Genomic DNA, 220,698 nt, shown 5'->3' with positions numbered 1-220,698 from the left:
GAACCACGAGCAGGCCGGCACACCCCTCCCCCTGGCCGGCATCGCCGTGGGCAACGGCTGGATCAAGCCGGAGCTCTCGGTCCGCTTCCTGATCGACTACGCCTACGCCTCCGGCCTCCTCGGCCTGAACCAGAAGGCCGTCCTGGACGACTCCTACGCCGCGTTCAAGACCGTCCTGGAGGAGGGCGAGAAGGAGCACGACACCAAGAAGCTGAAGCAGGCCACCGACCTCGGCAACGGCATCGTCAACGCCGTCGTCGCCTACGGGGGCAACTTCGACCTCTACGACGTACGGAGCTGGAACGACCTGGACTGGGGCGCGCTGCCCGCCTACCTCAACAGCCAGGGAGTCAAGGACGCGCTGCACGTCACGTCGGAGTGGCTCTGCGCGGACAACTCCGGCCCGGTGGCCGAGGCGCTGAAGGCCGACAACATGGCCGACGCCTCCCCCTGGTACACCGAACTCATCCAGGCGAAGGAACAGTACAAAGTCCTGCTCTACACCGGGGACTTCGACACCGCCTGCGGCTACCAGAGCACCGAGGAGATCCTCGACGCCATCGTGGAACCGCACGACGCCTGGCGCAAGGCCGAGCGGCTGATCTGGAAGCAGGCCCAGGGCGACCCCAAGGGGTTCGTCCGCACCCTCGGCAACGTCACCCAGGTCGCCCTGCCCGGCTCCGGACACGAAGTACCCGCCTACCAGCCGCAGATCTGCCGGGAGATGCTCTACAACTGGCTGTCCGGCCGCCCCTTCCGCGGCCAGGACCCCGAGCGCGTGGCCCAGGAGATCCTGGCCAAGGCCCAGGAGGACGCCCGGAAGGAGAAGGAGAAGGGATGAGCGGGACCACCCCCGTCAGGACGGAGCCCTGATGTCACCGGACCAGGCTCCGAGCCTGGACCCCGCCCCCTCCGTCCAGCCGGCCCAGCCCGACCCGCACGTCAAGCAGGGCGTCGACATCCCCGTCTCCGTCCGGAACCTCATCGAGAACGGCCGGACCGGGTAGGCCGCCGTCGGACGGGCTCCGGCGAGCCGGTCCGGAGCCGGGTCCGTCACCAGGCCAGGTGACGGGCCCGGTGCCGGACCCGGGCCCCGGCCCCGGCCCGATCCACCCGATGTCACCGCCACGTGGCACGATGTCCCCAGTCCTTTGACAGCTCGACAGACCTCCTCAGCAGCGCCCCAGCCCAGCCTCCTCCCCGCGCCGGCGGGGGTCAGCCGACGATCCTGACGCGCTCGGTGGAGTCCCTGGTCACTTCCCCGCACCGGCGGGGGTCAGCCGCGGGTTCCGCTGCCGCTGGTGCAGATCGGCGCCGCCTCCTCCCCGCTCCGGCGGGGGTCAGCCGTCGGTGAGCGACTTCACCATGGGGCGGACGTACTCCTCCCCGCACCGGCGGGGCCGCCCCGGGCCGACCGTACCGCCGTACGGCCGGCCGCTCGCCCGCCCCGGAGTCGCTACTTCTCCGGGGTCGGCGAGGGCTCGTTCGGCGGCGGTGGGGTCGACGGGCCCGCAGGCGGCGCCTTCGGGCCGCCGATCCCGCCCGACCCGCCACTCGCCGGGTTCTGGCCGTCCTCGCGCATGGTCTCCTCCGTCTCCTCGGCTGCCGCGATCTCCTCGGCTACCGGAGCCTCCTCCGGCACAGGCATCACGGGGTGCGCCGGCGCCCGGTTCGGCCCCCGGGAGCCGCGACCGCGCTGTCCACGCCACCGGCCCTGATCGTGCGACGGGACCGTACCGCTCATGGCATCCTCCTCTGCTGCCCGGCCCCCATGGTGACGCGGCCGTCGCCTGCCCGGAGCGTGTTCGACGGAGTTCGGCAGCGCCACCACCCGTTCCACACGCGGCCCGCCCGGTCCGGCCCGCCCCCAAGGCGCCGGGCCGGAGCGGGCGCTGATCCACCGTCGACCGGCCGGGGTGCGTGCCCGTGTCCTACAGTCCTTCCATGGACAACCCGGAGCAGCTGCCGATACCACTGACCCCGCAGACCGCCCAGGTGGAGCCCCGTGCCGGGGACGCCGACCGGGAGGCGGTGGCCGAGCGGCTGCGCGTGGCGGCGGGCGAGGGCCGCATCGACCTCGGGGAGCTGACGGAGCGGCTCGACCTCGCGTACGCGGCCCGGACCTACCGCGAACTCGACGCCCTGGTGGCGGACCTGGGCGAACGGCCGTCCGCCGGCGCCGAGTCCGCCGACGACGTGCTGGTCCTCAAGCCCAGGCTGAGCAACATCAGGCAGAGCGGCCGGTGGACGGTTCCCCGGCGGATCGTCGCCGAGTGCCGAATGATGCAGATCGAGATCGACTTCACCGAGGCCGTGTGCCCGCACCGCGAGGTCACCGTCGAGGCTGCGTGCGGTACGGGCCGTATCCGGCTGGTCGTCCCACCCGGCTGGGGCGTCAGAGTGGACGGGTCGAGCACCAACACCGGCCGCATCGTCAACAAGGCCGCCGAGGTCGCGGAGCCCGGAGCCCCCACCGTCACCGTCGTCGGCCATCCCCGGTCAGGGCTGGTCAAGATCAAGCAGCGCCGCCGCTGAGCGCGCGAACGGTGTCACTCCTGCGCTCAGGCAGCAGTCGGCCGTCACCTGCACAAGGTGGCGTCGAGGAGCGCCAGGACGTCGGAGGGGCCCTGCTTGGTGGGCTCCCTGTCGGCAGTGACGGCAACCGTGACGGCGCGACCGTCATCGGTGGCACCGGTGCGCGTCTGGTAGCCGGGGATGTCACCGCCGTGCCCCCACATCAGGCCCCCGCAGGTCAGCGTCGTACTGGTCACTCCCAGCCCGTACCGGGCGCCGGGCCACATTTTGCCGGCGGGGACCTCGACGGTGGTCCGCATCTGGGCGAGCTGCGCGGGCCCCAAGAGCCTGCCGCCGAACAGCGCGGTGAAGAACCGGTTCAGATCACTCGGGGTGGAGATCACCTGCCCGGCGGCCCAAGCCCAGGAGGGGTCCAACTCGGTGACGTTGTCCAACGACCCCCCGGGCCGCGCGGAGTAGCCCTCCGGGTGCGCTTCCCGGATGCCCTGGTCGCCCACGCCGGGAAAGTAGGTGTGGCGCAGCCCGATGCGATCGATGACCCGCTGCGTGATCTGCTCGGCCAGCGGCCGGCCGGTGACCTTCTCGATGATCAGGCCCGCCAGGAGGTAGTTGGTGTTGCTGTACGCCCAGCCGGCCCCGGGAGCGAACAGCGCCTTGTGCGCCAGCCCCAGATCGAGCAGGGTGCGGGGCTGGACGTAAGTGTGGCGCCCCGAGCCGTCGAGGTCGCCCACGAATTCGACGTAGTCGGGCAGTCCGCTGGTGTGCTGCAGCAGCTGGCGTACCGTGATGTGGCGGCCGTCGATGCCCTCGCCGCGCACCAGGTTCGGCAGGTACTGCTCGACCGGGGCGTCGAGAGCGACCTTGCCCTCCCCGACCAGTTGCAGGACGACCGTGGCGGTGAACGCCTTGGTGTTGCTCCCCGCCCGCACCTGCCCGTCGACCGGCACCTTCGCCCCGGTCCTCAAGTCCGCGACGCCGGCGGCGTAGTTACGGGTGCGCCCGTCACGGCCGAGGTCGGCCACCAGGGCGGCGGGGTACCCGTCGTCGTGCACCAGACGGTCCAGGCCTTGCCGCACGACCTCACCGGAACCGCGGGGCTGCGCCGCGGACGCGGGCAGCGCGCCCCCCAGCGCCAGACCGGTGGCGGCCGTCACCACCACCATCGCGATCCCTCGCCGCGGCCCGGACGACAAGGCGCGGGCACGTCGAAGCAGGTGAGGACGATCGGTCATAGGGAAACCCTCCTTGTGCACCCTGCCCGGGCGCATCGATCATTCGTATGCCTCCAGCCTCGGCGTTCAAGATCCACCGATCCATCCGGGCAGCGGGCCCATGCGAGAGGGGGATAACCCCCGACCGGGCGGACGAGACCAACGGCCACGAACCACCGAAGCCCATCCCCGATGTCACCGGCACATGCAACGATGTCCGAAGCCCTTTGACACCTCGACAGATTCCCCCGACACCGACCCGTCGGGGCCGTGATGCGAAGACCCCACATCACCCCAGCTCAGAAAGCCTCCTCCCCGCGCCGGCGGGGGTCAGCCAGCTCCGGGGCCGGATCGCCGGATGTTCGGCTTCTCCTCCCCGCGCCGGCGGGGGTCAGCCGTACTCCAGCATCGGCGCGACCAGGCACGGTGCCTCCTCCCCGCACCAGCAGGGATCAGCCGTGCGCGAGGCAGTGCCTGAGCTCGTCGAGCTCGTAGAAGTAGCTGCCCTTGGTGACGGGCTTGCAGGTCGACTTGAAGGCCGTCTCCTTCTCGTTGTAGAGCATGCGTACCAGGTGCCTGGCCGGCTGCCCCCTCGGAGGGCGTGTTCGCGAACAGGTCCCACTGGATGTTCGCGGCCATCGGCGATACCCCGGCTCCGCGCCACGGGGACGTCACCGAGACCGCCGAGCCTCCGCTGCGCCTCCAGCTGGGCGCGGATTCGGTCGAGCGCATCGAGGCGAAGCCGGACCTGGTACGGCTCGAACTCGACCAGTGGCGCCATGTAGCGCTCTCCACCCCCCTCTGACACCCGAGCCGGCGCGGGCGGTACGGGCGGTACGGGCGGTACCGGCTCGGCGACTCCGGCAACGCCCCTCACTCGGGCCGTCGGCGCGCGAGGTGGACGATGATGTCCGCGACGATCTCGACCGTCTCGGGCAGGACCCGCGTGATCGCGTCGTACGCCTGCTGTCGCTTCGATCGCGGCAGTCCGAGATACGCCGAGACGGTCGACAGGTAGCCGACGTAGTCAGGAGCGCTGATCGTCAACCGCCGCGTGACGACGGCCTGTTGAACGTCGAGGAACAACGGGGACCGTTGCAGCTCCGTACCCGGCCACTGCATCTCCTCGTCCGGAGCGGTGCCGTCGGGAGACGGAATGTCGTCGCTCTCCAGGAACGGCGCCCGTGCCGCGCGCACGGACTCCTCGACAGCGGGGTCAGCCGGCTGGACCGGGCCGCCGAACGAGGCGAACACGCCCTCCGGTTCCAGCAGCCCGGCCACTTTCGACCACCGACCCTCCGGGCGTGTCCAGTGCAGGGCTGCCGCCGCATAGACCAACCCGTAGGTCCCACCTGGCCGCAGGTCCTCGAACGCGGCCCGCACGGTCGTCACGTTCGCGGGCACGGCCTTGTCCAGCTCGACGAGCATGGCGGCGTCGGGCTCCGTCGCTGTGACCGCGACCCCGTGCTCGGCGAACAGCCGGGTCGCCTTGCCTGTCCCCGCACCGATCTCCAGGGCCGTCCGAACCGGCCGGCCCGCGTACGTCATCACCACGTCGAAGAGTTCCTGGGGATACCCCGGCCGGAACCTTTCGTAGGATTCCGCGATGGCACCGAAGCTGAGCGCGCGAGCAGACATGCCGAGCATCCTGGCACGACCTGGGCAGACAGCGCTTGGCGATATCCGGTGGCCTGGCCTTCCGCTCTCAAGCCGGGTCACTGCGTGACGTCGCGCGGTACGTCGCGCAGGACGTCGCGCAGGACGCCCGCTTCCGCCCCGAGCGCTCACTGCTCGCGCTTCGCCCCGGGCACCTTGGCTGCCTGCCCCTCCTCAGGGCGTGCCGGCCACCACGGCCTGCGAGCGGTCGGCGGCGATCCGTACCGCGAAGCCGGCCAGTGCGGTGCCCATCACATAGCGCTGGATCCGCGTCCAGAGCGGGCGGCCGGAGAAGAACGTCGAGACCGATCCGGCGGTCAGCACGAAGATTCCGTTCACGACCAGCCCGACGACGATCTGGGTCAGTCCCAGCAGCAGGCTCTGCAGCGCGATGTGACCCCGGCTCGGGTCCACGAACTGGGGCAGCAGTGACATGTAGAGGATCGCGATCTTCGGGTTGAGCAGGCAGGTCAGCAGGCCGATCGTGAAGAGCTTGCGCGGCGGGTCCGGCACCAGCTCGCGCTGCGCGAAGACCGAGGGACCGCCGGGCCGCACCGCCTTCCACGCCAGCCAGAGCAGGTAGCCGGCGCCGGCCAGCTTGACCGCCAGATAGATCTCCGGCACCAGGGAGAAGACCGCCGCGATGCCCGCGGTCGCCGCCAGCAGGTAGGCGACGAAGCCGGTCCCGGTGCCGGCCAGTGAGACCAGTCCGGCGCGGCGCCCCTGTGCCACCGAGCGGGAGACGAGGTAGACCATGTTCGGTCCGGGCGTGAGCGCCATCCCGAACTCCACCGCCGCGATGCCTGCTATCGCGCTGATACCGATCATGTCGCCCGCCCCCAACCGTCCTGTTCCGGGGGCGAAACCTAACACGCGACGCTCTTTCGGATGACGCCCCGGTCGTCCACGAGAACCGTACCGACCGTCTGTATGCGCTGGTGGAGGAGTCGCGCGCGGTGTCGGCCACGGCCGGCCGGGCAGCGCGCGGCGGCTGATGGCCCACGTCGAGGGTCCGCACGCCGGCTGTCGTGCCGGCACGGCATCTGTCGTCCCGTGCACGCCTGTTGGAACCGGCTTCGAAGCCGGCAGGCCGGTACGGATTCGGAATCGGAATCGGAATCGGTTCGGATTCCCAAGAGCTCGGTTCGGCTCAGGAGTCCTGGACGAGCAGCCTGCCCTGGGCGCCGTCCTCGGACACGAAGGCGAACAGCCTCGGCGACGCGCCGAGGTTGAGGCGGAACGGCACCCAGTTCGAGTCCAGCTGCAGCAGCAGCCGCCACGGGCCGCCGTCCGGCCACTCGTCGCCCTGGAAGAACAGCGGTGTTCCGCCGATCTTGTCGCCGTCGACCTTGTCGCCGTCGATCAGGTCGGCGCAGCGGTTCCGGTCGGCAGAAGGCAGGGCATCAAGCTCCTCGTCCGTCATGGAACCGGGCTCGTCGACGGGGCGGAGGTCGACGGTGAACTCCACCGCCGACCCGTCGGCGCCGTACAGCCCGGGTCCGGTCGCCAGCGGGCGCACCGGGCCGGCGTAGTCGCCGCCGGGCTGTACGATCACCGCGTTCTCGCCGCCGTCGGGGTCGATGATGTCCGGGTCGAAGAAGTCCTCCCCGTGGTCGGCGTGGGTCACGAAGACGTAGGCCACCTTGCCCTGGCCGGCCGCTCCGAGTACCGGGCCCAACTCGATCTGGCCGACGAACCGCATCGGCCGGTCCCATGCCGCGCTGATCGGCCACTGCGGACCTGCCAGCCACACGGGCTGACCGCCGAACTTGGTGGTCGGCGTGGAGATCGGCCGGCCGGTCACGGAGAAGCCCGTGATGTGCAGTGCTCTCACCATGCCCGGCATCATGCCAAGCGGTGGCGACATCACTGCCGCAGGTTGCCCGGATCACCGCCCGCGAAGGCCGGTGCCCCGCGAAGCCCGCGCCTCGCGGAGCCCGCTCCTCGCGAAGCCCGCCGCCCCGGGAAGCCCGCGCCTCGCCGGGATCCGGCGCCCCCGGAGGGCTCGCACCCAGGGGAGGACCTGTGGCGTATCGGAACTACCGCAGACGGGTCGCGGTCCGGACAAGGTCGGCGACGGCTCTGGACCGGCGGTGCGGCGGCCAGGCGATCACGGTGGTGACTTTCGGCGCGTCCAGCACGGGCACGGCGGCGAGGTCGCCGTGCAATCGGGCTCGGCACGACTCCGGCGAGACCGCGCAGGCACGGCCGAGCGCGACGAGCTGCAACAACTGCGCGTGGTCGCGGACTTGCGGTCCGGGGCCGGGCGGGTAGGTGCCGTCGGGGTCGGGCCAGCGCGGCAGGGGCAGGCCGGGCAGCCCGGTGATGTCGGCCATGTGCACATGGGTGCGGGCGGTGAGCGGATGCCCGGCCGGCAGGACCACGACCTGGCCCTCCGTGCCGAGTTCCTCGGTGTGGAACCCGGCCGTCGAGTCGAACGGCCGGTGCAGCAGCGCTACGTCGGCCCGGCCCTCGCGCAGGAGGCGTTCCTGCTCGGCCGGGCCGCACAGGATGACGTCGACGGGGACCGCGCCGGGTTCGACGGCGTACGCGTCCAGGAGTTCCGCCAGCAGTTCGCGGGACGCGCTGGCCTTCGTGACCAGGACCAGGCCGGGACGACCGGTCGGGGGAAGGGCGGCGCGGCGGGTCCGGCGCTCGGCCGCTTCGACCGCGTCGAGGGCCGCCCGGCCCTCGGCCAGCAGCACCGAGCCGGCCTCGGTCAGCGTGACGGTGCGGCTGGTCCGGTCCAGCAGCGCTCCCCCGAGCCGGCGTTCGAGCTGCCGGATCGCCCGTGACAGGGGCGGCTGTGCGATCCCGAGCCGCTGCGCGGCACGCCCGAAGTGCAACTCCTCGGCGACAGCGACGAAGTAGCGCAGTTCCCTGGTCTCCATCCGGCCACGGTACTCCGGATCAATACCTGGAAGGTATCGATGCCCACCCGATCGGTCTTGGACCCCGGCCGGGGTCCGGGAGCAGCATGGTCCCCATGAGCGAACGAACGATTGCGCTGGTCACCGGCGCGAACAAGGGAATCGGCTACGAGATCGCCGCCGGCCTGGGCGCCCTCGGCTGGAGGGTCGGCGTCGGCGCCCGCGACGACCAGCGCCGCAAGGCCGCGGTGGAGAGGCTGCGCGCGGCCGGCGTCGACGCCTTCGGCGTACCGCTGGACGTGACCGACGACGCGAGCGCGACCGCCGCCGCACAGCTGATCGAGGACCAGGCCGGGCGCCTCGACGTGCTCGTCAACAACGCCGCCATCACCGGCGGCATGCCGCAGGAGCCCACCCGGATCGACCCCGCCACCATCCGCACGGTCGTGGAGACCAACGTCATCGGCGTCATCCGCGTCACCAACGCGATGATGCCGCTGCTGCGCCGCTCGCCCTCACCCCGGATCGTGAACATGTCCAGTAGCGTCGGCTCCCTCACCCGGCAGTCAGGAACCGCCGGTGAACTGACCACCGGTCCGGTGGCCGCGGCGTACGCGCCGTCGAAGACGTTCCTGAACGCCGTCACCCTCCAGTACGCCCGGGAACTGAGCGGCACGAACATCCTGATCAACGCCGCCTGCCCCGGCTACGTCGCGACCGACCTCAACGGCTTCCGCGGCGTACGCACCCCCGAACAGGGCGCGGCCATCGCCATCAAACTCGCGACCCTGCCCGACGACGGCCCGACCGGCCAGTTCTTCGAGGACGGTGGTGTCGTGCCCTGGTGAGGTGCGTGCGGCGACCGGCCGTCACCGGCACAGCCAGGCCGGTGACCGCTACCGCAGCACCCGGGCCGGCAGCGGTTGACGCCAGTCACCGCACATCCGGACCAGGGCCCGCCGGGCGGCAGTTCGGACCTCGTCCCAGCGGGGATCAGCGGCCAGCGTGTCGGCCCACAGGCCGGAGTGATCCCGGACCTTCATCTCGCCGAACAGCAGATCGATTGACCGAAGATCGGGAACAGCCCCCAGCTCCAGGGCCTCGGCCTGACGGAGCACAAGATCGAAATCGAAGACGATCGCCTCCGTCAGCACCTCGTGCCCGGCCGCCCAAGCCAGCTGATCCGCCGGCTCGGCGGACAGCACCGCCAGCAGCGACACCAGCCAACGCTGCCTGCGCCCGTCCCCACCAGTACTCATACGAGGAGGGTCGCACAAACGGGTCCGCGCTCCGCAACCAGGCCCTTGCGGGGGCCGTTCGACAGCGCTTCGACGGGTGTTCCCGTCAGGACCCGATGCCGAAGCCATGCCCGATGTCACCAACACGTGCCAAGATGTCCCAAGTCCTTTGGCACTTCGACAAACCCACCACAAGGCCGGCCCGCCTTCCGGACCGGATGCCACCGGATCGACCTAACCAAAAACTGGCCAAGGCCTCCGCATCGCCCCAGCTCAGAAAGCCTCCTCCCCACACGCGCGGGGATGGCCCCCCGGACACCACCCAGGACAGCTGACGCCAACTCTCCTCCCCACACGCGCGGGGATGGCCCAGTGGAAGTGCGCGAGAAGGGGCAAAGTGGACACTCCTCCCCACACGCGCGGGGATGGCCCTCCGTCAGGCGCGGCGGGTCCAGCGCCTGACGCCTCCTCCCCACACGCGCGGGGATGACCCCGTGACGCGCTGGCCGAGCCGCGTGCAGGCCCGCTCCTCCCCGCAAGTGCCACAACCTGTGACACCCCGACCTACACAGCCCGGGCCCACCGCGCGAGCGCCAACACTCGGCTGTCACGGCCCCGGGTCAACCGCACGGCCGCCGCCAGCTCAGCCCGCACATGCCCGTGCTCGCGCACATGCTGCGGCGCGATCTGCCGCGCCACCAGCAGCGACTCGGCGGCATGCCGGGGGCGGCCGAGGTGCCTCTGGGCCCGTCCGAGGTCGATGTAGTAGTGCGACCGACGCTCCGCAGGCAGGCTCCGCGGGGGCGCCCAGCGAGCTGCCCCGGCCACCGCCGTGTGCAGGTCGGACGGGTCGCCGAGCTCCACCGCGACGGACAGCCGGTGGATTTCCAGCGAGTCCGGGCCCACCGCGGTGCCGTCGTACAGCCCCTCACGAACCTGGCCCGCCAGGACGCCGGCCTCCCGCAGGTGCTCGCGCGCCACGTCGGCCTGCCGCATCCGGCCCGCCGCCACGGCCGCCCGCATGTGCAGCGCGGCAGCCGCCGCGGCCAGCGGCTCGGACACCGGCGCGGGCATCCGGTCCACCGCGGCCTGCAGCGCGCGCAGGCCGGGCCCGAGTTGGTGCGCCGCGAAGTGGGTCTCCATACGGACGTAGGCCGCCGCGGCGCTCAGCGCCGGGTCGCCGGCCAGGTCGGCCGCCCATCGCATCAGCTCCACCAGGCGGGCGCTGAGGTCGCGGTGGCCGTACTTGTAGGCCAGGGCGTCCGCCGAGCGCACCGCGAGCGCCAGCAGCCGGGCCGCTTGCTTTCGCTCGCGGCCGTTCATCTGGTCGACGGCGCGGAACAGCTCGGCAAGGAGCGCCGGCACCTGCTCCGCGAGGCGGGCGTACTGGGACTGCACTCGGTCCTCGACCGCCGCGGTAACCGCCACCGCGAGCTCGGGCAGCGGGCGGATCGGCCCGTCGTCCGGTAGGTCGTAGGCGGCGATGACGCGGCGGATCTCGGGGATCGCCTGGTGCACCCGGCTGTCGCTGCGGCCCGGGCCGTCGAGGAGGGCGTCCGCGGTGACGCCGAGCGCGCGGGCGAGCGCGTCGAGGACGGCGTCGCTCGGCGTCCGCTCGCCACCCTCGACTTTGCGCAGGGTGCTGACGCTGACCCCGGCCGCGTCGCACACTTGCCGGCGCGTCAGCCGCCGCGCGAGTCGGTGGGTTTCGATGCGGCGTCCGAGCTCGGCGGCCGTGGTCCCTGGCATGCTGGTCTCCGTTCCGTGGTCGCACTCGGAACGGTACCGGCGGTGAGGTCGCTGCCGGGGTGGTTCGTCCCGCCGACCAGTCCGGCGGGACGGACCTGCTATCGGGTCAGCAGGTCCGCCAGTTCGGTCAGGGAGTCGACGCTCCAGTTTGCGGTCGGCGCGGTCGTGGTGAGGCCGATCGGGCCCCGGCGCAGGTGCGCGGTCCGCAAGCCTGCGGCGGCGGCCGGGGTGACGTCATTGTCGGGGTGGTCGCCGACGTACACGATCTCGTGAGGCTCGCCCGGCGCCCACGCGATCACCCGCCCGAAGAAGCCCGCCGCAGGCTTCGACACACCCCATTCAGCCGAGGTGGCGATGGCGTCCGCCGGGAGCGCGAGGCCGGTCAGCAGGGCCGAGACTGCAGCGTTCTGGTTACCTGCGATGCCCACCCACAGACCAGCCTGGCGCAGACGGGAGAGACCCGGTCGCACGTCCGGGTAGAGATCCGTCTCGTCGAGGTAGTCGCCCTGGCCTGCGTCCTGACGGGCACGCCATTCCGCACCCACGTCGACACCGGGCCGGACGATCCGGATGGCGTCGGCGTTGTCGCGGCCTTCTGCTACCACCATGCCTACCAGGGCCGACAGTGTGTGCTGAGGTACCCCAAGCCAACGGGCCCAATCACCCCAGTAGCGGGTGTCACTGGTCAGGGTCTCGCCGATGTCGAACACCACGGAGCGAATGGGAACGGAGCGAATGGGCATGGGGTGAGCCTACGCAGGCCTGAACCGAAACACGACGAAGCGCCCCCCGCCCGGACCCGAAGGTCCAAGCAGGAGCGTGGTGTTCAGCGGGAGACGAGGGGAACGACCGCGGCCGCCGCGACCCCGGCCAGCCCTGCCAGGGCATGAAGGCCCCGGCGGTCCGAGCGTCGGCCTTCCTCAGCCGCGGCACGGTCACGCTCCAGCGCGTCTTTCCGCTGATCGTGCTCGGTGGGCTGGCCATAGTGGTCCCGGAGCTGCTGGTCAGTCTGGCCGGTGCGTTGGAGCGTGAGGTAGCGCCGACAACCATCTGCTTGGCGGCGCGATCCTTGCCCATTCGGCCTTCGTCCCTGGGTGGGAAGGCCTGATCGACCATGCACGCGAGCGCATGCAGGCAGCGCGCGCCTATGCTCGTCGGGCCCCGGCCTCCGCCGAGGTGCTGGCGTGGCTCGACGCTGTCGAAGCCGAGTGCCTGACCCGCTGCGGGGACCATCGTGGCGCCCTTGCCCTACTGCGGCGTGCTGAAGAGGCCCTGGATGCGGACAACGACGCAGTGTCGCCGGACTGGTTCACCTGGTTTTCGGTGGCTCGCTTGCGTGCCTTCCGCGGCAACACCGAGCTGCGCGCGGGCCTGATCCCGCAGGCCCGGACCACCCTTGAACAGACACTCGCCGAGCTGCCCAAGACCGACGGCAAGCAGCGGACTGTCGTCCTCGCCGACTTGGCCGCCGTCGAGGCTGCAGCCCGGCACCCCGAGGAGGCATGCGTGCTACTGGAGAAGGCACTGGACCAACTGGCAGTCACCTGGTACGCCACCGGGATGGAACGGGTCCGTGACGCTCGGCGGGCGCTCACCCCGTGGCAGGCCTCGGCGGCCGTCCAGCACGTGGACGACCGCCTGTACTCATGGTCAGCGACGCTCAGTGCCCTGCGGCGTTGAGCTTGGCGATCAGCTCTGGCAGCTCCGCGAGCGAGTCGATCCGGAACGTCGCCTGTGCGGCGGCCGGGTCGTGCTGCTGGATCCAGCCCCACGGCCCACGCCGGATCAGCGCCGTCCGCATCCCCGCCCGCGCGGCGGGGAGCACGTCGTTGTCGAGCCGGTCACCGACGTACAGGATCTCGTCCGACGCGGCCGGCACGACCTCGGCGACCCGCTCGAAGAAGGCTGGGTCCGGCTTGCTCGCCCCCCAGTCGTCCGAGGTGCCGATCAGGTCGACGTCGGCGGTGAACAGCTCGCGCAGGATGCGACCGGCCCGCACGGTCTGGTTGCCGGCGATGGCCAGCCACAGGCCGTCCGCCCGGAGCTGGGCGAAGGCGGGCCGGACGTCCGGATAGAGATCCTCCTCGCCGAAGGTCTCCGGCTCGCCGGCTGCCGCCCGCTTCTCCCGCTCCTCGTACAGGTCGAAGCCCGGGGCGAAGATCCGAAAGGTTTCCCGGTAGTCGAGCCCGCGCGCGATCGTCGCGCCGAAGGCCGAGACGAAGGTGTGCCTCGGTACCCCCAGCCAGTCAGCCCAGGTGCCGTACTCCCGGGTCTCATCGACCAGGCACTCCCCGACATCGAACACCACAGCCCTGATCGCCATGTCCGCAGCCTAGCGAGCCGAGGACATCCCGTCGGTGTCCTCCCAACAAGCCGCATACCTGCCGGGCGAGCAGCCAAGAGTCCAAACGCGACGAACTGCCCCGCCCCGTTCTACTTCGGCACCGTGCAGGCCTCCGCCGAACTGGCGGAACGGATCCGGGTCCTACCTGGTCGGGCGTCATGTGCCACGGCGGCCTGGGCGCCCGCCTTGAAGGCCCGCTCGCTCGCCCGCCTCGGACGCGCCGACGATGCCCGGCAGGCCATGATGCTTGCCGAGCGGGCCTTCGCCCGGCTGGACGCGGAACACAAGGCAGACCTGGCGTACGGCTACACCGAGCGCCAGCTGCGCTGGCATGTCGGCAGTATGTACACCACGCTCGGGGACACCCGGCGCGCTCAACTCGCCCTTGACGAAGCTCTCGACCTGTACTCTCCGGCCGAACACCTCGACCGGGCTCTCATCGCTCTCGATCAGGCAGAGGGACTGCTGCGGGTCGGCGAGATCGGGTCTGCCGCGCAGGTCGGTCTGCACGCTGTCGGATCGTTGCCGGCCGAGCACCGAACGGGGATCGTGCTGGCCCGGGCGGCCTCGGTGGTGAACGCGGTACCAGCCCGGGCAGCCCGCACGCCGATGGTCGCAGACCTGCGTGAGCTGATCTCTTCGGAAGCGCCGGCGCTCACCCGCTAGCGGCGGGCGAGTACCTGGAGCAGGCCGGTAACCGCGACGCCGGCCACGATCTGACGGCGATCGATCATGCCCTGGATGCGATCCAGCGGGATCCACTCGATCCGGTCGGCCTCGTGGGTGTCGATGGGCGGGGCAACGTACCGCGCGCTCCGGGCGAGGAACACGTGGTGTTCGGCATCCGACATCCCCCCGATCGGTTGGTTGTAGGTGAGAGGCTCGACTGCGTCCACCTGCCAGCCGGTCTCCTCCAGCACCTCGCGGGCGGCTGCGGCCTCCAAGGACTCTCCGTCTTCGACGATGCCGGAGGGGATCTCCCAGGACCAGGTGTCCGTCGCGAACCGATGGCGCCACATCATCAGCACCTTCCGGTCGTTGAGCACCACGGTGGCCGCGACCGGGGCGAACTTCACCAGATGGTGCTCGTACCGGGGTCGGCCACGCGGCTCGACGTCGACCAAGTCCAGACTCACCCAAGGGCTGGTGTAGACGGGCCGGCTGCCGTGGACGGTCCACTCGCTACTCACAGACACCTCATGATCTCGGCGGGGCGGGGCGGGGCGGGTCGGCGCCATCCTGCCAGAGGTGCCTACGAAGACTGCATGGCTGACGTCGATCTCCCTGCTGACCTGCTGCCCCTGCACACCGCAGCGCTCCGTGCCGAGCGGGCGATGACCGAGGCCCGGCGGGCCGGTGGCGACGTCGAGGCCGCACTCGACGGCGAGCAGGCCTGAGTCCTGACACGACGAACCGCCCCGCCCTCCCAGAGGAGAGCGGGGGCGTGGTCTTCAGCGGGAGACGAGGGGGACGACCGCAGCCTTGATCTGGTCGGACTCCTCCCCGCGCCAGGGAGGGTCGGCCGGAGATGGACGGTGACGCGAAAGCGACCAGGGAAAGCCTTCGACCAGCATGGTGGGGTTAGCGCGCGCTGTCCCCACCACGTACCTGTCGGTCATGGCTTCGGCCAGCCGTGGTGCAGCAGGCCCCCGGGGTCGGTGAGGGCGCCGCGGATGCCGGCCGCCGGGTACGGGATCAGGGCGTCGGGCAGCTCGCGTTCGGCGAAGAAGCGCAGGTCGAGGCACTTCTCCGGTTCGCGGTTCTCCGGCTCGCCCTCCCACTCGGTAGCGGTGTAGAAGAGGCCGAGGCGGTGGATGGCCGGCTCCTGGTGGTGCAGGACGGTGTAAGCGAGCCGGAGGTGGTCCGGGTCGACCCGGATGCCGGTTTCCTCGCGCAGCTCGCGAGCGGCACCGACAGCCGGCTTCTCCCCCGGATCGAGCTTGCCGCTGGGGGCGTGCCATTGACCGTGGCCGTAGGGGCCTCCGCGCTGGGACAGCAGGATCTTGCCGTCCGGGGTCCGGAGGATCACGTGGACGTCCACCACGGGCGGCTTGGAAGCCTCGGCCGGGGCGACGGCGCTGTTGGTCTTTCCGGTAGTCATGCTCTCTCTAACTTCCGTACGGTGTTCTGGTGTTGATCGCGAACCGGTAGCCGAGCCGGTCGAGCATGGGGACGGCCCCAGCGTGGAGTAGGAGCTCACGGCGCCGTCCTCCAGGAGGCGGGCGGGCACCGATGGTGGTGGACGTGCCCAGTCCGCTGGACCCCTCGACGCCTCTGTTCGCAAATGAGGGCGAGATCCTGTCAGCCGTCCAGGAGCTGCTGCTGCCCTTCGCCAACTGCACGACGATGCCGCTCACTTATCGCCCCCCTTGGCAGGCAAGGCAGTACGGCGTGTTGTCCAGGGCGTCGGGCACGCCGTGGAGACGGTAGACGGCCGCAGGGGTACCGCGGGTGCGCATCCGGTACCGGATCGTCGCGAGGTGGGAACCGACCGTGGCGAGCGAGATGCCCCGGGTCCCGGCGATCCGCTGGTTGGTGTGCCCGAGGACCGCCAGTCGCAGCGTTGCCACGGCCGCCACCGGCAGCGGCATCGTCAGCTCGGCCCTGGGTAGGAGAAGCCGGGCCCGGCAGGCGGTGTCGACCAGTTGCACCCAGGTCTGCGCCGCCGCCTTGTCCCGCAGCGAGTTCAGGCGGACGCGCACCATGGCGGGCGTCACCGGCTGGGCGTTCTCGCGCCCGGGTCCGGCGTTGATGGCGTCGGCGATCTGGATGGCGTTGCGGTCGAGGACGAGGTGGCTCAGCGTCTGCGCCTCCTGGGGAGTGATGGTGGCGATGTAGTGCCCGCACCGGCGTACCCGGGGCTCGTGCACCACCGGCAGGCCCGGCCCGCCGGCCTGTGCCGTCCTCATCGCGGCCCCCGATTCCACGGGGCCGGGTGGACCAGGGCGAGCGCGGCGCGCGAGCGGTGCTGCAACCGCCGGTCGGTCGCCGGCTCGGCACCGTGGGGGTCGTCGGTGGTGGGTTCGCAGGCCTGGCTTGGGGCGGAGCAGGAGGCCGCGAGTAGCTGTCTGCGGGTATGGCCGATCCGCTTGAGCAGCATGCTGGTACGCGATCCGACACTCACGGCGCAGTCCTCGGTGATGGGGGTGGTGGGTGGGTGAACAAGGAGCCCGGTCCCATGCCGGGCAGCGCGGGACCGGTTCGGACGGCGTCGTCTCCGGCACGCCGCTCCCCCGGCTCGACTGGCCTCCGGTGGCGGCCGAGTGCCGGGCGGCAACGACCGTCACGGGAGGTCTACGAGACGCTGCTCAGGCCGGCATCCGGCCGGGCAGCGGACGCCCGGGAAACGTGCCCACGGCCGGGCAGGGCGGCGGGCAGGGCGATCTCGGCCCAGACTGTCTTGCCGCCCTCGGGGAGCGCTTTGACGCCGAACCGGGAGGCGACCCCGCTGACCAGTGCCAGGCCGCGACCGCAGGTCGCATCGTTGCTCGCCTGCCGGCACTCGGGCCTGCCGAGGCCCGGGTCGCTCACGGACACGTGCACCACACCCGATGCGTGCGCCAGCGAGGCGGTCAGTTTCACGTCCGGTCGATCCCCGCCGCAACCGTGCACGATGGCGTTGGCCACCAGCTCCGTCAGCACGAGCTTCACGTCGTCCAACACGTTGCCGTGCTGTTCCTCGTCCAGGCCGGGGCCGAGTCTCCGCAGTACCTCCATCGCCCAGGTACGCAGCCCGGCGGCCTGAGCCCGGTCGGCGGGGAAGTCCGTGGTGGCGTGGTGGCTCATCGCGCGACCTCACCGGGTGCGTCGGAGGCGCCCTGCGACAAGCAGTGGCCGACCTCGGTTCCGTGCAGCAGGGGAATCGGGGTGTTCGCCCGGGGCACCCACGGTGGCGTGTCCCAGCGTGTGCCGTGCGAGGGCGGAACAGCGATCCAGTCCCCGGATCCGGAGCGGAGCCCGACGTCGGCACGGTAAGCCGTCACGTGCCGGCCGGTAGCCGGGAGGACCAGGAGGATGACCGACTCGTCGGTGACGATGCACGGGACCTGTGCGACCTTGTCCAGAGCAACCATCGCGGCCATGCCGGCGGTGCGGGGGAACACCAGGGCGTCGAAACCGGTCGTCCAGGCGATGAGACCGGCGCCGGGCGATTCCTCCAGCTCCTCGACGACGAGCTTGGGGGTGAAGAAGACCGGGCTGTCGGAACGTGGGTGGGCACCCGGGACGGTGCAGTCCGCGGCTTCACAGGTACAGCCCTGTCGGGGCCGATGCCGGTATCCGACGGACAGCGGCCAGCGCAGGATGTTCGCATAGGCCGTCGCGGCATCGTCGGGCCGTCGGGTGTCGATCAGCTTCACTGCCAGTGTCTCCCACCGTGATCACGCATGTACTTCTGGTGACCTCTTGATGGTGGCCGCGCGGCGGAAGCGTGCCCCCTAGAAAATCTATGGGGCGTCAACTGTTCTATTCAGGAACGGATTTACTGCACGAGTTCCATGCTGCGGACGAGCCCCGAGAGGGCGGCTGCCTGCGACGGCACTCCGGTCCGCACGAGTTCGGCAACCAGGGCGCGGCTCATGGGGTCCGCGTACACGTAGTGCGGTGCCGACGCGGCAGCCTCCCTCAGCTTGACCACCGCAGCCGAACTCCGGCCCATCCGGTGCATCGCTCGTGCCTGGTCGATCGCGTAGTGCGTGCGCCGCTCCTTCGAGGGGACCTCGGCGATGTCCACCTGCGGCACATGCGTGAGTCCGCGGTCGGGCTGGTCCACCTCGACGCCGGCCTCCGCCGCGTGCACGGCCACGACACCGCGTCCGAACACGGTGTGGTTCGCCAGGTCGTACCAGTCCGGGCCGAGCCGCTCGGCGTCCTCCAGCGCGGCATCGATGCGGGACCAGGCATCGTCCTTCTGCCCCGCACGGGCATGGGCGATCGAGCAGCGGAGGAGGAGGGCCCCGCGCAGCGACACCGCCGCCTGCTCCGTCGCACCGCCGCTGGTGTAGGGCTCCAGGTCTCTCATCGCGGCTTCGGCCACCGCGATGGTCTCCCGGTTCGACGCCTGGTGCAGCAGCGCGCCGCACCGGTCCCAGGCGACGGCAGCCCGGGTGATGGGGTCGTCAAGGGCCGTCGCGGCACCGGCGGCCACTTCGGCGGCCGACCACGCCAGGTCCGGATAACCGAGCTGGTTCAGGCACATGCGTGCCGTCCGGGAGGCGTCGACCAACAGCCTCAGCGCCTCGTCTCGTTGGTGGCCGACGAGGGTGAGCACCGCCGTGTTCAGGTCTTCGATCAGTGGAGGGAGCAGGGTCGCCACCCGGGGCAGGTTCGCGGCCTGACGGGCCATGTTGGTCTGCCGAGACCGCTTGCTCAGCTCGGCCAACTCGACGGGAGCCCCCTGCGGGGCGAGCCCCGGGTGGCCGGAGAGAATCAGGCCGGCGCGGCGAATGCCGGTCCGAATCGCGGGGACGTGTGCGTGGGCGATGCTCCCCCCGGCGTGCTGGAGCCGGTACGGCTGGCCAAGCAGCCAGACCACGTCGACATCGCACCGATCGGCGATGGCAGTGATCACGCTGTACCGGTCCAAGGCCATCCGGCCGTGCTCCACGTTGGCCACCCAGGTGTCCGTACGCCCGAGGTGGTCCGCCAGCTCGACTTGGGTCAGCCCGGCCGCATTCCGGGCAATCCTCACGCGCGCGCCGATGTGCTCACTGTTCAGGGGCATGCTGATCTTCTCCGATCTGGCCTCGACAACCAGGACGGTACTCCGGACGGCGCCCCACCGAAGCGGTTAAGGCAAACGGGGGGAGCCATCCCTGCGGGCGCCTGAACCAGCTTTTCCCTGCGTCAACACGCCGTGAAGCAGAGGAGATCGCTCAGGCTTGACATGCCGTCCGCGCGCCCCCTGGTGCTTCCGCACGCCGTTTACCGTCCGGCGCCCTTCCACCGCCCCGCCCGGGGCGCCTGTTACGTGGGCGCAGCACCGAAGTTGTTGCTCTCGGTATAGCTGGCGCTACGGAAGGCGGTTCACAAGGATCAGGTAGGCCTCGCCGAAGCCGAACTCGCCCATGTGGAAGTCGAGGAACTGCCCTTCCTCCAGGTACGCGATGTGGACGCCGGTGTGCGACTGCTCGACGCCCGGGCCGGTGGACCGTCGCCGCCGTTCGTGAGTGGTGGTTCCGGCCGCGGCGGATCACCGGCCGCCGGCCGGGCCGGTGCTGTCCCGGACGACCAGTTCGGGGCGCAGCAGCTGGATCGAGTTGGCCGGGCCTCCCGACCGGGTGAGGGCGCGCAGCAGCAGTTCGATCGCCTCCCGGGCCATCTCCCGCTTGGGGATGGCCACGGTGGTGAGGGCCGGCCGGGCGACGCCCACCTCCGGGCTGTCGTCGTGTCCGACGATCGACAGGTCGTGCGGGACGGAGCGGCCCGCGGCCCGGGCGGCCTCCAGGGCGCCGAGGGCGAGGACGTCGTGGGTGGCGAAGAGCGCGGTGATGTCGGGCCCGGCCGCCAGCGCCGTCGTCGCCGCCGCGAAGCCGCCCGCGGGGGTGGGTTCGGCCGCGAGGTGGATGGCGGCGTCGGGGACGGTCAGGCCGTCGGCGGTGAAGGCGCGCCGGAAGCCGGCCACCCGCGGGGTGTGGTCGGGGCTGGCGAGCACGGCGACTCGTTCGTGCCCGAGTTCGCGCAGGTGGCGCCCGGCCAGGTAGCCGGCCCGCTCGTAGTCGATGGTGACCACCGGGAAGCGGTCGGGGGCGTCCGTCTCCCAGGCGCACAGGGCGACCGGGAAGGCGGCCTCCTTCAGCAGGGGCAGGTGGTCGATCAGGTCCCGGTCGCCCGCGATCAGCAGGGCGTCCACCGAGCGGCTGGTCAGTCCGGCCAGGTGCCGTTTGGCGCGCTCCCCGTCGAGCCGGGTGGTGCACAGCAGCAGGTGGTAGCCGTTCTCGTCGAGGACGTCCTCGACCTCCTCGACGATGTCGGCGTAGAAGGAGCCCGTCACGGTGGGGACGAACAGACCCACCGTCCTGGTGGCGCCGGTGGCCAGGGAGCGCGCGACCAGGTTGGGGGTGTAGCCCAGCTCCTCGATCGCGGAACGCACCCGGGCCGCGGTCGCCGGGCTCACGGCCCCCCGGCCCCGGATGACGTTGGAGACGGTCTGCTTCGTGACTCCGGCACGCGCGGCCACGTCCTGCATCGTCACCATGGATGGATCTCCCGATTTTACCGGTCAACATGCTTTCGGTGAAACGTATGGCACCGCTGAAGGGCCGTCAAGCTCGGTGCAACCCCTTGTCGTGACGGTGACTTGAGGTTTCGTCGTCGTGACTCCGCCGGCTTCTCCCGAGCTGGAGCGGGGTTTTTGCAAGGACTCTTGATTTACCGGTCAACTCACCCGTATCGTCCAGCCATCCAGCGCCGCCCGTGACTTCGGGCCCCGGCCGACGACACGTCCGCACGGCATCTCGCGCCTCCGAGAGGAACCATCCATGGGTAGAACGACCATGTCCGCACGCCGCGTCCTCGGCGCGGCCGCCGCCGTCGCGCTCGCGTTCGGGGCGAGCGCCTGCGGCAGCGGCTCGGGCGACGGCGCCAAGTCCGGCAACGGCTTCACCTACTGGTCGATGTGGCGCGCCGACGAGCCGCAGGCCAAGGTGCTGAAGGCCGCGATCGACGACTTCACCGCCGCCACCGGCGCCAAGGTGAACGTCACCTGGGCGGGCCGGGACATCGCCAAGAAGATCGGCCCGGCGATCGCCGCCAACCAGGCCCCGGACCTGTGGGACGAGTCCGACGACAAGGTCTACGGCACCACCGCGGCGGCCGGCCAGGCCCTGGACCTCTCGCCGGTGCTGCAGTTGCAGGTGCCGGAGGAGAACGTCCCGGTCTCCCAGGTCATCCCGGCCAAGTACTTCGACATGCTGCCGAAGGACCCCTCCGGCTCGAACCACTACGTGATCCCGTACGAGGTGGTCACCAACGCGATGTTCTACAACGCGGCCGACCCCGCCATCGCCGCGGCCATGCCGAGCCCGCCCACCGACTGGGCCGGACTGCTCAAGGTCTGCGACGCGCTGAAGGCGGCCGGAAAGGCGTGCGTCGCCTCCGAGGGCGAGGACCCCTGGAGCAACGAGCTGTACTTCGACTACCTGCTCAACGGCGCCGGAGTGAACGTCGCCCGGCTCTCCGCCGACAGGACCGGTGCCGCCTGGGACGACCCGGCGGTCCTCGGCGCGGCGCAGCAGGTGGAGCAGCTGGTCAAGGGCGGCCACCTGATCCAGGGCTACGACGCCACCAAGTTCCCGGCCCAGGAGACCAACTGGGTGGGCGGCAAGGCCGCCTTCTACATGGACGGCAACTACGTCACCGCCGAGGTCGCCAAGCAGGTCCCGGCCGGCTGGAAGATGGCCTCGATGCTGCCGCCCACCGCGAAGGCCCCGGACGCGGGCCTGGTCGGCTTCGCGATCCCCAAGCGTGCCAAGAACGCCGCCGCCGCGCAGAAGTTCATCGCCTTCTTCCTGCAGAAGAAGCAGCTGTCCGGGATCTCGACCACCGCGCTCAACCTCACCCCGCGCACCGACATCCCGGCCCCGGCCGAACTGGCCGACGTCCAGAAGGCCCTCGAGGCCCCGACCGTCCGGCTCGGTTTCGACGGCGCGGGCGGCAGCTGGCTGCCCAAGGTGCTGAACGACAACTACCTGGACTTCTGGCACGGCAAGACCACGGCGGCCCAGTTCGTCGCCACGTGCAAGGCCGACCAGGCCTCCTACTGGCAGACCCAGGGCTGACGGTGGCGACGACGATCGACAACCCGCCCCGGACGGGCACCGCCCGAGGCCGGTCCGAGCGCGCCGCCCGTGCCGGCGTCGGCCCGCTGGAGCGCCGGCGCCGCCGGATGTTCTGGCCGTTCACCGCGCCCGCGCTGATCGTGTACGCGGTGCTGTTCGTCGCCCCGGTCGGCTACGCCCTGTGGACCAGCCTGTACAAGTGGGACGGCATGGGCGCGATGGACTGGCGCGGCCCACAGAACTACCTCCTGCTGTTCCGCGACCCGAGGTTCCGCACCTCCCTGTCCAACACGCTGGAACTGATGGTCATCGGCGGCACCATCACCTTCGTGCTCAGCTTCGCGCTGACCCTGGTGCTGCGCGAGATGCGGGCCAGGCTCTTCGCCCGCTCGGTGCTGTTCTTCCCCTCGCTGGTCAACGGCATGGTCTTCGGCATCGCCGCCGGCTTCCTGTTCTCGCCCACCGGCCCGGTCAACCAGGCGCTGAAGCTCTTCGGGGTGACCACCCCGCCCAAATGGCTGTCGACGGACAACCTGCTCCCGATGGTCCTGGGCACCCTGGTCTGGACGGCGACCGGCTACTACACCTCGATCATCATGGCGGCGGTCGACCAGATCCCCGACTACCTCTACGAGGCGGCCGAACTCGACGGCGCCGGCCCCTTCCAGCGCTTCCGGCACATCACCCTGCCCTGCGCCTGGGACGTCATCGCGGTCTGCGCGGTGCTGTGGACCGTCAGCTCGGTGAAGATCTTCGAACTGATCCTGCTCTACGGCGGCAGCACCAACGCCTATCCACCGGTGAGCAGTTGGAACACCGCCGTGTACGTGTACGCCGAGGCCTTCCCGCAGGGCACCGTCCCCCGGCTGGGCATGGCCACCGCCGCCGCGATGGTCAGCCTGGTCATGGTCACCCTGATCACCGTCGTGCTGCGGCGCCTGCTTCGCCGCGACCCGATCGAGTACTGACCCGTCGCGTCCCGGTCCCCCACACCGCAACCGGAAAGGTCCCTCCCGTGCGACGCAGTAACCGACCCACCGGACTCGCGAGCAGGATCGGCACGGCCGCCGTCTGGACCGTCGTCGCCGCCGACCTGCTGCTGGTCCTGTGGATCCTGCTGACCTCACTGCGCAGCGGTCCCGACATCCTGCAGCACGGCTTCGGCCTGCCGACCAGCCCGAGGACCGAGAACTACACCACCGCGCTCGACCAGGGCGGCTTCGCGCGGGCGGCCCTCAACAGCGTGCTCACCGCCGGCCTCTCCTCCGTGGTCGCCGTCGCGCTCGCCGCCCCCTGCGCGTACGCTCTCGCCCGGCGACGCTCGCGGACCTCCTCGGTGCTGACGACGGCCTTCGCCATGGGCCTCGGCGTGCCCGGCCAGGTCCTGGTGGTGCCGCTGTTCGTCGGCCTGTCCCGGGTGAACCTGACCGACAGCGACCTCGGCCTCGGGCTCGTCTACGTCGGCCTGGCCATGCCCTTCACGGTGTTCCTGCTGACCGGCTTCTTCAGCGGCATCCCCGGCGTGCTGGAGGAGGCCGCCGTCCTGGACGGAGCAGGACCGCTGCGCACCTTCCTCCAGGTGGTGCTCCCGGTCGCGCGGGGCGGGCTGGTCACCGCCTTCCTCCTGCAGTTCATCACCGCCTGGAACGAGACCCTGTTCGCCCTCGTCCTGACGAACAGCCAGGACCGGATCACCCTCCCGGTGGCGCTGTCCTCGTTCGTCGCGGCACAGCAGTTCAACGGCTTGGACTTCGGCACGATGTTCGCCGGAGTCTGCATCATCCTCGCCCCGATGATCGCGCTCTTCTCCTGGATGGGCTCGCGGATCATCCAGGGCATGACGGTTGGAATCGGAAAGTGACATCTTCCCGCGTGACCTCGCCCCTGCGAACCGGCGTCCTCCGCATCGACGGCACCCCCGACCCGGTCGGCGGCACCCTGCCGATCCTGCACGGCCTGCCCCGGCAGACCGGCGCGGGAGCAGGGGTCGACGACGAGATGCGCCGCAATCTGGCGTACGGGGTGCCCGACACCCTGCTGCCGTACACCCGGCAGGGCGGGTACGACCGCGTCCGTGCCGAGCGCGAACTCCCGTGCGTGGTCCTGGAGAACGAGCACCTCACCGCGACCTTCCTGCCCTCCCTCGGAGGGCGGCTCTGGTCCCTGGTCCACCGCCCCGGCGGACGGGAACTGCTGCACCGCAACCGGATCCTCCAGCCCGCCAACCTCGCTCTGCGCGACGCCTGGCTGGCCGGCGGGGTGGAGTGGAACCTCGGTGCCACCGGCCACTGGCCGCTGACCTGCGAGCCGCTGCACGCCGCCCGGGTCACCGCACCGGACGGCACCCCCGTGCTTCGGATGTACGCCTTCGAGCGGCTGCGGCGCCTGGTCCTGCGGATGGACACCTGGCTGCCCGCCGACTCCCCGGTGCTGTACGTCCACATCGCCGTGCACAACCCCGCGCCGACCGAGACACCGGTCTACTGGTGGTCCAACATCGCCGTGCCCGAGGACCGCGACGTGCGCGTCCTCGGCCCGGCCGACCACGCCTTCCACTGCGACTACGTCAGCGACCTGCGGCGGGTGCCCTTCCCGCAGGCCGACGGCGCCGACCGCAGCTACCCCGGCCGGGTGCAGCGCGCGGCGGACTACTTCCTCGACCTCCCCGGCGGTGAACGTCCCTGGATCGCCGCGCTGGACGGCACCGGCGCCGGGCTCGTCCAGACCTCCACCGCGCGGCTGCGCGGCCGCAAGCTGTTCTGCTGGGGCACCGGCACCGGCGGAAGGCACTGGCAGGAGTGGCTCTCCGGCCCGGACTCCGCCTACCTGGAGATCCAGGCGGGCCTGGCCCGCACCCAGCTGGAGCACCTGCCGATGCCCGCCGGCGCCACCTGGTCCTGGACCGAGGCGTACGGGCTTCTGCAGGCCGATCCCAAGGCCGTGCACGGGAGTTGGGAAGCCGCCCGGAAGGCCGCCGGCGAGGCACTGGACCGGCTGCTCCCGCCCCTGGAGCTGGAGCTGGCCGACGCGCAGGCCGGTGGGTTCGGCGTGCCCGAGGAGGTGCTGGCCGAGGGCGGCGGCTGGGCCGCGCTGGAGATCGAGGCCGGCGCCCTGCCCGCCTCGCCGTCCCTGCCGTTCGGCGAGCCGGCGGCCGCCCAGGAACCCTGGCGGCAGCTCCTCAGGACCGGCACGCTCCCGGTCTGCGACCCGCCGGCCGAACCGGTCACCGGGGCGCACTGGCGGCTGCTGCTGGAGGGGAACGCCACGGACTGGCACGCGCTGTACCAGCTGGGGCTGCTGCGGCTGGCGGCGGGAGAGCGGGATTCCGCCCGCGAGGCGTTCGAACGCTCTGTCGCCGCGCAGGCCTCACCCTGGGCGCTGCGCTCGCTCGCCTTCCTCACCCCGGAGCCGCAGGAGGCCGCCGACCTGATGCTCGCAGCCCACCGACTCCGCCAGGAGCTGGGGGAGTTGACGATCGAGACGCTGGAGTCCCTGCGGCGCGCCGAGCGCTCCGCCGAGGCGCTGGCGCTGATCGAGAGCCTCGCCCCGGCCGATCGCGCGCACGGAAGGATCAGGCTGGCCGAGGCGGAAGCGGCGCACGCCGCCGGCGACGACGACCGGGTCCGGCGCCTGCTGGCCGAGGGCATCCAGGTCGACACCATGCGCGAGGGCGAGCTTTCCCTGGACACCCTCTGGCTCGCCGTTCACCCCGGCACGCCCGTCCCGCCGCAGTACGACTTCCGGATGACCGACGGCTGACCGACGGATGACCGACGGCTGACCGCCCGCCCCCGGACCACTCTCCCGTTCCGCACCCCCATAGCCCGGGGCGCACCGGTGCGCCCCGCACGGAAGAGGAGTACCTGTGTCACCCCTGCTCACCAGATGGATCGGCGCTCTCACCGCCACCGCGCTGGCCGGCCTCGGCGCCGGCACCGTGGCCGCCACCCCCGCGGCGGCCAAGCACGCCGACGCCACGTACACCGTCTCGATCGGTAGGACCGGCTCGTACGCGTACCCCGACGACACCCCGGTCGGCGTCTACACCGACAAGGACGGCACCTTCTACTTCCAGCAGTCGCACTCGCTGTACGGCGCGAACGACTCCAGGCAGTGGAACTTCTACACCGGCACCGACTTCGACCACGCCACCGTGTCGAACCCGATCAGCAGCTCCGTCGACCCCGCCAACCCGGTCGACCGCAACGACGACACCACCTGGCGGTGCGACAACAGCCCCACCGGCCGGGAGTCCACCGACGCGCCGCAGGGCTCCCGCTACTCCCAGCGGAACTTCTGCGACCTGTCCGGGGTGTGGGTCGACCCGGACACCGGGGACTGGTACGGGTTGGTGCACAACGAGTTCACCCCACAGCCCTTCGGCGACGGCCTGCACTACGACGCGATCGACTACGCGGTCTCCACCGACCAGGGGAAGACCTGGTCCGTCAAGGACCACGCCATCACCTCCCCGTACAGCACCACCCGAGGTGACACGGCGGCCTTCCCACAGCAGACCTTCTACTACGGCGACGGCGATCAGCGGCTGTTCGCCGACACCGCCTCGGGCTACTTCTACGTCTTCTACGGCTCCCGGATCGTCGACAAGGGCGGCAGTTGGGGCGCCTTCCAGGAACACGTCGCGCGGGCCCCGATCTCCGCCAAGATGGCGCCCGGCAGCTGGCAGAAGTGGTACGACGGCTCCTGGTCGCAGCCGGGGGCGGGCGGCCTGGAGAGCTCCATGGTGCCCGCCGACTCCGCCGACCCGACCGGGTACCTGCCGCCGGTCAAGGAGTACAACCCCGTCAACCCCGGCAGCGTCAAGCAGCAGGTCGCGGCGGGCACGCTCGCCCCGAGCACACCGCTGTTCGTCATGAACGTCAGCTACGACGCCTATCTGGGCCTCTACATCGGCTCCCCCCAGGCCGTCGACCAGAGCGGCAACGCCCCCCAGCAGATCTACGCCACCAAGGACCTGGCCACCCAGAAGTGGACCCTGCTCGGCGACACCGGCGGCTACCACACCGCCTCCTGGTACCGCTGGTTCCTGGACAGCGCCAACCGGACCGACTCGACGGTCGTCGGGAAGACCTTCCGGATGTACTGCTCCTTCGCCTGCTCCGCCTCGGACGGTGAGTACGCCGAGATGACTGTCGACTCGTCGACACCGGCCGGCCCTCCGGTGGACCTGACGAAGACCTACCGGATCCAGAACGGCACCGGCCGAGTCCTCGCCCAGGCCGATGGCGGCTCCGCCGCCACCTCCACGGCGAGGCCCACCGGCTCCGCCCGTGAGTCCTGGAGCTTCCTGGCCAACGGCGACGGCTCCTACCGGATCGCCAATGCCGCCACCGGGCAGCTGCTGGGCGTCGACTCCGCCTCGACGGCCGGCCGGGCCTGGGGCGCGGGGCTGACCGCCACCAACGCCGCCGGCGGGAGCGCCACCGTCGGCCGGCAGTGGTTCATCCTTCCCGGTAAGGCCGGGAAGGGCCGGTTCCAACTGGTGAACCGTTACAGCGGCCTGGTGATCGGCATGTCCGGTACGTCCGGCAGGCTCGCCGAGACCGCGCCCGCCCGTTCCTGGAGCGACACCACCGGCAGCACGGTCGGCGGCGGGCGGACGGCGGACGAACAGAGCCTCACCTTCGCCCCGACCGGCACAGCCCCGGAGACGGTCGTGCTCACGGCCCCCGGCGACCAGTCCGGCACCGTCGGCAAGGCCGTCTCGGTGCGGCTGACCGCGACCGACAATGCCGGCAAGCCCCTCACCTTCTCGGCGGTCGGCCTGCCCGCCGGGCTCTCCATCAGCCCCTCGGGCCTGATCTCCGGCACCCCGACCGGTGCCGGGGTCTCCAGTGCCACCGTCAGCGCCTCCTCCGGCACGGCAAGCGCCTCGGCCACCTTCACCTGGACCGTCACCCCGGCGTTCAGCGGGAACCACACGCTGACCACGGGCGGCAAGGCCCTCGACGACGCCGACAACAGCACCACCGCCGGCAACCGTCTGATCACCTGGACCGCCTCCGGCGCCACCAACCAGCTCTGGCAGTTCCGCCGGCAGCCCGACGGCTCGTACGAGCTGGTCAACGCCCTGTCCTCGATGTGCGCCGACGTCAGCGGCGGCTCCACCGCCGCCGGCGCCCGGGTGATCCAGTGGCCGTGCGGCGGAGGGGCCAACCAGCACTGGAACGTCCGGTCGGCCGCCGACGGCTCGTACACCGTCACCTCGGCCGACAGCGGACTGCTGCTCACCACCGCCTCGACCGCCGACGGCGCCACGGTGACCCAGCAGCCGGACGCCGGCTCGCCGCTCCAGCGGTGGTCGATCGCCTGACCGCCTGAACCCGGACACAGCGCGGCCGCCCGCCCTTCGGGGAGGGCGGCCGTCGCCGTCGCGCTCAGGCGGACTTGACGGTGGCGAACTTCTCGCCGCCGACGGCCCACCGGCCGTGGCGCATCACGGCGACCAGGTCGTAGCTCCCGGAGTCGACCACGACCAGGTCGGCGAGCTTGCCGGCCTCCAGCGAGCCGATCGAGTCGGCCAGGCCGAGCAGCCGGGCCGGGGTCGCCGACAGCGACTCGACGGCTTGGGCGAGTGTCAGCTTTCCGATGGTGAGCGCTCTTCGGAACACCCGGTCGAGAGTGAGGGTGGAGCCGGCGATGGAACTGCCGTCGGGAAGCATGGCGACGCCGTCCTCGACCTCGACCTGGAGGGGGCCGAGGGGGTAGAGGCCGTCGCCCATGCCGGCGGCGCCCATGGCGTCGGTGATCAGGGCGACCCGGGCGGCGCCGGCGGTGCCGTAGGCGAGGTCGAGGACGGAGGGGTGCAGGTGGACGCCGTCGTTGATGAGTTCGACGGTGACGCGGTCGTCCTCGAGGAGGGCGACGATGGGGCCCGGGGCGCGGTGGGCGATGCCGGGCATGGCGTTGAAGAGGTGGGTGGCGACGGTGGCGCCGGCGTCGATGGCTTCGAGGGTGGTCGCGTAGTCGGAGTCGGTGTGGCCGACGGCGGCGATCACGCCGAGGTCGGCGAGCATCCGGACGGAGTCCAGGCCGCCGGGGAGCTCGGGGGCGAGGGTGACCATCCTGGCGTGGCCGCGGGCGGCGTCGACGAGCTTGCGCACCAGGGCGGGGTCGGGGTCGCGCAGGAGGTCGGGGCGGTGGGCGCCGCACCGGTTGTGGGAGATGAACGGGCCCTCGAAGTGGATGCCGGCCAGGACGCCGTCCTCGACGAGTTCGGAGAGGACGTGGGCCTGGCGGGCGACCTCGTCGATCTCGCCGGTGACGGTGGAGGCGACGGTGGTGGTGGTGCCGTGCTCGAGGTGGGTGCGGGCGGCGAGCAGGGCCTCCTCGGCGATGCCGGAGGTGTAGGAGGCGCCGCCGCCGCCGTGGACGTGCAGGTCGACGAAGCCGGGGACGACGGTGTACCCGGTCAGGTCGAGGTCGCCGGGCTCGGTGTCGCCGCCGAGGCCGGCGATGCGCTCGCCGTCGACGGTGAGGCGGTCGCCCTCGACGACGCCGCCGGGCAGGACGAGCCTGGCACCGGCCAGGGCAGTACGGTCCGTGGCGAGCATGGCCTCTTCCGTTCGGGGCGCGAGCAGGTCTTGGGAGCGGAACACCGGGTGTCCGGCTTCGAGCCGGCCGTCCGGCCCCGGCCCGCGGAGCCGACTCTGCGGCCGCACCGATGGAGGGATGGTGCGACCTGCACGAATGTGATCCATATGCTCGATATTTGCCCAATATCAAGCATCAGTGTGAACAGAGTCTGCCCCGTTGGCACCCCGGGCCACAAGGCTGTTGCCGTCGACGACTGCCGGATGTGCCGCGGCAACGCCGGTCATCCGCACGGCGCACCGAAGCTGAAGCCGAAGCCGAAGCCGGCAACACGACCGCCCCCGGCACACCCGTCGGCCCGCGCCCCCTGCGGCGCGGCACCGAACGCGGGCGCTACACGCAGTGGACGTCCACCCCGTGGGCGGCGAACCGCTCCAGCAGTTCCTTCGGAGCGTCGGCGTCGGTGACGAGCGTGTCGATCGCGCTCGTGTCGCAGACCTGCGCGAACGCGCGCTTGCCGAGCTTGGTGGAGTCGGCCACCACGACCACCCGCTCCGCCCGCTCGGCCATCGCCCGGTTGGCGCCGGCCTCGCCCTCGTCGTGGGTGGCCGCGCCGAACCGCGGGTCGACGGCGTTGACTCCGAGGATCGCGTAGTCCAGCGAGATCGCCTGCAGCATCATGGTCGCCAACGGGCCGGTCAGCTCGTAGGACTGAGGTCGGGCCACGCCGCCGGTGACCACGGTCTTCACGTACGGGCGCACCGCCAGCTCGTTGGCGATGTTGATCGCGTTGGTGACCACGGTCAGCGCCGTCCGAGTGCCGTGCCCGGCCAGATCGGTGCGGGTGGCGAGCTCACGGGCCACCTCCGAGGTGGTGGTGCCGCCGTTGAGCCCGACCACCGCGCCGGGCGGGACGAGCGCGGCGGCGGCCTTCGCGATGCGCTGCTTCTCGCCGGTCTGACGCGCGGCCTTGTAACGGAGGGGCAGGTCGTACGCGACTTCACTCAGTACCGCGCCGCCGCGCGTCCGGGTCAGCAACTGCTGCTGGGCGAGTTCGTCCATGTCCCGGCGCACGGTGGCCGCGGAGACGCCCAGCAGCCCGGCCGCCGTCGTGACGTCGATCCGGCCCCGGTCGCCAAGGATCTCAAGCAGCCGCGACCAGCGCTCATCCGGGCCCATCGTCACTCCTCGAATCGGCCGTCCCTGGTCACCAGCCTATCCGCCGGTCATCACCGACCCGGTACCGCGATCCTCTCGATGAACCATCATTGCTCAAAGATGACGCATTAGGCTATGAATAGAGCATCTTCACGCAGACACTTGCAGTGTGAAGCAGTTGCAGCGTGAAGCAGTGCTCGGTGCGGACCGATCCCCGAGCACCACCCGTGCCCCCAGCGAGGAGAACCCTGATGAGTCACGTCGAGCGGGAGATCGCCGGCCAGGCGGAGTGCTGGCGCAAGGCGCTGGAACTGGAGCCCGCCGGGCTGCCGGAGCGCGGCGAGCGGGTGGCCGTGATCGGCTGCGGCACCTCGCTCTACATCGCGCAGGCGTACGCGGGCCTGCGCGAGGGTGCCGGCCTCGGCGAGACCGACGCCTTCGCGGCCTCCGAGTTCCCGGCCGCCCGCGGTTACGACCGCGTCGTCGCCATCACCCGCTCGGGCACCACGACCGAGGTGCTGGCCGCGCTGGAGCGCTGCGGCGCGCTGCCGACCGTCGCGCTCACCGGCGACCTCGCCACCCCGATCAGCACGGCCGCGAACACGGTGATCGACCTGGAGTTCGCCGACGAGAAGTCGGTGGTGCAGACCCGCTTCGCCACCACCGCGCTGGCGCTGCTGCGCGGCCACCTCGGCCTCGCCCCCGCCGACCTGGCCGCGCACGCCGAGCGGGCGCTGGCCTACCCGCTGCCCGAACGGGCCGTCGAGGCGAGCCAGTTCACCTTCCTCGGGACCGGCTGGACGGTCGGTCTGGCCAACGAGGCGGCGCTCAAACTGCGCGAGGCGTCCGGGTCGTGGACCGAGTCCTACCCGGCCATGGAGTACCGGCACGGCCCGATCAGCGTCACCGGCCCGAACAGCGTCGTGTGGTTCTTCGGCGAGCCACCGGCCGGACTGGTGGACCAGGTCCGGCCGACCGGCGCCGTGGTGTCGGTGAGCGCGCTGGACCCGATGGCCGACCTCATCCGCGCCCAGCGGCTCGCCGTCGAACTGGCCAAGGGCCGCGGCCTGGACCCTGACCAGCCGCAGGGCCTCACCCGCTCCATCGTGCTGACCCGGCCGTGAGCGCCACGGCGATCGCCCTCGACGTCGGCGGCACCTACATCAAGGGCGCCGCGGTGGCCGAGGACGGCGGCCTGTGCCACACCGAGCGCTGGTTCACCCGGACCGAGCGCGGACCCGAGGCCGTACTGGAGACCGTCCTCGACTGCGCCGCCGAACTCGCCGAGCGCTTCCGCCCGGCCGCCGCGGGGATCGCCGTGCCCGGCATCGTCGACGAACCGGCCGGCACCGCGGTGCTGGCCGCCAACCTCGGCTGGCGCGATCTGCCCGTTCGGCACCGGCTCTCCGAACACCTGGGCATCCCGGTCGCGTTCGGGCACGACGTACGGGCCGGCGGCATCGCCGAGGCCAGGGCCGGAGCCGGCCGCGGCAGCCACCACTTCCTCTTCGTCCCGGTCGGCACCGGCATCGCCGCCGCCGTGATGGTCGACGGGCGCCCGCTCACCGGCAGCCACACCCGCGCCGGAGAACTCGGCCACCTGACGGTCCGCCCCGACGGCGAACCCTGCGCGTGCGGTGCCCACGGCTGCGTGGAGAGCCTCGCCTCGGCCGCCGCCATCGCCCGCCGCTACACCACCGCCACCGGCGAGCCGGACGTCACCGCCAAGCAGGTCGGCGAGCGCGCCGCGACCGGGGACCGGGCGGCCGCCACCGTCTGGCAGGAGGCCGTCGACGCGCTCGCCGACGGCCTGGCGAGCGCGATCACCCTGCTCGACCCCGAGCGGATCGTGATCGGCGGCGGCCTCTCCCGGGCGGGCGAGCCGTACTTCGCGCCACTGCGGACGGCCTTGGCGGCGCGGCTCACCTTCCAGGCGATGCCGGAGCTGCTGCCCGCCGAACTCGGCCACGAGGCAGGCTGTTTCGGTGCCGGGCTGCTTGCGCAGGACCTTCTTGGAGCGGGAGTGGCGGCGTGATCCTGACCGTCACGCTCAACGCGGCCCTGGACATCACCCACCATCTGGACCGGCTGCGCCCGCGCGGTGGCAACCGCGTCCGGACGGTGACCGAACGCGCGGGTGGCAAGGGCGTCAACGTAGCCCGGGTCCTGCACACCCTCGGCCACCCGACCGTGGTCACCGGCCTGGCCGGTGGCCTCACCGGCCGGGCGATCCGCGCCGACCTGGCCGCCGCCGGCCTGGCCGACCGCATGCTGACGATCGCGGGCGAGTCCCGGCGGACGGTGGCCGCGGTAGAGGAGAGCGTCGGGGACACCACGATCCTGCTCGAACCCGGTCCGGTGGTCGGCGCCGAGGAATGGGCGTGGTTCATCGACCACCTGGACACACTTCTGCCGGACGCCGAGGCGGTGGTCCTCTCCGGCAGCCTCCCGCGCGGCGTCCCCGACGACGCCTACGCCCACCTGCTCCGGCTCGCGCACGCGCGCGGCGTCCCGGCGGTGCTCGACGCCGACGGGGCGGCGCTGCGTACGGCACTGCCGGCCCGGCCGGCCCTGGTCAAGCCCAACGCGGACGAACTCGCCGCCGCCACCGGCCTGACCGACCCGGAGGCGGCCGCCCGCGCGCTGCACGCCGCCGGAGCCGGGGCAGTGGTTGCCTCGCTCGGCGCCGACGGCCTCATCGCCGTCACCGCGCAGGGCGGTTGGCAGGCCCGCCCGCCCGAGCGGCTGGCCGGCAACCCCACCGGCGCCGGCGATGCCGCAGTCGCCGCGCTCACCCTCGGTCTGGTCACCGGCGAGCCCTGGCCCGACCGGCTGGCCGAGGCCGTGGCACTGTCCGCGGCCGCCGTCGCCGCACCGCTCGCCGGTGACTTCGACCGCGCCGTCCACCAGGCCGTACGGAGCCGGGTGGCCGTCCGACCCTTCGCAACCGAGGAGCTCAAGCCATGCCCCTGACCGGAACCGGCCTGATCGCCACCGCCGCCGCGACCGCCGCGCGCGGGGTCGGTGCGTTCAACGTCATCCAGCTCGAACACGCCCAGGCGATCGTCGCCGGTGCCGAGGCCGTCGGCGCCCCGGTCATCCTGCAGATCAGCGAGAACGCCGTCCGCTACCACGACGGCCTCGCTCCGATCGGCGCCGCCACCCTCACCGTCGCCCGCGCCGCCAAGGTGCCGGTCGCGGTCCATCTGGACCATGCCACATCCGTCGAACTCGTCTACGAAGCCGTCAAGTTGGGACTCACCTCGGTGATGTTCGACGCCTCCGTGCTCGCCTACGAGGAGAACGTGCGCACCACCGCCGAGGTGGTCGAGCACTGCCACGCCGCGGGCGTCTGGGTGGAGGCCGAACTCGGCGAGGTCGGCGGCAAGGACGGCGTCCACGCACCCGGCGTGCGCACCGACCCCGCCGAAGCCGCGGCGTTCGTCGCCGCCACCGGCGTGGACGCGCTCGCCGTGGCCGTCGGCACCTCGCACGCCATGCTCACCCGCGACGCGGCACTCGACTTCGAGCTCATCGGCCGGCTGCGTGAGGCGGTCCCGGTGCCGCTGGTGCTGCACGGCTCCTCCGGCGTCGCGGACGAGGACCTCACCGCAGCGGTGGATGCCGGCATGACCAAGGTCAACATCGCCACTCACCTCAACCAGGTGTTCACCACCACCGTCCGCCGGACCCTGGCCGACGACACAGGGCTGGTCGACACCCGCCGCTACCTCGGTCCGGCCCGCACGGCCGTCGCCGTCGAGGTCGCCCGTCTGCTCGGTGTACTCAAGGCGGCACTCCCCACCGGCGGTCCGAACCACGACCGCTGCTCGCAGCCGGCCTGAACCCGCCGCCGGCGAGACGAAGGTGTCGCTGTCGGAGGGAATCGTCAGACCGCGGGCGATGCGGGACGACTTTGACTTGTGCCACCCACACAGCACGGCCAGTTCAAGCCCTGAGAGCCCGGCGTCCCGCCGGATCCGGTCGAGTCGATCAGCGAGCGCTTTCCGTGCGGCTTGGGCACTGGAGAGCGGAGAGGAGGACATGAAACGGCCGGCCGTGGTGACTACTCGGCGATGCTGTAAGCCTCGTGAGGAACTCGCCCCGAATCGGGGGCGCCATCCCTGCGCGGCGCCTGAACTCCCCTCCCCTACGTCAACACGCCTTGAAACAGGGAGGATCGCTGCTTGACGTACCGTCCGTGCGCGCCCCCCTGGCGCTTCCGCACGCCGTCTACCGTCCGGCGCGCTGCTGCACCAGGATGGCGAGTCGGCCGTACCCGTCGAATGCAGGAGGGCCGCATGGGGGACCACTCGAAGCCGGCGCCGGATCCGGGGCAGGGCACGCCGCCCCCGAACAACGCCGACGGCAAGGTCGAGCCGGCGCCGCCGAGCGACGGCAAGCACAAGAAGGGCTGAGGGTGGACGCCGGGGGCCCGGCCGGACACCGGGCGCGCCTGAACGCGCAGATGGACCGGCGCGGGGCGTGGCCGGAGGATTCGCCGTGGCTGCGCGAGGCCTTCGCCGCACTGCCGCGCGACCGGTTCGCGCCGGACCGGCTGTGGCGGTGGGACGGCCGGGCCTACGTGCCGGTCGACCGCGCGGACGAGCCGGACGGGTGGGCCGCCGAGCTGTACTCCGGCCTCGACGCGGCGGCCGTCACCCAGCTCACCGGCGACCGTCCGTCGTCCTCGCTGTCCGCGCCCTCCGTGGTGACGGACATGCTGGACAGTCTCAGGCTGGAGCCCGGGCACCGGGTGTGGGACGTCGGCACGGGGCAGGGCTGGACCGCGGCATTGGCCGCCTGGCGGACCGGGCCCGGCCTGGTCGGCACCACCGAGGTCGACGAACACCTGGCCGCGTTCGCCCGGTCCCGGCTCGCGGAAGCCAGGCTCGACGTCGAAGTGGCGGTGGGCGACGGCACCGGCGGCGGGGTGCCGGACGGCGGCCAGGTCGACCGGCTCCACGCCACCTACGCGGTGGAAACCGTGCCCTGGCACTGGGTGGAGGCGGTGCGTCCGGGCGGACGGATCGTCTACCCCTGGGGCCGGCTCGGGTACGCCGCCCTCACCGTCACCGACGACGGCGCTGCCGCGCACGGCTGGGTCCACGGCCTGGCCCAGTTCATGGGCGACCGGACCGGTCCGGCGCAGCCGAGCAGCGGGCCTGGCGCGTACGCGCGGGTGCGCGAAGGCGCCGAGCCCGAGACCCGCCTGATCCTGCCCCGTGACCCGGCCGGCCTGGAGGACTGGCACCTCCGGTTCGCGTTGCGCGTCGCCGTTCCGGACATCGTGCTGTTCAGCGAGCAGAGTGGGGAGGGACCGGTCGTCCTGGTCCACGACAGCGACTGCTCCTGGGCGGAGATCCGCCCGGACGCGGACGGGCGCACGGTGCTGTCACAAGGCGGGCCGCGCCGGCTCGGCGACGAGCTGCTGGCCGCGTGGTCCCAGTGGGAAGGCCTCGGCAGCCCGGCCCTGTACGACTACGGCATCACCGTCACGCCCGATGCCCAGTGGGCGTGGCAGGGCGACCCGGACAACGGTCCGCGGTGGCCGATCGGCCGTCTGCGCCAGACCACGAGGTGACCCCGCCGAGGGCTGGGCCCGCAGCCTCGTCCGCTCGTACGGGTCGGCTCGGGTCGGGTCACCCGCCGGTGTGGAACCCATCCTCCCCGCACCAGCAGGGATCAGCCGAAGTTCGCGACCGGCGGTGTCCTCCCTGGCTACTCGTCCCCGCGCCGGCGGGGGTCAACCGTTTATTGGCTGGGCCAAGAGCGCGATCCCCGGCTTCTCCCCACGTCAGCGGGGGCAGCCGGTCACCATGCCCATCCTGAAACTCGCCGTAGTTGCGTTCGCAGCCGACATCGGAAGTGCGATCCTGCCGGTCATGATCCTCTGACAGGCGGCACCACGAAGGCCGCCCCCATCCGGTCTTCCGGATGGGGGCGGTTCGCTGTGGTCCGATCAGTACGTCGGACAGATGTGCTTGCGCACGGCCGCAAGGATTCGCGCCGACTTCTCCGCCCCGAAGCCCTCCGGGTGTTTCGACGAGGTGAAGCGCTTGTTTGCAAGGTCGACGAGTTTCGCCTGGTCGTTCGGCCACTCGGCGACGGACGTGCACTGGTCACGGCCACGGCTGACCGCACGGTCGGCCTTGTCGCTGACGATCTCCGGATCGATGGCTGTCAACGCCGCGATGTAGGCGGCGGTGGTAGCGGCATCCGGCTTGGCCGGCGGCCCGCTCGGCTTCGCCCCGGCGGGCGCGGCCGCCGTCGCCCCGGCCGGCGTCGTCCCGGCCGGCGCTGGTGTCTGAGGCGCGGCAGGTGCCGCCTCCGGGGTCTGCGGGGCCGTGGCCGCACTGCTCGGCGACACGGCTCCCTTCGAGCTGCCGGTCGAGCTGGAGCACGCCGTCGAGCCGACGGCGAGCAGCGCGACGACGGTGGCCGCGACAACAGTACGGATGCGCATGATCCCCCCTGGGACTGGTGTGGTGCGCGCGCGACGCTACCGGGTTACCGGTCGGCCATCTGTGTTCGTGGCCGATCTGTTATGGCCCGGGGCTACCGGGTTGCTCCCTCGGGCCACAGCACCCGGACGGGTACACCGCAGCGCCGCGCGTAGGCCACGACGTCGGCGGTGCCGCCGTACCCGCGCGCGGGCAGGCCGTCCCAGACGGCCAGAACGACGTCGGCCATGCCGACCACGGCTTCGCTGCCCGCCATGTGCGCCGCATTGTCCGAAGCGGTCATCCCGGTGCGGTGGACCTCGGCGGCTCGGCTGAACAGCCTGTCGTAGAGCGGGTGGTGGTCCGAAGGCAGGCCGTTCCGGTACTCCTCGGCCGGAACGACGACCTCAAGAGTTCCGCCTCGCTCCAGGACGAGTTGGGCAAACCAGCTGTCAGGACCGTCCGCGAGCATCGAAACGGCAGTCAGGTCCGGCCCGTCGCAGGCGCGCACGGCAGCGTCGAGGAGTTCGCGGACCTGTTGCTCGACGTCTCCGGTCAGCCCCCTGTGGCCGGTGATCCCGATTCGCATGCTGCCCCTCCTACAGGTGCACGTCGTGAAGGCGGTCGTCGAACGCTCGCATCAGACCGACGGACCGGTGACACGGTCCTCCGGCCCGCCGTACAGCGATCCGGACCCGGCGGGACGGCCAGGCCAGAGGCGCGCGGCCCTCTCCGTGGTCGCACTCGGAACGGTACCGGCGCCCGTATGGCGTCGGGCGAGATCGCCCCAACGGTCACACCGTCGGGGCGATCCTGCTACCGGCCGACCAGCAGGTCAGCCAGCTCGGTCAACGAATCGACCGTCCAGTCCGCCTCCGCTGCCACGGTGGTCAGCCCGATCGGGCCGCGGCGGATGTGAGCGGCTCGCAGTCCTGCCGACCGGGCGGGCGTGATGTCGTTCGCCAGGTGGTCGCCGACGTACACGATCTCGTGAGGCTCACCAGGCGCCCACCCGATCACCCGCTCGAAGAAGTGGGGTGCGGGCTTCGACACGCCCCACTCAGCCGAGGTGGTGATGGCGTCCGCCGGGAGCGCGAGGCCGGTCAGTAGGGCCGAGACCGCGGCGTTCTGGTTACCTGCGATGCCGATCCACAGGCCGGCCTGACGCAGACGGGAGAGAGCCGGTCGCACGTCCGGGTAGAGATCCGTCTCATCGAGGTAGTCGCCCTGGCCGGCATCCTGACGGACGCGTCATTCCGCACCCACGTCGACACCGGGCCGGACGATCCGGATGGCGTCGGCGTTGTCCCGGCCTTCGGCTACCACCATGCCCACCAGAGCCGACAGCGTGTGCTGCGGCACCCCTAGCCAGCTCGCCCAGGCGCCCCAGTAGCGGGTGTCGCTGGTCAGCGTCTCGCCGATGTCGAACACGACAGAGCGAATGGGCATGGGGCGGGCCTACGCCTGACCGGGTTGTCCGATGCCGGTCGTAGGGTGGTTCGCATGGCCGACCCTGAACCGCCCGCTGACCCACTGCCCCTCCATGTCGCGGCGCTCCCGCTCGGCGCAGAGCGGGCGGTGACCGAGGCTCAGCCAGCCACCGGGGACACCGAGGCAGCGCGCGAAGGGTAGCTCGCGGCCGCGCTGTACGCTCACCCAATCCGCGAGGAGCTGCGCCGCGCCGGCCAACGCCAGGGCTTGCGGCGGGCCGGCCTCGACGCGGCGAAGGAGGCGACCGCCGGCGAGTGCCATAGCGGCGGGTCCTCCCCGCACCGGCGGGGGTCAACCGCTGGTTCTGCTCAACGCACGGCTCGACTACCGCTCCTCCCCGCGCCGGCGGGGGTCAGCCGGTGGAGTTGTCGACCGAGTAGATCAGGCCGAGTTCCTCCTCGCGCCGGCGGGGGTCGGCCGTAGCGGATGACGATCGGGGCCCAGTCGGCTATCTCTTCTCCGCGTCAGCGGAGGTGGCGGGACGGGCTCGGTCCCGCAGGCCCCGCCGTCGCCACCCCTTGGAGTGTGAACGATCCGGTCGTGTGTCACGCGTGCGGGTGGTGGGCCCGTCGTCCGTGTACCGGAGCCGGGGCGCGTCGGCGGCGGCCCGCAGGCGGGCCCAGGGCCGCACGGGGCCGGTCCGTTTCGTCGGATGCGAACGTTCCGGCAGGTCCGCACGGGTGTGCCCGGTCTGCTACGTTCGCGTGCACGAGTGGTTCGATCATGCCTGCGGCCGGGTGCGCCGCGGCGCGGTCGTGGTGGTTCCGGTCCGTGGGAGAGCGCGGGCCGGCGGACGAGGGGGACGGACATCCATGAACGCGTACGCGGCGTCGGACGGGCCGGGCTGGCCCGGCGGGTTGTACGGGCAGCCGCAGGCGGCGGCGCCGCTGGGGTCGGGGTTCGGGATCAACCCGGCGGACCTGGACCTGGCGGCGAAGGCCGCGAAGGAGAGCGGTGAGGCGATGCCCAACGAGTTGAAGGCGATCCACCAGCCTTCGGACTCGGTGGTCGCCGCGCTGTCGGGTTGGCGGGTCGGTGCCTCGCTGCACAACTGCACCTCGGCGTGGGAGGAGCTGTTGAACAAGCTCGCCTCCGAGGTCGACGGGGTCGCCCTGAAGCTGGGCCAGACCGCGACGGACTACCGCAACGCGGACAAGAACGGCGCGTCCGGCCTGAAGCCGTCCGGCCTGTTCCCGCAGGGGGTGAGCTGATGGTCGCCCTCGCGCGGCTGCGCGACACGGACCTGTCGGGCCTGGCGCCGGCGGCCACCGCCTACGACACCCTGTCCGGGAACTTCGGCAAGCACGTCCAGACGATGCAGCAGGAGGTGCTCAAGCACGTCCTCAACTCGAACTGGGTGGGCAACGCCGCCGGTGCCGCCAACGCCTCGCTCCAGCGCACCAGCAACCGCCTGGACGCGGCGCACACCGAGATGTCGGCGGTCTCCGGGCTGCTGCGCGAGGCCTCGGAGAGCTTCCTGCTGGCGCAGTCGAAGCTGAAGGCCGCCTTGCAGGAGGCGCAGAACCTGGGGCTGACCGTCGCCGACGACGGGACGGTGACCTGGCCGCCGCCGGCCAAGGCCGAGAGGAACGACCCGGACTACGACATCCCGCAGCGGGCCCGGGCGCTGGCGAACCGGATCTCCGCGGCCGTCACCGAGGCGGACAACGCCGACCAGAAGCTCGCCGGGCTGCTGGACGCGCTGACCGAGCGCGCCCGCAACGGCACCGGGCTGGACACCGACAAGGCGGCTGCCGACCTGAAGGCCGTCACGCAGCAGGGCGTCGACCTGATGGCCGCCGGGTTCCCGCCCGCCGGCGCCGCGCCGACCGAGGTCAACTCCTGGTGGAAGGGCCTGACGCCGGACGAGCAGCAGCGGCTCATCCAGTCCCACCCGGACCTGCTGGGCATGCGCGACGGCATCCCGGCGACGGCCCGGGACCAGGCCAACCGGCTGAACCTCGCCAACCTCATCACCAAGTACCAGCAGAAGCCGAACCTGACGGACGACGAGAAGCAGAAGCTCGAAGGCTTCCTCGCGATCAGCAAGCGCCTGGACACGGACAAGGACAAGCAGCCGCCCAGATTCCTGATCGGCGTCAGCGAGGAGGGCCAGGGCCGCGGCATCCTGTCCTTCGGCAACCCGGACACCGCGAAGAACGTCAGCGCGTACGTGCCGGGGCTGGGCACCACGCTCGGCGCGGTCGGCGGCAAGGACGGCGACCGCGCCCTGAACGTGTGGAACGCCGCGCACAACGCCGACCCCAACTCCGAGACCGCGTCGATGGTCTGGCTCGGCTACGACCCGCCGCCGGGCCTGGAGAAGCTCCAGAACGGCGACATGCGGCCGCTGGAGGTGATGGGCGGCGATCGCGCCGCCAAGGGCGGTGCCTCCTACGACAAGTTCATGGCCGGGCTGCGCGCGACCCACGACGGGCCGCCCGCCCACCTGGTCGCGCTCGCCCACAGCTACGGCTCCACCACCGTCGGCCTGGGTGCCCAGGCGCCGGGCGGCACTGGCGCCGACGACATCATCCTCGTCGGCTCCCCCGGCACCGGCGCCGGCAAGGCCTCGCAGTTGCACATCGACCCCGGCCACGTGTGGGTCGGCGACGCGGAGAACGACCCGGTCAGCCACCTGCCGTCCAAGGGCCGCGTGGCCACCGACGCCCAGGGCGTCGGGCAGGGCCTGCTCACGGGGGGCCCGATCGGCGGCGCCGTCAGCGGCTACGTCGCCGACAAGATGTACGACTGGTTCGGCCCCGACAACCAGCTCTGGTTCGGCCAGGACCCGGCCGGCAAGGAATTCGGCGCCAACCGCTTCGCGGTCGCGGACGGGCCGGACCTCTCCTTCGACTCCCACTCGAACTACATGACCGACCCCAACGACGCCAAGTCGAACACCCTGGAGTCGGTCAACAACATCGGCCAGATCGTGGCCGGACAGTACGACCACGTCACTCGTCAGGACCACCGATGAACCACCGCCGACGCCCCACCCTGCGCCTGTCCGCGGCCCTGGCCGTCCTCGCGCTCGCCGTCACCGCCTGCGCCGCCGGAGCCAACGGCAGCGCGGGCGGCGGGGCGGGCTCCGGAGCGGGCGGCGGCAGCCGGGCCGGGAGCGAGACCCCGCCCGGCCCGCTCGTGCCGCCCGCGCAGGCCGTCCAGAAGCTCGACTCCCTGCTGGACGAGGCCATGTCGGGCGTGCAGCCGGCGCTGCACTACCGGGACGCCTGGCCGCAGGCCACCGTGCAGTACTCCAAGGGCCTCGACGAGCACTCGCTCGGCTACGCCACGGCCTCCCGCCAACGCCACGTCATGACCAGGATCGCGCCGGGCAAGTACGGCGCCCTGCTGGACGCGGTGCGCGGCACCTGGAGCGCCAAGGGCTACCGGATCGACGCCGGGCCCGCCAACCTCCAGGCACTGTTCGCCACGACCGCCGAGGGCCACGGCGTGAGCGTCACCATCCACCCCGCCGGGAACATCGACTTCGGGGCCACCGTCGGCCCGGTCGCGGTGCCCGACGGCCGTGACCTGTTCGGCACCCCCACGCCCGAACCGGTCACGACGGGCGGCAGCCCGGACGTCCTCCCGACGGACGAGGACCCGTACTGGTCGTCCTGACCACCGCACCGGGGCGGGGCATGGACCGGGTCGCTCCCGGGCCTTCGGCCGCCCCGTCACCCCATCGCCCTGTCACCCCATCGCCCCATCGCCCCGGCGCGACTGCCTGTTGTGGCCGCCCGTCGCGGCTCCCGCACGCCCTCCCCCACGCCCCCTCCCCGTTCCGAAAGCTTCCGTATGACCCCCGAACAGGCCGTCCAGGCGCTCGACGCGCTCCTCGACGAGGCGATGTCCGCCATCCGTCCCCCGCTGCGGTACCGGGACGGCTGGCCGCGCTCCACCGAACGGACCGGCGGCCCCGACGACCGCTCCCTGGGCTACGCCACCGCTACCCGCGACCGGTACGTGCTGACCAGGGTCGCCCCGTCCAGGTACGGCGCGCTGCTGGGCATCACCGAACGCGGCTGGCAGGCACGGGGGTTCCGGCTCACCGCGGTCAACCCCCGGCAGCCCTCGATGTTCGCCGCCACGCCCGCCGGGCACGGCGTGTGCCTGCTCGTCGGCGCCGCGGGCAACATCACCTTCCAGGCCACCGTCGGGCCGATACCCGTGATCCGCGACCGCGACCCGTTCGGCACCTACGTTCCCGAGCCGACCCTGCCCGACGGCCGCCCCGACATCCTGCCCCGCTACGAGGACCCGTTCTGGTCGCACTGAGCCTGGGTTCCGGACCTGGACCCGGATTCCGGGCCTGAGCCCGGCCCTGCGTTCGTCCGACGTCTTCTCGAGCTCCCGGGGAACGGATCCCCGTTCAGGTCACGCGGCTGCTTCGGCCGGCGCCGGTGCCGAAGGCCGGTGCCCACGCGAGGAGCGCCAGGTGCGCCACGTGCGCCAGAGAAACACCGGCCAGGCGATCGCCGCCGCCAGACCGCCGACGGCGAAGGCCGTCACCAGCAGGTAGGAGGAGCCGCCCGCCGTGGAGAAGACCCCGCCCGGGGCACCGGAGTCCCGTGCGGCGGCCGTGTCTCCGATCCGCAGGGAATCCGGTCCGTCGTACAGGAGGACATTCGTGCGCGTGGACGTGCCGTCCGCCGCCTTCCAGCCGCCGTAGTAGTCACAGGATCCGTGGGTGCAGGACTCCCGGACGGCGGTGAACGTCCCGGTGACTCCGCTGCCGCTCTGCGCCTTCCACGCCGGTACGAGGTCGGGCGCGGCCTTGGCAAGGCCGATGAGGGCGATGACGGGAAGGCCGATCCAGAGGAAAATCGACATGCGCCAGTGACGCTTTGAAGAGGAGTCGCTCACGACGGTGGAGCCTACGACGCAGGCCGGTTTTCGTATAACCATTTCAGCCGTGAAAACCCCCGTACGCGGCACATTTCGCCCTGCGCATTCATGGCGATGAGACCAGCCTCACTCACGCACCCCGCGCGATCCGGTCACGTGCCGCGGCGGCGCGCGGGTCGTCGTAGCCGGCCAGGAGGGCGAGCGCGTCCTCCCGGTGACGGCGCGCCGCCTGCGGGTCGTCGGCGAGCAGGGCTTCGGCCAGGGCGTCGAGGGCCAGGGCCTCGTGCCAGCGGTCGGCGAGGCCGTGGTGGGCCGCGGCGGCCCGGCGTAGGAAGGCCGCCGCCTCGGCGGCGCGCCCGAGGCGGCGGTACGCCTCGCCCGCGCCGTACCAGGCCAGCGCCTCCCGGCTGCGGTCGCCGAGGCGGCGGTGGAGGACGGCAGCGCGCTGGTAGGAGTCCAGGGCGTCGGAGTGCTGTCCGTCGGCGCGCTGGGCGTCGCCGAGAGTGAGCAGCCAGAAGCCTTCGAGCCGGTGGTCCCGCAGGTCGAGCGCGATGCCGACGGCGGTGTTCGCGGCGGCCAGCGCACCGGCCGGGTCACCGTCCTCGCGGCGGATGTCGCTCAGCAGGCGCAGGGCGTTGCCCTCGCCACGCCGGTTCTCCAGGGCGCGATGGGTCGTCAGGGCCTCGTCCACGGCGGCCGAGGCCTGCGGCAGGCGCCCGGCCCGGTAGTGCGTGCCGGCCAGGTTGGCGAGGGTGGTGGCCTCCCAGTGCGCCTCGCCCTGGGGCCGGAACCCGGCCAGGGCCTGCTCGAAGTACCGTACGGCTTCTGCCAGTTGTCTCCTGTGCAGGTGCACCAGGCCGAGCAGGTTGAGGGAGTGCGCCTCGTTGAGCCGGTCGCCGAGCTCGCGCCACAGCGCCAGCGCCTGCCGGTGGTACTCCAGGCTGTCGCCGAGCGCGTTGGTGCGGGTGCACCCCATGCCGAGGTCCGTGAGCAGCAGGGCCCGGGCGCGGTCGTCGCCGAGGCGTTGCGCGGCCGCCAGGCCGACCCGGCCGGCCGCGAGCCAGTCGGCGCCGGGGGCGGAGGGCGCCTGCGCGTTCCACAGGACGGCGGCCAGTTGCCAGGTCCGCCGGTCCTCGCCCGCGGCGTCGGCAGTGTGGACGGCCTGGAGGAGGTTGGCGCGTTCCCGTTCGGCCCAGTCCACGGCGGCGTTGTAGTCGGCGAAGGCCGTCGGGCGGACGCCCTCGGCGGTGCCTGCGTTGTCCTCGCTGCCGGCCACGGCGTCGGCCACCAAGCCCACCGGGTCCAGCGGCAGCCGGGCTTCGGCCGGGCGCAGCCACTGCTGGGCGGCGTCGGCGGTGTGCAGGTACCAGTCCAGGACGCGGCGCAGCGCGGCCCGGCGCTGCGCCGGGGTCTCCTCGCGCTGGGCCTGGTCGGTGGCGTAGGCGCGCAGGAGGTCGTGGAACTGGTAGCGGTCCGGTGCGCTCTGCTCGACGAGGTGGGCACCGACGAGGGCGTCGAGCAACTGGCGGGTGCGGTTGGGGGCGAGGCCGGCCAGGGCGGCCGCGGCGTGCAGCCCGAAGTCGGGGCCGGGGTGGAGGCCGAGGAGGCGGAAGAGTCGGGCGACCCGGTCGGGCAGCGCCCGGTAGGACCAGGCGAAGACCGTGCGCACCGCGTCGGCGTCCCCGTCCTCGCCGACGCTGAGCGCGTCCCAGAGCGCGGACTCGTCGCGCAGGTCGGCGATCAGCTCGTCCAGTCCCATGTGGGGCAGGCTGGCCGCGCGTTCGGCCGCGATGCGCAGCGCCAGCGGCAACCGGGCGCAGAGCCGGGCGAGTTCGGTGAGCTGCCCCGGATCGTCCTGGGGCCGGTGCCCGGCGGTGACGGCGCGCAGCAGGGCGACCGCCTCGGGCTCGGGCAGGGTGCCGAGGGTGAGGCGGCGGGCGCCGTCGCGTACGGCGAGACCGGACAGGCGGCTGCGGCTGGTCACCAGGACGAGGCTGCCGGAACTACCGGGCAGCAGCGGGCGGACCTGGCTCGCGGCGGCGGCGTTGTCGAGGACGACGAGGACGCGGCGGTCGGCGAGCAGCGAACGGAAGAGGGCGGCGGCCGCGTCGGGGTCCTCCGGGACGGACGGGGCGGGGACGCCGAGGGAGGTCAGGAAGCGGTGCAGCGCCTCCTGGACGGTGACCGGGCGGCCCGGGTCGTACCCGCGCAGGTTGACGTAGAGCTGCCCGTCAGGGAAGCGGTCGCGGGCCTGGTGGGCCCAGTGCAGGGCCAGGGAGGTCTTCCCGGCGCCGGCGGTCCCGGCGATGACGATGACGGCGGCGTCGGTGCTGCCGCCGCTGCTACTGCCACCCGGTGGCACTTCGGCAGGACCGGCCAGGACCGCGTCCAGTGCGCGGAGTTCCTCGACCCGGTTGACGAAGCCACGGACGTCGGCGGGCAGTTGGCGGGGCCTCGGGGCGGCGCTCCCGTCACCGGACGCGCGGTGGAAGTGGATGCCGCCGCTGATGTCCCGCGCCTGGACGACGTCCTGGGCCGACGAACCGGACACCGAGGACCGCGTACGCCCGAGGGTGCCGGGGCTCCCGCCGTTCCCGCTCCTCTCACTGTTCTCGCTCTTCCCGTCCGCCTCGGTGGACCGATTCCGTACGGGCGGGGAAAGGTGGGCCACTTCGCGCTCGAAATAGGCCCCGACGTCCTCGCCGGCGCGGTGGAGATCCTTGACGTAGTCCTCCCACCGGAGGACGAGAGCGGGATCGGTGAAACGGATCGCGCCGACCGGGGACCCCGTTTCCGAATACCGGACCTGATAGAGCGTACGGCCGCCCAGAACGACGATTTCCGGCAGCGGACCGAATTCCCCGCCCTCGGAATCGGCGAGCGCCTCCGCACCGACGATGCTGATCCGCTCACCGCATTCGGCACGGATCCGCAGCGAGTGCAGCTCCCACTGGAGATAGGCCGTCAGCGGCTTCTCCACCACCCGGACCCGGTGGAAGAACGACTGCCGTTCCTCGTCCTCCCGGCCGATCGCCAGCAGCGCCGCGCGCCGGCCCTCCAGCAGGCGCAGCGCCTCACTCCAGTCGCCCCGGCGCGCGGCCTGCCAGCTCGCACTCCCCTGCTCCTCGAAGTGCTGACGCCGCTCCAGCTTCCAGGAATCCCGGCCACGGACCCGCGCGTCCCGCTCACGGAAGTCACGCCTGTAGTCCTCGCGGGACAGGGCCTCGCCCCACGCGGACCGCAGCTCGGGAGCCCGTCGATCAGGCATCCGCGATGTCCGCTTTCGCCACGCTCAACATGAGCCCGGGAATGACCACGAGCCGCTCGCCCGACCCCAGGACGACGCCCTCGGGAAGCCGGCTCCCGTAGTCCTCCGTGAGGTCACGGCCGATCACGGCGATATCGCCGTTCGAGAGCTGCCAGATGTCCGGGCATTCGTCCCGGTTCTCGGACGTCCCGAGCTCCTTCGCGGATTTCCCCAGCCGCTTGACGAACGAAGCGGAAGGATCGGCTTCCCATCCACGAGCCATGCCTACCCCCAGTGATATTGCTCTCGGCACAGAGCCGCAGATTCAGCATCTTACACCTGACGACTGGTCAGGGGAATATTCGCACATTCAGTTTCTACCGATAATGATCACCATCTTGGCATATTCATCCCGCATTGCGCCGGACGGCATTCCCCCGCGCCGGGCGCACACGCCGCACGCGCCTAGCCCAGGGGGCGCACCGCCCGGGGCAAGGGGCACCCACCATCCGGCCCGACGGGCCCGCACACCGCACGGGCAGCACGGGGCGCCGGTGGCATATGGAGTGATTCGCAAGCCCTTTGACCCTTTGACGCCTCAACAGCCCACACGCAGCGGCGGTATGCTCGCACGGCGCGGCGCAAAGAAATGACAAGGCCCCTGCATTACCCCGGGTCAGAAAGAGTCCTCCCCACACCGGCGGGGATCAGCCGGTCGAGCCGACCGAGGCGATGCTTGAGTACCCGTCCTCCCCGCACCAGCGGGGGTCAGCCGCGGGCCATGCATGAACTGACCGGCGTCCCGGAGTCCTCCCCGCATCAGCGGGGTCAGCCGTGCTGCATCGAGATCCCCTGCCCGGACTGGACATCCTCCCCGCGCCAGCGGGGGTCAGCCGGAGTCGGGGCCACGCGGGCCGGCAACCGGCCGTCGGCCAGCCGGCTCAGCACGAGCCGCTGACGTCGGGTGCGGGGGCGGCGGGTGCGGGGGCGGCGGGGTGGTGATCCCGTCCCACCGCCCTCGCGTCGATAGTCCGGAAGGCCTGCATGCCATCGATGGTGGCGCCGTCGGGATTCCTCCCGACGGCGGCCGCGAGAACGGCGGGGAGATCCGCTTCGGGGACAGCGGAGGTCAGCTCCGCGAAGACTTCGGGGAAGTCGGCGTCATCGATGGCGCCCAGATGCTCCTGACGCAAGCGGTGGACGACCTCCACCAGCTCGGGCCGCAGCCGCATCCAGGCGCGGGAGGTCCGGATCTCCTCCGCTACCTGGTCCATGAACCAGCGCATGGCCTCGTACGGGATGTCCAGGTGCCGCCCTTGGGGATCGAAGCACACCGTCGGCTCACGTGCAGGGTCCTCGTCGGGGACGACCGCGATCGCGACGGCCCGTTGCTCCCGGACGAGGTCGAGTTCCAGATGCCAGGCGTCGTCGGACACGCAGTTCATGACGGTGATCGCGTAATCGCGGCTGGGGTGCGTGACCATCGTTCTCAGGCCTTCGGGTCGGTCAGCGGTGTGGTGTGGACCTCCGTGTCCGGGGCCGGCCGCGAACCGGCCCCGACGAGGAAGTCGGTGAGGAGGCTCGGTTCCTCGATCTGCCGGACGGAGCGAATCGGCTGTCCCACGAACCGGGCCATCGGAACATCCGGCGGATCGTCGGCCACGGACACCCTTCCGTACTCGTCCATCGCGTACGGTCCGTGCGGCTGCTCGACCCGCAGGGACAACCCGGTCGAGGGCGTATGGAACACAACCGGGCCCAACCCCTCCAGGTGCAGCCACAGGTGCACCAGTGACGGATCGTCGTCGGCGTAGTGGTGCCAGGCCGTGGTCACCTTCAGCAGGCGCCTTCCGACCAAGTCGGCAGGAAGGAGTTCCTCGTCGTCGATCACCCTCCGATGCTCGCACGGCCTCACCTTCAGGACACCCGAGTTACCGACGGGCTGCCATCGGCCGCCCTCCCCCCGCCGACCCGGTCGGCGACCACGACGTGACCGCCACGCGACCGCGACGGACGGAGGGCGGGGCCAGGCCCTCTTTCGGATCTTGCTGGATTGGTGACTCGCTTTCCGGGTGGTCGAGTGTTGCTCTGACGCTGGACAGGTCCCGTGGTGGGACGACGGGGTGGCCGGTCGGTTCGCCCTGTACGAAGTCGGGTGGTTGCGGTGTTGTCGGCGCACGCGCCTAGGGTGACCGGAAAGATCATCGGTAGAGCCGGTCGGGAGGGCGTCGTGGCCTGGTGGAACAGGAAGCAGGGGGACCGACAGCGGTGGGTGCTGGACCCGCTGGTGGGAGTGGGGCCTCTGCGGTTCGGGATGGACCCGCAGCAGGTCCAGGACGCACTGGGGGAGAAGGGCAACTTCAGCAGGTTCCAGGGCAGCTGGAGTACTGAGGCCACCCGGATGGTCAGCGAGCGCTACGACGAGCCCGGGCTGACCGCGTTCTACGGGCCAGGCCCAGGGTTGGCCGCAGTGGCGATCAGCGCCGTGGGTGGCCCGCTGGTACGTCTGGGGGAGGTCGAGCTGGTCGCCAGGGCGCCCTCCGAGGCGAGCGCGGACCTCCGCCGCCTCGCCCTGAAGGAGCGGGCCGAGGCGCGGGTGAACCGGTACGGCGAGGCGGAGGTGCCGGCCTGGGGCGTCTCCCTGGGCGTCGCGCAGGACTGGGGCCTGGCCCCCGAAGGGCACCTGCAGCGTCGGGACACGGTGATCACCGGCCTCCTGGCCACCGGCCCCGAATGGGCTGAAGACCTTTGGAACGCCGGGCCGGTCCGCGACCGGCTCGGGCGGCACGAGGAGCCTGCCGATGCGGGGCCGTGGCTGGTGGCAGACGCCGAGGACCGGCCGCGCTGGTACTGCACCCCGCTGGAGGGAGTCGGTCCGCTGCGCTTCGGGATGAGTCCGCAGCAGGTGTCGGCCGCCCTGGACGGCGAGGTGCCGGCCGAGAGCCGAGGCCACCACCCCTTCCCGGTGGGCAGCCCTTGGGAGGACCAGGGCACTCCCGAGGAGTGGCACGTGAGCAAGGAGTACTACGCCCGGGCCGGGGTGAGCACGCACTACTCCTACGCGTCGCAGGCGCGCAGGGGTTCCGCGCTGGTCCGGGTGAGCGTCCACGGGCGCAGCGGCCCCCTGGTGTCCCTCTACGGCATCGAACTGATCGGCCGCAAGCCCTCCGCCGTCGAGGCGGACATCATCCGGTACACCCAGGACCGCGGCCTGGACCTGCGCATGGGTTGCGGCGGGGACATCGGCCCGGGCGACTCCCAGGTGTGGGCACGGGCGGAGCGGGCAGGGGACACCTCGGTCAGCGCGGCCTGCTTCTGCATCGAGGACTTCGAGTACCACGGCTGACCCCGCGTCCAGAAGCCGATCAGCCAGTCGACGCCGGCTCCTCTCCCGTTCTACGCAGACGTTCAGGCGTGCTCACTCCGGTCTTCCCGGCCGCCCGATGCGCGCTGATTCGACAAGATCCGAAAGAGAGGTCCTAGGCTGCGGCAGTGGGGACGGTGTCGGCTACCAGGGGAGGCTGCCCTCGGCGCCGAAGTAGCCGCCGGTCGGGCCGTCGGGGCCGAGTCGGGCCATGCGGACGATGATCTCGGCGCCCTGTTCGACGGTCTGTGCGCCCTCGTGCCGGTTCAGGTCGGTCGCGGTGTAGCCGGGTTCCACGGCATTGATCCGCATCTGCGGGAACGCCTTGGCGTACTGGACGGTGAGCATGTTGACGGTCGTCTTGGAGGCCGGGTAGGCGGCTCCCGGGTAGGCCTTGCCGGACAGCGCCAGTGAGGCGAGGCCGCTGCTGACGTTGACCACGACCGGGGCGGCGGAGCGCTCCAGCAGTGGCAGGAAGGCGTGGGTCACCCGGACCAGGCCGAAGACGTTGGTCTCGAACACCTCTCGCATCACGTCGGCGGTCAGTTGCGCGGCGCCGATGATGCCGCCCTCTGGTGACCGCACCTCGATTCCGGCGTTGTTGACCAGGACGTCCAGGCCGCCGTCGGCCCCGATGGCGGCTGCGGCAGCGGCGACCGACGCGTCGTCGGTGACGTCGAGTCGGACGAACCGGGCGCCGAGCCCGCTCGCGGCCGCCGTGCCCCGGTCGACGTTGCGCGCCCCCAGGTAGACGGTGTGGCCGGCGGCGATCAGGCGGCGGGCGGTCTCGTGGCCGAGGCCCTTGTTGGCCCCGGTGATCAAAGTTGTCGTCATGGGCACAGCCTTCCTCCGGACGCTGCGATCGGCCAGTGGTTTACGGTGCGCCCGCGAGAAGGTGACGATCCGTCAAGGATGTTGACTACCGGGAGCGTACGGCGGCCTCCACGATCTCGCGGACGGTCTTCGCGGGGCGGCCGATGACGGCTTCCAGTGTGGGGTCGGTGGCGTCGAACTCGCCGTTGCGTGATGCGGCGAACATCGTCAGGGCGAAGTCCGCGGCCGGGCGCGGCATTCCGCCGGCGACCGCTGCCGACGTCCAGTCGTCGTCGTCCATGACGACCCGGGTGACGGTCCGGCCGGTGATCCGGCCGAGGATCTCGGCGACCTCGGCGAAGTCCAGCACGTGGGGTGCCGTCAGCGGCGGCGTGATGCCTTCGAGCGCGCCCTCCTCGGTCAGTGCGACGGCCGCCGCCTCCGCCAGGTCCTCGTGGGCCGTCCACGACACCGGGCCGTCCTGCGGCGCGGCGAGTGTGCCGGTGGCCAGTGCCGCGCCGATGTAGGAGTTCAGGGTGGCGGCGTAGAAGCCGTTGCGGAGGGCGGTGCAGGGGACGCCCTGCCGCCTGAGGTGGTCCTCGGTGGCCGCGTGGACCCGCTGCGGGGGGAAGCGCGAGTCGGGGGACGCGGCCTGGTGGCTGGTGTACAGGATGTGCCGGGCGCCCGCGTCCCGCGCCGCGTCGATGGCGGCGGTGTCGGCGGTCAGCGCGCCGCCGCCCCGGATGGCCGCCGAGACGACCTTCCGCATCCTCCTGCCCGAACTGCCCGGCCTCAGCACGGCCGAGGCCGCCCTCCTCGACGAGTGGCTGCAGCGCTGATCCACCCCACCGCGCCGAGGGCCCGGCTATTTCGGCGGGCCCCGGTCGGAACTACCGGCTGCCGCTCAGGGGCGAGGGCCAGGCGGGGTCGTGGTGCGGTCCCCCGGCCAGGTGGGTCAGCATGCGCTCCGCCGTGTACGGGGCGGTGCTCTGCGGGGCGCCCGCCGTGACGAGGGCCGCACTGAGCCTCGTCCGTGCCGTGTCCGGCAGGTCCGGGTCGTCGAGGAGGGGGAGGACGAGCAGCAGGCGGACGTCGGGGTGCTCGACGCCGTCGGCGGCGGCCCCGGGCACGGGGTTGTCGGCGATCCGGAGCAGCTCACGCCATGTCAGCCCCGCGCCCGAGAGGCCGTCCTCCCGGCCGGCGATCCGCTGTGGGCGGCTGCGGCCGGGGCGGGTGAGGAGGTAGTCGATGTCGTAGTCACCGGTCAGGTTGCGGTAGACCACGACGACGCCCGGCCCTTCGACTGCGGGTATCCGGAACACCGGCCAGCGTTCGGGGTCGAACAGGACCTCGGACATGGCGTCGGCGTCGGCTCTGTCGTCGCCGAACCACTCCGGGGTCGGGCGCTCCGCATCGCCTCCGGGGCCTCCGGGGCCGCCGGGGCCGCCGGGGCCGCCGCACAGCGTCATGAGGTGGTTCGACCAGAAACCCGGGCGCTCCGGCAGCGACTCCCCGGCGACCAGCGGGGCGTCGTCGTATCCCTCGATCAGCATCCCGTCAGCCTGCCACCGGCCACTGACACAGCGGCCGGGTCCGGTGGCGGCTCGGGTTGCTGGGCCGGGCTCAGGACAGCATGGCGATGCGGTACTGCATGATCCGGTAGTTCGTCGAGTCGTACCACTGGCTGACGACGATGTGGAAGTTGCCGAACGTCGAGCCGGGGATGACGAAGCCGCCGTACGGGCTGGCCACGAGGTTGCCGGTGTCCTGGCCGGGGGCGCCGGGGAGGATCATGGTCTGCTCCAGCGTCGTGGTCAGGTCGGAGGTCGGGAGGGCGAAGACCATCGCCCGGATCGACAGCGGGTCCATGTTCAGCCAGGTGAGGACGTACTTGCCGTCCATGGCGCGGAAGCACATCTCACCCCACTTGCGGGTGCCGAAGACCGTCGTCGGCGCGGGGGCGTTCCAGCGCCAGCCGCCGTCGGCGTAGCCCCAGGGCTCGTACGCGTCCGGGTTGCCGAGGCTGTCGTTGCGGACCCGGTGCAGGAGCATGCCGGACTCGACGTCGCGGTTGAAGACCGTCGACAGGACGTAGCAGTAGCCGTCGGCGGCCACCGCGTACGTCTTCTGCTGGAACTGGCCGCCGTGGAGGTCGCCCGCCCACTGGCACAGGTACTCCCAGGTCTCGCCGTTGTCGGTGGAGCGCCAGAAGTCGGTGTGGTGGGTGTCGTAGATGACGCCGCGCATGAGGTGCATGTACAGCACGCCGTCGACGACGAACACGTCGGACGGGATCGCCGTCGTGAACTTGTCGCCGACCGGGTTGTGCGGCTCGTCGACCAGGCTGGTGGCGTGGCTGCCGCCGACGCTGCCGTCGATGCTCAGGTTGCCGAGGTCCGCGCTGGAGGAGCGGAGGCCGACGGGGGCGCGCCAGTCGGTGGCGCCGACCTGGTCGCCGTCGAAGGTGTCGCCGCAGACGAAGAGCATGGTGCCGTCGGGACAGCGCACGGGGATGCCGAGGTCCGTCCACGGCGCGGCGAACGGACCGGTCTCGGCGGGGCCGCTGAGGTTCTTCACCTTGGTCGCGATCGTCGGGGTGGTCGGGTCGTTCGGCCCGCCGGCCGTCGCCGCCGGGGCGCCCGCGGCGACGGCGCCCGCCCCGGCGGCGACGCCGAGGCCGATCCTGAGGACTGTGCGACGGGAGGGCCCGCCGGTCGTCGCGTCGTTCCCGCCGGAGCTCCCGCCGGTCGTGCTGCCGGAGTTCCCGCCCGATGAGTGGGTCATGTTGTCGGTGGCCTTCCCGAGTCGACGAGTTCCATCCGCGTCCATCGCGTCCATCGCGTTCATCGCGTCCGTGTCGAACGGATCGCCACCGAGGCTAGGGCGGAAGGCCGCCGCCCCATTGCTCGGTTGACGAACTTTCACCTGAACGGGTTCTGCCCGCCGGGCTACCCCGGGCGGCCGGGCCCCGCTCCGGCCCTGCCCGTGCTCGACAGGGCGACACCGCCGGTCCGGCGGCCCTGGCGACGTCGACCGCCGCGTCAGTGCCAGGGCTTGTCGCGCCCGTCATGTGGAGCAAAGATCCGGTACGCGACTTCCTCGGTGGCCCGCGCGTTCAGGCAGTAGTCCGCCCATTCCGCCGCCCGGTCGAAGGTGGAGTCATCGGCGATCCGGGCAGCGGCGGACTCGATATCGAAGAGGGTGGACCGGAGTTGGACGCCCGGGCCCAGCAGGGCCCAGTGGGCGCCGGCCCGGCCGTAGGGCATCCCCACGCTTCCCGGGTTGACGACCAGCCTCCCTCCGGCCAGCCGGGTGTAGGGCATGTGGGTGTGTCCGCACACCACGGTGCCGACTGCCTGGTCCACGTCGCCGAGGACCTCGTCCCATCGTTCGGGGCTGGAGTCGACGAGCACCACTTCCTCGTCGTCGCGAGGGGTGGCGTGACAGAACAGGACCTCGCCCAGTCCGCGGACCTGACGGGTGAGCGAGGTCGGCAGGGCCTCCAGCAGATCGACCTGGTCGTCGCGTAGCCGCTCCGCCGCCGAAGGGCCAATCGGGTCCGGGATCGACGCGCGCGTTCCCCTGCGGTACTCGACCAGCTCACGATCGGCGTTGCCGCGAATCCAGGCGGCCCGCTCGCCGAGTCCGACCAGTAGGTCGAGCACCTGCACCGGCTGCGGGCCACAGGCGATGTCTCCGGTGAGCACGATCAGATCGGCGTCCCGAACATCGGGTTCGGCCAGGACTGCCTCCAGCGCGGGCAGCACACCGTGGATGTCGGAGAGGACCACTACTCGGTTCAGCATGACGACCAATATTCAGTACGCCGTCACCTCGTGGAGGAGGTACGCGGAGAACGACCTTCCCCTGACCGGATTCCCGAAAGGAGAGCGCCGCGCCCCGGACTCCCCGCTCTCCTGCGGCTCCAGGTCCGTTCCCTTTTCGAACGGGTCGCGTGGGACAGGACTCCGGTCATGCCACGGGGTTCGGCATCGCTTCACCGTCGGACTGAAGCCCGGTGAAGCTCCACCATCGTGAGAGGACACCTCATTTGGGGGCCTTAAATCGAGTGCGAGAGTTCCGGTCCGGGTGATAAATGTTCTGCGTGACTGAGCAATTCTCCTTCCCCACCCTGCTGCGGATGATCGACGAGCGGTCCGCCGCGTTCCGCGCCGCCGTCGCTGCTGCCCCCAGCCTCGACGCCGACGTCCCGTCCTGCCCGGGCTGGACGCTGTACGACCTGGCGAACCACCTCAGTGAGGGGGACCGCTTCTGGGCCCACATCGTGCTGAACACCGCGCCGGGCGACGAGCGGCCGAACAAGGACGGGCTGGCGGCGCCCAGGGAGCGCGAGGCCCTCATAGCCTGGCTGGCCGACTCGACGGAGCAGTTGCTCGCCGCTCTGCGCGAGGCCGGCCCGGACCGGGCCTGCTGGGCCTGGTGGGCGCCGCTGGCCTCGCCGCACACGGGGGCCGCCGTGGCCCGCCGCCGCGTCCACGAGTCGCTGATCCACACCTACGACGCCCAGCTGGCCTCCGGTGCGCCGCAGGAACTGCCGACGACCGAGGCGGTCGACGCCATCGAGGAGTTCCTCGCCACCGTCTGCACCGTCACGGTCCCGTGGCCGCACGAGCCCGCCACCATGGACTACCACGCGGCCGAGGCCGGCTCCTGGCGCCAGACGGTGGACGCTGCCGGGTCCCGCTTCACCCGCCTCACCGCGGCGGAGGCCGCCGAGAGCAAGCCCACCGCCGCCATCTACGGCACGGCGAGCGAGATGGCCCTGCTCATGTACATGCGCATCCCGAACGGCTCGCTGCGGATGGAGGGCGACGCCGACCTGCTCCAGCAGTTGCAGAACGGGGGCTGACGGCTTGGGGAGCGGTAAGAATCCGGGCAGGCTCGGCTGAGCAGTCCGCCTGGGCTTGCTCAGCAGGACGTCGGGCCGGCACCAGAGGCGCGGCGGCGGTAGCCGCCGTGCCTCGCGCCGCCTACGCCTGCCGCCGCTCCCACTGCTCCTTCGTGATCTCGTACCGCACACCCCCGTGCTCGGAACCCTCGACCGCCATCATGAAGTCCGGCGTGGGGATGTTCTCCGCGAGCGTCATCCCGAGCTTCTCCATGACGTTGCGCGAAGGGCGGTTCACGGTCATCGTCTCGGCCCAGACCATGCGGATGCCGAGCTCGGCGAACCCCTTCGCCAGCAGCGCCTGCGAGACTTCGGTGGCGTAGCCCCGGCCCCAGGCCGCCTGGCGCAGGCGGTAGCCGAGTTCGGCCTCCTCACGCGGGCCGCTGCGCAGCGGACGCAGGCAGAACCAGCCGACGAACGCGCCGCCGTCCTTCTCGTACGCGGCGAACAGGCCGAGGTCGTGATTCCAGCGCTCGTAGCCGGCGAGGATGCTGGGGATGGCGCGGTCGCGGACCTCCTCCGGCGGGGTCGGAGCGCCGCCGCTCAGGTAGCGCATCACCGCCGGGTCGCTGTCCAGCTCGATCAGCAGGTCCGCGTCGGCGGCGGCGAAGGGACGGAGGGTCAGGCGCTCGGACTCGAGGTAGGTGGCCACGTGAGGATCATGGCCGAGACGGGTCGGACGGTCCAGGGAGTTTTCGGGCGGCGTCTGTCACCGGGTGGCGTGCTGGAGGAACAGCAGCATGACACGGCCGCCTTCACGTCACGGCCGAGGACCCGCCTGGATCGCTCCCCACGTCGTGAATACGGCTGACCAGCCGTGGTGGTGTGGCGGGGCCCGGCCCAGCCAGGCCCGGCCCTGCCAGGCCCTGCCCGGTCCTACTCGGTCCTACTCGGTCCGCAGCGCGGTGGCGGTCCGCGACCGGGCCGCCCAGACGGCCGGCAGCAGTGCCCCGAGCAGGGCGATCACGATCCCGCCGACCAGCAGGGGGATGAGCAGCCCGGCGGTGTAGACGTGGGACACGCTCGGCGGCAGGTGCCGGCCGATCGCGTTCCCCATCGGGGTCAGCGTCGCCTTCTCCACCGCGACCCCGAGCGGCACCCCGATCAGTCCGGCGATCAGGCCGGTGAGGGACACCGAGGTCAGTACCATCGCGACGGTCTGCCTGGGCGTCATCCCGAGGGCCTTGAGGATCCCCAGGTCATGGACCCGCTCACGGGTGTCCTGCACCACCGTGCTCAGCACCCCGAGCGCGGCGACCGCGATCATCATCAGCGTGAACGTGGCCACCAGGGCGCCCATGGTGATCACCACGAGGTTCTTGCCCCCGCCCGAGTTCGGCTGGACCGAGGCGTTCAGTGGGGTCAGCGCGGCGGCGGCCGGGGTGGACCAGTCCGTTCCGTCGATGTTGTCGGCCAGTTCGACGTTGAACTGGTCGATGCGCGGGGTCAGGCCGGCGGCGGTGAAGCCGGCCGCATCCGTCATGACCGTGTAGTCGCCCTGGTTGGTGTCGAAGTTGATGCCGACGACCTTCAGCGACAGTTGCCTGTTCTGCTGCACCACGGTGACGTCGTCACCGACGTGGATCCCGGCTGCCGAGGCCAGCTTGTCGCCGACCACGGCCTCGCCCGGCGCCGAGTACCAGCGGCCGGACAGCAGCTCCATGTGCGTCCAGGAGAAGTCGCCGGTGACCGTGAACACCTTCGCCGGTTCGCCGCCGGTCGGGGCGCCGACCACCGTCGCGCCGCTGTCGCCCGAGCCGAACGCGGCCTTCGTGCCCGGGATCCCGGTGAGCGCGGCGGCCACCCCGGCGGCGTCCAGGTGCGGGGTGCGCGGGTCGTTGGGGCCGTAGAGACCCCAGGGTACGCCTACGTCGGCTGTGGGTATCACGAACTTCGACGCGATGTTGAAGCCGGAGGTGCTGGTGTCCAGGTACTTGTTGAACCCGGACTCCAGCCCCACCGCGAACGTGACACTCACCACGCCGAACAGCACCGCCGCACCGACCAGTACGGCCCGGGCCGGCCGGGCGAACGGCTGGGCCAGCCCCAACGACACGGCCCGGGGCAGCGGCAGCCGCGAGGCCAGCCGCTTCGCCGCCTGGCCGCCCCCGGCCCTGGGGGCGCGGCCGACGACCAGGGCCCGCACCGTCGGCATCCGGCCGGCCCGCAGTGCCGGGATCGCAGCCGTGACGCCGACGACCAGCAGGGTGCCCAGTGGCACCACGGCGCTGACCCACCACGGGATCGTGGCACTGGCAGCGCCGAGTTGCTTGGTGGCCCCGTCCAGGATCGGCACGGCCAGGAGGTTGCCGGAAACGGTGCCGAGGACCAGGCCGAGTGTCGCCGGGATCACGGCCTGCGCGGTGTAGGCGCGGGCCACCTGCGCAGGGGTGAAGCCCAACGACTTCAGGATCCCGATGCGCCGGATTCCCGAGGCCACGGCCCCGCTGACCACGATCGAGATGATCAGCACCGACATGAACAGCCCGAGGATCCCGAAGGCGATCAGGAACGGCACGTAGGCCTTGGCGTTGCCGGTCGCCTGCTGCCGCGCGGTCAGGTACGACTGTCCGGCCTCGACCGCGCCGGCCGGCGCGGCGGCGGCGATCGCCTGCTTGTCGGCGGCGATGTCGGCGGCGGTCCCGGCCTTGGCGAACCGGTAGAGCATCTGCTCGTCGGATGTGGCACCGGCAGCGGTGAGCCGCGCGAAACCGTCGGCGGTGGCGAAGGCGGTCGCGCTGTCGGTCACCGAGCCGGCGAAGCCGACGACCCTGAACGACGGCTTGCCCGGCAGGGAGGAGAACACCACCGACTCGCCGAAGCAGTCGGTGGCATAGTGCTGCCACGGCAGGGCGATCTCGTCGGGGCCCGTCGGCCAGCGCCCCTGGGTCAGCGCCAGCTGGTCCATCCCGGAGGTGCTGCCCAGGTCGGGCCGGGTGGTGACGGTGACCGGACCGTTGTCGTGACCGGCCTGATCCTTCGTGGAGCAGTCCGTGCCGATCGTCGTGTCCAGGGCGGCGGCGACAGGGTAGGGCCCGGCCGCCTCGGTGACGCCGGCGGCGTGGGCGGTGGCGGCGGCCTGCGCGGTCGTGACCTTCGAGCCGTCGAACTGGACCGCCAGGTGCGCCCCGTTCCGAGCGCTGAAAGCGTGCTCGAACGGGGCCTGAACGACGGTCAGCAGGCCGAGGGAGAGTACCGAGGACGTCACCGCGGCGAACGTCGTCAGGGCCATGACGAGGGACTGGACCCGACGGCGGCCCACGCCGGAACGTACGACCTTGCCCAGGGCGCTCACCGGCTCACCGCCGGCAGCAGGCGGGCCATGGCCCGGAATCCGACCTCGACGACGTGCCAGGGCATCGGCGGCGTGCGCAGGGTCATCGGACCGCTCCCGCCGGGCCGTTCGGCGCGGTGCCCGCGACCACGTCGACCACGTCGGCCGTGTCGGCCGTGTCGGCCGTGTCGACCACGTCCCGTGCCACCGTGCCGTCCACCAACTCGATCGTGCGGCGCGCGGTGCTCGCGGCCAGCCGCACGTCGTGGGTGACCAGCAGGATGGTCTGGCCCTCGCTGTTCAGGTCCAGCAGCAGCTCGCGCACGTCCTCGGCCGAGCCCGAGTCCAGAGCGCCGGTCGGCTCGTCGGCCAGCAGCAGCGCCGGCTTGTTCATCAGGGCCCTGGCCACCGCCACCCGCTGCCGTTCCCCGCCGGACAGCCGCTGCGGGTAGGCCTTGGCGTGCCGGTCGACGCCCAGCGAGTCGAGCAGTTCGACGGCCCGCCGCTTCGCTTCGCCCTTGCCCATCCCGGCCAGCCGCGCCGGAACCATGACGTTGTCCAGCACGGTCAGGTCGTCCAGCAGGTTGAAGAACTGGAAGACCATGCCGACGGAGGCCCGGCGGTACTTCGCCGAGCCGGCCTCGCCGAGCCGGTCGACGCGGGTGCCGTCGACGGTCACGGTGCCGCTGGAGGGCTTGTCCAGACCCGCGATCAGGTTCAGCAGCGTGGACTTGCCACTGCCGGAATGGCCGAGGACCGCCACGCACTCACCGGCCGCCACGGACAGGGTGACACCGGCCAGTGCGGGCGGGCCGCCGTCGTACGTCCTTGCCACGTCGCGAAGTTCGATCATCGGTGTATTCGTCATGGCCATGAACCTAGGAACGGACCACGATCCACCGCGTCGGCCGGCGGATGTCACCTCTTCCCCGGGCCGTCGCCCCGGGGGCGTATCCGCGTACATCCCCGGGGCGACGCGCAGGGCCGACGCCACTGAATACGATCACCGTATGGAACAGCTTCTCCAGCGTCTCTCGACATCGAAGCGCGTGACCTGGCTGATGTCACAGGCCGTGGTGCTGGCCACCGCCTGCCTGTACGCGCTGATTCTCGCCCTGACGATGCTGCCCAACTCGGCGCACTACGACGGCCTGTTCCGGTTTCCCGACCTCGGGGGCTTCCAGATCCTCGGCCTCTGCGTCGTGCTCGCCCTGCCGGTTCTGCTGGTGCGCCGTCTGCCGGCGGTGGTCTTCGCGGCGGTCCTGGGCGAAGCGGTCCTCGGCGACGCCTTCGACGCGCGGCCCTTGATCGTGTTCGTCCTGCTCGTCGGCCTGGGCGGGTACCTCGCCGTCCGGCGGCCCAAGGCTGCCGCCGTCGGCTCCGTCGCGGCCGTCGCGGCCGCGTTCGTCAGCAACATCCACGACCGCGAGCAGAACATCGGCGACGCGTCCCAGTGGGCCGGGCAGTTCGCGTTGTGGTTCGCGGTCGCGTGGGTCTTCGGAGGGGTGTACCGCAGACGCCGTGAATACCTCGAAGCCCTCCAGGAGCAGACCGCGGCCCGCGTCGTCATGGCCGAGCGGCTACGGATCGCCCGCGAGCTGCACGACAGCGTCGCGCACAGCATCGGGATCATCACGGTGCTGTCGGGAGCGGCGGCGCGGGTCGTGGAGACCAAGCCCGAGCAGGCGCGGCAGGCGCTGACCGGCATCGAGACCACCGGCCGGGAGACGCTGCTGGAGCTGCAGCGCATGCTCGGGGCGCTCCGCCGCGCCGAGCCGGACGACGCCATGCCGCAGGCCGCTCCGCTGGCGCCGGCCGGCAGCCTGGCCGACGTCCCGCAGCTCGCCGAACGCACGGCCAGCGCCGGGGTGCGGGTTCAGGTGACCTGGCGGGGCGAGCCGCGGCCACTGCCGCCGGAGATCGAACTGTCGGCGTTCCGGATCATCCAGGAGTCGGTGACGAACGTGGTGCGGCATTCCAGGGCGCGGACGTGCCGGGTCGCGGTCGGTTACGAGCCGGAAGGGGTGACGATCGAGGTGGTGGACGACGGGGACGACGGTCTCGGCGGGCCGGGCCGTCCGAGGGCCTCCGCGGCCCGCGGGAGCGGGTTCGGCCTGCTCGGCATGCGCGAGCGGGTGACGTTGCTGTCCGGCCAGTTCAGCGCCGGACAGCGTCCGGAGGGCGGATTCCTGGTGACGGCGAGGCTCCCGGCATGAGCGTGCGGGTACTGCTGGTCGACGACCAGCCGCTGATGCTGGTCGGGCTCGGGATCCTGATCGGCGACACCGACGACCTGGAGGTGGTCGGCCAGGCCGGCGACGGCCGCGAGGCGGTCCGCCTGGTGCGCGAACTGCGGCCGGACGTCGTGGTGATGGACATCCGGATGCCGGGCGTGGACGGGATCGAGGCGACCCGGCAGGCGACCGCCGAGCCGGACCCGCCCAAGGTCCTGGTGCTGACGACCTTCGACCACGACGAGTACGTCTACGGCGCACTGCGCGCCGGGGCCAGCGGATTCCTGCTCAAGAGCATGGCCCTGGACGCGATCCTGGAGGCGATCCGCGTGGTGGCCGCGGGCGACGCGCTGATCGCGCCGAGCGTGACCCGACGGCTGATCGCGGACTTCGCCGGAACGTCCGGCCCCGCGGCCCCGGAACCGGACGCCGGGCCCGCCGCGGACCCGGGTCCCATCGCGGGGATCACCGACCGGGAGCGCGAGGTGCTGGCACTGGTCGGCCAGGGACTGACGAACAGTGAGATAGCCGAGCGGCTGGTGATCAGCGCGGCGACCGCGAAGACCCATGTCGCGCGGCTGTTCGCCAAGCTCGAGGCCCGGGACCGCGTCCACCTGGCGATCATCGCCTTCGAGACCGGACTCGTGCCGCGTAGACGGTGAGGCCAGACGGTGGGGGCAGACGGTGGGGGCAGACGGTAGACGTGGACGGTAGGCGTAGACGGTAGCGGTGGGCGTCCGGGCCGCCGTTGCGGCCTCCCGCGTACGCGGGAGGACCGGCGCGCGTCAGTTCGGGCAGTAGTGCGGCGGCACCGGCCACTCCGGCCCGATGAGCCGGCGCTCCCAGCCGTCGAGGGCGATCCTGATGCCGACCGTACCCGCCAGGCCCAGCCGCAGGCGGCAGCGGGCCAGGGTGAACAGCGCGGGCATCCCGTACTTGTCGATCAGCGAGGTGCGGTAGCGGGCGGTGGCCTCGGCGTCGCACAGCCGTGCCCGGCCGGGCAGTTGGCGCCCGGTCGGCCGGCCGTGCGCGTCGCAGGGGCCGACCAGGACCCGGGCACGGCGGCGGATCCGCTCGACCGTCTCGGAGTGCGCGGTGGTGCAGATGCCGAGGCCGGTGCCGTCCGCCACCACCCAGGTGGGCGGGCCGGCCAGGCGGCCGCCGGCGCCGTACGTGGTGAGCAGCAGGTACCTGCTGTCGGCGAGGAGTTCGGTCTCCTCGGCCACGTTCACGTTCGCGTCCACGGTTCCTCCGGGTGGTCAGTGCCCGTGCCGGTCGGCGAGTTCGCGGTACTCCTCGCCGGTGGGCTTGGCGATCCGGGCGCCGTCGCCGTACAGGGCGCGGGACAGCCGGACCCGGGTGCGGGCGAGCGGGCCGGCCTTGCGGGCGACGCCGTTCCCGTCCGTACCGGCCGGCAGCTCCAGCGGCCGGGGCTGCTCGTGGGCGGTCAGCCGGTGCAGCTCCGCTGCGGACAGCGGCGTGTGGACCTCGACGAACTCGCCGTGCGGCAGCCGCCTGATGACGCCCGATTCGCGGCCGTGCAGCACCTTCTCCCGGTCGCGGCGCTGGAGGCCGAGGCACCAGCGCTTGGTGATGACGAAGGTGGCCACCGGGACGACGAAGAAGCCGGCCCGTACGGCGTAGGTGATGGTGTTCAGCGACAGGTGCAGGTGGGTGGCGAACAGGTCGTTGCCGCCGCCGGCCAGCATCACCAGGTACAGCGAGATCCAGGCGGCGCCCAGCGCGGTGCGCACCGGGGCGTTGCGCGGACGGTCGAGCAGGTGGTGCTCGCGGCGGTCCGCGGAGACCCAGCCCTCGACGAACGGGTAGACGGCGATCGCACCGAGGATCAGCGGGAAGAGCGTGAACGGGATCAGCACCCCCAGGTTCAGGGTGTGCCCCCACAGGCCGACCTCCCAGCCCGGCATGACCCGGATCAGCCCCTCGGCGAAGCCCATGTACCAGTCCGGCTGGGCGTCGGTGGACACCTGGTCGGGGCGGTACGGGCCGTAGGACCAGATCGGGTTGATGGTGGCGATCGCGGACATCAGCGCCACGATGCCGAAGACCAGGAAGAAGAAGCCGCCGGCCTTGGCCATGTAGACCGGCATCAGCGGCATGCCGACGACGTTCTTCTCGGTCCTGCCCGGGCCCGCCCACTGGGTGTGCTTGTGGTAGAAGACCAGGATCAGGTGCGCCACCAGCAGGCCGAGCATGATGCCCGGGACGAGCAGTACGTGGATGGTGAAGAAGCGCGGCACGATGTCGTGGCCGGGGAACTCGCCCCCGAACAGGAACATCTGGATGTACGTGCCCACCAGCGGCAACGCGAGCACGACGCCCTCGATGAAGCGGATGCCGGTACCGGACAGCAGGTCGTCGGGGAGCGAGTAGCCGAAGAAGCCGTCCAGCATGCCGAGGAAGAGCAGCAGGAAGCCGAAGACCCAGTTGATCTCACGCGGCTTGCGGAACGCGCCGGTGAAGAACACCCGCATCATGTGCACGAACATCGCCGCGACGAACACGACCGCGGCCCAGTGGTGGATCTGGCGGATCAGCAGACCGCCGCGCACCTCGAAGCTGATGTCGACCGTGGAGGCGTAGGCCTCCGACATCGCGATGCCCTTGAGCGGCACGTACGAGCCGTCGTAGACCACTTCGGCCATCGACGGCTTGAAGAACAGCGTCAGGTAGACGCCGGTCAGGATGATGATGACGAAGGTGTAGAGGCAGATCTCGCCCAGCATGAAGGACCAGTGGTCCGGGAAGATCTTGCGCAGGTTCGCCCTGGCCAGGGTGTGGATACCCAGGCGGCCGTCGGCCCAGTCGGCGGCCCGTACGGCGCGCCCTTCCGGGGCCGTGCGGCCGCCCGTACGGGTGCTCGCGGTGCGGTTGGTCACGGCACCTCCTCCGAGGTCTCACGCAGAATCGGGGAGGACTCCCCGCTTTACGATCGGCACCCTAGCAGGAAGCGGGGAGTGCTCCCCGATTGGGCCGCGGGTCGGGCCCCCGGCCGGGCCGGGGCCCGTAGGATCGACCCATGACCCAGCGATCGAGCCGCCCACCACTGCGGCGGGACGCCCAGCGCAACCGCGACGCCCTGCTCGCGGCCGCGCTCGACGTCTTCGCCGAACTCGGCCTCGACGCGCCGATCGACCTCATCGCCCGCCGGGCCGGCGTCGGCAACGCCACCCTCTACCGGCACTTCCCCACCCGCGAGGCACTGATCGGCGAGGTCTTCGCCTCGGCGGCCGACCTCATCGTCGAAGCCGGCGAGGAAGCCCTCGCCACCGAGGACGCCTTCCTCGCCGTCGAGGGCTACTTCACCCGGATCTTCGCCCTGGTCGCCGAGAACCGGGCCGTCAACGACCTGGTCACCGCCGCCGTCCCGACCGTGCCGAAACTCGCCGAGATGAGCCGGCACAACGCCGCCACCGTCGGCCGACTGGTCGCCAGGGCCCAGCAGCAGGGCACCATGCGCACCGACGTCACCACCATGGACCTGCTCTTCATGCTCGGCCCGCTGTGCCGCGCCGTCCCCGCCGCCGAGGACCTCCGCCCGGGCCTCTGGCGCCGCCACCTCGCCCTCCTCCTCGACGGCTTCCGCACCCCGGCCCAGCACCCGCTCCCCGAACAACCGATCGCCGAGGACCAGCTCCAGCAGATGTTCGCCGGCGTCTGGGACGCCCCCAACCCCTGACCCCGGCCCTGACCCGGCCCCCTGCCCTGACCCTGATCCGCTGGGAGGGGCGAGGCCGGGCCGGGCGGGTGTCAGTGGGCCGCGGTGGCGAAGGCGGCGGTGATCTCGTCGGGCTTGCGGCCCTGGGCGAGCAGGACGTGCAGCAGCAGGCGGGCCTTGTACGGGTCGAGGTGGCCGCCCCGGATCAGGCCGCGCGCCAGCAGGTCCCGCTCCGAGCCGGGGAAGCCGTACGTCCGTTCCAGGACGGGGCCGTTGCCGATCCGGCCGGCGAGGACGACGGGGATCCGCGAGGCGGCCCGGTCCAGGACGCCGACGAAGCTCTCGGGGACGTGGCCGACTCCGAACGCGGCCAGGACGAGCCCGTCGCACGCGTCGGCCATCGCGGCGAGGAGGGTCCCGTCGTCGCCGAGGGTCGCGGTGTACAGGCCGACCCGGGCCGGGGCACCGGTCGACGGGTCGGCGAAGACCGTCCGGGCGGCGAGCGGGCCGTGCAGGTGGACGCGGCCCTCGTAGAGGCGCCCGAGGGGCCCGGCGGCCGGGGACGTGAACGCGGCGGGGCTGGTGCTGTGGGACTTGCGGACGTGCCGGGCCGCGTGGACCTCGTCGCCGAGTACGACCACCGCGCCGGCGCCGCTCAGCTCCGGGGCCGCGGCGGCGACGACGGCCGCGAAGACGTTCGCCGGGCCGTCGGCGCCGGGGAGGGTGGGGTTGCGCATCGCGCCGGTGACGACGACCGGCTGGTCGCCGGGGTGCAGCAGGTCGAGCAGGTAGGCGGTCTCCTCGATGGTGTCGGTGCCCTGGGTGACCACCGCGCCGTCGCACCCGGCCCGGAAGGCCTCGGCGAGGGCGTCGGCGAGCGCGCGCAGGTCGTCGAAGCCGAGGGACGCGCCGGGCAGCCGCCGGAAGTCGTGGACGCGCAGCTCCACGTCGAGCCCCTGCAGCGCGGGCACGGCGGCGAGCAGGTCGTGGGCGGACAGCGCCGGCACGACCCCGCCGGTGGCGGGGTCGGTGGTCATGGCGATGGTGCCGCCCAGGGAGAAGATCGCAACTGTCTTCGTGGCCAACGCCCTTGTCTCCTTCACTCGGTCTTTCGGTGGGCTCAGTACTCGTTCTTGATGACGAAGAAGGACCCCCGAATGGTCCCGGCGAGCTTCGACTTCTGGCGGGCGAACTTGAACCGCGAGGCGAGTTCCTCCGGGACCTCCATCCCGTCCGAGAGCTTGAACCCGACCGCCCGCTTCCCGGCGTCGGCGACGGTGTACATCACGTTGACCGACAGACCGCTCTCGTAGAAGACGTAGGCCATCCGGATGTCCCCGACCTGGAAGCCGGTGGCCTCCAGCGGCCGGGACGCGATGACGATCCCGCGCTCCTCCCGGAGGATCCGGTGCACCCAGTCGACGACGTCCGCGGCGTCGGCGGCGGGCTCCACCGTGAAGACGTGGTCGTACTTGGTCTTGAAGTAGCGGGCCTCGTTGGCCCGCAGGCCGGCCAGCGCGTCCGCGACGGGCGACGACTCCAGGCCGACGGTCGAGACGGTGGCGAAATCCACGGCATAGGTCATGACAGGTACTTTCGCACTGCCGCACACATACGGCGGGGAAGGCGGGGGACCGCGCCGGGGTGTACCGGGGCGCACCGGGGCAAGACGCCGTCCCGTACGGTTCGTCCACGCCGCGTTGTCCCGGGCGGCGCGCGACCGGTCAGGCCCGCTGCGCCTACCTTCGCCGGAACCCGCACGACCGGAGACCGGCAATCGCCGTACGGCAATCGAAGACCGGCGGGCGAAGACCGGCGACCTCAGGAGCGACACCCGTGAACTGGCTGATCCACGACTACCGCGAGGACGACCTCGCAGCCGTCGTCCATCTGATCGACAGCACCGCCGGGCTCGGGCAGGAGTCCGTGTTCTCGCTCGCCGAGTGCATCGCCGCGCTGACCGCGCGCGAGCCCGCCGTCGTCGCGGTGCACGACGGCGTGCCGATCGGGGCCGCGCTGGCGCAGGTGGCGGGGGCGGGCGAGCGGGCGTGGGTGATGCGGGTGGCGATCGCCCCGGCCTGGCGCGGGCGGGGCCTGGCCAGTGCGCTGCTGCGGGAGTTGGAGCGACGGCTGGTCGAAGCGCGGGTGCGGCGGATCGCCTATGTGCTCCCGGAGGAGGAGCTGCTCGGCGAGGGGCTGCACAACGCCGGCTACGAACGGCGCCCGGCCGCCGCGTACTTCGAGAAGACCGAGCCCGCCGCGGGCCCCGCCACCGGCACCCTGGACGAGCTCGGCGGGCGGCTGCTCGGCGGTGACCTGTGGGACCGGGTCGCCGGGATGACCGCCGAGAAGGAGCTGATCGAGCGCCGGATCGTGCTGCCGCTCGCCGAGCCGGAGCGCGCGGCCCGGCACGGGGTCCGGCCGCCGCGCGCGATCACCCTGTTCGGCCCGCCGGGCACCGGCAAGACGACCTTCGCCCGGGCGATCGCCTCCCGGCTGGGCTGGCCGTTCGTCGAACTGCTGCCCTCCCGCCTCGCCGACGAGGGCAATCTCGCCGCCGCGCTGCGCAGCGCGTTCGCGCGGATCGGCGAGCTGGAGCGGGTGCTGGTCTTCATCGACGAGGTGGAGGAGATCGCCCCGGTGCGCGGCGAGGCCGGCCGGACCGGGGCGATGCACGGGGTGACCAACGAACTGCTCAAGCTGATCCCCGGGTTCCGTGAACGTGACGGCCGGCTGCTGGTCTGCGCGACCAACTCCGTCCGCTCGCTCGACCCGGCGTTCCTGCGCACCGGCCGGTTCGACTACGTCATCCCGATCGGCCCGCCCGACCCGGGCGCCCGCGCGGCGATCTGGTCGCGTCACGCGCTGGGCACCGACCGGGTCGACGTGGACGTCCCCGCGCTGGTCGCCGCGAGCGAGCGCTTCTCCCCCGCCGACATCGAGCACGCCGCGCGCCTGGCGGCCCAGACCGCGTTCGAACGGGACGACGCCGTACCGGGGGCGACCACCGCGGACCACCTCGCCGCGATCGGCGCGAGCCGCCCGACGGTGACGGCCGCCATGGTCGAGGCGTTCCGCGCCGACATCGGCTCGCACGCCCGGCTGTGACACCGGGCCGAACCCGTGCGGCGGCAGCGCCCGGGGGGTCACGCGGCGGGGAGGCCGTCCATCATGTCCCGGAAGCGGGCGGACGGCCGCATCATGCCGTTGTCCCCGACGTTCAGGTTCTCCAGCCGGCCGTCCCGGTACCAGAAGATCGACGAGGTCAGCGGCGCCGGGTCGTTCGTCTGGAGCTGCTTCGACAGGTCGATCATGAAGCGGATCGCGTTCAGTGACGAGCTGCTGCGGATCGGCGTCGCGCAGAACGCGTTGTTCGTCGGGAGGGTGACCAGGGCGCCGTGGGGCAGCTCGACCCCGCCCAGGGCGTTCTCCAGGCGCAGGGCCTGGGCGGCGCCGGGCCACGCCCCCGTTCCGTTGACGGTGTGGAGGACGTCGCCGTTCGAGGCGTTGAAGGACTGCCGGTTGAGCGGCTCGCCGGCCAGGTTGGCGAAGGCCCGCTCCCAGAGCTCGGCCCGGCTGACGCTCCACTGGTCGGCGGAGTGCTCGGCGATGAGCAGGGCCTCGGTCTTCCCGCCCTTCTTCCCGGCGTCCACGCACAGGACGAGCGACAGCTCGTCGTCGATCTGCCGGGCCATCGGGTCGGGGCCGAGGGCGCGGACCGGGGTGACCAGCAGCCGCAGCCGGGGCCGGACCTCGAAGACCGATATCGCGGCCAGCGCCTTGCACGGGCCGTGCTCGTCGCAGAGCGGCTTCGGAAGGTTCTTGCGGTTGCCGAACAGCGGCATGGGTGGCTCCCCGGGTCGGTGCGGTGGTCGGGCCAAGGTCCCAGCATCCCAGCGGAGTTCGCCGCCGTCATCGGATCGCCGGATTCCCGTACCGCATCCGTCGATCCCGGGTCCCCGGGGGCCCGATAGTGCCCGACGAAGGAACAGGCACCGCGGGCTTCCACCGGTGGAACACCGACCCGCGGTCGGGCCGAGGCGCGTCAGGGGTTGTTCAGGTAGGTGAGAACGGCGAGGACGCGGCGGTTGCTGTTGTCGTCGTCGGTGACCCCGAGTTTGCCGAACAGGGAGGTGGTGTACTTGCTGATGGCGCTTTCGCTGAGGAAGAGCCGTTGGCCGATGGCCTGGTTGGACAGTCCTTCGGCCATGAGGCCGAGCACGGAGTGTTCGCGTTCGGTGAGCCGTTCGAGCCGTCGGTTCGACGATCCGTTGGACAGGAGCTTGGTGATGACGGCCGGGTCCATGGCCGTCCCGCCGGCGGCGACGCGTTCCAGGGCGTCGATGAACTGATCGCCGTCGAAGACGCTCTCCTTGAGGAAGTAGCCGATGCCACCGGCGCCGTCGGCCAGGAGCTCGCGGGCGTACAGCTGCTCGACGTACTGGGAGAGGATGAGGACCGGCAGTCCGGGCAGTTCGGCGCGGGCGGCGAGAACCGCCCGCAGTCCCTCGTCCGACTGGGTCGGTGGCATGCGGACGTCGACGACGGCAACGTCCGGCCGCCACGTCAGCAGCGCCTCCAGCGTTTCGGGGCCGGTGGCCGCGGTCGCCACCACCTGGTGCCCGTACGCCTCGATGAGGCGGACCATTCCGTCGCGCAGGAGGTAGAGGTCTTCGGCTACTACGATTCGCATGGCACCATCATCCTCACCCGGGTCGGGCCGCCTGCCGGGCTGGTGATCTCCAGGGTGGCGTCGAAGACCGCGAGGCGGCGGCGCAGCCCCGCGAGTCCGCCGTCGGCTCGCAGGCCGGCTCCGCCGCGGCCGTCGTCCTCGACGTCGATGACGAGGCCGGTGTCGTCCTGGGTGACGGAGATCCGGGCCCGGGTCGCGCGGGCGTGCTTGACCGCGTTGGTCAGCAGTTCGGCGACGGCGAAGTACATGGCGGACTCGATCGGCGGGTCCAGGCTGAGGCGGAGGTCCGCGCTGACGGCCGTTTCGAGCGGGCTGTCCAGGGCGAGGGCGCGGACGGCGTCGACGAGCCCGCGGTCGCTCAGCACGGGCGGGTTGATTCCCTGGACCAGGTCGCGGAGTTCGGTCAGTGACGCGGTGGCAGCGGCCCGCGCGTCCCGCATCAGCGTCCTGGCCTGGTCCGGGTTGGTTTCCATCAGCTTCTCCGCGGTCGCCAGCGAGAGCCCGAGCCCGACCAGGCGGGCCTGCGCCCCGTCGTGCAGGTCCCGCTCGATCCGGCGGATCTCGGCGGCCTGGGCGACCGTCGCATCCGCGCGCTGGGCGGTCAGTTCGTCCACCCGGTCCGCCAGCGCCATCGCGGGTGACGGGCGCAGGAAGCGGACGGCCACCGGCTCGACACACCGCCAGGCGTACGGGGCGCCGGCGACGGCCACGACCAGGCCGAGCAGTGCGGCGAGGCGCGCGGCGGGCTCCGGCCGGGCGAGCCCGAGGGCCGCTGCGGCCACCCCGGCCGGCGGGAGGGCGGCGACCAGGCCCGCGGTGAGCGGCGCGACGGCCGTGAACCGCAGGTCGCGCCAGTTGGCGGGGTCGCTCCACCGGACCCGCCACTTCTGGTCCATGAGGGCGTCGCGGCGGGTGCGCTCGTAGCCGAAGCCGTTCCACCAGTACCCGGTTGACATCCGCGTCACCGGCCCGGCCTGCCGGTATCCGGCGGGGATGACGGTGGCCGTCCACCTCGCGACGAGGAAGCGGACCATCCGGCAGACCGGGCGGGACAGGGCGAGCGTGCCCACGCTCACCAGCACGACCGGCGCCAGCCACGACCACGGGTTTCCCGCGCCCCACCAGATCCCCAGCGCCACGGCGGCGGCCCACACGGCCGGGACCAGCATGCTGACGGCCGCCACGACGCACGCCCGTACGAACCCCACGCCGACGCGCGCCGCCCACGAACCCAGCTGTCTCATGACTCTTCCTTCGCTTTCCGTCCGGTGCTCCCACTGTGCACCGCGCGGAGCCCGCCGAGGCCGTGGTCGGCCGGGGAGTGGGGCTACCCCCACCCACCCGTGGGTCCAGCCGGATACCGCGTCGGCCCGGCGCTTCCTAACGTCGGTGAGCATGGAAACCAACGAGAACACGGCCGGGACGGCACTCCTCGACAGCCCCCGCACCCAGGAAGCCTTCGACACGGTGAAGAACAGTGTCAAGATCTACGGCGCGCTCAGCGCCGTCGCCCTCCTCGCGGTCGTCGCGGTCGTCGCGGTGTCCGGCGGTCACACGGTGAACACGTTCATGTGGGTCCGGGCAGCCCTGCTGCCCGTGGTCGCCGTGCTGATCCACCGGATCACCGTCTCCGCCTCCCGGGGATCCCGACGGGCCTTCGATCGCGTGAGCGCCCTCGCCGTCATCATGCCGATCGCGATCGTCGGCGTCGATCTGATCCCGGGTGTCTGCCCGCTCTGGTACGCCGTGATGCAGGCGGTCTGCGTGCTGCCCGTCATCCGGGTCGCGTTCGTCACCCGGGGATCCGCGCTGCGCGCCGCCTTCCCCACGGCACGCTGACCCCTCGGCTCCCGCGTGCTTCCCGACCGCGCCGACGGCACCGCCCGATGCGCCCGGGGCACGCGGCGGACACCGGGCCCGGGTCCGGCTGCCGCACCCGACTGTCGGACCCGTCTGGTAGACAGGCCGCATGACGGCAATCGACAACGCGTTCGAATTTACCGGACGGCAGGACGGCCCGCTCCGGCCGCGCGCGCTGGCGCCCGGCGACCTGGTCGTCGTGTCGGCGCCGTCCGGGCCGCTGGAGGACGACGCCGCGGCGCTGCTGGCCCGTGGAGTGGCGGAGCTGCGGGAGTGGGGGTTCCGGGTGCACCGCACCCCGGCCACGAGCGGCGGCCGTCGGCGCTGGTGGGCCGCCGGGTCACCGGCCGAGCAGGCCGCGGAGTTCAACGGCCTGCTGCGCGACCCCGAGGTCCGGGCGATCGTGGCCCACACCGGCGGCCAGGCCGCGGTCGGCTACCTGGACCTGCTGGACATGGACGCGGTACGGGCCGACCCCAAGCCGTTCCTGGGCTGCAGCGACCTCTCACTGGTCCACCTGGCACTGTTCGGCAGGACGGGGCTGGTCGGCATACACGGCGACATGGCGACCTACGGCCTGGGCGGCTCCTGGCAGAGCGCGGCCACGGCCGCCCGCCGGGCGGAGCTCGCCGGGGTCTACGGCCGGCTGCTGTCGGCGGCCGAGCCGCTCGGGCCGCTGCCGGCCTCCGCCTCCTGGGAGTGCTGGCGGGCCGGGCGGGCGAGCGGACCGCTGATCGGCGGGCTGCTCGGCCGCCTGGTGGCCCTTCAGGCGACACCCTTCGCCCTGCCGGCCGAGCGCTTCGACGGCGCGCTGCTCTTCTGGGAGGAGGTGGACCGCCCGCTGTCGGCCCTCTGGCACGACCTGCACGTGCTGCGCCTCGCCGGGGTGCTCGACCGGATCGCGGGGATGGTCGTCGGCGTGCCGCACCAGGTGGCCGCCGCCGGCTGCGGCACGGACGTCCCGGCGCTGCGCGAGGTCGTGCTGGACGTGGTCGGCGACCGGGACCTGCCGGTGCTCGGGCAGGTGGAGTTCGGCCACGCCGGGCCGAACCTGCCGCTGCCGCTCGGCGTGCGGGCGACGGTCGACGCCACCGCGCGGACCCTGTCGCTGGACGAGGCGGCCGTCCGGCGGCCCTGACCGGCGCACCGGACGCGCGCACCTGACCGGCGGCACCGGACGGGCCGTCAGGCCGGTCCATCCGCCACCCCCCACGAGCGATCCAGACGATCATCCCGTGACCTGGCCCTCACCGGCCTGACCGTGCCTGATAGCGTGCCAACGCCGTGGTGTACGGGAAACCGGTCTGAGTCCGGTGCGGCCCTCGCCACTGTTGCCGCGGAGTACCGCGGCCCTCGCCGACCGGCTTTCCCAGCGGTCGGGACCACTGGGCGGGCTGGAAGAGCCGCTTGGGAAGGTCGGCCGCGGCACGTCGATGCGGAAGCCAGGAGACCGGCCACGGCGCGACATGTTCCACGAGGGTTTTGGAGAACACGTGCCCAGCGATCTGCCGTACCCGCATCCGGTCCGATCCCTACGATCCATGCCGTCCATGCGATCAGTTCGTCCCATACGTTCTGTACGTCCCATACGTTCTGTACGTCCCACAGGTCCGACACGTGTCGGCACACATGTCGGCCGGGCGGTCGCGGCCCTGCTATCCGTCGGCGTGCTGGGAGCCTGCGCGGGCGCCCCCGCACCCGTCGCCTCCGGCGGGACGACCGGCAGCGCCGCGCCGGTCAGCGTGGACAACTGCGGGACCACCGTGACGGTCGGCGCGCCGCCCGACCGGCTGGTGACGCTCAACCAGGGGGCCACCGAGGTCGCCCTGGCGCTCGGCCTGCAGTCCCGGATGGCCGGTACCGCCTACCTCGACGACGCCGTCCCGGAGAAGTGGAAGGCGGCCTACGACTCCGTCCCGGTGCTCTCCAAGGACTACCCGACGAAGGAGAAGCTCCTCGCGGCCCGTCCCGACTTCCTGTACGCCTCCTACTCCAGCGCCTTCACCGCCAAGGTCGCGGGCACCCGGGAGGAGCTGCGCGGCCAGGGCATCCCGTCGTACCTGTCCCCGTTCGGCTGCTCGGACAAGAGCCAGGTGCCGCCGCCGACCTGGCAGGCGGTGTGGGGCGAACTGGACGACGTCGCCAGGGTCTTCGGTGTCACGGAGCGGGCCACCGCGATCCGGCAGCAGCAGGAGCAGCAGCTCGCCGGGTTCACGGCGGCGGCCGCGGGCAAGGACCCGAAGGTCCTGTGGTTCGACTCGGACACCAAGGCGCCGTTCGTCGGCGCGGGCCACGGCGGGCCCCAGCTCGTGCTGGACGCCGTGGGCGCCCGCAACGTCTTCGCGGACCTGCCCGGCGGCTGGCAGAACGTCAGCTGGGAGAAGGTCGTCGCGGCGGACCCGGACGCCATCGTGGTCGCGGACGCCGGCTGGGACACGGCCCAGTCCAAGATCGACTACCTGACGAACGACCCGGTGCTGGGCAAGCTCACCGCCGTACAGCGCAAGGCCTTCGTGGTGGTGCCGTTCTCGGAGTCGACCCCCGGCGTCCTGCTCGCCGACGGCGCCGCCCGGGTGTCCGCGGGGCTGGGCCGACTGCACCCGGGTTCATGACCGCGCCCCACCCCGCCGCGCCCCACCCCGACGCACCCCACCCCGCCGTCGCGCGGCCCGCCGGTCCGGGCCCCGCCGCCCCCGCCCCGGCCCGCGCGGCGGCCGCCCGGGGGGGCCCCCGGGGGGGGGGCCCCCCCCCCGGCGGCCCTGGCCGTCGGCGCGGCCCTGCTCCTGGCCACCGTGCTGCTCGGCCTCGCCGTGGGCTCGCGGCACGAACCGGTCGGGACGGTGATCGACGTCGTGCTGCGCCGTCTCGGTCTGGGCGACCCGCAGGTGACGCTGCTGGACGACCAGATCGTCTGGCAGTTGCGGCTGCCGCGGGTCCTGGGAGCGGCTGCCACCGGCGCCGGCCTCGCGGTCTGCGGCGCCGTGCTGCAGACGCTGACCGGGAACGACCTGGCCGATCCCTTCCTGCTCGGGATCTCGGACGGAGCCGCCGCCGGCGCGGTCACCGTGATCGTCCTCGGCGTCGGCGTGTCCGGTGCCCTGGGCACCGGCGCGGTGTCGACGGCGGCCTTCGCCGGCGCCCTGCTCGCCGCCGTCGTCGTCCTGGCACTGGCCGGCGCGCGCACCCGGTCGCTACCGACCACCCGGACCGTGCTCGCCGGCATCGCCGTGGGACAGATGTGCGGGGCCTACACCTCGTTCGTCGTGATGGTCCTCGGGGACCGCAACGCGGCACGCGGTGTCATGGAGTGGACGCTGGGCTCGGTCGCCGGCGTGCGGTGGCCCACCGCCGTCTTCCTGACGGCGGTGGCGCTGGTCGGTGTCACGGTCCTGGCCTCCTCGGCCCGCGACCTGGACGCCTTCGCCTTCGGCGAGACCGCCGCCCGCTCCCTCGGCGTCCACGTCGAGCGCACCCGCTGGGTCCTCGTCGCCACCGCCGCGCTGGTGACCGCGTGCCTGGTCGCCCACACCGGCGTCATCGGGTTCCTCGGCCTGGTCGTACCGCACGTGGTCCGTCTCGTCTGCGGCCCGCGCCACGCCCTCCTGCTGCCCGTGTCGGCACTGGTCGGCGCGTCCCTCCTGGTGGGCAGCGACGTCCTGGCGCGCTCGGTCCTCCCCGACCGGGAGATCCCCGTCGGCGTCATCACGGCCGGGCTCGGAGCGCCCTTCTTCGCCTGGCTGCTGTGGCGCCAGGGACGGGCCGACGGGGGTGCGCGGTGACGGCGACACCCCCCGTCGAGCTGCGCGCGGAGGGACTGCGGGTGCGCGCCGGCGGAGCCACCCTGCTGGACGCGGTCTCGCTCGCGTTCCGCCCCGGCCGGATCACGGGCCTGCTCGGGCCCAACGGCGCCGGGAAGACCACCCTGCTGCGCGCGGTCGCCGGACTGACCCGGCCGAGCGCGGGCCGGGTCCTCCTGGACGGCGAGGACCTCCACGTGCTCACGGCCCGCCGGCGGGCACGGCGGGTGGCCTTCATGGAGCAGCAGGCGGACACCCGGCTGTCGCTGCCGGTCCGTCAGGTCATCGAGCTCGGACGCACACCGCACCGCGGCCGCTGGCCCGTGCCGACGGACTCCGCCACCGGCGCCCACGAGCAATCGGTGTTCGCCGGCGCCGTCGCCGCGGCCGACGTCGGCCATCTGCTCGACCGGTCCTGGCCGACGCTGTCGGGCGGCGAGCGGCAGCGGGTCCAGCTCGCCCGGGCGCTGGTGCAGGAGCCCGGCGTGCTCCTGCTCGACGAGCCCACCAACCACCTCGACCTGCGCCACCAACTCGGCTTCCTGGGCGCCGTACGCGGGCTGGGCATCACCACGGTGGCCGCGCTGCACGACCTCGAACTCGCCGCCGCCTACTGCGACGAGGTCGCCGTCCTGCTCGACGGCCGGCTGGTCGCCCACGGGCCCACCTCCGAGGTGCTCACCCCGCCCACGATCGCGCACGTCTACGGCGTCGACGTCACCGTGGAACGGCACCCCCGGCACGACAGGCCGCACATCCGGTGGAACGGACTGCTGCACGAAAGGACGACACCATGACCTCCCCCGCCCCGGACGCCCCCGCCCGCCGCAGTGCCGTGCTCCTGGTCGGCATGTCGGTCGGGGAGGCCGTCCGCCGTGACGAACTCCTCCGCACGGCCGCGTCGCACCGGGCCTCGATCGCGTTCCTCCAGCAGGCGGACCCCTCCCTGTCGGCCGAGCTGACCAGGCTGGCCGACGCGGGCACCGAGAGCGTGGTCCTGGTCGGCGTCCGCCTCGTGGCCTCCGGCCCGGCCCAGTCCTGGCTGCGGCGGATCGCCGCGTACTGGTGGCGTGAGCGCGCGGGCCACCGCCCCGAACTCCTCGTCGCGACCCGCCTCGCCGACTCGCCGGAGGCGGTCGCCGCGGTGGCCGCGGTGACCAGGCCCATCACCGGCGAGGAGCCCGGCCTCACGTCCGCGGCCTGGGAGGACGTCACCGGCCACCGGCACCAGGTCCTGGTGTGCCGCGGCCCGCGGTGCACGGCCATGGGCGCGGAGGAGGGACTGCGCGCCCTCGTCCAGGCACTGACCGAGCACGGCCTCGGCGACGACGACGTGCTCGTCACCCAGACGGGGTGCCAGTTCCCCTGCAACCAGGCCCCCGTCGCCAGCGTGCAGCCGGACGACGTCTGGTACGGGAGCGTCGACCCGGCCGCCGCCGGCCGCATCGTCACCGAGCACCTGGCGGGCGGACGGCCGGTCGAGTCCCACCGGCTCCCCCGCCGCAGGAGGGAGCAGACGGGCCACCACGGCGGCTGACCGCGGCCACCACGGCACGGGAGCGGTGCGAGCCCCGCTACGCGTCGACCTTGACGGGCACCTTGACGGGCAGTCCGGGGTACTCCGGCCCGGAGAGCTCCCTGACGCCGCCGTCGGCCGGGAACCGAACGTACAATCGCCGGACGAGTAGGCACAGGAGGATGCGGTGGGACACTTCGAGGGCTTCGACGTCGCCGGGTTCTGGGACGACTCGGCGTACGCGCTCAAGGAGTACGTGGAGGAGGCGCCGCCCTCGCGGGAGTCGATCGAGGCGTTGGAGGACGAGCTCGGCGGGTACCGCCTGCCCGGCTCCTACGTCGCGCTGATGACCGCGCACAACGGCGGCACCCCGGCCCGGACCTGCTTCCCCATGCCCGAGGCGACGTCCTGGGCCGAGGACTACATCGAGATCACCGGTATCCGGGGCATCGGGCGGACCCGGCCGCAATCGCTCGGCGGCGAGTTCGGCAGCCTGTTCTGGATCGACATGTGGGAGTACCCCGACATCGGTGTCTACTTCGCCGACATGCCCTCGGCCGGCCACGACATGCTCGCCCTCGACTACCGCGCGTGCGGCAGTCACGGCGAGCCGACCGTGGTGCACGTCGACCAGGAGAACGACTTCGCGATCACCCCGGTCGCCGAGAACTTCGAGGCGTTCGTCAGGGGCCTGGTCGACGAGTCCGTCTACGACACCTCGGAGCAGGACCGGCTCGACGCCCTGGCCACGGTGCGCGACGGCAGCTTCTCCCCGGTCCTCCTACGTGCCTTCCGCGAGGTCGCGGACGTCCTGCCCGACGCGGACCGGCGAATGCGCGCGCTCGCCGAGGCAGTCGTGCACGACAAGGGGTTCTTCGCCCTGCACGCCGACGCGCGCTCCATGCTGATGTACGACTACCTGTTCTGGCTGTTCACCGGCTTCAACCGGGTCGACTCCTTCGAGCGGTACCTGAGGACGCCTCCGCAGAGCGAGCGTTCCTACACACTGCCGGACTACGAGCTCATGATCGCCTTCGGCCTCGACCCCGAGCAGTACGGCTTCCGCACCGGCGGATACGCCCCCGGCTTCCTCGAAGAGTGGTGGAACTCCCGCACCGCCTCGGGCCGCATCGCCGAGACCGCCGGCGGCTACCGGTTCACCGAGGCCGCCGTCACCGCGCTGCTCGACGAACTCGCCACCGCGGCCGGGCAGGGCGGGTAGCCGTACCCGCCGGGGCGACGGCGTACCCCGCAGGCCGCGTCGGGAATGCGACGGCCCGTGCCGCGCCTACCTGCGCAGGCGCGGCATCCGGCACACGATCCGGTGAGAGTTCTCCACTGGGCCCCGGTCACCAGGCCACGGGCAGTGACCGCATCCCGTAGATGAACGACTCGGTACGGAACTCGCGCTCGCCGGCCGGCCGCAGCCCCGGCAGCCGGCGGAACAGCGTCTCCAGGGCGATCTGGAGTTCGGCGCGGGCCAGCGGCTGGCCCAGGCACTGGTGCACGCCGAAGCCGAACGCCAGGTGCCGCCGGGCGTCCCGGTACAGGTCCAGCTCGTCCGTCGCCCGATGGCCGGCGCCGCCGAACGCCGCCTCGTCCCGGTTGGCGGTGGAGAGCATCGCCATCACGCCCTCCCCGGCCCGGACGGTGACGCCGCCCAGCTCCACGTCCTCCAGCGCCACCCGGGGCAGGCCGGTGTGCACGATGGTCAGCAGCCGCAACAGCTCCTCCACCGCGCCCGGCAGGGTGGCCGGGTCGGCCAGGCCGGGGATCTGCTCGGGGTGCTCCAGCAGCAGCGCGGTCGACAGCGCGATCATGTTCGCGGTCGTCTCGTGCCCGGCGACCAGCAGCAGCACGCCCATGGCGGCCGCGTCCTCCGGAGTCAGGTCGTCCCGCGCCGCGAGTCGGCTGAGGACGTCGTCCTCCGGCTGTGCGCGCTTGCGGGCCGTCAGGTCGCGCAGGTAGCCCAGGACCTCCTCCTGGGCCTCCCGGAGCTGCTCCACGGTGCTCTCCTGGTTGAGCATCGTGCGGCTCAGGCCCTGGAAGCGGTCGTGGTCCTCGTACGGCACGCCGAGCAGCAGGCAGATCACCAGCGAGGGCACCGGCAGCGCGAAGTCGGTGACCAGGTCGGCCGTGGTCCGGCCCGCGGTCATCCGGTCCAGTGCCTCGTCCACGATCCGCTGGATCTCCGGGCGCAGCGCCTCCACCCGCTTGACCAGGAATTCCCCGGTGAGCATGCGGCGCTGACGGGCGTGCTCGGGGTCGTCGAGCCGCAGGAAGTCCGGGTTGTCGGTGATCAGCTCGCGAGCGCCGGCGACCAGCAGCGGGAAGGCCGGATGGCGGATGTCGGCACTGAACCGGCGGTCGGACAGCACGGTGCGGACCTCGGCGAGGCCGGTGACCAGCCAGCAGAGGTCGCCGTCGGGCAGCTTGGCCCTGGTCACCGGCCCGGTGGCGGCGGCCTCGGAGTACGCGGGCGGCGGGCCGAACGGGCAGCCGCCGGAGTGCCGGGCCGGCACCGGGAGGACGGGGGTCGTGGGTGCGGTGGTCAAGGCGGGGGTCTCCTCACGTCGCGGGTGTTCTCGTGGGGTTCGGGGCCCGGGAGGGTTCCCGGCGGCCTGCGGGGCCGGCGGCGGGGGTCCGTCGGCGGGGGTCCGTCAGGCCCCGGTCCGCGCGGGCTCGTCCCCGGTGACGGTGATCGCCCGGCCCGGGCAGAGCTCGGAGGCGAGTCTGACGTCGTCGAACTGCTCGGGCAGCAGGACGGTCTGACGGAGCATCACGAGACTGTCCCGGTCGTCCTGGTCGAAGACCTCGGGGGCGTTCGTCACGCACATGCCGGAGCTGCAGCAACGGTCCCGGTCGACGCTCACCTGCATGTCGGACACCTTTCGCCAGGGCGGCGCCGGCTGCCCGGCGGCCGCCTCTCGTTGTCACGGTCAAACTAGCCGTCGCCGGTCCGTTTACGGACGGGTACGGTGGCCGGACCGAGAACGGCTGATTCGGCCCCTGTGTGTGAACCCCCATGGCGGCACAATGCGTTCAACCCGCGGATCTTTGCCGGGCGGGTCGGCGGACCGGGCCGCGCGGACGGCCTCACAAGCCTTCGGCGGCGGCCGACTCCCGTACGGAGGCCACCGTGTCGGCCTCGGCGGCGCTCTTGTCCCGTCGGTAGCACACCACTTGGGCGAACCGCCGGGCCGGCCCGCCGGGGTAGCGGGGGCCGCGCCGGAGGCCGTCGAAGGCGACCTCGACGACCGGTTCCGGCCGGACCGGTACCGTCCGGGCGTCCCGCCCGGTCTCCCGGGCGGGCAACGCGGCGGTCTGCCGGGCGAGCGTCCGGTCGGTCAGCCCGGTGAAGGTCCTGCCGGGCAGCACCCACGGGCCGAGCCCCGGCCCGCGCCGGTCACTCGATCAGCCGTGACTCCCGCTCCAGGGGCCCTGTTTGCTCCGGTCGACGGCGGTGTCCCCCGACCGCACACACCCACTCGCAGGCACCCCTCGTAAGCACCCACTCGTAGGCACCCCTCGTAGGCACCCGCGCACGGACGCCGCGCGGCGTGCCTCGCGCGGCCGTATCCACCGGGCGGCCGGTCGCGCCGGGTCGCACGATGGGAACGCTCAGCAGCGCCCGTGGGCGGTGGCGCCCCGACGACGGGAGCGCCGCCGCCACCCGCGGCCTCCGGCCCGGGATTCCGGGCGGGGTACCCCTCGCTCCGGCGGGCGCGCTGTGGCCGCCGCCTCTCCTCGCCCGACTCCGGACTTCCGCAGCCCCGAGCCCACACGGCTGCGCCCGCACCGCCGAGCCCGTGAAAGGAACCCGCCATGCCGGCCGACGAGTCCGACGAGTACGCCGAGCTGCGCGCCCGGTGGACCGGCCTGATGCTGGGCCGGGGCTTCTCCCCCACCGAGCAGCCGTTCAAGTACCGGCTCTCCGCCCTCGGCAAGGAGGCCCACGCCCACCACGGGACGATGCTCCGCACGCCCGGCGCGCTCTGGTCCGACCTGGACTTCACCGCCACGCACGACGCGCGCACGCGCTCCTCGCGCATGTGCGCGAGCTACCGGCGCCTGCGCATCATGGCCGAGGCGTTCGTCCAGCCCGGTACCGGCCACACCGGCGCCGCCGACCTGCTCGACGCCGTCCTGTACGGCCTGCGCCACCTGAACAGCGCCATCTACAACCCGTCCACCCCGGCCGGATCCGAGAACTGGTGGGACTGGCAGATCGGTGCCCCCCAGCACCTCCTGGACACCTGCGTGCTGCTGCACCCGCACATCGCCGCCGAGCAGCTGCACCGGTACGGGCTCGCCGTCGACCACTTCGTCACCGACGCCAAGGTCGACAAGTCGACCGGTGCCAACCGTGTCGACCTGTGCCGGGTCCTGGTGCTGCGCGGCATCGTGGGCGAGCAGCCCGAGAAGATCGCCCGGGGCGCGGGATCCCTCTCACCGGTGTTCCCGTACGTCACGTCCGGCGACGGGCTGTACGCCGACGGCTCGCTCATCCAGCACGGGAACGTCCCGTACACCGGCACCTTCGGGCAGGTCCTGCTCGACGGCCTGGCCCGGCTGTTCGCCCTGCTCGACGGCTCGCGGTGGGCCGTCACCGACCCGCTCCGGCAGAACGTCCACGACGCGGTCGACCGGTGCTTCGCACCCTGCCTCCACGACGGACTGGTGATGGACCACGTCTCCGGCCGCGCGATCAGCCGGCAGGGCGGCAGCGACCACGGCCGGGGCCACTCGCTCATCGCCGCCATCGTGCTGCTCGCCGAGTCGGAGCCGGCCGCCGACCGCGCGCGCCGGCGGGCCATGGCCAAGGGCTGGCTGCTGCGCGACACCTGGTCGGATCCGCTGAACGGCCTGGGCATCGACGCGCTGTCGCTGATCAAGCCGCTCCTGTTCGACGGCACCGGGCCCGCGGAGGAACCCGTCGGCCACACCATCCTTCCGGCGATGGACCGCGCCGTGCACCGCAGGCCGCAATGGACGGTGACGGTGTCCATGTCCTCGCAGTGGATCACGTACTACGAGACCGGCTACAAGGAGAACCTGCGCGGCTGGCACACCGGTCAGGGCATGCTCTACACCTGGGTCGACGGCGACGGGCTCGGCCAGTACGCGGACGCGTTCTGGCCCACCGTCGACCCGTACCGACTGCCGGGCACCACCGTGTCGAGGAAGAAGCTCGCCGACGGCTACCCCGGGCCCTGGCACGACGCCGCGCCGGGCGTGCGCTGGGTCGGCGGCGCCACCGACGGCACGTACGCGGCGGTCGGCCAGAACATCCGGGGCCTGAACAGCACGCTCCAGGCGAAGAAGTCCTGGTTCTTCCTCGACGACTGCGTCGTGTGCCTGGGCGCCGGCATCCGGGCCTCCGGCGGCGAACTCATCGACACCGTCGTCGAGAACCGCAACCTCGGCGAGCACGGCAGCCGGACGTTCACGGCCGGCGACGGGACGGTCCTGACCGGGCCCTTCCCGCCGCGGACACTCCCCGGCACCCGGTGGGCCCACCTCTCCGGGCACGGCGGCTACGTCTTCATCGGCGGGGTCAACCTCCAGGCCGCCTGGGAGAAGCGCACCGGCGCGTGGCACGACATCAACCACGGCGGGTCCACCACACCGGTCAGCCGCGAGTACCTGACGCTCCATCTGGCACACGGCACCCCGACCAGGCCCGAAGGCTCCGACTACGCCTACGTCCTGCTGCCCGGCGCCACCGCCGACACCGCCGAGTCCCGGGCGAAGAAGACCGACAGCTGGCTCAAGCTCGCCGCCAACAACGAGAAGCAGCAGGCGGTCACGGTACCCGCGCTCGGGCTGAGGGCCGTCAACTTCTGGTTCGGCGGCACCGTCGGCCCGCTCACCGCCACCGCCCCCGCCTGCGTCCTGGTCCGCGAGGTGGACGGCACCGGCACCCTCTGCGTGTCCGACCCCAAGCGCACCGGCGACACCTTCGACCTCACCTGGGACCGCGCCGTCACCGAAGTGATCTCCCGGGACCCCGCCATCGAAGTGCTCCACCACGGCACCTCGCTGACACTGCGCGTCACCCCCGGCACGGCCGGCGCGACCCACCGCTGCGTGGCACGGCTCGCCCCGCAGTGAGGCCCGCCGTGAGGCCCGCACCCCCTCGCCGCCGGCCTGCGGACCGACTGTCGCCCGAAACCTCACCCGGTGCCCGACCAGCCGAACGGGTGAATCCGGCGACGACTGCGCACGGCGGCGGCGCCTCGCCCGCGAGGTCGTTCGCGAGGTCGTTCGCGAGGTCGTTCGCGACCGCCTCGCAGCCGTCCGGACCCGCCTGAACCCGGCCCGGCCACCGTGCGCGACCGCTTGGCGGGCGCCGTCGGCCACCCCTCGGGGCTGCTCGAAAAGTCCCTGTTCGACCCGGGCTCGCCCGGAGGAAAACCCGCTTGGCCACCGCGCCCGGACAGCACCATCATCGAACCCTTCCCGATCGCGCCGACTTCATCAACTCACTTGTCGGATAACCGACTTGAGGCGTCCGTGCACGCCAACGCGGTGCTCGTCCACGCGCTTGCCCCGCCCATGCCCCCGTCCCTGTCCCTGTACCTGTTACTTGGAGGATCCGTGGCCCGTCCCCCCGTCTCGGCGACTCGACCCCAGGCCGAACCCCAGCCCCGGCCCCCGGGCGACGCCGAGGAGGAACTGCGCTGGCTGGCCGACGGCCGGCGCATCGAGACGATCGAGGCGATCAGCGTCAGCGCGATGGCCCGTCGCCTGCCCATGCTCGTGGTCCGCGCCTTCCGCCTCGGCTGGCGGATCGACCGCACCTCCGTGGCCGTCCTGCTCGCCTGCCAGGTCGTCTCCGCCGTCCTCGGCGCCGCCGGGCTGTTCGCGGCCACCGGCACGATCGCGGCGCTGTTCGGCCCGGAGCCGGTCGTCGACAAGCTCACCCGGGCCGCGCCGTCGATCCTCGTGATCGCCGCCGCGGCCGGCGCCCGCGCGCTCCTCGGCATCATGATCCGGACCATCACCATCCACCTGTCCCCGCGCATCTCCCGGGAGGCGGAGGCCTCGGTGCTGCGGGCCACCGTCGCCGCCGAGCTCACCGCCTACGACCACGCCGGCTACAACGACGAGTTGGAGGCCGCCGACCGGGGCGCCGAAGTCTGCGTGGACATCGTCGGCGAGGCACAGAACCTGATCGCCGCCCTGGCCTCGCTGGTCGGCGCCGCCGGAGTCCTGACCGTGCTCCACCCCGCCCTGCTGCCGCTGCTGGTGGTCGCCGCGCTGCCCCAGGGCATCGCGTCGGTGCACGCCGCGCGGGTGCAGTTCCTCGCCAACCGGGCCGCGATCGGCGACCGCCGGGTCATGGCGAACCTGCGCTGGTACATCCACCTCAAGCGCAACGCCGACCAGGTCCGCTCCGACACCATGGGCGGCTTCCTCCTCGACAAGTACGAGCAGGTCGGCCGGCGCCTGGACGCCACCTCCCGCAAGGCCGCGCGGCAGAGCGCCCGGGTCTCGGTGATCGGCGCCGCCGCGACCGGCCTCGGCACCGCCCTGGTGTGGGCCGCGATGCTCTGGCTCGTCAGCAGCGGCCGGATGAGCCTGCCGCGCGGCGGCGCCGCCGTGTTCGCGCTCACCGCCGTCGGCACCAGCCTGCGCGGCATCGTCGGGTACGGCGCCGACCTGTTCCGCACCGGCATGTACCTCGACGACTGGTCCACCTTCCTCGACACCGCCGGCGGCCACCGTCCGCAGCGCGGCACCGCCGTCCCGCAGGCCCCGCGCCGGATCGAGGTGGAGAACCTCCGCTACGCCTACCCGTCCTCGGAGCGCACCGCCCTGGACGGGGTGAACCTGCACGTCGAACGGGGCGAGATCCTCGCCCTGGTCGGCGAGAACGGCTCCGGCAAGACCACCCTCGCCAAACTCCTCGCGGGCCTGTACCTGCCCGACGGCGGTTCGACCCGGTGGGACGGCCAGGACACCCGCGACCTCGACCCGCACGCCCTGTGGCGCCACGTCGCCGTCGTGCCCCAGGACTACGCGCGCTGGCCGATGACCTGCCGGGAGAACATCACCCTGGGCCAGCCCACCCCCGACGGCGACGCGGCGGTCATGCGCGCCGCGCAGGCCTCCGGCGCGGACGAGGTCGTCGCCAAGCTCCGCCGGGGCCTCTCCACCCTGCTGGCGGTGGAGTGGATGGGCGGCGAGGAACTGTCCGGCGGGCAGTGGCAGCGCCTGGCCATCGCCCGCGCCTTCCACCGCGAGGCCGGGCTCCTCGTCCTCGACGAACCCACCGCCGCACTCGACCCGCGCGCCGAACACCGCATCTTCCAGAACCTGCGGGCCGTCGCGCGGGAACGGGCGGTCGTCCTGGTCACCCACCGGCTCACCAACGTGGCCGTCGCCGACCGGATCGTCGTCCTCGAGGACGGAAAGGTCCTCCAGGAGGGCACCTTCGCCGACCTGGTGGCCCAGGAGGGCGGCCGGTTCCGGGAGTTGTGGGACCTGCAGAACGAACGCACCGGCAGCCCCGCCCTCCCCGGCCAGCGCAACCACCCGGCCGGCGAGACCGGGGAGAAGGGCGGGAACGGCGGGGCCGCCCGGGAGCGGAGCGGGAACCGGAGCGACCACGGCGGCCCGGCGTGATCCCGCCGGGCCGCGCGAACTACCCTGACGGCCATGGACTGGCTCGATCGGGTGGCGAAGCTGAGGCGCTGGACGAACAACGGCGTCCGGGCTCCGCACAAGCCCCTGCTGCTGCTGTACGCCCTCGGCAGCTACCAGCAGGACGCCGACGGCGAACTGCGCTACAGCGCGGTCGAAGCGGAGCTGAAGCGCCTGCTCGCCGAGTACGGTCCGTCCCACCCGACCACGCCCGCCTACCCGTTCCACCACCTGGTCAGCGACGGCGTGTGGGAGGTCAGGACCGACCGGGGCCCCGGAAGCCCCGGCAGCGGCATCGGCGTCCTCCGGTCCAGCGGAGCCACCGGCAGGCTCGCTCCCGGGCTGCGGGCCGCACTCGGCGAGGAGCCGCCGCTGCTCGGCCGGATGGCCAGGGTCCTGCTGGACACCCACTTCCCGACCTCGCTGCACGCCGACCTCTGCGAAGCCGTCGGCCTCGACCTGGAGCAGGCCGAGACCGGCGCCGTACCCGGGGCCGACGCCGCGGCCCGCCGGCAGCGGGACCGGCGGATGCGTGAACTCGTCCTCACCGCCTACGAGTTCCAGTGCGCCTTCTGCGGCTACGACGGCACCCTCGGCGCGAGCACGGTCGGGCTGGAGGCCGCGCACGTCCGCTGGTGGTCGCACGACGGGCCGGACGAGGTCGACAACGGCCTGTGCCTCTGCTCACTGCACCACAAGCTCTTCGACAAGGGCGTCCTGGGCCTGGCGCAGAACCACCGCATCCTCGTCTCCGACCGCTTCGTCGGGCGCAGCGAGGCCAGCCGCCGCCACGTGCTCGACCTCGCCGACCGCCCCGTCATAGGCCCGCAGCCGGGCCGCCCGCCGGTCGCGGCCCACCACCGGAGGTGGCACGAGCAGCAGGTGTTCCACGGCGTCCCCCGCCAACCGGCGGGCCCGGCGCCGACCCGGTAGGCGCCGGGCCCGGCACGGGCAGTGCCCGTCCGCGCAGGCGGCGGCCGTCCCCGCCGTGGCACCCCAGGGCACGGGGTGCCACGGCGGGAGGAACTCCTCCCCGCACGTGCGGGGGTGGTTCGGGGCCTTCCGGCAGGCCGTCAGGGCCGGATCAGGACCTTCAGGGCCTGCCGGTCGTTCATCGCCCGGTAGCCGTCGGCGATGTCCTCCAGGCCCATGGTGCGGTCGAAGACCCGGCCCGGGGTGATCGACCCGTCGAGGATGTACGGCATCAGCTCCTCGATGTAGGCGCGGGCCGGGGCGACGCCGCCGGTCAGGGTGATGTTGCGCAGGAAGTCGGCGAACCCGAAGGGGACGTCGGCGGACTGCGGCGCGCCGACGCGGCTGATCGTGCCGCCGGCGCGGACCGCGCCGAAGCTCTGCACGAGCGCGTCCGTCAGCCCCACGCACTCCAGGACCCGCCGGGTGCCCTGGCCGCCGGTCAGCTCGCGGACCCGGGCGATGCCCTCCTCGCCGCGGTCGGCGACCACGTCGGTGGCGCCGAAGGCGCGGCCCAGGTCGGTGCGTACCCGGTGGCGGCCCATCAGGATGATCTGCTCGGCGCCGAGCAGCTTGGCGGAGATCACCGCGGCCAGGCCGACGGCGCCGTCGCCGACGACGGTGACGCTGTCGCCGCGCCGCACGCCCGCGGTGCGGGCGGCGTGGTAGCCGGTGCAGAGGATGTCGGACAGGGTCAGCAGGTCGGGAAGCAGCTCGGAGTCCTCGCCGACCGGCAGCCTGACCAGGGTGCCGTCGGCGTGGGGGACGCGGACGGCCTGGCCCTGGCCGCCGTCGACGCCGTCCAGGCCCCACCGCCCGCCGTGGACGCAGGAGGTCTGCAGTCCTTCGCGGCAGTACTCGCAGGTGTTGTCGGCGTAGACGAACGGGGCCACGACCACGTCGCCGGGCCTGATCCCGCGCACTCCGGCACCGGTGTCCTCGACGACGCCCAGGAACTCGTGCCCCATCTGGCGGGGGTGGTCGGTGGGCGGCAGCGACTTGTACGGCCACAGGTCGCTGCCGCAGATGCAGGACAGCACGATCCGGACGACCGCGTCGCTGGGGTTCCGGATCCCGGGGTCGGCGACGTCCTCGACACGGACGTCGTCGGCTCCGTACAGCAGGGTGGCTCGCATGAGCGCGGCTCCTCAGGTGCAGATGGTGGCGATCGGGAGGCCGGACGGCGGCACGCGGTGCCCGCCCGGCCCCGGCGGAGCCCGAGGGGCGGGCCGCCGTTGACGTCATCCACCCTGCTCCTGCTCCCGCGCGTCAGGCAGGCCGGGATTTGCCGGGGTGCGACAGGGCCCCCCTACGGCCTGCCGGCAGCGCGGCCGCCGCGAGACACTGGGCCCATGGCCCCCGACACCTCCAGCGGCACCGAGCTGGCCCGCTTCCTGCGCGCCCGGCGCACCCAGACCAGCCCGGCCTCCGTCGGCCTCACCCCCGGCCCCGGCACCCGCCGCACCCCGGGACTGCGCCGTGAGGAGCTCGCCACCCTCGCCGGGGTCAGCATCGACTACTACACCCGCCTGGAACGCGGCAAGGAGACCCGCCCCGGCCCCGGCGTCGTCGACGCCCTCGCCCGCGCCCTCCGGCTCGACGACGACCAGCACCACCACCTGCGCGAACTCGCCGTCCGGGCCGCCCGCTACGCACCCGAGCCGGCCCCGCCGCCCAGCCGGACCGTGCCCCCGCACCTGAAGCTGATCCTCGAAACCCTGCGGCCCAGCCCCGCCTACGTCGTCAGCCGCGCCATGGACGTCCTGGCCACCAACCCCGGCGGCCTGGCCCTGTACGCGGGCATGGAGGAATGGCCCGCCACCCGGCGCAACATCGGCCGCTACCTCTTCCTCCACCCCGCCGCCCGCGAGCTCTTCCCCAACTGGGACAACCAGATCCGCGGCTGCGTCGCCCGCCTGCGCGCCCTGGCCGGCACCGACCCGGACGCCCCCGACCTGGCCGCCCTCGTCGGCGAACTGCTCCTCAAGAGCCCCGACTTCGCCAGGCTGTGGGACCGCTACGAGGTCACCGGCCGCAGGAACGCCACCAAGACCTTCCGGCACCCCCACGTGGGCACGATCACCCTCGGCTTCCAGGGCCTGCAACTGGAGGGCACCCCCGGCCGGCGCATGGGCATCTACACCGCCGAGCCCGCCACCCCCGACCACGACGCCATGCTGCTGCTGGACATGACCGCCACCCCGACCCCCGACCGGCCCCAGTCCCGCGAACTGACCTGAGGCCCCCGCTCCCCTCCCCACCGATCAGCGGGAGCCGGCCGGCCCGGGTGGTGGCGCCCGGGAGGCCCGGGCGCCACCGGTGTCGTGCGGTCAGCAGGCGGCCGGGGTGGGTGCGGTGACCACGGAGTCCCAGGCGAAGCCGGCGATCTGGTTGGTGCGGTCGACGACGAGGTCGAAGACGTGCCACTGCCCGTCCGTGTCGATCCGGCTCACGCTGCACATGGGCGCGACGGAGTCGCCGGGGTTCGCGACCATGTAGCCCCAGTCGGCTCGCGGGTACAGGTGCACCCACGTCTGGGTGGTGACGGTTCCCGCGGTGCCGACGGAGCCGCACCAGGTCGTGGACGGGTTGGTCAGGTAGCTCTCCAGGGTGTAGCCGGCGTAGGTGAGGTTGTGGTCGAGGACGAGGTCCCAGATCTCCCCGCCGCGGCTCACCCAGCACACGGTGGCGATGTCGTGTCCCCGGTTGACGACCAGGTGCTCGGAGTCGTAGGTCGGCAGGAAGTGCACCCAGGCGGAGTCGAGGCTGGGGATCAGCTGCGTCCCGACTCCGACGCCGTCGAGGTTCGCGGTGGCGTCCGTGTGCGTCCGGCCGGCCGCGGCTGCGGGGGCGGCTGCCGGCTTCTGCTCGGCGGCGGATGCCGCGGGTGCGGCGACGGTGGTGGCCGTGGCCAGTGCCAGTGCGGCGAGTGCCAGTGCGGGCTTGACGATGTTCCTCATGGTGTTCCCCTCCGTTGACGGTTCCCGGAGGCCGCGGCGTCGCGCCGCGGCCTCTGTCCGACAGGGGCGGGCTGGCCCATCTCTCGTACGAACAGCCTCAGTTGATGGCTTCAGCCCGTCTCATAAATCTGAGTTTATAGCGACCTGATGGTCTGTCAACCGCCGCAGAGGGCAGGACATTCGTCAACTACACTTGACCAGCGAGAACGTCATGGAGGTGCACCGTGTCCGAGCAGCAGGCAGGTCCCGCTTCGCTGGCCGACCGGCTCGACCGGCTCTTTCGTACCGTGCACCCGGCCGGCCGGGACGAGTACACCTACGAGGAAGTCGCCACCGCCATCCGCGAGAGCGGCACGACGATCTCCCACACCTACGTGTGGCAGCTGCGCAAGGGCATCCGCGACAACCCGACCATGCGCCACCTCGAAGGGCTCGCGAAGTTCTTCGGCGTCCCCGCGTCCTACTTCCTCGACGAGAACACCGCCGCGATCGACGCACAGCTGCAACTCCTCGCCGCACTGCGGGACGCACCGGTGCGGACCATCGCGCTCCGGGCGGCGGGCCTCTCGCCGACCGGCCTCGCCGCCATCCAGGCCATGGTCGAGCACGCCCGGTCGCTGGAGGGGCTGCCCGACGACCACACCGCCCCGCCCGGCACCGCCGGCCCGGCCTGATCCCGGCCCTGCCGCGCGCCCTGCCCCACGCCCTGCCCCTCGCCCCGGGCCCGGCCCGATCCCCCGACCGGCGGACAGGACGCCCGGATGTCGATAGCCTGACGGCGACGGCATCGGGGGGCGTCCATGGGACAGGGACGGCGACGCGTGCGGCACCTGCGCGCCCGGCTCACCGGCCTCGACATCCCCCGCCCGTTCAGCGTCGACGCCCTGTGCGAGCAACTGGCACAGGACCGCGGCCGACCACTGCACCTGCTGCCCCTGCCCGGGCCGCCAGGACCGGGCCAACCCTGCGGCATGTGGATCGCGACCCCGACGGTCGACTACGTCTTCCACGCCCACGGGACCAGCGCACTGCACCGGCAGAACATCGTCCTGCACGAACTCGGCCACATGCTCTGCGAGCACACCGGACTCGGCGGCGCGGAGGCCGCCCCGATGTTCTCCCTGCTCGATCCCGCCATGGTCGGACGCGTCCTGGCCCGCGGAGGCTACTCGACCCCCCAGGAAGAAGAAGCCGAACTCATGGCCGCACTCATCCTCGAACGCGCGGGCTGGCCCGGCACCAGCCCCAGCCCCCTCGGCGACCTCGATGATCTGCTCTGACCTCACCGGTTCCATCGACGCCCAGCCCGACCCGGTGTGGCCGGCCATCCTCGCCGGCCTGTGGCTGACCGCCCTGCCGGCCGTAGCCCGCTTCAGCCGCTCACCGCGCCGCCGGCCGGCCGCGCTCCTGCTCCTGTCCGTCAGCGGCGCAGCGACCCTCAGCGGCTACGGCATGCGGCGCTCGCTGGACGCGGCCACCGGCATCCCCGACGGCTCCATCCTGGCCGGCCACCTCCTGGGCGTGGCGGGCGTGGCCGCCGTCCTGGAACTGGCCGCCGCGCTGACCGGAGCCGGCGCCCCGACCCGGCGCGGGCTGCGGGCGGCCCAACTGCTGCTCGCTGTCGGCGCGTTCAGCCTGACCGCGCTGTTCGTCCCGGTGCCGCGCGAGCTCGACCACCCCGACTTCGGCTGCTGGCAGGCCTCCTCGCCACTCGTCGTCACCTACGAACTGCTCTACCAGGCGTGCCTGGCGACCGGCCTGGCGGTCGCCGGCTCCCTGGTGCGGCCACGGGTGCGCACGGCCGGCACCCGGTTGCACCGCGGCGCGCTGCGGCTGATCGTGGGCGGCTGCGCGACCGGCCTGGCCTACGTGGCGGTGCGGTGCTGGTACCTGCTCGCGCACGGCTTCGCCCTGCCCTACCCGTTGAGCGGCCCGTACCTGGGCACCGTCCCGGTCCTGCTGCTGGAATCCGCGCTGGCCCTGTTCGGGTCCGGCCTGCTCATCCCCGCCGCCTACCGCAGCGCGGTGTTCCTGCGCCGCCTCGTCCGCTACCACCGCCTCCGCCCGCTGTGGGCCCTGCTCGACCGGGCCGCACCCGGACACGTCCTGGGCCGCGCGCGCTCGCCCCTGGCGGAAGTCCTCGACGTCCGGGGGATCGAGCGCAAGCTCTACCGCCGCACGATCGAGATCCGCGACGCCCAGTGGGAGTTGGCCGGATACGTCTCCCCCGCGATGGCCGACGCCGCCGCCACCGGACTTCGAGCCACCCGGCGCCCGCCCGGCACCGACACCCGCCCGGCGACAGAGGCCGTCCTTGAGGCCGTCCTCCTGGAACTCGCCCTGCGGGCCAAACCGGCCGGACTGCCCTGCACCGGCGCGCCGGAGAGCGCCCCCTGGACCGGCGAGGCCGACCTCGACACCGAAGCCCGCGCCCTGCTCACCCTCCGACGACTGCGCGACGATCCCTGGGTACGGGGCGCCGCCGAGAGCGTCCTCCCGGTCCTCCCCACCCTCCCGACCACACAGGGCCCGGTCTGACCGGGCGCCCCGGTGGCTTCCGCACGCCACATGGACGTCAAGGCAACCTCTCACGTTCGGTAACGGCCGATTTGTCGATGGCGAGACATTGCCGGGGCGAATGGCAGAAGTGCCAGAATTCCTGGCCCGGAAAGCCGGAAACCGGAGAAAAAGGGTCGATGAGGACCGATCGACTGTTTTCGCGGATGTCCTTCCACCTCGCCGCCGATCCGCATGTCCGCTGGTCGCGGGGCAGGCCGAGTGGTCGTGGACGGCCCCGGAATACGGTGCGTAAATGGGACGCCTCCGGAGGATATGCCGCATGTCGGCGCCGACGAGATCACGGCGGGATCCCGATCCGCGAAATGGACTGGTGCGAACAAACTGGCGAGCCCTAAGGTGGCGCTCCGTCACACTGGTCCATACCTGGAGTCCTTCACCAATGCCATCGCCCGCCGTGTACCAATCGCCGCGAGGCACCGCCATCGCCGCCACGGCCCTTCTCGCCGCAACCGGCGCCGCGACAGTGTTCTCGCTCGTCTCCGAGTTCCGCCTGTACACGGTGGCCGGCGACCTCGTCGCCGACGCCAAGTCGGTCGACCTGTCCACGCTCACCGACGCGGACCAGCTGCACCAGAACGCGAGCACGATCCACCTGGTGACGCTGCTGGCCTCGGCAGTCACCTTCATCATCTGGTTCTACCGGGTCCGGGTGAACGCCGAGACGTTCGACCCGCACGGGCACCGGCACAAGCGGGGCTGGGCGATCGGCGGCTGGTTCGTGCCCGTCGCCGCCCTCTGGTTCCCCCGGCAGATCGCCGCCGACATCTGGCAGGCCGGCGCCCGCCCCGACGAGCTCGGCGTACGCCAGCCGCTCCCGCTTACCCTGCTCAACCTCTGGTGGAGCACCTTCCTCATGTCCGGCCTGGTCAGCCGGATCGGCGCCCGCATCAGCACCACGGCGGCATACCCGGACACCTACCAGCAGTCCATGGTCTGGCTGGCCGCCTCCGACCTGCTCGAACTGGCCGCGGCGGTCTTCGCCATCCTGATGGTCCGCAAGCTGACGGCCACGCAGGAGCAGCGCTTCACCGAAGCCACCTCCAAGGCGTACGGAGTGCCCGCCTCGACCGTCCAGAGCTGACGGCACCACGGCAGCACCCCCGCTCCACCGCTCCACCGCTCCACCGATTGCCCGCTCGCCCGCTCGCCCCGGCGGCCACCCCGGCCGCCGGGGCGTCGTGCGTCAGAACGCCTCCCGCGCTGCCGGGACACCGTGACAGGATGAACCCGGCAAGCCTCCGCCCCGCACCCGCGGGGATCAGCCCGCGGCACCCATGCGGTGGATCTGCTGGCGAACCTCCTCCTCGCACCGGCGGGGATCAGCCGTTCGGCGCGTCCGGGCAGCGCTCGGCCAGGACATCTCCCCGCACCTGCGGGGGTCAGCCGGAACAGAAGGAAAGCGGCGAAGGCGAGTGGGCCGCCTCCCCGTACCTGCGGGGATCAGCCGTAGAGGACGGCACGGCCGATCAGCGCCTCCGACTCCTCCCCGCCCAGGCGGGGGCCGACCGTCCGGCGTCGGGCCGGTGGCCGTCCGGTCGCTCCGGGCCGAGTTCGTCCTCCTCCTCGCGGCAGTCGGCCGAGCGACGGCTCAGGCCGTGCGGCCGGGGTCGTTGGGGTGGGGTTCGAGCGCGGTCACGGTGACGGTCATCCAGGGGCGCAGCGGCAGCGTTCCGAGGACCTTCTCGTGGAGTTCGTGTTCGTCGGCGGCGCGCCAGATGCCGATGCTTCGCGGTTCCCCGACGGGGCGCCAGAGCCGGGCGAGGTGGCCGGCGGCGGCCAGTTCGCGGGCGCGTACGGCTTCGGCGGCGCGGCGGCGGTCGGCTTCCTCGGGGGCGGTGCCTTCGGGCACGGTGGTGGTGATCTCGACCAGGTACTCGTTCACGGTCCTCGGTTCCCTTCGCGGGTCGGCTGCGGCGGTGTCCTCGTGCTGCGCCTGTCGTGTCCTCATGGTGCGCCGGTCCCGTCCGCATGGCCCGGTGCCACGGCCGGTCCCCCTCCCCAACCCCTCCCTTGCCATTCGCCGGACTGCGGGCCGCTCGACGCACTACCCTGCGAACGTGTCGCGCTACACGCCGTAGCCGCAGGAGGAGGAGTCCCGTGTCATCGCCCTGCGACCCCCAGTACGCCTCGATCGGCGACGTGAGCGCCGCGCTCATGGTGATCGACTCCCGGCTGAAGGCCGTCTACGACGGGAAGACCGGGACGGATCCCGAACACCAGCGGATGATCGACCAGTTCGCCGCGTCCCTGGGCGCCTCCGGGTTCAACGAACTCCTCGACGGCACCTGCACGCTCATCTACGTGTTCATGAACTGGCTGCGGGGGAGCCTCGAACGCCAGGAGGAGGACGTCGTCGAGTACGTGGTGCCCAGCCTGGTGGCCACGATGCGGATGATGCCGAGGACGTTCCGCCCCGAGGTCATCCCGACCATGGCGGGCCTGCTCACGGCCGCGGGCACCGGCCTGAGCCCGCAGTTGTGGCGTGCGCAGTACGGGCCCTGGACCGATGCCGAGATGAACCCGCTGGAGGCGACGGCCGTCCTGCTCGCGGAGCACATCAACCGGGTCACCGGCAACAACGACCACAGCTTCGCGACCCGCCTGGTCGCCGACGCCCTGTCAGGGCTCGACGAGGACTGACGCGCCGCCCGCCGGACCGGCCTCCCGCCCCGACGTGACCGGGGTGACCGACGTGACCGGGGGGACCGGCGTGACCGGGGGCCGCAGGCCGAACCACTGCTCGGCACCGTAGGCCTCGTACCGCTCGACCTCGGTGAACCCCAGCTTCGCGGCGAGGCGCATCGAGCGGGCGTTGGCGGTCTGGGTGGCGAGCACCACCGCCTGGCCGGGGAGCGCGCGGGCGAACCAGTCGAGCGCCGCCGCGCAGGCCTCTGCGGCGTACCCGTGCCCCCAGGCCTGCGGCAGGAAGAGGTAGCCGAGCTTGACCCGGCCGGCGGCCTGGCGGAGCTGCCCGGTGTCCTTGGTGAGGATGATCTGACCGATCGCCTCCCCGTCGAGCTCGACGGCGAAGAGGCCGGGGCGCCGTACGGGGGTGCCGGGCATCTCGCGCTCGACCTCGTCACGCGGGCGGGGGCCGCCGAGGTAGGTGTTCACCTCCGGCGAGGCCAGCAGCTCGACGAACGCCGCACGGTCCCGGGCCTCGGGCTCGCGGAGCACGAGCCGCTCGGTCCGGATCGGGGCGGGCGGCCAGGTGACGGTTCCGAGCTCGGTCATGATCATCAACCTAGCTGTTCTGTCCCGTGAGGTTGGGGACGCGGCTGGCGGGTGGCTTGCCTGCGAGTGCGGTGTGTCCGCGGTGGTGATTGTAGGTGTGGAGCCAGCCGGGGTAGGCGTCGCGGCGTTCCCGCTCGGTTCGGTAGGGCCTGGCGTAGGCCCACTCGTCGAGCAGGGTGCGGTTGAAGCGTTCGACCTTGCCGTTGGTCTGCGGCCTGTAGGGACGGGTCCGCTTGTGCGCGATGCCCTCGGCTGCGAGGGCATCGCGCCAGGCATGTGACTTGTAGCAGGCGCCGTTGTCTGTCAGTACGCGTTGGACGGTGATCCCGGCCCGGGCGAAGAACTCGTTCGCCCGGGCCCAGAACGCCGTGGCGGTCTCCTTGCGCTCGTCGGGCAGGATCTCGCTGTAGGCGAGGCGGGAGTGGTCGTCGACGGCGTTGTGCAGGTAGCTGTAGCCGGCCCCGGAGCGGTTCCTGCGGCCGGCCTGGCGTCCGAGGGCCTGGTGGCCGCCGCCGTCCGGGATGTTGCCGAGCTTCTTGATGTCGACATGGACCAACTCCCCTGGCGTGGAGCGCTCGTAGCGGCGCACGGGTCGGCCGGTCGCGCGGTCCAGGTGTGCCAGGCGGGCCATCCGGTAGCGGGTCAGGACCCGGTGAACGGTGGCCGGGTTCAACCGCAGGAGGTAGGCGATGCGCGCTGGTCCCCACCGGCGCAGGAGGCGGACCTTGAGGATCCGCCTCTCGGTGCGGGTCGGAGTGCGGCGCGGGCTGTGGTGCGGCCTGGAGGAGCGGTCGCTCATTCCGGCCTCGCCGAGCGCGCGATAGCGGTCGGCCCAGCGCTTGGCCGTGGTGGGCGAGACCTGGAAGCGTTCGGCGGCTCGTCGCAGCGGCCAGCCGTCCTCGACCACGCAGCGGGCCAGGCGCAGGCGTCCGGTCTCGGTCAGCGGTGCGTTACGGTGTGGCATGAGGGCCTTTCTGGCTGTCGGTGCAGATGTCGCAATCCACACCGAGCCAGAAGGCCCTCACTCATTTCAAGATCACCACGCCGTGAACCCCGTCACCAACCTCCGTGGTCAGTACACCTAGCGCACACCCGTCGGACGCGTACGTCAATCGGACCGGACCGCCCTGGCCGAGACCGGTCTGTCGGAGTGCTCTGGCAGCATCCCCGTGATGACTGATCGCATGGGCAACGTGGACCGGTCCGGGCTCGTCCATGCCATGGGGCCCGCCACCGACACGCCACGGCGTCTCGCCGCGCTCCGCAGCGACGGCCCGGACGACGCAGAGGCCATCGTCGACGGCTACCCGCAGCCGGCCCACGTACGGGATCTTGAGACCACGAACAGCCCATGGCAGGCTCATGCCGCATGATCGATGCATTCGCGAAGGACAACCTGCACGGGAGACTGCGGCGGGACCGCGAGGCGCTGCTCTGGAAACTCGACGGCTTGTCCGAATACGACGCCCGCCGACCTCTGACAGCGACCGGGACCAACCTCCTCGGCCTGGTCAAACACGTGGCCACCGTCGAGGCCAGGTACTTCGGCGAGGTCTTCGACCGCCCTTCCCCGGAACCGCTGCCCCGATGGCAGGACCACAACGGCAGCGATCTGTGGGCGACCGAGGACGAAACCCGCGATCAGATCATCGGGTTCTACCGGCGCACGTGGGAACACTCGGACGCGACGATCAACGAGCTTCCCCTCGACGCCCCCGGCCGCGTGCCGTGGTGGCCGGAGCCTCATGCCGACACGAACCTGTTCGCCATCATGGTCCATGTCCTCGGCGAGTCCAACCGGCATGCCGGGCACGCCGATGTCCTGCGCGAGGGCCTCGACGGCCGGACCGGCATGCGCCCCGAACACGAGGGGCAGATCGACGAGCAAGCCCGTGCGGCCTACTGCGCGAAGATCGAGCAGGCCGCCAGGTCGGCCGCACCGATCGAGGCTTAGAGATCCTGTCCCGCGGGGACCACGGCGGCCCCGATCCGTCAAACTCCGCGCGGACAAGACACCCCATGCGGTTGTGAGGTCAAGCTTCGATGGCAAGGCGGGGCTTCGTCGGCGTGGTGAAGACGAAACAGGAAGCCCGCGAAACCTGCCACGTGAGACACACCCCCTGAACCCCTCGGAAACGATCATCTAGGCCGCGCAGGGCAGTTGTCGGACGTTCGGGGCGACTGGTCGGCGGGGTGGGGCGAGGGCGGCCTTGGCGGCGTGCAGGGCGGCGCGGACCCGGGCGGCTCCGGCGGCTGCCACGGCTGCGCCGGGGCCGTCCTCCGCCGTGGCCTTCGGGCTGCCGAGGCCCGCGCACGGGCGGCAGATGCCGGGCTGCCGCACGGGGTCGTGGCACTGGGCGCACTCGGCGTGCCCGCGCGGCCCGGGGGGCTGTTGCGGGGCGCGGGCGGGCGGCAGTTTGTCCCGCAGGCGGTAGCGAAGGACGCCGACCGGGGACCGGACGACGTCCGGCAGGCCGGGCAGCAGCGCCTGGGCCAAGTCGGCGGCGGTGGCGCCGCGTTCCAGCCAGGGGACGACCAGCGGTGCGAGCCTTCTCGCCTCGGCCTCGCCGAGGCGGAGGCGTGGCTCCGGCCGGATCACCCGGAACAGGACCGCGACGGCCTCGCGGGTCTGCTCGTCGGGCGGTTCGGGAGGCGGCTTCCTGTCGGGCGGTTCGGCGGGGGGCGTCGAGGGCTCGGCGGGCGCCGGACGCGGGGGGTGGGTGGGTTCTTTGTTTCTAGTCTTCGTCTTTTGGCTGTCAGCGGAGCCGGTGTCCGCTTCACCGGCTCCCGGACGGGCGGCACCCGGCCCACCCGACGAACCCGACGAACCCGACGCGGTCGACGCGGTCGACGAACCCGACGCGGTCGGCTGCGGGGTGTCGTAGACGTGGTTCTCGGTGACGATCCTGCCGTCCGGGGTGCGGATCTTCTCGGTGCGGTAGTACCCGGCCTGGGTCAGTTCCTTGAGGGCCTTGCGGATGGCGCCTCGCCCCTGGGGGCTGCTGTCCGCCATGTGCCGGCCGTCCTCGCGCCAGCCGTCCGGGCGGGAGAGGAGGTCGACCAGGAGACCGCGCGCGGTGTAACTCAACCGCCGGTCCCGGAGTGTCGTGTTGGCAATTAGCGTGAAATCGCGCTCGTGGGCGCTACGATGAATTCGCATTGGGAGCTTGGAGTCCTGGTGCCGGACCCCGGGGTGTTGGTAGCACCGCCGGGGTCGACTTATGGGATGGATACGGAACGTACCACGCCCGTCACCGCGCCGAGGATCGCTTCACTCCTACGACTGAACTGCCAACTCCTCCGCCAGGAAAGCGTGTTCGATCAAGTCGTACGACCGGCGAATCCGGGTCAGCCGACGGCGCCCAGGATCGGCGCCCAGGTGGTGCCGAGGAGTGCGGCCACCGCCTGCTGGTCGGAGAGCGGCGGCTCGGCGCGGGTCGGCTTCGGGAAGTCTCCGTTGGTGCCGCCGCCGAGGCTGTTCCACTGCACCATCTGGAGCTGCGCGCCAGTCGACTTCAGCGTCACCGTCACCGTCCAGCGTCGGGCGACGTCGGGGCCGGCCGGCTGCCGGGCCGCGATCCGCTCGGTCATCACCACGGCGCCGCCGGGCAGCGTGTCACTGCTCGGCAGTTCGCTCACCTTGCAGGTGTCGCCGGCGGCACGGGCGGGCGTCCGGTCGCAGCTCAGCCCGTCGCCGTCCCTCAGCGGCAGCTTGAGCCGCACGGCCGACACGCCGACGAGGGAGGCGCCGTGCCCGTCGTCGAGGAGCAGCGAACCGTTGGCGACGTAACCACCGGACGGGTCCGAGGGGTTGTTGCTCTGCCCCTTCTCCTCGCTGAACCGGCCCCCGGGGAACGTCGATTCGAGGGTCTTGATCATCTGGGTGTCGGTGATCGCGGTGCGGGGCATCGCCATCGCCGCCGGTTCGATGTCGGATCCCGAGGGGAAGGCCCCGCTCAGCAGTCCGGGGAGTGCCAGGCCGCCTGCCGCGATCGCGGCGCAGGCGCCGACCCCGGCGATGAGGCCTGCGGTGCGCCGACGCCGGCGGCTGCGTCCCCGTGAGACGGATCCGGCCGCGAGGGCGGTGAGATCGGGTTCGAGGGAGTCGGTCGTACGGTCCAGGGCGTGTGCGAGGTCTGCTTCGAACGGCATGCTGACGTCACCTTCTACTGTCGCTGATGGGTCGCTGGTGGGGGTGTGGCGCTGGTCCCGGCCTTGTGAACACCGGCCTGTACGCGCCGACCTGCGTGGACCGGCCTGCGTGGAACGGCCTGCGTGGACCGGCCTGCGTGGACCGGCCGGTGCTCAGTGCGGCACCAGGTCGGACAGGCTGTCGCCGAGCAGCGCACGCACCCGGCCGAGTGCGCGGGTGCCCTGGGATCGGACAGCGCTGCTGCTCAGCCTGAGCATCCCGGCGGTCTCCTCGATGCTGCGGTCCTCCCAGTAGCGCAGCAGCAGCACCGCCCGGTCGCGGGGCGGCAGTTGGCCGAGCGCATCGAGCAGGGTGAGGCGCAGCGCGGTGTCCGGGCCGGACGCCGCGGTGTCGGGCATGGTCCCGACCGGGCGCTCGCCGGCGCTGCGCCGGCGCCGCAGGCTGAGGAAGGTGCGGACGAGCACCGTCTGGGCGTAGGCCGCCGGGTTGTCCGCGCGGGCGACCTTCTTCCAGTGCACGTACACCTTGCCCAGGGTCTCCTGGACCAGGTCCTCGGCGAGGTGCGTGTCACCGGCGGCGAGGACGTACGCCGAGCGGTACAGCGCTTTCCCCCTCGCGGCAACGAATGCCAGGTACGCGTCCTCCTGTGCTGACTTCACTCGGTTCCCGCCCGTTCCGTCGTCCTGTGATCTCCGTGCATACCCCTCATGACTACGTGGGGGACCAGGATGTCGTGCGGGCCGGGCACTTTCTTTTCGGCCCCCTTTTCCGCCCCCTCTCCCAGCCCTCCGCCCAGCCCCTCTCCCAGCCCTCCTCCGCTGCCTCTCCCCCCGTGCCCACCGCCAGTACGGGGCGGTTGTCACAGGTCCTGGCTAGGGTGCCCGGCATGGACGAACGCATGGTGGCGGACCAGCTCTCCGGCGCCTTCAACGACACCCGGCCGGCCCGCGACGCACTCGTGGCCCGGAGCGCGGCGGCGGTCCCGGCGGTGCTCGGCGTGCTCTGCGACGAGCGGTCGCCGGTCGACTGGGCGGCCTCGGCGGACGTCCTGCGCCGGATCGGCGAGCCCGCCCTCCTGCCCCTGGTCCAGGCGGCCGTGGCGGCGGACTCCCCCGAGGTCGCCCGGCGGGTCAGCTGGACGCTGGGGCGGCTGGAGGTGGCCGACCACGCGGTCTACCTGCCGCTGCTGGAGCACCCGCACCCACCGGTCCGGGGCGACGCGCTCCTCGCCTTCCAGCTCCGGGGCGGGGCGGCGGCACGGTTCGTCGACCGGCTGGTCCCCCTGTTCGGGGATCCGGAGCCCGAGGTCCGGCAGCAGGCGGTCCGGGCCTTCAAGGCGATCGGCACCGCCGCCGTCCCCGCCCTGCACCGGGTGCGCCGGGGCCCCGCCCCCGGGCCCCGGATCCGGGCGGGCGCCCTGGAGGCCCTCGCCGCCATCGGCGGGCCGGCCGCCCTCGAACCCGAGGACCGGGCCGCCTGGGACCGGCTGACCAGGACCAAGCTGCCGACGGAGGTCCCGGAGGGCATGCACCTGTGCGGCTCCTGGTACGCGGTGCCGACCGCCGACCAGGACGCGGTCCTGGCGGCCTTCGACCTCGCCGACCCCCTGCCCGTCACACTCCGGACCGGCGCGGCGGCCTGGAACCAGGACCACCACTCCTGGCAGCGGACCCGGCCCCACGAGTCCTGCGCCCGCGTCTTCGTCAGCCCCGCCCTGGACGGCTGGACGCTGGTCTTCGGCCACTCCTCGCCCGACACCCACCGCATCGAGGACGCGGACGACGCGGGCGAACTGGACGAGACCCTCCCCCTGGTGGTGCGGGAGCGGTGTGCGGACCTCAGCCGCCGGTTCGGCTCGGCCCAGTGGTACGGGACGAGCTGCGGCGACGGCTGGACGGCCTGGTGCATCGCCGAGGACGGCGAGGTGGTGCGCCACTACGACGCGGACGACGCGGAGCGGAACGGCGACGACGGCCCCGGCCACCCGGCCGAGGACGGCTACCTCCTGCCGCACCAGGACAGCTTCCCGGCCGGGGCGCTCGACGGTGTGGACCCCTCGGACCCCGAAGCCTTCCACGCCCGGTACCTCCGGGTGAAGGAGGAACTGCGAATACCCGACACCTGCGACGCCTCCGACATCGCCGCCCGCCTCTCCGTCGACCCCGCGACACTGGGGCCCCACACCCGGACGGCAGGGCACGGCGTACTCGCCCTCACCGCGTGCGGCCGCGCCCACGGCCACCCGTCCGGAGCCCTCCCGGCCTGACCGCCACCCGCCGCAGGCCGCCCGCCGCGGGCCCATCCGACACGGCGGCTACAGGCCTGCCAGGCCTGCCAGGCCAGGGCGAACTCCGCACGGGTCGGTGCCGGGCGCCACATCACCCGGTCCGAGCGCAGGCGTCCCAGGATCTCCACGGGCAGGTCGCGCAGCAGGTAGGCCGACCGCATCACGTCGTGGCCGGCGTCGGCCACGATCAACACCGACGGGTCGCCCGGGCTCCACTGGCCGGCGGCGACCAGGCGCTCGACCGGCAGGGATCCCCGATCGTCGGCTTTCTCCACTCGCCCTCGGGGGTGAAGGTCAACGATCCGAGGAACGAGCCGCCGCCGAAACGCACTGCGAGGAGCAACGGTTGTGCAAGCTCGGGCGGCCACGTTTCGGCCCCCGGTTCACTGCCGTTCCACAGGTGGAAGACCACCATCGGCTGCTGCGGATCCTCCGAGAGGTAGCCGAGCGTCTTCCCGTACAGGGGATTGTTCCCTCCGAACAGAACGGAGGGAGAGCCGAACTCCGCCGTCACGTCAGCCCAGGTGCGGTCAACCGCGGCCCACCCCCGGACTCGGCCTGTGAGGGCCTCGTACTCCTCGGCTGCGAGAACCCGATCGGGCTTGAGCCATCCGCGTCGCTGTGCGAACTCCGCGTACACCGAGGCGACTTCACAGCAGTCAGCCTGCGCGGGGAAGACATCCTGGAAGGCCCCGCCAGGGCCGACGGGCATCCAGAGCCCCCGGAAATCGTCGCGGACCCGCACCGCGAGCAGGACCGCGCCTGCGGTGGCGGTGATCCCGGCCTGACGGCTGTCGGACCGACGGGAGGACCGATGGGAGGGCCGCCGCTTGGAAGTTCGCCCGATCAGGGGGCGTACGCGCACCGGCGTGCCGCTGCCGGGTGCGCGCCGCCTGATCGGGAAAGCAAGGTTACGGGCGGTAAGTGCGCAGCTACCGTTGGCATATGACACACTCTCGGATCCGCCGCCTCCTCGTCCGCACGACCGGGGCCCTGGTGCTCCTCGCCGCTCCGCTCGGGGCGCAGGCCGCCTCCGCGCACAGCCCGGCCGGGGACCGGAGAGCCGTCATCACGGCCCTGGGGGACGGCGAGCGCGAGGCGTTGCAGCGGGCGGTGGACGCCCAGCTCGCCGCGAGCAGGGGCGGTCGGCAGAGCGCGGCCAACGAGGTCAGCTATCCGGACGGCGCCGTGGTGGTGCTGCCGCTGCCCGGGCAGGCGCAGGCGCCCCCGTGGAGCGGCGACCACAGCCGCCGCTCGCCCCAGGGGCCGGACTGGAAGCACTGCCCCGTGCCGACCACCGAGCCGTCCTACTACTGCTTCTACGCCGACCGGAACTGGGGTGGGCGCCGGATCCAGTTCAACCTCTTCCACGAGGACACGCCCGTCCACTTCGAGGACTACGGCTTCCGCGACCAGGTGAGCAGCTGGGTGAACACCGCCCGCGGCCTGGAGGTGATCGTGGACAACGACCCGGGCAACGGGCAGTGGCAGATGCTCTGGAAGGAGCCGCCGGAGGCCCTGTCCGGGAGCGTCGCGTACGACGACATGGCCGACCGGTTCTGGGCGGTCCGGCAGTAGGCCAAGGCCTCGGCCCTCGGCTGCCCGCTACTGCTCCTGCTCCTGCTCCTGCTCCTGCTCCTGCTACTACTACCGGCCGACGACCGAGGCCGGGGGCGAGGCCGCAGCGGTGGCGACCGGCTCCGGCGTGACCATGATGTAGGTCGGCGCCGGAGCGGTCTCCCGGGCACTGGAGGCGTACCAGCCGGCGCCGAACGCGACGATGCCGAGCAGGAGGCCGCCGAGGACCAGCGTGACGATGTGCTGCTTCATGGCCCAAGGGTAGGGGTGGCACCGTCAACTGCCGTGCAGGCCGAGCCCGCTGGGCGCACCCCCCGTCAAGGCAGGTTGACGAGGCGGCACAAGGGCGACACAAGGGCGGCGCAGCGGCGGAACGACCTGACCGTCCGTGTCAGCCGAGCCCGTCGAGGAGGTTCTTGTAGATGTGGCCGTCCTTGATGATCACGGTGAGGTTCTTGTCCGGATCGCCCAGCACGGTGAGGTCCTGGGTGGGGTCCTCTTCGACCAGGAGGACATCGGCCCAGGCGCCTTCGGTGATCTGACCGAGACGGGCCACCTTGTAGGGATCGCGCTCGCCGGAGAGCCGGAAGAGCTCGGCGTTGCCGGACGTGGCGATCCTCAGCGCCTCGGCGGGCTGGAAACCGAACACGGTGGACAGCCGGGTCAGCATCTCGTTCTGCAGCCCGGCCTTCTCCGGTTCGAGCAGCAGGTCGGTACCGAAGGCGATCTTCGCGCCCTGCTCCCGCGCCCACCTGAAGGAGTTCGCGACGCCCTCGCAGACCTGCTTGTTCTTCTCGGTGTTCTCCGGGTTGGGGTACTCGTGGTCGCTTTCGAGGAAGGGCTGGGTGCTCAGCCACACCCCGCTGTCCGCCATCAGTCTGACGGTCTCGGGGCCGGCGACCAGGTGGCCGTGTTCGATCGACTTGATCCCGGCGGCGATCGCGCGGCGAATGCCCTCGTCGTTGAAGACGTGTGCGGACACGTACGTGCCCCAGTCCGCGGCGGCCTCGACCGCGGCCTTGAGCTCGTCCAGCGTGTACTGCAGGACGTCCAGCGGGTCGTAGGCGGAGGTCACTCCGCCGCCCGCCATGACCTTGATCTGGGAGGCCCCCTTCTTCAGCTGCTCGCGCACAGCCGCGAGCACCTGGTCGCGGCCGTCGGCGACCCGTAGGAAGCCGATCTGCTCGGCGCGGGCGTGCGCCCCGCAGGAGAAGGTGCTCGCGTCCTCGTAGATGTGGGAGAAGTCGCCGTGGCCGGAGGTCTGGGAGACGGCCGCCTGGCTGGGGTAGATGCGCGGGCCGGGGAACGTCCCCGCGTCCAGGACCTGCCGCAGCGAGGCCACGTCGCCGGCCATGTCCCGGACGGTGGTGAAGCCTCGCATGAGCATCCGCTCGGCCGAGGCGAGCGCGTTGTAGTAGCCCGTGCCGGTGGCGCCGGTGGTCAGGGTGGCGAAGGAGCTCCCGGTCGCGAAGAGGTGGACGTGCGCGTCGGTCAGCCCGGGCATGAGCACCCGCCCGCCGCCCTCGATGACGACGGTCCCCTTGGGCGGGTTCTCCGTGCCGATCGCGGCGACCCTGCGGTCCCGGATGAGCACCGACGTCGGTGGGGTCGGCACGGAGCGCACACCGTCGAAGACGCGCACGTTCTTGATCAGGATCGGTACGGGGGGCTGCTGCTGGGTCACGGTCTTCCTCTCGTGGCGGGACGGCACGAGCCCACGGGACGGTACGGGCCCACGGGATCCGCCGGCCCCGCGGGATCGCGCGGGTGCTCGGCATGTTCACGGAGGCGCAGGGAACCAGGGCGTTCGTACGGAACCGCTTCGCCGGTCCCGGTTCGACCGGCTGCGCACGCCGGTCCCGGGGTCGTCAGCAAATGCCATCAAAAAGGTTGATCCGGCACAAGATCATCCGATGTTGTGGACCTTTCCCCGGCAACCTCTCCACCGGCCGACGCCCGGAGCGGACAGCGGCCGACGCCCGGCCGGGCCGCGCCCGACACCCGCGCGCACCGACCCGCTGACCCGTCCGGCGCAGCACGGCGCGCGGGCCGGGCGGGGTGCTGCGATCTTCGGAGGACGTCCGGCCGCGCCCGACCGCCGGGCCCGTCGTCCCGAGACCGTGGAGGCCCTGATGTGGCAGGCACCCCCAGCCCCCGTCAGCCGTGAGTGGCTCCCGGTGCTGGACATGCCGGCGGCCGGCCCGCAGAACCGCTGGACGGTCCTGCTGCGCATGCTGCTGCTGGTCCCCCAGTTCGTGGTGCTGTGGGTGCTGTCGGTGGTGGCGTTCCTCGTCACCGTCATCGGCTGGTTCGGCGCGCTGCTGCTCGGCCGACTGCCCGGCTTCGCGGCGGACTACCTCTCCGGGTTCGTCCCGTACGAGACCCGGGTCGACGCGTACCTGATGCTCGCCGTGGACCGCTACCCGCCGTTCCGGTTCCACACCCCCGAGTACCCGGTCCGGGTCGAGCTGCGGCCGGGGGAGCTGAACCGGCTCGCCGTCCTGTTCCGCATCGTCCTCGTCATCCCGGCGTCGATCGTGCAGGGCCTGGTGTACGCGGGGTGGTGGACGGTGTCGTTCGTCATCTGGCTGGTGGTGCTGGTCCTGGGCCGGATGCCGCAGCCGCTGTACGAGGCGACGGTCGCGATCCTGCGCTACCGGATGCGCTACACCGCCTACCTGCTGATGCTCACCTCCGCCTACCCCAAGCGCCTGTTCGGCGAGGAGCCGGGCAGCGAGCCGGACGGCCCGGTGTCGGCGACCCGTCCGCTGGTCCTGAGCGGTGCCGCGCGGGGCCTGGTCGTCGTGTTCCTGATCCTCGGCCTGGCCTCCTCGGTGACGGGCTCGGTCACCGCCTCGGTGAACTCGGACGACGACGACGGCGGCAACGGCGGCGACGACAACGGGATCAACCCGACCCAGCACGTCCTCGCGCCCCTGGTCCCCGGCCCCGCGGGCCCCGCCGTCCGGCCGGTGCTCCGGCCCGACTCCGACGAACCGAGAGCGCAGCGCGCTTGACCCTCACGTGGCGTCATGCCGCATGGTCGGTGGCGTGGAAGAACACCTGACCGTGGGACGCGTGGCCGAGCTGGCCGGCGTGAGCGTCCGCACGCTGCACCACTACGACGAGATCGGCCTCGTACAGGCGTCGGCACGGACCGGGGCCGGGTACCGGGCCTACTCGGTGGGCGACGTGGAGCGGCTGCGCGAGGTACTCGCCTACCGGCGGCTGGGCTTCGGACTGCGCGAGATCGCGGATCTGGTGGACGACCCGACCACCGACGCGGTCGCGCACCTGCACCGGCTGCGCGCCCTGCTGGTCGAACAGCGGGACCGCGCCGGCGCCATGGTGACAGCCATAGACAGGGAACTGGAGGCACGGGCGATGGGGACCAGGACGACGCCGGAGGAACAACTGAAGGTGTTCGGAGCGCAGTTGTACGAAGCCATCGGGTCCGCGTACCCGGCGACGCGGCGCACCGAGCCGCGGATCGCCGCGAGGATCGGGGATGCGCTGGGGGACGCACGGACGGTGCTGAACGTCGGGGCCGGCACGGGCTCCTACGAGCCCCCGGACCGGGAGGTCACGGCGGTGGAACCGTCGGCGGTCATGCGGGCCCTGCGCCCCCCGGGCGCGGCGCCGTGTGTGGCCGCCGGTGCGGAGAGCCTCCCGTTCGAGGACCAGTCCTTCGATGCCGCGATGGCGGTCAGCACCGTCCACCACTGGCCGGATCCGGTCGCCGGGCTGCGTGAGATGCGGCGCGTGGCCCGCCGGGTGGTGGTGCTCACGTACGACGCCAGTACCACGGGTTGGCTCGACCGGTTCTGGCTCACCCGCGACTACCTGCCCGAATTCGCCGGCCTTCTCGCCGACTGGCCGTCGCTCGCCGATCTGACCCAGGCGATCGGAGGTCGCGCGGAGCCGGTACTCGTCCCGTGGGACTGCGCCGACGGCTTCTTCGAGGCCCACTGGCGCCGCCCCGAGGCGTACCTGGACGACCGGGTGCGCCGCGCGGTGTCGGTGTGGACCAGGGTCGGGCCGCAGGCCGAGCGGCGGGCCGTGGACCGGCTCCGCGACGACCTGTCCTCGGGCCGGTGGGCCGAGCGCAACCGCGACCTCGTGGCCCTGGACGCGGCGGAGCTCGGCCTTCGCCTGCTCGTGGCCTGAACCGTCATCAGGGGCGGCCCTCCCGGGGCCGCCCCTCGACCGGCGCACTCGCCGACGGTCGCGGCGGCGCCGGACGACGGACGGCCCGGACGACGGGCTGCTCCGCGCACTCGCCCGGCGCGCCCGGCCGCTCAGCCCGGGTCGGATCCGGTGGTCCAGGCGGGGCGCAGCCGCTGCGCGGCGTCGGCGGCTTGGCGAAGGCCCGCCTGGTAGGCCGGTTCCCAGGCCGTCCGGTCGTTCAGGTCCGAGCCGAAGGCGCGCAGTGCCGCCGGGTCGGGCTCGATGGTCACCGCGGTGTGCGCCGCGGCGGCCGCCAGCTCCCGCCGGAGCAGTTCGCGGGGGAACAGGTGTGCCTGCGGGTCGATCACGACCAGCATGCGGGAGCCGGTCGCGAGTGCGGCGTTGGTCGCCGAGTGGAGGGAGCCGTCCAGGTAGCGGCGGCCGTTGACGGTGATCGGCGGGTAGATGCCGGGGAAGGCCGTGCTCGCCGCGACGGCGGAGGGCAGTGGCGCGCCGCTCGCGCGGTCGAGGACCTCCTGCTCGCCGGTCTCGGCGTCCGTCACGGGGATGAGCAGCCGGCGGTCCGGCCACTGGTCCGCGCCGACCGTCGCACGCATCCGGGCGATGTGCGCCTGTTCGGGGCCGGTCTCGGCGGCGAGCGCGATCCGGCCCACGCGTCGCCGCGCCCCGGCCGGGTCCGAGGCGGCGTCGCCGAGCACGGCGAACGCCTCGCCCAGCCGGCGCCCGTCCACCCGGGGAGGGGTGGAGTCGGGGGTGCGCACCGGGGTGGCGAGCCGGTCGGGGTCCTGGCCGGTGGCGAGCAGTGCGGCGGTGATCGCGCCGGCCGAGGTGCCGACGATCAGATCGGCCTCGCCGAGGTCCACCCCGTTTCGGCGCAGTCCGGAGGCGAGCCCGGCCGTCCAGGCCGTGCCAACGAGACCTCCGGCGCCCAGTACGAGCGCCCGGTCGGTCGAGTGCATGACTGTCTCCCTCCCATTGTTGAAACAGTCGTACCATATACTGACGCACGTTCAGATCCCCGGGACCGAGAGGATGATCCACCGTGGGGCGACCCCCGGACCCCGCCCGCCGGGAGGCCACCCTGGCGCGGGCGACCGACTACGTACTGGCGCACGGCCTGGCCGGGTTGAGCCTGCGCCCGCTGGCCGCGGCCCTCGACACCAGCCCGCGGATGCTGCTCTACGACTTCGGCAGCAAGCAGGAGCTGGTGGTCGCCGTCCTCGCCGAGGCCCGCCGCCGCGGTGCGGCACGGCTGGCCGACGACCTCCCGGCCGGCGCGGCCTCGCCGGAGGAACACCTGCGCGCCATCTGGGCCTGGATGAGCGCACCGGAGCGCGCCCCGTTCGTCCGGCTGTTCTTCGAGGTCCACGCGGACGGCCTCGCCCGCCCCGAGAACTACCCGGACCGGGCCGAGGCGATCACCGGCTGGTTCGACACCCTCGGCGCCACGCTCCACGGCATCACCACCGGCCCCGACGACACCGTCACCCCCACGCTGGTCATGGCCGTCATCCGGGGCCTCCTCTTCGACCTCACCACCACCGGGGACCACCACCGCACCGACCGCGCCCTGGACCGCTTCTGCGAACTCCTCCGGCGCTGAGCGCGGACCGCCGAGGTCTCGGAGGCGCGGCCTCGAAGACGGGTTGTCACAGGCGGGTTGTCACAGGCGGGGTGTGTACTGGTGCCCGACCCGCTGCGACCCGGAGGTGCCGATGACCCGCCTGTACGTACGTCCCGGCCTGGACCCGGACGAACCGGACGTGCCCGTCGCCGTCCTCGTCGTCGATCCCGAGGGCACCCCCGGGGAGCGAGCCGTAGCCCGACTCGACATCTACTGCCACGAGATGGACGGGTGGACCGGCCTGTTGCAGACCGACGGCTGGGCCGAGCACATACGCGACGGCGGCCGGCTGGAGGTCGCCGTCGCCGTCTACCCGGGCACCCTGCTCGCGGTCCGGGTGGACCCGGCCGGCTTCACCGAACGGTCGGCCGTCGACCCGGAGGCCGTGGTGCTGCTGCGCGCGCGGACGGCAGCCGCTCCGGACGCGTCCGTACGACTGTCCGAGGGGACGGCCGTCTTCGCCACCGGCCCGGACGTTCCCCTGGACGAGCTGATCGCGACCCGCGTATGGCCGATGGTGCTCGCGCCCCCGCCCGAGGAGCCCTTCGACGGCTCGGACGACGAGGACGACGAGGAGGATCAGGGGGATCAGGAGGATCAGGAGGATCAGGAGGAGGTCGACCGTATACCGGCTGGTCACGCCCGCTCTGCGGGCTGATCGGCAGCGCCCTGGACTCCCGCCGCCCGGCTCGCCTGAACCGCCCGCCGGGCGGCCGGTGACCGCGACCCGAGGTGCAGCACCCACCTCGGCGGCCACCACCTGACCCTGGCCAAGAAGGCCGACCGGCAGCGGGCCGGGGCCGGCGACACCGTCACCTACATGGTGACCGTCACCAACGACGGCCCGACCGACCACCCCGACGCCGCCTTCACCGACGACCTCGCCAGGTGCTCACCGGCGCGCCCCTCGGGGCACGGCTCCGCTGCCGCTGCCGTTCCCGTTCCCGGTCCCGCTGCCGGCCCCGCTCCCCCGCCTCGATACCGCTCCCCGTCTCGGCCGAGCGGGTGGAACCCGGCCGCGCCGCAGCGCCGTCCGCGCCCCCGTCCGGCCCCGGCTGCTCGGATGGGGCCGACCGCCCCACCGCCCGCAGGAGTCGCCGTGTCGCGCCATCCAGCCAGCGACCGGTCCACCCCGTGACCGAACCACCCGGCGACCGGCCCGTGTACGTCCCCGAGCGAAAGGCTTCCCCCCGATGACTGCCACCGTCCCCGCTTCCTCCGGCGGCATGCTGCGCGCCGTCCGGGTCGCCGCCCCGGAGGCCCCGCCCGAGCTGGTCGAGGTCCCGGTCCGCGAGCCGGGGCCCGGGGCGGTCCGGATCACCGTCGAGGCGTGCGGCGTCTGCCACTCCGACCTGCTGATCGCGGCCGGCCTGCTGCCCGGCACCACGTTCCCCGTCACCCCCGGGCACGAGATCGCCGGGCGCATCGACGCCCTCGGTGACGGCGTGACGGACTGGCGGATCGGCGACCGGGTCGCGGTCGGCTGGTACGGCGGCAGCTGCGGGCGCTGCGACGCCTGCCGCACGGGCGACGGCATCCACTGCGACCGGTTGCAGGTCCCCGGCGCCGCCTACCCCGGCGGCTACGCCGACTCCGTCGTCGTCCCGGCCGTCGCGCTGGCCGCCGTGCCCGACGAGCTGACCGCCGCCGAGGCCGCCCCGCTGGCCTGCGCGGGGGTCACCGTCTTCAACGCCCTGCGCCGCAGCGCCGCCCGCCCCGGTGACACGGTCGCCGTCCTGGGCCTCGGCGGGCTCGGCCACCTGGGCGTCCAGTTCGCCCGGGCGATGGGCTTCCGCACCGTCGCCATCGCCCGCGGGCAGGAGAAGGGGCCGCTGGCGCACCAGCTCGGCGCCGAGCACTACATCGACAGCACCGCCGTCGACGTCGCCCGGGCCCTGCTGGACCTCGGCGGGGCCAAGGTGGTCCTGGCCACCATCACCAACGCCGCCGCGATGTCCGCCGCCATCGACGGCCTCGGCCGTCGCGGCGAACTGGTCATCGTCGGTGCCTCCCCCGACCCGCTCACGGTCGGCCCGTTGGACCTGCTGAACGGCGACCGCAGGGTCTACGCCCACTCGTCCGGCACCGCCGTCGACACCCAGGACACCCTGCGCTTCGCCACCCGCTCGGGCGTGCGCGCCTGGATCGAGGAAGTCCCCCTGGAGGACACGGCCGCCGCGGTCGCCAGGATGGCCGACGGCCGGGCCCGGTTCCGCATGGTCGTCACCACCGGCCGCTGACCGCACCGGCGGCCCAGCGGCCCGGCGGCCCAGCGGCCCGGCGGCTCGGCGGCCCGGCTCGGCGGCGCGCCCACCAGACGAGCGGGACTCCGGCGACGGTCGTACGGTGCCGCGGCCCCTCTCACCTGACGGGCTCGCGGTTGTAGAGCCTCCTGGCCCACAGGTAGCCGCCCAGCGCGATCAGGGCGCACCAACCGGTGGCCAGGATCGCGCTGTTGCCGATCGGGGTGCCCAGCAGCAGCCCGCGCAGGGTTTCGATGAACGGGGTGAACGGCTGGTACGCGGCGAACCACTTCAGCCCTCCCGGCATCGAGTCGGTGGGGACGAACCCGCTGCCCATCATGGGCAGGACCATCAGCGGCGTCAGCATGTTGCTCGCGGTGGCGACGCTCTTCGCGACCATGGCCAGTGCGACCGACAGCCAGGTGAGCGCGAGGACGACCATGACGAGCACGCCGATCGCGCCGAGCCATTCGCCGATGTCCGCGGTCGGCTCGAACCCCACCGGCAGCGCCACCCCGATGACGGCAGCGATGCTCAGCAGGGTCTGGACCAGGCTGCCCAGCACATGGCCGGTGAGTACGGAGACCCGGGCGATGGCCATGGTGCGGAACCGGGCGACGATGCCCTCGGTCATGTCGATGGCCACCGAGATCGCCGTGCCCTGGGCCGAGGTCGCCACGGTCATCAGGATGACGCCGGGGACGACGTAATTCACGTAGGCGTCCCGGCCGCCCGGCGACCCGCCGAAACCGGTCCCGCCGAGGCCCGCCCCGAGGATGCCGCCGAGCACGTAGACGAACAGCAGCAGGAAGACCACCGGCACCCCGGCGGCCGTCAGGATGAGCGTCGGATAGCGCAGCATGTGCCGCAACTGACGGCGCAGCATGGTCGCCGAGTCGGCGAAGGCGTGGGAGACGACGCTGGAGACGGCGCTGGAGGCGGCGCTCATCGGGTGGGCTCCTGTTCCGTGACCGGGTTGCCCGTCAGGACGAAGAAGACGTCGTCGAGATCGGCGGTGTGGACCCGCAGTTCGTCCACGGTGACCGAGGCGCGGTCGAGCCAGTCGAGCAGTGCGCGCAACGACCGGACGTCGCCCTGGCTGGGGATCTGCAGGGTGCGGGTCTCGTCGTTGCGGGACACCGCGTCCAGCGTCCGGGCCGCGTGGTCGTAGCCGCGCGGGTCGGCGAAGCGCAGGGTGATGCGGCCGCCGCCGACCTGCCGCTTGAGCTCCTCCGGTGGGCCTTGCGCGACCAGCTTTCCCCGGTGCAGCACCGCGATCCGGTCGGCGAGCCGGTCGGCCTCCTCCAGGTACTGGGTGGTGAGGAAGATCGTGACGCCCTCGTCGGCCACCAGCCCTCGGATGATCTCCCACATGGTCCGCCTGCTGCGCGGGTCCAGTCCGGTGGTCGGCTCGTCGAGGAAGATCACGCGGGGCCGGCCGACCAGCGTCATCGCGAGGTCCAGGCGGCGGCGCATCCCGCCGGAGTAGGTCGCCGCGGGCTTGCGGGCCGCGTCCAGCAGATCGAACCGCGCCAGCAGGTCCTCGGCGCGCCGGCGCCGTTCACGGCGGGGCAGGTGATTCAGGTCGGCCATCAACAGCAGGTTCTCCCGGCCGGTGAGGAAGCTGTCCACCGCCGAGAACTGGCCGGTGACGCCGATCGCGGCACGGACCGCGTCCGGATCCCGGACCACGTCCCGGCCGGCGACCCGCATCTCGCCGGCGTCGGCGCGGATGAGTGTGGACAGGATCTGCACCACGGTGGTCTTGCCGGCGCCGTTCGGGCCGAGTAACGCGAAGACGGATCCCGCGGGGATGTCGAGGTCGATGCCGTCGAGCACCACGTGGCCGCCGTACGCCTTGCGTACCGCGGTCGCCGCGATGGCGGGTCGACCGGGATCGGTAGCGGTAGTCATGGGTTTCACTCCCGTCGGTGGGACGGGCGCCGCAGGGGCGCCTTCACAACTCGGCGAAAGTTACGTTGCATTCACATATTCGTCAATCATGCACGGATGAAGAAGTCTCATACTCCCTGGTCATCCTCGTAGAATCATTGCATGGCCGCTGCCGACTAATGCAACGATGGAGCGCTGCATTAGCCTGGCCTCAACGTCGACAGGTGGAGGACACCGATGCCCGGTGACAGACTCACCCTCCAGGACCGGCAGCAGATCGCCGCGGGACTGCGCGAGGAGCTGACCTACGCCGCCATCGGCCGCCGCATCGGGCGGCCGACCTCCACCGTCACCCGCGAGGTGATGCGCAACGGCGGGCCGCGCGGCTACCACGCCGAAGCGGCCCACCGGGCCGGCACAGCACACGCGCGTCAGCGCAAGGCCACCGCGCCGAAGCCGTCACCGGGAGGCACCCACCCCGGCGGGCGCGATCCCCGACTCGTGGACGAAGTCGGCGCGCAGAGCACGGAACTGATGATCCAGGCGGGGCTCCCGCAGATGATGGCCAGGGTGCTCGCCGCGCTCTTCACCACCGACAGCGGCAGCCTCACCTCAGCGGAACTCGTGCGACGCCTGCACGTCAGCCCCGCTTCCGTCTCCAAGGCCATCGGCTACCTGGAGGACCAGGCACTCGTCACACGTGAACGCGACCCCCACAGCCGCGCCGAACGCTACTCCGTCGACGACGACGTGGCGTTCCACTCCATCATGGCCGGCGCGCGCGCCCAGACCCGGATCGCCGAAGCCTGCATGGTCGGAGCCCGGAAGCTCGGCGCCACCACCCCTGCCGGCGCCCGCCTGGAGAACACCGGCCAGTTCCTCGCCCACGTCCTCGACAACCTGGTCCGCTCGGTCGAGCACTGGCACCAGGTCTACTCCGCCCACCCTTCCACCCACCCTCGGAAGGCCCCCACGACGAACGACTGAACGGACCGCGTCGACACCAGGTCCCGCCGCGTCACGTCCGTCAGGATTCCCGCACCCGCTTCTCCGGCCTACGCCAGGGCGAGGCAGGAGCCCCGGCGCCGCCGCCCACCGGCGTGGGTGGTTGCCGGGGTCAAGGGCGGTGGGGACACTGGGCGGGCTGCCACCAGCGCGCAGGCCGCCCCGAACGCGGAGTGCCGTCATGCCTGACCGACCGTCACCCGCGCAGGAGCCGCCCGCCGACGGCGAGTCCTTCGTGCGGCTCGCCCGCCACCGGGTCGTCTACGACATCGCCCTGGTCTTCTACGGAGTGCTGACCGCGCTGGCCCTGACCGATCCGCTGTCACGGTTCGCGAGGAGCATCGCCGACGCCCCCCAGGGCACGGGTCTCGCCGACTGGACCGGGCGCCTGCTCACGCTGACCCTGCTGGTCCAGTCGGCGGTCTGGCTCCACGCCCTGGCCGTCGCCGTCGAGTCGTCCGACACCCGCCGCGGCACGGACCGCTACGTCCCGGCGATGAGCCTGTACTGGGGCGGCGTCCTGATGGTGACCGTCCTGATGGTCATGGGGGCGACGGTGGCCCGCGGTACGACGGCCTTCCTCACCGCTTCGCTGGGCTACCTGCTCTGGAGTCTCCTCTTCTCCCTGGGAGGCCTGCGCCTTCACCACGGGCGCCTGTGGACCGGGCCCGGCCGTCTGCTCCGCGAACTGGAGAGCCAGCGGCGCCGCTGGGTGTCCGGCCGGCACGCCGCTGCGCTGGACTTCGAGCAGTTCAGGGACCCGGTCGGGATCTACAGCGTTCAGGAGTCCGGCGTCGGCCTGCTCGTGCTGGGCGCGCTGGCAGCCGGGGCCGGTCAGGCGCGCGGGCCGGGCGGCCAGTTCGCCTTCGCGCTGGCCTGGCTGCTGATCGTGCTCTCCTCGGTCGCCTTCCACTACCGCATGGAGCCATGGTTCTACGGCCTCTGACGATTCCGGGCCCGCGGCCCACCGCCGGCCCTGCGAGCCGCCTTCGACAATCCGGTCATCCCGTTCGACGCGGCGCCCTGTACAGGTCGTCGAGGCGCAGTGGCGCGGGTTCGGGCAGCGGTGTGGCATCCGTCGGACGACAGGACTGGAGGAAGTAGGCGAGCAGGCGGCGGGACGCGGCCATGGAGGCTGCCGGGGAGTCCCGCAGGACGCCGTTGTTGGCCAGGAGCAGCAGCGTGATGTCGCTGCTGTCGAAGTCCTCGCGCAACTGTCCGGCGTCCTTCGCACGCTGTACCAGCCGGGCGAGGCCCGACTCCGCGCGGGCGCGTTCACGCCTGAGGTCGGGCGCGTCGGGGAATTCGGCGAGGAACGCGGCACTGAAGCCGCGGTCCTCGGCCTGCATCCGGCAGACCTCGGTGAGGACGGTGCGAAGTCCGCGCCAGGGATCGTCGTCCTCGAGGGCCTCGTCGACGGTCGCAACGCACTGGTGGAGTTGTTCGGAGAACGCGGCCGCGATCAGCGAGTCGCGTGTCGGGAAGTGCCGGTAGAGGGTGGCGGCACCCACGCCGGCCCGGCGGGCGATCGCGCTGGAGGGCACGTCGGCGCCGTCGAGGGCGTACGCGTCGCGGGCGGCCTGGAGGAGCCGGGCCCGGTTGTGCCGGGCGTCGGCTCGCTGCCCCGGGGCGGGGGTCCCGGCGGGGGAGGTGGACGGGTTCCGAGACAGTCGGTCGGACATGTCTCCCACTTAAGCACAAACGGAAGAGGTCGACCGTTTAGCGGGTTAGCGTGACGTGGTGCCGCTGGTTCCCGCAGCCGGCCCCCCGGCCGCGGAGTGAGCGGCCGCGGGCTCTCCTGACGAACTTCCCTGTGTATGGAGGCTTTCCGTGTTTGCTGTGCAGTACCACCGCTACGGCGGTTCCGAGGTTCTTGCCGTCGAAGAGGTCGAGGAGCCGCACGCCGGGCCCGGTCGGGTCCGCATCGCCGTGCGTGCCACCGGCGTCACCCCCGCCGACTGGTACCTGCGTTCGGGAATGTTGCGGGACCTCGTCTCCCTGGGCTTGCCCCACATACCGGGCATGGATGCCGCGGGCATCGTCGACGAGGTGGGGGAGGGCGTGACCGGCACCGCCGTGGGGGATGCGGTCTTCGGTCTCGTCCCCTTCGAGGACCGGGGCGGCGCCACGGCCGAGTACGCCGTGCTGGAGGCGTGGGCGCCCAAGCCCCGCTCGTGGTCCTTCGGGGAAGCGGGTGGCGCAGCGGGCAATATCGACACGGCCACGCGTGTACTGGAAGCCTTGGACGCCGTCGAGGGCATGACCTTGTTGATCGAGGGTGCCGCCGGGGGTGTCGGTACCATCACCGCGCAACTCGCCCGAGCCCGCGGCCTCACCGTGATCGGCACCGCCGGCGAGGGCAATCACGGTTTCCTCGAGGGGCTCGGCGTCGTACCGGTCACCTACGGGCCGGGCCTGGCCGATCGCCTCGCCGCACTGGCTCCACGCGGTGTCGACGTGGTTCTGGACGCGGCAGGCAAGGGCTCCCTCCCGGACCTGGTGGCCATCGCCGGGGACCCGCACCGCGTGGTGACCATCGCGGACTTCGACGCCGCCCGGCACGGAGTGCGGTTCTCCCGCTCCGAGGCGGGAGAGTCACCGGGCTGGGCAGGACTGCCGTTGGCGGCGGACCTGGCCGATCAGGGCCGCCTCACCGTCCCCCTGCACGCCGTGTTCCCGCTGAGGGAGACCGCCGCGGCCCATGACGCCAGCGCCGCCGGCCACGCACGCGGAAAGATCGTCGTCACTGTGCCCTGAGGGGCTGTCCCCCGGAAGGCGCTGCACCTCTCGGCAGGGTGGGTCAGCTGGGGCAGATGGGCCAGGTCGGTCTGGTGGGCCAGGTGGGCCAGGTGGGCCGGACACGATAATCCGAGCGGCAGTCGGGCCGTCTGTCTATCCTGGCCGATGTGACCAGTGGCGATGACGATCTCGAAGTCCTGCGCGCCGCAGCGCTCATGGACCCGGACGAGCACGAACGGTGGCATGTCGTCGGTGATTTCCACCTCCGTGCGGACCGGTCGGCGTTCGAGGCCGCGTGCGTGCTGGCCCGCGCCGCGGACCCGCGCGAGCGGATGATCGGGCTGGACGTCCTGGGTCAGCTCGGCTTCGGTGCCGACCGCCCGTTCCTGGAGGAGGCCCTGCCGATCGTCGTCGAGGCCTGTGCCGACGGGCAGTCCGGCGTGGTCCACTCGGCGGTCGTGGCACTGGGTCACCTCGCCGACCAGCGAGGCCTTGCCGCCGTACTGGGGCAGAGCGGGCACGACGACGAGGACGTGCGCCAGGCGGTGGCGTTCACGCTGCCGTCCGTCGCCGGAGACCCGGCCTGCCCCGAAGCCGTCGACGCACTGATCCGGCTCAGCGGCGATCCGTCGGCCTTCGTCCGCGACTGGGCGACCTTCGGTCTGGGCCTGGAGGCGGCGGGTGACAGCGAGCGGATCCGCGGCGCCCTGCTGGAGCGGGTGGACGATCCCGACCCGGACACCGCCGGGGAGGCCCTGCTCGGCCTGGCCCGGCGTGGTGACCGGCGCATGCTGACGGCGCTGGGCGCGGCACTGGACGACAGCGACCCCTCCGACATCCTCATCGAGGCCGCGACCGAGTCGGCCGCGCCGGAACTGCTTCCGGTACTGCGCCGGCTCAGGCAGCGGGCAATGCCCGACGGCGACGAGCAGACGCGGGAGCTCGACGAGGCCATCCTCGCGTGTTCCACCCCGGCACACGGGAGTGTCAGCCTGGACCCGGAGCCGTAGGTGCAACCGTAGCCGCAGCCGCCCGGCTGACCGCCTCACCCGGAGGAGTCGCCTTGCCCGGTCTTCCCGTCCGTCCCGCCGGCCCGCAGGACGCCGACGAGCTGCTGCGCCTGCGCGTCGCGGTCCTCGACGGCGCCCGGCTCACCGACGCATGGCGCTCGACGTTCCGCGACGACATGCGCGCCCGACTCGGCACCGACCCGCACCTGCTCGCCTACGTCGTCCCCGCCGACGAGCACACGCTCGCCTCGTGCGCCATCGGCATCGTCTACCGCGGCTACCTCGGCCCGACCCACCCCACCGGACTGTGGGGCCGCGTCCACACGGTGGCCACCGACCCCGCGCACCGGCGGCGCGGCCACGCCCGCGCCGTCACCGCCGCCCTGGTCCAGGCACTCAAGGAAGCCGGGTGCGGCTCGATCGAGCTGCGCGCCACCGAGGCCGGCGCGCCGCTCTACCGCTCCCTCGGCTTCGGACCGCTGGACGGCTACATGGCGCTCCGCCCCGGTCCGCAGGGCTGGGCGCGGTGAGCGGCTTCGACCTCGACGCCTACAACGAGCAGGCCCGCAACGGGCCGTGCTTCATCTGCTCGATGCCCGCCGGCGCACCCGGGTACGAGCACCGGATCGTCCTGGACGACCCCGGACGGTCCGGGCGCCTCGCCGCCCGTCTGCGCCCCGTGGCGGGGGAGGGCACCGGTGCTCAGGGCCGGAGCGTCTCCGCGTCCACCCAGTCCAGGTAGGCCGTCGAGCCAGTAGCCACCGGGACGGCGACGACCTCCGGCGTGTCGTAGGAGTGCAGTTCGGTGATGCGGGCGGACAGCCGGTCGGCGAGGTCCGCCCGGGTCTTCAGGTCGATGCGCCACTCCGCGGAGTCCTGGACCTCGCCGTCCCACCAGTAGACGGACCGGACGGGGTAGACCTGGGCGCACGCGGCGAGCCGGTCGCGGACCAGCGCCGACGCCAGTGCGCGGGCCTTCGCCTCGTCGTCGTGGGTGGTGGTCACCACGAGGAAGTCACGGTTCGTCATGGCCTGAACGGTAGTCGGCGGCGGCCCCCGCGTCACAGACCCTCTGACGACCAGCACCCCTGCGCGGGAAGTCGACCGGACCGACTTTCCCGTTCCGGGGACCGCACGGACTGGAACCGTGGGGCCGGTCTTCCGGATCGGTGTCCATCGGGCGTCTACTTCGGCATCGTCTGGGCACAAATCGCCGTGCTGACATGCGTGTTGACTGATCGTCTACCAACACCCACGACCGTTGTCGGAGTCCGGTCACGGACACCGGCGCCCGCCGGTTCGGGGCGCCGGCAGACGATCCAGGAGGACTCCCATGTCCGCAATCCCCTTCCGCACCCGCGCCGCGGCCGTCGCGGCCCTGGCGATGGCCGTCGCCCTGCCCCTCGCGGGCTCGGCCACCGCGTCGGCGGCGGTGCCGACCGACGTCCAGCAGGTCCAGAACTCCGTCCAGTCCGGGGACTCGCCCACGAGCTGGGCGACCAAGAACGGCGGCTACGTCCAGCTCAACTGGAACCCGCCCTTCACCGTCGGCAAGTACGACTGGGTCGGCCTCTACAAGCAGGACCCGGGCGTCATCGGCCTCAACAGCTACGTGGACTGGCAGTGGGCCTACGGGAACGGCACCTCGTACCTGACCAAGATCCCGGCGGTCAGCGGGGACTACTGGACGGCCTACATCTCGTACGACTACTCCTCGGGCCAGTACCGCATCGTCTCCTCCTCCCACGACAAGCTCAGCTGAACCATGACCCTGCTCACCAGGGCGGCGGCCACGGCCCTCGCGCTGCTGTGCGTGCTGCCGGTCCAGGCCGCCTCGGCGGCCGGGCCGGCGGTGCCCGCGGCGACCGCGGCGGCCGCCGTCTCGTCCACGCCGGGCACCTGGGCCGCCGCCATCCACGTCAAGGAGACCCAGATCGTCACGATCGGCTGGGACTACGGCGGAAACCCGGTCGGCAAGTACGACTGGGTCGGGCTGTACCCCTGCGACCCGCAGGAATGCGGCGTCAACAAGTACATCTCGGGCGCCTGGCAGTGGGCCTCCTCCGGCACCTCGTACACCTTCACCCGCGCACTCAGCGACTCGCTCATCGGCACGTACTGGACGGGCTACGTCTCCTACGACTACGCGTCCGGCCAGTACCGACTGGTGTCCTCGCACATGAACCTGCTCGCCTGAGCGAGGGCCCGCACCCCGCACGTGACATCCGTTCAAGGAGATGACCATGAACGTCCCCAGGAAGGTCCCCAGGAAGGCGCTCGCCAAGGGCGCGGTGGCGGTGCTGCTCGCCGGGCTCGCCATGGCGCCCGGCGTGGCGCCCAGCTCCGCCGCCGGCAGCCTCGCCTTACCGGCCCCGTTCGGCCCGCAGACCGCCGCGCGAGCGGTGGCGGCCCAACTCGGCCTCCCGGAAGGAGAGGTGGCGCAGCGGCTCGCCGCGCAGGACGGACTGTCGGCCACCGCCAAGGCGTTCGAGGGCGGTCAGGGCGCGAAGGCCGCGGGCGTCTGGGCCGACGTGATGCGCGGCGAGGTCCACGCGAACGTCGTCGACGACGAGGGAGAGCGCGCCGCGAAGGCCGCCGGGGTCGTCCCGCAGCGCGCCGCGTACACCACCACGGCCCTGAAGGAGGTCCAGGCCCGGCTGGACGCGGCCTCCACCAGGGGGCTGATCCCGAGGGACAGCTCCTGGGGCGTGGACACCCAGGCGAACCGCGTCAGGCTGGAGGTTCCGGCCTCCGCGGACGGCGAGGCGCTGCTGCGCGAGGCCGGTGTGACCGGGGAGGAGCGCGGAAAGGTCGCGCTCTCCACGCACCAGGGGACCGCCAACCACCAGACCGGACTCGTCGGCGGTGACGGCCTGTCGATTCCGGGCAGGGGCCTGTGCTCGGCCGGGATCATGCTCCAGAAGGGTGGCGACACCTACCTGGCGACGGCCGCCCACTGCGTCGACACGGGCACCGAGGTCCGGCGGAACGACGGCAGCACGGACAGGAACGGCAACGGCCTCATCGGCAGGGTGGCCGTCAGGCAGTACCCCACCTCGGACTACGCACTGATCAAGGTGGACCACCCTCGGGACTGGAGCCCCTCGGGCGGGCTGGCCAAGTCCGAGGGGCCGTGGTTCAACATCTACAGCGGCTACGTCGCGAACCCGGCGACGGACATGGTGGGCAATCTGTACACCTGCATCTCCGGCGCGGCCGGCGGCTGGCAGTGCGGCACGTACTTCGCGTCGGGGTGGAGCTTCACCAACGGGGACGGCACGACCACGTCCGGCGTCGTCGTCGTCAGGGACGTCGCCACGCAGGGCGGCGACAGCGGGGGAGCCGTCCTGTACGGAACCAAGGCCGCCGGTACCCTCATCGGCTCGGCCATCGTCAACGGGAACCAGATGTCGACGGTCCAGCCGATCTCCAGGATCGTCCAGGACTTCGACGGGGCCATGACCCCCGTCGACTGGCGCACGTGACAGTCGTCCCCGACCGGGACGACGTCTCGCGCACAGCCGCGGACGCTGTCGGCTGAGCCGGATCCTGGTCGTTTCGCCCCGCCGAGCCGGTGTTCCGGCTCGGCGGGGCGAAGTGCTGCCACGGCCCCCGAGGTGACCGGACCTGCCCCGGTCACGCCCCGTCACGCCCTCGGTCACGCCCCGGGGAAGGCGAAACGATGACCGGCCTTCGGACAGGGGCCCGGGTGACCGGGGCCCGTGCCCACCCGATCGGGCGCTTTCCTGGAACATCCCGAACACAGTGAGGACACGAACGGGACCCGTACGGGAGGCTGCGCCCATCCGGAAGCGGGGCCTCGCGGCACGGCACCCGGGACCAGCCGACGCGAGCCGAGACCGAGATGGTGGCATGACCGTTCAGGACGCCCCGACCGCCGGGACCACCCGGCACGGCGACTTCGCCGAGCTGCGCCGCCGCATCACGGACGCCGGACTGCTGCGGCCCCGACCGCTCCACTACGCCTGCCGGAGCGCGGCCCTGGCCACCGCCTCCGCCCTGCTCCTGGCCTGGTTCGCCGCGCTCGGCGCGAGCTGGTGGCAGCTCGGCCTGGCGCCCCTGTTCGCCTTCGTCCTCGGCCAGTTCGCGCTCCTCGGGCACGACATCGCGCACCACGCGGTGTTCCGCGGGCGCCGGTCGGCCGACCTGGCGGGCATCCTGGTGGGAAACCTCGTGGTCGGCATGAGCTACGGCTGGTGGGTCAGCGACCACAACCGCCACCACGCCCACCCGAACCGCACCGGCCGCGACCCGGCCGCCGACTCCATCCTCTTCGTCCGGACCGTCGAACAGGCCCGCCGCACACGGGGGTTGAGGAGGGTCGCGGCCAAGTACCAGGCGGAGCTGTTCTTCCCGCTGCTGTCCCTCCAGGCGCTCGGCCTCGCCGTGGCCACCGTGCTGACCCTGCTCCGGGGCTCCGTCCGGTACCCGAGGACGGAACGGGTCCTCGCCGTCCTGCACTACGCCCTGGCGGCGGGCCTGCTGCTCGCCGTCGTCACGCCGCTCCAGGCGCTCGCGTTCGCCGTGGTGTGCGGCTCCGTGCTCGGCGTGTACCTGGGCTGCATCTTCGCGCCCAACCACAAGGGCATGCCGATAACCGGCGGGACCGGCCCCGGCCGGGAGCACCTCGACTACCTGCGGCGCCAGGTGCTGCCCTCCCGCAACCTGCGCGCCGGGCGGTTCGTCCACTTCGTCTTCGGCGGACTCGGCTACCAGATCGAGCACCACCTGTTCCCCGCCATGCCGGTGCCGGCGCTGCGACCGGCCTCGCACCTCGTGCGCGCCTACTGCGCGGAGATCGGGGTGGCGTACTGCGAGGCCGGTCTCGCCGACTCGTTCCGGGAGATCCTGCGGGACCTGCGGACGGTCGGCCGGTCCGTGGTGACGGCCCCGGACCCGGCGCAGGAGGCCGCAGCCCTGCCAGCGGCGCGGCCCGAGGCACAGCCGGCGCCCCGACCAGCGACAGAACCCGAGGCGGACGCTGCAGCAGGGACCGGCCGGTGAGCCGGATCCTGTCCGGGGCGACGGTACGCACCCCCGGTGTCCCGGCGCAGGACGGCGGCCGGCTGCGCGTGCTGATCGTCACCGAGTCCTTCGCACCGCAGGTCAACGGCGTCGCCCACAGCGTGCTCCGGACCGCCGAGCACCTCGTGGCCCGTGGGCACGAGGTGCTCGTGGTGGCCCCGTCGGCGGGCGGCGGACGGGACCGTCCAGGCGACGGACCGGACCGTACGGGCGACGGACGGAACCGTACGGACGACGGACGGAACCGTACGGGCGACGGCGGCCGCAGGGGCAGCGGCCGGTCGGGCCTCGGCCCGGAGCGGACCGGCGGTTACGAGGTGCTCCGGGTGCCGTCCGTGCCGCTGCCCGGCTACCCGGAGGTGCGGATCGCCCTCCCCCGCCGGCTGCCGGCCGCGGCCCTCGCCCGGCACCGCCCCCATGTCGTCCACCTCGCCGGACCGTTCGCGCTCGGCGCCGCCGGGGCGGCCGCGGCCGGACGGGCCGGGGTCCCGGCCGTGGCGGTGTTCCAGACGGACATGGCCGCCTACGCCAGGACCTACCTCCCGGTGGCACGCGAGGCCGGAGCCGGACTGGCCTGGCGGATCCTGCGGCGCATCCACACCAGTGCCGCCCGGACGCTGGCGCCGTCCCAGTCCTCCCTGCGCATGCTGGCCGCCCAAGGGGTCCCCCGGCTCCACCTGTGGCCGCGCGGCGTCGACTGCACCCGGTTCCACCCCCGCCACCGCGACGAGGAACTGCGCCGCCGGCTCGGCCCGCGCGGGGAGGTCCTGGTCGGCTACGTCGGACGGCTGGCGGCGGAGAAGCAGGTCGACCGGCTGGCTCAGGCGTCGCGGCTCCCGGGCGTACGGGTGGTGGTCGTCGGCGACGGCCCGTGCCGTGCCCAGCTGGAGGCCGCGCTGCCGGACGCGCTCTTCCTGGGCCGCCGCACCGGGCCCGAACTCGCCCGGCTCTACGCCTCGTTCGACGTGTTCGCGCACACCGGCCCGTTCGAGACCTTCGGTCAGACCCTCCAGGAGGCCATGGCCAGCGGTCTGCCCGTCGTCGCCCCGGCGGCCGGCGGGCCGCTGGACCTGGTCCGGCCGGGGAGCACCGGCTTCCTCGTGCCGCCCGGCTCGGGCGAGGCCTTCCGGACGGCGGTCGAACGGCTCGCCGGGAACCCCGGCCTCCGGGCCGAACTCGGCCGGGCGGGCCGCGCCGCGGTGGCCGGCCGCAGCTGGGAGGAGGTCGGCGACCGGCTGATCGGGCACTACCGGCTGGCCATCGCGGAAGCCCCCGGGCTGCGGACGCCGGCACCGTCCCGGTGAGTTCGCGGGCCGTGGGCCCGTGAGCCGACCGACCCTGCCCACCCCAACCCCCGCCCGAGGAACCGCCACCCGCCATGGACCACCACCCGCTCGCCACCGCGTACACCCCGAGCACGGCACCCACCGCCGACACCGCCGTCCTCCTGCACGGCCTCGGCGGGTGGACCCACAACTGGGCCGCCCTGGTCGACCTGCTGCGGACCTCGGTCCACTGCCTCGCCCTCGACCTCCCCGGCTTCGGCAGGTCGGCTCCCCCGCCCGACGGCCGGATCACCGTCGCCCACCACGCCTCCGCCGTCGCCCACCACCTCGACCGCACCGGGCACCGCCGCGTCCACCTCGTCGGCAACTCCCTCGGCGGACTCACCGCCCTCCACCTCGCCGCCCGCCGGCCGGACCTGGTCGCCACCCTGACGCTGGTCTCCCCCGTCCTGCCCGCCCTCCCCCCGGCCCAGGCCCTGCGGCTCGCCCTCCTCGCCCTGCCCGGCACCCCGCGCCTGTACGCCCGGCGGCTCGCCACCCAGAGCCCCGAGCGCCAACTCGACGACCTGTACCGCCTGATCTACGCGAACCCCGCCCGGGTCGGCCCCGACCAACGGACGGCCGAGGCCCGCGAACGCCTCCGCCGCGCCGGACTCCCCCACGCGCCCGGCATGCTGCCCGCGGGCGTCCGCGCACTCGTCCGCACCTTCCTGCGCCGGGGCCCGTCCTCGCCGTGGCAGCAGGCCCGGCGGATCACCGCCCCCACCCTGCTCGTCTACGGCCGCGAGGACCGCCTCGTCCCCTTCCGCACCGCGCCCCGCGCCTACGCGGCCTTCCGCGAGGCCCGCCTCCTCACCCTCCCCGACACCGGCCACGTCGCCATGCAGGAACGCCCCGGCCCGGTGGCCGAGGCCCTGCTCGCCCTGATCGCCGAAACCCACGGCACCCGGACGCCTTCGCCGGAGCGTCGTCACGCCTGATCCGGCCCGAGCTCCCGGAACTCCGGTACCGGTGACCGGCCGACCGCAGACCGCAGACCGCAGAGCAGGCTGCCACCCCGGTACCGCCTCCGCACCGCCCCAGGTCCGCCACAGGTCCGTCTCCGCACCGACGTACGCTCCTGACAGAACCTCACGGACCTGACAGCGAAAGAGACGAACCCTCATGACGACCACCGTCGCCGCCTACGCCGCCCCCGCCGCCAAGGCCCCGCTGGAACGCACCACCATCGAACGCCGCGCCGTCGGCGAGCACGACGTACTGATCGACATCGCCTTCGTCGGCATCTGCCACTCCGACATCCACCAGGTCTCCGAAGGCTGGGGCTCGGCGACCTTCCCCATGGTCCCCGGGCACGAGATCACCGGGACCGTCGCCGAGACCGGCCCCAGCGTGACGGCGTTGCGGGTCGGCGACCGGGTCGGCGTCGGCTGCATGGTCGACTCCTGCCGCACCTGCGACAACTGCGAGGCCGGCCTGGAGCAGTACTGCACCGGCGGCGGCCCGGTCTGGACGTACAACTCCGTCGGCAAGGACGGGCAGACCACCTACGGCGGCTACGCGCAGAAGATCGTCGTCGACGAGAACTACGTCGTACGCGTCCCCGACGCCCTGCCGCTGGACACCGCCGCCCCGCTGCTGTGCTCGGGCATCACCACCTACTCCCCGCTGCGGCACTGGCACGCGGGCCCCGGGACGAAGGTCGCCGTCGTCGGCCTCGGCGGGCTCGGCCACATGGGCGTGCAGATCGCGCACGCGCTCGGCGCCGAGGTCACCGTGCTGTCCCAGTCCCTGCGCAAGAAGGACGACGGCCTGCGGCTGGGCGCCGACCACTACCACGCCACCGCCGACCCGGCGACCTTCGAAGGGCTCGCGGGCACCTTCGACCTCATCCTGAACACCGTCTCCGCCCCGCTCGACTTCGCCGCCTACTTCTCCCTGCTGCGCACCGGCGGGGCCATGGTCAACGTCGGCCTGCCGGAGGAGGCGGTGCAGGTCACCCTCCAGTCGCTGTACGGCAACCGCCGCAGCATGAGCAGCTCGGGCATCGGCGGCATCGCCGAGACCCAGGAGATGCTGGACTTCTGCGCCGAGCACGGCATCGCGGCCGAGATCGAGCCGATCCGCGCCAACCAGGTCAACGAGGCCTACGAGCGGGTCCTCGCCGGGGACGTCCGCTTCCGCTTCGTCATCGACGCCACGACCATCTGACCGCGCCCGTCCTTCCGGCCCTCGGCGCGCCCGGGCGCGCCGAGGGCCACGGCGCGCGCCGGGGCCGCCCCTCTGGCTTTCGGCAGAGGAGCAGCTCATCCCCAGGTCGTATCCGGAGCGGCGGTGCGGCCCCCGAGAATGGGCCGATGGCCTCCGTCTCCCGAAACACGTCCGCGGCTCCCGGCACACAGGGCCGGGGGGTGTGGCGCGTGCTCGCGGAGGTGGCCGGCGGCGCGCTGCTGATGCTGATCACCCAGGTGATCCTGCGGGGCCGGGGGCCGTCCGGGGAGGTCCAGCTGCTGCTCGGTGGCGTCACCCTCACGCTGCTCGCGGTCCGCCGCCGCTACCCCACGACGAGTCTGCTGGGCGTCTCCGCCGTCCTGGGCCTGCTGCCCGGCGCCGGGCTGCCGGCCGCCATGACCGCGTACAGCACGGCCAGGCGGCTGTCGGCTCCCCGGCGGCGCAGTGGTGTCCTACTGGCCTCGACCATGCTCACGACGGTGGTGTGCGCGGTGTCCGCCCCGGGCGCCGGCCTCGGCAGCCACCCGTTCGGGCTGGCGCTCGGCGCGGTGCTCGCCGCGACCACGCTGATCGTGCCGGGGCTCCTCGGCATCGCGGGCGGGCAGGAGGACCGGCTGCTGCGGGCGCTGCGGGAGCGGGCCGCGGCGGCGGAGGCGGCCCGCTGGCTCGCGGAGAGCGAGTCGCGGACCCGTGAGCGGTCCCGGATCGCCGCCGAGATGCACGACCTGCTGGGCCACCGGCTCAGCCTGATCTCGCTGCACGCCGGCGGCCTGGAGATGGCACTGCAGAAGAAGTCGCCCGAGCTGCGCGACGAGGCGGCACTGGTGCGCCGGACCGTCTCGGACGCGATGCGGGAGCTGCGTGAGGTCCTCGGTGTCCTGGGCCCGTTGGGGCGGGACACCGGGACCGACGCGCTGACCGACAGCACCGGCACCCGGGCCGATGTCGAGGCGCTGACCGAGGAGTCGAGGGCCGGCGGGATCGCCGTCGAGCTCACCTGGGAGGGGCCGGACCTGGACGGCCGCACGGCCGTGGTGCGGCGCGCGGTGCACCGGGTGGTACGCGAGGCGCTGACCAATGTGCACCGGTACGCCGCCGGGGCCCTGGTCACCGTGGCGGTCACGCACACCGACGACCGGGTGGACGTGCTCGTGCGCAACGGGCGTCCGCCGGTGGCCCCGCTGGACGGTCTCGGGTCGGGGAGCGGCCTGGTCGGGCTGCGGGAGCGCGTGGCGCTGCTGGGCGGCACGCTGGAGGCGGGCCCGACGGCGGCGGGCGGCTTCGCGGTGACGGCGCGGATCCCGGCGCGACCGGGTCCGGCAACGGGTTCGGCCGCCGGAGACTCCACCGGGGCGGGCGGGGCATCACCACCCGGTTCGGCCGCCCGCCACTCGCCCGTTCACGGCTCGCCCGCCGGTGGCCGCCGCCGCCGTGCCGTGCGCGCCCTCGGGGGGTTCCTCGGCCTGATCGGCGTGGGCGTGATGATGATGTGCGGCGTCTTCCTGGTCTCCCAGGCGTTCCCGGACTCCGACACCCACCGGCCCGAACCGCCCCGGATCGGGATGTCCCGCGCGATGGTGGAGGAGGCCGTGTACGGGGACAACACGGTGGCGCGCGCGGCGGCGACGGGCCGGGAGCCCGCCCGCCCGGAAGCCGTGACGAGCTGTATGTACTCGACGTCCACCTTCGCGGACGCCGTGGACTCCACAAAGCCCGCGGACACCACGGAGTCCACCGGCGCCACGGGGTCCACCCGCGCTGCGGCCATAGACCCGGCTGGCGACCCCGACCGGCTCCGGATCACCCGCTACTGCTTCCGTGACGATACGTTGACCGCGATCGACCGCTTCACCGTGCCCCTGGTGTCGCGCACACCTCCATGGGAGTTCCGTTGACCGACCCTGCCGCTTCCGGCCACCGCCCGATCCGGGTCCTGCTCGCCGACGACGAGGAGCTGATCCGGCACGGCGTCCGGCTGATCCTGCGCCATGCCGAGGGCATCGAGGTGGTCGGTGAGGCCGCGAACGGCGAGGAGGCCGTACGGGTCGCCGCCGAGACCCGCCCCGACGTGGCCCTGGTCGACATCCGGATGCCCGTGCTCGACGGGCTCGCCACGATCGAACGGCTGCTCGCCCTGCACCCCCGGCCGCAGGTCGTCATGCTCACCACGTTCGGCGACGAGACGAACGTGACCCGGGCGCTGCGGTCCGGGGCGACCGGCTTCCTCCTCAAGGACGAGGGCCCGCAGGAGCTGATCAGCGCGGTACGGTCCGCCGCCGCGGGCGACGCCGTCCTGTCGCCCAAGGTCACCCGCACCGTCATCGGGCACATGCTCGACGGCGACGCCGGACGGCCGGAGTCCGAGGGGGTGTCGGCGGCCTGCCGTTCCGTACCCGCGCAGCGGCTGGCGGCACTCACCGGCCGAGAGCTCGACGTGCTCGTCCTGCTGGGCCAGGGTCTGGCCAACGCGGAGATCGGCCGTCAGCTGGGCATCGGCGTGGGCACGGTGAAGAGCCATGTCAGCGCCGTCCTGGAGAAGACGGGCACGGACAGCCGGGTACAGGCAGCGGTCCTCGCCTACCGGGCCGGCCTGCTGTCCTGACGGGAACCGCCCCGGCCCGAAGCCACCCGGGCCGGGAGCCCGGCGCCGGTGTCACACGAGTGCCGGGGGGATCAGCCGCCCATGGTGGATGAGTGAGGCCGACTGCTTGAACCGGTTCACCCGGACGCTGATCTCGTAGCCGCGGATGCCCTCGACGCGGGCCAGGCGGCCGGTGAGGTAACGGTAGAAGTCGGGGGTGTCCCGGCAGGCGACCACGGCCATGAGGTTGTGGCGTCCGCTGATCGCGGCGACGAACACGCACTCGTTGTGGCCGCCGACCTCCTCGCCGACCTGGTGCAGCCTCGGCAGGTCGACCTGCAGCCACAGGGTGGCGTTGAGCCGGTAGCCGAGGCGCTCGGGCAGGGTGTCGACGTCGTACGTGAGCGAGCCGGCTGCCTCCAGTGCCTCCAGGCGACGGGCGACCCGGGGCTTGGACCAGCCGGTGACCTCGGCCAGGTGGGTATGGGTGGCCCGGCCGTCCTCGGCGAGCGCGCGCAGCAGCGGCAGGTCCTGTTCACCCAGGGGCGTCGACGGAGCCGTTGCCGGGGCGGGGTGGCCGGAGGTCAGCCGCCGCACCTGTTCGGGGGTGAGCGAGGCGTCGGGGTCGCTCCGGGGCGCGGTTCCGGGTCCGCCGTAGATGCGCACGACCAGGTCGAGGTTCACGTCCAGGACCGCGCCCGCTCGCGGCAGCCGGCGCAGCAGCAGGTCGTCACGGTCGGTTCCGGCGGGGGACCGGATGATGCAGATGATCTCCGAGCCGCCGGAGGCGATGCCGACGTACGCCACCTCGGACTGGCGGGCCAGTGACTGGGCCAGCGGTGCCGCCGCATCGGGTCGGCAGCGCAGCCGGGCGATCCACTCCGCCTGGCCGTCGGCGTTCAGGTTGCCCAGTCCGACGACGCGCAGCACGCCGTCCCGCCGCAGGACGGCGTAGCGGCGCGCCACGGTCTGTTCGGACACGCCGATGACCTCCCCGAGCCGCCGGAACGAGACCCTGGGCGCGCACGTCAAACCGTGGATGATTTTGTGGTCCAGATCATCAGCCATGGAGGAATGATCGCACTGCCGGCCGTACAGGCGGAGGTTCTGTGACGCCTGGTGGGATCGGCTGCGGGTTTCGGGTGCTTCGGGGAGAAGCTGATCGGCGGCTCCACGGGCGGCTGCCGTCGGCCGTCGCCCCCGGGAGCGGGCGCACGCTCCCGGCGGCGCTCCGAGAACGCGGGGCCTCCCCCGCAGCAGCCGAAGGAACAACTCCGTGAACTCCGCAACGACGCCGGACCTCAGGGCCGGACGGGCCGCCACGCTCGTCATGGCCTGCCTGGGTGTCTTCGTCGCCTACCTGCCCGTCACCACCGTGTCGGTGAGCCTGCCGGCGATCCAGCGCGCGCTGGGCGCGTCGACCTCCGAACTGTCCTGGGTGTCGGACGCGTTCGTGCTGCCGATGGCCGCGCTGATCCTGACCACCGGTGTCTGGGGCGACGTCCACGGCCGCAAGAAGGTCTTCCAGACCGGCATGACCTTCTGTGCGCTGGGCGCCGTGATCTCGCTGCTGTCCGGCTCGGTGCAGGCACTGTGGGTCGGGCAGGCGGTCTCCGGCATCGGCGCCGCCGCCCTGCTGCCCACCACACTCGCGCTGATCAGCCATGCCGTGCCCGACCACCGTGAGCGGGGCAAGTTCATCGGCCTCTGGGCGATGAGCCTGACGGCCCCGCTCGCCGCCGGCCCGCTGATCGCCGGCGCCCTGCTGGAGCACACCGCCTGGCGCTGGATCTTCCTGCTGCCGATACCGCTCGCCGTGGCCCTGCTGGCCGCCGCCGCGTTCCGGCTGCCCGACTCGCGCGCCCCGCACGGCCGCCGGCTCGACTGGCCCGGCCAGATCACCGCCGCCGTCGCCGTCACCGCGCTGGTCTACGGCGTCATCGAGGGCGGCGCGGACGGCTTCTCCGAACCCGCTGTGATCACCGCACTGACGCTCGGCGCGGTCGCCACCGGAGCCTTCGTCCTGGTGGAACTCCGCAGCGCCGGCCCGATGCTGGACCTGGCGCTGTTCCGCAGCCCCGCGTTCACCGCCACCGCACTGGTGGCCGCGGTCAGCTTCCTCGGCCTGATCGGCTTCTTCTTCGTGCTCAGCCTGTACTTCGGCCTGGTCCAGCACCTGAGCACCATGCAGGCGGCACTGCGGCTGGTACTGGTGTCCGGCACCTCGCTGGTGGCGGGCCTCCCTGTCGGACGGCTGATGCACCGGATCTCGCCGAGGGTGCTGATCACCTCCGGGTTGGTGCTGATCGCCGCCGCGATGTTCGCCCTGACCGGCGTCGACGCCCACACCTCCTACGCGGCGCTGGCCTGGCGGCTGGTACTGCTCGGACTCGGCATGGGCGCGGTGCTCACCCCGATGACCGCCTCCGCGGTCTCCGCCGTTCCCTTCCACCTGGCCGGGATGGCCGCGGCAGGCAACAACGCGATCCGCCAGGTCGGCGCCGCGCTCGGCCCCGCCGTCCTCGGCGTACTGCTCACCACCCGTGCTCTGAACGCCCTGCCCGAACAGCTCGCGAACGCCGGCGTCCCGGCCCAGACCGGCGCGCGCGTCCTGGACGCCGCCCGCGAACACGGCCTGGGAGCCGTCGCCGGACTCGACCTCGGCCCCGCCACGGGACAGGCCCTGACCGCGCTGAGCAACTCCTTCCTGGACGGCATGCGGCTGTGCCTGCTGGTCTCCGCCGGCCTCGCCCTGCTGGCCGCGCTGGCCTGCGCCCTGCTGCTGAAGAGCCCGTCGAGCGCGGCACCGCGAGCGGCGGGTCCGGGACGGCCGGTGCCGGAAGCGGAGTTCGTCGCGGTCTAGGCCAAGGCCTGCCGGCCTCCGTCGGCGTCCTCGTCCGGCTCCGGCGGCGTCCTCGTCCGCCTCCGGCGCGTCCGGGTCGCGCAGCGGGCGCGGGGCGCCGGCGGCCGGGGTAGGGGCGGTGAAGCTGTAGCGCCCGGCGGCTTCCCGGGCCCGCGCGCTGCCGGTCGGCTGTCAGCGGGGACAGCGGCCTGTCGGTGGGATGTAAGCGGCGCCCGGGACTGTGGGAACCGGGCGTGACCGGCCGTGATGGTGCGGACCCGCCCGTCTCCGGACCGTCTCCGGACCCGTCCGAGCCACGCCGAAGCACTCCGAGCCTCCAGGAGCCCGCCATGCCTTCCGCACCCCGAGTCCCGCTGTGGGACGTCCACCGGCTGCCCCGCGCCGAGGGAAGGAGTTTCCTGGTCACCGGCGGCAACGCGGGTATCGGGTACTTCGTCGCCGAGCAGCTCGCCGGCACCGGGGCCACGGTCGTCCTCGGCAGCCGCGACAGGGCGAAGGCCGAAGGCGCGATCGCATCCATCGGCTCGCGCGTCCCCGGCGCCAGGGTGAGGCACGTGCCCCTGGACCTGGCCGATCCCGCTTCGCTCAAGGCGTCCGTGGACGCGCTCGGGCTGGACCGCCTCGACGCGGTCGTCCACAACGCCGGGGTGGCGCTCGACCATCCACCGCGCCGGGAGACCACGGGCGGCCACGAGCTGATGTTCGCGACCAACCACCTGGGGCACTTCGCGCTGACCCACCACCTGGCCCCCCTGCTCACGGCGACTCCGGGGAGCCGGATCGTCACCACCGGCAGCTTCGCCGCCAAGTCCGAACGCCTGGACCTCGACGACCTCCAGAGCGCGCGCGACTACCGGCCCAAGCGGGCCTACGCCCGCTCCAAGCTGGCCCAGATGCTCTTCGCCGTCGAACTCGACCGCCGCCTGCGCGCCGTCGGCAGCACGACGCTGAGCGTGCTCATCCATCCCGGCGGCGCGCTCGACGCCCTGACCCCTTCGCGCCCGCCGGTCCACGTCCGGACGACCGGCGAGCGGCTGAGCCGTCTCCCGCTCGGCCTCGTCGTCCAGGGCAAGGACGCCGCCGCATGGCCCGCCGTCCGGGCCGTGCTCGACCCGGGCGTACGCGGCGGCCAGATGTGGAGCCCCCGGGCGTTCGGGCTGCGCGGCATGCCCACGACCGAACCCCTCTGGCCCCACCTCGCCGACCCCACGACCGCCGCGCGTCTGTGGGCGGCCAGCTGCGACCTGACCGGCAATGATCTGACGGTCACCGCCCCGACAAGGCGGTGAGAGCGGCCCCGCCCAGCCGCGCCCGGATGAAACCGGGCCCTGCCCCGGTGGCCGGGCTGCCGTCAGCGAGCGAACTTCTCGATGGCCGCCGGAGTGACGGGGGTGAAGAAGTTGACGAGGTTGCCGTCGGGGTCGCGGAGCAGGAGCGACCGGTTGCCCCAGGGCATCGTGGTGGGCTCGGTCACGAAGTCGGTCACGAAGTCGGCCAGGTTCCGGTACACGCCGTCCACGTCGGCGACGAGGAATTCGATGATCACGGTGTTGTTGTCGGCCGGACGGGCCGAGCCGGGTGCGAACAGTGCCACGGTGCGGGTGCTGCCGATCGCGAGGGTCGCGCCGGCGGTGCGCAGTTCGGCGAAGTCCTCGGTGGACCAGTCCGCCCTCACTCCGGTGGCCCGCTCGTAGAAGTCGACGAGGCGCGCGATGTCGCCGGTGATGATCCGGATCGAAACGAAGTCCATGGTGCTCTCTCCTCAAGTTGGTGAAACCGCTGGTGAAGCGGTCGCACCCCGGACGCTAGAGCAGATAGTGGACAGAATCGGTCCGGTATCAGGGCTAGGCTCGTGGACATGGCCCGACCCACCAGCCGCGTGCTCACCCTCCTGGAACTCCTGCAGTCGGGCGGCATCAGGACGGTGGCCGAACTCGCCGACCGGCTCGGCGTCGACGGGCGCACCGTGCGGCGGTACGTGGGCCACCTGGTCGACCTCGACATCCCCGTCGAGGCGGTCCGGGGCCGCTACGGCGGGTACCGGCTCGCGCCCGGGTACCGCCTGCCTCCGCTCATGCTCAACGACGACGAGGCGCTCGCCGTGCTGCTCGGCCTCGTCGCCGGTCGCCGGACGGGGCTGCTGACGGCGACCGGGACCGCGACCGGGACAGCGGGCGAGACGGCCGCGGCCAAGATCCGCCGGGCGCTGCCCGAGCGTCTGGCCCGCCGGCTCGACGCCGTCATGGAATCCCTCGCCTTCACGGCTCCGGCCGGGGAGTCGGCCACTCCGGAGACCGGGGTCCTGCTCGCCGTCGCCGACGCGGTGCGCCACCGCCGCCCGGTCTCGATCAGGTACACCGCCGGGGACGGCCGACGCAGCGAACGCACGCTGCACCCGTACGGGATCGTCACCCACTCGGGCCGGTGGTACGTCACGGGCACCGATCCCGGGATCGGCGAGGACCGGACCTTCCGGCTCGACCGCATCGAGGACGCGAGGGCGCTGCCGGGCTCCTTCGAGCCGCCCGCCGGGCTCGATCCGGCACAGCGCGTCCTGTCGGGGCTCGCCAAGGCGGCGTACCGGCACGAGGTGACCCTGCGTATCCACGGGACGGTCGAGCGGATCCGCACCCGGCTGCCCGCCGGTATCGCGAGCATGGAGGAGCCCGAGCCCGCTGCGGAGGGCGCGGATCCGCACGCCGAGCGCTGGCTCCGCGTCGAGTTGAGAGCAGAGCGGCTCGACTGGTTGCCTCCCGTCCTCGCCTCGCTCGACCGGCCGTTCGTCATCGAGCGGCCGGACGAACTCCGGGACCTCGTCGTCGCGTTCGCCGACCGGCTCACGGTCTCTGCCCACCGCCAGGCCTGACGCCGCCGTCCACTCCGGGCCATCCGACCGCGGCGGAAGCGCGCCCGGCCGGAGGTCTTCCCGTCGCTGGAGACGACGTACTCGTCCTGTCAGCGCCGGTCCTGTCAGCGCCGGTCGGTGCTCAGGCCGTCCAGGGTGAGGTCGAGGAGGCGTTCGGCCTGCTCTCGCTGCTCCGGCTTTCCCGAGGTGAGGGCGATGCCGGTGAGGGCGGCGAACATGTCGGTGGCGCCGATGTCGGAGCGGATGGTGCCGGCTTCGACGCCGGCGGCCAGGAGTGAGGTCAGGGCGGCCATCATCATCTCGTGGCTCTCGGCGTAGGGGTTGACGCCGGATTCGACGAGGGCGCGCAGGGCGTCGGCCATGCCGAGCTTGGCGGTCGCGTAGTCGATGAAGCGGCCCGTCCAGGCGCGCAGGGCCTCGCGCGGGGCCAGCGCGGCCAACAGGTCGGGGGCCGCGTCGCACAGCCGGATCAGCTCGTTGCGGTAGGCGGCCTCGATGAGGACCTCCCGGGTGGGGAAGTTGCGGTAGAGCGTGCCGGAGCCGACGCCGGCCTCCTTGGCGATGCGCTCCAGGTGCGCCTCCAGCCCGTCCTCGGCAAAGACGCGCACGGCGGCCGAGAGGATCTTGTCCCGATTGCGCTGCGCGTCGGCCCGTAGCGGGCGTCCTGTCTCTCTGGCCATCCGCGGTCTCCTGTCGTCCCGGGCTTGCTAACCGGCGACGCCTCCACTTACAGTCAAAGGGAACTGGAGGCGCCTCCACTTCCACTCTAGGGCATGCGGCCCCGCATCCGCCGCACACGAGCACACGCGTGCCCCCGATCCACATTCCCGTCACACCCCCGGGCTTTCATCCGCACGGCTCCCGCCGCGAACGCGGCACATGGCAGTCCACTCATCCAGAGGAGAAGGAAGATGAGCCTCTCGCTCGCAGACAAGGTCGCCGTCGTCACGGGCGGCGCGTCCGGGGTCGGCCTGGGCATCGCCCAGGAGTTCGTCGCCAACGGCGCCCGCGTGGTCATCACCGACCTGCACCAGGAGGCGCTCGACGAGGCGGTCGCGGCGATCGGGCCGAACTGCTCGGGGATCGTGGCCGACGTCACCAGGCTCGCGGACATGGAGGCCGCCTACCGACAGGTGAAGGAGCGTCACGGGCGACTCGACGCGGTCGTGGCCAACGCCGGCATAGGCGCGCACGCCCCACTCGGCGCCATCACCGAGGAGCAGTTCGACCGGACCTTCAACGTCAATGCCAAGGGCGTCCTCTTCACCGTCCAGCCCGCGCTCGCGCTGCTGCCGCCCGGCGGCACCGTCGTCATCATCGGCTCCACGGCGTCCATCCGGCCTCCGCGCGGGATGAGCCTGTACGGCGGCTCGAAGGCCGCGGTACGCAACTTCATCCGGGCCTGGATCCAGGACACCAAGGGATCGGGCATCCGGATGAACATCCTCAGCCCCGGCGCGGTCGACACCGACTCCCTGCGCGGCGCACTGGCGATGGCCCAGGGAGCCGACCACGTCGACGCCGCCGTCAGAACCATAGGAGAGGGCAACCCGACCGGACGGATCGCCGACCCGCGCGAGATGGGGAAAGCCGCGGTCTTCCTCTCCAGCGACGCCTCCAGCTTCATCACCGGCGTCGAACTCTTCGCGGACGGCGGCATGGCACAGGTGTGAACCGCTCCGGGCCCAGCGGCCCCGGAGCCGATCAGTAAGTCAGATGACCGATGTGCCGCGGCCCGTCCTGCTGGCAGCCTCTCCGTCGAGCGGCTCCGCGCCCGCCGGGGACCACACCCCGTGCGGGTCCGTCGTCGGATCCGAGCCACACCACGCGTCATCGCTCCGGGGCCACACACGTCGTGGGCCCACGGGCGAGAAGGGCAGCAGACAATGACCGCGCTACCGCACACCCCACGACCTCTCACCCCACCGCATCGCCGCAGGTCCTCCAGGCTCGCCACCATGGTGGCCGTCCTCCTCACCGCGCTGGCCGCCGTGTTCGCGAGCACAGCCCCGGCCGGCGCGGTCACGCCCTGGCAGGAGGCGGACCACAACGCCAGCACGCCCGACTCCCCGGCGATGGCGTACTACCTGGGGAGCCACGTCGAGGTCATCCGGGGCCAGGACAACGCCCTCTGGTTCAACGTCGACGGCGCCGGGTTCAACCACATCGGCGGCGTCACCTACGCCGCGCCCTCGATCACCTCGTACCGCGGCGAGCTCTGGATCTGGCACACCGGGCAGAACGGCGACGTCTGGGGCCAGAACCTCGCCAACCCCGGTGAGCCCAACCACCGGCGCTGGTACTGGAACCGGGCCATCCAGTTCAGCACCCAGAACATCGGCGGTTCCGGTTCGGCCGGCCGATCGAACCTGAGCCCGGCCATCGCGGCCTCCCCGGACCTGCTGCACTTCATCGTCGTCGGCGCCAACGAGCGCATCTACCACGCCACCATGGGCGTGAACCGGAACTTCAGCCCCTGGTCCGAACTGCCGGGCGGCGCCCGCACGGAGTCCGGGGCCGGAGCCTCGACCTCGCCCGACAACCGCCTGACCGTCCTCCACCGCGGCACCGACAACCGCATCTACCGCCAGGGCCTGAACGTCCGCTACTGGCAGTGGGACAACAACTGGCAGCAGATCCGGAACACCAACACCAACGCCGCCCCGTCGATCGCCTACAACGGCCGTGACGGCCTGATGGTCCAGGCCTGGCGCGACGCCGGCACCGGCCAGATCCTGACGTCCGAGAGCCTGACGTACGCCGCCGAGTCGACGGCCCCGCAGGGAGTGCCCCGCGGCAACAACGTCGCCAGCCCGTCGGCCCCGCGCGTCGACTCCGAGCCCGACGGTGTCGGCCTGACCATCCGGGGCGGCAACTTCTACGACGTGCAGGGCCACTACTTCCGGAACAACATCATCTACAACATCCACAACTACTACGGCTGACCGTCCCCTTCGCCCTCCCCCGGGCGGACCGCGGCGCCCCCTCGTGTCGGTGGACACGAGAGGGCGCCGCAGTCGGTCCACGACCGGGTCAGGAGGTGTGGTCGGGCCAGGGCACGTCGGTGTCGACCTCGGCGGCGTAGTCGGTGCCGGGCACGGAAAACCCGTACAGGCGGCGGACTTCGGCACGGAACCAGTCGACGTCCGCGAGGTCGGCGATGGTGTCGGTGGTGGCGGCCTCCCAGCGTTCGGCGACGGCGGCCTGGACGTCGTCGGTCAGTTCGAAGGTGTCCAGGCGGATCCGGCCCTCGTCGTCCGTGGTGAGCGGGGCGGTGCCGGTGAGCTGGTCCCACAGGGCGGCGAGTTGGCGGATCGGCGGGACGAGACCGTCGCCGAGGACGCCGCGCAGCAGGCCGGTGTAGAGGGCGATGCCGGGGATCGCGGTGGAGGACTGGGTGACGGCAGCGCCGTTGACGGAGGTCACCGCCCGGCCGCCCACGGTCTTGCCGAGCCGCTCGTCCAGGGTGCGGGCGGTGGCCTCCAGGTGGGCCTTGGCCGCGCCGATGGTGCCCTGCCGGTAGATCGCCGCGGTCAGCGGCGAGCCGATGTAGGACAGCGCGACGGTGGTGAAGCCGTCGGCGAGCAGGTCCCGGGCGGCGAGGTGGTCGATCCAGCGCTCCCAGTCCGCCCCGCCCATGACGGCCACCGTCTGCTCGACGTCATCGCCCTCGGCCGGCCCGGTCTCGACCTCGCGGACCTCGGGGACGCCCTGGTCGTCGAAGAGCAGGGTCCTGGTGCGGTTCGCCCGGCCGATCGGCTTGAGGACGGAGGCGTACGTCGTGCCGGTGCCGGGGTCGGTGCGCCGGGGCGCGGCCACCGAGTAGACCAGGTAGTCCAGCCGGCCGCCGAAGCGCCGCTCGACGAGGTCGGCGACCTGCTCCTTCATCGTGTCGGAGAAGGCATCGCCGTTGAGGAAGACCAGGTCCCGCCCGGCGGTGCGGGCGATGTCGGCGGTGGCGGCGGTGCGGTACCAGCCCGCCGTGGCGGTGCGCCGCTCGGTGGGGGCCTTCTCGAAGGACACCGCGATGCCGCGGATCCCGGCGCGCTTGAGCCCGGCGAGCGTGGCCGCGAGGCCGTACCCGGCGGAGGAGCCGATGACCAGCGCCACCGACCCGGCGCCCTCCGACGCCCCGCCGTCCGACGTGTCCGCAGGAGCGGGGCAAGCCTGCCACATGTCGGCCACCACCCGCCGGCAGCCCTCCGGGTGCGAGTCGAGGAAGAGGAAACCCCGGTTGCGGGGAGTGAGAACGCGCCGCGTCACGATGGCAGTCCTTGGGTCGGTCGGTCGGACAGGGACGCGGAGACCGGGCGGGTCGTCGCGCCCTGCCAGTCTGCGACAGCGCTGACGTGCGGAGGAGGCGTGCCAGGGGACAACGATCACAAGTGGATCTTGGAGTGTTCCGCCACTTCCGCCACTTCCGCCACGCCCTGCCCGACGGCGAGCGGGCCGGTTCCGGCCCGACGGGCCGACAGCCCGGCCCGCCTCTGCCGAAGGTCAGAGCCGCCGTACGCCCCGGGGAGTACGCGCACCCCCGGGCCCGACCTTCGGCAGGCACCCCGTTCACGCCCTGGGGCCGACGGTCGGGCGGCGCGGCGCATCGAGGATGAGAAGCATCCGCCTCACCCCCTCCTCGCCGCACCGGAGCTGACATGTCGACACCCGCGCCCGCCAACGCCCACTCCCCTGCCGGAGCTGCCGAGCCTGCCCGGTCTGCCCGGTCTGCCCGGTCTGCCCGGTCTGCCGGATCCACCGGACCCACCGGCCACGCCGCCGCCCGGGCCACCGGACTGTGCAAGGTCTACGGCGAGGGCGAGACCCGGGTCGTCGCCCTGGACTCGGTCTCGGTGGAGTTCGGGCGCGGCCGGTTCACCGCGATCATGGGCCCGTCCGGCTCCGGCAAGTCGACGCTGATGCACTGCATGGCCGGTCTCGACTCGGTCTCCTCCGGCTCCGCCCGGATCGGCGACACCGAGCTGTCCGGCCTGAACGACCGGCAGCTCACCCGGCTGCGCCGGGACAGCCTCGGCTTCGTCTTCCAGGCGTTCAACCTGCTCCCCACCCTGACGGCGCTGGAGAACATCACGCTTCCGCTGGCCATCGCGGGCCGCACACCGGACCGGGCCTGGCTGGACACGGTCGTGGCGACCGTCGGCCTCTCCGGGCGGCTGGGCCACCGCCCCGCCCAGCTGTCCGGCGGCCAGCAGCAGCGCGTCGCCGTGGCCCGCGCCCTCGCGTCCCGCCCGGAGATCGTGTTCGCGGACGAGCCGACCGGCAACCTGGACTCCCGCGCCGGCTCCGAGATCCTCGGATTCCTGCGGGACTCCGTACGGGAGTGGGGCCAGACCGTCGTGATGGTCACCCACGACCCGGCGGCCGCCGCCCACGCCGACCGGGTGGTCTTCCTCGCCGACGGCCGGCTCACCGACGAACTGCTCGCCCCCACCGCCGAAGGCGTCCTGGACCGGATGCGGCAGTTCGACGCCACGGCCCGCACCAGCTGACCGGACCCGCCCGCACGCACCACTGCCCCTGCCCCGCCGTCGCCCGCCCCCTGCGGCCTGGGCCGCGCCCCCTCCCTGGAACCGGGACCTCCGCCATGCTGCGTACAGCCCTGCGCAACGTCTTCGCGCACCAAGCCCGACTGGCCATGACCGCCCTCGCGATCATGCTCGGCGTCGCCTTCGTCGCCGGCACGCTCGTCTTCGGCGACACCGTCACCGAGGCCCTCCGCGGCGCCTCCGCCAGGAACCTCAAGGACGTCGCCGTATCCGTCCAGGCCGCCTCCCGGCCGGGTACCGACGGCACGGACACCGCCACTACGGCTACTTCAGACGCCGACGCCCGGTCCACGGTGCTGACCGCCGACCTCGCCGACCGCGTCCGCGCCGTACCCGGCGTCACCTCCGTGCACGCCACCGTCGACGGCACCGCCACCCTCGCCGCCAAGGACGGCCGACCGGTGAACGCCGACAACGGCTGGCAGAACCTGGCGACCAACTACACACCGGACACCCCGGGCACCGGCCGCGACAGCCGGTTCCCCCTCAGCGCCGGACGCGGCCCCGCCGCCGACGGCGAGCTGGCCCTGGACCGGCGCACCGCCGAGAAGGCCGGGTACGCCGTCGGCGACTCCGTGCGCTTCGCCGTCCAGGGCCCCGCCCTCACCATGAAGCTGGTCGGCACCGTCGACACCGACGACCCGCGCGTCACCGCGGGCGGCAGCCTCACCCTCTTCGACACCGCCACCGCCCAGCGCCTCTTCCTCCAGCCGGGCCGGTTCGACGAGCTGGCCGTCACGTCCGCACCCGGCACCGACAACCAGGAACTCACCGGCCGGATCCGCGCGCTGCTGCCCAGCGACGGCATCACCGTCACCAGCGGGGCACAGCTCGCGCGCGAGCAGGCGGAGCGGATCGCCGAGAACACCAAGGAGCTCACCCGGATGCTCCTGGCCTTCGCCGGGCTCGCGCTGTTCGTCGGGATCTTCGTCATCGCCAACACCTTCACCATGCTGATCGCCCAGCGGAGCCGGGAGACCGCGCTGCTGCGCGCCGTGGGCGCCTCGCGCCGCCAGGTCGTCCGGGCCGTCCTCGTCGAAGCCGCGCTCGTCGGACTCGCCGCCTCCGCGGCCGGAATCGCGCTCGGGCTCGGGATCGCCGCCGCCATGCGGCCCCTCCTCAACGCTGGCGGCGCGGGACTGCCGGACGGCCCCCTGGTCGTCTCCCCGGACTCGCTCGTCCGCTCCCTCCTGGTCGGCGTCGGCGTCACCGTCCTCGCCGCCTGGCTGCCGGCCCGCAAGGCCGCGAAGATCGCACCGGTCGAGGCGCTGAGCACCGTCGACCAGGCGCCGCCCCGACGCGGCACGGTGCTGCGCAACACCCTGGGCGGACTGCTCACCGGCGCCGGCGTCCTCGCCCTGCTGTACGTCTCCGCGCAGCGCAACGGTGGCGACAGCAACCTCGAAGCCGCCGCGCTCGGCGCCGCACTCACCCTGACCGGCGTCATCGTGAGCGCACCGCTGCTGTCCCGGCCGCCGATCCGGCTCGCCGGGGCGGTCACCACCAGGCTCTTCGGCGTCACCGGCAAGCTCGCCGAGGAGAACGCGCTGCGCAACCCGCGCCGCACAGCCGCCACCGCCTGCGCCCTGATGATCGGGCTCACCCTGATCACGGGCCTGAGCGTGACCGGCAGCTCCATGAACGCCGCGCTCAGGGCGGCGGCCGTGGAAGGCCTGACCGCGGACTACAAGGTGTCCAACACCGGCTTCGCCGGGATCGACGCCGCGCTCGGCGCGAAGGTCGCCGAGGTCCCGGGGGTCGCGGAGTCCGTGCCCCTCGCGAACGCCGGCCTGGGCGCGCGGGGGAAGTTCACCACCCTCACCGGCGCGGACCCGCAGCGGCTCGGCCGGGTCTACGACCTGACGTTCAGCAGCGGCTCGCTCGCCGACGTCGGCCCCGGCAGGATCGCGCTCTCCGACCGGATGGCCGAGACCACCGGCCTGTCGAAGGGCGACACCTTCCAGGCCACCCTGGGCAGCGGCCGCGCCGGGAAGGACCTGACCGTCGTCGGCGTCTACCGGCAGAACCGGGCCGTCGGCGGCGCCGTGGGCACCATGGACGACGTCCTGCCGTACGCGTACGGAGGCAGGTTCGACAGCATCCTGGTCAAGGCCGCGTCCGGCCGGGACACCGACGGCCTCGACCAGGCCGTCCGCGCGGCCCTCGGCAACAGCCCGCTCATCCAGGTGCAGAACCAGGAACAGCTGACGAAGGCGCAGGCCGGGCAGATCGACACGATGCTCGCCATGATGTACGGGCTGCTCGGACTGACCGTCGTCATCGGCGTGTTCGGCGTCATCAACACCCTGGCCATGTCGGTCTCCGAACGGACCCGGGAGATCGGACTGCTGCGCGCGATCGGCCTCGACGCCGCGGGCGTCCGGCGGATGGTGCGGCTGGAGTCGGTGGTGATCTCGCTCTTCGGCGCGGTCCTGGGCATCGGCACCGGGATCTTCCTGGCCTGGGCGTGCGGCAGCCTCAGCAAGGCCGCGCTCCCGCAGTACGGACTCGTCCTGCCCTGGGCCCGGCTGGGACTGTTCCTGCTGCTCGGCCTGGCGATCGGGGTGCTGGCGGCGGTCTGGCCGGCCCGGCGGGCGGCCCGCCTGGACATGCTGCGGGCGATCGCCGCGCAGTAGCGGCGAGGCCGGCGGGTAGCGGGCAGCGGCCGGACCCGCGAGTGCCGGCCGCTGCCCGCTGCCCGCTACGAGGTGCCGGTCCTCCCGACCGGGCGCTCGGCCACCGCCCGGGGCTCGACCAGACCGGACTCGTAGGCCGCGATCACCGCTTGGGCGCGGTCGCGCACCTGGAGCTTGCCGAAGATGCTCGTGATGTAGTTCTTGACGGTGGAGACGCTGATGTCCAGCGCGCGCGAGATCTCGGCGTTGTCGAGACCGGTGGCCATCACCCGCCACACCTCGACCTCACGGGGCGTGAGCCCGTCCAGGCTCGGGGCGGGCGGCTGCGGGATCCTGGGCGCTCGCACGTAGGTGGAGATCAACCGGGTGAGCAGGCGCGGTGCGACGGCGGCCTCGCCGGTGTGGACGGTGCGAATCGCCGCGGTCAGTTCCTCCGGCGAGATGTCCTTGGGCAGGAATCCGTAGGCGCCCGCCCGCAGGGCCGCGACGACGTACTCGTCCATGTCGAAGGTGCTCAGGGCCAGCACCCGGCATTCGGGCAGCGCGTTCGCGAGTTGCTCGGTCGCCGCGACTCCGTCCAGGACGGGCATCCGGATGTCCATCACGACGACGTCGGGCCGGAACCGGTGGGCGAGGGCAACGGCCTGTTCGCCGTTCTCGGCCTCGGCCACCACCTCGAACGACGGGTCGGGGGCCAGGATCAGCGCCATGCCCCGTCGCACCAGCGGCTGATCGTCCGCGATCAGTACGGTGATCTTCCCCGTGGAGCCACTCGTCGTGGACCCGCTCCCCGTGGAGCCGCTCGTCGTGGATCCGCTCATCGGAGCAGCCCCTCTCCCTCTCCCTCGCCCGGTGCCAGCGGCAGGCTCGCGGCCACCCGGTACCCGCCGGTGTCGAGCCCCCCGGCCTCCAGGGTGCCACCGTGCAGGGCGACACGTTCGTGCATGCCGATCAGACCGTACCCGGTTCGATCCGCCGCCCCGGCACCGGCTCCACCCGCCGCACCGGCCGGGCCCGCCCCGGCGCCCGCGCCGTCGTCGCGCACCTCGACGGTGACCCGGTCCGGACAGTACGTCAGCCGGACGTGGGCACTGGCCGGGCCGGCGTGCTTGCGCGTGTTGGTGAGGGCCTCCTGGACGATCCGGAAGACGGTCAGGCCCACCGTCGGGGGCAGTGGTCGCGGTCGGCCGCTGACCTTGAACTCGGTCGGCAGGCCCGCGAGTCGGGACTCGTCGACGATGCGGTCGAGGTCATCGGCGCCGGGTTGGGGCGCGCTCGGCACGGTCTCGGGCTCCTCGTCGGCCCGCAGTACGTCGAGGAGTTGGCGCATCTCGCGCAGTGCCATCCGCCCGGAGGACTCAAGGGTGACCAGGGCGTCGCGGACCACCTCGGTGTCGCCCCCGAGGTTGGCCCGGGCGCCGCCGGCCATCAGCTGCATGGTGGTGATGTGGTGAGCCACGATGTCGTGCAACTCCCGGGCGATGCGGCGCCGTTCCTCGGCCACCGCACGGTCGGCGAGCAGCCGGCGATTGGCCGCCACCTGCTGCTGCCAGCGGTTGACCACGGCGGCCGTGCAGACCACGACCATGACCGCGAGGACGTCGGAAAGGACGTTGACCTTCGTGGGGAGCCGCCCTTGGCTCTGGCTCAGCAGCGTCACCACCGCCGTCGCGCCGGACATCAGCGCCGTCACCGGGGCGGTGCGGACCCTGGCCACCGAGTACAGGGCCACCGAGAGGGCGAAGCCGAAGTGGGTCGACGGCGGTGTGGTGAGGCTCTCCGCCGCGCCCAGGGCCAGGACGACGGCGAGCGCCGACACCGGGTGGCTGCGCCGGAAGAGCAGCGGCAGGGCCGGCAGCACGAGGAGGACGACGCCGCCCACCGTGGCACCGCCGCCGTGGGCATCGCCGCCACCCGCGCCGCCGAGCGTGTAGCTGATCAGGTCCAGGGCGGCCGCGGCGACGGCCACCAGCGCGTCGTCACGCGTCCACGGCAACGCCTCGGCGCCCGGCAGCCTGTCGGACATCGGCTGCTCGGGATGTCGGCGCCGGCGCATCTGTGCGTCTCCCTGTTCATGGCCCGCCGGACCGGTGGGGCACGGCCGGGCTGTGGTGCTCGATCCATTCTGACACCGGCCCGCCGGCCGCAGCGGAGGCCCTGAGGTGGGTACGGGACCGGGACCACGGTCCTGGTCCCGGGCGGCTGCCGGACCCTGGACCCCCTGCACCACACGTGGTCGCCTCCGGTCGACGCTGTCCTCCGGCGGTGCTCAGGCGATGGGGAAGACGCTGTGATTGCCCCAGCCCTGGCCCGGCGCCTGGTCCCACCACGCCGACCAGATCTTCCCGTCGACTCCGGGCCAGAAGACGTCCAGGTGTCCGGGCAGCCGGCCGACCGCGCTGATGCCCGCGCCGGTGGCCGGTGGCACGGGGAAGCTGTTGGCGATCGGGAACACACCGTGGTTGCCCCAACCCTGGCCCGGCGCCTGGTCCCACCACGCCGACCAGATCTTCCCATCCGCCCCCGGCCAGAAGACGTCCAGATGCCCGGGCACCCGGGCCACCGCCGCGATACCCGCGCCGGCGGCCGGCGCCACCGGGAAGGCGTTGGCGATCGGGAACACACCGTGATTGCCCCAGCCCTGGCCCGGCGCCTGGTCCCACCAGGCCGACCAGATCTTCCCATCCGCCCCCGGCCAGAACACATCCAGATGCCCCGGCAGCCGGCCGAGCGCCGCGATACCCGCGCCAACGGCCGGTGGCACGGGGAAGCTGTTGGCGATCGGGAACACCCCATGGTTGCCCCAGCCCTGGCCCGGCGCCTGGTCCCACCACGCCGACCACACCTTGCCGTCGGCCCCGGGCCAGAAGACGTCCAGATGCCCGGGCACCCGGGCCACCGCCGCGATACCCGCGCCGGCGGCCGGCGCCACCGGGAAGGCGTTGGCGATCGGGAACACACCGTGATTGCCCCAGCCCTGACCCGGCGCCTGGTCCCACCACGCCGACCACACCTTGCCGTCCGCCCCCGGCCAGAACACATCCAGATGCCCCGGCAGCCGGCCGAGCGCCGCGATACCCGCGCCAACGGCCGGTGGCACGGGGAAGCTGTTGGCGATCGGGAACACCCCATGGTTGCCCCAGCCCTGGCCCGGCGCCTGGTCCCACCACGCCGACCAGATCTTCCCATCCGCCCCCGGCCAGAAGACGTCCAGATGCCCGGGCACCCGGGCCACCGCCGCGACTCCCGCCCTGGCGGCCGGCGCCACCGGGAAGCTGTTGGCGATCGGGAAGGCGCCGTGATTGCCCCAGCCCTGACCCGGCGCCTGGTCCCACCACTGGCTCCACACCTTCCCGTCCGTCCCGAGCCAGAAGACGTCCAGGTGTCCGGGGTGCCGGGCGACCGAGCTGACCCGGCTCACCACGGCCGGCAGGTACGGCTCGATGGTCTGACGGATCCTGCGCGTGCAGACCGCGCAGTAGGGGTTCCCCAACGCCCGCATACGGCATTCGAACTGGGCCCGGTAGGCGCCGCAGTGGTAGTAGTGGGCGCCCTCGAAGGCACCGACCGTGGCGGCCGGCACGGGGTTCGCCTGGGGGTCGCACTTGGTGCAGTCGGCGTTGGACGTCGTCGGCATGGCGGTGGTCGGGGCCACCAGGTCCCGCCACTTGTTCGTGGCCCGGCCGGCATCGAGGGTGACGTTGGGCTGTGCGGGCTCACCGGCGGGGTGGTGGTCGTGGCCGACGTCCGCACCGCAGCCCGCGTAGTACTCGTACTCGTCCGCCAGGCCGAAGGCCGTGTGCCCCATCTCGTGCAGGGCGATCTCATTGGCGCCCGCCGCGAGCGAGAAGACCGCCACCGAGCCGCCGGAGCCGCCGTACACGGTGGAGTTCACGATGACCATCGCCATACTCCACTGGGGCACCTGGTTGCCCGCGACCGTCAGCGCGGTGGTGGTGTTGACGACCAGCAGCCGCTGGATCCCGCTGTTGCAGAAGGAGGCGTCGAAGTAGGTCCGGGCCGTGGCCCCGGAACCGCCGCACGCCGTGGGGTCGTCGGCGCCGCTGTCGGTCGAACTGACGTCCACGCGGTACACGTTGACGGCGGGTTTGAGCGAGCCGTACGGCGGGGTGGCGAAGAAGGTGTTCACGAACGACTTGGCGTCGTTGGCGAACTGGCCCATCTGGGCGGCGGTGTAGCCGTCCCCCATGATCACCAGGTTCCAGCGCTGGGTCGCCGGCCCGCTGTCGACGATCTTCGTGGTACCGATGACGGTGCCGTCGGAGGTGGTCATCGTCAGCGCCTCCTCTCGCCCTCGCCCGCTCCCGACCCGTGGTCCGGGCCGTCGTCCGACCCGTCGTCCGGGCCGTCGTCCGGCCCGCCACGGAGGGCGAAACGGGCCACGTCGACGGCGGGAGCACGCGCCGCCGACGTACCTGCGCCGAGCGGACTGCTCACGAGCGCGACATAGTCCGCGGCCTCGATGTCGGGCACCAGGACGGCGAAGGCACCCTTGGGCGTCGCCACCGGAACCCGGGCGACCGACTGCCCGGGATCCGCGGAGAACACCTCGGCGTCATGCTGCACGGGATCGTTCAGGACGCGCCGGTACAGGACGTTCGACTCTCTGTCGCGGACTTCGACCCAGAAACCCTGCGCCTCCCCCGGCCCCGCCAGTCGGTCTCCCGGCGGCGAGGTCATCTCCACCCGCTGCCGGGAGACGAGACGCAGGCTCGTCCCCTCGTACTCGACGATCAGCCGCACCGCGTACGTGTGGCCACTGCCCACTCCGGCCGTCACGGTCGCTCACCTCATCCGTACGGACGAGGACGCCTCGCTCATCAGCATCCCGTGGTTCCAGTGTTTCCGCCGGAATCCGCGGTCGCAACCACACCGTTCCCCGGTGACTGACAGTTGACGATTTCCCCTCCCCGCACCCCCATCGCACACGAACAGTAGCCGTGGACGGGAGCAGACCCGACCACCCCAACACCACTGATCCGCATCCGACTTGTTCAGCCCTCGCGACCCGCGGCCTCCCGCAGCCCCGCCACGAAGGCCGGGAGCGCGTACTGCTCGGTACCGCAGCCCGGCATCTCGATCTTCTTGAGCTGCCCTCCGACGAGGTGGGACACCAGCGGCAGCGGCAGGGCGTCCGGCCACACCCCGGTCCGCTTCCCCTCGGAGAGCACCCGCCGGAACGCACCGGTGGACCCCCGCAGGCTCCGCCCCTCCGCCCGCAACTGCTCCGAGCCGCACTCCCCGCCGCCCTCCACGACCTGCAGCAGGATCTGCTGCGCCCGGGGCGGCAGCCGCTCGTAATACGTCCGGGCCCGCTCCGGCGTCCACCGCTCGTCCGGCACCGCGGTCACGACGGCAGCCGGCACGGCCGCGAGGGCGAGCAACTGCTCCAGCACCTCGGGGGTCGGATCCTCCACGGTGATCGTGATCTTCATGGCGGACACCCTCCCAGCCCAGGAGCCCGAACACAAATAACCACGACAGACACACCACAGACGACAACGCCGGGCCGGTCACAGCCACCAAACACGTGGCTGCGACCGGCCCGGTCGAACCACTTCTCAGTGGATGCAGAACTCGTTGCCGGCCGGATCCTGCATCACCTTCCAGGTGAGACCCGGAACGCTGTGCTCGCCCACGACACTCGCCCCCAGCGCCACCAGCCGCTCCACCTCCTCCGCCAGGCTCGTACCGGACGCGACACCGAAGTCGATGTGCACCCGGTTCTTGCCCCGCCGCTCCTCGGCCACCCGCTGGAACCCCAGCGCCAACGGCTGCGCGCTGACGATGACGAAGTCACCGTGATCCTCAGCGATTTCGCCTCCCACCGCCACGGCCCACCACTGGGCCAGCTCCTTCGGCTCCGCACAATCCACCGTGATCATCACTGCTGCGAGACTCATGCCCGCCACCCTAACCACGCCCACTGACAACCGGCCGCCGAAGAACCGATCAACCCCGTACACAACTGCCCTACCTGCACCGTGAGATCGCCGCCCGGCTCGGCCTGACCCAGAAGGCAGCCCGCACGGTTTTGCGGCTCTTCTCAGCCAAGGTCACCAAGTGCCAGAAACGCGAGCCGGTCCACATCCACGCCGTGATCCGCCTCGACGGCCCGGACTGCCGTACCGGTCCCCGCCCCGCCCCCACGCTCATAACGCCATTCGGGCCGCCGCCGGGTCAACGCCGTCTCGAACGCGGTCAGGGAACGCGAACTCGCCTGGGGCGAACAGCTGGACGTGCGCGAGATCCCCGCCCTCGGCGCCGAAGCCGAACTGACCGATCACGCGGTCGCCGTCTACTCCACCAAGTCCGGCGCCCTCGACCAAGCCCCCTGCGATCCCACAGAGACCGCCAGCCCGACGACGGCGACGGCCCGCCGCTTCGTGCAGCATCCATCCGCTGGCATTACCGTCAACTACTACCGTCACGAACCCAAAGAGACCCCGCCCGGATCCACCTGGCGAAGCCTCTTAGGAATTTCCATCATCACTGAAAAATATCGTGGCATGACTTTCGGTTGGATTACAAATGTGTCCAACATGCATCACCAGGCGCCGCTTCAGCCTATAGTCAAGAATCAAGGACAAGAGGGCACCATGACAGAGCTGCCGACATTGCAGGCCATCCAAGTTGAGGATCCACGTCACGCGAGCGGGCCGCGCGGCCGAATAGCATCCCCCTTCCGGTCGATATTCACCGACCGGAAGGGGGATAAATGATGACAGAAATTCGGTCAGCCAGACGTTCCGATCAACGCAGCCAAGGCTTCTTTAACTTCTTCGTCAAATAGCACGATTGCCGCGAGCTCGCCGACTTTCACTGGCGCCATCCCGACAGGAGAATCCCGGCCACCAAGGACCAAGAGGAACCCGTCCCACCCCCTATAGGAGTCCCGAATTTCATCCACAGAGTATCGGTAGCTATAAATATCAAGCAGCTCGCGGACTGGCGGAAAGGTGACCCCGATAAGTGCCTCAGAATCGATGGCGAGTGCTGCATTCAGCCGCCCTACGTCCTCCAATGGATCATCGCATCGGAATTTCATCAGCAATTCCGCCACCCTGCCAGCACTTACGAATGTTTTCATCTCTCCCCCTTCCAGACCGCCTCTGCTGGGCCAGTCAGCGTACCCTCAACTTGCACCTCAAGTTCAAGCTCCACAAGGCGGTCGACTTCACCGCCGTCCAGCCGGTCAACGAGTCGTCGGCCACGCGGGGCCTCGTCGGCGGCAGGGGACGTACTCGGACCGCGTTTGAGATCTCAGTCGATCGTGGCGTCTACGTGCTCTACCTTCTGCAGGTGATCGATGAGATGTTCCCTTTCGTCGGTGAGTTCAGGGAGCTCGGGCACGGCAGGCCGGACGGGCCGTCGCTCCGGTCTGCCGTTCGGGCCCAGGAGTCGGCAAACGCTCGCGAGTTGGTCGAGTACCTGCGTGCCGGTACGGTCCTGGCCGCCACGACTACGCTCGTGCACGACGTTCTGAGCCCCGACTATGCCGTGATCGGCGGGTTGCACCTGCTGACAGACGGACACTGGCTCTGGTACTCGGACCTGGCCCACTATGTCGAGCGTCATCACGTGGCGCTCGACCCGCAGTTCATCGCGCACGCCCGGAGCAACGACTGGACTGCTCCGCTACTCAGTGAGGCTGACCTGCTTGCGGTGGAGGCCAAGCTTCTCGGGGACGCTGCGAACTGAAAGGTCCGCCGTGAGTCGGCGCGTCCGGTCAGCTCGCAGAGATACGGGTGAGCGGCCTGGGGCCAGGCCGTGACGACGGTCCTCTGCGTGTGAGCCGGCGGACCATGATGCCGATCATGGCCCAGCGAATCATGGTCTCTGAATGGGCCGGGCTGGTCTCGTAGTCCCGGGCGAGGCGTCGGTGGGCGGTGAGCCACGAGAAGGTGCGCTCTACCGCCCATCGTTTCGGCTGGACCTGGAAGCCGCGCTGGTCAGGGTCCTTGCGAACGATCTCCAGGTCGCGGCCGAGGATCTGAGCTGCCCAGTCGACAAGGCGACCGGCGAAGCCCTGGTCGGCCCAGATCTTCTGGACGCCGGGGTGGTCGAGGCGAGTCCACAGCAGCGGTCGCTTCGCGCCGTCGCGGTCCTGAATGCTCGCCGCGACGACGTGGACGGCCAGGAGCAGGCCGAGGCTGTCGGTGACGATGAACCTCTTGCGGCCCTTCACCTTCTTGCCCGCATCGAAGCCCCTGGTGGCAGCGGGGACGGTGTCTGTACTGCGGACAGACTGCGAGTCGATCAAGCCCGCACTCGGCTCCGCGTCGCGGCCGTCGGCTTCACGGACCATGCCGCGCAGGACGTCATGGATGCGCTCAACCGTGCCGTCGTCGTGCCACCACGTGAAGTACCAGTACACCGTCGGCCACGGGGCGAAGTCCTTCGGCAGCTGCCGCCAAGCACACCCAGTCCGCACTACATAGGAGATCGCGTCGACGATCTGCCGCCGCGGATGCTTCTCCCGCCGACCACCCTTCGGGCCTACCCGCACCGGCGGCAGCAACGGCTCCACCAGCGCCCACTGCTCGTCCGTCAGGTCCGACGGATACCCACCCCCAGCACCGCTCACGGTGAGCTCAACGACCGCCTCAGCAACGGGACACGGCAGATCTCAAACGCGGTCTCAGCCCACCATGACCGACCCGGGTCGACCGCCGCGATCAGCCGGCCGATCCGGCGCCGCCCTGGGGCTCGCGGGTGTGGAAGACGGGCTGTCCGGTGAGGGCGTCGATCAGGGCGCGGTCGGCGAGCGGGTGGTGCAGGACGGTCCTCAGGCGGGCGGCGCCGCCGTCCTCGCAGCCGATGCCGGGGCCGGAGGCGTCGCGGCGCCTCAGTAGGAGGGCCACCTGCTCCGCCGTCTCCCGGGCGACGAGGTCGGGTCGGTAGTCGCAGCCGCTCCAGGACACGTCGAGTGTGATGGTGCGGTCATCGGCCTGCACGGCGGGCCTGCCGGCGGAGGGGTCGTCCAACGCGATCCGGCCGAGGACGGAGGCGTCCCGTCTGACGTACGGCAGCGGGTAGGGGTCGCCCCAGGCGTAACAGGCCGCGATGCCGAGCCCGACCACGCCCGCCGCGGCCAGCCAGCGCTTCTCACGTGACGTCAGTTCCATCCCGCGCTCTCCCCCGCCACCCCGTTTGCCCACCACGTCTACCGCTCGTCGGATCATCGCATCCGCGTGGTGGGCCGTACCCCTCAGAGGGTGCTGCCGACAGCACCCTCTGAGGAGGCACGACGGCGAGGTCCTGCCGGACTGCTAGTTGTAGACCCCGCTGCAGGTGGTGGCGCCCGCGTAGTAGTCCCGGACGCAGACCCAGTCCGTGAGGACGCCGCCGTCCGAGGCGTAGCCGTGCCACCAGGTGGGCGTGTTGGTGGAACCGGTCGTCCAGCTGCTGGTCCACCCGCTGGTGCCGCTGCCCTTGGTGTCGTTCTGGTAGATGCTGACGTTGCACCAGGCACCGTTGTGCGACACGACGTAGCCGGTCACCTGGTTGCCGTTGAAGAGGGTGTAGCCGAAGCAGTTCCCGGCCCAGTTCTGCCAGTTGTCGTTGGCCGCGAACGCGGTGCCGCTGGTCGCGATGGTGGCGCCGGTGGCGAGCGCGAGAGCGCCGGCGGCGAGGGCGAGGGTGCGTCGGGTTGCGCGGAGTCTGAGCATGGGTGTGTTCCCCCTGTGTCTGGGATCGCGGCCCACCGTGGGGCCGCTCGACGTTGCCCGTTGTTCGTCCGACCCTCAGCTTGCCCGTGCGCGGGCAGCACGGGGAATGACGTTGGGTAGACGTTCCCCTGACGCTTCGCGGCTCGGGTCCGCCCTGGCACGCCTCGCTCCGCGCGAGGGTCAGCTTGCGGGTCGGGGTCGCCGAGCACCGAGACCGAGAAGGTCGGAGACCGAGCTCAGAGCCGCAGGTCCATTCGCTGCTCGACCGTGTCCAGGCCGAACTTGCGGGCGGGACGGGAGACGGTGAGTTCGAAACCGGCCTTCGCGTAGAGGTGGTGGGCGGCGGCGAGGCCCGCGATGGTCCAGAGCAGCACGCCCTCGTACGAGCGGGCGCGGGCCTCGTCCAGGGCGGTCTCCAGCAGCCGGCCGCCCAGGCCCCGGCCGCGGGCGGCCGGGTCGAGGAGCACCCACCTCAGCTGGCCCCAGCCCGGGCGTTCCTCCGCCCGGACGAGGCCGGTGGCACCGACCACGCGGCCGTCGAGCTCGGCGACCCACAGACGACCGGGCGCCGCACTGCCCTCGCGGGCCCGGGCGAGGACCAACTCGGCCATCCCGGCGGCGACATAGGCCTCCATGGTCTCGTCCGTGCCGTACTCACGGGCGTAGAGGACACCGTGCAGGGCGGCGACGGCGCCGAGGTCCCCCGGGCGGACGGCCTCGCGGACGGTCGCGAATCCGGGTGCGGGCGCGGTGACGGGTGCGGTGGCGGCCATGGTGGCATCCCTTCCAGGAGGACACTTCCACTGAAACAGTCGTTTCAGTGGAACGATAGACCACGTGACCGCCCCCACCCCCGCCGATGCGCGCTCCCGCCCGTCACCGCGCCGCGAGGAGATCCTCGCCGCGACCGTCCGCTACGTCGCCGAGCACAACGTGTCCGACCTCTCGCTGCGCCCGCTGGCCGCCGAGATCGGCTCCAGCCCACGGGTGCTGCTCTACCTGTTCGGCTCGAAGGAGCAGTTGGTCCGGGAGGTCCTGGCGGCCGGACGGGCCGAGCAGCTCGCCCTGTTGGAGCGCTCCGAGGCGGAGGGCGGCGACGCCCGCGAGACCCTGGAACTGCTCTGGGAGTGGCTGACCAAGCCCGACCACCGGGGCGCGCTGCGCCTGTTCTTCGAGGGGTACGTCCGCGCCTTCGGCCACTCCGGGCCCTGGCTGGACTTCGGCACCGCCTCGCTGGACGAGTGGCTGCCGCCCCTCGGACGCGTCCTGGCCGGCACCGGCGCGAACCCCACCGTGGTGCTCGCCGTCCTGCGCGGCCTGCTGCTGGACCTCCTCGCCGAGGACGGCGACGGCGGGAACGGCGGGGTCGGCGAGGAGGGTAGCGAGATCCATGGCGCCCGCGTCCACGCCGCCTGGCACGCCTTCCTCGACGCCACCCTCGGCTGAGGCCCGGCGGCGGGGCGCACACCCCGTCGGCGCGAGCCGGAACGCCCGCCCGGCGCGCCACCAGCCGGGTCCGTCCCCTGCGCGGACCCGACCGGCAGCCCCACCGGCAGCCCCAGGACGGGGCGCGCGTGGAACGGGCACATCAACCGGGCCTCGGGCCGGGTGCGCCTGTCCTGCGCCGTGGGGATCGAGCCTAGGAAGGGGTGCCTTACCGATCGCTTACCGATCGCTCACCGACCGGTACGGCTCCGGAGCCACAGCCCCGCCGCCACCGGCAGCGGTCGGCAGCGGTCGGCAGCAGTCGGCAGCAGTCGGCTAGGAGCAGTACCAGTCGTCCCCGCCGGTCCGCAGCGAACGCCCCAGGTAGTCCCGCAGGTCGTTGGCCACCCATCGGCGGCTGTCGCTCTCGTGCTCCCAGACGAACACGTCCGGCCGCTCAGGCTTCTGAACGAACGCGAACTGGTCACTGCCGCCGTTGTCCCCGAAGAACAGCAGGGCGATTCCACATGATCGAGAGCTTAGCCAGGCCCGACCGGCCCCCGCACCCGGCCCTCCCGGCCGGGGTCGACCACGTCAGTCGTCACGCGCGCCGTGGTGCTCGAAGCACGAGCCGATGTTGTTCCACATGAAGGAATCCCTCCAGCCGGGATCGCCCACCGCCCAGCCGACCATGGCGGCGACCACCCTGTCGCGGGAGACGGTCCGCGTCAGGTAGTGCTCGGCCGGCACGCCGTCCCGATGTTCCAGCTGGAACGTGTTGTCCTCACGCATCCGGACCTGGACGTACCAGTCGCCGGGCTCCTCCTCGACGCGCTCCAGGAGCAAGAAGCCGCCCTGCCGAAGGTTGGCCACCCTCGCGCTGATCACCGGGTTCGACGGGCGCTTGGTCGGCCTGACCGCATCGCCTCTCATCACAAGCACCCCGAGATCATCCCCCAGGCCTCCGACAACCCGCTTACTCTGGCTGGCCATGGGCTACGACGTACACATCACCCGCCGTGAGAACTGGTGGGATGAAGAGGGTCAGGACGTCAGCGCGGCGGAGTGGGAAGCGGTGATCGCCGCCGATCCCGGCCTCGTGATGCACCCGATGTGGTGGAGCGCCGGATGGATCGTGTCCAAGAGCCCGAGCGACGCGGTGATCGCAACGATGCGCGAGGTCGCGAAGGTGCTGGACGCGCGGCTTCAGGGCGACGACGGCGAGTACTACGACGTCTGACGCATACGGCCACCGCGAGACGATCAAGGGGGATCATCCCGACCGTTCATCGATCGGGCCACCGATATTTCGGGCTCGATTGCGCTTCCCTCCGACGGGAATTGTCATCAAAACCGCTTAATACGAAAGGGCCCGTTGCCCGGTGAGCGACATGGTACGTTCCGTGACCAAACAGAAAAGTTGACCCCGGCAGCGCGCCAACGCTCCGGGGTCCGGCAACAGGAGTCAGAGCTCCCCGATGCGTGTTCATCGTAGCGCCCACATGCGCAATTTCACCGTTCTGCCCAACGCCGTCCTGCAGAACCGGCGGTTGAGCTACACCGCTCGCGGTCTGCTGGTCGATCTCCTCTCCCGTCCGGACGACTGGCGCGAGGACGGCCGACACATGGCGGACAGCAGCCCCCAGGGGCGCGGCGCCATCCGCAAGGCCCTCAAGGAACTGACCCGGGCCGGGTACTACCGCACCGAGAAGATCCGCACCCCGGACGGCAGGATCGTCACCGAGAACCACGTCTACGACACCCCGCAATCAAGCAGGTCGGGCGAGCCGGGTACCACCCGTCCGGGAGCCGGTGAAACGAGCGCCGGCCCCGCTGACGCTCTTTCAAAGAACCGAAACGAAGAACCCACCCACCCCCCGCGCCCCGAAGCCCCCGCGCACCCCGCCGAACCGGGAGGACCGGGAGGGCCGGGAGGGCCGGAGGGAAAGGACGTCGGGCAGCCCCCCGCCGTGCCGGACGACCGGATCCGCGAGGCGGTGGCCACGCTGTTCCGGGTGATCCGCCCGGAACCGCGCCTGCGGCTCGGCCTGGCCGAAGCCCGGGAGCTGGCTCCCCTGGTCGCCCAGTGGCTGGAGCGCGACAGCACGCCGGCCGACCTCGCCCGAGCGCTGTTGCCGGGCCTGCCCGTCCCCCTCCACTCGGCGACGGCGGTACTCCGCTACCGCCTGGAGCGGAAGATGCCGCCTGACCCGGCCGCCGTTCGGCCTGCGGCAGCCCCGTACGCCGAGTGTGCCGAGTGCCACGACCCCGTGCCGCGACCGGGCATCTGCCGGGTGTGCGCGGGCCTCGGTGCGCGAGTGGTGGGCGTCGGCGCGGGTGAGGCAGCCACCCGCAGCGGCGCGGCGCGTGCCAGGGCGGCCCTGCGTGCGGCCGGATCGGCCGGGGCCAGGCTGGGTTTCGGCTGCCCCGTCCCGGCCGGGTGACCTGGCGGAACGGAACCGGGCGGGGGGATCGGGCCGGGCGAAAGCACCCAGGATATCGTCCTTATTTTACCATGGAAATGACTGGACGTCATATCGGCGGAATGGTATGGAAAATCGCCGACCCGTTCGCTATGTTGGCGGCCGTGACTGCACGCACTGAATTATTTGTCGATTCCGGTGAATTACGGCTGTGGACCGAACAGGTCGGCGATCCGAGCGACCCTGCGGTCCTGCTGGTGATGGGCACCGCCGCACCCGGCATCGGATGGCCGGACGAACTGGTGAACGTACTGGTCGCCGGCGGTCACCGGGTCATCCGCTACGACCACCGGGACACCGGCCGGTCCACCTGCGTGGACTTCCTCGCCCACCCCTACACGCTGGCGGACCTGGCCGCCGACGCGACGGCGGTGCTCGACGGCCACGGGGTGTCCGCCGCGCACGTCGTCGGAGCGTCCCTCGGCGGCGCGATCGGCCAGTGGCTGGCGGCGCACCGCCCTGACCGGGTACGGTCCCTGACCGCGATGATGACCGGCCCGATGGGTCACAGCCCAGGCCCCGCATGGGCGCGCGCCATGGCCGGCCAGGCGCCCGACCCCAGCGACCTACCGCCGCCCTCGGCGCGTTTCCTGGCCCACCTGGCACACCGCGCCGGCCTCTCGCCGGGGACCCGCGACGAACACGTCGCGGCGAACGTGGAGACGTGGCGCGTGCTCAACGGGGATGCCCTTCCGTTCGACGAGCCCGCCGCCCGCCGGTTCGTGGAGGCCTCCTTCGACCGGACCGACGACCCCGCCTCGGCCCTCAACCACGACCTGGCCGGACGTCACATGACTGACGACCGCCTGGCTCCGCTGTCCTCGATCACGGCCCCGACACTGGTCGTCCACGGCACCGAGGACCCGCTGCGCCCACTCGCGCACGGCCGCGCCCTGGCGGGCGAGATCCCCCGGTCCCGATTCCGGGCGATTCCCGGAATGGGGCATTCACTGTTCTCCCCCGGAATTCCTCGGCAGCTCGGGGAGGTCATTCGCGAACACCTCGCCTGGTACTCCAGCTGTAGATCTTGATCTTCTGAGTGAGGCTGATCCGCAGACGGAGACGGCCACCGTTGATCATCGTCAGTTGTGTGGACAAACGAAGATCAGCCGGTGGCCGTGGGCCACAGCGTAGACCCTGCCCGCTGGCAGGCGATATTCGAGGGCCTGATGGCCGGCATGCAGCGCCTGTCCGCCGGTCCGGGAGCCAAAGGCCACCGCTTCTACGACCGGGCCCAAGTCGACATCGACGCGCCGACGGCCGGCCCCGGCTACCGGTGGCTGCTGATCCGACGCGACCGGCGCACCAGCGAACTCGCCTTCTACCGCTGCTACTCGCCCCGCCCGGTCCCGCTGAGCACGCTTGCCAAGGTTGCGGGACGCCGCTGGACGGTCGAGGAGACCTTCCAGGCTGCCAAGGGCCTGACCGGACTTGACGAGCACCAGGTCCGCCGCTGGACCTCCTGGCACCGCTGGACCACCCTGGCCCTGCTCGCCCACGCCTTCCCGGTGGTCACGGCCGCTCTCGAACGCACTGCCACAGCCACAGCCACAGAGCTCGCCCCACTGACCTGCGGAGAGGTCCAACGCCTCTTCGCCGCATTCGCCGCACCCCACCCCCGCGGCCTGGCGCATCGACTCAGCTGGTCACGCCGGCGCCGACGACATCAGGCCCGTGCGCGCAGCAGCCACTACCAGCGCCAGGCCCTCCGACAGTAACCTTCCTGGTCACGGCACTGGCTTTTCCCATCGTCGGTCGGAGCGACGTCAACGTGAAGGAGCACGGATGGGCGTGATGGGGGTCTGGGTGGTCGGCGTCGTAACGGACGACGTCGTCGAGGAAGCGCGCCGCCGATTCCCCGACGCTGCCGGAGCCCACGGCGCGTGGCCGGAGCCGTCCGCCGACACGATCCGGTGGCGCGAGCAGTCCGTGCCCTCAGGGTTGTTCGAAGGGACCCCCGAGCAGCCGTCGCGCACCGACGAAATCGTGCGCTTTGCCGACGCGGTCGACAGAGTCCGTAACGACGAGACCGAGGTGGATGAGTTCCAGGACCATCTGCTGCACGCGGTCCCGCAGCAAGAGGGCGAAGGCCTGTTCTGCGCCGCCGTACCCAGGGGCGACGGCGCGGCGGCGCTCATGTGGGGGCTCGGCCTCGACGCGACGCTGCAACTCCCGGGCTGCTGCGGACAACTCCTGTTCGATGCCGCCCAGGTACGTGCCGCGCTCCCCGCGGCCGAGCAGGCGCTCGTCCTGCACCCGCTGCGTCGGGCCCACGTGGCTGCCCGGGTACGGCTGTGGCTGGACGAGATGGCGGACGACCCAAACCACGACGTCGACGAGCTGATCGACGGCCCGCTTCGGGTGCTGCGTCACGCGGCACGCACGGGAGTTGGCGCGGCCGGTCTCACCTTGTGGTACTGACAGGACCTCATGGACGCGGGGGCTCCTGCCGGCAAGATCACGATATGCAGCTGGAGTACTGGCGGGCGGAACGTCGTACCGAGCACCCGTCAAATGGCCGCCGCCAGGCCGTCATGAATACCGTCGGAGGAATTCTCTCCGCTACGCCGGAGCGTCGCCCGAACGGGACGCCGGACCCGAACGGGACCCAGGGTCGCCCCCGGCGGCGGGGACGTCGCTCAGTGCACAGGCCTCGTCCAGCGCGCGGGCGGCCGACTCGGGCAGCCCGGCCGCCTGGTAGGCGCGGCCGAGTGCGCGGAGCGCCCCGGCGAGGAAGGAGCGCCAGCCCCGGGCGCGCCACACCAGGACCGACTCCTCCAGGTGGGCGACGGCGGAGGCGTGCTCGCCGGCCGCCAGGTCCAGTTCGCCGAGGATGCCGAGGGCCTGGGCGAGGTGGTGCCCGAGGTCGAAGCGCCGGGCGATGGCCAGCGCGGCTTCGGCGGTCTCGCGGGCGCGGCTGTCGCCGGCGGCCGCGTACAGCGTGGCCAGGTAGAGCAGGGAGAAGGCCTCCACGTAGCGGTCGTCGAGGGAGCGGGCCATGGCGAGGGAGCGGGTGAGCAGGTCGGCTCCTCGTTCCACCTGGCCGGCCTGGCCGTGGGCCGCTCCCAGGAACTGGATCGCGGTGGCCTCGAAGCGGGTGTTGCCGATCAGCCGTGCCAGCCGCAGCGTCTCGGTCAGGTGCTCGATCGTGCGGCCGAGGTCGGTCTCCCCGTGGGCGATGGCGATGATCTGGTGCGCCCGGGCCTGGCCGCCGGGGTGGTCGTGGGCGGTGGCGAGCTCCAGGGCACGGTGGCCCGCGTCCAGGGCATCCCGTTCGCGTCCCTGGGCGACCAGGCTCCAGGCGACGAGGACGAGGGCGTCGGCGGTGCCGCGCGGCTCCCGTACCTGCTCGAACAGGCGTTGCAGGTGCCGGGCGCGGTCCTCCAGGGCGACCATCGTCTGGGCGCCGTCCGCCAGGTCGACCGTCGGGTCGACCGCCGGGTGGGAGCTGTCGGCGGGGGTGCTCCAGGTGGTCACCTCGATGAGACCGCGGGTGAGCACGGCCGTGCCCATGGCGTCGCCGACCGCGCGGCAGGCCTGGAGGGCGACCAGGTGCGTGGTGCGCCAGTCGTCGTACAGACCGCGCACGTCGCAGTACTTCTCCTGGCAGGCGGCGAGGTCCCAGGCCAGCGGCACCATCCGCAACGCGGCGGCCTGCCGGGCGCTCGCGTTGAGGGCCGGCTGCTCGGCGTCGAACCAGGCCGTCGGGTCGTCCAGCAGCACCGCCGCGACGGCGGACGGCAGCGGGTGGCGCGGCGCGGCGCCGTGGATCGGCGCGAAGCAGGGCCCGGGCACCTGGTCGGCCGCCTGCTCGGCGAGCCAGAGCCAGGCGCCGAAGGCCCGTTCGAGCGCGGCGGTGCGCGCGGCCGGCTCGTCGGCGGCCTCGGCGTGCTCGCGCGCGTACAGCCGGACCAGGTCGTGGAAGCGGTAGCGCGGGTACGGCCCCGCGCCGGTCTCCTGGAGGAGCTGGGCGTCGATCAGCTCCTCCAGCTGCCGTTCGGCCTGCCGCAGCGGGACACCGGCCACCGCGGCCGCGGCCCACGGGGCGAAGTCGGGCGCGTCGAGCAGGCCGAGCAGCCGGAACGTACGGCGGGTCGGCTCCGACAGTCGGGCGTACCCGACGGCGAAGCCGGCCCGTACGGCCAGGTTCCCGGCCTCCAGTTCGTCGAGGCGCCGCCGTTCGTCGCACAGCAGGTCGGCGAGCCGGGACAGGCTCCAGCGCGGCCGGGCGGCCAACCGGGCGCCGGCGATGCGGACCGCCAGCGGCATGCCGCCGCACAGTTCGACGATCCGGGCGGCAGCCACTGGTTCGGCGGCGACGCGGCGGTCCCCGAGGATACGGCGCAGTAGCGTCAGCGCGTCGGGGGCGTCGAGTTCGTGGAGGTCGACGAGGCGGGCGCCGGGCAGGGCCGTGAGCGGGGCGCGGCTGGTGACGAGGACGGCCGGGCGGTCGGGCTGTCGGTCGAGCGGGTGGTCGGCGGGGCAGTCGGCGCGGTGTTCGGCCCCTCGATCGGCGGGGCGGTCGGCGGGGAGGTCGGCCCGTCGATCGGCGGGACGGCTGGCGGGGTGAGCCGGTGTACCGGGGAGGAGCGGGCCGATCTGCTGCTCGTCGGCGGCGTTGTCGAGCAGGACGAGCGTACGGCGGCCCGCGAGCAGGGTGCGGTACAGCGCGGCGCGCTCGTCCAGGGCGGCCGGGATCTCCCGGGGGTCGGCGCCGAGGGCGCGCAGGAAGGCGGCCAGGACACGGGCCGGATCTGCGGGCGACTCGTCCGCCCCGCGCAGGTCCGCGTACAGCCGGCCGTCGGGGTAGCCGGGAGCGGCCCGGTGGGCGGCGTGGACGGCCAGCGCCGTCTTGCCGATGCCGCCCATCCCGGCGACCACCGGCACCCGGCCGTCCGCCAGCGCGTCCAGGACGAGCCGCACCTGCTCGTCCCGTCCGGTGAAGTCCGTTACGTCTCGGGGGAGTTGGGAGGGTACGCGGAACCGGTCGAGATCCGGGTCCGTACGGGGGCCCTCACGGTCCCGCGCCAGCAGTGTCAGGAAGACCTCCTGCACCTGCTCGCCCGGCTCGATCCCGAGCTCCTCGGACAGCCGGCGACGCAGCGCCTGGAAGCGGCGCAACGCCTCGGCCGCCCGGCCGTCCGCCGCCAGCAGTTCCAGCAGGACCGCGTGCACGGGCTCGTCGAACGGATGGTCCTCCACGAACGCCGTCACGGCGGGTACGGCGGCCCGGGCTGGTCCCGTCGTTCCGGTTGTTCCGGCCGTTCCGGTTGTTCCGCTCGTCCTGCTCGTCCCGGTCCCTTTGGTCGCTCCGACCTTCCCCCCGGCCAGGGCCGCCTCGGCCAACGCCAGGACGGCGGCGCGCACCTCGCCCTCCACGGACCGCACCAGCGGATCCTCCCGGTCCACCCGCTCCAGCCCCGCCAGCACCGGGCCGCGCCGCAGCGCCGCCGCGGCGGCCGGGGCACCGTCGGCGAGGAACCCGCGGAACCGTCCGAGGTCCACCGCGTCCGGCCCGGTCACCAGCCGGTACCCCTCCGCGTCGGACTCCAGCGCTACCGCCTCGTCCCCGAACTGCCCGAGCCAGGACCGCAATCGCGACATCCCGGTGTGCACCGCGCCCCGGCCGATCCGGTCCGCCTGGTCCGCCCACACGAGGTCCAGTAGCCGCCCGACGGGCAGCCGCTCCCCCTCCGCCAGCAGCAGGGCCCCCAGCAGCCCCCGCAGGACGGTGGCCCTCGGCAGCGCCTGCGGTTCGGAGTCCACGGCGACCGTCAGGGGGCCCAGCAGCCCGAACGTCATCCTCATCCGCATCAGCACCCTTCAGAACCCGCGGCCGCACCGAGACCCGACCGCGCCACCGCCGAGGCCCGACCGCACCGCCGCCAAAACCGGACCGCGCCACCGCCGAAGCCGGGCCGTCCGAACCGGCCCGCCCGGGTGGGTGGCGACCGCCGACCACAGCACGACCATGACAGTAGTACGGGCACCGATCAACGGCTGCCGCCGGACTCCTCCGCCACGGCGGCACGGATCAGGGCGACTGCGGCCGGTGCTGGAGCCCCTGCAACAGCAGTGCGATCAGCCGGCGGGGGTCGTAACGGGGGTCGCTGTCGCTCCCGATGCAGAGGTTGCCGACGCCGCGCATCAGCTCGTACGCCTGCGTGCCGGGCTTGATCTCGCCGGAGTCGACCGCTGCATCGAGCAGTTGCGAGCAGACGGGCACCAGGCGGTCGAGGAAGTAGGCGTGCAGGGCGTCGAAGCCGCTGTCCGCTTGCAGGGTGTTGGCGAGTCCGTGCTTGGTGACCAGGAAGTCGACGAAGAGGTCGACCCACTGGCGCAATGCCGCGAGGGGGGACTCGCTGTCGGCCAGCAGGGCCGGGCCCGCCTCGGCGCAGGCCTCGACCTGGTGGCGGTAGACGGCGACGACGAGGTCCGCCCGGGCCGGGAAGTGACGGTAGATCGTCCCGACGCCGACCCCCGCCTTGGCCGCGATCTCGCGGATCGGCGCATCGATGCCGGAGGTGACGAACACCTCGGCCGCGGCGGCGAGGAGCGCCTGCTGGTTGCGCAGGGCGTCGGCCCGCTTGCTGCGGGCAGGCGCCTGGGGGGACTGGCCTGTCGTGGACACCGCGTTCTCCGTCCGGGCGATCATTGACTAAACGGAACGACGTTCCGTATCGTATGTGGAACAAGGTTCCGCTTCGAGCTTAGTCGAAACGGGCCCTCCCCTCTGTCTCCAGTCCGTCTCCCGTCCGCCGCATCTGCCGCAATCTGCCGCGACCTGCCGCCAGCCGGACAAGACCGGCAGCAGAGCACGGGAAGGAAAAGCACCCCATGACCATTGCACCGACTCACACCCCCGCCCCCGCCGGCCGTCCCGTCCCCGCCCCCGCCCCCGTCCTCTCCGTCCGCCCGGTGGTCGTGCCGGCACCCGGCCGCGCCGTCGACCTGCACGTACGGGTCTCCGCCCCGGCGACCACCCCCGCGACCGGGAGCGACCTGCCCGTCATCCTCCTCTCGCACGGCCAGGGGCCCTCGAACAACCTCTCCTCACTGAACGGCTACGCCCCGCTCGCCGACCACTGGGCCGCTCACGGCTTCGTCGTCATCCAGCCCACCCACCTGAGTTCGAGGACGCTCGACCTGGCCCCCGACACTCCCGGCGCACCGCTGTACTGGCGGTCGCGGGTCGAGGACATGAAACGCGTCCTCGACCGGCTCGACGCCATCGAGGCCGCCGTCCCCGGGCTCCCCGGACGCCTGGACCCGGACAGGATCGCCGTCGCCGGGCACTCGATGGGCGGGCACACCGCGAGCCTGCTGCTGGGCGCCCGGCTCACCGACCCCGACGACGGGACGGAGGTGGACCTGTCCGAACCCCGGATCAAGGCGGGCGTCCTGCTCGCCGCACCGGGCCGGGGCGGCGACGCCCTGTCCCGCCCCGCCGCCGAGAACTACCCGTTCTTCCTGACCACCGACTTCTCGCGGATGACGACCCCCGCACTCGTCGTCGCCGGGGACGACGACCCCTCCCCCCACCTGACGGTCAGCGGCCCGGCCTGGCACACCGACCCGTACCTCCTCTCCCCCGGCCCCAAGTCCCTGCTCACGCTGTACGGCGCGGGGCACGGCCTCGGCGGGATCTCCGGCTACGACGTCGCCGAGACCACGGACGAGAACCCCGCGCGGGTCGCCGCCGTCCGACGACTCACCTGGGCCTACCTGCGCACCGCCCTCCACCCCGGGGACCCCGCCTGGCACACGGCCCGTGAGCTGCTCACCGCCGGACCCGACCCGCTCGGACGGGTCGAGTCCAAGTAGCCCCCCACCCCGCCCTCACCACTCACCGATCCGTCATGGAGGAACACCGTCATGCAGTACCGCACCCTGGGCCGCACCGGCGTAGAGGTCAGCTCCCTCGCACTCGGCGCGATGAACTTCGGCACGATCGGCCGCACCACCCAGGACGAGGCCACCGCGATCGTCGACGCCGCCCTCGAAGCCGGGATCAACCTCATCGACACCGCCGACGTGTACAGCGGCGGCGAATCCGAGGAAATGGTCGGCCGGGCCATCGCCGGACGCCGCGACGACATCGTGCTCGCCACGAAGGCCGGCCTGCCCATGGGCGAGGAACGCAACCACCGGGGCAGCTCACGCCGCAGGCTGGCCGCCGCACTGGACCACAGCCTGCGCCGCCTCGGCGTCGACCACGTCGACCTCTACCAGATCCACCGCTGGGACCCGCGCACCAGCGACGAAGAGACCCTGTCCGCCCTGACCGACCTGCAACGCGCCGGAAAGATCCGCTACTTCGGCTCCTCGACCTTCCCCGCCCACCGCATCGTGCAGGCCCAGTGGGCCGCCCGCGAGCACCACCTGAGCCGCTACGCCACCGAACAGCCCAGCTACTCGATCCTGCAACGCGGGATCGAGAGCCACGTCCTCCCCGTGGCCGAGGAGTACGGCCTCGGCGTCCTGGCATGGAGCCCGCTCGCCTCCGGCTGGCTGTCCGGCGCCATCCGCGAGGGCCGGGAGATCACCACCAACCGCTCCACCTTCATGCCGCGGCGCTTCGACACCACCGTCCCGGTCAACCGGACCAGGCTCGACGCGGTCGAGCAGCTGGCGAAGGTCGCCGACGACGCCGGACTGACGATGATCCAACTCGCGCTCGGCTTCGTGACCGCGCACCCCGCCGTCACCGGCGCCCTCATCGGCCCCCGCACCCTGGACCACCTGCACACCCAGCTCGCCGCCGCCGACACCGTGCTGCCAGCCGACGTCCTGGACGCGATCGACGCCATCGTCGCCCCGGGCCTCGACCTCGCCCCACACGAGAAGAACGACACCCCGCCCGCCCTGCTCGACCCCGCACTGCGCCGCCGCTGACCGGCCACTGCTCCTCAGCCGGCTCCCCGACCACCGCACCGGTCAGCTGTCGGCCACCGGGTAACCCAGCGCGCGGGCCCGGGTGGCGATGACATCGAAGTCCGCCGTGGCCGACAGCGCCGCGACCGTCCGGCGGTCGAGCGGAACACCCTTCAACACGGCCTCCACGGCCGCCCGGTCGACGGAACACTCGTGGTAGTCCTCGGCGAAGCCCACGAACGCCCCGGCGCCGTCGGCTTCGGTGAGGAGTCGGAACAGCCAGTCCGCGCCGTCCGTCTCACCATCGGCGAACTCGACCGGTCCGCACTGCCACGACGTGGACCCGGTCTCGAACCAGGCGCACACCGTCGCGTCGAAGAAGTCGAGGAACACGAACTCGGGCGCCTCCGCGTACTGCGCGAGCGCGGCAGGCAGACCGTCGAGCAGACCGGGCCAGTGCGCCCGGTCCTCCTCCCGCCACGGGGTGGCATCGCTCTCGTGGTCGAATCCGTAGAGGAACACCCCGGCCGGGTCGAAGACGACCGCGTACTGGTCGCCGGAACCGTTCTCCATGAAGGCCAGATCCACACCCGGACGCCAGTCGACCTCGTAGACGTGATCGGCGGCGAAGGGCACCGAGACGATCGCATCGAGCAACGCCAGCGAACGGCAGCGGGCCCGCAGCTCATCCGGCGCGGGCAAGGAGACAACAAGGTCGTGAACGGTCATGACACCCACTCAACAACACACCACTGACACAAGCCCCGGGCCCGAACCCGCCGTCCGCCGGACGGACAGCAAGCAGTCGAGACAGGCAGCCCGAAATTTTCTGCGGAAAATTTTCCCGGGTCGTTCAGCGCCGCCGTGGGCGTCCCACCCGGGTGACGTATGACTCGATGGCACACCGGGTTGCCCGGTCCGGCTGTTACTCCGGGCTTCGTGGGGCCAGGCGCAGGGTGATGCGGTCGAAGAGGTCGGTCAGCGGCTCGCCGACGTCGCGGCCGAAGTCGGTCAGCCCGTAGGTGACCTGGGGTGGTGTCGTGGGCTGGACCTCCCGCCAGACCAGGCCGTCCTGGACCAGCGCGCGGAGGGTCTGGGCGAGCATCTTCTCGCTGATGCCCCGGATGCTCTCGCGCAGCTCGTAGAACCGGAGGTCATTGCGGCGCAGGGAGATCAGTACCCAGACGCCCCACCTGCTGGTCACGTGGTCGACCACATCGCGCGCGGGGCAGTCGGTGTGAAACACGTCATACCGCCCGGCGGCCTCGGCCTCTCTGTGCTGCACGCCTTCCACCATGTCATGAACTTACCTCAAGGTATGTCCTTACCAACAGTTAGCCCATGCTCCTAGCGTGACGCCACAGAAGAGGCCACAAAGGACCTCCGACAAGGAGCTGATCATGATCGTGCTGACCGGAGCCACCGGGAACATCGGCCGGCCGCTGACGCAGGCGCTGGCCGAGGCGGGCCGCGAGGTGACGGCGGTGTCGCGGCGCCCGGCTGCGGTGCCGAACGGTGTCCGCCACCTGGCGGCCGACCTGGCCGAGCCCGCCGGCCTCAGGCCCGCGCTGGCCGGGGCCGAGGCGCTGTTCCTCCTGCTGTCCGGCGACCTGCACGCCGCCGGCGCCAGCCCCGCCGACATCATCGGCGAAGCCGTGGCGAGCGGGGTCCGCCGGGTCGTCCTGCTCTCCACCCTGGGCGTGGTGACCAGGCCCTTCGGCTCGACCCGGATCGCGATGCGCGCGCTGGAGGACACCGTGCGGGAGTCCGGTCTGGAGTGGGCCATCCTGCGGCCGGGCGGCTTCGCTTCCAACGCCCTGTGGTGGGCCGAGTCCGTCCGCACGCAGCGGCAGGTCGCCGCGCCCTTCGGCGACACCGGGGTCCCGATCATCGACCCGGCGGACATCGCCGCGGTCGCGGCGGCCTGCCTGCTGGACGACCGGCACAACGGCGGTGTCTACGAGCTGACCGGCCCTGAGGTGATCACTCCGCGCGGCCAGGCGGCGGCCATCGCCGCCGCGCTGGGCTCGCCGGTGAGGTTCCACGAACTCAGCCGGGACGAGGCCAAGGCCGCCATGGCCCGGAGCATGCCGGCGGAGCTCGCCGACGACACCCTGGACATCCTCGGATCCCCGAACCCGGCGGAGGTGCGCGTCAGCCCGGACGTTCAGCGGGTGCTCGGCCGCGACCCGCGGCCGTTCGCGGACTGGGCCGCGCGCAATGTCGCCGCGTTCCGCTGAGACCGGCCGGACACGCGACACCCCACACCCCCACATACAGCGACCCACGCCCAACGACCGGCACCCCCTCAGGACGAGTACGACGAGTACAGCGCCGCCAGACGAGGCAGCCTTCGGCCCAGTTCGTCGGCATCGTCGAAGTCGAAGCCCCACTCCGGGTCCAGCTCGGGGTAGCGGTAGGTGAAGCCGTTGTCCGGAAGTTCCTCACCGGTGGCCGCCTGGTGAGCCTGCCAGGCGATGCCCAGGACATCTTCACCCTCGATGTCGTCTCCGTCCGCCGCAGCCGCGCGAACGGCGGGAAGCCCGGCGAGCGCGTCGGGGTCGGCGATGACCTGCTCGAACGTCGCACGGCCCTGCGCGATCAGCCAGCCGCGGAAGTAGTCGAACCCGTCGTCGGAGCAGCCACCGTTGATCATGTAGGCGGCGCCCCACAGCGGGGCTCGGTAGGAGAGGGCCATGAGGCCCCAGAGCGTCTGGTGAGCCGCGATGATCTCCGGGGCCGGGCGGCGGGCGAGCAGTGCTGTCGCCCGCTCGGCGACGGCGTCTCCGTCGTCCGGGGAGGCGACCCCCGCGCGGGCCTCTTCGATCAGCTTCCAGAACTGCTCGGTGTCCATGGTCGCTGAGTCTGCCATCGGGCTCTGACAGAGCCGGCCGGTTCGGCGAGGGCCAGCCACCCACGGACCGACCCAAGAGCACTCGCCAAGGACAGCGACTCAGCGACCGAAGCTCCTTCCCCGCCCGTGACGGCGGAACGGGAACTTCGGTCGCTGTCGTGCCGGCAGCGACCGAAGGACGCGGATCCGGCCCTTCGCGTTCGGTCGCTGCCGCCCGGTTCCTGGAGCTACCGAACGCCGCCGCCGGCTCTTCGGTAGCTGGTAGCTGCTACCAGCTAGGCCTGTCACCAGGCAGAACGGTCCTGTGGGGGAGCACGGCTACAGCTACGGCCAATCCTGGAACAGAGTCGCTTCGGTCGCTGTCCGGGGCAGGACCCGTCCCTCGGCCGGCTACGGCGGTACCCGGACAGGCACTCCAGCCGGGCGGGGGCGGCGACCGGCACGAGCTACTGAAGCGACCGAAGCGACTCAAGGTAGGAACTTCAAGAACTTCCTCGGTCTGCCGCAGCCGATGCGGTGGTACTCCGAGCGGATCGGCACCACCTGACTCCCCCGTCGCTTCGGTCGCTTCCCGGTGACCCCTGACAAGCTACCGAAGCGACTCAAGCGACCGGACTTCGGGCCTTCACCCCGGTCCCGACACGCGCGACACGCCGAGCTACCGGGCGGAAGAGACTCAGTAGCTTTGGTCGCTGAGCTTCAGTCGCTCGACAAAATCCCAGGTCAGAGGCGTTACCACCACCCCAGGAGCGACTGAAGCGACTCAAGGTCGGGTATATGAAGACATTCCCATGTGCGTGTGCGCGTTATAGACCCGGGCTACAGTCGCTTCAGTCGCTGTTTGGCTTGAAAACCGGCTTCGACCTGCGAAAACGAGGGTGGACCGAAAACAGCGACCGAAGTGACTCGGTCGCTGCCGCTGGGTCCGGTCGCTGGGTTTCCCCACAAGGTCCGCCACTCCGGGTCTGCACGTCCTAGCTCGGATAGTCTGTGTGAGCTATCTTCTGGACTTCGGTCGCTTTAGTCGCTGATGCGGCGCTCGCCAGTGCCCTGACCTGGCTGTTTGCTCTCAGCTACTGAACGAGCGACCGAAATTCGGGCAGCGACCGAGCTACCGAAGCGACTGAAGCAGCTACTGGACCAAGGGGGAGGAACCAGCGTGACGGCGCCGCAGGCCGTGGGGAGCGACCGAACGGGCAACCAGCCGGACGCACTGGCCGTCGCCCGTTGGTGCGCGGCCCAGGGGTGGCCGGTCCATCCGCTGGCTCCCGGACGCAAGACGCCGCCCGCGAACTGCGCCCTGTGCCAGGAATCCCCGCACTCCCCCACCGAGTGCGCCTGCCCCCGGCTCGGTCGCTGGTGCCACGGCTTCCACGCCGCGACCCTCGACCAGGACGTCCTCACCGGTTGGTGGCAGACCAACCCGGACTTCGGGACCGGTGTCGCCTGTGGCCCCGCCGGCCTGGTCGTCATCGACGTCGACAGCCACCCCGGTCCCGTCCCCGCCCGGGACCGGATCCTCCCCGGTATCCCGATCCACGAGCACGTCGACCTCGACGGCCTGGAGAACGGCTACCACACGCTCGCCCTGCTCGCCGCACTCCGCAGCTCCCCCGCGCCCACCGAGGACACCTCCACCCTGCGTGTCCGTACGCCCTCCGGCGGTCTGCACATCTGGTACCTGGACGACGACCACCACCGCTTCACCTGTTCCACCGGCTCCTCCACCGGTCGGGCCCTGGCCTGGCAGGTCGACGTCCGCGCCCACGGCGGCTACATCGTCGCCCCGGGTACCACCACGAGCGCGGGCACCTACACCGTGCTCCCCGGTGCCCGGATGCCGGCCCCGCTCCCCCGGTGGCTCGCCGAGGAACTGGTCCGGACCGGACACCTCAAGGACAGACCGGAGAGCCGGCAGCCCGTCCCGTCCCCGGTGCCCGACCGTGCCCGCCAGGCGGTCGTGGCGGCGGGCGGCGGGCGGCGCGGAGCCGAACGCGTCCTCGACACCGTCCTGCAGGACGTCACCGACTGCGCCACCAGCTCCGAGGGCGCGGGCTTCACCGGCAAGCTCAACCGTGCCGCGTACACCGTCGGGGGCCTCGTCTCCGCCGGACACCTGACCCACGGCGCCGCCGAGCAGCTCCTCCTCGATGCCGCCCGCACCGCCCGTCCCGCCCAGGACCGGCAGAGCTCCGCCGTCATCCGTTCCGGCCTGGCCGCCGGCGCCCGTCAGCCCCTGTACGTCGGGAAGGCCCGCGGATGACCGACAGCACCCGTAAGAGGACGGTCTTCGACCCCGTGGCCGCAGCCCAGCAGATCCTGGAGTACCCGCCGGTCCCAGGCCCCTCACAGGCCCCCTGGCACAGCGCCGCCGTCCAGGAGAGCCTCCTCGACGCCCCGGCCGAGAGCGGCCCTGGTCCGGGGGCTCCGTCGGTCCCACCGGCCTCGGCTGTGCAGCCTGAACAGCTTGTGCAGCCGTTCCACACCGCGCCGACCGCGCCGACCGCGCCGGGAGTCCCGGCCGGGCCGAGCCCGACAGCGACCCAGGCGGCCACGCAGCCCGTCCGGCCCGCAGCTCAGTCGGCCAAGCCCGCCCAGGCCGGCCAGGCTGCCGCAGCCGCTGAGGCCGGTCCGCAGGCGAGCTCGCACGGCCTGCTCCCCGACTCCCTCTCCGACCGCGGCAACGCCAAGCTCTTCGTCCACCTCTACGGGCGCGACTACCGCCACGTCCCCGGCATCGGCTGGTACCGCTGGTCCACGCACCGCTGGCAGCTCGACGAGGACGACACCGTCCTGTGGGCCGCCGGCGAGATGGCCGAGAGCATCGCCACCCACGACGCCCGCGGCCTCTACACCAACACCGACCTGCGTCGGCACCGCCGCCGCGCCCTGTCCACCTCCGGCATGAACGCCATGCTCACCCAGGCCAAGTCGGCCCCCGGCATGGTCCTCAACGCCGCCCTCCTCGACGCCGACGCCTACGCCCTGTGCACCCCCGGCGGCGTGGTCGACCTGCGGACCGGCGCCATCGTGCCGCCCGACCCGAAGGTCCACCACCACTCCCGCTCCACCACCCTGGCCCCCGCCCGGATGCCCACCCCGCGTTGGAACCGCTTCCTCACCGACACCTTCGGCGACGACCAGGAAGGCCGCCAGACCCGCGACTTCCTCCACCTGCTGCTCGGCTACTCGATCAGCGGCGACGTCGGCGCCCAGGTCATGCCCTTCCTGTACGGCCAGGGCAAGAACGGCAAGTCCGTCCTCCTCGACGTCATGATCCAGCTCCTCGGCGACTACGCCGATGCGGCCCCGCCCGGCTTCCTCATGGCCAAGACCTTCGACGGCCACCCCACCGACCTCGCCGAGCTCCACGGCCGCCGCATCATCGTCTGCTCCGAGCTCAAGCCCGGCGACCGCTTCGACGAGGCCCGGGTCAAGTTGCTCACCGGCGGCGACAAGATCAAGGCCCGCCGGATGCGGCAGGACTTCTTCTCCTTCGAGCCCACCCACAAGCTCTGGCTGCTCGGCAACCACCGCCCCGAGGTGGGCACCGGCGGCTTCGCGTTCTGGCGCCGCATGCGCCTGATCCCGTTCGAACGGGTCGTCCCCGAGGAACGCAAGATCGACAACCTGGCCCACGTCCTCGTCGCCGAGGAGGGCCCCGGTATCCTCGCCTGGCTCATCGACGGAGCCCGCCGCTACTTCGCCGGGGAGAAGGACCTCGCCGGCCCCCAGCGCGTCCAGGTCGCCACCACCGCCTACGCGGAGACCGAGGACCACGTCGGCCGCTTCCTCAAGGAGGCATGCGTCACAGGCGAGGGCATGCGTGCCGAACAGTCCCAGCTCTTCGGCGCCTACACCCGTTGGTGCGGCTTCGAAGGTGCCAATCCCGTATCCGGGCGTGCCTTCGCCGCACGAGTTCGCGAGACACTGGGTATGACCTCTCCCAAGGAGATGGTCCTGTCCAACAGCCGCAAGTACTACCCGGGCATCGGCCTGATCACCGACGACACAGAGGAGCAGAACGCGTGAGCGCGCTGATCGACCCGGCCGAGCTCGCCCACGAAACCGACCTCGTCTGGCTGGAGGACACCTCCGGTCTCGACTACGTCCGCCAGTCGCTGGACCGCCTCACCACCCGTCGTGGCCGCCCCGCGTACCACCGCGACGGCCGGATGGTCGGCTACGCGATCCTCGGCCCCGACGCCAAGTCCTCGCGCGCCTCCGGCACCTTCCGCCGGCGCGTCTTCTGGCTGCTGCCCCACGACCGCGACCAGGACCCGGACGGCCTGTACTCCACCGGCGCCCCCTCGGAAGCCGTCGACCCGCGCACCGTCGCCCCGGCGGTCAAGGGCTACAAGACCGAGCGCTCCGAGGGCGGGCCGGCCTCGCCCGCGATGCTGGAGCTGGGGATAACGCTTCCGAAGGCCTGAGACGGGCACCTGAGGTTTGAGGTTGAGGGCTGAGATCTGGAGCCTGGGGCCTGAGCGCCTCAGGAAGCCCCGTGAGGGGCGCGGGAGGCGAGTGACCGGCAGGAAGGCCTACGACGGGCTGTGAACGCCGGGAAAGGCGCCTCACGGGCCTTCTCGGCCCTTTTCAGCCTTCTTCAGCCCTCTCGGTGCCGTTCGTCCTGGACGTCCGCCTCGCCCGCCAGGAGCTCCTCCAGGAACCGGCCGTGCCGGGCCACCGTGCTGCTCCTGGTCTCCAGGGGGCGGGTCTCCAAGGGGCGGGTGTCGAAGCTCCGGGTCTCCAACTCCCTGGGGCGGCCGCGCAGGCTCTGCAGCACCCGGGTCTGCTCGGCCTCGTCGGAGGGCGCCCGGTCGGAGACCATGATGCCGAGGGCATCGGCGATGCTGGTCATCGACTGACGTTGTCCCGGCTGCTCCGGCTGCGCCGGCTGTTCCGGCCGCGCCGAACAGCTCGCCGCCGTAGCCGGGGCACGGTCGTCCGGGGACGGGCCCGCGTTCGCGCTCGCCTTTCGGCTCGCGGTCGGGCTTGGGCTCGGGCTCGCGGAGGGCCGGTCCCCCGCACCACTCCGTCCGGCCTTCGCCGTCGAAACAGCCGTGGCAGGGGTCGCAGTGGTCGCATTGGTCGTAGGGGCGGCCGCGCGCTTCGCCACCGCCGTCCGTGTCGTCGCCGCCGTCGTCGCCCGCTTCGCGGTGGTGCGCGTGGCCGCGGACTCCTCCCGCAGGCGGCTGACCTCCGCCTCCAGCGCCGCCAGCCGTGCCCGCAGTTCGTCCAGCTCGCCTGTCTTCTTCACTGCCCCGGAACCCTCCCCGGCCGCCGTCCACGGCCCTTGACGTGCGGCTTCAGCCTAGTACTCCCGCCGTAGATCATGATCTTGTCAGTCCTTCATGATGGCGCGTATGACCGATGAGCCTCTGCACGTGTCCCTCGCTGAGCTGCGCGCCTCGTTCGACATCCTGCTGCGTCATGTGGAAGCCACCGCGGCGGGTGACGCCGTCGCCCTGGACAAGGACTACTTCTGGTCCGTCCCCTCGGCCGAGCAGTACGACGTCCTCAGGGAGCCGGCCGAACTGACGATCGGACAGCTCTCCGAATCCTGGCAGCACCTGAGGGACCTGCTCGCCGACCCGGACCGCGCCCTGGGATACCACCTGGTCTGGCTCGCCGACATCCTGCGGGCGATAGGCCAGGACCACTCCGCATAGCCGCTTTCCCGCGCCTCCCCGCGGCTCGTCGCAGGAGAACGGAACCGGGCCGTCCGGGGCCGAGGAGGGCGGCTACCTGACGTGAAAGCGTGATGGCAGGCGGACGAATGCATCCTGGCCGTCCTGTCCGGGCTGTGATCGTCTCGCCTGTCATCGCGGAAATTCGCTTGCCGCTGACGCGTCGTCCGCGCTGATACTGCGGCGTGAGCAGAATCGCGCAGGTCATGGTGTTGGCGCCGTACGCGGACGAGGTCATGGAGCCGCTGACGCGGCCGGACGACTCGCGCAGCTGGCAGGGCTGCTTCAAGCCGCTCGGCCTGTTCGCAGGCGGCTGGGTGATCGAGTTCTACCGGATGCGTCCACGGTCCGGGCTGCTTCGGCACCTGGAGTCCCTGGCGTGGCCGCACCCGGAGAGCGTGCAGGTGCTGATCCACGACGAGGAGGACGACTGCTTCGGGCTGTGGATGATGCAGGAGGGCGTCCTGACGGAGGTGCCGCTTCCCGGCCACAGGCGCTACTACACCCGCGCGTCGGCTGCCGACGACCCGCCCGGGCCGGGCGTGCTGTGGCGGCCGGAGACGCTGGAGACAGCCGTTCCGGGCCTGATCTTCGCGTCGCGCCAGGACCAGCGTCCCGCCTGGTGAAGCTCACCGATCCCGGGGCGGCGATCGTGTTCCGGTGCCCACCCGGCCGGGTTTGCGCCTGTTGACGGTTCGTCGTGGCGGTACGTCGTGGCGGTACGTCACGACGGTTGGGCAAGGGCGGCAGCGCTCCGACGTCGGCGAGGTGGGAAGCTGACCCAATGTCTGTATCCCTCCGCCACTTGGACGCCCCGCTCTTCCCCGCCTGGCTTGAGCGCAGCCGAGCCGAGTACGTCAAAGACCTTGTAACCGCGGGGCAAAGCTCCGAGACTGCCCACCGGCATGCGAACGACAGCATGGCCCGCTTCTTTCCCTCCGGCGTGCCGAGCCCGGGGCACGTGGTCTTCGACGTGGTCGATGACGCCGGGGAAGCCGTCGGCTACCTCTGGATCGGACCGGACACCAGCGACGACGCCGGCGCCTGGTGGGTCTGGGACATCGTGATCGACACCGACAAGCGGGGCCGGGGCCTCGGGCGAGCGGCCATGCTCCTCGGCGAGGAGTACGCCCGGAGCCAGGGCGCTCACACCCTCGGCCTCAATGTCTTCGGGTTCAGCACGGGTGCGCGCGGCCTCTACGAGTCGCTCGGCTACGAGACGACCTCGGTCAAGATGCTCAAGCGACTCGGCTGAGACCCAGGCAACGTCCGCCCGCTCGACCAGTGCTGGGACCGAGAAGGTTCGCCGGGCGGGTGCGATCAGTCGGATCGCGCTGCTTTCCATACCCATGAGGTTCGGCGGGGAAGGCCGTCCAGTTCCTGGCGGCCCGTGCACCAGAGAAGCACCTGGACCGGGTCTCCAGGCGGGGCGTCGGGGAACAGCCGGCCGAGCACGGCCGCGCACAGCGGTGCGGGAGGCAGCCAGTCCACGGCCAGTCCCCGCGTGATGTCGTGGGTGTGCAGCAAGATCTCGGCGACCCCCATGGCTGCGAAACCCTCGGGATCACAGGGACCCCAGTGCCAGGCCCGCAAGGTTGGACTGGCCGCGGCCAGCACGCAGCTGAGGAGCCGGCCGCAGGCGGTGACCGTCCGGAGTACCTCCGTCGGGGAGGCAGGAGGGCGAACAGTCACGTCGAACGGGAGGTAGGAGTCGGCGGGACGTGCCGCCACCTGCCCCGCGTAGGCCAGCAGGTCGTGCCCTATGTGCGCCGCCGTCTCCCAGCAGCTCCACGTCAGCGGACCTGCCGGCACCGTCCAATCCCCGTCGGCATGCGGTCCGAGTACCCTCAGCAACTCTTCCAAGGCCGTGTCGACGTCCCGATGGTCCATGCGGAGCTCCTCGTGAGGTTCGTGCTGTGCGACTGGGTTGTGCTCATGGCGTCTTTCACGCCGCTCGGGTTCTGGGTCGCCCTCCCCACCGGATGCCCCGGATGCGGGCCCGTTCCTTTGGACCGGCGGGCGAACGGCTGTCCGGGCTTGGAACGGCGGGCGGCGGCCGTCCGAACGACGAAGTCCTACGGCTTGGGCACCGGGTCCGAAGTCGTCAGCGGGGTCCGGGGTGTGGAGGCCGGCAGGGCCGCAGAGCTGGGAGCCGGAGGCTTTCCGGCGGTTCTGCGGTTCTGCGGTTCTGCGGTCCTGCGGTTCTGCGGTTCTGTAGGGCGGTCCCGCCCTCGTCAGGCTGTCAGCTCCGCCCAGTCCGTCAGAACCGAGAAGTCCTCCGCCGTCAGCCCGGTCCTCGGATCGATGCGGTGGAGGAGTGCAGGACCCGGGTGATGGGCCCGGACCCAGGCGTGGTCCGCATCGGTGATCAGCTCGTCGACCCAGGCGAACGGACGGCCCTGCGCCCACGCCACGATGGCCGGCGTCTTCCAGAACACGCCGTTGTCGGGCTGGGGTCTCGGGTCGGGCCATGTGATGACCGGAAGGTCGGGGAGGCCCAGAAGGGGCGAGAGGAAGGTATTGGCCTCCTCCTCCCACGTCGTCGCCCACACGAGGTCGAACGGTAGGGCGGCGAGGGCCGGCCCGTGCGCCGGGTTGAGCCAGACCCGCAGCGGCTTCGCCGGCTTGTGGGGAAGACCCCACGCACTGAGCCTGCGACGCTCGGCAGCTTCCCACCGGGGAGTCATCAGGCGGTGCGTCTCATAGCCCTCCGGACGCCGGTACGGCTTCGTCGCGCTCGGATTCAGCGGTCCGTCCACATCCAGCAGCAGCACTGGCGGCATCGGGCCACCCTCCCCCCGTAGATCGTTTCCGTACGGTACCGGCCCCTCCGCGCACGGGCCCAGCGGGTTTCCATGCCGTGCCCGAAGGGGGTCTCTCCCCCATGGATGACCGTGCTCCTCCCCCGCCGACTGCCGGGGCTGGTGCCGAGGAGCAGAATCCGACCGACGATTTTCCGCAGAAAATTCGGAACCTAGGAGCCGCCGCGCTCCGGGCCTGACCGTCGAGTGGCAGCCGGACACCGAGGTCGGCGCGATGCCGTCGGCCGTCTCCGCCGGGATCCGGTGGGTGCCGGTGGGAGCCGGTTGCTCTCGTGGTGGGCCTGATTGTGTGTTCCGCGTCCGCCACTGGATGGGCCATCGCGCTGCCGAGGCCATCGTCGGCTCTGGGCCTTTCCCACCTGAGCCCGCACGACCCCGGACTGCCCGCTCCCTCCCGGGACGGGGCAGGCCATGATCCGCGACTACCGAAGCAGGCCGGCGGCTGTGGACGTGTCGTACCGCTGACCATGCCGGGCCGGAATGCTCGGTCGTGCTGGTGGACGCCTGATTTTCCGCAGAAAATTTCGGGGCCCGGAGGGAGCGATGAGGGTCTCGGAGCTGCCGCCGAAGGCGGCTCTGATGCGCCCGAATTTTCTGCGGAAAATCGAAGCAGGGGATCCGAAGGGGAGTCAGGCCCGTCGTGGCGATGGTGGCGACGGACCAGTGATCGCTGTTCCGGCAGGCCTTGTCCAGTGCCGCCGAGCGTTGACGGCTGGCCGCTTCTGTCACCCAGGAACCGGACCCGCCGGGACCGGACCGCCCGGGCACGACCGGCGTAGGTTGTGAGGATGACCGACTCCCTGCCGCCCGGCGGCGCTGTATTCGACGCGGACGAACTCGATGCCCGATGGGCGGACGCATGGCGGCCGGAGCAGCTCGCGACGCGGCTGGACGGGATCAGTACGACCTGGTGCGTCGCGGCGGGTTGGGCGCTGGACCTGTTCCGTGGTGAGCAGTCCCGGCCGCACGGCGATCTGGAGATCGCTGTGCCGGCGGCAGGGTTCCCGGAGATTCGGGACCGCTTCCCCGAGTACGTGTTTGATGCGGTGGGTTCGGGGCGGGTCTGGCCGGGGGTGGGAACCGAGACCCTGGCTGCCACACACCAGACCTGGCTGAGGGATCCGGCGAGCGGTCAGTTCCTGTTCGACGTGTTCCGTGAACCGCATGACGGCGGGACTTGGATCTGTCGACGGGACGAGAGTCTGCGGCTCTCGTACGACACGATCATCGAGCGGACAGCCGACGGGATCCCCTATCTGGTGCCGGAACTGGTTCTGCTGTTCAAGGCGAAGGCGACGCGGCCCAAGGACCAGGCGGACTTCGACGGTGTGCTGCCGCTGCTGAACCAGGCACGGCGGGACGTCCTCAGCGGGTGGCTGCAGCGCGTACACCCCGGTCATTCGTGGCTGGCGGAGCTGGCACGGTAGCCCTGCCTGACGCCGGGTGGGCTCCGAGTTTTCCGCAGAAAATTCCTCGCACCGATCGTGCTCCCTCGCGGCGGGATTGGGTCGGCACTCAGAGGCGGCCAGAGGCCTGGGCGCCGGCAACAGGGTTGGCGCCGTTTCTCGGATGAGGCCCCAGTCCTTGGCGTCGGGTGCTGACTGCGCCGCCCTCGCCTCACCGATTCGCCCACCGATTTTCCGCAGAAAATTCTGCGCGGCCCGGCGGCCGCGACTGCTGCGGGGGGACGGCGGTCGGTGCCTGGCAGGGGATCAGTCGCTACTCCTGGTCGGTGGCGAACGCGGCGTCGCCCGGGGCGAGGGCGACTTCAGATCGTCGGCGATGCGGTGAATCGCAGCCCGTTCGGGCGGCTCATGGTGGCCACGAATTTTCTGCGGAAAATCGTCGAGCCTTGCCTCTGATCGTGCCCCTGGCCCCTGCCCCTGGCCCCTGCCCCTGGCCCCTGCCCTTGACCGAGCCGACCGCAGCTCCTGCCCGAACAGCCCGACGGAAGGATCCCGCCCGACCACCGTACGAGCAGCGGTACCGGACTCCCGGTCCCGTACCCACTCCTCCGGGCGGCACCGCCGAGGAACCTGTGGGCAGGCTACTCGGCGGCGCTGCCCGGATCCATCGACGGACGGAATGTCAGTGGCATCGGAGATGCTCGACGGCAGGTGCCAGCAACGTCAGGGAGCCGCCGCATGCCCATCCGCATTGCCAGTCGTCGCCGCGCGACAGCCTCGCTGAACGCCGCCTTCCCCGGTGCGGAGATCATCCACGTGACATCGAAGGCCTCGGATCCATGGGTGCGGTTGAGTCCCTTCTATCCGCACGGCGGCATCCCGGTCCCCTACAGCGACGGTGTGACGAGTCGGTCGGTGGAAGGTATCTGGCAAGCCCTCAAGGTCTTCCAGGACTCGGACGTCGATCCCGCGAAGCTCGGGGTCACCACGATGAAGGGGCTGAAGCGGACGGTACGTCGCTACGGTCCGGTCCGAGGCCATCGAGCCGGGTTGGACGGTGACCGGTTGCTGTCCTACGAGGAGGCTCGGCGCCGGATCTATCTGCCGGCCTACCGCTGGATCCTTGAGCACCGCGTCCCCGATCTGGTCGAGCGGCTCCGGCACAAGGAGGATGTCGTGCTCCTGGACTACACCACCAACGGAGACGTCGCCGACCTCGCCAGCCCGCTCTCCCACGCCGCGCTGATCCAGCTGTACATCGAGGGGCGCTGGCCCGGCGAGGCCAGCGCAGGGAATCCGGTAGAGGCGGCGACCGAAGCGACCGAAGCGACTGAAGCGACCGAAGCCGGAAGGTGAGTGCTGCACAGGGGTGCCGGATGGCCGTCGCGTTCGAGACTGGCGTGCCGACTGCTGGTCGGGGCTCGGCGGGCCGGCGTGCCACCGGCCTCCCCCAGCGATTTTCCGCAGAAAATTCTGGAGGGTTCTGGCTGAGGGCTCTCCCGTAATCGGTCTGCGCGAGCCCACGCCGAGTCGTCGCAGCGCGCTACCGACCTGCCCGGCAGCCCGGGCCGATGGCACGGCACACGCCCCTCCACCGAGGCGAAATCCCTTTGCCCAACTGTCCCGGATGGTTCGACACTGAGGTCATGCTCGGATTCATCAGGACCGACAACGAAGCCCTCGTGTCATGCCTGGGCGACCCACAACGCGCCGTAGCCGCCTACCGGGAGCTGCTGCGGCGCAAGGAGGACGCGCTCGGCGCCATCCGCGCCGGCCTGTCCCACGAAGCCGCGGCGGTCCGAGAAGGCTGTTGCCGGCTCCTGGACCACCTGGTCGACACCGAGTCCATGGACCAGCTCATCACCATGGCCGACGATCCCGACGCCAAGGTCAGGATGGCCGCGTTCCATGCCCTGGCTTGTGACCGCTGCAAGGGGGACACATGCGCGCCGGGCGCGGACCGGGTTCTCGAACCCGCACTGCAACACCTGGCCTCCGACCCCGACCCGCAGGTCCGGGCAAGGGCCGCTGAGCTCGTCGGCAAGTTCGTCCACACCGATGCCCGAGCCGTCGCAGCCTTGCAGACATCCTATGCGCAGGACCCGAGCCCGGCTGTCCGGAAGATGGCAGGCTGGTTCATCCCTGGAGGGAGCATCTACGAACGGACCGCCCCACGTGCGCCCAGGAAACGGGACAGCCTTCGGCCGAAGCCAGGATCGTGACCCGGCCTCGGCCTCACCCAGTCCCCTACGTGGTGCCCGGCGGCGCTCCGCAGCAGCCACCGATTTTCCGCAGAAAATTTCGGAAGGCCTCTCTGAGCGCCCCGACGGCGGATGTGGGTGTGGGTGTCGGCCGTGGCTTCGGGTGGGCTCCGGCGGAGGGGATCGGCTCGGGGCTGCGGCACTGTCCTCGCGTCGACCGCCCCAGTTCAGGTTCCGGGGGAGTCGGCCGCAGCCGTGGTGGAGAGCAGGCGAACCGCATCGGGCAGCAGGTGCAGCTCGTATGGTGTGTAGCAGTCCGACATCTCGCTTCCGACTACCGCGCCGCACCGGCAGGCCCGATTCGGCGGACCGTCGCCGGGGGATCCGCAGCACCCGGGCCGCCCATCCGGTGCCATGTGCAAGGTGAGGCCGGGCGCATCGTCGGGGTGCAGGACGAAGGTGTTCCGGGGGCCGGCTGAGACGACCACCAGGCCGTCGAAGTCACTGATGCAGGGGCCGCCGGGGTAGGCGGGAGGAAAGTCATCCTGGTCCGCAGCCGGTACGAACGGTGGCCCGTGCGGTTCCGGATCGACCGCGTAGTGGCCACGAGTCACGGTGGGCGGGGCTTGCCGCCGACCGTTCACGAGGTCCCTCTCGAACAGATGCCGAGGAGGAACGGTCGGGAGGAGGGCAAGAGCGACGGTGAGAGCCTCACCGCAGGCGGCGCAATGAAAGGTCGTCATCACCCGCCTGTCTACAGCGTCGCCTCTCAACGCCACAACAGGATTCCCGTCGGCTTGAACGAGCGCCGGCGGAACTGCGGGCGGCAGTCGGCGGGGCCTGGGGGAGAGGCGTGAGGGAGGCACGTGGGGGAGGGGCGGTGATCTACCGACCATGGGTCCTGCGAGGTGCCTTCGAATTTTCCGCGGAAAATTCCGCTGCGACGGGCAGGATGTGAGCGCTGGTCCAGCGCGGACGAAGACCGCGCCGGCACGACGAACAAGGGAGCACGTCTGCTGTGGCAGACCTCAGAGTCACCTACGACAAGACTGCGGACGCGGCGTACGTGTACCTCACCGACCCGCAGGTTCGTACCCGGTCCTCGTACATGCATCCCTGCGATCCGGAGGATGTGGGCGGCATGATCAACCTCGACTTCGACGAGCGAGGGCGCCTCATCGGCATCGAGGTACTGGGAGCCGCCTCCAAGCTGCCCGAGTACCTGCTCGCGTCATCTGACCGTCTGGACGTCGGGGACTCATGAACCGGATGAGCACAGTGGCGTGTGTCCCCAGCCTTCGTGATCACGCCAGGTGCGAGAGGAGGGACGTCTCGAGGCCCGATGAGGCCGGAGCAGGGGCCCTCTCCTCCGCTTGCAGCACCGATGAAGGAGGACCGTGGAGCTCACCACGCAGGTTCCGGAGCGAAAGCTTGGGCCGTATCCGTTGGACGAGGACGGGATCGCGTCCCTGCTGACGCGTTATGAGTTCGGCGATTCCTGTCTCCGTCGCGTCATCCTTGATCAGGAGTACGGTGCCCGGGCAGTACGAGGACGGCTTGTGAGGCTCGTGATCGAAGCCAGGGTGGCCGGCGATGAGCTGCGCTGGGAGCCCGTCTGCCTGGATCTCGTGGACGTGCGACGGTTTCGCATCGACGAGAGCGTGGGGTTCAGCTGGGTGCTCTACGACCCACCGCAGTTCACGCACTTCGACGGACTGGTGCAGGTGGATCTGTGCGCCGAGCGTTTTGACGGCCCAGGGCCCGCGAGCTCCAAGGAAGTCTTCGAGGGGTCGGAACTGGTCTTCGAGGCAGCCGGCGGCACCTGGAGTGCCCTGCACCCCTGGGGTCAGTGAGACCGTTCTCCAGGGCTGGTGTCCGGGAGGGCGGCGATCTACCGGTGATGCGTCTGGCGCGGGTGTCCCTGAATTTTCTGCGGAAAATTTCGTCGCGACGGGCAGGGCGAGTTCCCTCAGGCGTGTCGGGTTGGGCCGCACCCGGCTGATGAGCTCCTGCGCCCCGGAGGCATCATGATCGGATGCCTACTAAAGCCGCCGCACATACCGCTCTGCTCGACCACCTTCGCAGAACCCTTCCTGGCCGTGTCATTGACGAGGTCGCCGGTGTCGCCGGTCCGATCGAGGATCGTGCGCCCGGGTTCCGCATCTTCCGGATCCACCCCGCCCACCCCGGGGACTGGTGGCTCTATGTGACGTCGGGCTGTTGGGCGTCGACGCAGCACGGCGGTCATGGGACGGAGTTCTTCCTTGCCGCGCCGCGTGACGAGTGGGTCAACCTGGAGAGCGTCACCATGAACGCGTACTACCACTGCGGGCCCGTCCATCAACGACTCGACGTTGGACATACCGTTCCCATTGGCCGGCCGTGGCTGGACGACTCCGATTGCGACCACTACTTGGTCAGCCTGCCGTACCCGCTGGGGCCCGAGTTCGAGGTCTGTAGCTGGGGCGATGGGGCTCACGCCCGGATTCTGTGGCTTCTGCCGATCACCAGGGCGGAGAAGGACTTCCGGCGGGAGGGTGGCTTGGAGGCTCTTGAATGCCTCTTCGAGGAGCACGCGATCGACCCGGTCGATCCCGCGCGGCCCTCCGTCATCTGACTACCCGTCGCTCTGGGCCGACCAGCACGAGGGACGCCGACGACGGGGTCCCGACGACGGGGTCCCGGTGGTGGGGGAGGCCGGAGGAGCTTCCGATGTGTCAGATCGGCGGCGGGCAGCGCTTCGGTGGGCGGCGGGGCTCAAGGGGGGCCGATTTTCTGAGCGAAGGCGCGTTTTTCGACTGGAGGGTGATCTGCGTTCAACGCCTTGAACACAAAAGACATTTTAGACGGCTTCTAAAAAAGATACGGGTCATTCCGACCGAACGCTGATCCGCGAGGCATGGGAGGATCTGATCATGATCATCATGCGAAGGGGCCATGCCTCGTAGGAAGCCCGCGTCGCTTCGGCGACGTGACGTCCGGGCGCGGAGCCCGTGGGTGCGCTATCGCGATGTACCGGGTCTGTCCGGGGCGGCGAACGCGGCGGTCCGGCAAGTGGAGGCCGGCAGATGGCTGCCCGGCCGGTTGTCGGCCGCGGTCAGCGTGTGGACTGCCCACGTTCACGGGAGCGGGCGGCACTGGCGGCCGTGGGAGGAAGAGTTCACCTGCCCGTGCTGCGGCGAAGGATGGGCACGCGACTTGCTGGCGGAAGCGCTCCACGTCCTGCCCGCACCGGCCGCGCGAGAGCTTCGCGTCCTCGTCGAGGCGATGGACGACGTCCTGCTCCGGCGCACGCACCACGACCCGCAGACCTCACCCGACCTGCCGTGGTGGCGGCGAAGGTGCTGACAGCCCCGTGCGGCCTGCACGGTAGGCGAGCCCCTCGGGCGGTCCTTTCCCCGAGATGTCCTCATGGTCGTCCTCGGGTGCGAGCAGGAATTGACAGCCCAACTCCCTTGACACATAGGATGGTTGGGTGAACGAACCTCCGGGTCCCGCAGGCTCTTGCTCTCTGCGGGACCCGGGGGAGTGCCGCCGCTATTCGCCGGTTGCGGGGCGGATGAGGAGGAGGCCGGCGCTGTAGGAGCGGGCGCGGCCGATGCCGGTGGCGAGGGCGTCGACGAAGGCGTGCGGGTCGGTGATGGTGAGGGTGCCCTTGATCTCGGCGCGGCCGATCTTGGCGCCGTGGTGCTTGGCGGTCAGGCCGAGTTTGGGGAGCATCCGGATCGCCATGGTGTCGGGGTCGCCGTCGGCGCCGATGCGGCGTACCCCGGCCGGGCCGACGCGGTCGGCGCCGGTGGGTTGGAGCCGGGCGGCGAACCACTCCTTGACGTGGCGGGGGGTGGTGTCGGAGAGCCGCTTGCGGACGACGGTGCCGTCGCCGGCGCGGGTCTGGCGGTCCCGGGTGGGGTTGACGACGATCCGGAACCCGTGGGTGGCGCCGGCGCGAACCGTGGTGTCGACCTGGAGGAGGGCGATCCTGTCGGCGAGCGCCGCGCGCGGGATCGACGACCAGTCGGGCTGGACGCGGGACTGCACGATCACGACCAGGCTGTTGTTCCTCAGGTCCAGCGTCCAGGTGTTGAGGATGCCCATCTGGGCGCGCGGGTCCGCCTCGCCGGGCTCGGTCCAGCCGTAGAAGCCGGACATCACCAGCCGGTGCATGATGTGCGGGTCGAGGATGGCCTTCTGCGCCAGGGCGTGCGTCGCGTCCAGGTGCAGGACGCTGTGGCAGGCCACGAAGCGGGCGGTGTCGGTGGAGGCAGTGGTCACAGCAGGTGGTCCCATCCGATGGACTCGCCGGGTTCGATGCGTACGCGCTTCTCCCAGCGGGGCGCGTAGGACCGGTGCACGGTGTGGAAGCTGACGGGGTGGTCGGCGACCGAGGAGGCGCCGGGGGTGCCGGCGGGCACCTCGATCCAGGTCCAGGGGCGTTCGGTGGCGGCGTTCGGCAGCAGCCGGGTCCGTGCGAGGACGTCCTCGATGCGGCCCGCGTGGACGCCGCCGGAGATCTCGCCCGCGGGCGGGCAGTTCTTGCGGCCGAGCCAGAGCAGGCGCCGGGGCTGTTCGAGGGCGGTCGCCAGTTCCTCCAGCAGGCCCTTGTCGGTGTGCTCGACCGCGGCGACGAACTTGGCGTCCGCCAGGTAGCTGCGGCTGGTGATCATCGGATCGCGGCCGACCCTGCGGGCGAGGAGGGTGCCGCTCTCCGGGTCGGGGGCGATGCCCTTGGGGGCGCCGTACCAGCCGGTGACGGCCCGGGCGGGGAGGGTGCCGAACGTCGGCCCGGTGGCGCCTTCGAGGGCGGTGGCGGCCTGCTGGGCCCGCCGGTGGTCGGTGATCAGGTCGCGGGGGCGCAGCGGGTACCGGCCGCCGCCGACGGTGTGGAAGTCGCGTACGGCCGTGCCGGGCCGGTCGGCGCGGACGGCGAAGCGGAGTTCGTCGAGCGGCTCCAGCGGCCGGTCAGGGCGGTCCGGGAGCTCAGGGCGGTCGGAATCGTGCGGCCCGGCCGCGCTGCCGGGCTCGTCGCGGGCGAAGCCAGCCGCGGCGGCGAGCAGGCCGATGAAGCCGGACTTGGTCGGCCGGAGGTGGGTGTCGCGCCGGTCGAAGCGCGAGACGAGGCCCCAGGCCTGGAGCGGCCCGGCGAGCCGGGCGAGGAGCACGTACGGCTGGGTCACCGGGCGGTCAGCTCCTCGGCGGTGTCGGCTTCGGCGGCGGCCAGGGCGCCCTCGGCGGAGAGTTCGTCCAGCAGGTCCTGGATGCCGAGGTCGTAGGTGAGGACCCGGCCGCCGGCGATGTCGGAGCGCTTGCGGGTGACCAGGCGGTGGTGCTTCAGGAGCCTCTCGGCGGCGGCCCGGCTGGCGCCGCCGCCGGCCTGCTCGTCGATGGGCTCCTCGAAGACGGCGGAGTAGTTGAAGGGCCGCTTGCCGTCGAAGGCGAGGACTAGCTTGGGCAGGGAGCCGGTGGAGGCCGTGGTGTTCTTCTTGGCGGCCGGCATGGCGTCGACGAAGGCCTCGACGAACTGGCGCTCGGCGGCGGCGGCGGCCCGGTCGGCCTCCTCGGGGCTCATGCCGCCGGCCATCAGGTTGACGCGCAGCTGGACGCGGTCGAGTGCGGCGTGGCGGTAGAAGGTGCCGGAGATGAGGGACTGGTAGCCGGTCATGCCGGCGCCCGAGTCGTCGGCGGCGTCGAGGTAGTCCAGGGCGTTGGTCTTGCGGCGGATCTTGGAGTCGTCGGCCGCGCTGTAGAAGTCGTCGATCTGCGAGGCGGCGTGCACGGTGAAGGCGGGGCCGGTCATCACGGCGCCGTCGACGTTCGGGGAGTCGGCGATCTCGGCCAGGAAGCGGCCGTAGAGGGCGATGTCGATGGCGTCCCGGGGGGCGAGGGCCGCCAGCACGGCCGCCCGGACGGTCTTGGGCAGGGTCGGGATGCCGGCCTCGGCGGGGCTCTCCTCGATCTCGACGGGCAGGACGTCCTCGTCGGCCTGTGCGGTGCGCTTGCGGCCCTTGGTCCTGGCCTTGGCGGCCTCCGCGCTCTTGCGGGCCTCCTCGAACCCGCCGACCCAGGAGACGACCTCGTCCCGGTGGGTGTCGAGGTACTCCGCCAGCCTGGCCCCGGCGTCCTCGGGGGCGAACAGCAGCACTTTGGTCAGGTTGCGGGTGCGTTCCTTGTCGCCGAACTTGAGGCCCACGCCCTCCAGGACGGCCTTGGCGACGGGCAGCGCGTCCTGCTCCTCCCAGCCGAGTCCGCGCAGTGCCTCCGCGGTGAGCAGCGCCCACTCGCGGGTGCGGATGCCCATGGTGTAGCCGGCCAGGGCGCCCTCGCCCGCGTTGGCCTTCTCGCGGCTGAGGGTGCGCTCGGCCCGGCGGCGGGCCTGGGAGGTGATCAGGTTACGGGTCTCGCCGCCGAACGGGATGATCTTGGCCATGCCGTTCTCGTCGCGTACCGGCAGGACGGCGACCAGGCTTTCGAGGGCGTGCAGGGACAGGAACTGGTGGCCGTCGAGCCGCTCGGAGACGGCGCTGGTCCGGATGATCGTCATGTCGTCAGCCGTTCTTCTTGGCAGGGTATTCGGGGGTGTAGAAGTCGCGGGCCCAGCCGTACGGGGTGGCCCTGCCGGTGGCCTTCCAGACGGACAGGTCCTCGGCCAGCCGGGCCCAGGACGGCGGTGCGACCTCACAGGCGCGGGCACGCTCGACGGCGTGCTGGAGGTGGCGCACGGGAAGCTCCCGGGAGGCCACCAGGCGGTCCAGGAGGCGCTTGGCGCCCGGGTCGTTGCGGCCCCGGCCGGCGGGGGAGCCGATGCGGCGCAGGGCGTCGCCCATCGAGCCGAAGCCGGCCTGGGGCACGCTCCGGCCGGCGTGGTAGCGGGCGAAGAGGAAGGCGACCTTCTCGAAGACCGGCCGGTGGTCCTCGTCCGGGCTGAAGGCGGCTGCCCGCAGCCTCGGCTCGGACAGGGCCTCGGGGCGGCGCAGGTCGGCGAGGCGGCCGTAGTCGTGGGACCACACCAGGCCGCACAGCCAGCCGGTGAGGCGCTGTGCGGGGGGCCGGTCGGTCCCGGTCCCGGGGCCGTCGCCGGGGGCCCTGCGGCCGGGAACGCTGCCGGTGCCGGTGCCCGGTTTCAGGATCGCGGCCAGGTCCAGATCCAGACCCAGATCCAGCTCCGGGTCGAGGCCCGGGTCGAGGCCCGGATTACGGTCGAGGCCCAAGTCCAGGTCCAGGCCCAGCTGTTCGTCACTCACGCGGGGGCTCCTTCAGGTACGGCGGGCACGAGGAGCTCGCCAGCATCTTCTTCAACTTCTGCTCCGCCCTGGCCCGGGCGTTCATCCCCCGCCCGCCGGGCGGCAGCGAGGCCAGGCGGGCCCCGAGGACCCTTCCGGTCAGGTCGCGGATCTCCCGGCCGAAGTCGGCCAGGGGGCCGTCGCCGGCCGGGGTGCCGTCGCCCACCTCCGCGATCAGGCAGGAGAAGTGGTCGGCCGCGCCCGCCCAGAGTTCCGGTTCGGCGTGGAAGCGCTTCAGCAGGGTCGTCCTGTCGGACGGTTTCGGGTTGGGGTAGGCCTCGTCGCGGGCCACGGAGGCCGCGGCGTACAGGGCCTTGGCGGCGTACTCGCAGATCTGCGAGCCTTCGTCGGCGGCCCACTTGAGCTGTTCCGCCCGCCGGGGCACGTAGGGGAAGGTGTCCGAGACCCAGGCCGTGGCGGTCGCGTGCCGGGAGACCAGGCCGACCGCGGTCAGGTCCACCCGCCGGTCGTCCAGGACGGCCAGGCGGTCGTACAGGTCGGCGCCCTTGGCCGGCTCCGGACCGGTCTTGTACGCGGTCGCGTAGACCGCGTGGGACTCCCGCCAGAGCGCGCGGTCCTCGCTCGGCCGCAGGGGCTCCGGGTCACCGCCGCCCCGGCCCGCCACCAGGACCGCGTCCTGGAGGTGGACGGGCGCCAGCGGGTCGAGCAGTTCGCCGGCGGCCTGGAGGACCCGGTCGACCATGACCCGGCCGTCGATCACGGCGGGCCTCAGGAGGATCGACCGGCCGAGGAAGGAGTGGAGGTCGGCCGGTCCGTCCGGCAGCCGTGACACCTTCCGGCCGCGGAAGGTACGGCGGCCGGGGCGGCCGTCGGTCCAGGAGTAGTTGAAGGTGCCGGTCTCGTCGGGCCCGCACGGCATGGTGTTCAGCCGCAGTGTGTCGCCCAGGGTGCGGCCGCGGGCCAGCACGCGGATCCGGGTGCCGAGCCTGCCGACGGCCTGGTAGGTCAGTTGCGGGCCGAGCCAGTCGGCCTTGGCCATGGCCCGTCCGCCGAGGCCGTACGCGTGCTGGGTCAGCATGGCCCGGAAGGCCGCGTCCGGCGGCATCGGTTCGGGGTCGTGCAGGTGCACCTTGTCGAAGAACTGGTTGTAGTCGCCGGTGCGTTCGATGACGAGCTGGGCCGAACCGACGCCGTGGGCGGCCATGAACGGGGCCAGCAGGGCGTTCTGGCCGAGCGGGCGCTCCGGGTGGAACAGGTCCCAGTGGTCGGCCGGCCGGCTCTCCAGCCAGCTCGCCGCGTCCTCCAGGGGGTGCCCGTCCCGCACCCACCGGTGCCAGTCGACGGGCGTGAGCGGTGCGCAACCGGAGGCGTAGACGATCGCCATCAGGTACTCCAGCACGGCGACCTCCTCGCCGGGGGTCGAGCTGACCAGCGCGGTGAAGTCCTCGGAGTTCCGGAGGAGTCCGACCAGGCCCACCCGCTCGACACCGACCGGATGCACCGCCGGGCCCTCGCCCTCCGCCGGCCGGCCGTCCTCCGGTGCTCGGCCCCGCTCCGGCGGCCTGTTCCCCTCCGGCGGCCGGTTCCCCCCTGGTGGCCGGCGCAGCCCGGGACGTGTCAGTACCGGCTGGCATGCTTCCGTCCGAGGGTCCCAGCTCGACAGTACGTCCCGAGATTCGAGGAGATCTCGTGACATCCTTGCATTTTGACGGTTCGTCACAAACGCGGACCCTACTAGCCCGGGGAGTGGCCACGTGACGGAACCTCAGGAAATCACCCGCGCGGGGGTCACGCTCTGGGGCAAGACCGACCTCTTCAAGAGCAGTGAGAAGCGCGGCGGCCCCTCCTGGAACCCGCTCCTGGCCCACCTGCTCGACACCGCCGCGTGCGCCGGAGAGCTGTGGGACCACTACCTCGCGACGCCCGTCCGCGACCGCCTCACCGAGGCACTGGGCTCCGGGGACACCGCAGCCGCCCGGCAGAACGCGATGTTCTACGCGGCCCTGCACGACCTGGGGAAGGCCTCGGCCGGCTTCCAACTCCGGTTCTCCGACACGGACAAGGGGCACCTGCGCAGAGCGGCCAAGGACTGGCTGGTGCGGGCCCGCGCGAACGGGCTGCCGCTCCCCGCCGACCCGCGTGCGGCCCGTCGGCTGCGGCACGAGCTCGTCACCGCGGACCGCCTGCCCCGGCTCCTCGGCTGCGCCTGCGGGAACTGCGGCGGTACGGGCGCCCCGCACCTCGGCCTGCACCGGGTGGCCCTGCTCCTCGGCGGCCACCACGGCCACATTCCCGGCCCCGACCTGCTCGGGCGCGCACCGACGGCGGCCCCGCCCGAGGACTGGGACGGCATCCACCGGTACCTCATCGCCGTCCTGGCGTCCTTCCTGGACGTCGACCTGGCCCGCCTGCCGGAGCAGACCTCGTTCGCGCGCCCGGCGGCCCTTCCGCTCTTCGCCGGCCTCGTCGTCACCGCCGACTGGATCGCCTCCGACGACAACCGCTTCGAGTACCGCGAGACGGGGACCATCCGGCAGTGGTGGCACGACGCGCAGCGGCAGGCGCGCGCCGCCGTGCGCGAACTGCGCCTCCACCGCTGGGAGCCGGAGCCCGCGTCCTGGGCCCGGCTCTTCCCCGGCACCCCCGATCCCCGTCCGTTCCAGCGGGCGGCGATGGACGCCGCTCCGCAGGAGGGGCCGGCCCTCGTCCTCATCGAGGCGGGCACCGGATCGGGAAAGACCGCCCTGGCCCTCTGGTTCGCCCACCACCTGGCCCGCACCAACGGCTACCACGGGTTCTACACGGCGATGCCCACCCGCGCCGCCACCGACCAGGCCGCCGCGGAGCACATCGCCTTCCTCGCCCGGGCGTTCGGCCGGCCCACCGACGCCAACCTCGCCGTCGTCCACGGATCCGCCGAAGCGACGGACACCGTGCACCGGCTCCTCGACGCGGGCGAGGCCTCCACCCGGCCGGACGACCTCACCGACCTCACCCCCAGCGTCGAATCCACCCTCTGCGACCGCCACGACCGGGACGGGACCACCGGCGTGGTCCTCGACCCCTGGTACCTCCGCCGCTGCCTCGGCCTGCTCTCCACCTTCGGCGTCGGCACCGTCGACCAGATCGTCCTCGCCTCGCAGCGCTCCTCGCACTGGTTCCTGCGCCTCTTCGGCCTCGCCAACAAGACCGTCGTCATCGACGAGGCCCACGCGTACCAGCTCTTCCAGGAACGGCTGCTCGGCGCGGCCGTCTCCTGGCTCGCCGACGCGGGAGCCTCCGTCGTGGTCCTCTCCGCGACCCTCCCCGCCGCCACCCGCGACGCGCTGGTGGCCGCCTGGTGCCGCGGCCACCGCACCACCGCACGGCCCACCGAGGCCGAGGGCCCCGCCGCTCCCGTTGCCCCCATCACCCCCGCCCCTCCCGTCACCCCTGTTGCCCCCATCACCCCCACCGCTCCCGTCACCCTCGTCGACCGGCACGGCCGCATCACCCGCGCCGCCCCCGACGAACCGGCGGCCCAACTCCACACCCGGCTCGACCTGCTGCCCGACCCGGGCGCCGCGGCCCTCGCCGACCGCCTCCTGCGCGAAGCCGCCGCCGGAGGCGTCACCACCGTCATCCGCAACCGGGTCGGCGCCGCCCACGACCTCTACACCCACGCCGTCGACCAGGCCGGGAAGCACGGCTGGTCCCGGGACGAGATCCTGCTCCTGCACGGCCGGCTCGCCCCCCGCGACCGACTGCCGACGGAAGCCGCGATCCGCCGGCTCATCGGCCCGGGAGAGGACCGGGAAGCACCCAACCCGCGGCGCCCGGCCCGACTGCTCGTCATCGCCACCCAGGTGATCGAACAGTCACTGGACCTGGACAGCGACCGCCTCTACACCGACCTGGCCCCCGTCGACCTGCTCATCCAGCGCCGCGGGCGCCTCCACCGGCACGCCGTCAACGACCGCGCCGGCACCCGCCCGGCCGACCTGCGCACCCCCCGGATGACCGTCCTGTGGCAGCCGGACCAGGACCACCTCCCGCTCGTCCACCCGCCGACCCGCCGCACCCCGGGCAACCCCGACGCCCTCGTCTACGCGCCGTACGCACTCGCCGCCACGTACCGGCAGTTGGAGGAACGCGCCGCCGAAGTGGCCTGCCCGGGCTGCGAGAACGCCCGGCGGGCCGATCCGGGCGCCCGCATCGCCTGCCTGTCCACCCCCCGGGACAACGAGGCCCTGATCGAGTCCGTCTACGCCCCGGCGCCCTTCCCCCCGACCCCCGTCGGGAGCCTGCTGGCCACGACCTGGGAGAGCTGGACGGCCGAACTCGCCAAGCACACCGACGCGGCGAAGGCCTACGCCCTGCACCCCTACCAGCCCGCCGACGGCACCCCCGTCGACGCGCACCTCCTGGAGAGCGGAGGCGCCAACGGTCACGGCAACGACGGCACCCCGGGCCTGGCAGCCCGCTCACGCCTCGCGGAGCGCTCCGTCGAAGCGGTCCTGCTCTACCACCACCCCACCGAGGACGAGCACCCCGGCAACCACTACAGCTACGACCCGCAGGGCCGGATCAAGGCGGACCTCAAGCGGTACGGCCGCCGAGTGGCGGAACGGGCCGCCCGGCGAGCCCAGCAGCGGCACCTGCTCCTCAACACGGTGGCCGTCCCGCAGCACTGGTTCGAGTACCTCCCGCGCGCCGAGTACTGGGAGAACCCGGGAATCGGAGTCCTGCGCCACCGGCGCGTCATCATCCTGAACCCGGACGGCACCGGCCGGAAGGGGAGCGCGCTCGAACGGCTTCGCTACGACCCGGCCAGGGGCCTTCACCTCGACCTCCGAAGGTGAGGGGGTACGCTGCCCCTCGCTGCTCCCGGCGTCCGCGGGGATGGGCCCGATGTACCGAGCTCTCTGCTTCCATGCTCCCCGCGTCAGCGGGGGAGACGCCGAACTGCCACTCCCTGCAAGGGTGTTGGTGGCGGCGGGGGTACCGGAGTCGCCGCGCGGCACTTCCTGGCGTCAGGTGGACAGCGGGTAGTCCGGCAGCGGGTAGCCCAGCTTCTCGTTCTGGAAGCCTCCCCAGACCTCGGCGACGGCACGGGGATCGCCGGCGGTCAGCTGCGCTTCGAGGCGCCTGGCCTGCTCCGACGGGTCGTCCGCCGAGATCGGGAGGGTCATCCCGAACTGGATGTAGGGCAGGTCCGTGTCCTCCCGGTCAGGGGGATGCCTCAGGACGACCTGGATCTCCTCGGGGGCCCCGCGAGCGGCCCAGATGTCCTCCAACTCGCACTCCCACCTGGCGAGCCAGTCCCCGGGCTCCCTCAGCGCCGCCTCCAGCAGCATCGCCACCGTCACCGCGGGCCACTCCCAGCTGCGGTCCGCCTCGGCCCGCGAGACCTCGGCCTCGTACTGGTCCGCGGCGAACCGGATCTCCGGCAGGTCGAGGCCCTGCTTGACCGGGTCGCGCCAGCCCTCCCAGACGACCCGCTCCCCGTCACGCCTCACCGTCACGTACAGCGCGCCGCAGCACCGCTCCCAGCAGCACCCGGACAGACCGAGCCGGACCTCGCGCGGCGTAGCCGTGGTGTGCAACCGCCCGTTCCGCTCCAACAGGTACCGGGGGACCGACCCCAGGAACCGGGAGCCCGCGCTCAGACCGCGGCCGGCCAGATCGGTCAGCAGGTCCCGGCCGCTGACGACCGGGCGGACCTCCAGGATGCCCTCGCCGACCGGTGGGCAGACGATCTCCAGGCTGAGAATGTCCGGTTCGATGGCCATCCGGCCATCGTCGCGGAGCGGGCCGCAGCTGTCACCCGAATTTGTGAGGCCCCTGACGGTCTGTCAGATGCGGGCCGGTACCCGGTCCGGGAGCCGGGCCGCGGGTGGTGGAGAAACGGCTGCGGTACTCGGTCGGGGTGGTACCCAGATGGCGGGCGAATGCGCGGCGGAGGGTCTCGTCGCTGCCGAGGCCGCTGTGGCGGGCGGCGGCGGTGACGCTGTGGCCGTCGAGGAGGAGCTGCCGGGCGCGGTCGAGACGGACCTGTTCGACCCAGCGGGCCGGGGTGGTGTGCAGTTCGGCCTGGAAGAGCCGGGTCAGGTGGCGGGTGCTGACAGCCGCGGTGGCCGCCATGGCGGGCAGGCTGTGGTCGGCGGCCGGGTCGGCGAGGACCGCGTCGGTGAGGGCGCGCAGCAGGTCGTTGCGGGCGGGCGGGGTGGCCAGGGCGGTGGAGAACTGGGACTGGCCGCCGGGGCGCTGCATGAAGACCACGAGTTCACGGGCGACGGCACGGGCGGTGTCGGCGCCGTGGTCGTCCTCGACCAGGGCCAGGGCGAGGTCGATGCCGGCGCTGATGCCCGCACTGGTGTGGAAGCGGCCGTCGCGTACGTGCAGGGCGTCGGGTTCGACGCGGACGAGCGGGTGGCGCAGGGCGAGGGCGCGGGCGTGGCGCCAGTGGGTGGTGGCGCGGCGGCCGTCGAGCAGTCCGAGCTCGGCGAGGACGAAGGCGCCGCTGCACACCGAGGCGACCCGCCGGGCCCGCGCGGCGAGGTGGTCCGCGGCGGCCAGGAGCCGGTCATCGGGCCCGCAGCCGGGACCACGGCCGGGACCGGAGCCGGGACCGGAGCCGGCACCGGTCTCGGCGAGGTGGTCGGCACCGGCGATCACAAGGGTATCGAGCGCGTCGAGGGCGTCGGGCGTCGCGGTGGCGGCCAGGGCGACACCGTTGGCGGCCGTGACGGTGCCGCCGCCGGGGGAGACCAGGCGGGTCGCATAGGGGTGGCCGAGCCGGCCGGCCTGGTGGAGGACCTCCATCGGTCCGCTGACATCGAGCAGCGTGACCCCGTCGAACACCAGGAAGGCGACGTGCCGCGTCATGTCCGGATCCGAGGGATGAGTGTCTGTACGGACATGGCCCCAGCCTAGGCCACCAGGCGAGGCTGGAAGCCAGGGAAAACGCCGGAGGACTCCGAAGGAGAGAAGTCACATGACGAACGAGACGATCGCGGGCGTGCGCATCCCGGACAGCGCCCTGGCGCGGGAGGCCACCGAGCTGGTGCGCGAGGCGGCATCCCCGCTGCTCTTCGACCACTCGCGCCGGGTGTTCCTGTTCGGGGCGCTGCGCGGCGCCGAACAGGGCCTGGAGTACGACCCCGAACTCCTCTACGTGGGCGCGATGTTCCACGACCTCGGCCTCACCGGCCGCTACGCCCGCACGGACCAGCGCTTCGAGATCGACGGTGCCGACGAGGCCCGCCGCTTCCTCCAGGCCCACGGCATCACCGGCGAACCCGCCCAGCGGGTCTGGACCGCCATCGCCCTGCACACCACCCCGGAAGTCCCGCTCCACATGGCACCCGAGGTCGCCCTGGTCACCCGGGGCGTGGAACTGGACGTCCTGGGCCTCGGCTACCACGCCGTCACCGACGAGCAGCGCGCCGCCGTGGTCACCGCCCACCCGCGCCCCGACTTCAAGAACCGCATCCTCGCCGCCTTCACCGACGGCACCAAGGACCGCCCCGCCACCACCTTCGGCAACGTCAAGGCCGACGTCCTCGCCCACTTCGCCCCCGGCTTCGCCCGCGCCGACTTCGTCGAGGTGATCCGCGCCTCCCCCTGGCCCGAGTGACACCATCGCCACCCGCCCGGCACATGTTCGTCCGGGCGTCCGGGCGTCCGGACGCCCGGGGGCCTGCGGAACTTCGGCAGCGCCCAGCGCCCAGCGCCCAGCGTCCACGCCGCCCTGCACGCGGGCCGGGTGGGGTCCTGCCGCCACTCGTGTCGGTGGGTGGGTGTCTCCGGCTCTCCTTCTCTCCGCGCGAGTTGACCGGTCGCCAGGGCCAGGTAGGTGCGGGCGGCGAGGTCGGGGGCGTCGGGCTGTTCGGCGACTGGCTGGGGCCCGGCGCGAGCACGGGCCCCGCGTCCGCGGCGAGGCTGGCCGTCCAGCGGGCTACCAGGCGGGCCCGGTGAGGTTCCAGCCGCTGAGGCCGTTGTCGGGGGCGACGGTCTTCTCCTTGCTGTTCACGACCTTGACGACGTCGCCGATCAGCGAGCTGTTGTAGAACGACCCGGCGACGGAGGAGTCGCTGCCGCCCTCCACGTCCTTGAGCGAGACGCAGCCATGGCTGGTGTTGGCCTTGCCGAACAGGTCGCGCTGGTACCAGTAGTTGCCGTGGACGTAGGTGCCGGACGTGGTCAGCCGCATCGCGTGCGGGGCGGCGGGGATGTCGTACTCCTTGCCCAGGCCGACGGTCTGGGAGTTCATGTGGGTGACCCTCTCCTTGGACATGATGACCATGGTGCCGCCCCAGGAGGGGTGCTCGTCGTCGCCGAGGGTGGCGGGCACGGTGGTGGTCTTGCCGTCCCGCTCGATCGTCAGCTGGTGCGTGGCGGCGTCCGCGGTCGAGATCTGGGAGCGGCCGATGGTGAACGGCTCGTCCTTGTCGATGTCGCCCCACACGCCCGGGGCGACTTCGACGCTCTTCAGCCGGTAGTGGATGGTCACCTTGGTGCCCGGCTTCCAGTAGTCGGCCGGGCGGAAGTCGATCCGGTTGTCGCCGAACCAGTGGCCCTTCACCTCGGTGCCGTTGTCCGTCTCGAAGGTGATCGCCTTGGCGACGGCCTCCTTGTTCACGACCTTCGTGCTGAAGTCCACCTTGACGATCATGCCCACGCCGTACGTCTGGCCGTCGGCGATGTTGTCGTTGGTCGACACCTGCTTGCCGGGCAAGGCGGTGGTGAAGGCGCTGGTGGCCGCGGCGACCAGACCGTCGGCGTCCGTCGCCTGGGCGTTCACCGTGTACGCGTTGCCGGGGGCGAGTGCGGCGGCGGGCTTCCAGCCGGTGCCGTCCGGGGCGATCGTGCCCTGGACGGGCTTGCCGTTCTTGTCCGTCACGTCGACGGTGGTGAGCTTGCCGTGGGAGACGGACACCCTGAGCGCGGTCGGCGCGACCCCTTGGGTCCCGTCCTTCGGCTCGACGTCCAGCACCGCGGTCGATGTCCTCGGCGTCGCCGCGTCGGGCGCCTCGCCGGAGGCGGCTCCGGAGGTGGCGGCTCCGGGGGTGGCGGCTCCCGGGGCGGCGGTGCCGGCCGGCGCGGCGTCGCCGCTGCCCTCGCCCTTGCCGTCGCCGCAGGCCGCGGTCATCAGCAGGACCCCGCCCATCGCCAGTGCCACCGCGCCGCGGTGGAGACGGTCGCTGGTGCGTATCGCGGCCCGGGCCGCCCGAACAGTGCTCACAGTTGCTCCCTCTCGGTGATTCGCCGTCAGCTTGTGCGCCGGTTCGTCCCGGCCGCAACGGTGGGCCGGCGATCAGGGACGCCGGGACGCCGTTACCCGGTTTGAACTGGGAAGACGTAATCTTCCTGGGACGCGTTCGCGGGGCTCAGGGAGGGCGCGGCCGGCTCCGGAGGTGCCCTCGGGGGAACCGTGGGACGGTCTGCGGCGTACTTGTCTGCCGGAGCTCGTGTCGGCCCGCGTCCGGGTGGTCCCGCGTCCGGGTGCTCCGGTGTCCGGGTGGTCCGGTGGCCGGCGGCGGCCGGAGGCGGGGGCGCCGCCGAGGGGGTTCACGAGCCGGTGGAGGAACAGTGCCAGAGGGGACCGGGGATTTGCGGGAGGCGGAGGAGGTCGCGCGGCTGCTCCAGGAGCTGAAGAGCCGGTCGGGGCTCAGTTACGGCGCGCTGGCCAAGAAGCTGCACGTGAGCACGTCGGCCCTGCACCGTTACTGCAACGGTGATGTGATGCCGGTGGAGTTCGCCCCGCTGGAGCGCCTCGCGCGGCTGTGCCGGGCGACTCCGGAGGAACGTACCGAGCTCTACCGGCTGTGGGGCATCGCCCACGCGGCGCGGGCGAACCGACAGGCGCCCGCGCCCGCAACTGCGCCCGAGACCGCTGCTGAGCCCGAGCCCGCACCTGCGGCGGAGGAACCGGCTGTGGGAGGCGCCGCCGGGGCCGGCGCGGCCGCCCCGGAGCGTGCCCCCGCCGTACCGCCGCGGCGGCGCGTGCGCCGGGGCGCACTCGCCGCCGTGACGGCCGCAGCGGTGCTCGCCGCCATCGGGGCCGTCGCCACCGGCCTTGATACCCACTCGGACGGTCCGCCCGCCCCCGTACCCGCCCGGGCCGTTGACGCCGGTCCGTCCGCCGAATCCCCGACGCCGGCCGCTGTCGACAAGCCCGTCGGCGCCGCCACTTCCACCGGTGCGGGCGCGAACCCGTCGGGGCCGACCGGCGCCGCGGACCAGGGCGCGAGCGCCCCGATCGCCGTCGCGGTCCACCCCTCGCACGGGGGCGCCGAGTGCGACAAGTACCTGGTCGACCGCCCGCCGTCGGAAGTCCCCCGCCCGCCCGCGCTGGTGGACGTCCCGGCCTGGGTCTCCCGGGTCGGCGCGGTCCCCGGCAACTACCAGTCGATCGAGCTCACTGTGCAGGGCACCGGCAGCGAGACCGTTGTGCTGACCGCCCTCAACGTCCGCATCGCCCGGATCGCGGCCCCGCTGGCCTGGAACGCCTACTCCATGGGTGACGGCTGCGGGGGCGGAGTCGGCGTCCACTCCTTCGACCTCGACCTGGACGCGGCCCTCCCCCGTCCGGTCGTGCTCAACGGCCCCGGCCTGCCGGTCAAGGTGAGCGAGCGGGACCCGGAGGTCATCGAGGTGACCGCCGCGACCACCTCCCACGACGTCAGCTGGTACCTGGAACTGGAGTGGACCAGCGGCAACCGCAAGGGCACGCTGACCATCGGCCCCGGCGCGGGCACGCCCTTCCGCACCAGCGCGCTCAAGGGCCGGCCGCTCTACAGCTACCCGACCGGCGGGAAGGCCTGGGAGCCCAGCCCCTTCCAGAAGTGACGGCCGAGCGGGGTCCCGCCACCGGAGCCCCGCCGCCGCCCGCCCTCCCGGAGCCGGGCCGACGCTTCGCCGAGTCGCCCCGTGCGTGGCCCGGGCGGACCCGTTGCTGTTCCGGGGCGCGGAGCGACCTCGACGGTCAGGTCCTCCTGGTGTGATCCGCGACGCGCACCCGACCTCCGGACATCCGGGCAGTCATCGTGCCCACCCCCTTCTTGCTTACTCGCAGTAGTGGTCCAGGACGGACGGCAGGTGTCGGGCCCATCGGGCGTAGGTTTCCTCGTCGGGGGCGGTCAGGGTGCAGTCGTACGGGACGTCCTCGGTGCACTCGATGAACAGCGTGCACTGCAGGGTGGCGGGCTTGAGGGTGTGGCTGATGCTCGCGATCCCGTCCCAGGGGAAGTCGATGCTGATACCGAGTCCGACCAGCCCGATCTCGATGCCGTGGGCGTCGATCACCACGGCGCGTTCGTCGTCCTCCGCGTGGATGGACCCGGGACGGGGGGACCCGGGGTCGGGGGAGGTGGTGGGTGCTGCGACGAGGGTGGGCGGGTGCCAGGCGCCTACGGCTCCGGTGAACGTGTCGAGCAGCTGTTCGGTGGTGGGCCGGCGGGCCGGGTCCTTCGCCAGGCAGGCGCCGACGACGCGGCGGAGGCCGTCCGGGACCGCCGAGAGGTCCGCCTCCGTGTGCACCGAGCGGTACATCAGCACCATCGGGGTGCCCGTGCCGAAGGCCCTTCCGCCCGCCGCCGCCACGAGTACGGCGCCGAGGGAGAACACGTCGGCGGCGCCCGTCACCTCCAGGCCCTCGGCCTGCTCGGGCGCGAGGTAGCCGGGGGTGCCGAAGGCGTGGCCCGTCGTCGTCAGGCGGGTCGACTCGACGGCGCGGGCGATGCCGAAGTCCAGGACCCGCGGACCGTCGGGCGCCATGATGATGTTGCCCGGCTTCAGGTCGCGGTGTACGAGGCCGCACGCGTGGACCGCCTGCAGCGCCTCCGCCAGCGCGGCGCCGAGCTGCCCCAACTCGCGTTCTTCCAGGGGCCCTTCGGTGGCGACCAGGCGGGCGAGGGTCGGGCCCGGTACGTAGGCGGTGGCGAGCCAGGGCGGTTCACCGTCCGGGTCGGCGTCCACCACCTGTGCCGTGTGGAAGCCGCCGACCCTGCGCGCCGCGTCCACCTCGGCGCGGAACCGGACCCGGAAGGCCCGGTCCGCGGCCAGCTCCGGTCTGGCGACCTTCACCGCCATCAGGCGCCCGCCCCGCGAGCGGGCCAGGTACACCGTGCCCATCCCGCCCGCGCCGAGTTCCCGCACCACGGCGTACGGTCCGATCCGCTCCAACTGCTGCCCCCTCGTTCGACCTTCGCACCTCGTTGTATCCGCCGCGGCCTGCCCGGCACCAGCCCTGGCCCGGTCCGGTGCGTCAGGTATCGGCGGGACTCGGCAGGACCCGGGCCCGGTCGGCCGTCTCAGCGGGCGGTGTCCCCGGACGCCGCGCGGGCGAGGGTGTCCGCCACCGTGGTGCAGGCGAGCCGGGCGACGGAGCGCAGTTCGGCGTCCGACGCGTCGGCGCGGCTCAGGACGGCCAGCGACTGGTTGACGGCGACGACGAAGGAGGCGAGTTCGTCGAGCGTGTCGGCGGCGGGGGCGGGGGAGTGGGTGGCCAGGGCCGTGCGTACCCGTCGGCGCTGGAGGTCGAGCAGGCCGCGCACCTGGGCGCTGTTCTCCTCCTTCAGCGTCGGCGACTGCGCGGCGGACTGGGCGACCAGGCAGCCGCGGGGGACCGACGGGTCGGCGATGCGGCTCAGGACGACCTCGTAGAACGCCTCGACCGCGCGCGCCGGGTCGCCGGGGTGGGCGGCGAGCGCCTGCTCGTACCGTGCGCCGTAGAGCGACGCGTAGCGGTCGAGGCAGCGGCCGAACAGGGCGTCCTTGTTGCCGAAGGTGCCGTAGAGGGAGCCGCGGCCGAGGCCGGTGGCGGCGGCGAGGGCGTCGAGCGAGGCGTCCGCGTAGCCGCGCTGCCAGAAGACCCGCATGGCCTGGTCCAGGGCCGTGTCGACATCGAACTGCTTCCGGCCGGCCACCGCTCGCACCTCCCGTTCCTACTACCCGCTGCCTGCTGCCTGCTGCCTGCCGTCAGCCTACCCGGGGGACGTCCGGATCCTGGACCGATCGGTCCAGCTATCTTTGACTGATCAGTCCAAGATGGCTAGCGTGCCGGTCATGAGCCTGTCGTCAGCCCACCTCCCGGTGCCCGAGGGCCCCGGTTCCGCGTCCGGCGCGCCGGACCTCCCGGCCCGCTTCGCCGACACCTTCACCAGCCGCTACGTCGACACCGGCGGCCCGCGCCTGCACGCCGTCACCGGCGGCGAGGGGCCCGCACTGCTCCTGCTGGCCGGCTGGCCCCAGACCTGGTACGCCTGGCGCCTGGTGATGCCCGCGCTGGCCAGGGACTTCCGGGTCGTCGCGGTCGATCCGCGCGGCGTCGGACTGTCCGACAAACCACGGGACGGGTACGACACCGGCACGCTCGCCCGCGACCTGGTGGCCCTGATGGACTCGCTCGGGCACCGCCGGTTCGCCATGGTCGGCCACGACATCGGGATGTGGACCGGCTACGCCCTGGCCGCCGACCACCCCGACCGGCTCGACCGCCTCGCCGTCGCCGAGGCCGCGATCCCCGGACTCTCCCCGAGCCCGCCGCTGTTCGGCAGCCGGGAGGCCAACGACCGGCTCTGGCACTTCGCCTTCAACCGCCTCGGCGACGTCAACGAACAGCTGGTCAGCGGACGCGAACACCTCTACTTCGGCCACCAGTTCGCCACGAAGGCCGCGAAGGCCCTGCCCGACCGTGCCGTCCGGCACTACGTCGACACCCTCGCCGGCGACCCGGAAGCCCTGCGGTGCAGCTTCGAGTTCTACCGGGCTCTGGACACGACCGTCGCGCAGAACGAGCGGCGCCGGACCCGGCGGCTGTCCCTCCCCGTCCTGGCCATCGGGGGAGCGGAGAACCTCGGTGCCGCGGTCGGTGCCACGATGCGGCTCGCCGCCGACGACGTGGAGAGCCTCGTGCTGCCCGGATGCGGCCACTACCCCGCCGAGGAGGCCCCGGAGGCCGTGCTGCGGGCGCTGACCGCGTTCCTGGCGCCCTACCGCGAGGGGTGGACCGCGCCGTAGGGCCTCGGGTGGTAGGACCCCGGGTCGTAACGCCCCGCGATGTACGGCCCTTTCGTACGGCGCCGTCAGCCCGTCCGTACGGGCGTCGTCAGCACGGCAGCTGTCGTCCGGGGTCAGCCGGACGCGCTATCCCGCCGTCCCTGCCTCCGGGGCGTCGCGCCGCGGCAGTTCGACGCGGACGGTGAGGCCGCCGTCCGGGTGCGGGGTGGCGGTGACGGTGCCCTGGTGGGTGAGGGTGATGGTGTGGACCACGGCGAGTCCCAGGCCGGCGCCGCCGGTGCGGTGTTCCGGGCCGCGTTGGAAGGGTTCGAAGAGGGCGGGGACCTCGCCCGGGTCGAGTACCGGGCCGGTGTTGGAGACCTCGATGAAGGCCCGCGTGCCGTGCGTTCCGGTGGCCATGGCGGCCGTTCCGCCGTGGTGGTTGTGCCGCACGGCGTTGGCCAGCAGGTTCAGTGCGATCTGGCGCAGGAGGGCCGGGTCCCCGGTGACCGGTGCGGGATCGAGGTCGGTGGTGACGGTGACCGCCGTGGCGGCCGCCTCGTCGGCCAGGTCGGCGAGGGCGTGCCCGGCGGTGTCCGCGAGGTCGACGGGGTGGGGGGTGAGGTTCTCGCTCTCGCCGCGGGCCAGGGTCAGCAGTGCGTCGATGAGGCGCTCGGTGCGGGCGTTGGCGTCGAGCGCGCGCCGGAGGGCGGGGAGCAGGTCGGCGGGGACGCGTCCCTGGGCGAGCGGGATCTCCAGTGCGGTGCGCTGGAGGGTGAGCGGGGTGCGCAGTTCGTGTGAGGCGTGGGCGGTGAAGCGGCGCTGGGCGGTGAAGCTGCGCTGGAGGCGGTCGAGCATGGCGTCGAAGGTGTCGCCGAGTTCGCGGACCTCGTCGTGGGGGCCGGTGAGGTCGAGCCGTTCGTCCAGCGAGGCGCCGGTGCTGCCGGTGCTGATCCGCCGCGCCGCGGCGGTGACCTGGTGGAGGCGGCGCAGCGAGTGGCGTGCGGCCCACCAGGCGAGCAGCGCGGCGAGGGCGGTGAACGCGGCGAGCAGCAGCAGGGAACGGGTCAGCAGGTCGGTGAGGACGGTGTGCTGGAAGTCGGCGAATCCCTGGGCGGGGGTGGTGGGCGCGGCGGGTACGGTGTCGGCGCCGGACGGGATGCCGGTGGGGATGCCGGTGGGGGTGCCGGTGGGGGTACCGGTGGGGGTACCGATCGTGGGGGTGCCGGTCGCCGTGCCGGTCGGGCCGGGCTCCAGCGGGGTCGGGCTTGCCAGTTCGACCGTGGGGACCACGAGGTCGCGGTTGGATTCGAGGAGCTGGCGGGCGCTCAGCCAGTTCAGCAGCACCAGGCCGCAGCCGAGGATGGCGAAGAGCGCGGTCGTGGCCAGGGTCAGCCTGGTGCGCAGCGGCAGGTCCTGCGGTGCCGGGCGGCGGCCGGTGCCGGTGCGGCTCACAGCCGGTACCCGTAGCCGGGGTCGTGGGTGATCAGCGGTGGCTCGCCGATCTTGCGGCGCAGGGAGTGCACGGTGACCCGGACGGCGGTGGTGGCCGGGTCCAGTGCCGGATCCCAGAGACGGTCGCGCAGCTGTTCGGTGGTGACGGGTGCGCCGCCCGCGAGGAGCAGCAGTTCGAGGACGCCGAGTTCCCTGGGCGTGAGTTTCAGCGGTCGGCCGTCGCGTTCGGCGATCCGGTGTACGGTGTCGAGGCTGATGCCGTGGCCGGTGAGCACGGTGGTGCCGGCGGTGCTGCCGGCGGGGGCGCGGCGGGCCAGCGCGCGCAGGCGGGCGACCAGTTCGAGGTAGGAGAACGGTTTGGAGAGGTAGTCGTCGGCGCCCTTGCCGAGGCCGTCGACGAGGTCGGACAGGGTGCCGGCGGCGGTGAGCATGAGGATCCGGGCCGGGTAGCCGGTGGTGTCCAGGGCACGGCAGACGGCGTCCCCGCTCAGATGGGGCAGGTTGCGGTCCAGGACCAGGACGTCGTAGTCGGCTGCGGCGGTCATTTCGAGCGCGCGGGCGCCGTCGTGGGCGATGTCGCAGACCATTCCCTCCGCGCGGAGGCCCTCGGCGAGCATCGCCGCCAGCTCCCTCTCGTCCTCGACGATCAGTACTCGCATCTGGTCCCACTCCGCTCGGATGTCGCTGGGTGCCGCGGTCGCGGCGCTCCGGGGCCTGCGTCGGGGGCCCGCGCCGGCGGCCCGGGGTGCCTTCGCCGCGCGGGGGCGGCCCGGCGGACCAAGGATGCCCCGGCGGGCGTTAGCCGGCGGTTAGGCGCACGTTCACCGGTGGCTCACCGGCCGGTCCGTAGAACTGCTGGGGTCAGCACCGGACCCCAGCAGGGAGAGCAGGAATGCGTACCGAGACGACCGTACGGGCCGTACTGGCGGCGACCGCCGTGGCGGTGGCACTGGCGGTGGGCGGGTGCTCATCGCAGGACCAGGCCCCCCGGGTGGCGGGCGACCGCAACGGGGGCAGGAGCGCGCCGCAGGACGACGACGCGGTCCGCAAGGCGTGGGTGGACTGCATGCACCAGCAGGGGCAGACCGGCGTCCAGCAGGACAAGGACGGCAACATCACCGTCCCGGCGGCCGGGACCGACTCCGGCTCGGCCGGCGACTACGAGCCGGCGGCCAAGACCTGCGACGCCAAGGTCCCCGGGATCCACCAGGTCAAGCAGAAGAACAACGAGCGGTTCGTCGAGATGGCCCGTGCCTTCGTCGCGTGCGCGAGGAAGAACGGGTACCCGGACCTGCCCGACCCCGACCCGAAGAACGGCATCCTGGAGATCCCCGGAGCCTCGTTCGACGCGGCCAAGTGGGACGCGATCCAACCGGCCTGCGGCAAGCTCCCGATGCCCGGCTACCACCTCGGCCAGTGACCATGGACCACACCACCGAAACCCCCGGCCCCGGCCCCGTCACCGCCGCCCCCGCCCCCGCCGACGCGCCGCCGGCCCGCACCCGCGGCCGGCGCCGGAAGGCCGCCGTCTCGCTCGCCCTGGTCGCCGCGCTCGCCGGCGCCGGCACGCTGGCCGCCACCCGCCCCTGGGAGCACGGCACCTCCTCCGCCGGGCAGCCGTCCCCCGGCCACGACACCGTCGTGGTGCAGAAGGGGTCGCTGTCCAGCGGCATCCAGGTCGGTGGAGCGCTCGTCTACGACGCGTCCACCCCCGTCGTCGCCGCCGGCCACGGAACGCTCACCGCCCTTCCGGCGGTGGGCTCCGTGGTCAAGGCGGGCGCGAAGCTCTACGAGGTCGACGGCCAGGCCGTCGTGCTGCTGCGAGGAGAGCGGCCGATGTGGCGTGACCTCGGCCCCGGTGCCGGCGACGGCCCCGACGTCGCACAGCTCAAACGGAACCTGATCGACCTCGGTCACGCCGACGGACTCGGCCTGGCGGCCGACCAGAAGTTCACGGAGGGCACCGCCGCCGCCGTCAAACGCTGGCAGAAGGCCCTCGGCGTGAAGCAGACCGGGACCGTCACCCTCGGCAGCGTCGTCATGCTGCCGCAGCAGGCCGTCCGGGTGCAGCAGGTCGGCGCACAACTCGGCTCGGCCATCGGGACCACCGCGGTCATGACCGTGACCGGCACCGACCTCGTCGCCACCGTGAAGCCCGCCGACAACCAGCTCTCCCGGTTCAAGCCCAACGGCCGGACAGCGGTGAAGCTGGCCGACGGCACCACCATCACCGGGCACATCCGCTCCCTGCTCCGGGAAGCCGCGGGCGGCGGCGGGGACTCCGGGCCGGGAGGCTCCGGCGGTGGCGCCGGGCCGGAGAAGACCACCGTCACCATCGCCCTGGACGACCAGCAGCAGGCCCAGCAGGCCGGGCCCTCCTCGGTGACCGTCAACGTCGTCGGCGACACCGCCGATGACGCGCTCATCGTCCCCGTCACCGCGCTGGTCGCCCTGGACGGCGGCGGCTACGGCGTCCGGGTCGTCGACGGTAGCGGCGCGGGCGCTCCCACCCGGCTGGTGACGGTCCGGCTCGGCCTGGTCGCCGACGCCAAGGCGCAGATCACCGGAGACGTCCGCGGCGGCGACCAGGTGGTGATCCCGAAGTGACGCCCCACCACCACCCGCCCACCGGGCCGGCGGCGAAGTCCCCGGTGGGGACCGGCACGGAGACCCCCGTCCTGGAACTCACCGGCGTCACCAAGGAGTACCCCGGGTCACCGCCCCTGCGCATCCTGCACGGCATCGACCTCACCGTCGCCCCCGGTGAACTCCTCGCCGTCGTCGGCCCCTCCGGCTCCGGCAAGTCCACCCTCCTCGCCCTGCTCGGCTCGCTCGACCGCCCCACCAGCGGACGGCTGCGCTTCGAGGGCCGCGACCTGTCCGACCTCTCCGACCCCGAACTGGCCGCCCTGCGCGCCCACCGGATCGGCTTCGTCTTCCAGCAGTTCTTCCTGCTGCCCGGACTCAGCACGGTCGAGAACGTCGCCACCGGCCTCCTCTACAGCGGCGCCCCCGCCTCGCTCCGGCGCGCCGATGCCGCCCGGGCCCTGCGCGACGTCGGGCTCGGCCACCGGCTCGACCACCGCCCCGACCAGCTCTCCGGCGGCGAGAAGCAGCGCGTCGCCATCGCCCGCGCGCTCGTCGGCCGCCCCGCGCTGCTGCTCGCCGACGAGCCCACCGGCGCGTTGGACAGTGTCTCCGGCGCGGCCGTCGTCGACCTGCTGCGCACCCTGAACGCCAACGGCACCACGGTCGTCGTCATCACCCACGACCGCGAACTGGCCGACTCCTTCCCCCGGCGCATCGGCATCCACGACGGCCGCGTCGACTTCGACGAGCGCCACCCGCACCCCGCAGGAGCCGGCCCGTGACCTCCCCCCGCGAACACCGCCCCCGCGAACACCGCCCCCGCGAACACCGCCCGCGCGAACACCGCCCGAGCCGACACCGCCCGCGCCGGACCCGGCTGCGCCGGACCCGGCTGCGCCGGACCCGGCTGCGCCCGACGGACCTGCTGCGCCTGGGCATGATCGGGCCGCGCACCCGCAAGACGCGCTCCGCCCTGTCCGCCCTCGGCATCTGCCTGGGCATCGCCGCCGTCATCGCCGTCACCGGGATCTCCTTCTCCAACCAGGCACACCTGCTGGCCCGCCTGGACCAGCTCGGCTCCAACCTGATCACCGTCTCCCCCGGCAAAGGAGCCGACCAGCAGCCGGTTCCACTGCCGGCCACGGCCGAGAAGATGCTCGCCGATATCGCGCCAGTCCAGCAGGTGACGGCGACCGGCGCGACCAAGGCCCAGGTCTACCGCAACGACCTCGTGCCGCCGCAACAGACCGGCAGCATCACCGTGCTGGCCGCCCGGCTCAACCTGCTCGACGTCCTGCACGCCACCGTACGCAGCGGGCGGTGGCTCGACGGGGCGAGCGAGAGCCTGCCCGTGACCGTGCTCGGCGACCAGGCCGCCCAACGGCTCGGCGTCACCGCGTCCGGCGAGCGGGTCTGGCTGGGCGGACAGTCGTTCATCGTCACCGGGATCCTGGCCCCGAACGAACTCGCGCCCGAGATCGGCACCGCGGCCCTGGTCGGCTGGCCCCAGGCCACGGCCCACCTGGGCGCGGACGGCACCGCCGCCACCGTCTACCTCCGCTCCCATCCCGAACGCGTCCCCGACGTGCAGGCCGTGGCCGGAGCCACGGCCGACCCCGCCAGCCCGAGCACCGTCGCCGTCAGCCGCCCCTCCGACCTGCTCACGGCCCGGTCCGAGGCGAAGAGCGCCCTCACCGGGCTGGTCCTCGCCCTCGCCGCGGTCGCCCTGCTCGTCGGCGGCGTCGGCATCGCCAACACCATGGTGGTCAGCGTGATGGAACGCCGCGGCGAGGTCGGGCTCCGCCGCGCACTGGGCGCCCGAGGAGGCCAGATCGCCGTCCAATTCCTGCTCGAAGCCGTCCTGATGGGCCTCATCGGAGGCCTCGCGGGCCTGCTGCTGGGCGGCCTCACCGTCTACGGCTACGCCCTCGCCCAGGACTGGCCCGCCTCCATCCCCCTGCCCGTCCTCGTCGCCGGACCGCTGGTGTCGGTGCTGGTGGCCGCCGTCGCCGGAATCTACCCGGCCCTGCGCGCGGCCAGGGCATCCCCCACCGACGCCCTGCGCTCGACCTGACCGCGGCCCGGACCACAGCCCGGGACCGTAGGCGGTACGGGGCATCCCCTGCCCCGTGCCGCCTACGGTCCGCCCCGTCGTGTGGTGGCAGGGCCCCGGCCGGCGCCGCGAACCCGACAGCCATGAGGGGCAGTCGCCTTCACTCAGGGCAGAACGCCGCTCCCTTCCCTCCGCGCCCGGGATCCCTACGCTGAAGGGGTGAGCACTCATGCGCCGAACGAAGCCCGCGTCATTCCCCTGCGCCCGCAGACCCCGCCGCCGGCCTCCGGTACGGCGCCCCGCGCTCCACAGCGGCCGGCGGGGGAGCCCCGGACCCCCGCACCGAAGGAACCGCTCTGGCGCGACCTCGTCGGCGACGCGCTGCGGCGCGAGCGCCTCGCCCAGGAGCGCACGCTGAAGGACGTCGCGGAGGCGGCCCGGATCTCCATGCCGTACCTGTCGGAGCTGGAGCGCGGACGCAAGGAGGCCTCCTCCGAGGTGCTCGCGGCCGCCGCCCGGGCCCTCGGCCTCGGCCTCGCCGACCTGCTCTCGCTCGCCCAGGACGGGCTGACCCGGCACGCCCGCAGCCAGGCGGGGCGCGCGCAGCCGGGCCACGGCCGGGTGGGGCGCACGTCGCCGTCGGTCCGGGCCCGTTACGACGGCCTCTGCCTCGCGGCCTGAGCCGTGGTCTGACGCGCGGCCCGATCGGGCCGGGTGCCGGTACGCCCCTGTCGTATCGGCACCCCGCCCCGGCCCGCACCCCGCCCCGGCCCGCACCCCGCCCCGGGACCACCGCGCGGGCTCAGTCGTGGGCGAGCCGTCGGTTCAGCACCTCGTCGGCGATCCCGTAGGCGACGGCCTCCTCGGCGGTGAGGATCTTGTCCCGGTCCATGTCCGCCCGCAGGGTGGCCGCGTCGTGGTGGGTGTGCAGGGACAGCACCTCCTCCACCTGCGAGCGGATGCGGACCATCTCCTTGGCCGCGAGGCTGAGGTCGGAGACCGTCCCCTGGCGGCCGCCGCTGGCCGGCTGGCCGAGCAGGACCCGGGCGTGCCGGAGCACGAACCGTCGCCCGGGGTCTCCGCCGGCCAGCAGCACCGCCGCCGTCGACGCCGCCTGGCCGACGCAGAACGTGGAGATCGGCGCCTGCACGAACGTCATCGTGTCGTAGATCGCCATCAGTGAAGTGAACGATCCGCCGGGCGAGTTGAGGTAGATCGAGATCTCGCGCTCCGGGTTCTCCGCCTCCAGGTGGAGGAGTTGCGCGATGACCACGTTGGCGACCCCGTCGTCGATCTCGGTGCCGAGGAAGATGATCCGTTCGTTCAGCAGCCGGCTGAAGACGTCGTAGGACCGTTCGCCCTGCGCGGTCCGTTCGATGACGTAGGGAACCGTGTACGACCCCATGTCACAACCCCATCCGTCGGCGGGACGCGGCCGGGCGGACGTCGGCGAGCGACTCCACCACCCGGTCCACGATCCCGTACTCGCGGGCCTGCTCGGCGGTGAACCAGCGGTCCCGGTCGCCGTCGCGCGCGATCGTCTCCTCGCTCTGCCCGGTGTGCTCGGCGGTGATCCGCTCGATGGCCCGCTTGGTGAACCGGAGGTTCTCCGCCTGGATCTCGATGTCCGAGGTGGTGCCGCCGATGCCGGCCGAGGGCTGGTGCATCATGATCCGCGCGTTCGGCAGCGCGAACCGCTTGCCGGGCGCCCCCACGCCGAGCAGGAACTGGCCCATGCTGGCGGCGAACCCCATCGCCAGCGTCGAGACGTCGTTCGGGACCAGCCGCATGGTGTCGTAGATGGCCAGTCCCGCAGTGACCGACCCGCCCGGGCTGTTGATGTACAGGGCGATGTCGGTGCGCGGGTCCTCCGCCGACAGCAGGAGCAGCTGCGCGCACACCCGGTTGGCCGACACGTCGTCGACCTGGGTGCCGAGCAGGACGATCCGCTGCGCGAGCAACTGCGCCGCGAGGTGGTCGTCGAAGGGGCTGGGCGCGGTGTCGCCGTCCGCCGCGCGGGGCGGGAACGTGGTGCGTGGAGTCATCTGTCTCTCCTTGTCGAGGCCGGAGCCGAGGCCGGAGTGCCGTCGGACCCACTCTCGGCCCCGGGCGGCCCCCGCCGGCGGTTTCTCTGCCCGCCGCAGATTCGCCACGGGCAGAGCCGCCCGCCCGCCCGGGTCCGCCCGCTACCCGCCGAGCGCACGGGCCACGCTGAGCCGGGAAGGTGAATCACCGTCACCTGTCCTCGCGCCATCGGGAGTAGTAGCCGGGGGTCGGATGAACTGCCTGGTATGCGACTTCGATTCCGGACCGGGCGGATCGCCTCGGTCCTGGCGCTGGTGGCGGGCTCGCTGCTGAGCAGCAGCGTGCTGGCACCACCGGCCCAGGCCGCGATCTCCTTCACCAAGAGCGTGGACAAGGCAACCGTCTCCCCGGGGGAGAACGTCACTTTCACCCTGCGCTACACGTGCTCGATCACCGAGTGCACGGGCGGGCAGATCCTCGACACCCTGCCGCCGAACATGCAGTTCCTCGGCTGGACGCCCGACCCGTCGACCGTCGACGAGGCCGCGTCGACCGTGCCCGCCGCCGGTGCGACGGGCGGCACGATGGACATCAAGCTGAAGAACCTGAGCCCGGGCACCACCGCCACCATCACGGTGTCGATGAAGTACCCCAACTTCTCCACCCCCAACGGCGCGGCCTCGACGAACTCGGCGACCATGTCGGCCACCGGCCAGACCTCGCAGACCGCGACCGCCGACACCAAGGCCCAGGTCCAGCCGCAGTACACCGTCACCAAGGGCATCCAGACCTCCAGCAGCGACGGGCGCACCGTCACCTACCAGTTCAGCCCCTGCGCCACCGACAACGTGCCCAACGTCGACCTGGACACCAGCCGCCTGCTGGACACCCTGCCGCCCGGCGCGGTGGTCGACACCAGCCGCTCGCCGGGCTGGTCCCAGGTGCCGCCCGGGCCGAACACCTGGGGCTACGACATCGGGGCGTTCACCTCCGGCAACGGGCGCGGCGGCTGCCGCCAGCCCGGCGTGCTGGTCGTCAACTACCCGGAGGCCGACTTCCCGGACGGGACGACCTCCGTGAACACCGTGGACCTGCTCGGCGCCCCGCTGGGCGAGGGCGAGCGGCGACTGGACACGGACAACGCCACCACCAACCCGTTCCGGCCCCCGGCGACCGGCGTGATGGTGACTGCCAGCAAGGTGTGGCGCGAGAACGCCGTCTCCGGCGACCTCAACTCCTTCGGCCTGTCGGCCACCAACACCTCCGGCCCCGCCACCAGCCTGACCATGACCGACCCCGGCGCCGGGACCACCGACGGCATCTACAACTGGATCTACCCGCAGTCCCTCCAGTTCGAGCCGTGGAACCCCACCAGCATCCGGCTCACCATGCAGTACCGCCTCAACGGCGACCCCACCTGGCTGACCTTCACCCCCACCAACCCGCTGAACGGCTCCAGCACCCGCCGGATCGTCTTCTCCCAGGGCGCGGGCAACCCCGCCGACGACGACCTCGGCATCCCGGCCGGACGGTGGCTGGACGGCCTCAAGTTCACCTGGAACGGGCCCATCCCCACCGGCTGGAGCCCCGGAAACTCGGTCCAGCTGGTCACCCAGGTCGCCACCCCCGGCCACGACGGCCGTACGGCGCCGTCCCCGCTGACCAACTGCGTGGACACCACCGCCAGTGACGGCACCAACACCGCCGCCGCCAACGCCTGCGCCAACACCACCATCACCCAGGCCACCAACCTCGGCGCCGCCAAGACCACCGTCGCCGGCGAACTGTCCGCCCCCGGCGGCAAGGCCACCTTCCAGGTCATCCCGTACAACCGCAGCGCCCGCGACCTCGACCGCCCGCTCGTCCTGTACGACGTGCTGCCCGCCGGTGTCGTCTACATCGACGGCTCGGCCCGCCCGGACCCGAACTACCCGGACGCCAAGGCCCCCAGCTCCATCACCGTCACCCCCGGCCCGGACGGCCGCCAGATCCTCCGGATGGAATGGCCCGCCGGCGCGCCCGACATGACGTACCTGCACGACCCGCTGGCCTACCGGGTGCTCTTCGACGTCCAGGTCGCCAGCAGCATCCGCTCCGGTGAGCTGACCAACGACATCTACGTCACCGTCGACAAGCCGACCAACCCGGTCTCCTGCATGTACTCCGGCTCCGACAGCGGCAGCACCCCGGACCTGCTCGACCTCAACGGCAACGGCGACACCACCGAGCTGATGTGCCACGCCTCGTCGCAGATCCGGGTCGACGTGCCGTCGGTGCTGCGCTCGTACAAGGAGGTCAAGGGCGACCTGGACGCCGACTACGTCAGCATCGGCACCTCCACCCCCGGCGGCCAGACCTCCTGGCGCATGACGGTGCGCAACGACTCCCCGGACCCGGTCACCGACTTCATCGCCTACGACAAGCTCCCCGCCCCGGGCGACAACTACGTCCTCACCCAGGACGCGGCGCGCGGCAGCGCCTGGGCGCCCTCGCTCAGCCAGCCGATCACCAGCAGCGACCCGGCCGTGGTGATCGAGTACACCACCGACCCCAACCCGTGCGTCGAGACCGTGATCGTCAGCCGCACCGGCTGCAACAGCGCCGCGGCCTGGACCACCGCCTTCCCCGCGCCGGGCACGGCCACCTGGTTCCGCGTCCACCGCTCCGGCACCATCCCCTCCGGGCAGTCCTTCACCCTCACCTGGCCGATGGTCGCCTCCTACGACGCGCCCGAGGGCGACTACGCCTGGAACAGCTTCGCCTTCACCGCCACCGACAACGAAGGCCGCCAACTGCTGCCCGCCGAGCCCGCCAAGGTCGGCGTCGCCATCAAGCGCATGGCGCCGTCGAACAACGCGCTCGGCGACTTCGTCTGGCAGGACCTGGACGGCTCCGGCATCCAGAAGCCCGGCGACCCCGGCATCCCCGGTGTCACGGTGAAGCTGCTCGACGGCAACGGCCAGCCCGTGCGCGACAAGGACGGCAAGCCGGTCACCACGGTGACCGACGCCGGCGGCCACTACCTCTTCGACAACCTGCCGGACGGCAGCTACGCCGTCCAGTTCGACCTGTCGACCCTGCCCAAGGGCGCCACCGTCACCAAGCGCGGCGCCGGCACCGACCCGAGCAAGGACTCCGACGCGGACCCGACCACCGGCATCACCCAGACCGTCACCCTCACGGGCGGGCAGCGCTACCTCGACCTCGACATGGGCGTGATCCTGCCGACCACCTCGCCGTCGCCGTCCCCCTCGCCTTCACCCTCGCCGAGCCCGTCGCCGTCGCCGTCGCCGAGCCCCTCCCCGAGCCCGTCGCCGTCGCCGAGCCCGTCGCCCTCTCCCTCACCGTCTCCGTCTCCCTCGCCGAGCCCGACGTCCTCCCCGTCGCCGACCCCCAGCGGGTCGCCGTCGCCGACCCACACCGTGAGCCCGACCCACAGCCCGAGCGCCACCGCCCCCACCCCCTCCGGGACGAGCAGCCCCTCGCTGCCGAACACCGGCAGCGGCATGCACGGGCCGCTGCTCGCCGCCTTCGGCGGGATCGCGGTCCTCGGCGGCCTGATCCTCTGCGCCACGGCCTACCGGAGGCCCGGACGCCACAGCTGACATCCGGCACGGACTCCTGAACACGAGCACACCACCGGTGGCGCCGCTCCCAGCGGCGCCACCGGCGCGTTCGGGCCCGGCCGCGGACCCCCGGGCCCGGCCGCAGACCTCCGGGCCGGGCACCGGGCGGAAAACCACGTGCCCCGCGACGCCGACCGCGTTACCCTCGGCACCATGAACGTCACCGGCCCGAGCACCACCGCGACCGCGCGAGCGACCAGCTCGCCGGCCGCCGCCTGACGTACCCCCTCCCCACGGCGACCGGACACGGTCCGCCGCTGGTGGCTCCGAGGCGTTCCCCCTCGGCTCCGATGACCGCGTGGACCTGTTGTCCGGTGCCTCCCCCCGGCCCACGCGAAGGAGCCACCCCATGGACACCGACCAGCTCGTCCGCACCTTCACCGAGTACTACGAGGAGCGCGGCCACCGCCGGATCACCGGCTCGACCCTGCTGCCCCCGCCCGGCGACCCGGTGCTGTTCACCACCTCCGGCATGCACCCCCTCACGCCCCACCTGGAAGGGCGCCCGCACCCGCTCGGCAGGCGGCTGGTCAACGTCCAGCGCTGCCTGCGCACCACGGACCTCGACGAGGTCGGCGACCGTACCCACCTGACCGTCTTCGAGATGCTCGGCACCTGGTCCCTCGGCGACTACGAGGGCCCGCAGAGCCTGGACTGGGGCTACGGGCTGCTCACCGACGGCTTCGGCATCGACCCGGGCCGCCTCCACGCCACCGTCTTCGGCGGCGACGACCACGTCGGCCCCGACACCGGCTCGCTGGAACTGTGGCAGGACCGCGGCGTGCCGGTCGAGCTCACCGTCGAGGACAACTGGTGGTCCAACGGGCCGACCGGCCCCTGCGGCCCGGACTCGGAGATCTTCCTGTGGACCGGCGACACCCCGCCGCAGTCGACGCCCACCCGGGACGACCGCTGGGTGGAGGTGTGGAACCACGTGATGATGCGCCACCGGCGCCTCGATGACGGCACGCTCGTCCCGCTCCCGCAGCGCAACATCGACACCGGGCTCGGCCTGGAACGGCTCTCCTCGCTGCTGCAGGGCCGGTCCTCGGTCTTCGAGTGCGACGTCTTCGACCCCTGGCGCCGCCTCGTCCCGACGCTGTGGCAGCTGGACGAACCGTCACTGCGGCTGGTCTGCGACCACCTGCGCTCGGGCATCGTCGTCATCGGCGACGGCGTCCGCCCGTCCAACACCGGCCGCGGCTACGTGCTGCGCCGCCTGGTACGCCGGGTGCTCACCGTGCTGCGCCGGGACGACGGGCAGCGCGGACTCGGCGACCTGCCGGTCGAGCTGGTCCGGCACACCCTGGACCGCTTCCGCCCGGACGTGGACCCGGAGTCGGTGCGCCGGGTGCTGCTCGACGAGGAGCACCGGTTCGACCGGCTCCTCGACCGCGGCCGCCGGGTGCTCTCCCGCCCCCGCTTCCACGGCCCGCTCACCGAGGACGACCTGCACTACCTCCACGACACCCACGGCCTGCCCCGCGACCTCGTCCTGGACCTGCGGCCGCAGTAGGGGCCCCGGGGGCCCTCCGACCGGGGTGGCGGCGGGGCCGACGCCGCGGGTCCGGGCCGGGCCGGCGTCAACTGCCGGTGGTGGCCTGCTGCTTGTGCCAGCGGGCCCGGTGGAAGATCGGCTCCTCGGCGACGACGCAGAGCGCGTGCATGGGCTGGTCCGTGCCCGCGGGGTCGAAGAAGCCGGCCAGGTCGCCGAGGAAGGTCTCGCCGTGGCGGTGGACGTGGCTGTCCCCGGCGACCCGGTCGCCGGCGGCGGTGAGCCAGTCGCCGATCCAGAAGAGGAGTTCGGCGCGGGCGGTGATGACGGCCGTCGCGGCGTGCTCGGTGAAACGGGCGGGGTGGCGGTCGGCCCGGCGGCGGACGTCGTCGGGCCGGTCGGAGGAGCGTGCCGCCGGGGCGGTCACGCTCAGGGGCGCCGAGGCGCGGCGCATCCCGCGCCGGAGGGCCGGCCAGTCGGAAGGCCGCAGCCCGGTGTCCTCACGGGCCAGGAGCAGCGGCAGCGTACGGGCGCCGCCGACCGGGGCCGTCGCTCGGGCGCCCGGCGGGGCCGGGACGTACAGCGCGCTGTGCGGGCTCGTCGCGGCGACCCGGAACAGGGCGCCGAGCCGGAGCAGGTCGGCCCGGCTCGCGCGCAGGTACCCGACCCGGAGGTCGGGCGGGTGGAGGAAGGTGTTGCGGAGCATGGGGCCGGTGCTCAGGATCCGGCCGAGCCCGGAGCCCGGTCCGGCGCCGTCGACCGGATGGCTCGTCACCCGCAGCCGCATCCGGCCGTCGTCAACCCCCATGCGGCCAGTACAGCACACGCGCCGGCGGCCTCGGAATCATTTTCCCACCCGGCCACCGTGACCTTCAGGCACCCCTGATCAGGCACCCCTGATCAGCTCGTACGCGTGACAGGTGAAGAGTTCCTGGATTCCCGTCCGGGTGTCGGTCCAGAAGGGGAACCAGCCCGTGCTGCCGGCCGCGAGGCCGAAATAGTCTCCGATGAATCCGCCGCCGAGGGGTGCGTCGACGGTGGGATCCCACGGCCGGTCGGTGATCGTGATCCGCTGGCGGAAATCGGCGCCGGTGTCCCGGGAGACCGCCAGGAGGACATCGATGAGATCCGGGGGCGCCCCGCCCGCGCGCGGGCCGAATTGGTAGAAGGCGCAGCCGATATCGCCCGCGGGGGTGGCGGCGAGTTGCGGCGCGAAATTGTGCTGACCGGCGGCGGTCGGGGTGAGCAGCCGTCCGTTGGTCGGTCCGTTCCACGAACTCCCGGCATCGTGCGACTGCTGGTAGTAGATCTCCGCGACGTTGTTGCGGAATTCCGGCCATGCCACCGTGACGATCCGGCCGGGCCCGCAGCACGAGGTCGGAATCGTCTCGGTGCGGAATTTCCCGCCGGGAAGCTGGATGGGCAGCTCGGCCACCAGCGTTGCCACCGTCGCGGCGGCGGTGAAGGTGTCGCCACCGTCGGTGGACCTGATGCAGTCGACCGACGGCGGTTGTCCGGCGGCCATGAAGAAGACGACGACGGTGCCGTCGCCGGTGACGGAGACGGACGGGAAGAGGCCGTGCGCGACCACCGTGCCTGGGGGCGGGCCGGTGGCCACCGGCCCGGCACCGATCCAGGTGGCGCCGCGGTCCGTCGTACGGGCGAACTGGATCTCGTGGTGGTCGTCCGGCCTGTCCCCGTCCCAGGCGGCGTACACGTTGCCGTGATGGGGGCTGGCGGGTGTGGTGTCCCCGGCGATCGCCGGCTTGTCCGCGTAGCCCTGGTAGAAGAAGTCGGGCGCACTCCAGGTGAGCCCGCCGTCGGTCGAGGTGTAGGCCGCCATACCGAGAGATTTCGGCCGGATGGGAGGCGGAGGCACGGGATAGGTCCAGACCAGACCGGACAGATAGGCCTTGCCCAGGTCGTCGAAGGTGACGATCGGATCCGAGGTGAAGTCCGCTCCGGCGACCGGGGGCAGCAGGGACTCGGTCCAGGTCGCGCCACCGTCCAGGGTGGCGTAGGCGGCGAGTGAGAACTGGTATTCGACGGGATCGGTGAACCGTTTGGAGGCGCCCACCATATTGAGCGGATTGATCGGATTGCTGATCAGGACGGATTCGCTCCGGTCATTGTTCGGATTGCTGTCGTACGTGACCTGGATGTTCTTGCCGGGCTGTGCCAGGACCGGAATCGCCGGTTTCACCGGCCGGTCGCAGCCCTGGGCCAGCCAATCGCCCCGGAGGCCCGCGAGTTCGGTCTCCAATGCGTCGATCAGTTGCTGGATCCGCGCCCTGTCGGCGGCGCTGACGGCGCCGGCCAGCTGATTGGTCGCCGCCGCGAGTTCCCGATTCAGCTGCGCGATGAGTGCGTTGATTTCCTTGCAGGTAGGCATGTCCTCCTCCTGGTGGGGAATTCCGGCGGTGCCGTTTCTCGACTGCGCCTACATTCAGTCTCGCGCCGCGAACTCCGCGACGCCTCCCGGCCCGGAAGCGGCCCGGAAGCGGCCCGGAAGCGCCCGGATCCGCCCCGGATCCGGCACGCGTCCGGCACGCGTCCGGTTCGACGGGCCGGTCGGCCCGGGGCGTCCGCCGGGGTCGACGCCCCGCCGGATCCCGGCCGCGTGGTCCGCCCGCTCGGAAAAGGATCACGCGGGTGCCCGGAACTTCCCGGGGTTCCGGCCCGACTCGTGTGCCGGGTGCGGCGTCGCACGGCCGCCCCGGGTCCCGTAGGGCCCGGGCCCTACGACCGAGCACCCTCCTCCGGCCCCTTCCACCGTCAGGAGCGCACGCATGTGCGGAATAACCGGCTGGGTGTCCTTCCACCAGGACGTCCGGCACAGCGCCCCCGTGATCGAGGCGATGACCGCCACCATGGCCCTGCGCGGGCCCGACGCCGGCGGGGTCTGGCTCGGCCGCAACGCCGCGCTCGGCCACCGGCGGCTCGCCGTGATCGACCTGGACGGCGGTGCCCAGCCCATGGCCGACCGCCCCGACCGGCCGCAGGTGGTGCTCACCTACAGCGGCGAGGTCTACAACCACCACGAGCTGAGGGAGCGGCTCAGAAGCAGGGGCCACCGCTTCGGGACCCGCAGCGACACCGAGGTCGTGCTCCGCGCCTACCTGGAGTGGGGTGACGCCCTGGTCGACCACCTGGAGGGCATGTACGCCTTCGGCATCTGGGACGAGCGCGCGCAGCGCCTCCTGCTGGTGCGCGACCGGCTCGGCGTCAAGCCGCTGTGCTGGGCCGCCGTCGACGGGGGCCTGGCCTTCGGCTCCGAGCCCAAGGCGCTGTTCGCCCACCCCGAGGTCGCCCCGGCCGTCGACGCCGACGGCCTGCGCGAGGCGTACAGCCTGCTGTTCACCACCGGCCCCACCGTGTGGGCCGGCGTGCACGAGGTCCACCCCGGCGGCCTGCTGGTCCTCGACCGGGACGGCATCCACGAGCGCCGCTACTGGGAACTGACCGCGCGTCCGCACACGGACGGGCTGGAGACCACCAGGGACCGGGTGGCCGCCCTCGTCGACCGCGCCGCCAGGTCCCAGCTGGAGGCGGACGTCCCGCTGTGCAGCCTGCTCTCCGGCGGCCTCGACTCCACCGTCGTCACCGCCCTCGTCGCCGACGAACTCCGGCGCACCCGCGGCCCCGGGGCGAAGCTCCGCTCCTACGCCGTCGACTACAGCGACCAGGCCGAGCGGTTCACCGGCGACGTGCTGCGCACCGGCCACGACACCCCGTACGCCACCGAGGCCGGCGCCTTCATCGGCACCGAGCACTCCACCGTGGTGCTCGACCCGCGCGCGCTGCTCGACCCGGAGAACCGGCGGGCCGTCGTGGCCTCCCGCGACTCGCCGATCGGCGTCGGCGACATGGACACCTCGCTCTACCTGCTGTTCGGCGAGATCCGCGAGCACTCCACCGTGGCCCTGTCCGGCGAGGCCGCCGACGAGGTGTTCGGCGGCTACCCCTGGTTCCACAAGCCCGAGGCACTGGCCGCGCGGACCTTCCCGTGGCTGCTGGTCACCGGCGACGACGCGGCCATGCCGCTCGCCCCCGACCTCGCCGCCCACCTGCGCATCCGCGAGTTCCGCGAGGACACCTACCGCAGCTCCCTCGCGGCCGTACCGCGCCTGGACGGCGAGAGCGCCGGGGAACGCCGCCTGCGCGAGATCCAGCACTTCTCGCTCACCCGCTGGCTGCGGCAGCTGCTCCACCGCAAGGACCGCCTCTCGATGGCCCAGGGCCTGGAGGTCCGGGTCCCCTACTGCGACCACCGCCTCGTCGAGTACGCCTTCAACGCCCCCTGGGCGATGAAGAACCACGACGGCCGGGAGAAGAGCCTGCTGCGCGACACCGGCCGGGGCATCGCCCCCGACTCGGTGCTCCTGCGGCCGAAGAACCACTACCCGGCGACCCACCACCTCGACTACAACGAGGGCCTGCGGCGGCTGGCCCGGGAGGCACTGGACGTCCCGCAGGTACGCGACATCGCCGACGCGACGGTGATCGGCGCCGTCCTCGACACCCCCGCCGACCGGCTCCAGTGGGGCCACCGGCTCCGCCTGGAACGGGTCGTCGACCTCGCGCTCTGGCTCGACCACCACCGCCCGGCCCTGACGCTCTGAAGCCCGGGACCGCCGGACCCCGGGGGAGCGGCGGCGGCCGGGCGGGGCCGGGCAGGCCGGGCAGGGTGGCCGGGCGGTGCCCGTTAGGATGCACCGGATCTTGATCGAATCGGGGGGATGCTCGGTGGGCAGTGGTCTGCGGCTGGTGGGACTGGTCGCGTCGGTACGGATACAGGCCGGGCTGCTGCTCCCGGTGAGCCTGGTCAGCTGTGTGCCCGCCTTCACCGGCGGCGCCGAACCGGCGGACCCGGTGATGAGCGTCGGGACCGGTGCGCTGCTGTTCGCGGTGACGTACGTCGGGCTCCTGAGGACCCGCCGGCCCTGGTACGAGACGAGGCTGGCGGGCGTGACCCCTCCGCCGCCGGGGGCCGAACTGGTCGCGCGGGACAAGACCTTCGACCTGTTCTCGCGCGCCCTCACCGTGCCGCTGGTGCTGGTGCTGCTGGTCGGACTCGGCGTCGGCTACGCGACGGGGATCCCGGCCGGCATGCTCCTGGCGGGCCTGGCCGCCGCGATGCTCTGGCAGTCCCGCTGGCTGGCGGCGGAGCAGGAGCGGCTGGGCGGCCTGGTCGTCTGCCTGCACACCCCCGTCCGCGTCGCGGCCGACGACCCCGACGCCCGGGCGTACCGCGAGTCCCGCTTCTGGCTCGTCCGGTAGGCACCCCCGGCTCCGGGACACGACGCGGCGGCACCCCCCCACGGTGGGGGGCCCC

215 protein-coding genes, 4 pseudogenes, 1 CRISPR repeat array and 1 riboswitch (1 of these 221 running past the window's edge) are annotated in these 220,698 nt (G+C 72.3%); of the genes and pseudogenes, 115 read left to right on the top strand and 104 right to left on the bottom strand.

Annotated features, from left to right (window positions below; all coding sequences use genetic code 11):
* On the top strand, window positions 1-841 hold the 3' portion of the coding sequence (locus ACFQ6N_RS01435) for a hypothetical protein (protein ID WP_380646096.1). Its footprint begins 605 nt before the window's first position; 841 of the gene's 1,446 nt are visible here — the last part of the coding sequence; its start codon lies off the left edge, out of view; it ends in the stop codon at window positions 839-841.
* 31 nt (window positions 842-872) lie between these two features.
* Window positions 873-1,007, top strand: a complete 135-nt coding sequence (locus ACFQ6N_RS01430; protein ID WP_380646095.1) for a hypothetical protein — start codon at window positions 873-875, stop codon at window positions 1,005-1,007.
* Between the two features lie 449 nt (window positions 1,008-1,456).
* On the opposite strand, the gene ACFQ6N_RS01425 is transcribed toward ACFQ6N_RS01430, so the two are convergent.
* Window positions 1,457-1,648 carry a hypothetical protein gene (locus ACFQ6N_RS01425; protein WP_380646094.1) on the bottom strand — a complete coding sequence of 64 codons (192 nt, stop codon included), beginning with the start codon at window positions 1,646-1,648 and terminating at the stop codon, window positions 1,457-1,459.
* A gap of 296 nt (window positions 1,649-1,944) precedes the next feature.
* Here ACFQ6N_RS01425 and ACFQ6N_RS01420 point away from each other — a divergent pair, with 296 nt between their 5' ends.
* Window positions 1,945-2,535 carry a DUF1707 domain-containing protein gene (locus ACFQ6N_RS01420; RefSeq protein WP_380646092.1) on the top strand — a complete coding sequence of 197 codons (591 nt, stop codon included), beginning with the start codon at window positions 1,945-1,947 and terminating at the stop codon, window positions 2,533-2,535.
* A 44-nt stretch (window positions 2,536-2,579) separates the two neighbouring features.
* Here the strand turns inward: ACFQ6N_RS01420 and ACFQ6N_RS01415 are convergent, their stop codons facing one another.
* Window positions 2,580-3,698 (bottom strand): serine hydrolase domain-containing protein, encoded by a 1,119-nt coding sequence (locus ACFQ6N_RS01415; RefSeq protein WP_380646090.1) that lies wholly within the window; start codon window positions 3,696-3,698, stop codon window positions 2,580-2,582.
* Between the two features lie 649 nt (window positions 3,699-4,347).
* On the opposite strand from ACFQ6N_RS01415, the gene ACFQ6N_RS01410 reads away from it, so the two are divergent.
* A complete protein-coding gene (locus ACFQ6N_RS01410) occupies window positions 4,348-4,551 on the top strand; it encodes a hypothetical protein (RefSeq protein WP_380646088.1) in 204 nt (67 codons plus the stop codon).
* Between the two features lie 68 nt (window positions 4,552-4,619).
* Here ACFQ6N_RS01410 and ACFQ6N_RS01405 read toward each other — a convergent pair whose 3' ends face one another.
* From ACFQ6N_RS01405 to ACFQ6N_RS01390, 4 genes are all read right to left on the bottom strand, one after another.
* Window positions 4,620-5,384 carry a class I SAM-dependent methyltransferase gene (locus ACFQ6N_RS01405; RefSeq protein WP_380646087.1) on the bottom strand — a complete coding sequence of 255 codons (765 nt, stop codon included), beginning with the start codon at window positions 5,382-5,384 and terminating at the stop codon, window positions 4,620-4,622.
* A gap of 192 nt (window positions 5,385-5,576) precedes the next feature.
* Window positions 5,577-6,230, bottom strand: a complete 654-nt coding sequence (locus ACFQ6N_RS01400; protein ID WP_380646085.1) for a LysE family translocator — start codon at window positions 6,228-6,230, stop codon at window positions 5,577-5,579.
* A 322-nt stretch (window positions 6,231-6,552) separates the two neighbouring features.
* Window positions 6,553-7,239: a hypothetical protein gene (locus tag ACFQ6N_RS01395; RefSeq protein ID WP_380646083.1), complete on the bottom strand. Its 687-nt coding sequence runs from the start codon at window positions 7,237-7,239 to the stop codon at window positions 6,553-6,555.
* 202 nt (window positions 7,240-7,441) lie between these two features.
* Window positions 7,442-8,293: a LysR family transcriptional regulator gene (locus ACFQ6N_RS01390; protein WP_380646081.1), complete on the bottom strand. Its 852-nt coding sequence runs from the start codon at window positions 8,291-8,293 to the stop codon at window positions 7,442-7,444.
* Between the two features lie 95 nt (window positions 8,294-8,388).
* Between ACFQ6N_RS01390 and ACFQ6N_RS01385 the strand changes: the two genes are divergently transcribed.
* Complete coding sequence (locus ACFQ6N_RS01385) at window positions 8,389-9,120, top strand: SDR family oxidoreductase (RefSeq protein ID WP_380646079.1); 732 nt, start codon at window positions 8,389-8,391, stop codon at window positions 9,118-9,120.
* A 48-nt stretch (window positions 9,121-9,168) separates the two neighbouring features.
* Here ACFQ6N_RS01385 and ACFQ6N_RS01380 read toward each other — a convergent pair whose 3' ends face one another.
* The 3 genes from ACFQ6N_RS01380 to ACFQ6N_RS01370 form a co-directional block, all read right to left on the bottom strand.
* A complete protein-coding gene (locus ACFQ6N_RS01380) occupies window positions 9,169-9,492 on the bottom strand; it encodes a hypothetical protein (RefSeq protein WP_380646078.1) in 324 nt (107 codons plus the stop codon).
* A 300-nt stretch (window positions 9,493-9,792) separates the two neighbouring features.
* A CRISPR array of direct repeats spans window positions 9,793-10,003; the repeat unit is 28 nt; unit sequence CTCCTCCCCACACGCGCGGGGATGGCCC.
* Between the two features lie 71 nt (window positions 10,004-10,074).
* Window positions 10,075-11,259, bottom strand: a complete 1,185-nt coding sequence (locus ACFQ6N_RS01375; RefSeq protein ID WP_380646077.1) for a helix-turn-helix domain-containing protein — start codon at window positions 11,257-11,259, stop codon at window positions 10,075-10,077.
* 98 nt (window positions 11,260-11,357) lie between these two features.
* Entirely contained in the window at window positions 11,358-12,002 is a 645-nt protein-coding gene (locus ACFQ6N_RS01370; protein WP_380646076.1) for an HAD family hydrolase, read from the bottom strand.
* A 589-nt stretch (window positions 12,003-12,591) separates the two neighbouring features.
* Between ACFQ6N_RS01370 and ACFQ6N_RS01365 the strand changes: the two genes are divergently transcribed.
* Complete coding sequence (locus tag ACFQ6N_RS01365) at window positions 12,592-12,939, top strand: hypothetical protein (RefSeq protein WP_380646075.1); 348 nt, start codon at window positions 12,592-12,594, stop codon at window positions 12,937-12,939.
* On the opposite strand, the gene ACFQ6N_RS01360 is transcribed toward ACFQ6N_RS01365, so the two are convergent.
* A complete protein-coding gene (locus tag ACFQ6N_RS01360; RefSeq protein WP_380646074.1) occupies window positions 12,920-13,582 on the bottom strand; it encodes an HAD family hydrolase in 663 nt (220 codons plus the stop codon). The genes ACFQ6N_RS01365 and ACFQ6N_RS01360 overlap by 20 nt on opposite strands.
* A 123-nt stretch (window positions 13,583-13,705) precedes the next feature.
* Here ACFQ6N_RS01360 and ACFQ6N_RS01355 point away from each other — a divergent pair, with 123 nt between their 5' ends.
* Window positions 13,706-14,269, top strand: coding sequence for a hypothetical protein (locus tag ACFQ6N_RS01355; RefSeq protein ID WP_380646073.1), 564 nt, complete (start codon window positions 13,706-13,708; stop codon window positions 14,267-14,269).
* Here the strand turns inward: ACFQ6N_RS01355 and ACFQ6N_RS01350 are convergent.
* Window positions 14,266-14,727, bottom strand: a complete 462-nt coding sequence (locus tag ACFQ6N_RS01350) for an NUDIX hydrolase (protein WP_380646071.1) — start codon at window positions 14,725-14,727, stop codon at window positions 14,266-14,268. The genes ACFQ6N_RS01355 and ACFQ6N_RS01350 overlap by 4 nt on opposite strands.
* Before the next feature lie 141 nt (window positions 14,728-14,868).
* Between ACFQ6N_RS01350 and ACFQ6N_RS01345 the strand changes: the two genes are divergently transcribed.
* Complete coding sequence (locus ACFQ6N_RS01345) at window positions 14,869-15,000, top strand: hypothetical protein (RefSeq protein ID WP_380646070.1); 132 nt, start codon at window positions 14,869-14,871, stop codon at window positions 14,998-15,000.
* 218 nt (window positions 15,001-15,218) lie between these two features.
* Here ACFQ6N_RS01345 and ACFQ6N_RS01340 read toward each other — a convergent pair whose 3' ends face one another.
* The 7 genes from ACFQ6N_RS01340 to ACFQ6N_RS01310 all read right to left on the bottom strand — a co-directional run bounded on the left by ACFQ6N_RS01340 (window position 15,219) and on the right by ACFQ6N_RS01310 (window position 20,798).
* Window positions 15,219-15,704 (bottom strand): NUDIX domain-containing protein, encoded by a 486-nt coding sequence (locus ACFQ6N_RS01340; protein WP_380646069.1) that lies wholly within the window; start codon window positions 15,702-15,704, stop codon window positions 15,219-15,221.
* A gap of 256 nt (window positions 15,705-15,960) precedes the next feature.
* Window positions 15,961-16,512 (bottom strand): hypothetical protein, encoded by a 552-nt coding sequence (locus ACFQ6N_RS01335; RefSeq protein WP_380646068.1) that lies wholly within the window; start codon window positions 16,510-16,512, stop codon window positions 15,961-15,963.
* Complete coding sequence (locus ACFQ6N_RS01330; protein ID WP_380646067.1) at window positions 16,509-16,727, bottom strand: hypothetical protein; 219 nt, start codon at window positions 16,725-16,727, stop codon at window positions 16,509-16,511. Before ACFQ6N_RS01330 ends, ACFQ6N_RS01335 begins: the two co-directional genes overlap by 4 nt.
* Before the next feature lie 170 nt (window positions 16,728-16,897).
* Entirely contained in the window at window positions 16,898-17,389 is a 492-nt protein-coding gene (locus ACFQ6N_RS01325) for an ATP-binding protein (RefSeq protein WP_380646066.1), read from the bottom strand.
* A complete protein-coding gene (locus tag ACFQ6N_RS01320) occupies window positions 17,386-17,961 on the bottom strand; it encodes a hypothetical protein (protein WP_380646065.1) in 576 nt (191 codons plus the stop codon). Before ACFQ6N_RS01320 ends, ACFQ6N_RS01325 begins: the two co-directional genes overlap by 4 nt.
* Window positions 17,962-18,083: 122 nt before the next feature.
* Window positions 18,084-19,325 (bottom strand): helix-turn-helix domain-containing protein, encoded by a 1,242-nt coding sequence (locus ACFQ6N_RS01315; protein WP_380646064.1) that lies wholly within the window; start codon window positions 19,323-19,325, stop codon window positions 18,084-18,086.
* A gap of 468 nt (window positions 19,326-19,793) precedes the next feature.
* Window positions 19,794-20,798 carry a LacI family DNA-binding transcriptional regulator gene (locus tag ACFQ6N_RS01310; protein WP_380646063.1) on the bottom strand — a complete coding sequence of 335 codons (1,005 nt, stop codon included), beginning with the start codon at window positions 20,796-20,798 and terminating at the stop codon, window positions 19,794-19,796.
* 283 nt (window positions 20,799-21,081) lie between these two features.
* On the opposite strand from ACFQ6N_RS01310, the gene ACFQ6N_RS01305 reads away from it, so the two are divergent.
* The 5 genes from ACFQ6N_RS01305 (at window position 21,082) to ACFQ6N_RS01285 (ending at window position 28,714) form a co-directional block, all read left to right on the top strand.
* The gene (locus ACFQ6N_RS01305) at window positions 21,082-22,380 is read left to right on the top strand and encodes an ABC transporter substrate-binding protein (RefSeq protein WP_380646062.1); all 1,299 of its coding nucleotides are present in this window, start codon (window positions 21,082-21,084) and stop codon (window positions 22,378-22,380) included.
* A gap of 2 nt (window positions 22,381-22,382) precedes the next feature.
* Window positions 22,383-23,348, top strand: a complete 966-nt coding sequence (locus tag ACFQ6N_RS01300; protein WP_380646060.1) for a carbohydrate ABC transporter permease — start codon at window positions 22,383-22,385, stop codon at window positions 23,346-23,348.
* 47 nt (window positions 23,349-23,395) lie between these two features.
* On the top strand, window positions 23,396-24,241 hold the full coding sequence (locus ACFQ6N_RS01295; RefSeq protein WP_380646059.1) for a carbohydrate ABC transporter permease: 846 nt from the start codon (window positions 23,396-23,398) through the stop codon (window positions 24,239-24,241).
* An 11-nt stretch (window positions 24,242-24,252) separates the two neighbouring features.
* A complete protein-coding gene (locus ACFQ6N_RS01290; RefSeq protein WP_380646058.1) occupies window positions 24,253-26,139 on the top strand; it encodes a DUF5107 domain-containing protein in 1,887 nt (628 codons plus the stop codon).
* Window positions 26,140-26,245: 106 nt separating this feature from the next.
* A complete protein-coding gene (locus ACFQ6N_RS01285; RefSeq protein ID WP_380646057.1) occupies window positions 26,246-28,714 on the top strand; it encodes an RICIN domain-containing protein in 2,469 nt (822 codons plus the stop codon).
* A 64-nt stretch (window positions 28,715-28,778) separates the two neighbouring features.
* On the opposite strand, the gene nagA is transcribed toward ACFQ6N_RS01285, so the two are convergent.
* Window positions 28,779-29,954, bottom strand: coding sequence for an N-acetylglucosamine-6-phosphate deacetylase (gene nagA, locus ACFQ6N_RS01280; protein WP_380646056.1), 1,176 nt, complete (start codon window positions 29,952-29,954; stop codon window positions 28,779-28,781).
* A gap of 373 nt (window positions 29,955-30,327) precedes the next feature.
* Window positions 30,328-31,113 (bottom strand): DeoR/GlpR family DNA-binding transcription regulator, encoded by a 786-nt coding sequence (locus ACFQ6N_RS01275; protein WP_380646055.1) that lies wholly within the window; start codon window positions 31,111-31,113, stop codon window positions 30,328-30,330.
* A 230-nt stretch (window positions 31,114-31,343) separates the two neighbouring features.
* Here ACFQ6N_RS01275 and ACFQ6N_RS01270 point away from each other — a divergent pair, with 230 nt between their 5' ends.
* From ACFQ6N_RS01270 to ACFQ6N_RS01250, 5 genes are all read left to right on the top strand, one after another.
* Entirely contained in the window at window positions 31,344-32,216 is an 873-nt protein-coding gene (locus tag ACFQ6N_RS01270) for an SIS domain-containing protein (RefSeq protein ID WP_380646053.1), read from the top strand.
* Window positions 32,213-33,127 (top strand): ROK family protein, encoded by a 915-nt coding sequence (locus tag ACFQ6N_RS01265; RefSeq protein WP_380646052.1) that lies wholly within the window; start codon window positions 32,213-32,215, stop codon window positions 33,125-33,127. The genes ACFQ6N_RS01270 and ACFQ6N_RS01265 overlap by 4 nt, the downstream gene beginning before the upstream one ends.
* Window positions 33,124-34,065 (top strand): 1-phosphofructokinase family hexose kinase, encoded by a 942-nt coding sequence (locus ACFQ6N_RS01260; RefSeq protein WP_380646051.1) that lies wholly within the window; start codon window positions 33,124-33,126, stop codon window positions 34,063-34,065. Before ACFQ6N_RS01265 ends, ACFQ6N_RS01260 begins: the two co-directional genes overlap by 4 nt.
* Window positions 34,056-34,937: a ketose-bisphosphate aldolase gene (locus tag ACFQ6N_RS01255; protein ID WP_380646050.1), complete on the top strand. Its 882-nt coding sequence runs from the start codon at window positions 34,056-34,058 to the stop codon at window positions 34,935-34,937. Before ACFQ6N_RS01260 ends, ACFQ6N_RS01255 begins: the two co-directional genes overlap by 10 nt.
* Window positions 34,938-35,512: 575 nt before the next feature.
* Window positions 35,513-36,676: a protein-L-isoaspartate O-methyltransferase gene (locus ACFQ6N_RS01250; protein WP_380646049.1), complete on the top strand. Its 1,164-nt coding sequence runs from the start codon at window positions 35,513-35,515 to the stop codon at window positions 36,674-36,676.
* Between the two features lie 378 nt (window positions 36,677-37,054).
* Here the strand turns inward: ACFQ6N_RS01250 and ACFQ6N_RS01245 are convergent, their stop codons facing one another.
* The 3 genes and pseudogenes from ACFQ6N_RS01245 to ACFQ6N_RS01235 all read right to left on the bottom strand — a co-directional run bounded on the left by ACFQ6N_RS01245 (window position 37,055) and on the right by ACFQ6N_RS01235 (window position 38,984).
* Window positions 37,055-37,558 (bottom strand): hypothetical protein, encoded by a 504-nt coding sequence (locus ACFQ6N_RS01245; RefSeq protein WP_380646048.1) that lies wholly within the window; start codon window positions 37,556-37,558, stop codon window positions 37,055-37,057.
* A 92-nt stretch (window positions 37,559-37,650) separates the two neighbouring features.
* A complete protein-coding gene (locus ACFQ6N_RS01240) occupies window positions 37,651-38,124 on the bottom strand; it encodes a hypothetical protein (RefSeq protein ID WP_380646047.1) in 474 nt (157 codons plus the stop codon).
* Between the two features lie 227 nt (window positions 38,125-38,351).
* Window positions 38,352-38,984: pseudogene (locus ACFQ6N_RS01235) on the bottom strand (HAD family hydrolase).
* An 854-nt stretch (window positions 38,985-39,838) separates the two neighbouring features.
* On the opposite strand from ACFQ6N_RS01235, the gene ACFQ6N_RS01230 reads away from it, so the two are divergent.
* From ACFQ6N_RS01230 to ACFQ6N_RS01215, 4 genes are all read left to right on the top strand, one after another.
* Complete coding sequence (locus tag ACFQ6N_RS01230) at window positions 39,839-40,237, top strand: hypothetical protein (RefSeq protein WP_380646046.1); 399 nt, start codon at window positions 39,839-39,841, stop codon at window positions 40,235-40,237.
* Window positions 40,237-42,006 carry an alpha/beta hydrolase gene (locus ACFQ6N_RS01225; protein WP_380646045.1) on the top strand — a complete coding sequence of 590 codons (1,770 nt, stop codon included), beginning with the start codon at window positions 40,237-40,239 and terminating at the stop codon, window positions 42,004-42,006. Before ACFQ6N_RS01230 ends, ACFQ6N_RS01225 begins: the two co-directional genes overlap by 1 nt.
* Window positions 42,003-42,653 carry a hypothetical protein gene (locus ACFQ6N_RS01220; protein WP_380646044.1) on the top strand — a complete coding sequence of 217 codons (651 nt, stop codon included), beginning with the start codon at window positions 42,003-42,005 and terminating at the stop codon, window positions 42,651-42,653. The genes ACFQ6N_RS01225 and ACFQ6N_RS01220 overlap by 4 nt, the downstream gene beginning before the upstream one ends.
* Window positions 42,654-42,830: 177 nt before the next feature.
* Complete coding sequence (locus ACFQ6N_RS01215; protein WP_380646043.1) at window positions 42,831-43,310, top strand: hypothetical protein; 480 nt, start codon at window positions 42,831-42,833, stop codon at window positions 43,308-43,310.
* Between the two features lie 99 nt (window positions 43,311-43,409).
* Here ACFQ6N_RS01215 and ACFQ6N_RS01210 read toward each other — a convergent pair whose 3' ends face one another.
* The 5 genes from ACFQ6N_RS01210 to ACFQ6N_RS01190 all read right to left on the bottom strand — a co-directional run bounded on the left by ACFQ6N_RS01210 (window position 43,410) and on the right by ACFQ6N_RS01190 (window position 49,018).
* On the bottom strand, window positions 43,410-43,865 hold the full coding sequence (locus ACFQ6N_RS01210; protein WP_380646042.1) for a hypothetical protein: 456 nt from the start codon (window positions 43,863-43,865) through the stop codon (window positions 43,410-43,412).
* A gap of 145 nt (window positions 43,866-44,010) precedes the next feature.
* Window positions 44,011-47,148 carry an ATP-binding protein gene (locus ACFQ6N_RS01205; protein WP_380646041.1) on the bottom strand — a complete coding sequence of 1,046 codons (3,138 nt, stop codon included), beginning with the start codon at window positions 47,146-47,148 and terminating at the stop codon, window positions 44,011-44,013.
* Window positions 47,141-47,410, bottom strand: a complete 270-nt coding sequence (locus ACFQ6N_RS01200; RefSeq protein WP_380646040.1) for a hypothetical protein — start codon at window positions 47,408-47,410, stop codon at window positions 47,141-47,143. The genes ACFQ6N_RS01205 and ACFQ6N_RS01200 overlap by 8 nt, the downstream gene beginning before the upstream one ends.
* 658 nt (window positions 47,411-48,068) lie before the next feature.
* Entirely contained in the window at window positions 48,069-48,611 is a 543-nt protein-coding gene (locus ACFQ6N_RS01195; protein ID WP_380646039.1) for a hypothetical protein, read from the bottom strand.
* A 5-nt stretch (window positions 48,612-48,616) separates the two neighbouring features.
* Window positions 48,617-49,018 carry a hypothetical protein gene (locus ACFQ6N_RS01190; protein WP_380646038.1) on the bottom strand — a complete coding sequence of 134 codons (402 nt, stop codon included), beginning with the start codon at window positions 49,016-49,018 and terminating at the stop codon, window positions 48,617-48,619.
* A 339-nt stretch (window positions 49,019-49,357) separates the two neighbouring features.
* Here ACFQ6N_RS01190 and ACFQ6N_RS01185 point away from each other — a divergent pair, with 339 nt between their 5' ends.
* Window positions 49,358-50,473, top strand: coding sequence for a hypothetical protein (locus ACFQ6N_RS01185; protein ID WP_380646037.1), 1,116 nt, complete (start codon window positions 49,358-49,360; stop codon window positions 50,471-50,473).
* Window positions 50,474-50,635: 162 nt separating this feature from the next.
* Here the strand turns inward: ACFQ6N_RS01185 and ACFQ6N_RS01180 are convergent, their stop codons facing one another.
* From ACFQ6N_RS01180 to ACFQ6N_RS01160, 5 genes are all read right to left on the bottom strand, one after another.
* The gene (locus ACFQ6N_RS01180; protein WP_380646036.1) at window positions 50,636-51,325 is read right to left on the bottom strand and encodes an SDR family NAD(P)-dependent oxidoreductase; all 690 of its coding nucleotides are present in this window, start codon (window positions 51,323-51,325) and stop codon (window positions 50,636-50,638) included.
* 85 nt (window positions 51,326-51,410) lie between these two features.
* Entirely contained in the window at window positions 51,411-52,073 is a 663-nt protein-coding gene (locus ACFQ6N_RS01175; protein WP_380646035.1) for an NmrA family NAD(P)-binding protein, read from the bottom strand.
* A 121-nt stretch (window positions 52,074-52,194) separates the two neighbouring features.
* Window positions 52,195-52,857, bottom strand: a complete 663-nt coding sequence (locus ACFQ6N_RS01170; protein ID WP_380646034.1) for a hypothetical protein — start codon at window positions 52,855-52,857, stop codon at window positions 52,195-52,197.
* 70 nt (window positions 52,858-52,927) lie between these two features.
* Entirely contained in the window at window positions 52,928-54,088 is a 1,161-nt protein-coding gene (locus ACFQ6N_RS01165; RefSeq protein ID WP_380646033.1) for a DUF4185 domain-containing protein, read from the bottom strand.
* A 257-nt stretch (window positions 54,089-54,345) separates the two neighbouring features.
* Window positions 54,346-55,110, bottom strand: a complete 765-nt coding sequence (locus tag ACFQ6N_RS01160; protein ID WP_380646032.1) for a metallophosphoesterase family protein — start codon at window positions 55,108-55,110, stop codon at window positions 54,346-54,348.
* A gap of 299 nt (window positions 55,111-55,409) precedes the next feature.
* On the opposite strand from ACFQ6N_RS01160, the gene ACFQ6N_RS01155 reads away from it, so the two are divergent.
* Complete coding sequence (locus tag ACFQ6N_RS01155; RefSeq protein ID WP_380646031.1) at window positions 55,410-56,174, top strand: maleylpyruvate isomerase family mycothiol-dependent enzyme; 765 nt, start codon at window positions 55,410-55,412, stop codon at window positions 56,172-56,174.
* A gap of 121 nt (window positions 56,175-56,295) precedes the next feature.
* Here ACFQ6N_RS01155 and ACFQ6N_RS01150 read toward each other — a convergent pair whose 3' ends face one another.
* From ACFQ6N_RS01150 to ACFQ6N_RS01140, 3 genes are all read right to left on the bottom strand, one after another.
* Window positions 56,296-56,865: a GNAT family N-acetyltransferase gene (locus ACFQ6N_RS01150; RefSeq protein ID WP_380646029.1), complete on the bottom strand. Its 570-nt coding sequence runs from the start codon at window positions 56,863-56,865 to the stop codon at window positions 56,296-56,298.
* 234 nt (window positions 56,866-57,099) lie between these two features.
* A complete protein-coding gene (locus ACFQ6N_RS01145; protein ID WP_380646028.1) occupies window positions 57,100-59,445 on the bottom strand; it encodes an ABC transporter permease in 2,346 nt (781 codons plus the stop codon).
* A 145-nt stretch (window positions 59,446-59,590) separates the two neighbouring features.
* The gene (locus ACFQ6N_RS01140) at window positions 59,591-60,355 is read right to left on the bottom strand and encodes an ABC transporter ATP-binding protein (protein WP_380646027.1); all 765 of its coding nucleotides are present in this window, start codon (window positions 60,353-60,355) and stop codon (window positions 59,591-59,593) included.
* Between the two features lie 142 nt (window positions 60,356-60,497).
* Here ACFQ6N_RS01140 and ACFQ6N_RS01135 point away from each other — a divergent pair, with 142 nt between their 5' ends.
* On the top strand, window positions 60,498-61,703 hold the full coding sequence (locus ACFQ6N_RS01135; protein WP_380646026.1) for a sensor histidine kinase: 1,206 nt from the start codon (window positions 60,498-60,500) through the stop codon (window positions 61,701-61,703).
* Window positions 61,700-62,383, top strand: a complete 684-nt coding sequence (locus ACFQ6N_RS01130) for a response regulator (protein ID WP_380646025.1) — start codon at window positions 61,700-61,702, stop codon at window positions 62,381-62,383. The genes ACFQ6N_RS01135 and ACFQ6N_RS01130 overlap by 4 nt, the downstream gene beginning before the upstream one ends.
* Window positions 62,384-62,506: 123 nt before the next feature.
* Here the strand turns inward: ACFQ6N_RS01130 and ACFQ6N_RS01125 are convergent, their stop codons facing one another.
* Together ACFQ6N_RS01125 and ACFQ6N_RS01120 are read right to left on the bottom strand one after the other, a co-directional pair.
* On the bottom strand, window positions 62,507-62,965 hold the full coding sequence (locus ACFQ6N_RS01125) for a PPOX class F420-dependent oxidoreductase (protein ID WP_380646024.1): 459 nt from the start codon (window positions 62,963-62,965) through the stop codon (window positions 62,507-62,509).
* A gap of 15 nt (window positions 62,966-62,980) precedes the next feature.
* Window positions 62,981-64,621, bottom strand: coding sequence for a cytochrome bc complex cytochrome b subunit (locus tag ACFQ6N_RS01120; RefSeq protein WP_380646023.1), 1,641 nt, complete (start codon window positions 64,619-64,621; stop codon window positions 62,981-62,983).
* Between the two features lie 140 nt (window positions 64,622-64,761).
* Between ACFQ6N_RS01120 and ACFQ6N_RS01115 the strand changes: the two genes are divergently transcribed.
* Entirely contained in the window at window positions 64,762-65,421 is a 660-nt protein-coding gene (locus ACFQ6N_RS01115) for a TetR/AcrR family transcriptional regulator (protein WP_380646022.1), read from the top strand.
* A gap of 71 nt (window positions 65,422-65,492) precedes the next feature.
* On the opposite strand, the gene ACFQ6N_RS01110 is transcribed toward ACFQ6N_RS01115, so the two are convergent.
* Entirely contained in the window at window positions 65,493-66,485 is a 993-nt protein-coding gene (locus ACFQ6N_RS01110; protein ID WP_380646021.1) for an asparaginase, read from the bottom strand.
* Window positions 66,486-66,520: 35 nt separating this feature from the next.
* A complete protein-coding gene (locus ACFQ6N_RS01105) occupies window positions 66,521-66,985 on the bottom strand; it encodes a phage tail protein (protein WP_380646020.1) in 465 nt (154 codons plus the stop codon).
* A 251-nt stretch (window positions 66,986-67,236) separates the two neighbouring features.
* On the opposite strand from ACFQ6N_RS01105, the gene ACFQ6N_RS01100 reads away from it, so the two are divergent.
* Window positions 67,237-68,508 carry an ATP-binding protein gene (locus tag ACFQ6N_RS01100; RefSeq protein WP_380646019.1) on the top strand — a complete coding sequence of 424 codons (1,272 nt, stop codon included), beginning with the start codon at window positions 67,237-67,239 and terminating at the stop codon, window positions 68,506-68,508.
* A gap of 38 nt (window positions 68,509-68,546) precedes the next feature.
* Here the strand turns inward: ACFQ6N_RS01100 and ACFQ6N_RS01095 are convergent, their stop codons facing one another.
* The 3 genes from ACFQ6N_RS01095 to ACFQ6N_RS01085 all read right to left on the bottom strand — a co-directional run bounded on the left by ACFQ6N_RS01095 (window position 68,547) and on the right by ACFQ6N_RS01085 (window position 71,337).
* Window positions 68,547-69,245 carry a hypothetical protein gene (locus ACFQ6N_RS01095; RefSeq protein WP_380646018.1) on the bottom strand — a complete coding sequence of 233 codons (699 nt, stop codon included), beginning with the start codon at window positions 69,243-69,245 and terminating at the stop codon, window positions 68,547-68,549.
* A 200-nt stretch (window positions 69,246-69,445) separates the two neighbouring features.
* Entirely contained in the window at window positions 69,446-70,093 is a 648-nt protein-coding gene (locus ACFQ6N_RS01090) for a LuxR C-terminal-related transcriptional regulator (protein WP_380646017.1), read from the bottom strand.
* Complete coding sequence (locus ACFQ6N_RS01085) at window positions 70,081-71,337, bottom strand: sensor histidine kinase (protein WP_380646016.1); 1,257 nt, start codon at window positions 71,335-71,337, stop codon at window positions 70,081-70,083. The genes ACFQ6N_RS01090 and ACFQ6N_RS01085 overlap by 13 nt, the downstream gene beginning before the upstream one ends.
* Before the next feature lie 151 nt (window positions 71,338-71,488).
* Between ACFQ6N_RS01085 and ACFQ6N_RS01080 the strand changes: the two genes are divergently transcribed.
* From ACFQ6N_RS01080 to ACFQ6N_RS01050, 7 genes are all read left to right on the top strand, one after another.
* Window positions 71,489-71,932, top strand: a complete 444-nt coding sequence (locus tag ACFQ6N_RS01080; RefSeq protein WP_380646014.1) for a hypothetical protein — start codon at window positions 71,489-71,491, stop codon at window positions 71,930-71,932.
* 130 nt (window positions 71,933-72,062) lie between these two features.
* A complete protein-coding gene (locus tag ACFQ6N_RS01075; RefSeq protein ID WP_380646013.1) occupies window positions 72,063-73,091 on the top strand; it encodes an LD-carboxypeptidase in 1,029 nt (342 codons plus the stop codon).
* Window positions 73,092-73,221: 130 nt separating this feature from the next.
* Window positions 73,222-73,427: riboswitch (cobalamin riboswitch) on the top strand.
* Window positions 73,428-73,620: 193 nt separating this feature from the next.
* The gene (locus tag ACFQ6N_RS01070; protein ID WP_380646012.1) at window positions 73,621-74,565 is read left to right on the top strand and encodes an ABC transporter substrate-binding protein; all 945 of its coding nucleotides are present in this window, start codon (window positions 73,621-73,623) and stop codon (window positions 74,563-74,565) included.
* Window positions 74,566-74,745: 180 nt separating this feature from the next.
* On the top strand, window positions 74,746-75,732 hold the full coding sequence (locus ACFQ6N_RS01065; RefSeq protein ID WP_380646011.1) for a FecCD family ABC transporter permease: 987 nt from the start codon (window positions 74,746-74,748) through the stop codon (window positions 75,730-75,732).
* Entirely contained in the window at window positions 75,729-76,547 is an 819-nt protein-coding gene (locus ACFQ6N_RS01060; RefSeq protein WP_380646010.1) for an ABC transporter ATP-binding protein, read from the top strand. Before ACFQ6N_RS01065 ends, ACFQ6N_RS01060 begins: the two co-directional genes overlap by 4 nt.
* Window positions 76,544-77,287 (top strand): ferredoxin, encoded by a 744-nt coding sequence (locus tag ACFQ6N_RS01055; RefSeq protein ID WP_380646009.1) that lies wholly within the window; start codon window positions 76,544-76,546, stop codon window positions 77,285-77,287. The genes ACFQ6N_RS01060 and ACFQ6N_RS01055 overlap by 4 nt, the downstream gene beginning before the upstream one ends.
* Before the next feature lie 166 nt (window positions 77,288-77,453).
* The gene (locus tag ACFQ6N_RS01050) at window positions 77,454-78,488 is read left to right on the top strand and encodes an SMI1/KNR4 family protein (RefSeq protein ID WP_380646008.1); all 1,035 of its coding nucleotides are present in this window, start codon (window positions 77,454-77,456) and stop codon (window positions 78,486-78,488) included.
* Between the two features lie 127 nt (window positions 78,489-78,615).
* Here the strand turns inward: ACFQ6N_RS01050 and ACFQ6N_RS01045 are convergent, their stop codons facing one another.
* From ACFQ6N_RS01045 to ACFQ6N_RS01035, 3 genes are all read right to left on the bottom strand, one after another.
* A complete protein-coding gene (locus ACFQ6N_RS01045) occupies window positions 78,616-79,821 on the bottom strand; it encodes a cytochrome P450 (protein ID WP_380646007.1) in 1,206 nt (401 codons plus the stop codon).
* Window positions 79,822-79,926: 105 nt separating this feature from the next.
* On the bottom strand, window positions 79,927-80,145 hold the full coding sequence (locus ACFQ6N_RS01040; RefSeq protein ID WP_380646006.1) for a ferredoxin: 219 nt from the start codon (window positions 80,143-80,145) through the stop codon (window positions 79,927-79,929).
* 217 nt (window positions 80,146-80,362) lie between these two features.
* Window positions 80,363-80,644 carry a hypothetical protein gene (locus ACFQ6N_RS01035; protein WP_380646005.1) on the bottom strand — a complete coding sequence of 94 codons (282 nt, stop codon included), beginning with the start codon at window positions 80,642-80,644 and terminating at the stop codon, window positions 80,363-80,365.
* A gap of 447 nt (window positions 80,645-81,091) precedes the next feature.
* Between ACFQ6N_RS01035 and ACFQ6N_RS01030 the strand changes: the two genes are divergently transcribed.
* The 3 genes from ACFQ6N_RS01030 to ACFQ6N_RS01020 all read left to right on the top strand — a co-directional run bounded on the left by ACFQ6N_RS01030 (window position 81,092) and on the right by ACFQ6N_RS01020 (window position 86,848).
* Window positions 81,092-83,380, top strand: a complete 2,289-nt coding sequence (locus tag ACFQ6N_RS01030; RefSeq protein ID WP_380646004.1) for a polysaccharide lyase 8 family protein — start codon at window positions 81,092-81,094, stop codon at window positions 83,378-83,380.
* A 486-nt stretch (window positions 83,381-83,866) separates the two neighbouring features.
* Window positions 83,867-85,897 (top strand): ABC transporter ATP-binding protein, encoded by a 2,031-nt coding sequence (locus ACFQ6N_RS01025; protein ID WP_380646002.1) that lies wholly within the window; start codon window positions 83,867-83,869, stop codon window positions 85,895-85,897.
* Window positions 85,898-85,930: 33 nt separating this feature from the next.
* Window positions 85,931-86,848 carry a phosphorothioated DNA-binding restriction endonuclease gene (locus ACFQ6N_RS01020; protein WP_380646001.1) on the top strand — a complete coding sequence of 306 codons (918 nt, stop codon included), beginning with the start codon at window positions 85,931-85,933 and terminating at the stop codon, window positions 86,846-86,848.
* A 140-nt stretch (window positions 86,849-86,988) separates the two neighbouring features.
* Here the strand turns inward: ACFQ6N_RS01020 and ACFQ6N_RS01015 are convergent, their stop codons facing one another.
* Entirely contained in the window at window positions 86,989-88,023 is a 1,035-nt protein-coding gene (locus tag ACFQ6N_RS01015) for a zinc-binding dehydrogenase (RefSeq protein WP_380646000.1), read from the bottom strand.
* 216 nt (window positions 88,024-88,239) lie between these two features.
* Here ACFQ6N_RS01015 and ACFQ6N_RS01010 point away from each other — a divergent pair, with 216 nt between their 5' ends.
* Window positions 88,240-89,127 carry a helix-turn-helix transcriptional regulator gene (locus tag ACFQ6N_RS01010; protein WP_380645999.1) on the top strand — a complete coding sequence of 296 codons (888 nt, stop codon included), beginning with the start codon at window positions 88,240-88,242 and terminating at the stop codon, window positions 89,125-89,127.
* Between the two features lie 90 nt (window positions 89,128-89,217).
* On the opposite strand, the gene ACFQ6N_RS01005 is transcribed toward ACFQ6N_RS01010, so the two are convergent.
* Window positions 89,218-89,847 carry a hypothetical protein gene (locus ACFQ6N_RS01005; protein ID WP_380645998.1) on the bottom strand — a complete coding sequence of 210 codons (630 nt, stop codon included), beginning with the start codon at window positions 89,845-89,847 and terminating at the stop codon, window positions 89,218-89,220.
* A gap of 224 nt (window positions 89,848-90,071) precedes the next feature.
* On the opposite strand from ACFQ6N_RS01005, the gene ACFQ6N_RS01000 reads away from it, so the two are divergent.
* The 4 genes from ACFQ6N_RS01000 to ACFQ6N_RS00985 all read left to right on the top strand — a co-directional run bounded on the left by ACFQ6N_RS01000 (window position 90,072) and on the right by ACFQ6N_RS00985 (window position 93,508).
* The gene (locus ACFQ6N_RS01000; RefSeq protein WP_380645997.1) at window positions 90,072-90,521 is read left to right on the top strand and encodes an XRE family transcriptional regulator; all 450 of its coding nucleotides are present in this window, start codon (window positions 90,072-90,074) and stop codon (window positions 90,519-90,521) included.
* 147 nt (window positions 90,522-90,668) lie between these two features.
* Window positions 90,669-91,127, top strand: coding sequence for a hypothetical protein (locus tag ACFQ6N_RS00995; RefSeq protein ID WP_380645996.1), 459 nt, complete (start codon window positions 90,669-90,671; stop codon window positions 91,125-91,127).
* Window positions 91,114-92,385: an MAB_1171c family putative transporter gene (locus ACFQ6N_RS00990; protein ID WP_380645995.1), complete on the top strand. Its 1,272-nt coding sequence runs from the start codon at window positions 91,114-91,116 to the stop codon at window positions 92,383-92,385. Before ACFQ6N_RS00995 ends, ACFQ6N_RS00990 begins: the two co-directional genes overlap by 14 nt.
* Before the next feature lie 436 nt (window positions 92,386-92,821).
* Window positions 92,822-93,508: a DUF4328 domain-containing protein gene (locus ACFQ6N_RS00985; RefSeq protein ID WP_380645994.1), complete on the top strand. Its 687-nt coding sequence runs from the start codon at window positions 92,822-92,824 to the stop codon at window positions 93,506-93,508.
* A 507-nt stretch (window positions 93,509-94,015) separates the two neighbouring features.
* On the opposite strand, the gene ACFQ6N_RS00980 is transcribed toward ACFQ6N_RS00985, so the two are convergent.
* On the bottom strand, window positions 94,016-94,309 hold the full coding sequence (locus ACFQ6N_RS00980; RefSeq protein ID WP_380646147.1) for a muconolactone Delta-isomerase family protein: 294 nt from the start codon (window positions 94,307-94,309) through the stop codon (window positions 94,016-94,018).
* A 215-nt stretch (window positions 94,310-94,524) separates the two neighbouring features.
* Here ACFQ6N_RS00980 and ACFQ6N_RS00975 point away from each other — a divergent pair, with 215 nt between their 5' ends.
* A complete protein-coding gene (locus ACFQ6N_RS00975) occupies window positions 94,525-95,067 on the top strand; it encodes a hypothetical protein (RefSeq protein WP_380645993.1) in 543 nt (180 codons plus the stop codon).
* Here the strand turns inward: ACFQ6N_RS00975 and ACFQ6N_RS00970 are convergent.
* Entirely contained in the window at window positions 95,047-95,661 is a 615-nt protein-coding gene (locus ACFQ6N_RS00970) for a GNAT family N-acetyltransferase (protein WP_380645992.1), read from the bottom strand. The genes ACFQ6N_RS00975 and ACFQ6N_RS00970 overlap by 21 nt on opposite strands.
* A 10-nt stretch (window positions 95,662-95,671) precedes the next feature.
* Window positions 95,672-96,625 carry an IS481 family transposase gene (locus ACFQ6N_RS00965; protein ID WP_380645991.1) on the bottom strand — a complete coding sequence of 318 codons (954 nt, stop codon included), beginning with the start codon at window positions 96,623-96,625 and terminating at the stop codon, window positions 95,672-95,674.
* 208 nt (window positions 96,626-96,833) lie between these two features.
* Between ACFQ6N_RS00965 and ACFQ6N_RS00960 the strand changes: the two genes are divergently transcribed.
* On the top strand, window positions 96,834-97,034 hold the full coding sequence (locus ACFQ6N_RS00960) for a hypothetical protein (protein WP_380645990.1): 201 nt from the start codon (window positions 96,834-96,836) through the stop codon (window positions 97,032-97,034).
* Window positions 97,031-97,615 (top strand): DinB family protein, encoded by a 585-nt coding sequence (locus ACFQ6N_RS00955; protein WP_380645989.1) that lies wholly within the window; start codon window positions 97,031-97,033, stop codon window positions 97,613-97,615. Before ACFQ6N_RS00960 ends, ACFQ6N_RS00955 begins: the two co-directional genes overlap by 4 nt.
* Before the next feature lie 189 nt (window positions 97,616-97,804).
* Here the strand turns inward: ACFQ6N_RS00955 and ACFQ6N_RS00950 are convergent, their stop codons facing one another.
* The 3 genes from ACFQ6N_RS00950 to ACFQ6N_RS00940 all read right to left on the bottom strand — a co-directional run bounded on the left by ACFQ6N_RS00950 (window position 97,805) and on the right by ACFQ6N_RS00940 (window position 100,473).
* Complete coding sequence (locus ACFQ6N_RS00950) at window positions 97,805-98,749, bottom strand: hypothetical protein (RefSeq protein ID WP_380645988.1); 945 nt, start codon at window positions 98,747-98,749, stop codon at window positions 97,805-97,807.
* Window positions 98,750-99,009: 260 nt separating this feature from the next.
* Complete coding sequence (locus ACFQ6N_RS00945) at window positions 99,010-99,813, bottom strand: hypothetical protein (protein WP_380645987.1); 804 nt, start codon at window positions 99,811-99,813, stop codon at window positions 99,010-99,012.
* A gap of 153 nt (window positions 99,814-99,966) precedes the next feature.
* Complete coding sequence (locus ACFQ6N_RS00940; protein WP_380645986.1) at window positions 99,967-100,473, bottom strand: SigE family RNA polymerase sigma factor; 507 nt, start codon at window positions 100,471-100,473, stop codon at window positions 99,967-99,969.
* Window positions 100,474-100,700: 227 nt separating this feature from the next.
* On the opposite strand from ACFQ6N_RS00940, the gene ACFQ6N_RS00935 reads away from it, so the two are divergent.
* A complete protein-coding gene (locus ACFQ6N_RS00935) occupies window positions 100,701-102,080 on the top strand; it encodes a HEAT repeat domain-containing protein (RefSeq protein ID WP_380645985.1) in 1,380 nt (459 codons plus the stop codon).
* 149 nt (window positions 102,081-102,229) lie between these two features.
* On the opposite strand, the pseudogene ACFQ6N_RS00930 reads toward ACFQ6N_RS00935, so the two are convergent.
* Window positions 102,230-102,286: pseudogene (locus tag ACFQ6N_RS00930) on the bottom strand (hypothetical protein); the annotation flags it as partial.
* A gap of 2 nt (window positions 102,287-102,288) precedes the next feature.
* Window positions 102,289-102,741, bottom strand: coding sequence for a hypothetical protein (locus tag ACFQ6N_RS00925; protein ID WP_380646152.1), 453 nt, complete (start codon window positions 102,739-102,741; stop codon window positions 102,289-102,291).
* Between the two features lie 305 nt (window positions 102,742-103,046).
* Here ACFQ6N_RS00925 and ACFQ6N_RS00920 point away from each other — a divergent pair, with 305 nt between their 5' ends.
* The gene (locus ACFQ6N_RS00920; RefSeq protein WP_380645984.1) at window positions 103,047-103,679 is read left to right on the top strand and encodes a peptidase inhibitor family I36 protein; all 633 of its coding nucleotides are present in this window, start codon (window positions 103,047-103,049) and stop codon (window positions 103,677-103,679) included.
* 69 nt (window positions 103,680-103,748) lie between these two features.
* On the opposite strand, the gene ACFQ6N_RS00915 is transcribed toward ACFQ6N_RS00920, so the two are convergent.
* Complete coding sequence (locus ACFQ6N_RS00915; protein WP_380645983.1) at window positions 103,749-103,931, bottom strand: hypothetical protein; 183 nt, start codon at window positions 103,929-103,931, stop codon at window positions 103,749-103,751.
* Window positions 103,932-104,070: 139 nt separating this feature from the next.
* Window positions 104,071-105,363 (bottom strand): amidohydrolase family protein, encoded by a 1,293-nt coding sequence (locus ACFQ6N_RS00910; RefSeq protein ID WP_380645982.1) that lies wholly within the window; start codon window positions 105,361-105,363, stop codon window positions 104,071-104,073.
* A 448-nt stretch (window positions 105,364-105,811) separates the two neighbouring features.
* Here ACFQ6N_RS00910 and ACFQ6N_RS00905 point away from each other — a divergent pair, with 448 nt between their 5' ends.
* On the top strand, window positions 105,812-106,696 hold the full coding sequence (locus tag ACFQ6N_RS00905) for a DUF4389 domain-containing protein (RefSeq protein ID WP_380645981.1): 885 nt from the start codon (window positions 105,812-105,814) through the stop codon (window positions 106,694-106,696).
* 22 nt (window positions 106,697-106,718) lie between these two features.
* Complete coding sequence (locus ACFQ6N_RS00900; RefSeq protein WP_380645980.1) at window positions 106,719-107,846, top strand: methyltransferase domain-containing protein; 1,128 nt, start codon at window positions 106,719-106,721, stop codon at window positions 107,844-107,846.
* 131 nt (window positions 107,847-107,977) lie between these two features.
* On the opposite strand, the gene ACFQ6N_RS00895 is transcribed toward ACFQ6N_RS00900, so the two are convergent.
* Entirely contained in the window at window positions 107,978-108,826 is an 849-nt protein-coding gene (locus tag ACFQ6N_RS00895) for a patatin-like phospholipase family protein (RefSeq protein WP_380645979.1), read from the bottom strand.
* 83 nt (window positions 108,827-108,909) lie between these two features.
* On the opposite strand from ACFQ6N_RS00895, the gene ACFQ6N_RS00890 reads away from it, so the two are divergent.
* From ACFQ6N_RS00890 to ACFQ6N_RS00875, 4 genes are all read left to right on the top strand, one after another.
* Window positions 108,910-109,470: a TetR/AcrR family transcriptional regulator gene (locus tag ACFQ6N_RS00890; protein WP_380645978.1), complete on the top strand. Its 561-nt coding sequence runs from the start codon at window positions 108,910-108,912 to the stop codon at window positions 109,468-109,470.
* A gap of 112 nt (window positions 109,471-109,582) precedes the next feature.
* The gene (locus tag ACFQ6N_RS00885) at window positions 109,583-110,149 is read left to right on the top strand and encodes a hypothetical protein (RefSeq protein ID WP_380645977.1); all 567 of its coding nucleotides are present in this window, start codon (window positions 109,583-109,585) and stop codon (window positions 110,147-110,149) included.
* A 102-nt stretch (window positions 110,150-110,251) separates the two neighbouring features.
* Window positions 110,252-110,629 (top strand): hypothetical protein, encoded by a 378-nt coding sequence (locus ACFQ6N_RS00880; protein ID WP_380646146.1) that lies wholly within the window; start codon window positions 110,252-110,254, stop codon window positions 110,627-110,629.
* Window positions 110,630-110,684: 55 nt separating this feature from the next.
* Window positions 110,685-111,731: an alcohol dehydrogenase catalytic domain-containing protein gene (locus ACFQ6N_RS00875; RefSeq protein WP_380645976.1), complete on the top strand. Its 1,047-nt coding sequence runs from the start codon at window positions 110,685-110,687 to the stop codon at window positions 111,729-111,731.
* A gap of 121 nt (window positions 111,732-111,852) precedes the next feature.
* On the opposite strand, the gene ACFQ6N_RS00870 is transcribed toward ACFQ6N_RS00875, so the two are convergent.
* A complete protein-coding gene (locus ACFQ6N_RS00870) occupies window positions 111,853-112,683 on the bottom strand; it encodes an ABC transporter permease (protein WP_380645975.1) in 831 nt (276 codons plus the stop codon).
* Window positions 112,680-113,648 carry an ATP-binding cassette domain-containing protein gene (locus tag ACFQ6N_RS00865; protein WP_380645974.1) on the bottom strand — a complete coding sequence of 323 codons (969 nt, stop codon included), beginning with the start codon at window positions 113,646-113,648 and terminating at the stop codon, window positions 112,680-112,682. Before ACFQ6N_RS00865 ends, ACFQ6N_RS00870 begins: the two co-directional genes overlap by 4 nt.
* Before the next feature lie 216 nt (window positions 113,649-113,864).
* Here ACFQ6N_RS00865 and ACFQ6N_RS00860 point away from each other — a divergent pair, with 216 nt between their 5' ends.
* Window positions 113,865-114,614: a helix-turn-helix domain-containing protein gene (locus tag ACFQ6N_RS00860; protein WP_380645973.1), complete on the top strand. Its 750-nt coding sequence runs from the start codon at window positions 113,865-113,867 to the stop codon at window positions 114,612-114,614.
* Between the two features lie 199 nt (window positions 114,615-114,813).
* Entirely contained in the window at window positions 114,814-115,578 is a 765-nt protein-coding gene (locus ACFQ6N_RS00855; protein WP_380645972.1) for a hypothetical protein, read from the top strand.
* Between the two features lie 55 nt (window positions 115,579-115,633).
* Here the strand turns inward: ACFQ6N_RS00855 and ACFQ6N_RS00850 are convergent, their stop codons facing one another.
* Window positions 115,634-116,314, bottom strand: a complete 681-nt coding sequence (locus tag ACFQ6N_RS00850) for a TetR/AcrR family transcriptional regulator (protein WP_380645971.1) — start codon at window positions 116,312-116,314, stop codon at window positions 115,634-115,636.
* A 148-nt stretch (window positions 116,315-116,462) separates the two neighbouring features.
* On the opposite strand from ACFQ6N_RS00850, the gene ACFQ6N_RS00845 reads away from it, so the two are divergent.
* The 4 genes from ACFQ6N_RS00845 (at window position 116,463) to ACFQ6N_RS00830 (ending at window position 119,123) form a co-directional block, all read left to right on the top strand.
* On the top strand, window positions 116,463-117,389 hold the full coding sequence (locus ACFQ6N_RS00845; RefSeq protein WP_380645969.1) for an NADP-dependent oxidoreductase: 927 nt from the start codon (window positions 116,463-116,465) through the stop codon (window positions 117,387-117,389).
* A gap of 149 nt (window positions 117,390-117,538) precedes the next feature.
* Window positions 117,539-118,381, top strand: coding sequence for a HEAT repeat domain-containing protein (locus tag ACFQ6N_RS00840; RefSeq protein WP_380645968.1), 843 nt, complete (start codon window positions 117,539-117,541; stop codon window positions 118,379-118,381).
* A 53-nt stretch (window positions 118,382-118,434) separates the two neighbouring features.
* The gene (locus ACFQ6N_RS00835; RefSeq protein ID WP_380645967.1) at window positions 118,435-118,911 is read left to right on the top strand and encodes a GNAT family N-acetyltransferase; all 477 of its coding nucleotides are present in this window, start codon (window positions 118,435-118,437) and stop codon (window positions 118,909-118,911) included.
* Window positions 118,908-119,123, top strand: a complete 216-nt coding sequence (locus ACFQ6N_RS00830; RefSeq protein WP_380645966.1) for a hypothetical protein — start codon at window positions 118,908-118,910, stop codon at window positions 119,121-119,123. The genes ACFQ6N_RS00835 and ACFQ6N_RS00830 overlap by 4 nt, the downstream gene beginning before the upstream one ends.
* On the opposite strand, the gene cutA is transcribed toward ACFQ6N_RS00830, so the two are convergent.
* On the bottom strand, window positions 119,084-119,410 hold the full coding sequence (gene cutA / locus ACFQ6N_RS00825) for a divalent-cation tolerance protein CutA (RefSeq protein ID WP_380645965.1): 327 nt from the start codon (window positions 119,408-119,410) through the stop codon (window positions 119,084-119,086). The two genes, ACFQ6N_RS00830 and cutA, sit on opposite strands and share 40 nt — an antisense overlap.
* A 304-nt stretch (window positions 119,411-119,714) precedes the next feature.
* Between cutA and ACFQ6N_RS00820 the strand changes: the two genes are divergently transcribed.
* The 9 genes from ACFQ6N_RS00820 to ACFQ6N_RS00780 all read left to right on the top strand — a co-directional run bounded on the left by ACFQ6N_RS00820 (window position 119,715) and on the right by ACFQ6N_RS00780 (window position 129,547).
* On the top strand, window positions 119,715-120,143 hold the full coding sequence (locus ACFQ6N_RS00820) for a hypothetical protein (RefSeq protein ID WP_380645964.1): 429 nt from the start codon (window positions 119,715-119,717) through the stop codon (window positions 120,141-120,143).
* 3 nt (window positions 120,144-120,146) lie between these two features.
* Entirely contained in the window at window positions 120,147-120,578 is a 432-nt protein-coding gene (locus ACFQ6N_RS00815; protein ID WP_380645963.1) for a hypothetical protein, read from the top strand.
* A gap of 46 nt (window positions 120,579-120,624) precedes the next feature.
* The gene (locus ACFQ6N_RS00810) at window positions 120,625-121,866 is read left to right on the top strand and encodes an alpha-lytic protease prodomain-containing protein (protein WP_380645962.1); all 1,242 of its coding nucleotides are present in this window, start codon (window positions 120,625-120,627) and stop codon (window positions 121,864-121,866) included.
* Between the two features lie 388 nt (window positions 121,867-122,254).
* Complete coding sequence (locus tag ACFQ6N_RS00805) at window positions 122,255-123,406, top strand: fatty acid desaturase family protein (protein WP_380645961.1); 1,152 nt, start codon at window positions 122,255-122,257, stop codon at window positions 123,404-123,406.
* A 62-nt stretch (window positions 123,407-123,468) separates the two neighbouring features.
* Window positions 123,469-124,731 carry a glycosyltransferase family 4 protein gene (locus ACFQ6N_RS00800; RefSeq protein ID WP_380646145.1) on the top strand — a complete coding sequence of 421 codons (1,263 nt, stop codon included), beginning with the start codon at window positions 123,469-123,471 and terminating at the stop codon, window positions 124,729-124,731.
* Between the two features lie 74 nt (window positions 124,732-124,805).
* Window positions 124,806-125,693, top strand: coding sequence for an alpha/beta fold hydrolase (locus tag ACFQ6N_RS00795; RefSeq protein WP_380645960.1), 888 nt, complete (start codon window positions 124,806-124,808; stop codon window positions 125,691-125,693).
* A gap of 184 nt (window positions 125,694-125,877) precedes the next feature.
* Window positions 125,878-126,924, top strand: coding sequence for an NAD(P)-dependent alcohol dehydrogenase (locus ACFQ6N_RS00790; RefSeq protein ID WP_380645959.1), 1,047 nt, complete (start codon window positions 125,878-125,880; stop codon window positions 126,922-126,924).
* Between the two features lie 209 nt (window positions 126,925-127,133).
* Window positions 127,134-128,840, top strand: a complete 1,707-nt coding sequence (locus ACFQ6N_RS00785; RefSeq protein ID WP_380645958.1) for a sensor histidine kinase — start codon at window positions 127,134-127,136, stop codon at window positions 128,838-128,840.
* Window positions 128,837-129,547 (top strand): response regulator, encoded by a 711-nt coding sequence (locus ACFQ6N_RS00780; protein WP_380645957.1) that lies wholly within the window; start codon window positions 128,837-128,839, stop codon window positions 129,545-129,547. The genes ACFQ6N_RS00785 and ACFQ6N_RS00780 overlap by 4 nt, the downstream gene beginning before the upstream one ends.
* A 51-nt stretch (window positions 129,548-129,598) precedes the next feature.
* On the opposite strand, the gene ACFQ6N_RS00775 is transcribed toward ACFQ6N_RS00780, so the two are convergent.
* Window positions 129,599-130,594, bottom strand: a complete 996-nt coding sequence (locus ACFQ6N_RS00775) for an Lrp/AsnC family transcriptional regulator (protein WP_380645955.1) — start codon at window positions 130,592-130,594, stop codon at window positions 129,599-129,601.
* A gap of 262 nt (window positions 130,595-130,856) precedes the next feature.
* Here ACFQ6N_RS00775 and ACFQ6N_RS00770 point away from each other — a divergent pair, with 262 nt between their 5' ends.
* Together ACFQ6N_RS00770 and ACFQ6N_RS00765 are read left to right on the top strand one after the other, a co-directional pair.
* Window positions 130,857-132,389: an MFS transporter gene (locus ACFQ6N_RS00770; protein WP_380646144.1), complete on the top strand. Its 1,533-nt coding sequence runs from the start codon at window positions 130,857-130,859 to the stop codon at window positions 132,387-132,389.
* Between the two features lie 329 nt (window positions 132,390-132,718).
* Window positions 132,719-133,678, top strand: a complete 960-nt coding sequence (locus ACFQ6N_RS00765) for an SDR family NAD(P)-dependent oxidoreductase (RefSeq protein ID WP_380645954.1) — start codon at window positions 132,719-132,721, stop codon at window positions 133,676-133,678.
* Between the two features lie 62 nt (window positions 133,679-133,740).
* Here the strand turns inward: ACFQ6N_RS00765 and ACFQ6N_RS00760 are convergent, their stop codons facing one another.
* The gene (locus ACFQ6N_RS00760; RefSeq protein ID WP_380645953.1) at window positions 133,741-134,139 is read right to left on the bottom strand and encodes a VOC family protein; all 399 of its coding nucleotides are present in this window, start codon (window positions 134,137-134,139) and stop codon (window positions 133,741-133,743) included.
* A gap of 108 nt (window positions 134,140-134,247) precedes the next feature.
* Between ACFQ6N_RS00760 and ACFQ6N_RS00755 the strand changes: the two genes are divergently transcribed.
* On the top strand, window positions 134,248-135,255 hold the full coding sequence (locus ACFQ6N_RS00755) for a helix-turn-helix transcriptional regulator (protein WP_380645951.1): 1,008 nt from the start codon (window positions 134,248-134,250) through the stop codon (window positions 135,253-135,255).
* Between the two features lie 104 nt (window positions 135,256-135,359).
* Here ACFQ6N_RS00755 and ACFQ6N_RS00750 read toward each other — a convergent pair whose 3' ends face one another.
* Window positions 135,360-135,935, bottom strand: a complete 576-nt coding sequence (locus ACFQ6N_RS00750; RefSeq protein WP_380645950.1) for a TetR/AcrR family transcriptional regulator — start codon at window positions 135,933-135,935, stop codon at window positions 135,360-135,362.
* 231 nt (window positions 135,936-136,166) lie between these two features.
* Here ACFQ6N_RS00750 and ACFQ6N_RS00745 point away from each other — a divergent pair, with 231 nt between their 5' ends.
* Window positions 136,167-136,928, top strand: coding sequence for an SDR family NAD(P)-dependent oxidoreductase (locus ACFQ6N_RS00745; RefSeq protein WP_380645949.1), 762 nt, complete (start codon window positions 136,167-136,169; stop codon window positions 136,926-136,928).
* 285 nt (window positions 136,929-137,213) lie between these two features.
* Complete coding sequence (locus ACFQ6N_RS00740; RefSeq protein WP_380645948.1) at window positions 137,214-138,200, top strand: hypothetical protein; 987 nt, start codon at window positions 137,214-137,216, stop codon at window positions 138,198-138,200.
* Between the two features lie 88 nt (window positions 138,201-138,288).
* On the opposite strand, the gene fabV is transcribed toward ACFQ6N_RS00740, so the two are convergent.
* A complete protein-coding gene (gene fabV, locus ACFQ6N_RS00735; protein WP_380645947.1) occupies window positions 138,289-139,518 on the bottom strand; it encodes an enoyl-[acyl-carrier-protein] reductase FabV in 1,230 nt (409 codons plus the stop codon).
* A 389-nt stretch (window positions 139,519-139,907) separates the two neighbouring features.
* Between fabV and ACFQ6N_RS00730 the strand changes: the two genes are divergently transcribed.
* Entirely contained in the window at window positions 139,908-140,759 is an 852-nt protein-coding gene (locus ACFQ6N_RS00730) for an ABC transporter ATP-binding protein (protein WP_380645946.1), read from the top strand.
* Window positions 140,760-140,854: 95 nt separating this feature from the next.
* On the top strand, window positions 140,855-143,452 hold the full coding sequence (locus ACFQ6N_RS00725; RefSeq protein WP_380645945.1) for an ABC transporter permease: 2,598 nt from the start codon (window positions 140,855-140,857) through the stop codon (window positions 143,450-143,452).
* Between the two features lie 65 nt (window positions 143,453-143,517).
* Here ACFQ6N_RS00725 and ACFQ6N_RS00720 read toward each other — a convergent pair whose 3' ends face one another.
* The 6 genes from ACFQ6N_RS00720 to ACFQ6N_RS00695 form a co-directional block, all read right to left on the bottom strand.
* The gene (locus tag ACFQ6N_RS00720; protein WP_380645944.1) at window positions 143,518-144,273 is read right to left on the bottom strand and encodes a response regulator; all 756 of its coding nucleotides are present in this window, start codon (window positions 144,271-144,273) and stop codon (window positions 143,518-143,520) included.
* Window positions 144,270-145,478, bottom strand: a complete 1,209-nt coding sequence (locus ACFQ6N_RS00715; RefSeq protein ID WP_380645943.1) for a sensor histidine kinase — start codon at window positions 145,476-145,478, stop codon at window positions 144,270-144,272. Before ACFQ6N_RS00715 ends, ACFQ6N_RS00720 begins: the two co-directional genes overlap by 4 nt.
* Window positions 145,479-145,721: 243 nt before the next feature.
* The gene (locus ACFQ6N_RS00710; protein WP_380645942.1) at window positions 145,722-147,746 is read right to left on the bottom strand and encodes a M64 family metallopeptidase; all 2,025 of its coding nucleotides are present in this window, start codon (window positions 147,744-147,746) and stop codon (window positions 145,722-145,724) included.
* A 2-nt stretch (window positions 147,747-147,748) separates the two neighbouring features.
* Window positions 147,749-148,252 (bottom strand): hypothetical protein, encoded by a 504-nt coding sequence (locus tag ACFQ6N_RS00705; RefSeq protein WP_380645941.1) that lies wholly within the window; start codon window positions 148,250-148,252, stop codon window positions 147,749-147,751.
* Between the two features lie 215 nt (window positions 148,253-148,467).
* Entirely contained in the window at window positions 148,468-148,908 is a 441-nt protein-coding gene (locus tag ACFQ6N_RS00700; protein WP_380645940.1) for a hypothetical protein, read from the bottom strand.
* Between the two features lie 126 nt (window positions 148,909-149,034).
* Window positions 149,035-149,376 (bottom strand): VOC family protein, encoded by a 342-nt coding sequence (locus ACFQ6N_RS00695; protein ID WP_380645939.1) that lies wholly within the window; start codon window positions 149,374-149,376, stop codon window positions 149,035-149,037.
* Window positions 149,377-149,507: 131 nt separating this feature from the next.
* Between ACFQ6N_RS00695 and ACFQ6N_RS00690 the strand changes: the two are divergent.
* Both ACFQ6N_RS00690 and ACFQ6N_RS00685 read left to right on the top strand, forming a co-directional pair.
* Window positions 149,508-149,576: pseudogene (locus ACFQ6N_RS00690) on the top strand (hypothetical protein); the annotation flags it as partial.
* Window positions 149,577-149,712: 136 nt separating this feature from the next.
* Entirely contained in the window at window positions 149,713-150,195 is a 483-nt protein-coding gene (locus ACFQ6N_RS00685; protein WP_380646151.1) for a hypothetical protein, read from the top strand.
* 14 nt (window positions 150,196-150,209) lie between these two features.
* Here the strand turns inward: ACFQ6N_RS00685 and ACFQ6N_RS00680 are convergent, their stop codons facing one another.
* Complete coding sequence (locus tag ACFQ6N_RS00680) at window positions 150,210-150,563, bottom strand: hypothetical protein (RefSeq protein WP_380645938.1); 354 nt, start codon at window positions 150,561-150,563, stop codon at window positions 150,210-150,212.
* 50 nt (window positions 150,564-150,613) lie between these two features.
* Between ACFQ6N_RS00680 and ACFQ6N_RS00675 the strand changes: the two genes are divergently transcribed.
* The gene (locus tag ACFQ6N_RS00675; protein WP_380645937.1) at window positions 150,614-151,174 is read left to right on the top strand and encodes a hypothetical protein; all 561 of its coding nucleotides are present in this window, start codon (window positions 150,614-150,616) and stop codon (window positions 151,172-151,174) included.
* Window positions 151,175-151,202: 28 nt separating this feature from the next.
* Here the strand turns inward: ACFQ6N_RS00675 and ACFQ6N_RS00670 are convergent, their stop codons facing one another.
* The 4 genes from ACFQ6N_RS00670 to ACFQ6N_RS00655 all read right to left on the bottom strand — a co-directional run bounded on the left by ACFQ6N_RS00670 (window position 151,203) and on the right by ACFQ6N_RS00655 (window position 153,917).
* Complete coding sequence (locus tag ACFQ6N_RS00670) at window positions 151,203-152,060, bottom strand: IS5 family transposase (RefSeq protein WP_380645936.1); 858 nt, start codon at window positions 152,058-152,060, stop codon at window positions 151,203-151,205.
* Between the two features lie 91 nt (window positions 152,061-152,151).
* Entirely contained in the window at window positions 152,152-152,601 is a 450-nt protein-coding gene (locus ACFQ6N_RS00665) for a hypothetical protein (RefSeq protein ID WP_380645935.1), read from the bottom strand.
* 144 nt (window positions 152,602-152,745) lie between these two features.
* The gene (locus tag ACFQ6N_RS00660; protein ID WP_380645934.1) at window positions 152,746-153,144 is read right to left on the bottom strand and encodes a hypothetical protein; all 399 of its coding nucleotides are present in this window, start codon (window positions 153,142-153,144) and stop codon (window positions 152,746-152,748) included.
* Between the two features lie 236 nt (window positions 153,145-153,380).
* Entirely contained in the window at window positions 153,381-153,917 is a 537-nt protein-coding gene (locus tag ACFQ6N_RS00655; protein WP_380645933.1) for a GNAT family N-acetyltransferase, read from the bottom strand.
* A 64-nt stretch (window positions 153,918-153,981) separates the two neighbouring features.
* Here ACFQ6N_RS00655 and ACFQ6N_RS00650 point away from each other — a divergent pair, with 64 nt between their 5' ends.
* Window positions 153,982-154,590, top strand: a complete 609-nt coding sequence (locus ACFQ6N_RS00650; RefSeq protein ID WP_380645932.1) for a TetR/AcrR family transcriptional regulator — start codon at window positions 153,982-153,984, stop codon at window positions 154,588-154,590.
* Between the two features lie 315 nt (window positions 154,591-154,905).
* On the opposite strand, the gene ACFQ6N_RS00645 is transcribed toward ACFQ6N_RS00650, so the two are convergent.
* Window positions 154,906-155,082, bottom strand: a complete 177-nt coding sequence (locus tag ACFQ6N_RS00645; protein ID WP_380646143.1) for an SMI1/KNR4 family protein — start codon at window positions 155,080-155,082, stop codon at window positions 154,906-154,908.
* A gap of 81 nt (window positions 155,083-155,163) precedes the next feature.
* Entirely contained in the window at window positions 155,164-155,562 is a 399-nt protein-coding gene (locus tag ACFQ6N_RS00640; RefSeq protein ID WP_380645931.1) for a hypothetical protein, read from the bottom strand.
* Between ACFQ6N_RS00640 and ACFQ6N_RS00635 the strand changes: the two genes are divergently transcribed.
* The 5 genes and pseudogenes from ACFQ6N_RS00635 to ACFQ6N_RS00615 all read left to right on the top strand — a co-directional run bounded on the left by ACFQ6N_RS00635 (window position 155,561) and on the right by ACFQ6N_RS00615 (window position 159,473).
* On the top strand, window positions 155,561-155,809 hold the full coding sequence (locus ACFQ6N_RS00635) for a hypothetical protein (RefSeq protein WP_380645930.1): 249 nt from the start codon (window positions 155,561-155,563) through the stop codon (window positions 155,807-155,809). The genes ACFQ6N_RS00640 and ACFQ6N_RS00635 overlap by 2 nt on opposite strands.
* Before the next feature lie 238 nt (window positions 155,810-156,047).
* Window positions 156,048-157,013, top strand: a complete 966-nt coding sequence (locus tag ACFQ6N_RS00630) for a hypothetical protein (RefSeq protein ID WP_380645928.1) — start codon at window positions 156,048-156,050, stop codon at window positions 157,011-157,013.
* A 143-nt stretch (window positions 157,014-157,156) separates the two neighbouring features.
* Complete coding sequence (locus ACFQ6N_RS00625; protein WP_380645927.1) at window positions 157,157-158,083, top strand: alpha/beta fold hydrolase; 927 nt, start codon at window positions 157,157-157,159, stop codon at window positions 158,081-158,083.
* A 150-nt stretch (window positions 158,084-158,233) separates the two neighbouring features.
* Window positions 158,234-158,770 (top strand): annotated as a pseudogene (locus ACFQ6N_RS00620) (IS701 family transposase); the annotation flags it as partial.
* Between the two features lie 67 nt (window positions 158,771-158,837).
* The gene (locus ACFQ6N_RS00615) at window positions 158,838-159,473 is read left to right on the top strand and encodes a hypothetical protein (protein ID WP_380645926.1); all 636 of its coding nucleotides are present in this window, start codon (window positions 158,838-158,840) and stop codon (window positions 159,471-159,473) included.
* A gap of 141 nt (window positions 159,474-159,614) precedes the next feature.
* On the opposite strand, the gene ACFQ6N_RS00610 is transcribed toward ACFQ6N_RS00615, so the two are convergent.
* Window positions 159,615-162,860, bottom strand: coding sequence for a BTAD domain-containing putative transcriptional regulator (locus tag ACFQ6N_RS00610; protein ID WP_380645925.1), 3,246 nt, complete (start codon window positions 162,858-162,860; stop codon window positions 159,615-159,617).
* Window positions 162,861-163,086: 226 nt separating this feature from the next.
* Window positions 163,087-163,707, bottom strand: coding sequence for a TetR/AcrR family transcriptional regulator (locus tag ACFQ6N_RS00605; RefSeq protein WP_380645924.1), 621 nt, complete (start codon window positions 163,705-163,707; stop codon window positions 163,087-163,089).
* A 182-nt stretch (window positions 163,708-163,889) separates the two neighbouring features.
* Between ACFQ6N_RS00605 and ACFQ6N_RS00600 the strand changes: the two genes are divergently transcribed.
* Both ACFQ6N_RS00600 and ACFQ6N_RS00595 read left to right on the top strand, forming a co-directional pair.
* Entirely contained in the window at window positions 163,890-164,876 is a 987-nt protein-coding gene (locus ACFQ6N_RS00600; RefSeq protein ID WP_380645923.1) for an alpha/beta hydrolase family protein, read from the top strand.
* A 51-nt stretch (window positions 164,877-164,927) separates the two neighbouring features.
* Window positions 164,928-165,947: an aldo/keto reductase gene (locus ACFQ6N_RS00595; RefSeq protein ID WP_380645922.1), complete on the top strand. Its 1,020-nt coding sequence runs from the start codon at window positions 164,928-164,930 to the stop codon at window positions 165,945-165,947.
* Between the two features lie 42 nt (window positions 165,948-165,989).
* On the opposite strand, the gene ACFQ6N_RS00590 is transcribed toward ACFQ6N_RS00595, so the two are convergent.
* Window positions 165,990-166,655: a hypothetical protein gene (locus ACFQ6N_RS00590; protein ID WP_380645921.1), complete on the bottom strand. Its 666-nt coding sequence runs from the start codon at window positions 166,653-166,655 to the stop codon at window positions 165,990-165,992.
* Between the two features lie 196 nt (window positions 166,656-166,851).
* Complete coding sequence (locus ACFQ6N_RS00585) at window positions 166,852-167,223, bottom strand: winged helix-turn-helix transcriptional regulator (RefSeq protein WP_380645920.1); 372 nt, start codon at window positions 167,221-167,223, stop codon at window positions 166,852-166,854.
* Window positions 167,224-167,326: 103 nt separating this feature from the next.
* On the opposite strand from ACFQ6N_RS00585, the gene ACFQ6N_RS00580 reads away from it, so the two are divergent.
* Complete coding sequence (locus tag ACFQ6N_RS00580; protein ID WP_380646142.1) at window positions 167,327-168,166, top strand: SDR family oxidoreductase; 840 nt, start codon at window positions 167,327-167,329, stop codon at window positions 168,164-168,166.
* 68 nt (window positions 168,167-168,234) lie between these two features.
* Here ACFQ6N_RS00580 and ACFQ6N_RS00575 read toward each other — a convergent pair whose 3' ends face one another.
* Window positions 168,235-168,780, bottom strand: a complete 546-nt coding sequence (locus ACFQ6N_RS00575; RefSeq protein WP_380645919.1) for a DUF4240 domain-containing protein — start codon at window positions 168,778-168,780, stop codon at window positions 168,235-168,237.
* Window positions 168,781-169,939: 1,159 nt separating this feature from the next.
* Between ACFQ6N_RS00575 and ACFQ6N_RS00570 the strand changes: the two genes are divergently transcribed.
* From ACFQ6N_RS00570 to ACFQ6N_RS00560, 3 genes are read left to right on the top strand one after another with little or no spacing between them, the layout of a single operon-like run.
* The gene (locus ACFQ6N_RS00570; protein WP_380645918.1) at window positions 169,940-171,043 is read left to right on the top strand and encodes a bifunctional DNA primase/polymerase; all 1,104 of its coding nucleotides are present in this window, start codon (window positions 169,940-169,942) and stop codon (window positions 171,041-171,043) included.
* On the top strand, window positions 171,040-172,812 hold the full coding sequence (locus ACFQ6N_RS00565) for a phage/plasmid primase, P4 family (RefSeq protein WP_380645917.1): 1,773 nt from the start codon (window positions 171,040-171,042) through the stop codon (window positions 172,810-172,812). The genes ACFQ6N_RS00570 and ACFQ6N_RS00565 overlap by 4 nt, the downstream gene beginning before the upstream one ends.
* The gene (locus tag ACFQ6N_RS00560; protein ID WP_380645916.1) at window positions 172,809-173,213 is read left to right on the top strand and encodes a DUF6009 family protein; all 405 of its coding nucleotides are present in this window, start codon (window positions 172,809-172,811) and stop codon (window positions 173,211-173,213) included. The genes ACFQ6N_RS00565 and ACFQ6N_RS00560 overlap by 4 nt, the downstream gene beginning before the upstream one ends.
* A gap of 173 nt (window positions 173,214-173,386) precedes the next feature.
* Here ACFQ6N_RS00560 and ACFQ6N_RS00555 read toward each other — a convergent pair whose 3' ends face one another.
* Entirely contained in the window at window positions 173,387-173,641 is a 255-nt protein-coding gene (locus ACFQ6N_RS00555) for a hypothetical protein (protein WP_380645915.1), read from the bottom strand.
* 217 nt (window positions 173,642-173,858) lie between these two features.
* Between ACFQ6N_RS00555 and ACFQ6N_RS00550 the strand changes: the two genes are divergently transcribed.
* The 4 genes from ACFQ6N_RS00550 (at window position 173,859) to ACFQ6N_RS00535 (ending at window position 175,725) form a co-directional block, all read left to right on the top strand.
* Window positions 173,859-174,080 carry a hypothetical protein gene (locus ACFQ6N_RS00550; RefSeq protein ID WP_380645914.1) on the top strand — a complete coding sequence of 74 codons (222 nt, stop codon included), beginning with the start codon at window positions 173,859-173,861 and terminating at the stop codon, window positions 174,078-174,080.
* A gap of 66 nt (window positions 174,081-174,146) precedes the next feature.
* Window positions 174,147-174,452, top strand: a complete 306-nt coding sequence (locus tag ACFQ6N_RS00545; RefSeq protein ID WP_380645913.1) for a hypothetical protein — start codon at window positions 174,147-174,149, stop codon at window positions 174,450-174,452.
* A 203-nt stretch (window positions 174,453-174,655) separates the two neighbouring features.
* Window positions 174,656-175,096, top strand: coding sequence for a hypothetical protein (locus ACFQ6N_RS00540; protein WP_380645912.1), 441 nt, complete (start codon window positions 174,656-174,658; stop codon window positions 175,094-175,096).
* A 158-nt stretch (window positions 175,097-175,254) separates the two neighbouring features.
* On the top strand, window positions 175,255-175,725 hold the full coding sequence (locus ACFQ6N_RS00535) for a GNAT family N-acetyltransferase (protein ID WP_380645911.1): 471 nt from the start codon (window positions 175,255-175,257) through the stop codon (window positions 175,723-175,725).
* Between the two features lie 65 nt (window positions 175,726-175,790).
* Here the strand turns inward: ACFQ6N_RS00535 and ACFQ6N_RS00530 are convergent, their stop codons facing one another.
* Window positions 175,791-176,360, bottom strand: coding sequence for a maleylpyruvate isomerase N-terminal domain-containing protein (locus ACFQ6N_RS00530; RefSeq protein ID WP_380645909.1), 570 nt, complete (start codon window positions 176,358-176,360; stop codon window positions 175,791-175,793).
* A 344-nt stretch (window positions 176,361-176,704) separates the two neighbouring features.
* A complete protein-coding gene (locus ACFQ6N_RS00525) occupies window positions 176,705-177,253 on the bottom strand; it encodes a hypothetical protein (RefSeq protein WP_380645908.1) in 549 nt (182 codons plus the stop codon).
* A gap of 827 nt (window positions 177,254-178,080) precedes the next feature.
* Between ACFQ6N_RS00525 and ACFQ6N_RS00520 the strand changes: the two genes are divergently transcribed.
* From ACFQ6N_RS00520 to ACFQ6N_RS00490, 7 genes are all read left to right on the top strand, one after another.
* Window positions 178,081-178,719, top strand: coding sequence for a nucleotidyltransferase domain-containing protein (locus tag ACFQ6N_RS00520; RefSeq protein ID WP_380645907.1), 639 nt, complete (start codon window positions 178,081-178,083; stop codon window positions 178,717-178,719).
* A 717-nt stretch (window positions 178,720-179,436) separates the two neighbouring features.
* Window positions 179,437-180,054, top strand: coding sequence for a DUF6939 family protein (locus ACFQ6N_RS00515; RefSeq protein WP_380645906.1), 618 nt, complete (start codon window positions 179,437-179,439; stop codon window positions 180,052-180,054).
* A gap of 290 nt (window positions 180,055-180,344) precedes the next feature.
* A complete protein-coding gene (locus ACFQ6N_RS00510) occupies window positions 180,345-180,920 on the top strand; it encodes a HEAT repeat domain-containing protein (protein ID WP_380645905.1) in 576 nt (191 codons plus the stop codon).
* A 997-nt stretch (window positions 180,921-181,917) separates the two neighbouring features.
* Entirely contained in the window at window positions 181,918-182,163 is a 246-nt protein-coding gene (locus ACFQ6N_RS00505) for a DUF2283 domain-containing protein (protein ID WP_380645904.1), read from the top strand.
* 133 nt (window positions 182,164-182,296) lie between these two features.
* The gene (locus tag ACFQ6N_RS00500) at window positions 182,297-182,752 is read left to right on the top strand and encodes a hypothetical protein (RefSeq protein WP_380645902.1); all 456 of its coding nucleotides are present in this window, start codon (window positions 182,297-182,299) and stop codon (window positions 182,750-182,752) included.
* 182 nt (window positions 182,753-182,934) lie between these two features.
* Window positions 182,935-183,516 carry a suppressor of fused domain protein gene (locus tag ACFQ6N_RS00495; RefSeq protein ID WP_380645901.1) on the top strand — a complete coding sequence of 194 codons (582 nt, stop codon included), beginning with the start codon at window positions 182,935-182,937 and terminating at the stop codon, window positions 183,514-183,516.
* Between the two features lie 581 nt (window positions 183,517-184,097).
* Window positions 184,098-184,247, top strand: coding sequence for a hypothetical protein (locus ACFQ6N_RS00490; protein WP_380645900.1), 150 nt, complete (start codon window positions 184,098-184,100; stop codon window positions 184,245-184,247).
* A gap of 189 nt (window positions 184,248-184,436) precedes the next feature.
* Here ACFQ6N_RS00490 and cas6e read toward each other — a convergent pair whose 3' ends face one another.
* From cas6e to ACFQ6N_RS00465, 5 genes are read right to left on the bottom strand one after another with little or no spacing between them, the layout of a single operon-like run.
* Window positions 184,437-185,171 (bottom strand): type I-E CRISPR-associated protein Cas6/Cse3/CasE, encoded by a 735-nt coding sequence (gene cas6e, locus ACFQ6N_RS00485; protein ID WP_380645899.1) that lies wholly within the window; start codon window positions 185,169-185,171, stop codon window positions 184,437-184,439.
* On the bottom strand, window positions 185,168-186,073 hold the full coding sequence (cas5e, locus tag ACFQ6N_RS00480) for a type I-E CRISPR-associated protein Cas5/CasD (protein ID WP_380645898.1): 906 nt from the start codon (window positions 186,071-186,073) through the stop codon (window positions 185,168-185,170). The genes cas6e and cas5e overlap by 4 nt, the downstream gene beginning before the upstream one ends.
* Window positions 186,070-187,437 (bottom strand): type I-E CRISPR-associated protein Cas7/Cse4/CasC, encoded by a 1,368-nt coding sequence (locus tag ACFQ6N_RS00475; protein ID WP_380645897.1) that lies wholly within the window; start codon window positions 187,435-187,437, stop codon window positions 186,070-186,072. The genes cas5e and ACFQ6N_RS00475 overlap by 4 nt, the downstream gene beginning before the upstream one ends.
* Window positions 187,438-187,441: 4 nt before the next feature.
* Window positions 187,442-188,137 carry a type I-E CRISPR-associated protein Cse2/CasB gene (gene casB, locus ACFQ6N_RS00470; protein ID WP_380645896.1) on the bottom strand — a complete coding sequence of 232 codons (696 nt, stop codon included), beginning with the start codon at window positions 188,135-188,137 and terminating at the stop codon, window positions 187,442-187,444.
* A complete protein-coding gene (locus tag ACFQ6N_RS00465; RefSeq protein ID WP_380645894.1) occupies window positions 188,130-189,638 on the bottom strand; it encodes a type I-E CRISPR-associated protein Cse1/CasA in 1,509 nt (502 codons plus the stop codon). Before ACFQ6N_RS00465 ends, casB begins: the two co-directional genes overlap by 8 nt.
* Before the next feature lie 253 nt (window positions 189,639-189,891).
* Between ACFQ6N_RS00465 and cas3 the strand changes: the two genes are divergently transcribed.
* Window positions 189,892-192,978 (top strand): CRISPR-associated helicase Cas3', encoded by a 3,087-nt coding sequence (gene cas3, locus ACFQ6N_RS00460; RefSeq protein WP_380645892.1) that lies wholly within the window; start codon window positions 189,892-189,894, stop codon window positions 192,976-192,978.
* Between the two features lie 171 nt (window positions 192,979-193,149).
* Here cas3 and ACFQ6N_RS00455 read toward each other — a convergent pair whose 3' ends face one another.
* Together ACFQ6N_RS00455 and ACFQ6N_RS00450 are read right to left on the bottom strand one after the other, a co-directional pair.
* Window positions 193,150-193,908 carry a hypothetical protein gene (locus tag ACFQ6N_RS00455; protein WP_380645890.1) on the bottom strand — a complete coding sequence of 253 codons (759 nt, stop codon included), beginning with the start codon at window positions 193,906-193,908 and terminating at the stop codon, window positions 193,150-193,152.
* Between the two features lie 31 nt (window positions 193,909-193,939).
* Window positions 193,940-195,004, bottom strand: a complete 1,065-nt coding sequence (locus ACFQ6N_RS00450; protein WP_380645889.1) for a GlxA family transcriptional regulator — start codon at window positions 195,002-195,004, stop codon at window positions 193,940-193,942.
* 109 nt (window positions 195,005-195,113) lie between these two features.
* Between ACFQ6N_RS00450 and ACFQ6N_RS00445 the strand changes: the two genes are divergently transcribed.
* Window positions 195,114-195,755, top strand: coding sequence for an HD domain-containing protein (locus ACFQ6N_RS00445; protein WP_380645887.1), 642 nt, complete (start codon window positions 195,114-195,116; stop codon window positions 195,753-195,755).
* A 321-nt stretch (window positions 195,756-196,076) separates the two neighbouring features.
* Here the strand turns inward: ACFQ6N_RS00445 and ACFQ6N_RS00440 are convergent, their stop codons facing one another.
* Window positions 196,077-197,363, bottom strand: a complete 1,287-nt coding sequence (locus ACFQ6N_RS00440) for an Ig-like domain-containing protein (RefSeq protein WP_380645885.1) — start codon at window positions 197,361-197,363, stop codon at window positions 196,077-196,079.
* A 347-nt stretch (window positions 197,364-197,710) separates the two neighbouring features.
* On the opposite strand from ACFQ6N_RS00440, the gene ACFQ6N_RS00435 reads away from it, so the two are divergent.
* The gene (locus ACFQ6N_RS00435; RefSeq protein ID WP_380645884.1) at window positions 197,711-198,970 is read left to right on the top strand and encodes a helix-turn-helix domain-containing protein; all 1,260 of its coding nucleotides are present in this window, start codon (window positions 197,711-197,713) and stop codon (window positions 198,968-198,970) included.
* A 216-nt stretch (window positions 198,971-199,186) separates the two neighbouring features.
* On the opposite strand, the gene ACFQ6N_RS00430 is transcribed toward ACFQ6N_RS00435, so the two are convergent.
* Together ACFQ6N_RS00430 and ACFQ6N_RS00425 are read right to left on the bottom strand one after the other, a co-directional pair.
* Entirely contained in the window at window positions 199,187-200,305 is a 1,119-nt protein-coding gene (locus tag ACFQ6N_RS00430) for a serine/threonine-protein kinase (RefSeq protein ID WP_380645883.1), read from the bottom strand.
* A 128-nt stretch (window positions 200,306-200,433) separates the two neighbouring features.
* The gene (locus ACFQ6N_RS00425) at window positions 200,434-201,048 is read right to left on the bottom strand and encodes a TetR/AcrR family transcriptional regulator (protein ID WP_380646141.1); all 615 of its coding nucleotides are present in this window, start codon (window positions 201,046-201,048) and stop codon (window positions 200,434-200,436) included.
* Window positions 201,049-201,187: 139 nt separating this feature from the next.
* On the opposite strand from ACFQ6N_RS00425, the gene ACFQ6N_RS00420 reads away from it, so the two are divergent.
* Window positions 201,188-202,141 (top strand): alpha/beta fold hydrolase, encoded by a 954-nt coding sequence (locus tag ACFQ6N_RS00420; RefSeq protein ID WP_380645881.1) that lies wholly within the window; start codon window positions 201,188-201,190, stop codon window positions 202,139-202,141.
* Between the two features lie 126 nt (window positions 202,142-202,267).
* Here the strand turns inward: ACFQ6N_RS00420 and ACFQ6N_RS00415 are convergent, their stop codons facing one another.
* Both ACFQ6N_RS00415 and ACFQ6N_RS00410 read right to left on the bottom strand, forming a co-directional pair.
* Window positions 202,268-203,575, bottom strand: a complete 1,308-nt coding sequence (locus ACFQ6N_RS00415) for a sensor histidine kinase (RefSeq protein ID WP_380645880.1) — start codon at window positions 203,573-203,575, stop codon at window positions 202,268-202,270.
* Window positions 203,572-204,234, bottom strand: a complete 663-nt coding sequence (locus ACFQ6N_RS00410) for a response regulator transcription factor (protein ID WP_380645879.1) — start codon at window positions 204,232-204,234, stop codon at window positions 203,572-203,574. Before ACFQ6N_RS00410 ends, ACFQ6N_RS00415 begins: the two co-directional genes overlap by 4 nt.
* Before the next feature lie 233 nt (window positions 204,235-204,467).
* Between ACFQ6N_RS00410 and ACFQ6N_RS00405 the strand changes: the two genes are divergently transcribed.
* From ACFQ6N_RS00405 to ACFQ6N_RS00385, 5 genes are all read left to right on the top strand, one after another.
* Window positions 204,468-204,995 carry a hypothetical protein gene (locus ACFQ6N_RS00405; RefSeq protein ID WP_380645878.1) on the top strand — a complete coding sequence of 176 codons (528 nt, stop codon included), beginning with the start codon at window positions 204,468-204,470 and terminating at the stop codon, window positions 204,993-204,995.
* A 2-nt stretch (window positions 204,996-204,997) separates the two neighbouring features.
* A complete protein-coding gene (locus tag ACFQ6N_RS00400; protein WP_380645877.1) occupies window positions 204,998-206,182 on the top strand; it encodes a peptidoglycan-binding protein in 1,185 nt (394 codons plus the stop codon).
* A 44-nt stretch (window positions 206,183-206,226) separates the two neighbouring features.
* Window positions 206,227-206,946 carry an ABC transporter ATP-binding protein gene (locus ACFQ6N_RS00395; protein ID WP_380645876.1) on the top strand — a complete coding sequence of 240 codons (720 nt, stop codon included), beginning with the start codon at window positions 206,227-206,229 and terminating at the stop codon, window positions 206,944-206,946.
* Window positions 206,943-208,238, top strand: coding sequence for an ABC transporter permease (locus ACFQ6N_RS00390; RefSeq protein WP_380645875.1), 1,296 nt, complete (start codon window positions 206,943-206,945; stop codon window positions 208,236-208,238). Before ACFQ6N_RS00395 ends, ACFQ6N_RS00390 begins: the two co-directional genes overlap by 4 nt.
* Before the next feature lie 198 nt (window positions 208,239-208,436).
* The gene (locus ACFQ6N_RS00385; protein WP_380645874.1) at window positions 208,437-208,898 is read left to right on the top strand and encodes a helix-turn-helix domain-containing protein; all 462 of its coding nucleotides are present in this window, start codon (window positions 208,437-208,439) and stop codon (window positions 208,896-208,898) included.
* Window positions 208,899-209,019: 121 nt separating this feature from the next.
* Here ACFQ6N_RS00385 and ACFQ6N_RS00380 read toward each other — a convergent pair whose 3' ends face one another.
* Complete coding sequence (locus ACFQ6N_RS00380; protein WP_380645873.1) at window positions 209,020-209,622, bottom strand: ClpP family protease; 603 nt, start codon at window positions 209,620-209,622, stop codon at window positions 209,020-209,022.
* Window position 209,623: 1 nt separating this feature from the next.
* Entirely contained in the window at window positions 209,624-210,262 is a 639-nt protein-coding gene (locus ACFQ6N_RS00375; RefSeq protein ID WP_380645872.1) for an ATP-dependent Clp protease proteolytic subunit, read from the bottom strand.
* 246 nt (window positions 210,263-210,508) lie between these two features.
* On the opposite strand from ACFQ6N_RS00375, the gene ACFQ6N_RS00370 reads away from it, so the two are divergent.
* Complete coding sequence (locus tag ACFQ6N_RS00370) at window positions 210,509-213,847, top strand: SdrD B-like domain-containing protein (protein WP_380645871.1); 3,339 nt, start codon at window positions 210,509-210,511, stop codon at window positions 213,845-213,847.
* A gap of 370 nt (window positions 213,848-214,217) precedes the next feature.
* The gene (locus ACFQ6N_RS00365; protein ID WP_380645870.1) at window positions 214,218-215,384 is read left to right on the top strand and encodes an alanine--tRNA ligase-related protein; all 1,167 of its coding nucleotides are present in this window, start codon (window positions 214,218-214,220) and stop codon (window positions 215,382-215,384) included.
* Between the two features lie 67 nt (window positions 215,385-215,451).
* Here ACFQ6N_RS00365 and ACFQ6N_RS00360 read toward each other — a convergent pair whose 3' ends face one another.
* Both ACFQ6N_RS00360 and ACFQ6N_RS00355 read right to left on the bottom strand, forming a co-directional pair.
* A complete protein-coding gene (locus tag ACFQ6N_RS00360) occupies window positions 215,452-216,171 on the bottom strand; it encodes a hypothetical protein (protein WP_380645869.1) in 720 nt (239 codons plus the stop codon).
* 78 nt (window positions 216,172-216,249) lie between these two features.
* Complete coding sequence (locus tag ACFQ6N_RS00355; protein ID WP_380645868.1) at window positions 216,250-217,755, bottom strand: hypothetical protein; 1,506 nt, start codon at window positions 217,753-217,755, stop codon at window positions 216,250-216,252.
* A 397-nt stretch (window positions 217,756-218,152) separates the two neighbouring features.
* On the opposite strand from ACFQ6N_RS00355, the gene asnB reads away from it, so the two are divergent.
* Together asnB and ACFQ6N_RS00345 are read left to right on the top strand one after the other, a co-directional pair.
* A complete protein-coding gene (gene asnB / locus ACFQ6N_RS00350; protein ID WP_380645866.1) occupies window positions 218,153-219,985 on the top strand; it encodes an asparagine synthase (glutamine-hydrolyzing) in 1,833 nt (610 codons plus the stop codon).
* A 124-nt stretch (window positions 219,986-220,109) separates the two neighbouring features.
* The gene (locus ACFQ6N_RS00345) at window positions 220,110-220,643 is read left to right on the top strand and encodes a hypothetical protein (protein ID WP_380645865.1); all 534 of its coding nucleotides are present in this window, start codon (window positions 220,110-220,112) and stop codon (window positions 220,641-220,643) included.
* Window positions 220,644-220,698: the final 55 nt, after the last annotated feature.

The sequence above is a fragment of the Kitasatospora sp. NPDC056446 genome (assembly GCF_042796115.1).
Classification (GTDB): Bacteria; Actinomycetota; Actinomycetes; order Streptomycetales; family Streptomycetaceae; genus Kitasatospora.
The sequence above is the reverse complement of the archived record's forward strand: the minus strand, read 5'-3'. Positions and strand labels throughout refer to the sequence as shown.

What these genes read in the sequence shown, in the direction of transcription:
- ACFQ6N_RS01230 (WP_380646046.1), top strand. Translation starts at nt 39,839, where the DNA reads ATGAACGCGTACGCGGCGTCGGACGGGCCGGGCTGGCCCGGCGGGTTG.
- ACFQ6N_RS00680 (WP_380645938.1), bottom strand. Translation starts at nt 150,563, where the DNA reads ATGAAAACATTCGTAAGTGCTGGCAGGGTGGCGGAATTGCTGATGAAA.
- ACFQ6N_RS00895 (WP_380645979.1), bottom strand. Translation starts at nt 108,826, where the DNA reads ATGCACTCGACCGACCGGGCGCTCGTACTGGGCGCCGGAGGTCTCGTT.
- ACFQ6N_RS00495 (WP_380645901.1), top strand. Translation starts at nt 182,935, where the DNA reads ATGCCTACTAAAGCCGCCGCACATACCGCTCTGCTCGACCACCTTCGC.
- ACFQ6N_RS01040 (WP_380646006.1), bottom strand. Translation starts at nt 80,145, where the DNA reads ATGCAGGTGAGCGTCGACCGGGACCGTTGCTGCAGCTCCGGCATGTGC.
- ACFQ6N_RS01395 (WP_380646083.1), bottom strand. Translation starts at nt 7,239, where the DNA reads ATGGTGAGAGCACTGCACATCACGGGCTTCTCCGTGACCGGCCGGCCG.
- ACFQ6N_RS00525 (WP_380645908.1), bottom strand. Translation starts at nt 177,253, where the DNA reads ATGCCGCCAGTGCTGCTGCTGGATGTGGACGGACCGCTGAATCCGAGC.
- ACFQ6N_RS01210 (WP_380646042.1), bottom strand. Translation starts at nt 43,865, where the DNA reads ATGTCGATTTTCCTCTGGATCGGCCTTCCCGTCATCGCCCTCATCGGC.
- ACFQ6N_RS00405 (WP_380645878.1), top strand. Translation starts at nt 204,468, where the DNA reads ATGCGTACCGAGACGACCGTACGGGCCGTACTGGCGGCGACCGCCGTG.
- ACFQ6N_RS01095 (WP_380646018.1), bottom strand. Translation starts at nt 69,245, where the DNA reads ATGCCGCTGTTCGGCAACCGCAAGAACCTTCCGAAGCCGCTCTGCGAC.
- ACFQ6N_RS01430 (WP_380646095.1), top strand. Translation starts at nt 873, where the DNA reads ATGTCACCGGACCAGGCTCCGAGCCTGGACCCCGCCCCCTCCGTCCAG.
- ACFQ6N_RS00855 (WP_380645972.1), top strand. Translation starts at nt 114,814, where the DNA reads ATGCCTGACCGACCGTCACCCGCGCAGGAGCCGCCCGCCGACGGCGAG.
- ACFQ6N_RS00725 (WP_380645945.1), top strand. Translation starts at nt 140,855, where the DNA reads ATGCTGCGTACAGCCCTGCGCAACGTCTTCGCGCACCAAGCCCGACTG.
- ACFQ6N_RS00360 (WP_380645869.1), bottom strand. Translation starts at nt 216,171, where the DNA reads ATGGGGGTTGACGACGGCCGGATGCGGCTGCGGGTGACGAGCCATCCG.
- ACFQ6N_RS01215 (WP_380646043.1), top strand. Translation starts at nt 42,831, where the DNA reads ATGACCCCCGAACAGGCCGTCCAGGCGCTCGACGCGCTCCTCGACGAG.
- ACFQ6N_RS00655 (WP_380645933.1), bottom strand. Translation starts at nt 153,917, where the DNA reads ATGGCCGCCACCGCACCCGTCACCGCGCCCGCACCCGGATTCGCGACC.
- ACFQ6N_RS01020 (WP_380646001.1), top strand. Translation starts at nt 85,931, where the DNA reads ATGGACTGGCTCGATCGGGTGGCGAAGCTGAGGCGCTGGACGAACAAC.
- ACFQ6N_RS00745 (WP_380645949.1), top strand. Translation starts at nt 136,167, where the DNA reads ATGAGCCTCTCGCTCGCAGACAAGGTCGCCGTCGTCACGGGCGGCGCG.
- ACFQ6N_RS00795 (WP_380645960.1), top strand. Translation starts at nt 124,806, where the DNA reads ATGGACCACCACCCGCTCGCCACCGCGTACACCCCGAGCACGGCACCC.
- ACFQ6N_RS00945 (WP_380645987.1), bottom strand. Translation starts at nt 99,813, where the DNA reads ATGCCGTTCGAAGCAGACCTCGCACACGCCCTGGACCGTACGACCGAC.
- ACFQ6N_RS01305 (WP_380646062.1), top strand. Translation starts at nt 21,082, where the DNA reads ATGGGTAGAACGACCATGTCCGCACGCCGCGTCCTCGGCGCGGCCGCC.
- ACFQ6N_RS00715 (WP_380645943.1), bottom strand. Translation starts at nt 145,478, where the DNA reads ATGTCCGACAGGCTGCCGGGCGCCGAGGCGTTGCCGTGGACGCGTGAC.
- ACFQ6N_RS00410 (WP_380645879.1), bottom strand. Translation starts at nt 204,234, where the DNA reads ATGCGAGTACTGATCGTCGAGGACGAGAGGGAGCTGGCGGCGATGCTC.
- ACFQ6N_RS00815 (WP_380645963.1), top strand. Translation starts at nt 120,147, where the DNA reads ATGACCCTGCTCACCAGGGCGGCGGCCACGGCCCTCGCGCTGCTGTGC.
- ACFQ6N_RS00580 (WP_380646142.1), top strand. Translation starts at nt 167,327, where the DNA reads ATGATCGTGCTGACCGGAGCCACCGGGAACATCGGCCGGCCGCTGACG.
- cutA (WP_380645965.1), bottom strand. Translation starts at nt 119,410, where the DNA reads ATGACGAACCGTGACTTCCTCGTGGTGACCACCACCCACGACGACGAG.
- ACFQ6N_RS00615 (WP_380645926.1), top strand. Translation starts at nt 158,838, where the DNA reads ATGGGCGTGATGGGGGTCTGGGTGGTCGGCGTCGTAACGGACGACGTC.
- ACFQ6N_RS00970 (WP_380645992.1), bottom strand. Translation starts at nt 95,661, where the DNA reads ATGACCGAGCTCGGAACCGTCACCTGGCCGCCCGCCCCGATCCGGACC.
- ACFQ6N_RS00635 (WP_380645930.1), top strand. Translation starts at nt 155,561, where the DNA reads ATGGGCTACGACGTACACATCACCCGCCGTGAGAACTGGTGGGATGAA.
- ACFQ6N_RS00400 (WP_380645877.1), top strand. Translation starts at nt 204,998, where the DNA reads ATGGACCACACCACCGAAACCCCCGGCCCCGGCCCCGTCACCGCCGCC.
- ACFQ6N_RS00865 (WP_380645974.1), bottom strand. Translation starts at nt 113,648, where the DNA reads ATGACTACCGCTACCGATCCCGGTCGACCCGCCATCGCGGCGACCGCG.
- ACFQ6N_RS01030 (WP_380646004.1), top strand. Translation starts at nt 81,092, where the DNA reads ATGCCGGCCGACGAGTCCGACGAGTACGCCGAGCTGCGCGCCCGGTGG.
- ACFQ6N_RS00475 (WP_380645897.1), bottom strand. Translation starts at nt 187,437, where the DNA reads ATGACGATCATCCGGACCAGCGCCGTCTCCGAGCGGCTCGACGGCCAC.
- ACFQ6N_RS01400 (WP_380646085.1), bottom strand. Translation starts at nt 6,230, where the DNA reads ATGATCGGTATCAGCGCGATAGCAGGCATCGCGGCGGTGGAGTTCGGG.
- ACFQ6N_RS00660 (WP_380645934.1), bottom strand. Translation starts at nt 153,144, where the DNA reads ATGCTCAGACTCCGCGCAACCCGACGCACCCTCGCCCTCGCCGCCGGC.
- ACFQ6N_RS01205 (WP_380646041.1), bottom strand. Translation starts at nt 47,148, where the DNA reads ATGCCTGATCGACGGGCTCCCGAGCTGCGGTCCGCGTGGGGCGAGGCC.
- ACFQ6N_RS01170 (WP_380646034.1), bottom strand. Translation starts at nt 52,857, where the DNA reads ATGCTGATCGAGGGATACGACGACGCCCCGCTGGTCGCCGGGGAGTCG.
- ACFQ6N_RS00805 (WP_380645961.1), top strand. Translation starts at nt 122,255, where the DNA reads ATGACCGTTCAGGACGCCCCGACCGCCGGGACCACCCGGCACGGCGAC.
- ACFQ6N_RS00445 (WP_380645887.1), top strand. Translation starts at nt 195,114, where the DNA reads ATGACGAACGAGACGATCGCGGGCGTGCGCATCCCGGACAGCGCCCTG.
- ACFQ6N_RS01375 (WP_380646077.1), bottom strand. Translation starts at nt 11,259, where the DNA reads ATGCCAGGGACCACGGCCGCCGAGCTCGGACGCCGCATCGAAACCCAC.
- ACFQ6N_RS00770 (WP_380646144.1), top strand. Translation starts at nt 130,857, where the DNA reads ATGGCCTGCCTGGGTGTCTTCGTCGCCTACCTGCCCGTCACCACCGTG.
- ACFQ6N_RS01080 (WP_380646014.1), top strand. Translation starts at nt 71,489, where the DNA reads ATGGAAACCAACGAGAACACGGCCGGGACGGCACTCCTCGACAGCCCC.
- ACFQ6N_RS00955 (WP_380645989.1), top strand. Translation starts at nt 97,031, where the DNA reads ATGATCGATGCATTCGCGAAGGACAACCTGCACGGGAGACTGCGGCGG.
- ACFQ6N_RS01335 (WP_380646068.1), bottom strand. Translation starts at nt 16,512, where the DNA reads ATGAGGACGGCACAGGCCGGCGGGCCGGGCCTGCCGGTGGTGCACGAG.
- ACFQ6N_RS01315 (WP_380646064.1), bottom strand. Translation starts at nt 19,325, where the DNA reads ATGCCCCTGAACAGTGAGCACATCGGCGCGCGCGTGAGGATTGCCCGG.
- ACFQ6N_RS00545 (WP_380645913.1), top strand. Translation starts at nt 174,147, where the DNA reads ATGACCGATGAGCCTCTGCACGTGTCCCTCGCTGAGCTGCGCGCCTCG.
- ACFQ6N_RS01390 (WP_380646081.1), bottom strand. Translation starts at nt 8,293, where the DNA reads ATGGAGACCAGGGAACTGCGCTACTTCGTCGCTGTCGCCGAGGAGTTG.
- ACFQ6N_RS01415 (WP_380646090.1), bottom strand. Translation starts at nt 3,698, where the DNA reads ATGGTGGTGGTGACGGCCGCCACCGGTCTGGCGCTGGGGGGCGCGCTG.
- ACFQ6N_RS00375 (WP_380645872.1), bottom strand. Translation starts at nt 210,262, where the DNA reads ATGACTCCACGCACCACGTTCCCGCCCCGCGCGGCGGACGGCGACACC.
- ACFQ6N_RS01225 (WP_380646045.1), top strand. Translation starts at nt 40,237, where the DNA reads ATGGTCGCCCTCGCGCGGCTGCGCGACACGGACCTGTCGGGCCTGGCG.
- ACFQ6N_RS00565 (WP_380645917.1), top strand. Translation starts at nt 171,040, where the DNA reads ATGACCGACAGCACCCGTAAGAGGACGGTCTTCGACCCCGTGGCCGCA.
- ACFQ6N_RS00915 (WP_380645983.1), bottom strand. Translation starts at nt 103,931, where the DNA reads ATGAAGCAGCACATCGTCACGCTGGTCCTCGGCGGCCTCCTGCTCGGC.
- ACFQ6N_RS01145 (WP_380646028.1), bottom strand. Translation starts at nt 59,445, where the DNA reads ATGGCCCTGACGACGTTCGCCGCGGTGACGTCCTCGGTACTCTCCCTC.
- ACFQ6N_RS00920 (WP_380645984.1), top strand. Translation starts at nt 103,047, where the DNA reads ATGACACACTCTCGGATCCGCCGCCTCCTCGTCCGCACGACCGGGGCC.
- ACFQ6N_RS01160 (WP_380646032.1), bottom strand. Translation starts at nt 55,110, where the DNA reads ATGCTGAACCGAGTAGTGGTCCTCTCCGACATCCACGGTGTGCTGCCC.
- ACFQ6N_RS00870 (WP_380645975.1), bottom strand. Translation starts at nt 112,683, where the DNA reads ATGAGCGCCGCCTCCAGCGCCGTCTCCAGCGTCGTCTCCCACGCCTTC.
- ACFQ6N_RS00935 (WP_380645985.1), top strand. Translation starts at nt 100,701, where the DNA reads ATGGACGAACGCATGGTGGCGGACCAGCTCTCCGGCGCCTTCAACGAC.
- ACFQ6N_RS00900 (WP_380645980.1), top strand. Translation starts at nt 106,719, where the DNA reads ATGGTCGGTGGCGTGGAAGAACACCTGACCGTGGGACGCGTGGCCGAG.
- ACFQ6N_RS00380 (WP_380645873.1), bottom strand. Translation starts at nt 209,622, where the DNA reads ATGGGGTCGTACACGGTTCCCTACGTCATCGAACGGACCGCGCAGGGC.
- ACFQ6N_RS01200 (WP_380646040.1), bottom strand. Translation starts at nt 47,410, where the DNA reads ATGGCTCGTGGATGGGAAGCCGATCCTTCCGCTTCGTTCGTCAAGCGG.
- ACFQ6N_RS00700 (WP_380645940.1), bottom strand. Translation starts at nt 148,908, where the DNA reads ATGAAGATCACGATCACCGTGGAGGATCCGACCCCCGAGGTGCTGGAG.
- ACFQ6N_RS00610 (WP_380645925.1), bottom strand. Translation starts at nt 162,860, where the DNA reads ATGAGGATGACGTTCGGGCTGCTGGGCCCCCTGACGGTCGCCGTGGAC.
- ACFQ6N_RS00765 (WP_380645954.1), top strand. Translation starts at nt 132,719, where the DNA reads ATGCCTTCCGCACCCCGAGTCCCGCTGTGGGACGTCCACCGGCTGCCC.
- ACFQ6N_RS01055 (WP_380646009.1), top strand. Translation starts at nt 76,544, where the DNA reads ATGACCTCCCCCGCCCCGGACGCCCCCGCCCGCCGCAGTGCCGTGCTC.
- ACFQ6N_RS00600 (WP_380645923.1), top strand. Translation starts at nt 163,890, where the DNA reads ATGACCATTGCACCGACTCACACCCCCGCCCCCGCCGGCCGTCCCGTC.
- ACFQ6N_RS00820 (WP_380645964.1), top strand. Translation starts at nt 119,715, where the DNA reads ATGTCCGCAATCCCCTTCCGCACCCGCGCCGCGGCCGTCGCGGCCCTG.
- ACFQ6N_RS01015 (WP_380646000.1), bottom strand. Translation starts at nt 88,023, where the DNA reads ATGCGAGCCACCCTGCTGTACGGAGCCGACGACGTCCGTGTCGAGGAC.
- ACFQ6N_RS00790 (WP_380645959.1), top strand. Translation starts at nt 125,878, where the DNA reads ATGACGACCACCGTCGCCGCCTACGCCGCCCCCGCCGCCAAGGCCCCG.
- ACFQ6N_RS01345 (WP_380646070.1), top strand. Translation starts at nt 14,869, where the DNA reads ATGGCTGACGTCGATCTCCCTGCTGACCTGCTGCCCCTGCACACCGCA.
- ACFQ6N_RS01005 (WP_380645998.1), bottom strand. Translation starts at nt 89,847, where the DNA reads ATGAGGAACATCGTCAAGCCCGCACTGGCACTCGCCGCACTGGCACTG.
- ACFQ6N_RS01175 (WP_380646035.1), bottom strand. Translation starts at nt 52,073, where the DNA reads ATGCGGAAGGTCGTCTCGGCGGCCATCCGGGGCGGCGGCGCGCTGACC.
- ACFQ6N_RS00420 (WP_380645881.1), top strand. Translation starts at nt 201,188, where the DNA reads ATGAGCCTGTCGTCAGCCCACCTCCCGGTGCCCGAGGGCCCCGGTTCC.
- ACFQ6N_RS00740 (WP_380645948.1), top strand. Translation starts at nt 137,214, where the DNA reads ATGGTGGCCGTCCTCCTCACCGCGCTGGCCGCCGTGTTCGCGAGCACA.
- ACFQ6N_RS01195 (WP_380646039.1), bottom strand. Translation starts at nt 48,611, where the DNA reads ATGGTCACGCACCCCAGCCGCGATTACGCGATCACCGTCATGAACTGC.
- ACFQ6N_RS00640 (WP_380645931.1), bottom strand. Translation starts at nt 155,562, where the DNA reads ATGGCCAGCCAGAGTAAGCGGGTTGTCGGAGGCCTGGGGGATGATCTC.
- ACFQ6N_RS01370 (WP_380646076.1), bottom strand. Translation starts at nt 12,002, where the DNA reads ATGCCCATTCGCTCCGTTCCCATTCGCTCCGTGGTGTTCGACATCGGC.
- ACFQ6N_RS01090 (WP_380646017.1), bottom strand. Translation starts at nt 70,093, where the DNA reads ATGCGAATCGTAGTAGCCGAAGACCTCTACCTCCTGCGCGACGGAATG.
- ACFQ6N_RS01135 (WP_380646026.1), top strand. Translation starts at nt 60,498, where the DNA reads ATGGAACAGCTTCTCCAGCGTCTCTCGACATCGAAGCGCGTGACCTGG.
- ACFQ6N_RS00535 (WP_380645911.1), top strand. Translation starts at nt 175,255, where the DNA reads ATGTCTGTATCCCTCCGCCACTTGGACGCCCCGCTCTTCCCCGCCTGG.
- ACFQ6N_RS00730 (WP_380645946.1), top strand. Translation starts at nt 139,908, where the DNA reads ATGTCGACACCCGCGCCCGCCAACGCCCACTCCCCTGCCGGAGCTGCC.
- nagA (WP_380646056.1), bottom strand. Translation starts at nt 29,954, where the DNA reads ATGCTCGCCACGGACCGTACTGCCCTGGCCGGTGCCAGGCTCGTCCTG.
- ACFQ6N_RS01165 (WP_380646033.1), bottom strand. Translation starts at nt 54,088, where the DNA reads ATGACCCACTCATCGGGCGGGAACTCCGGCAGCACGACCGGCGGGAGC.
- ACFQ6N_RS00755 (WP_380645951.1), top strand. Translation starts at nt 134,248, where the DNA reads ATGGCCCGACCCACCAGCCGCGTGCTCACCCTCCTGGAACTCCTGCAG.
- ACFQ6N_RS00960 (WP_380645990.1), top strand. Translation starts at nt 96,834, where the DNA reads ATGACTGATCGCATGGGCAACGTGGACCGGTCCGGGCTCGTCCATGCC.
- ACFQ6N_RS00775 (WP_380645955.1), bottom strand. Translation starts at nt 130,594, where the DNA reads ATGGCTGATGATCTGGACCACAAAATCATCCACGGTTTGACGTGCGCG.
- asnB (WP_380645866.1), top strand. Translation starts at nt 218,153, where the DNA reads ATGTGCGGAATAACCGGCTGGGTGTCCTTCCACCAGGACGTCCGGCAC.
- ACFQ6N_RS00885 (WP_380645977.1), top strand. Translation starts at nt 109,583, where the DNA reads ATGACCCGCCTGTACGTACGTCCCGGCCTGGACCCGGACGAACCGGAC.
- ACFQ6N_RS00590 (WP_380645921.1), bottom strand. Translation starts at nt 166,655, where the DNA reads ATGACCGTTCACGACCTTGTTGTCTCCTTGCCCGCGCCGGATGAGCTG.
- ACFQ6N_RS01130 (WP_380646025.1), top strand. Translation starts at nt 61,700, where the DNA reads ATGAGCGTGCGGGTACTGCTGGTCGACGACCAGCCGCTGATGCTGGTC.
- ACFQ6N_RS01425 (WP_380646094.1), bottom strand. Translation starts at nt 1,648, where the DNA reads ATGCCTGTGCCGGAGGAGGCTCCGGTAGCCGAGGAGATCGCGGCAGCC.
- ACFQ6N_RS00530 (WP_380645909.1), bottom strand. Translation starts at nt 176,360, where the DNA reads ATGGACCATCGGGACGTCGACACGGCCTTGGAAGAGTTGCTGAGGGTA.
- ACFQ6N_RS00875 (WP_380645976.1), top strand. Translation starts at nt 110,685, where the DNA reads ATGACTGCCACCGTCCCCGCTTCCTCCGGCGGCATGCTGCGCGCCGTC.
- ACFQ6N_RS00370 (WP_380645871.1), top strand. Translation starts at nt 210,509, where the DNA reads ATGCGACTTCGATTCCGGACCGGGCGGATCGCCTCGGTCCTGGCGCTG.
- ACFQ6N_RS00555 (WP_380645915.1), bottom strand. Translation starts at nt 173,641, where the DNA reads ATGACCAGCATCGCCGATGCCCTCGGCATCATGGTCTCCGACCGGGCG.
- ACFQ6N_RS00355 (WP_380645868.1), bottom strand. Translation starts at nt 217,755, where the DNA reads ATGCCTACCTGCAAGGAAATCAACGCACTCATCGCGCAGCTGAATCGG.
- ACFQ6N_RS00860 (WP_380645973.1), top strand. Translation starts at nt 113,865, where the DNA reads ATGCCCGGTGACAGACTCACCCTCCAGGACCGGCAGCAGATCGCCGCG.
- ACFQ6N_RS01360 (WP_380646074.1), bottom strand. Translation starts at nt 13,582, where the DNA reads ATGGCGATCAGGGCTGTGGTGTTCGATGTCGGGGAGTGCCTGGTCGAT.
- ACFQ6N_RS00665 (WP_380645935.1), bottom strand. Translation starts at nt 152,601, where the DNA reads ATGGAACTGACGTCACGTGAGAAGCGCTGGCTGGCCGCGGCGGGCGTG.
- ACFQ6N_RS01075 (WP_380646013.1), top strand. Translation starts at nt 72,063, where the DNA reads ATGACGGCAATCGACAACGCGTTCGAATTTACCGGACGGCAGGACGGC.
- ACFQ6N_RS01245 (WP_380646048.1), bottom strand. Translation starts at nt 37,558, where the DNA reads ATGCGCATCCGTACTGTTGTCGCGGCCACCGTCGTCGCGCTGCTCGCC.
- ACFQ6N_RS01270 (WP_380646053.1), top strand. Translation starts at nt 31,344, where the DNA reads ATGAGTCACGTCGAGCGGGAGATCGCCGGCCAGGCGGAGTGCTGGCGC.
- ACFQ6N_RS00455 (WP_380645890.1), bottom strand. Translation starts at nt 193,908, where the DNA reads ATGGCCATCGAACCGGACATTCTCAGCCTGGAGATCGTCTGCCCACCG.
- ACFQ6N_RS01275 (WP_380646055.1), bottom strand. Translation starts at nt 31,113, where the DNA reads ATGGGCCCGGATGAGCGCTGGTCGCGGCTGCTTGAGATCCTTGGCGAC.
- ACFQ6N_RS00750 (WP_380645950.1), bottom strand. Translation starts at nt 135,935, where the DNA reads ATGGCCAGAGAGACAGGACGCCCGCTACGGGCCGACGCGCAGCGCAAT.
- ACFQ6N_RS00520 (WP_380645907.1), top strand. Translation starts at nt 178,081, where the DNA reads ATGACCGACTCCCTGCCGCCCGGCGGCGCTGTATTCGACGCGGACGAA.
- ACFQ6N_RS00605 (WP_380645924.1), bottom strand. Translation starts at nt 163,707, where the DNA reads ATGATCGCCCGGACGGAGAACGCGGTGTCCACGACAGGCCAGTCCCCC.
- ACFQ6N_RS01085 (WP_380646016.1), bottom strand. Translation starts at nt 71,337, where the DNA reads ATGAGACAGCTGGGTTCGTGGGCGGCGCGCGTCGGCGTGGGGTTCGTA.
- ACFQ6N_RS00810 (WP_380645962.1), top strand. Translation starts at nt 120,625, where the DNA reads ATGAACGTCCCCAGGAAGGTCCCCAGGAAGGCGCTCGCCAAGGGCGCG.
- ACFQ6N_RS00850 (WP_380645971.1), bottom strand. Translation starts at nt 116,314, where the DNA reads ATGTCCGACCGACTGTCTCGGAACCCGTCCACCTCCCCCGCCGGGACC.
- ACFQ6N_RS00990 (WP_380645995.1), top strand. Translation starts at nt 91,114, where the DNA reads ATGATCTGCTCTGACCTCACCGGTTCCATCGACGCCCAGCCCGACCCG.
- ACFQ6N_RS01340 (WP_380646069.1), bottom strand. Translation starts at nt 15,704, where the DNA reads ATGACTACCGGAAAGACCAACAGCGCCGTCGCCCCGGCCGAGGCTTCC.
- ACFQ6N_RS01385 (WP_380646079.1), top strand. Translation starts at nt 8,389, where the DNA reads ATGAGCGAACGAACGATTGCGCTGGTCACCGGCGCGAACAAGGGAATC.
- ACFQ6N_RS01180 (WP_380646036.1), bottom strand. Translation starts at nt 51,325, where the DNA reads ATGACGACAACTTTGATCACCGGGGCCAACAAGGGCCTCGGCCACGAG.
- ACFQ6N_RS01010 (WP_380645999.1), top strand. Translation starts at nt 88,240, where the DNA reads ATGGCCCCCGACACCTCCAGCGGCACCGAGCTGGCCCGCTTCCTGCGC.
- ACFQ6N_RS01115 (WP_380646022.1), top strand. Translation starts at nt 64,762, where the DNA reads ATGACCCAGCGATCGAGCCGCCCACCACTGCGGCGGGACGCCCAGCGC.
- ACFQ6N_RS00720 (WP_380645944.1), bottom strand. Translation starts at nt 144,273, where the DNA reads ATGAGCGGATCCACGACGAGCGGCTCCACGGGGAGCGGGTCCACGACG.
- ACFQ6N_RS00695 (WP_380645939.1), bottom strand. Translation starts at nt 149,376, where the DNA reads ATGAGTCTCGCAGCAGTGATGATCACGGTGGATTGTGCGGAGCCGAAG.
- ACFQ6N_RS00510 (WP_380645905.1), top strand. Translation starts at nt 180,345, where the DNA reads ATGCTCGGATTCATCAGGACCGACAACGAAGCCCTCGTGTCATGCCTG.
- ACFQ6N_RS00760 (WP_380645953.1), bottom strand. Translation starts at nt 134,139, where the DNA reads ATGGACTTCGTTTCGATCCGGATCATCACCGGCGACATCGCGCGCCTC.
- ACFQ6N_RS00905 (WP_380645981.1), top strand. Translation starts at nt 105,812, where the DNA reads ATGTGGCAGGCACCCCCAGCCCCCGTCAGCCGTGAGTGGCTCCCGGTG.
- ACFQ6N_RS01140 (WP_380646027.1), bottom strand. Translation starts at nt 60,355, where the DNA reads ATGACGAATACACCGATGATCGAACTTCGCGACGTGGCAAGGACGTAC.
- ACFQ6N_RS00365 (WP_380645870.1), top strand. Translation starts at nt 214,218, where the DNA reads ATGGACACCGACCAGCTCGTCCGCACCTTCACCGAGTACTACGAGGAG.
- ACFQ6N_RS00450 (WP_380645889.1), bottom strand. Translation starts at nt 195,004, where the DNA reads ATGACGCGGCACGTCGCCTTCCTGGTGTTCGACGGGGTCACGCTGCTC.
- ACFQ6N_RS01105 (WP_380646020.1), bottom strand. Translation starts at nt 66,985, where the DNA reads ATGACCTATGCCGTGGATTTCGCCACCGTCTCGACCGTCGGCCTGGAG.
- ACFQ6N_RS01240 (WP_380646047.1), bottom strand. Translation starts at nt 38,124, where the DNA reads ATGCGAATCGGGATCACCGGCCACAGGGGGCTGACCGGAGACGTCGAG.
- ACFQ6N_RS00595 (WP_380645922.1), top strand. Translation starts at nt 164,928, where the DNA reads ATGCAGTACCGCACCCTGGGCCGCACCGGCGTAGAGGTCAGCTCCCTC.
- ACFQ6N_RS01405 (WP_380646087.1), bottom strand. Translation starts at nt 5,384, where the DNA reads ATGTCTGCTCGCGCGCTCAGCTTCGGTGCCATCGCGGAATCCTACGAA.
- ACFQ6N_RS00630 (WP_380645928.1), top strand. Translation starts at nt 156,048, where the DNA reads ATGCGTGTTCATCGTAGCGCCCACATGCGCAATTTCACCGTTCTGCCC.
- ACFQ6N_RS00515 (WP_380645906.1), top strand. Translation starts at nt 179,437, where the DNA reads ATGCCCATCCGCATTGCCAGTCGTCGCCGCGCGACAGCCTCGCTGAAC.
- ACFQ6N_RS01255 (WP_380646050.1), top strand. Translation starts at nt 34,056, where the DNA reads ATGCCCCTGACCGGAACCGGCCTGATCGCCACCGCCGCCGCGACCGCC.
- ACFQ6N_RS01420 (WP_380646092.1), top strand. Translation starts at nt 1,945, where the DNA reads ATGGACAACCCGGAGCAGCTGCCGATACCACTGACCCCGCAGACCGCC.
- ACFQ6N_RS01325 (WP_380646066.1), bottom strand. Translation starts at nt 17,389, where the DNA reads ATGAGCCACCACGCCACCACGGACTTCCCCGCCGACCGGGCTCAGGCC.
- ACFQ6N_RS01220 (WP_380646044.1), top strand. Translation starts at nt 42,003, where the DNA reads ATGAACCACCGCCGACGCCCCACCCTGCGCCTGTCCGCGGCCCTGGCC.
- ACFQ6N_RS00585 (WP_380645920.1), bottom strand. Translation starts at nt 167,223, where the DNA reads ATGGTGGAAGGCGTGCAGCACAGAGAGGCCGAGGCCGCCGGGCGGTAT.
- ACFQ6N_RS00710 (WP_380645942.1), bottom strand. Translation starts at nt 147,746, where the DNA reads ATGACCACCTCCGACGGCACCGTCATCGGTACCACGAAGATCGTCGAC.
- ACFQ6N_RS00965 (WP_380645991.1), bottom strand. Translation starts at nt 96,625, where the DNA reads ATGCCACACCGTAACGCACCGCTGACCGAGACCGGACGCCTGCGCCTG.
- ACFQ6N_RS01310 (WP_380646063.1), bottom strand. Translation starts at nt 20,798, where the DNA reads ATGGTGACGATGCAGGACGTGGCCGCGCGTGCCGGAGTCACGAAGCAG.
- ACFQ6N_RS00575 (WP_380645919.1), bottom strand. Translation starts at nt 168,780, where the DNA reads ATGGACACCGAGCAGTTCTGGAAGCTGATCGAAGAGGCCCGCGCGGGG.